Source organism: Nocardia sp. NPDC051929, assembly GCF_044548645.1.
Lineage (GTDB): Bacteria > Actinomycetota > Actinomycetes > Mycobacteriales > Mycobacteriaceae > Nocardia > Nocardia sichangensis.
The window spans coordinates 56909-285531 of record NZ_JBIUCG010000003.1 but is presented as its reverse complement, the minus strand read 5'-3'; the positions used below and the strand labels follow the sequence as shown (position 1 = coordinate 285531).

At 69.3% G+C, this 228623-nt stretch carries 209 protein-coding genes, 4 tRNA genes and 3 pseudogenes (2 of these 216 running past the window's edge); 145 read left to right on the top strand and 71 right to left on the bottom strand.

The genetic code is table 11. The features are described 5' to 3' along the window. A protein-coding gene (locus ACIHAX_RS05625) for a cation:proton antiporter (protein WP_397275972.1) crosses the window boundary here: on the top strand, window positions 1-811 show its 3' portion. The gene continues 374 nt to the left of window position 1, outside the view; only the last 811 of its 1185 coding nucleotides appear in the window; its start codon lies off the left edge, out of view; the stop codon is at window positions 809-811. Here the strand turns inward: ACIHAX_RS05625 and ACIHAX_RS05620 are convergent, their stop codons facing one another. The 3 genes and pseudogenes from ACIHAX_RS05620 to ppgK form a co-directional block, all read right to left on the bottom strand. Continuing rightward, window positions 812-1576, bottom strand: coding sequence for a rhomboid-like protein (locus ACIHAX_RS05620; RefSeq protein WP_397275970.1), 765 nt, complete (start codon window positions 1574-1576; stop codon window positions 812-814). A 165-nt stretch (window positions 1577-1741) separates the two neighbouring features. After that, window positions 1742-3142, bottom strand: a pseudogene (locus ACIHAX_RS05615) (RNA polymerase sigma factor); the annotation flags it as partial. A 160-nt stretch (window positions 3143-3302) separates the two neighbouring features. Then, complete coding sequence (gene ppgK / locus ACIHAX_RS05610; protein ID WP_355070367.1) at window positions 3303-4061, bottom strand: polyphosphate--glucose phosphotransferase; 759 nt, start codon at window positions 4059-4061, stop codon at window positions 3303-3305. Window positions 4062-4217: 156 nt separating this feature from the next. Here ppgK and ACIHAX_RS05605 point away from each other — a divergent pair, with 156 nt between their 5' ends. Further along, the gene (locus ACIHAX_RS05605; protein ID WP_397275967.1) at window positions 4218-5162 is read left to right on the top strand and encodes an inositol monophosphatase family protein; all 945 of its coding nucleotides are present in this window, start codon (window positions 4218-4220) and stop codon (window positions 5160-5162) included. Here ACIHAX_RS05605 and cei read toward each other — a convergent pair whose 3' ends face one another. Further along, window positions 5163-5840 carry an envelope integrity protein Cei gene (gene cei, locus ACIHAX_RS05600; RefSeq protein ID WP_355070370.1) on the bottom strand — a complete coding sequence of 226 codons (678 nt, stop codon included), beginning with the start codon at window positions 5838-5840 and terminating at the stop codon, window positions 5163-5165. Between the two features lie 376 nt (window positions 5841-6216). Between cei and ACIHAX_RS05595 the strand changes: the two genes are divergently transcribed. Beyond that, window positions 6217-6519 carry a DUF4193 domain-containing protein gene (locus ACIHAX_RS05595; protein WP_014351871.1) on the top strand — a complete coding sequence of 101 codons (303 nt, stop codon included), beginning with the start codon at window positions 6217-6219 and terminating at the stop codon, window positions 6517-6519. A 24-nt stretch (window positions 6520-6543) separates the two neighbouring features. Here ACIHAX_RS05595 and ACIHAX_RS05590 read toward each other — a convergent pair whose 3' ends face one another. Beyond that, the gene (locus ACIHAX_RS05590; RefSeq protein WP_355071029.1) at window positions 6544-7035 is read right to left on the bottom strand and encodes a DUF3093 domain-containing protein; all 492 of its coding nucleotides are present in this window, start codon (window positions 7033-7035) and stop codon (window positions 6544-6546) included. A 73-nt stretch (window positions 7036-7108) separates the two neighbouring features. Between ACIHAX_RS05590 and dut the strand changes: the two genes are divergently transcribed. Together dut and ACIHAX_RS05580 are read left to right on the top strand one after the other, a co-directional pair. Next, window positions 7109-7609, top strand: a complete 501-nt coding sequence (dut, locus tag ACIHAX_RS05585; RefSeq protein ID WP_397275965.1) for a dUTP diphosphatase — start codon at window positions 7109-7111, stop codon at window positions 7607-7609. A 5-nt stretch (window positions 7610-7614) separates the two neighbouring features. After that, entirely contained in the window at window positions 7615-8484 is an 870-nt protein-coding gene (locus ACIHAX_RS05580) for a DUF3710 domain-containing protein (protein ID WP_364425988.1), read from the top strand. Between the two features lie 10 nt (window positions 8485-8494). Here ACIHAX_RS05580 and ACIHAX_RS05575 read toward each other — a convergent pair whose 3' ends face one another. Then, the gene (locus tag ACIHAX_RS05575) at window positions 8495-9190 is read right to left on the bottom strand and encodes an alpha/beta hydrolase (RefSeq protein WP_355070376.1); all 696 of its coding nucleotides are present in this window, start codon (window positions 9188-9190) and stop codon (window positions 8495-8497) included. Between the two features lie 132 nt (window positions 9191-9322). Here ACIHAX_RS05575 and ACIHAX_RS05570 point away from each other — a divergent pair, with 132 nt between their 5' ends. The 3 genes from ACIHAX_RS05570 to ACIHAX_RS05560 all read left to right on the top strand — a co-directional run bounded on the left by ACIHAX_RS05570 (window position 9323) and on the right by ACIHAX_RS05560 (window position 11187). After that, window positions 9323-9700 carry an OB-fold nucleic acid binding domain-containing protein gene (locus ACIHAX_RS05570; protein ID WP_067808861.1) on the top strand — a complete coding sequence of 126 codons (378 nt, stop codon included), beginning with the start codon at window positions 9323-9325 and terminating at the stop codon, window positions 9698-9700. 3 nt (window positions 9701-9703) lie between these two features. Further along, window positions 9704-10402, top strand: coding sequence for a DUF3159 domain-containing protein (locus ACIHAX_RS05565; RefSeq protein WP_397275962.1), 699 nt, complete (start codon window positions 9704-9706; stop codon window positions 10400-10402). Between the two features lie 158 nt (window positions 10403-10560). Then, complete coding sequence (locus tag ACIHAX_RS05560; RefSeq protein WP_355070380.1) at window positions 10561-11187, top strand: sigma-70 family RNA polymerase sigma factor; 627 nt, start codon at window positions 10561-10563, stop codon at window positions 11185-11187. Window positions 11188-11239: 52 nt separating this feature from the next. Here the strand turns inward: ACIHAX_RS05560 and ACIHAX_RS05555 are convergent, their stop codons facing one another. Both ACIHAX_RS05555 and ACIHAX_RS05550 read right to left on the bottom strand, forming a co-directional pair. Then, on the bottom strand, window positions 11240-11911 hold the full coding sequence (locus tag ACIHAX_RS05555; protein WP_355070382.1) for a TrkA family potassium uptake protein: 672 nt from the start codon (window positions 11909-11911) through the stop codon (window positions 11240-11242). A gap of 2 nt (window positions 11912-11913) precedes the next feature. Then, complete coding sequence (locus ACIHAX_RS05550) at window positions 11914-12579, bottom strand: TrkA family potassium uptake protein (protein WP_355070384.1); 666 nt, start codon at window positions 12577-12579, stop codon at window positions 11914-11916. A gap of 161 nt (window positions 12580-12740) precedes the next feature. Here ACIHAX_RS05550 and ACIHAX_RS05545 point away from each other — a divergent pair, with 161 nt between their 5' ends. Together ACIHAX_RS05545 and ACIHAX_RS05540 are read left to right on the top strand one after the other, a co-directional pair. Further along, window positions 12741-14729: an APC family permease gene (locus ACIHAX_RS05545; RefSeq protein WP_355070385.1), complete on the top strand. Its 1989-nt coding sequence runs from the start codon at window positions 12741-12743 to the stop codon at window positions 14727-14729. A gap of 19 nt (window positions 14730-14748) precedes the next feature. After that, on the top strand, window positions 14749-16170 hold the full coding sequence (locus ACIHAX_RS05540) for a class I SAM-dependent RNA methyltransferase (protein WP_397275959.1): 1422 nt from the start codon (window positions 14749-14751) through the stop codon (window positions 16168-16170). Between the two features lie 4 nt (window positions 16171-16174). On the opposite strand, the gene ACIHAX_RS05535 is transcribed toward ACIHAX_RS05540, so the two are convergent. Then, window positions 16175-16978 (bottom strand): enoyl-CoA hydratase, encoded by an 804-nt coding sequence (locus ACIHAX_RS05535; protein WP_364425977.1) that lies wholly within the window; start codon window positions 16976-16978, stop codon window positions 16175-16177. A 122-nt stretch (window positions 16979-17100) separates the two neighbouring features. On the opposite strand from ACIHAX_RS05535, the gene ACIHAX_RS05530 reads away from it, so the two are divergent. Beyond that, entirely contained in the window at window positions 17101-17400 is a 300-nt protein-coding gene (locus ACIHAX_RS05530) for a DUF1330 domain-containing protein (RefSeq protein WP_397275957.1), read from the top strand. A 15-nt stretch (window positions 17401-17415) separates the two neighbouring features. Here the strand turns inward: ACIHAX_RS05530 and ACIHAX_RS05525 are convergent, their stop codons facing one another. Together ACIHAX_RS05525 and glsA are read right to left on the bottom strand one after the other, a co-directional pair. After that, window positions 17416-18090, bottom strand: coding sequence for an SIMPL domain-containing protein (locus tag ACIHAX_RS05525; protein WP_364425975.1), 675 nt, complete (start codon window positions 18088-18090; stop codon window positions 17416-17418). 51 nt (window positions 18091-18141) lie between these two features. After that, on the bottom strand, window positions 18142-19959 hold the full coding sequence (gene glsA / locus ACIHAX_RS05520) for a glutaminase A (RefSeq protein ID WP_397276052.1): 1818 nt from the start codon (window positions 19957-19959) through the stop codon (window positions 18142-18144). Window positions 19960-20152: 193 nt separating this feature from the next. Here glsA and dxs point away from each other — a divergent pair, with 193 nt between their 5' ends. After that, the gene (gene dxs, locus ACIHAX_RS05515) at window positions 20153-22048 is read left to right on the top strand and encodes a 1-deoxy-D-xylulose-5-phosphate synthase (protein ID WP_355070394.1); all 1896 of its coding nucleotides are present in this window, start codon (window positions 20153-20155) and stop codon (window positions 22046-22048) included. Window positions 22049-22082: 34 nt separating this feature from the next. Here dxs and ACIHAX_RS05510 read toward each other — a convergent pair whose 3' ends face one another. After that, a complete protein-coding gene (locus tag ACIHAX_RS05510) occupies window positions 22083-23321 on the bottom strand; it encodes an HRDC domain-containing protein (protein ID WP_355070395.1) in 1239 nt (412 codons plus the stop codon). A gap of 137 nt (window positions 23322-23458) precedes the next feature. Beyond that, window positions 23459-24097, bottom strand: coding sequence for a DUF3000 domain-containing protein (locus ACIHAX_RS05505; protein ID WP_084823786.1), 639 nt, complete (start codon window positions 24095-24097; stop codon window positions 23459-23461). 132 nt (window positions 24098-24229) lie between these two features. On the opposite strand from ACIHAX_RS05505, the gene hemE reads away from it, so the two are divergent. From hemE to hemQ, 5 genes are all read left to right on the top strand, one after another. After that, a complete protein-coding gene (gene hemE, locus ACIHAX_RS05500; RefSeq protein ID WP_397275954.1) occupies window positions 24230-25285 on the top strand; it encodes a uroporphyrinogen decarboxylase in 1056 nt (351 codons plus the stop codon). 392 nt (window positions 25286-25677) lie between these two features. Further along, on the top strand, window positions 25678-27039 hold the full coding sequence (locus ACIHAX_RS05495) for a protoporphyrinogen oxidase (RefSeq protein ID WP_355070397.1): 1362 nt from the start codon (window positions 25678-25680) through the stop codon (window positions 27037-27039). A 196-nt stretch (window positions 27040-27235) separates the two neighbouring features. Further along, complete coding sequence (locus ACIHAX_RS05490) at window positions 27236-27709, top strand: RrF2 family transcriptional regulator (RefSeq protein WP_397275951.1); 474 nt, start codon at window positions 27236-27238, stop codon at window positions 27707-27709. After that, window positions 27706-28950, top strand: coding sequence for a globin domain-containing protein (locus ACIHAX_RS05485; RefSeq protein WP_364425969.1), 1245 nt, complete (start codon window positions 27706-27708; stop codon window positions 28948-28950). Before ACIHAX_RS05490 ends, ACIHAX_RS05485 begins: the two co-directional genes overlap by 4 nt. A 4-nt stretch (window positions 28951-28954) precedes the next feature. Then, on the top strand, window positions 28955-29650 hold the full coding sequence (gene hemQ, locus ACIHAX_RS05480) for a hydrogen peroxide-dependent heme synthase (RefSeq protein WP_355070401.1): 696 nt from the start codon (window positions 28955-28957) through the stop codon (window positions 29648-29650). A 97-nt stretch (window positions 29651-29747) separates the two neighbouring features. Here the strand turns inward: hemQ and msrB are convergent, their stop codons facing one another. From msrB to ACIHAX_RS05460, 4 genes are all read right to left on the bottom strand, one after another. Then, window positions 29748-30191, bottom strand: coding sequence for a peptide-methionine (R)-S-oxide reductase MsrB (gene msrB, locus ACIHAX_RS05475; RefSeq protein ID WP_355070403.1), 444 nt, complete (start codon window positions 30189-30191; stop codon window positions 29748-29750). After that, window positions 30188-31537 (bottom strand): glycosyltransferase family 87 protein, encoded by a 1350-nt coding sequence (locus ACIHAX_RS05470; RefSeq protein ID WP_397275948.1) that lies wholly within the window; start codon window positions 31535-31537, stop codon window positions 30188-30190. Before ACIHAX_RS05470 ends, msrB begins: the two co-directional genes overlap by 4 nt. A 67-nt stretch (window positions 31538-31604) precedes the next feature. Then, window positions 31605-33161: an alpha/beta hydrolase gene (locus ACIHAX_RS05465; RefSeq protein ID WP_397275946.1), complete on the bottom strand. Its 1557-nt coding sequence runs from the start codon at window positions 33159-33161 to the stop codon at window positions 31605-31607. A gap of 31 nt (window positions 33162-33192) precedes the next feature. Then, entirely contained in the window at window positions 33193-33972 is a 780-nt protein-coding gene (locus ACIHAX_RS05460; protein WP_355070408.1) for a pyrimidine reductase family protein, read from the bottom strand. Window positions 33973-33989: 17 nt separating this feature from the next. On the opposite strand from ACIHAX_RS05460, the gene zapE reads away from it, so the two are divergent. The 3 genes from zapE (at window position 33990) to ACIHAX_RS05445 (ending at window position 36685) form a co-directional block, all read left to right on the top strand. Then, window positions 33990-35006: a cell division protein ZapE gene (gene zapE, locus ACIHAX_RS05455; protein ID WP_355070410.1), complete on the top strand. Its 1017-nt coding sequence runs from the start codon at window positions 33990-33992 to the stop codon at window positions 35004-35006. A 75-nt stretch (window positions 35007-35081) separates the two neighbouring features. Next, a complete protein-coding gene (locus ACIHAX_RS05450) occupies window positions 35082-35864 on the top strand; it encodes a tyrosine-protein phosphatase (RefSeq protein WP_397275943.1) in 783 nt (260 codons plus the stop codon). Window positions 35865-35932: 68 nt separating this feature from the next. Continuing rightward, entirely contained in the window at window positions 35933-36685 is a 753-nt protein-coding gene (locus tag ACIHAX_RS05445; RefSeq protein WP_397275941.1) for an alpha/beta fold hydrolase, read from the top strand. Between the two features lie 7 nt (window positions 36686-36692). Here ACIHAX_RS05445 and ACIHAX_RS05440 read toward each other — a convergent pair whose 3' ends face one another. Continuing rightward, complete coding sequence (locus tag ACIHAX_RS05440) at window positions 36693-37232, bottom strand: GNAT family N-acetyltransferase (RefSeq protein WP_355070416.1); 540 nt, start codon at window positions 37230-37232, stop codon at window positions 36693-36695. On the opposite strand from ACIHAX_RS05440, the gene ACIHAX_RS05435 reads away from it, so the two are divergent. Then, window positions 37231-37686 carry a hypothetical protein gene (locus ACIHAX_RS05435; protein WP_397275939.1) on the top strand — a complete coding sequence of 152 codons (456 nt, stop codon included), beginning with the start codon at window positions 37231-37233 and terminating at the stop codon, window positions 37684-37686. The two genes, ACIHAX_RS05440 and ACIHAX_RS05435, sit on opposite strands and share 2 nt — an antisense overlap. On the opposite strand, the gene ACIHAX_RS05430 is transcribed toward ACIHAX_RS05435, so the two are convergent. Continuing rightward, window positions 37637-38863, bottom strand: coding sequence for an MFS transporter (locus tag ACIHAX_RS05430; protein ID WP_355070420.1), 1227 nt, complete (start codon window positions 38861-38863; stop codon window positions 37637-37639). The two genes, ACIHAX_RS05435 and ACIHAX_RS05430, sit on opposite strands and share 50 nt — an antisense overlap. A gap of 167 nt (window positions 38864-39030) precedes the next feature. On the opposite strand from ACIHAX_RS05430, the gene ACIHAX_RS05425 reads away from it, so the two are divergent. From ACIHAX_RS05425 to ACIHAX_RS05415, 3 genes are all read left to right on the top strand, one after another. Next, window positions 39031-40263: a cytochrome P450 gene (locus ACIHAX_RS05425; protein ID WP_397275936.1), complete on the top strand. Its 1233-nt coding sequence runs from the start codon at window positions 39031-39033 to the stop codon at window positions 40261-40263. A 58-nt stretch (window positions 40264-40321) separates the two neighbouring features. Continuing rightward, window positions 40322-41881: a flavin-containing monooxygenase gene (locus ACIHAX_RS05420; protein WP_397275934.1), complete on the top strand. Its 1560-nt coding sequence runs from the start codon at window positions 40322-40324 to the stop codon at window positions 41879-41881. Between the two features lie 426 nt (window positions 41882-42307). After that, window positions 42308-43270, top strand: a complete 963-nt coding sequence (locus ACIHAX_RS05415) for a LysR family transcriptional regulator (RefSeq protein WP_397276050.1) — start codon at window positions 42308-42310, stop codon at window positions 43268-43270. Here ACIHAX_RS05415 and ACIHAX_RS05410 read toward each other — a convergent pair. Next, window positions 43237-44277, bottom strand: coding sequence for a hypothetical protein (locus tag ACIHAX_RS05410; protein ID WP_397275932.1), 1041 nt, complete (start codon window positions 44275-44277; stop codon window positions 43237-43239). The genes ACIHAX_RS05415 and ACIHAX_RS05410 overlap by 34 nt on opposite strands. Before the next feature lie 547 nt (window positions 44278-44824). Here ACIHAX_RS05410 and ACIHAX_RS05405 point away from each other — a divergent pair. Further along, window positions 44825-45769 carry a hypothetical protein gene (locus ACIHAX_RS05405; protein WP_397275930.1) on the top strand — a complete coding sequence of 315 codons (945 nt, stop codon included), beginning with the start codon at window positions 44825-44827 and terminating at the stop codon, window positions 45767-45769. On the opposite strand, the gene ACIHAX_RS05400 is transcribed toward ACIHAX_RS05405, so the two are convergent. From ACIHAX_RS05400 to ACIHAX_RS05385, 4 genes are all read right to left on the bottom strand, one after another. Next, window positions 45735-46964, bottom strand: a complete 1230-nt coding sequence (locus ACIHAX_RS05400; RefSeq protein ID WP_364425948.1) for a sigma factor-like helix-turn-helix DNA-binding protein — start codon at window positions 46962-46964, stop codon at window positions 45735-45737. The two genes, ACIHAX_RS05405 and ACIHAX_RS05400, sit on opposite strands and share 35 nt — an antisense overlap. A 378-nt stretch (window positions 46965-47342) precedes the next feature. Beyond that, a tRNA-Val gene (locus ACIHAX_RS05395) sits at window positions 47343-47417 on the bottom strand. A 1-nt stretch (window position 47418) separates the two neighbouring features. After that, window positions 47419-47489: transfer RNA gene (locus ACIHAX_RS05390), tRNA-Cys, on the bottom strand. 43 nt (window positions 47490-47532) lie between these two features. Next, window positions 47533-47605: transfer RNA gene (locus tag ACIHAX_RS05385), tRNA-Gly, on the bottom strand. A 392-nt stretch (window positions 47606-47997) separates the two neighbouring features. On the opposite strand from ACIHAX_RS05385, the gene ACIHAX_RS05380 reads away from it, so the two are divergent. From ACIHAX_RS05380 to ACIHAX_RS05310, 15 genes are all read left to right on the top strand, one after another. Further along, window positions 47998-48069: transfer RNA gene (locus ACIHAX_RS05380), tRNA-Val, on the top strand. Window positions 48070-48608: 539 nt separating this feature from the next. After that, on the top strand, window positions 48609-50837 hold the full coding sequence (locus tag ACIHAX_RS05375) for a bifunctional SulP family inorganic anion transporter/carbonic anhydrase (RefSeq protein WP_364425946.1): 2229 nt from the start codon (window positions 48609-48611) through the stop codon (window positions 50835-50837). A gap of 244 nt (window positions 50838-51081) precedes the next feature. Continuing rightward, a complete protein-coding gene (locus ACIHAX_RS05370; RefSeq protein ID WP_364425944.1) occupies window positions 51082-53331 on the top strand; it encodes a bifunctional SulP family inorganic anion transporter/carbonic anhydrase in 2250 nt (749 codons plus the stop codon). A gap of 110 nt (window positions 53332-53441) precedes the next feature. Beyond that, window positions 53442-53867, top strand: coding sequence for a TIGR02611 family protein (locus ACIHAX_RS05365; RefSeq protein WP_355070436.1), 426 nt, complete (start codon window positions 53442-53444; stop codon window positions 53865-53867). Between the two features lie 2 nt (window positions 53868-53869). Further along, window positions 53870-54484, top strand: coding sequence for a (2Fe-2S)-binding protein (locus tag ACIHAX_RS05360; protein WP_397275924.1), 615 nt, complete (start codon window positions 53870-53872; stop codon window positions 54482-54484). Window positions 54485-54707: 223 nt separating this feature from the next. Continuing rightward, the gene (thrS, locus tag ACIHAX_RS05355; RefSeq protein WP_355070439.1) at window positions 54708-56771 is read left to right on the top strand and encodes a threonine--tRNA ligase; all 2064 of its coding nucleotides are present in this window, start codon (window positions 54708-54710) and stop codon (window positions 56769-56771) included. Continuing rightward, the gene (locus ACIHAX_RS05350; protein WP_355070441.1) at window positions 56768-57367 is read left to right on the top strand and encodes an HIT domain-containing protein; all 600 of its coding nucleotides are present in this window, start codon (window positions 56768-56770) and stop codon (window positions 57365-57367) included. The genes thrS and ACIHAX_RS05350 overlap by 4 nt, the downstream gene beginning before the upstream one ends. 23 nt (window positions 57368-57390) lie before the next feature. Next, complete coding sequence (pgsA, locus tag ACIHAX_RS05345; RefSeq protein WP_356961617.1) at window positions 57391-58086, top strand: phosphatidylinositol phosphate synthase; 696 nt, start codon at window positions 57391-57393, stop codon at window positions 58084-58086. A gap of 88 nt (window positions 58087-58174) precedes the next feature. Continuing rightward, entirely contained in the window at window positions 58175-59143 is a 969-nt protein-coding gene (locus ACIHAX_RS05340; RefSeq protein ID WP_364425938.1) for a phosphatidylinositol mannoside acyltransferase, read from the top strand. Beyond that, window positions 59140-60264 (top strand): glycosyltransferase family 4 protein, encoded by a 1125-nt coding sequence (locus ACIHAX_RS05335; RefSeq protein WP_364425936.1) that lies wholly within the window; start codon window positions 59140-59142, stop codon window positions 60262-60264. The genes ACIHAX_RS05340 and ACIHAX_RS05335 overlap by 4 nt, the downstream gene beginning before the upstream one ends. Next, window positions 60264-61307 carry an NUDIX domain-containing protein gene (locus ACIHAX_RS05330; protein WP_355071036.1) on the top strand — a complete coding sequence of 348 codons (1044 nt, stop codon included), beginning with the start codon at window positions 60264-60266 and terminating at the stop codon, window positions 61305-61307. Before ACIHAX_RS05335 ends, ACIHAX_RS05330 begins: the two co-directional genes overlap by 1 nt. Before the next feature lie 456 nt (window positions 61308-61763). Then, window positions 61764-62666 carry a pyridoxal 5'-phosphate synthase lyase subunit PdxS gene (gene pdxS, locus ACIHAX_RS05325; RefSeq protein WP_195042546.1) on the top strand — a complete coding sequence of 301 codons (903 nt, stop codon included), beginning with the start codon at window positions 61764-61766 and terminating at the stop codon, window positions 62664-62666. A gap of 24 nt (window positions 62667-62690) precedes the next feature. Further along, window positions 62691-63578 carry a LysR substrate-binding domain-containing protein gene (locus tag ACIHAX_RS05320; RefSeq protein ID WP_364425934.1) on the top strand — a complete coding sequence of 296 codons (888 nt, stop codon included), beginning with the start codon at window positions 62691-62693 and terminating at the stop codon, window positions 63576-63578. A 163-nt stretch (window positions 63579-63741) separates the two neighbouring features. Beyond that, window positions 63742-64239, top strand: a complete 498-nt coding sequence (locus ACIHAX_RS05315) for a hypothetical protein (protein WP_355070451.1) — start codon at window positions 63742-63744, stop codon at window positions 64237-64239. 178 nt (window positions 64240-64417) lie between these two features. After that, the gene (locus ACIHAX_RS05310) at window positions 64418-65152 is read left to right on the top strand and encodes an SDR family oxidoreductase (protein ID WP_355070453.1); all 735 of its coding nucleotides are present in this window, start codon (window positions 64418-64420) and stop codon (window positions 65150-65152) included. Between the two features lie 112 nt (window positions 65153-65264). Here the strand turns inward: ACIHAX_RS05310 and ACIHAX_RS05305 are convergent, their stop codons facing one another. Beyond that, complete coding sequence (locus tag ACIHAX_RS05305; protein ID WP_364425929.1) at window positions 65265-65891, bottom strand: hypothetical protein; 627 nt, start codon at window positions 65889-65891, stop codon at window positions 65265-65267. A gap of 105 nt (window positions 65892-65996) precedes the next feature. On the opposite strand from ACIHAX_RS05305, the gene ACIHAX_RS05300 reads away from it, so the two are divergent. From ACIHAX_RS05300 to ACIHAX_RS05290, 3 genes are all read left to right on the top strand, one after another. Continuing rightward, on the top strand, window positions 65997-66818 hold the full coding sequence (locus ACIHAX_RS05300) for an acyl-CoA thioesterase (protein ID WP_397275918.1): 822 nt from the start codon (window positions 65997-65999) through the stop codon (window positions 66816-66818). 136 nt (window positions 66819-66954) lie between these two features. Then, a complete protein-coding gene (pdxT, locus tag ACIHAX_RS05295) occupies window positions 66955-67551 on the top strand; it encodes a pyridoxal 5'-phosphate synthase glutaminase subunit PdxT (RefSeq protein WP_397276047.1) in 597 nt (198 codons plus the stop codon). Between the two features lie 118 nt (window positions 67552-67669). Next, window positions 67670-68422: a YebC/PmpR family DNA-binding transcriptional regulator gene (locus ACIHAX_RS05290; RefSeq protein ID WP_355070459.1), complete on the top strand. Its 753-nt coding sequence runs from the start codon at window positions 67670-67672 to the stop codon at window positions 68420-68422. A 176-nt stretch (window positions 68423-68598) separates the two neighbouring features. On the opposite strand, the gene ACIHAX_RS05285 is transcribed toward ACIHAX_RS05290, so the two are convergent. Then, window positions 68599-68805, bottom strand: a complete 207-nt coding sequence (locus tag ACIHAX_RS05285; RefSeq protein WP_355070461.1) for a DUF5988 family protein — start codon at window positions 68803-68805, stop codon at window positions 68599-68601. Window positions 68806-68847: 42 nt separating this feature from the next. Then, entirely contained in the window at window positions 68848-69783 is a 936-nt protein-coding gene (locus ACIHAX_RS05280) for an NADP-dependent oxidoreductase (RefSeq protein ID WP_364426085.1), read from the bottom strand. A 97-nt stretch (window positions 69784-69880) separates the two neighbouring features. Between ACIHAX_RS05280 and ACIHAX_RS05275 the strand changes: the two genes are divergently transcribed. Next, complete coding sequence (locus ACIHAX_RS05275; RefSeq protein WP_355070462.1) at window positions 69881-70852, top strand: helix-turn-helix domain-containing protein; 972 nt, start codon at window positions 69881-69883, stop codon at window positions 70850-70852. Window positions 70853-70872: 20 nt separating this feature from the next. Here the strand turns inward: ACIHAX_RS05275 and ACIHAX_RS05270 are convergent, their stop codons facing one another. Continuing rightward, window positions 70873-72309: an alpha/beta hydrolase gene (locus tag ACIHAX_RS05270; protein WP_397275915.1), complete on the bottom strand. Its 1437-nt coding sequence runs from the start codon at window positions 72307-72309 to the stop codon at window positions 70873-70875. A 115-nt stretch (window positions 72310-72424) separates the two neighbouring features. Between ACIHAX_RS05270 and ACIHAX_RS05265 the strand changes: the two genes are divergently transcribed. From ACIHAX_RS05265 to ruvB, 5 genes are all read left to right on the top strand, one after another. Continuing rightward, window positions 72425-72940 carry an O-acetyl-ADP-ribose deacetylase gene (locus tag ACIHAX_RS05265; protein WP_355070464.1) on the top strand — a complete coding sequence of 172 codons (516 nt, stop codon included), beginning with the start codon at window positions 72425-72427 and terminating at the stop codon, window positions 72938-72940. Between the two features lie 97 nt (window positions 72941-73037). Beyond that, window positions 73038-73490 carry an acyl-CoA thioesterase gene (locus tag ACIHAX_RS05260; protein WP_364425924.1) on the top strand — a complete coding sequence of 151 codons (453 nt, stop codon included), beginning with the start codon at window positions 73038-73040 and terminating at the stop codon, window positions 73488-73490. 84 nt (window positions 73491-73574) lie between these two features. Continuing rightward, on the top strand, window positions 73575-74144 hold the full coding sequence (ruvC, locus tag ACIHAX_RS05255) for a crossover junction endodeoxyribonuclease RuvC (RefSeq protein WP_355071042.1): 570 nt from the start codon (window positions 73575-73577) through the stop codon (window positions 74142-74144). Continuing rightward, a complete protein-coding gene (gene ruvA, locus ACIHAX_RS05250; RefSeq protein WP_364425921.1) occupies window positions 74141-74746 on the top strand; it encodes a Holliday junction branch migration protein RuvA in 606 nt (201 codons plus the stop codon). Before ruvC ends, ruvA begins: the two co-directional genes overlap by 4 nt. A 6-nt stretch (window positions 74747-74752) precedes the next feature. Continuing rightward, window positions 74753-75835: a Holliday junction branch migration DNA helicase RuvB gene (gene ruvB, locus ACIHAX_RS05245; protein WP_364425919.1), complete on the top strand. Its 1083-nt coding sequence runs from the start codon at window positions 74753-74755 to the stop codon at window positions 75833-75835. A gap of 36 nt (window positions 75836-75871) precedes the next feature. On the opposite strand, the gene ACIHAX_RS05240 is transcribed toward ruvB, so the two are convergent. Together ACIHAX_RS05240 and ACIHAX_RS05235 are read right to left on the bottom strand one after the other, a co-directional pair. Then, window positions 75872-76435, bottom strand: a complete 564-nt coding sequence (locus ACIHAX_RS05240) for a DivIVA domain-containing protein (RefSeq protein WP_355070472.1) — start codon at window positions 76433-76435, stop codon at window positions 75872-75874. Between the two features lie 151 nt (window positions 76436-76586). Continuing rightward, the gene (locus ACIHAX_RS05235; protein WP_355070474.1) at window positions 76587-77252 is read right to left on the bottom strand and encodes a TetR/AcrR family transcriptional regulator; all 666 of its coding nucleotides are present in this window, start codon (window positions 77250-77252) and stop codon (window positions 76587-76589) included. Between the two features lie 36 nt (window positions 77253-77288). On the opposite strand from ACIHAX_RS05235, the gene ACIHAX_RS05230 reads away from it, so the two are divergent. The 8 genes from ACIHAX_RS05230 (at window position 77289) to ACIHAX_RS05195 (ending at window position 87142) form a co-directional block, all read left to right on the top strand. Beyond that, window positions 77289-78779, top strand: coding sequence for an NAD(P)/FAD-dependent oxidoreductase (locus ACIHAX_RS05230; protein ID WP_364425916.1), 1491 nt, complete (start codon window positions 77289-77291; stop codon window positions 78777-78779). Window positions 78780-78951: 172 nt separating this feature from the next. Then, window positions 78952-79311: a preprotein translocase subunit YajC gene (gene yajC / locus ACIHAX_RS05225; RefSeq protein WP_397275911.1), complete on the top strand. Its 360-nt coding sequence runs from the start codon at window positions 78952-78954 to the stop codon at window positions 79309-79311. Window positions 79312-79431: 120 nt separating this feature from the next. After that, complete coding sequence (secD, locus tag ACIHAX_RS05220) at window positions 79432-81102, top strand: protein translocase subunit SecD (protein ID WP_364425914.1); 1671 nt, start codon at window positions 79432-79434, stop codon at window positions 81100-81102. Window positions 81103-81107: 5 nt separating this feature from the next. Next, window positions 81108-82343 (top strand): protein translocase subunit SecF, encoded by a 1236-nt coding sequence (gene secF / locus ACIHAX_RS05215; protein WP_355070482.1) that lies wholly within the window; start codon window positions 81108-81110, stop codon window positions 82341-82343. Window positions 82344-82361: 18 nt separating this feature from the next. Then, window positions 82362-84083, top strand: a complete 1722-nt coding sequence (locus tag ACIHAX_RS05210) for an ABC transporter substrate-binding protein (protein WP_364425911.1) — start codon at window positions 82362-82364, stop codon at window positions 84081-84083. A gap of 37 nt (window positions 84084-84120) precedes the next feature. Beyond that, the gene (locus tag ACIHAX_RS05205; RefSeq protein WP_355070486.1) at window positions 84121-84693 is read left to right on the top strand and encodes an adenine phosphoribosyltransferase; all 573 of its coding nucleotides are present in this window, start codon (window positions 84121-84123) and stop codon (window positions 84691-84693) included. A 92-nt stretch (window positions 84694-84785) separates the two neighbouring features. Then, window positions 84786-85391 carry a DUF4291 domain-containing protein gene (locus ACIHAX_RS05200; protein WP_364425908.1) on the top strand — a complete coding sequence of 202 codons (606 nt, stop codon included), beginning with the start codon at window positions 84786-84788 and terminating at the stop codon, window positions 85389-85391. A gap of 161 nt (window positions 85392-85552) precedes the next feature. Then, on the top strand, window positions 85553-87142 hold the full coding sequence (locus tag ACIHAX_RS05195) for an ABC-F family ATP-binding cassette domain-containing protein (protein ID WP_397275908.1): 1590 nt from the start codon (window positions 85553-85555) through the stop codon (window positions 87140-87142). A 7-nt stretch (window positions 87143-87149) separates the two neighbouring features. Here the strand turns inward: ACIHAX_RS05195 and ACIHAX_RS05190 are convergent, their stop codons facing one another. Then, a complete protein-coding gene (locus tag ACIHAX_RS05190) occupies window positions 87150-87503 on the bottom strand; it encodes an MmcQ/YjbR family DNA-binding protein (RefSeq protein WP_397275906.1) in 354 nt (117 codons plus the stop codon). A gap of 10 nt (window positions 87504-87513) precedes the next feature. Then, window positions 87514-87927, bottom strand: a complete 414-nt coding sequence (locus ACIHAX_RS05185; protein ID WP_356961648.1) for a nuclear transport factor 2 family protein — start codon at window positions 87925-87927, stop codon at window positions 87514-87516. Window positions 87928-88007: 80 nt separating this feature from the next. Here ACIHAX_RS05185 and ACIHAX_RS05180 point away from each other — a divergent pair, with 80 nt between their 5' ends. Further along, entirely contained in the window at window positions 88008-88517 is a 510-nt protein-coding gene (locus tag ACIHAX_RS05180; protein ID WP_397275904.1) for a winged helix-turn-helix transcriptional regulator, read from the top strand. Window positions 88518-88786: 269 nt separating this feature from the next. Here the strand turns inward: ACIHAX_RS05180 and ACIHAX_RS05175 are convergent, their stop codons facing one another. Together ACIHAX_RS05175 and ACIHAX_RS05170 are read right to left on the bottom strand one after the other, a co-directional pair. Then, complete coding sequence (locus tag ACIHAX_RS05175) at window positions 88787-89119, bottom strand: YnfA family protein (RefSeq protein ID WP_355070497.1); 333 nt, start codon at window positions 89117-89119, stop codon at window positions 88787-88789. Further along, window positions 89116-89901 carry a metallophosphoesterase gene (locus tag ACIHAX_RS05170; protein ID WP_397275901.1) on the bottom strand — a complete coding sequence of 262 codons (786 nt, stop codon included), beginning with the start codon at window positions 89899-89901 and terminating at the stop codon, window positions 89116-89118. Before ACIHAX_RS05170 ends, ACIHAX_RS05175 begins: the two co-directional genes overlap by 4 nt. Window positions 89902-90160: 259 nt before the next feature. On the opposite strand from ACIHAX_RS05170, the gene ACIHAX_RS05165 reads away from it, so the two are divergent. From ACIHAX_RS05165 to ACIHAX_RS05075, 19 genes are all read left to right on the top strand, one after another. Continuing rightward, window positions 90161-91138 (top strand): alkaline phosphatase family protein, encoded by a 978-nt coding sequence (locus tag ACIHAX_RS05165; RefSeq protein ID WP_397275899.1) that lies wholly within the window; start codon window positions 90161-90163, stop codon window positions 91136-91138. A 342-nt stretch (window positions 91139-91480) separates the two neighbouring features. Next, window positions 91481-93889: a RelA/SpoT family protein gene (locus tag ACIHAX_RS05160; RefSeq protein ID WP_364425894.1), complete on the top strand. Its 2409-nt coding sequence runs from the start codon at window positions 91481-91483 to the stop codon at window positions 93887-93889. 299 nt (window positions 93890-94188) lie between these two features. Beyond that, window positions 94189-95787: a cutinase family protein gene (locus ACIHAX_RS05155; RefSeq protein WP_397275897.1), complete on the top strand. Its 1599-nt coding sequence runs from the start codon at window positions 94189-94191 to the stop codon at window positions 95785-95787. Between the two features lie 57 nt (window positions 95788-95844). Beyond that, window positions 95845-96813: a hypothetical protein gene (locus ACIHAX_RS05150; protein ID WP_364425890.1), complete on the top strand. Its 969-nt coding sequence runs from the start codon at window positions 95845-95847 to the stop codon at window positions 96811-96813. A gap of 15 nt (window positions 96814-96828) precedes the next feature. Next, window positions 96829-97707, top strand: a complete 879-nt coding sequence (locus ACIHAX_RS05145; RefSeq protein WP_355070507.1) for a hypothetical protein — start codon at window positions 96829-96831, stop codon at window positions 97705-97707. Next, window positions 97704-98366 carry a DUF6668 family protein gene (locus tag ACIHAX_RS05140; protein WP_364425887.1) on the top strand — a complete coding sequence of 221 codons (663 nt, stop codon included), beginning with the start codon at window positions 97704-97706 and terminating at the stop codon, window positions 98364-98366. The genes ACIHAX_RS05145 and ACIHAX_RS05140 overlap by 4 nt, the downstream gene beginning before the upstream one ends. A 51-nt stretch (window positions 98367-98417) precedes the next feature. Beyond that, window positions 98418-98714, top strand: coding sequence for a hypothetical protein (locus ACIHAX_RS05135; RefSeq protein WP_039799032.1), 297 nt, complete (start codon window positions 98418-98420; stop codon window positions 98712-98714). An 8-nt stretch (window positions 98715-98722) separates the two neighbouring features. Continuing rightward, on the top strand, window positions 98723-98998 hold the full coding sequence (locus ACIHAX_RS05130) for a hypothetical protein (RefSeq protein ID WP_379251041.1): 276 nt from the start codon (window positions 98723-98725) through the stop codon (window positions 98996-98998). Window positions 98999-99029: 31 nt separating this feature from the next. After that, complete coding sequence (locus ACIHAX_RS05125) at window positions 99030-99686, top strand: hypothetical protein (protein WP_397275894.1); 657 nt, start codon at window positions 99030-99032, stop codon at window positions 99684-99686. Further along, on the top strand, window positions 99683-100495 hold the full coding sequence (locus ACIHAX_RS05120) for a hypothetical protein (RefSeq protein WP_355070515.1): 813 nt from the start codon (window positions 99683-99685) through the stop codon (window positions 100493-100495). Before ACIHAX_RS05125 ends, ACIHAX_RS05120 begins: the two co-directional genes overlap by 4 nt. Before the next feature lie 23 nt (window positions 100496-100518). After that, window positions 100519-101325, top strand: a complete 807-nt coding sequence (locus ACIHAX_RS05115; protein ID WP_355070517.1) for a hypothetical protein — start codon at window positions 100519-100521, stop codon at window positions 101323-101325. Between the two features lie 38 nt (window positions 101326-101363). Beyond that, window positions 101364-102794: a hypothetical protein gene (locus tag ACIHAX_RS05110; protein ID WP_355070519.1), complete on the top strand. Its 1431-nt coding sequence runs from the start codon at window positions 101364-101366 to the stop codon at window positions 102792-102794. Beyond that, a complete protein-coding gene (locus ACIHAX_RS05105) occupies window positions 102791-104281 on the top strand; it encodes an SCO6880 family protein (protein ID WP_355070521.1) in 1491 nt (496 codons plus the stop codon). Before ACIHAX_RS05110 ends, ACIHAX_RS05105 begins: the two co-directional genes overlap by 4 nt. A 7-nt stretch (window positions 104282-104288) precedes the next feature. Then, window positions 104289-106433 (top strand): hypothetical protein, encoded by a 2145-nt coding sequence (locus tag ACIHAX_RS05100; RefSeq protein ID WP_356961665.1) that lies wholly within the window; start codon window positions 104289-104291, stop codon window positions 106431-106433. Continuing rightward, window positions 106430-106738, top strand: a complete 309-nt coding sequence (locus ACIHAX_RS05095; protein ID WP_067802237.1) for a transposase — start codon at window positions 106430-106432, stop codon at window positions 106736-106738. Before ACIHAX_RS05100 ends, ACIHAX_RS05095 begins: the two co-directional genes overlap by 4 nt. Before the next feature lie 37 nt (window positions 106739-106775). Then, entirely contained in the window at window positions 106776-108440 is a 1665-nt protein-coding gene (locus tag ACIHAX_RS05090) for a peptidoglycan DD-metalloendopeptidase family protein (protein WP_397275891.1), read from the top strand. Window positions 108441-108505: 65 nt separating this feature from the next. Then, window positions 108506-109069 (top strand): hypothetical protein, encoded by a 564-nt coding sequence (locus tag ACIHAX_RS05085; RefSeq protein WP_364425874.1) that lies wholly within the window; start codon window positions 108506-108508, stop codon window positions 109067-109069. Between the two features lie 42 nt (window positions 109070-109111). After that, the gene (locus ACIHAX_RS05080) at window positions 109112-110947 is read left to right on the top strand and encodes a TraM recognition domain-containing protein (RefSeq protein WP_355070529.1); all 1836 of its coding nucleotides are present in this window, start codon (window positions 109112-109114) and stop codon (window positions 110945-110947) included. Continuing rightward, window positions 110944-111327 (top strand): DUF4913 domain-containing protein, encoded by a 384-nt coding sequence (locus ACIHAX_RS05075; protein WP_355070531.1) that lies wholly within the window; start codon window positions 110944-110946, stop codon window positions 111325-111327. The genes ACIHAX_RS05080 and ACIHAX_RS05075 overlap by 4 nt, the downstream gene beginning before the upstream one ends. Before the next feature lie 89 nt (window positions 111328-111416). On the opposite strand, the gene ACIHAX_RS05070 is transcribed toward ACIHAX_RS05075, so the two are convergent. Further along, complete coding sequence (locus ACIHAX_RS05070) at window positions 111417-111965, bottom strand: hypothetical protein (protein WP_355070533.1); 549 nt, start codon at window positions 111963-111965, stop codon at window positions 111417-111419. Between the two features lie 405 nt (window positions 111966-112370). Further along, a complete protein-coding gene (locus tag ACIHAX_RS05065) occupies window positions 112371-113249 on the bottom strand; it encodes a peptidylprolyl isomerase (protein ID WP_356961670.1) in 879 nt (292 codons plus the stop codon). Between the two features lie 139 nt (window positions 113250-113388). Here ACIHAX_RS05065 and hisS point away from each other — a divergent pair, with 139 nt between their 5' ends. From hisS to ACIHAX_RS05050, 3 genes are all read left to right on the top strand, one after another. Next, window positions 113389-114660, top strand: a complete 1272-nt coding sequence (hisS, locus tag ACIHAX_RS05060) for a histidine--tRNA ligase (protein ID WP_039798966.1) — start codon at window positions 113389-113391, stop codon at window positions 114658-114660. Window positions 114661-114812: 152 nt separating this feature from the next. Then, window positions 114813-115460: a hypothetical protein gene (locus tag ACIHAX_RS05055; protein ID WP_356961671.1), complete on the top strand. Its 648-nt coding sequence runs from the start codon at window positions 114813-114815 to the stop codon at window positions 115458-115460. Window positions 115461-115593: 133 nt separating this feature from the next. Next, the gene (locus tag ACIHAX_RS05050) at window positions 115594-116598 is read left to right on the top strand and encodes a malate dehydrogenase (protein WP_364425869.1); all 1005 of its coding nucleotides are present in this window, start codon (window positions 115594-115596) and stop codon (window positions 116596-116598) included. Between the two features lie 47 nt (window positions 116599-116645). Here the strand turns inward: ACIHAX_RS05050 and ACIHAX_RS05045 are convergent, their stop codons facing one another. From ACIHAX_RS05045 to ACIHAX_RS05030, 4 genes are all read right to left on the bottom strand, one after another. Beyond that, entirely contained in the window at window positions 116646-117725 is a 1080-nt protein-coding gene (locus ACIHAX_RS05045; RefSeq protein WP_397275888.1) for a 2-oxoacid:ferredoxin oxidoreductase subunit beta, read from the bottom strand. After that, the gene (locus ACIHAX_RS05040) at window positions 117722-119710 is read right to left on the bottom strand and encodes a 2-oxoacid:acceptor oxidoreductase subunit alpha (protein WP_397275886.1); all 1989 of its coding nucleotides are present in this window, start codon (window positions 119708-119710) and stop codon (window positions 117722-117724) included. Before ACIHAX_RS05040 ends, ACIHAX_RS05045 begins: the two co-directional genes overlap by 4 nt. Window positions 119711-119820: 110 nt before the next feature. Beyond that, a complete protein-coding gene (locus ACIHAX_RS05035) occupies window positions 119821-120837 on the bottom strand; it encodes an Rv2578c family radical SAM protein (protein ID WP_364425863.1) in 1017 nt (338 codons plus the stop codon). A gap of 31 nt (window positions 120838-120868) precedes the next feature. Continuing rightward, complete coding sequence (locus ACIHAX_RS05030; protein ID WP_397275883.1) at window positions 120869-121873, bottom strand: NAD-dependent epimerase/dehydratase family protein; 1005 nt, start codon at window positions 121871-121873, stop codon at window positions 120869-120871. A gap of 213 nt (window positions 121874-122086) precedes the next feature. Between ACIHAX_RS05030 and ACIHAX_RS05025 the strand changes: the two genes are divergently transcribed. Next, the gene (locus ACIHAX_RS05025) at window positions 122087-122416 is read left to right on the top strand and encodes a type VII secretion target (protein ID WP_040867626.1); all 330 of its coding nucleotides are present in this window, start codon (window positions 122087-122089) and stop codon (window positions 122414-122416) included. Continuing rightward, window positions 122413-124032, top strand: coding sequence for a hypothetical protein (locus ACIHAX_RS05020; protein WP_397275881.1), 1620 nt, complete (start codon window positions 122413-122415; stop codon window positions 124030-124032). Before ACIHAX_RS05025 ends, ACIHAX_RS05020 begins: the two co-directional genes overlap by 4 nt. A gap of 72 nt (window positions 124033-124104) precedes the next feature. Here ACIHAX_RS05020 and ACIHAX_RS05015 read toward each other — a convergent pair whose 3' ends face one another. Together ACIHAX_RS05015 and ACIHAX_RS05010 are read right to left on the bottom strand one after the other, a co-directional pair. Continuing rightward, on the bottom strand, window positions 124105-124641 hold the full coding sequence (locus ACIHAX_RS05015; protein WP_397275879.1) for a hypothetical protein: 537 nt from the start codon (window positions 124639-124641) through the stop codon (window positions 124105-124107). Between the two features lie 117 nt (window positions 124642-124758). After that, entirely contained in the window at window positions 124759-125682 is a 924-nt protein-coding gene (locus ACIHAX_RS05010) for a neutral zinc metallopeptidase (protein WP_355070556.1), read from the bottom strand. A 190-nt stretch (window positions 125683-125872) separates the two neighbouring features. Between ACIHAX_RS05010 and aspS the strand changes: the two genes are divergently transcribed. Then, a complete protein-coding gene (gene aspS / locus ACIHAX_RS05005) occupies window positions 125873-127666 on the top strand; it encodes an aspartate--tRNA ligase (RefSeq protein WP_364425857.1) in 1794 nt (597 codons plus the stop codon). 62 nt (window positions 127667-127728) lie between these two features. Continuing rightward, complete coding sequence (locus tag ACIHAX_RS05000; RefSeq protein ID WP_397275877.1) at window positions 127729-128697, top strand: DUF389 domain-containing protein; 969 nt, start codon at window positions 127729-127731, stop codon at window positions 128695-128697. A 7-nt stretch (window positions 128698-128704) separates the two neighbouring features. Here the strand turns inward: ACIHAX_RS05000 and ACIHAX_RS04995 are convergent, their stop codons facing one another. Then, window positions 128705-129676 carry a hypothetical protein gene (locus ACIHAX_RS04995; RefSeq protein WP_397275875.1) on the bottom strand — a complete coding sequence of 324 codons (972 nt, stop codon included), beginning with the start codon at window positions 129674-129676 and terminating at the stop codon, window positions 128705-128707. A 190-nt stretch (window positions 129677-129866) separates the two neighbouring features. Here ACIHAX_RS04995 and ACIHAX_RS04990 point away from each other — a divergent pair, with 190 nt between their 5' ends. Further along, a complete protein-coding gene (locus ACIHAX_RS04990; protein WP_355070564.1) occupies window positions 129867-131036 on the top strand; it encodes a kinase in 1170 nt (389 codons plus the stop codon). Window positions 131037-131088: 52 nt separating this feature from the next. On the opposite strand, the gene ACIHAX_RS04985 is transcribed toward ACIHAX_RS04990, so the two are convergent. Next, the gene (locus ACIHAX_RS04985; RefSeq protein WP_355070566.1) at window positions 131089-132759 is read right to left on the bottom strand and encodes an alkaline phosphatase D family protein; all 1671 of its coding nucleotides are present in this window, start codon (window positions 132757-132759) and stop codon (window positions 131089-131091) included. 123 nt (window positions 132760-132882) lie between these two features. On the opposite strand from ACIHAX_RS04985, the gene ACIHAX_RS04980 reads away from it, so the two are divergent. From ACIHAX_RS04980 to ACIHAX_RS04950, 7 genes are all read left to right on the top strand, one after another. Further along, window positions 132883-134226 carry a replication-associated recombination protein A gene (locus tag ACIHAX_RS04980; RefSeq protein ID WP_355070568.1) on the top strand — a complete coding sequence of 448 codons (1344 nt, stop codon included), beginning with the start codon at window positions 132883-132885 and terminating at the stop codon, window positions 134224-134226. Between the two features lie 72 nt (window positions 134227-134298). After that, window positions 134299-136968, top strand: coding sequence for an alanine--tRNA ligase (gene alaS, locus ACIHAX_RS04975; protein WP_364425850.1), 2670 nt, complete (start codon window positions 134299-134301; stop codon window positions 136966-136968). Next, the gene (gene ruvX, locus ACIHAX_RS04970; RefSeq protein ID WP_397275872.1) at window positions 136968-137531 is read left to right on the top strand and encodes a Holliday junction resolvase RuvX; all 564 of its coding nucleotides are present in this window, start codon (window positions 136968-136970) and stop codon (window positions 137529-137531) included. The genes alaS and ruvX overlap by 1 nt, the downstream gene beginning before the upstream one ends. Then, window positions 137528-139030, top strand: coding sequence for an endolytic transglycosylase MltG (mltG, locus tag ACIHAX_RS04965; RefSeq protein ID WP_356961687.1), 1503 nt, complete (start codon window positions 137528-137530; stop codon window positions 139028-139030). The genes ruvX and mltG overlap by 4 nt, the downstream gene beginning before the upstream one ends. Continuing rightward, window positions 139020-139838, top strand: coding sequence for a shikimate dehydrogenase (locus tag ACIHAX_RS04960; protein ID WP_379250993.1), 819 nt, complete (start codon window positions 139020-139022; stop codon window positions 139836-139838). Before mltG ends, ACIHAX_RS04960 begins: the two co-directional genes overlap by 11 nt. A gap of 122 nt (window positions 139839-139960) precedes the next feature. Continuing rightward, window positions 139961-140185 carry a hypothetical protein gene (locus ACIHAX_RS04955; protein ID WP_355070580.1) on the top strand — a complete coding sequence of 75 codons (225 nt, stop codon included), beginning with the start codon at window positions 139961-139963 and terminating at the stop codon, window positions 140183-140185. Between the two features lie 50 nt (window positions 140186-140235). Then, window positions 140236-140715: a B-4DMT family transporter gene (locus ACIHAX_RS04950; protein ID WP_355070582.1), complete on the top strand. Its 480-nt coding sequence runs from the start codon at window positions 140236-140238 to the stop codon at window positions 140713-140715. Window positions 140716-140779: 64 nt separating this feature from the next. Here the strand turns inward: ACIHAX_RS04950 and aroB are convergent, their stop codons facing one another. From aroB to ACIHAX_RS04925, 5 genes and pseudogenes are all read right to left on the bottom strand, one after another. After that, on the bottom strand, window positions 140780-141901 hold the full coding sequence (aroB, locus tag ACIHAX_RS04945) for a 3-dehydroquinate synthase (protein WP_355070584.1): 1122 nt from the start codon (window positions 141899-141901) through the stop codon (window positions 140780-140782). A 365-nt stretch (window positions 141902-142266) separates the two neighbouring features. Continuing rightward, window positions 142267-142785, bottom strand: a pseudogene (locus tag ACIHAX_RS04940) (shikimate kinase); the annotation flags it as partial. Beyond that, the gene (gene aroC / locus ACIHAX_RS04935; RefSeq protein WP_355071043.1) at window positions 142782-143990 is read right to left on the bottom strand and encodes a chorismate synthase; all 1209 of its coding nucleotides are present in this window, start codon (window positions 143988-143990) and stop codon (window positions 142782-142784) included. The gene aroC and the pseudogene ACIHAX_RS04940, both read right to left, overlap by 4 nt. Before the next feature lie 96 nt (window positions 143991-144086). Continuing rightward, entirely contained in the window at window positions 144087-144968 is an 882-nt protein-coding gene (locus tag ACIHAX_RS04930; RefSeq protein ID WP_397275869.1) for a universal stress protein, read from the bottom strand. A gap of 211 nt (window positions 144969-145179) precedes the next feature. After that, window positions 145180-145653: a prepilin peptidase gene (locus ACIHAX_RS04925; RefSeq protein ID WP_364425840.1), complete on the bottom strand. Its 474-nt coding sequence runs from the start codon at window positions 145651-145653 to the stop codon at window positions 145180-145182. 223 nt (window positions 145654-145876) lie between these two features. On the opposite strand from ACIHAX_RS04925, the gene ACIHAX_RS04920 reads away from it, so the two are divergent. From ACIHAX_RS04920 to ACIHAX_RS04905, 4 genes are read left to right on the top strand one after another with little or no spacing between them, the layout of a single operon-like run. Further along, complete coding sequence (locus tag ACIHAX_RS04920) at window positions 145877-147004, top strand: Xaa-Pro peptidase family protein (RefSeq protein ID WP_364425838.1); 1128 nt, start codon at window positions 145877-145879, stop codon at window positions 147002-147004. Between the two features lie 48 nt (window positions 147005-147052). Continuing rightward, window positions 147053-147616, top strand: a complete 564-nt coding sequence (efp, locus tag ACIHAX_RS04915) for an elongation factor P (protein WP_355070592.1) — start codon at window positions 147053-147055, stop codon at window positions 147614-147616. Window positions 147617-147650: 34 nt separating this feature from the next. Next, window positions 147651-148160, top strand: coding sequence for a transcription antitermination factor NusB (gene nusB / locus ACIHAX_RS04910; RefSeq protein ID WP_397275866.1), 510 nt, complete (start codon window positions 147651-147653; stop codon window positions 148158-148160). After that, window positions 148157-148420 carry a YciI family protein gene (locus tag ACIHAX_RS04905; protein ID WP_364425833.1) on the top strand — a complete coding sequence of 88 codons (264 nt, stop codon included), beginning with the start codon at window positions 148157-148159 and terminating at the stop codon, window positions 148418-148420. Before nusB ends, ACIHAX_RS04905 begins: the two co-directional genes overlap by 4 nt. 280 nt (window positions 148421-148700) lie before the next feature. Here ACIHAX_RS04905 and ACIHAX_RS04900 read toward each other — a convergent pair whose 3' ends face one another. Then, a complete protein-coding gene (locus ACIHAX_RS04900; RefSeq protein WP_397276044.1) occupies window positions 148701-149951 on the bottom strand; it encodes an SLC13 family permease in 1251 nt (416 codons plus the stop codon). Between the two features lie 215 nt (window positions 149952-150166). On the opposite strand from ACIHAX_RS04900, the gene ACIHAX_RS04895 reads away from it, so the two are divergent. The 4 genes from ACIHAX_RS04895 to ACIHAX_RS04880 all read left to right on the top strand — a co-directional run bounded on the left by ACIHAX_RS04895 (window position 150167) and on the right by ACIHAX_RS04880 (window position 153185). Continuing rightward, on the top strand, window positions 150167-150655 hold the full coding sequence (locus ACIHAX_RS04895; protein WP_355070600.1) for a DMT family transporter: 489 nt from the start codon (window positions 150167-150169) through the stop codon (window positions 150653-150655). Window positions 150656-150720: 65 nt separating this feature from the next. Next, window positions 150721-151227: a DMT family transporter gene (locus tag ACIHAX_RS04890; protein ID WP_356961700.1), complete on the top strand. Its 507-nt coding sequence runs from the start codon at window positions 150721-150723 to the stop codon at window positions 151225-151227. Window positions 151228-151316: 89 nt separating this feature from the next. Beyond that, a complete protein-coding gene (locus ACIHAX_RS04885) occupies window positions 151317-151850 on the top strand; it encodes a DUF4334 domain-containing protein (RefSeq protein WP_355070604.1) in 534 nt (177 codons plus the stop codon). Between the two features lie 108 nt (window positions 151851-151958). Then, window positions 151959-153185: an FAD-dependent oxidoreductase gene (locus ACIHAX_RS04880; RefSeq protein ID WP_355070606.1), complete on the top strand. Its 1227-nt coding sequence runs from the start codon at window positions 151959-151961 to the stop codon at window positions 153183-153185. A 3-nt stretch (window positions 153186-153188) separates the two neighbouring features. Here the strand turns inward: ACIHAX_RS04880 and ACIHAX_RS04875 are convergent, their stop codons facing one another. Beyond that, entirely contained in the window at window positions 153189-154355 is a 1167-nt protein-coding gene (locus ACIHAX_RS04875; RefSeq protein ID WP_397275862.1) for a serpin family protein, read from the bottom strand. A 35-nt stretch (window positions 154356-154390) separates the two neighbouring features. After that, window positions 154391-155377 carry a zinc-binding dehydrogenase gene (locus ACIHAX_RS04870; RefSeq protein WP_364425825.1) on the bottom strand — a complete coding sequence of 329 codons (987 nt, stop codon included), beginning with the start codon at window positions 155375-155377 and terminating at the stop codon, window positions 154391-154393. 83 nt (window positions 155378-155460) lie between these two features. Between ACIHAX_RS04870 and ACIHAX_RS04865 the strand changes: the two genes are divergently transcribed. Next, window positions 155461-156036 (top strand): helix-turn-helix domain-containing protein, encoded by a 576-nt coding sequence (locus tag ACIHAX_RS04865; protein WP_356961709.1) that lies wholly within the window; start codon window positions 155461-155463, stop codon window positions 156034-156036. 95 nt (window positions 156037-156131) lie between these two features. Here the strand turns inward: ACIHAX_RS04865 and ACIHAX_RS04860 are convergent, their stop codons facing one another. Both ACIHAX_RS04860 and ACIHAX_RS04855 read right to left on the bottom strand, forming a co-directional pair. After that, window positions 156132-156845 (bottom strand): HD domain-containing protein, encoded by a 714-nt coding sequence (locus ACIHAX_RS04860; protein ID WP_355070613.1) that lies wholly within the window; start codon window positions 156843-156845, stop codon window positions 156132-156134. 95 nt (window positions 156846-156940) lie between these two features. Continuing rightward, the gene (locus ACIHAX_RS04855; RefSeq protein ID WP_356961710.1) at window positions 156941-157567 is read right to left on the bottom strand and encodes an alpha-ketoglutarate-dependent dioxygenase AlkB; all 627 of its coding nucleotides are present in this window, start codon (window positions 157565-157567) and stop codon (window positions 156941-156943) included. 30 nt (window positions 157568-157597) lie between these two features. Between ACIHAX_RS04855 and ACIHAX_RS04850 the strand changes: the two are divergent. The 14 genes and pseudogenes from ACIHAX_RS04850 to ACIHAX_RS04785 all read left to right on the top strand — a co-directional run. After that, a pseudogene (locus ACIHAX_RS04850) lies at window positions 157598-157798 on the top strand (class I SAM-dependent methyltransferase); the annotation flags it as partial. A gap of 422 nt (window positions 157799-158220) precedes the next feature. After that, a complete protein-coding gene (pyrR, locus tag ACIHAX_RS04845) occupies window positions 158221-158853 on the top strand; it encodes a bifunctional pyr operon transcriptional regulator/uracil phosphoribosyltransferase PyrR (RefSeq protein WP_379250969.1) in 633 nt (210 codons plus the stop codon). 40 nt (window positions 158854-158893) lie between these two features. Beyond that, the gene (locus tag ACIHAX_RS04840) at window positions 158894-159853 is read left to right on the top strand and encodes an aspartate carbamoyltransferase catalytic subunit (protein WP_355070621.1); all 960 of its coding nucleotides are present in this window, start codon (window positions 158894-158896) and stop codon (window positions 159851-159853) included. Next, on the top strand, window positions 159850-161172 hold the full coding sequence (locus ACIHAX_RS04835) for a dihydroorotase (RefSeq protein WP_397275856.1): 1323 nt from the start codon (window positions 159850-159852) through the stop codon (window positions 161170-161172). The genes ACIHAX_RS04840 and ACIHAX_RS04835 overlap by 4 nt, the downstream gene beginning before the upstream one ends. Before the next feature lie 38 nt (window positions 161173-161210). Beyond that, window positions 161211-161732: a transporter gene (locus tag ACIHAX_RS04830; RefSeq protein WP_356961716.1), complete on the top strand. Its 522-nt coding sequence runs from the start codon at window positions 161211-161213 to the stop codon at window positions 161730-161732. After that, complete coding sequence (carA, locus tag ACIHAX_RS04825) at window positions 161729-162841, top strand: glutamine-hydrolyzing carbamoyl-phosphate synthase small subunit (protein WP_355070627.1); 1113 nt, start codon at window positions 161729-161731, stop codon at window positions 162839-162841. Before ACIHAX_RS04830 ends, carA begins: the two co-directional genes overlap by 4 nt. Continuing rightward, complete coding sequence (gene carB / locus ACIHAX_RS04820) at window positions 162841-166149, top strand: carbamoyl-phosphate synthase large subunit (protein ID WP_355070629.1); 3309 nt, start codon at window positions 162841-162843, stop codon at window positions 166147-166149. Before carA ends, carB begins: the two co-directional genes overlap by 1 nt. 25 nt (window positions 166150-166174) lie before the next feature. Then, on the top strand, window positions 166175-166999 hold the full coding sequence (gene pyrF / locus ACIHAX_RS04815) for an orotidine-5'-phosphate decarboxylase (protein ID WP_364425815.1): 825 nt from the start codon (window positions 166175-166177) through the stop codon (window positions 166997-166999). A gap of 570 nt (window positions 167000-167569) precedes the next feature. Continuing rightward, on the top strand, window positions 167570-167890 hold the full coding sequence (gene mihF, locus ACIHAX_RS04810; protein WP_028476708.1) for an integration host factor, actinobacterial type: 321 nt from the start codon (window positions 167570-167572) through the stop codon (window positions 167888-167890). An 8-nt stretch (window positions 167891-167898) separates the two neighbouring features. Beyond that, on the top strand, window positions 167899-168483 hold the full coding sequence (gmk, locus tag ACIHAX_RS04805; protein WP_355070634.1) for a guanylate kinase: 585 nt from the start codon (window positions 167899-167901) through the stop codon (window positions 168481-168483). Window positions 168484-168655: 172 nt separating this feature from the next. Next, entirely contained in the window at window positions 168656-168931 is a 276-nt protein-coding gene (rpoZ, locus tag ACIHAX_RS04800) for a DNA-directed RNA polymerase subunit omega (RefSeq protein WP_355070636.1), read from the top strand. A 44-nt stretch (window positions 168932-168975) separates the two neighbouring features. After that, a complete protein-coding gene (coaBC, locus tag ACIHAX_RS04795; RefSeq protein ID WP_364425812.1) occupies window positions 168976-170199 on the top strand; it encodes a bifunctional phosphopantothenoylcysteine decarboxylase/phosphopantothenate--cysteine ligase CoaBC in 1224 nt (407 codons plus the stop codon). Window positions 170200-170428: 229 nt separating this feature from the next. Continuing rightward, window positions 170429-171640: a methionine adenosyltransferase gene (metK, locus tag ACIHAX_RS04790; protein ID WP_355070640.1), complete on the top strand. Its 1212-nt coding sequence runs from the start codon at window positions 170429-170431 to the stop codon at window positions 171638-171640. 154 nt (window positions 171641-171794) lie between these two features. Beyond that, window positions 171795-174086 (top strand): primosomal protein N', encoded by a 2292-nt coding sequence (locus tag ACIHAX_RS04785; protein WP_397276042.1) that lies wholly within the window; start codon window positions 171795-171797, stop codon window positions 174084-174086. A gap of 396 nt (window positions 174087-174482) precedes the next feature. Here ACIHAX_RS04785 and ACIHAX_RS04780 read toward each other — a convergent pair whose 3' ends face one another. Beyond that, window positions 174483-175325: an NAD(P)H-binding protein gene (locus tag ACIHAX_RS04780; protein WP_364425809.1), complete on the bottom strand. Its 843-nt coding sequence runs from the start codon at window positions 175323-175325 to the stop codon at window positions 174483-174485. Between the two features lie 73 nt (window positions 175326-175398). On the opposite strand from ACIHAX_RS04780, the gene ACIHAX_RS04775 reads away from it, so the two are divergent. The 5 genes from ACIHAX_RS04775 to ACIHAX_RS04755 all read left to right on the top strand — a co-directional run bounded on the left by ACIHAX_RS04775 (window position 175399) and on the right by ACIHAX_RS04755 (window position 180276). Beyond that, the gene (locus ACIHAX_RS04775) at window positions 175399-175977 is read left to right on the top strand and encodes a TetR/AcrR family transcriptional regulator (protein WP_355070644.1); all 579 of its coding nucleotides are present in this window, start codon (window positions 175399-175401) and stop codon (window positions 175975-175977) included. A gap of 102 nt (window positions 175978-176079) precedes the next feature. Then, complete coding sequence (locus ACIHAX_RS04770) at window positions 176080-176733, top strand: PadR family transcriptional regulator (RefSeq protein ID WP_355070646.1); 654 nt, start codon at window positions 176080-176082, stop codon at window positions 176731-176733. 114 nt (window positions 176734-176847) lie between these two features. Next, window positions 176848-177801, top strand: coding sequence for an esterase/lipase family protein (locus ACIHAX_RS04765; protein WP_397275849.1), 954 nt, complete (start codon window positions 176848-176850; stop codon window positions 177799-177801). A 676-nt stretch (window positions 177802-178477) separates the two neighbouring features. After that, window positions 178478-179056: a TetR/AcrR family transcriptional regulator gene (locus ACIHAX_RS04760; protein ID WP_355070650.1), complete on the top strand. Its 579-nt coding sequence runs from the start codon at window positions 178478-178480 to the stop codon at window positions 179054-179056. Beyond that, on the top strand, window positions 179053-180276 hold the full coding sequence (locus ACIHAX_RS04755) for an NADH:flavin oxidoreductase (protein ID WP_397275847.1): 1224 nt from the start codon (window positions 179053-179055) through the stop codon (window positions 180274-180276). Before ACIHAX_RS04760 ends, ACIHAX_RS04755 begins: the two co-directional genes overlap by 4 nt. 162 nt (window positions 180277-180438) lie before the next feature. Here ACIHAX_RS04755 and ACIHAX_RS04750 read toward each other — a convergent pair whose 3' ends face one another. Both ACIHAX_RS04750 and ACIHAX_RS04745 read right to left on the bottom strand, forming a co-directional pair. After that, complete coding sequence (locus ACIHAX_RS04750; protein ID WP_397275845.1) at window positions 180439-180723, bottom strand: hypothetical protein; 285 nt, start codon at window positions 180721-180723, stop codon at window positions 180439-180441. Between the two features lie 173 nt (window positions 180724-180896). Then, on the bottom strand, window positions 180897-181040 hold the full coding sequence (locus ACIHAX_RS04745) for a hypothetical protein (RefSeq protein ID WP_397275843.1): 144 nt from the start codon (window positions 181038-181040) through the stop codon (window positions 180897-180899). 262 nt (window positions 181041-181302) lie between these two features. Between ACIHAX_RS04745 and ACIHAX_RS04740 the strand changes: the two genes are divergently transcribed. Both ACIHAX_RS04740 and ACIHAX_RS04735 read left to right on the top strand, forming a co-directional pair. Next, window positions 181303-181425 carry a hypothetical protein gene (locus ACIHAX_RS04740; protein ID WP_364425799.1) on the top strand — a complete coding sequence of 41 codons (123 nt, stop codon included), beginning with the start codon at window positions 181303-181305 and terminating at the stop codon, window positions 181423-181425. 362 nt (window positions 181426-181787) lie between these two features. Then, a complete protein-coding gene (locus ACIHAX_RS04735) occupies window positions 181788-182033 on the top strand; it encodes a CsbD family protein (RefSeq protein WP_355070654.1) in 246 nt (81 codons plus the stop codon). Window positions 182034-182117: 84 nt separating this feature from the next. On the opposite strand, the gene ACIHAX_RS04730 is transcribed toward ACIHAX_RS04735, so the two are convergent. The 3 genes from ACIHAX_RS04730 to ACIHAX_RS04720 all read right to left on the bottom strand — a co-directional run bounded on the left by ACIHAX_RS04730 (window position 182118) and on the right by ACIHAX_RS04720 (window position 186226). Next, window positions 182118-184349 (bottom strand): hypothetical protein, encoded by a 2232-nt coding sequence (locus ACIHAX_RS04730; protein ID WP_397275841.1) that lies wholly within the window; start codon window positions 184347-184349, stop codon window positions 182118-182120. 188 nt (window positions 184350-184537) lie between these two features. Next, window positions 184538-184765: a hypothetical protein gene (locus tag ACIHAX_RS04725; RefSeq protein ID WP_355070658.1), complete on the bottom strand. Its 228-nt coding sequence runs from the start codon at window positions 184763-184765 to the stop codon at window positions 184538-184540. 246 nt (window positions 184766-185011) lie between these two features. Then, complete coding sequence (locus tag ACIHAX_RS04720; RefSeq protein WP_355070660.1) at window positions 185012-186226, bottom strand: acyl-CoA dehydrogenase family protein; 1215 nt, start codon at window positions 186224-186226, stop codon at window positions 185012-185014. 158 nt (window positions 186227-186384) lie between these two features. On the opposite strand from ACIHAX_RS04720, the gene ACIHAX_RS04715 reads away from it, so the two are divergent. Together ACIHAX_RS04715 and ACIHAX_RS04710 are read left to right on the top strand one after the other, a co-directional pair. Then, entirely contained in the window at window positions 186385-187245 is an 861-nt protein-coding gene (locus ACIHAX_RS04715) for a TetR family transcriptional regulator (protein ID WP_397275839.1), read from the top strand. A 182-nt stretch (window positions 187246-187427) separates the two neighbouring features. Further along, window positions 187428-188414, top strand: coding sequence for an alpha/beta fold hydrolase (locus tag ACIHAX_RS04710; protein WP_397275837.1), 987 nt, complete (start codon window positions 187428-187430; stop codon window positions 188412-188414). Here ACIHAX_RS04710 and ACIHAX_RS04705 read toward each other — a convergent pair. Then, the gene (locus tag ACIHAX_RS04705; protein ID WP_397275835.1) at window positions 188383-189915 is read right to left on the bottom strand and encodes an acyl-CoA synthetase; all 1533 of its coding nucleotides are present in this window, start codon (window positions 189913-189915) and stop codon (window positions 188383-188385) included. The genes ACIHAX_RS04710 and ACIHAX_RS04705 overlap by 32 nt on opposite strands. Before the next feature lie 524 nt (window positions 189916-190439). Here ACIHAX_RS04705 and ACIHAX_RS04700 point away from each other — a divergent pair. Genes ACIHAX_RS04700 through ACIHAX_RS04685 form a run of 4 tightly spaced genes read left to right on the top strand, consistent with a single transcriptional unit; the run spans window position 190440 to window position 194784 of the window. Beyond that, window positions 190440-192062, top strand: a complete 1623-nt coding sequence (locus ACIHAX_RS04700) for a VWA domain-containing protein (protein ID WP_397275833.1) — start codon at window positions 190440-190442, stop codon at window positions 192060-192062. A 9-nt stretch (window positions 192063-192071) separates the two neighbouring features. Next, a complete protein-coding gene (locus tag ACIHAX_RS04695) occupies window positions 192072-192659 on the top strand; it encodes a hypothetical protein (protein ID WP_397275831.1) in 588 nt (195 codons plus the stop codon). Continuing rightward, the gene (locus ACIHAX_RS04690) at window positions 192656-193789 is read left to right on the top strand and encodes a hypothetical protein (RefSeq protein ID WP_397275829.1); all 1134 of its coding nucleotides are present in this window, start codon (window positions 192656-192658) and stop codon (window positions 193787-193789) included. Before ACIHAX_RS04695 ends, ACIHAX_RS04690 begins: the two co-directional genes overlap by 4 nt. A gap of 53 nt (window positions 193790-193842) precedes the next feature. Next, window positions 193843-194784 carry a DUF1206 domain-containing protein gene (locus ACIHAX_RS04685; protein WP_397275827.1) on the top strand — a complete coding sequence of 314 codons (942 nt, stop codon included), beginning with the start codon at window positions 193843-193845 and terminating at the stop codon, window positions 194782-194784. Window positions 194785-194886: 102 nt separating this feature from the next. Here the strand turns inward: ACIHAX_RS04685 and ACIHAX_RS04680 are convergent, their stop codons facing one another. The 3 genes from ACIHAX_RS04680 to ACIHAX_RS04670 form a co-directional block, all read right to left on the bottom strand. Then, a complete protein-coding gene (locus tag ACIHAX_RS04680; protein WP_397275825.1) occupies window positions 194887-196629 on the bottom strand; it encodes an FAD-dependent oxidoreductase in 1743 nt (580 codons plus the stop codon). Between the two features lie 46 nt (window positions 196630-196675). Then, window positions 196676-198133, bottom strand: a complete 1458-nt coding sequence (locus ACIHAX_RS04675; protein WP_397275823.1) for a flavin-containing monooxygenase — start codon at window positions 198131-198133, stop codon at window positions 196676-196678. A 112-nt stretch (window positions 198134-198245) separates the two neighbouring features. Next, on the bottom strand, window positions 198246-198602 hold the full coding sequence (locus ACIHAX_RS04670; RefSeq protein ID WP_355070678.1) for a hypothetical protein: 357 nt from the start codon (window positions 198600-198602) through the stop codon (window positions 198246-198248). A 299-nt stretch (window positions 198603-198901) separates the two neighbouring features. Between ACIHAX_RS04670 and ACIHAX_RS04665 the strand changes: the two genes are divergently transcribed. Next, window positions 198902-199291, top strand: a complete 390-nt coding sequence (locus ACIHAX_RS04665; protein WP_364425776.1) for an RICIN domain-containing protein — start codon at window positions 198902-198904, stop codon at window positions 199289-199291. Between the two features lie 25 nt (window positions 199292-199316). On the opposite strand, the gene ACIHAX_RS04660 is transcribed toward ACIHAX_RS04665, so the two are convergent. Together ACIHAX_RS04660 and ACIHAX_RS04655 are read right to left on the bottom strand one after the other, a co-directional pair. Then, complete coding sequence (locus ACIHAX_RS04660) at window positions 199317-200177, bottom strand: TIGR03619 family F420-dependent LLM class oxidoreductase (RefSeq protein ID WP_397275820.1); 861 nt, start codon at window positions 200175-200177, stop codon at window positions 199317-199319. A gap of 167 nt (window positions 200178-200344) precedes the next feature. Then, complete coding sequence (locus ACIHAX_RS04655; RefSeq protein WP_364425772.1) at window positions 200345-201166, bottom strand: TIGR03619 family F420-dependent LLM class oxidoreductase; 822 nt, start codon at window positions 201164-201166, stop codon at window positions 200345-200347. Window positions 201167-201233: 67 nt separating this feature from the next. Between ACIHAX_RS04655 and ACIHAX_RS04650 the strand changes: the two genes are divergently transcribed. Then, the gene (locus ACIHAX_RS04650) at window positions 201234-201638 is read left to right on the top strand and encodes a MerR family transcriptional regulator (protein ID WP_364425770.1); all 405 of its coding nucleotides are present in this window, start codon (window positions 201234-201236) and stop codon (window positions 201636-201638) included. A 264-nt stretch (window positions 201639-201902) separates the two neighbouring features. On the opposite strand, the gene ACIHAX_RS04645 is transcribed toward ACIHAX_RS04650, so the two are convergent. The 4 genes from ACIHAX_RS04645 to ACIHAX_RS04630 all read right to left on the bottom strand — a co-directional run bounded on the left by ACIHAX_RS04645 (window position 201903) and on the right by ACIHAX_RS04630 (window position 205391). Beyond that, on the bottom strand, window positions 201903-202880 hold the full coding sequence (locus tag ACIHAX_RS04645) for an NAD-dependent epimerase/dehydratase family protein (RefSeq protein ID WP_397275817.1): 978 nt from the start codon (window positions 202878-202880) through the stop codon (window positions 201903-201905). Window positions 202881-202919: 39 nt separating this feature from the next. Next, window positions 202920-203066 carry a hypothetical protein gene (locus ACIHAX_RS04640; protein ID WP_355070689.1) on the bottom strand — a complete coding sequence of 49 codons (147 nt, stop codon included), beginning with the start codon at window positions 203064-203066 and terminating at the stop codon, window positions 202920-202922. Between the two features lie 166 nt (window positions 203067-203232). Beyond that, complete coding sequence (locus ACIHAX_RS04635; protein WP_364425767.1) at window positions 203233-204255, bottom strand: zinc-dependent alcohol dehydrogenase family protein; 1023 nt, start codon at window positions 204253-204255, stop codon at window positions 203233-203235. A gap of 452 nt (window positions 204256-204707) precedes the next feature. Continuing rightward, window positions 204708-205391, bottom strand: coding sequence for a hypothetical protein (locus ACIHAX_RS04630; protein ID WP_397275815.1), 684 nt, complete (start codon window positions 205389-205391; stop codon window positions 204708-204710). Window positions 205392-206185: 794 nt separating this feature from the next. Between ACIHAX_RS04630 and ACIHAX_RS04625 the strand changes: the two genes are divergently transcribed. The 15 genes from ACIHAX_RS04625 (at window position 206186) to ACIHAX_RS04555 (ending at window position 227868) form a co-directional block, all read left to right on the top strand. After that, complete coding sequence (locus ACIHAX_RS04625) at window positions 206186-206455, top strand: acyl carrier protein (RefSeq protein WP_355070694.1); 270 nt, start codon at window positions 206186-206188, stop codon at window positions 206453-206455. Continuing rightward, the gene (locus ACIHAX_RS04620; protein WP_397275812.1) at window positions 206452-212367 is read left to right on the top strand and encodes an aminotransferase class III-fold pyridoxal phosphate-dependent enzyme; all 5916 of its coding nucleotides are present in this window, start codon (window positions 206452-206454) and stop codon (window positions 212365-212367) included. The genes ACIHAX_RS04625 and ACIHAX_RS04620 overlap by 4 nt, the downstream gene beginning before the upstream one ends. After that, the gene (locus ACIHAX_RS04615) at window positions 212364-213221 is read left to right on the top strand and encodes a hypothetical protein (RefSeq protein WP_355070698.1); all 858 of its coding nucleotides are present in this window, start codon (window positions 212364-212366) and stop codon (window positions 213219-213221) included. The genes ACIHAX_RS04620 and ACIHAX_RS04615 overlap by 4 nt, the downstream gene beginning before the upstream one ends. Next, on the top strand, window positions 213218-213472 hold the full coding sequence (locus tag ACIHAX_RS04610) for an acyl carrier protein (protein WP_355070700.1): 255 nt from the start codon (window positions 213218-213220) through the stop codon (window positions 213470-213472). Before ACIHAX_RS04615 ends, ACIHAX_RS04610 begins: the two co-directional genes overlap by 4 nt. Next, a complete protein-coding gene (locus ACIHAX_RS04605) occupies window positions 213469-215217 on the top strand; it encodes an AMP-binding protein (RefSeq protein WP_397275810.1) in 1749 nt (582 codons plus the stop codon). Before ACIHAX_RS04610 ends, ACIHAX_RS04605 begins: the two co-directional genes overlap by 4 nt. Then, window positions 215214-216623 carry a cytochrome P450 gene (locus ACIHAX_RS04600; protein WP_397275808.1) on the top strand — a complete coding sequence of 470 codons (1410 nt, stop codon included), beginning with the start codon at window positions 215214-215216 and terminating at the stop codon, window positions 216621-216623. Before ACIHAX_RS04605 ends, ACIHAX_RS04600 begins: the two co-directional genes overlap by 4 nt. Further along, complete coding sequence (locus ACIHAX_RS04595) at window positions 216620-219364, top strand: PEP/pyruvate-binding domain-containing protein (protein WP_397275806.1); 2745 nt, start codon at window positions 216620-216622, stop codon at window positions 219362-219364. The genes ACIHAX_RS04600 and ACIHAX_RS04595 overlap by 4 nt, the downstream gene beginning before the upstream one ends. Next, complete coding sequence (locus tag ACIHAX_RS04590) at window positions 219361-220653, top strand: pyridoxal phosphate-dependent aminotransferase family protein (protein WP_356961765.1); 1293 nt, start codon at window positions 219361-219363, stop codon at window positions 220651-220653. The genes ACIHAX_RS04595 and ACIHAX_RS04590 overlap by 4 nt, the downstream gene beginning before the upstream one ends. A 1-nt stretch (window position 220654) precedes the next feature. Then, a complete protein-coding gene (locus tag ACIHAX_RS04585; protein WP_397275803.1) occupies window positions 220655-222055 on the top strand; it encodes a nucleotidyltransferase family protein in 1401 nt (466 codons plus the stop codon). Further along, complete coding sequence (locus ACIHAX_RS04580; RefSeq protein WP_397275801.1) at window positions 222052-222786, top strand: HAD family hydrolase; 735 nt, start codon at window positions 222052-222054, stop codon at window positions 222784-222786. Before ACIHAX_RS04585 ends, ACIHAX_RS04580 begins: the two co-directional genes overlap by 4 nt. Continuing rightward, window positions 222771-223712: a diacylglycerol kinase family protein gene (locus ACIHAX_RS04575; RefSeq protein ID WP_364425748.1), complete on the top strand. Its 942-nt coding sequence runs from the start codon at window positions 222771-222773 to the stop codon at window positions 223710-223712. Before ACIHAX_RS04580 ends, ACIHAX_RS04575 begins: the two co-directional genes overlap by 16 nt. Continuing rightward, a complete protein-coding gene (locus ACIHAX_RS04570; RefSeq protein ID WP_356961771.1) occupies window positions 223709-224569 on the top strand; it encodes an SDR family NAD(P)-dependent oxidoreductase in 861 nt (286 codons plus the stop codon). Before ACIHAX_RS04575 ends, ACIHAX_RS04570 begins: the two co-directional genes overlap by 4 nt. 148 nt (window positions 224570-224717) lie before the next feature. Further along, on the top strand, window positions 224718-225284 hold the full coding sequence (def, locus tag ACIHAX_RS04565; RefSeq protein WP_355070717.1) for a peptide deformylase: 567 nt from the start codon (window positions 224718-224720) through the stop codon (window positions 225282-225284). Further along, window positions 225284-226207: a methionyl-tRNA formyltransferase gene (gene fmt / locus ACIHAX_RS04560; protein ID WP_355070719.1), complete on the top strand. Its 924-nt coding sequence runs from the start codon at window positions 225284-225286 to the stop codon at window positions 226205-226207. Before def ends, fmt begins: the two co-directional genes overlap by 1 nt. Continuing rightward, window positions 226204-227868 (top strand): transcription antitermination factor NusB, encoded by a 1665-nt coding sequence (locus ACIHAX_RS04555; RefSeq protein ID WP_397275798.1) that lies wholly within the window; start codon window positions 226204-226206, stop codon window positions 227866-227868. The genes fmt and ACIHAX_RS04555 overlap by 4 nt, the downstream gene beginning before the upstream one ends. 6 nt (window positions 227869-227874) lie before the next feature. Here the strand turns inward: ACIHAX_RS04555 and ACIHAX_RS04550 are convergent, their stop codons facing one another. After that, window positions 227875-228623 carry the 3' portion of an RNA polymerase sigma factor SigF gene (locus ACIHAX_RS04550; RefSeq protein WP_355070723.1) on the bottom strand. 115 nt of this gene lie beyond the right edge of the window, so only the last 749 of its 864 coding nucleotides appear in the window; its start codon lies off the right edge, out of view; its stop codon occupies window positions 227875-227877.

Here is a 228623-nt window from a genome sequence, read left to right as displayed (position 1 = left end):
CTACATCTCCTCCTCGGGCATCGTGGCGAAGGTCCTCGACGACCTCGGACGCCTGGGCAACCGGGAGACGCCGGTGATCCTGTCCATCCTGGTATTCGAGGACCTGGCGATGGCGGTCTACCTGCCGATTCTCACCACGGTGCTGGCGGGGCTCAGCTGGCTCAGCGGGCTGCGCGCCCTGGCGGTAGCGCTGATCACCATCACGCTGGTGCTCGTGGTGGCGCTGCGTTACGGGCGGTATGTCTCGGCGGTCGTGGACAGCGCTGACCGTGAGGTCTTCCTGCTCACGCTGCTCGGCGCGGCGTTGCTGGTCGCGGGCGTCTCCTCGGCGCTGAGCGTGTCGGCGGCGGTCGGAGCGTTCCTGCTCGGCATCGCGATCTCCGGCTCGACCGCGCACGCGGCGGCGAAGATGCTCGAACCGCTGCGCGACCTGTTCGCGGCCATCTTCTTCGTGGCCTTCGGGTTGAACACCGACCTGCGAGCGATCCCGCCGGTGCTGGGCTGGGCGATCGCGCTGGCGGTGGTCACGGTCGTTACGAAGGTGGCGACCGGGTGGTGGGCCGCCGCACGCGAGGGCATCCGGCGGATGGGCCGGGCCAGAGCGGGCGCGGCGCTCGTCGCGCGGGGCGAGTTCTCCATCGTCATCGCGGGATTGGCCGTGAGCGCGGGCGCGATGGACGGTCAGCTCACGGCGCTCGCCTCGACCTACGTCCTGCTGATGGCGGTGCTGGGCCCGATCGCGGCGCGAGTGGTGGAGCCGATGGTCGGTTTGCTGCCCGACCGCGGCCGCCGCGAGCCCCAGGTCTACTGATCAGTCCTGGGTCGTGCGGGCTCTGCGGCCCGCGGTCCGTTCCAGCCGATGCCAGAACAGGCTCGCGATCGCCCCGACCGCCAGCCCGATCACGGCGGCGCAGAGATGGCCGTAGTCGGTGAATGTCGGCTCGATCCACAGCGCCACGCCGAGCGTCAGGAGCAGCGCACCGGCCCACACCAGCCGCACCCTGCCGCGGAACCGGAATGCCAGCGCCGCCAGCACGGCCGAAAAGCCGTAGCTGGTACCGACATCCGCGGCGACGGCCACCCGCAGCGGGATGAGGCCACGGTCGATGGCGTGTGAGATGCCGGTGACGGTCAGCAGCGTCGCCCCGATGTGCCCGGTCGCGAACAGCAGGATCCAGCGCGCGGTGCCAAGCCAGCGCTCGGCATATGCCATGACGATCAGGAAACCGGCGATGGTCGTCCAGGGAAAGCCGCCGTCGGTCCAGAACGCCGAGGCGACCAGCACCTGAACCGGGTTGTGCCGCATGTTGTAGAGGTTGGTCGACGCCGAGAAGATCAATCTGCGCTCCACCGAGTCACCGACCCCGCGCAGCGTCCACCAGGTGACGAACAGCGTGAACGCGTAGGCGGTGCTGGCGGGGGCGGCTCCCAGGTGCGCGCGGATCGCGGGCAGGAGCCGCCGCGGCAGCCCGGGACGGCGCAGCCAGGCTTGCAGGTCGCGCCACTCGGCGCGCAGGTCGACGGTCTGCGTCCACGGTGACCGCAGCCAGCTCGAAGTCGAGGTCGAGGCAACCACCCCGCAAGTCTGCCGGGCGCGAGCTGCGCGCGGCGAAGTGCCCCCGTCGTGGCGCTGTTTCCTCCGCCGCGTCTGCGGCCTGGCGCGGAAAAGCGCGACACCCGCATTCACCGGCCGCTGGAGGAATCGAGCGGACGACGAATGCGGGCGTCGAGGCGATGCGACCTAGTCGAGGTAGTCGCGCAGGACCTGCGAGCGGCTGGGATGGCGCAGCTTGCTCATGGTCTTGGACTCGATCTGGCGGATGCGTTCGCGGGTGACCCCGTAGACCTGGCCGATCTCGTCGAGGGTGCGCGGCTGGCCGTCGGTGAGGCCGAAGCGCAGCCGGACCACGCCCGCTTCCCGCTCCGACAGCGTCTCCAGCACCGACTGCAGCTGATCCTGCAGCAGCGTGAAGCTCACCGCGTCCACCGCGACCACGGCCTCGGAGTCCTCGATGAAATCGCCGAGCTGGCTGTCGCCCTCGTCGCCGATGGTCTGGTCCAGCGAGATGGGCTCACGCGCGTACTGCTGGATCTCCAGCACCTTCTCCGGCGTGATGTCCATTTCCTTGGCCAGCTCCTCCGGCGTCGGCTCGCGGCCGAGATCCTGGAGCAGCTCGCGCTGGATGCGGCCGAGCTTGTTGATGACCTCCACCATGTGCACCGGGATGCGGATGGTGCGGGCCTGGTCGGCCATGGCGCGGGTGATGGCCTGCCGGATCCACCAGGTGGCGTACGTGGAGAACTTGTAGCCCTTGGTGTAGTCGAACTTCTCCACCGCGCGGATCAGACCGAGGTTGCCCTCCTGGATCAGGTCCAGGAACGCCATGCCGCGGCCGGTGTAGCGCTTGGCCAGCGAGACGACCAGGCGCAGGTTGGCCTCGAGCAGGTGGTTCTTGGCCCGGTTGCCGTCGCGGACGATCCAGTTGAAGTCGCGGCGCATGGCGACCGGCAGCTTCTCGCCCTGCTCGGCGAATTCGCGCACCTTCTCCGCGGCGTAGAGGCCCGCCTCGATCCGCTTGGCGAGTTCGACCTCCTCCTCGGCGTTGAGCAGCGCGACCTTACCGATCTGCTTGAGGTAGGCGCGGACCGAGTCGGCCGAGGCGGTGAGCTCGGCGTCCTTGCGGGCCTGGCGCAGCGCCTCGGACTCCTCTTCGTCCCAGACGAAATCGCCGGAGGCCTTGTCGGCCGCCGTCGGCTCGTCGGCCTCGCTCTCGGCTTCCTCGGTTTCGGTGTCCTCGGCGACGTCGACCAGTTCGTCGCCGTCGGCGAGGTCCTCCTCGGAGACTTCCAGATCGCCGAGATCGTCGAGATCGAGCGACTCGTCCTCGATCGCCTCGTCGGCGCCGGGCTCGCCGTCGGGGCCCGCCTTCTTGGTGGTGGCCTTCTTCGCGGGAGCCTTGGCCGCCTTCTTGGCAGGCGCCTTCTTGGCGGCGGCCTTCTTCGCCGGAGCCTTCTTCGCGGCAGCCTTACGGACCGGCCGTGCTGCGGTTACATCTGCGGAGTCGGCATCGGCCGATTCGGCGGTCTGACGGGTATTCGTGGCTACCACGTACGCCCTTTCGTGACGGTCTCGTGCGGCGTCACGCCAGAGTGGGTTTCCGGCGGAGCGATCTGTCGGGTTGCACCGGCGGAGGGCCGGTCGGGGTTTCTCCGGCTCAGCCGGGCACGTTCCATTGTAACGATCTAACCAGGGTACCTACGGCACGATGCCGGGAACGGCATCCTCGCGGTTCCCGCGCGCCTCACGGTGCGACGCCCCCCGCGATCGCCATGGCGGCGCCGACGATGCCCGCGGTGTTGCGCAGGCGGGCCGGGATGACCGGAGTCCGGTTGGTGAGCAGGGGAATCCACTGCTCGGCCTCCCTGCTGATGCCCCCGCCCGCGACGAAGACGACCGGGAAGAACAGGTTCTCCAGCCCCGTCAGCACCAGGCTGACCTGCGCTGCCCACTGCTCGTAGCTCAGGCCGTCGCGTTCCTTGATCGAGGCCGCCGCGCGGTGCTCGCTCTCCATCCCCTGGATCTCCAGGTGACCCAGTTCGGTGTTGGGCACCAGTGTGCCGTGGTAGAGCAACGCCGAGCCGATGCCGGTGCCGAAGGTCAGCAGCATGACCAAGCCCGCGAAATTGCGCGCCGCGCCGAAGTGGTCCTCGGCCATGCCCGCGGCGTCCGCGTCGTTGAGCACGGTGACCGGACGGCCGCCGAGCGCGGCGGAGAACAGCGCCCGCGCGTCGGTGCCGATCCAGGACTTGTCGATGTTCGCCGCGGTGCGCGCCACGCCGCCGATCACCACCGAGGGCAGGGTGAGGCCGACCGGCCCGGTCCACTTGGCCTTGTCGACCAGTTCGGCGACCGCCTCCGCCACGGCGAACGGTGTCGCCGGGTGTGGCGTCGCGATCTTGATCCGCTCGTGGACCAACTCGCCGGTGGCCAGATCGACCGTGGCGCCTTTGACGCCGCTGCCGCCGATGTCGATGCCGAATGCGTGCCCCCGAGCGGACATGACTAACCCCTCGTCTCCCTGTGCTGGCCGGTGTGATGACAGCGCTGCACGGGGCCCGGGACGCCCATGGCGGGCGTGCGAATGGGATGCCCGACGACGGCGCTGTGTCGTGCACGACAAGAGTAATGGGACCACGAGGCTGGGCGTTCGGCGAGGATGTGTGATGCGATGGTGGGCGTGCCGGAAACCTCATCGTCAGTGTCCGACTACACCCCCGACTCGTTCGTCTCGATCGTCGCGCGTGGCGACGAAGCCGACCTGCGCCGTGTCGCGGTCGACCTCGCCGAGACGGCCGCCGCCCATGTCCGTGCCCGTCGTCCCGAGGTGTTCGGGCCCGCGGGCGTGCACGCCGAAGGCGCCGTGCGGTCCAAGAGCCACGAGACCGACCCGGTCACCATCGTGGACACCGAGACCGAAGAGCTGATCCGAAGACTGCTCGCCGAACAACGCCCCGGCGACCCGATCCTCGGCGAGGAGGGCGGCGGCAGCATCGATGACGCGAGCGCGGACACCGTCCACTGGGTGGTTGATCCGATCGACGGCACCGTCAACTTCCTCTACGGCATTCCCGGCTACGCCGTATCGGTGGCCGCGCTGCGCGGCGGCCGTCCGGTCGCGGGCGCCGTGGTGGACGTCGCGCGGGCAGCCACCTACAGCGCCGCGCTCGGACTCGGCGCGCTGCGTGTCGACGCCGACGGCGCGGTGGAGCACTTGAGTTGCACGCCCGTCGAGTCGGTGGCGATGTCGCTGGTCTCCACCGGATTCGCCTACGGAAGGCACCGCAGGAGCAGGCAGGCGGAATTGATCGCGCAGGTGCTGCCGCACGTGCGCGACATCCGCCGTTTCGGTGCGGCGGCACTGGATCTGTGTCATGTCGCAGCAGGCCGTGTGGACGCCTACTTCGAGCACGGCTTGAACGCCTGGGACTGGGGCGCGGGCGCGCTGATCGCCGCCGAGGCGGGTGCGCGCCTTACGCTGCCGCCCGCGACGGCGCCGGGCACCGACGGCGACCTGGTGGTGGCCGCCGCGCCCGGCATCGCCGACGAGCTGGGGGAGCTGCTGGCCCGGGTCGGCGCTACCGAGCCGATTCCGGACCGCTGATCAGCAGCGGGCCTGCCGTGCGGCGTCGAGCAGCTTGATGTCGATGGAGGTGGAGTTGCCCGGCGCCGGGTTCTTGAGCGAACGCAGCACTTCCTCGGCGTCGTTGCTGGGGTGGATGTCCCGGAACAGCGAGCCGAGCACGAGATCGACGGTGTCGTCGCCGCGTTGATCCTCGATCAGCTCGGCGCACGGCGCGACCAGCTGTACGGCGGCCGCGGCCGGACGGCCGTTGACGCCGAAGCGGACCTGCCCGGTGCATTCCAGGTCGCCGTTGACGTATACCGAATCGTTGCCGTATTGCGTTCCGGGAGCGCTCGCGAATCCGAGGTCGCCGAGCTGGGCGGCGACGTGCGCGGCCTGGCCGCGCTGGTTGTTCGCGTTCAGCACGCGCACCTTGCTCGCCGCCAGCGGTGCGGGTTCCACGTCCTGCAGCCGGCCTGCGCCGACCCGCTGGCCGAGCGGAGTCGGTTGCGGCGCACCGGGATCCGAGGCCGGACTCGGTGAGTTGCACGCCATCGCGGTGTGGTCGGTGTCGTGCGTCGTGAGGGCTTTGACCCAGACGATCCCGCAGATCAGGGCGAGAACGCCGAGCATGATGAGCCAGGGCTGGGGGCGGCGGCGCACGTACGGTTGCCCTTGCGAATCCGTCGCGGTGCCTTCGGTGATCAGTGAAACCACCAGCACACTCTACGAAAATGTGGGGCGGTCGCGTCGCAAGGTCTCGGTGCGTTCCACGGACGGTGTCGATTGCCCCTCATTTTCGACTCGGCTGTGTTTTGATTGCGACTTTTGCTCCGGGGTCCGCTATTGTCTGGCGGCCCAGATCGAATCACCGGTGCGGAAATCAGTGGTCGGTCGCGGGAACAAGAAGGGCATGTCCTGCGTTTACCCAGCGCTATCAGGAGTGGATCGGCATGATCCGCCCTGATAGGCGACCGGTGTACGTGTGACGTGCACCACCGGCGGGGCGGTACCGGTCGCGGCGATTCCGGCAGGAATCGGGTGTGAGCGGACCGGTCCGGGATATACGGAGTTAGGACGAGGGGAAGACGACATGGCAACCGACTATGACGCACCGAGGCGCACCGAATCCGACGATGTGTCGGAGGATTCGCTGGAGGAGCTGAAGGCTCGTCGTAACGAGGCACAGTCCGCCGTCGTGGATATCGACGAATCCGATACCGCGGAGTCGTTCGAGCTTCCCGGCGCCGACCTGTCCGAGGAAGTGCTGACGGTTCGGGTGATCCCGAAGCAGGCCGACGAGTTCACCTGTTCCAGCTGTTTCCTGGTCCATCACCGGAGCAGGCTGGCCAGTGACAAGGGCGGTCAGATGATCTGCATGGATTGCGCCGCCTGATCTCGACGAGATCGAACAACAGTGTCAGCCCGCGCTCGGTAGACCGAGCGCGGCGAGGACCCGTTCGGGCCGCCGCGTACTGACCAGCCAGTACGGCGTCGGATCGTCCGGGTCGTCGAGCACGAGCAAGACCATCGGCCCGATCCAGGGGCGATGCTGGACATAGGCGGCGGGGTCGAGCTGGCGACCCAGCGCCGCGCTTTTCGCGGTGGGGGCGACGGCGGCCGCGCGAGCAACGAAATTCACCGGCAGATGCGCGCGATCGGCGCGCAACTCCGGTGTGCCGTTCGCGTCCGGCGCCACTTCGACGCGGTGGCGGCTCAGCCACAGCAGCACCCAGACCGGCACGGGGAACAGCAGCACATAGGGCAGCCAGGCACGCAGTCCCGGCGCGCCCATATGGATCTCCGCCGCGAGCAGTCCGGTGACGGCGAACGCCACCGGCCACCACCACAGCGGCACCCACAGGCGCTCCCGGTATCGGTGCGCAGGCTGCGCTTTCTCGTCCGCGGTCATGGGGTTGGGCTGGTCCGACACGAGTCAACACTAAGTCACGAGGGCAAACAGCCTACGCGTAGGCTCGTCCAACGTGAGCGCACTTTCACCCATACCCTTGCTGCGGCTCGACCCCGGCATCCCTCTGCCCACGCGCGCCCATGCGGGTGACGCGGGCGTGGATCTGTGCACCACGCAAGACGTCATCCTGGAGCCGGGGGAGCGGGTGCTGGTCGGCACCGGCGTCGCCGTCGCGCTACCGGTCGGCACCGTCGGCCTGATCCATCCGCGCTCGGGTCTGGCGGCCAAGGCCGGGCTGTCGGTGGTGAACACCCCCGGCACGGTCGACGCGGGGTACCGGGGCGAGATCAAGGTGTGCCTGATCAACCACGATCCGCGCACGCCGATCGAGTTGCGGCGCGGTGATCGGATCGCGCAACTGCTGGTACAGCGGGTGGAGCTGGTGGATTTCGTGCAGGTCGACTCGCTCGACGAGACCACCAGGGGAGCGGGTGGCTATGGCTCCAGCGGCGGTCACGCGAGTTTGACCGCACAGACGAACGGGGTGGGCCGGGCTACCGGCGAGGAGGCATGACGGGAATGTTCGGAAAGAGAAAGAACTCGAGCCGGGCCGCGGACGACCGGTACGACGAGGCGGGCGACTACGCCGACTACGAGTCCGCCTACGAGGGCGAGTACGACGACGATTTCTACGACGACGCCCCCACCGACGAGCGCTCGTACGAGGGCGTGGATCTGGACGTCGACCGGCCCAACGGACGGCCCGGCCCCTACGACTACGACGAGGTCGCCGAGCTGCTGGATTCGGTGTCCGAGCAGCGGCTGGATCTCGGGTCGGTGTTGTTGCCGGTCCCGCCGGGCGGTCAGCTGCAGGTCGAGATGACCCCGGAAGGCCAGCCGCAGGCGGTGCACCTGGCCACGGAGCACGGCCGGATCACCGTCGCGGCCTACGCCGCGCCCAAGACCTCCGGCCAGTGGCGGCTGGTCGCCGCGGATCTCGCCGACTCGCTGCGCAAGGACGGCGCCCGGGTGTCGGTCGAGAACGGGCCGTGGGGCCGAGAACTGCTGGCCCTGACCGAAGGCGCGGACCTGCGTTTCATCGGCGTGGACGGCTATCGCTGGATGGTGCGGCTGGTCGCGGCGGGCCCCTCGGGCGCGGCGAACGACGGCAGCCCCCTGGTCAAGGCGGCGCGGGCGATCCTGAGCGAGACCGTGGTGCGGCGCGGCGAGGACCCGCTGCCGGTGCGGGACCCGCTTCCGGTGGTGCTGCCGCAGGAGCTGGCCGAGCAACTCGCCGCGGCCCATCAGCAGCAGGTGGAGGCTCAGCAGCAGGCGATGGCCGCGCAGGTGGCGGCGCAGACCGGTGCGCAACCGGTGGTGCCGCGCATGCCGCAGGGCCCGCGCCGGGGCGCGGACGGGTCGGCCATGCAGCAACTCGGCCTGAACTGAGCGGAAGATCTCACGCGAAGGCGCCGATACCCGTGTGTCCCAGGATCGCGGGGTCGGCGCCGAGTTCGTCCAGCGTGATCCGGTACAGGTGCGCGCGCGGGGCCAGCGCCGCCCATTCCTCGGCGACCGCGCGCGGGTGCACCGGGTCGTCGACCGCGGTGACCACCGCGAGCGGCAGCTCGAATGCCGACAGCAGCTCGGCATCGGGCCACTTGTAGTCCGCGGCCTCCTCGAGCGCCCGCGGCAGTTCCGGCCACTGTGCCCGCCAGGACTGGGTCAGCGCGTCAGCCAGCCACCGCGGGCTGCTCGCCCGCATCCGGTCGATCACCGTGTCCAGACCGTCCACGCGCAGCTGCGCCGCGGTGGCCGCCGCGCTCAGCGTGGCGGGGCAGGCCGCGGTGTCGGGCCCGGTCCAGGCGGGCAGTGCCGCCACGACCCCCACGACGCGTCGGGGATGCTCGGCGGCCCACTCCAGTGCGATCGCCGCGCCCAGGGAAATGCCCGCCACCAGCACCGGGCCCGAATCCGCCGCCGCATCCAGCGCTGCGCGGCAGCTCGCAACCACCCGGCGCGGGTCGGGTTCCACCGCGACGAAATCCAGGCCGCGTGCGGCGCTCGCGGGACCGAAGGCGCGCCTGGCGAAATCGGCGTCGGACCCGGTGCCGGGCAGTGCCACGACACGAGCGGGGTGTGGGGAGTCGAACATCGGTCCGAGCGTAGCGGGGGTGGCCCGGCCCATCTACAGTGGCGTTGTACGGCCGCCGCAGGCCGTGCGGATCGGATCCCTCACGATGGTGTGCGACCCATGCCATCTGCTCTATGCAGGAGAGCGTGCACAATGTCATCCGCAGCCTCAGGGTATTTTCGACGTCTGGGCCGCAGGCTGACCGAAGACATCGATCAGCTGGATGCCGAAGAGCTGGCCGAGACGTCCGAAGCATCGGGCGCGTGCCGCGCGTCGGAGTGTCGGCGCGGTGACGAGGCGACCATGCTCGGTAGGCTCCGTAGCGTCGAAGCGTGTCCCAAGTCGGCGGGCGCCAGCGTCCAGGCCGAGTTCTTCGACGGCACCGACGCGATCACGCTGGTCTGGATCGGGCGCAGGCGCATTCCCGGCATCGAGCCGGGCAGGCGCATCCTCGTCCGTGGCCGGGTCGGCGACCGCGACGGCCGCAAAGTGATCTTCAACCCCTACTACGAATTGCGCGGGAACAGCTGACGTATGCCTTTGAGCAACGACAACGCAGGATCGGACGACCGCACCGGGCTCCCCTCGCCCGACCGTGACGAGGAACGTGCCGAGCAGACCCTCCTCGAACAACTGGGCGGCTTCAGCGGCCTGATCTACTCGACGCTTCCTGTTGTCGTGTTCGTTCCCGTGAACAGTGTCGCCGGGCTGGCCGCCGCGATCTGGTCGGCCCTGGGGGTGGCGGCCGCCATCCTCCTGTGGCGCCTTGTGCGGCGCGATCCCATCCAGCCCGCCATCTCGGGCTTCTTCGGCGTCGGCATCTGCGCCTTCATCGCCTACCGGATGGGCGAGGCCAAAGGGTTCTTCCTCTTCGGCATCTACACCAGCCTCGTCTACGCCGCGGTGTTCCTCGCGTCCATCCTGATCCGCAGGCCGCTGGTCGGCGTGATCTGGGGCGTGCTGAACGGCCACGGCTCCGACTGGCGGTCCGACCCGCGCTCGGTGCGCCTCTACGACCTCGCCACCACCACCTGGATCCTCGTGTTCGGGGCGCGCTACCTGGTGCAGTCGCAGCTCTACGACACCGACCGCACCGGCTGGCTCGCCTTCGCCCGCATCGCGATGGGCTGGCCGCTGACCGCGGTGGCGCTGGCCGTCACGATCTGGGCTGTGCGCCGGGCCGGTCACCTGCCCGCCAAGTCGGTGCGCGCCCGAACCGGCCTGAGCCGTTAACCTTCCGCCGCTATCGGGCGAAAACCACAGGGGTGGGGAGATCGCCACCGCCGAGGTGGGTGCTTCCCCACCCTGGGGTGCCTGGTTGGTCCTCCGAGTTCATCAGACGATCTATGCGTACCGAAAACACGCATTGATCGGCAAGAAAGGACTCGGACGTGGCTACCGAGCACAACACCGCGGCGCTGCCCGTCAACCACAACCCCGCGCTCTCGGAGAGCCGGCGGATCTCGGCCGAGCTGGACAAGCTGATCGGTCCGGCGGCCGGAGGCGATCGCCGGGCGGTCTCGGAGATCATCCGGATCGTTCATCCGCTGGTGCGGCGTTACTGCGGCGCGCGCCTGGGCAACACGGCCCATCTGCAGGTCACCGCCGACGACGTGGTCCAGGAGATCCTGCTGGCCACCGTCAACGCCATCCCGCGCTACCGCGACCAGGGCAAGTCGTTCCTGGCCTTCGTCTACGGCATCGCGGCCAACAAGGTCGCCGACGCGTTCCGCCGCTCGCAGCAGCACCCCGCCTACCCGGTGGCCGACGTCCCGGACTCCGCGTCCTCGGCCGCCGGTCCCGAGGAGTGGGCGCTGGCCTCCGAACGCCGCGCCGCCACAAGGGAACTCATGAAAGTGCTGGCCCCGGCGCACCGTGAGGTGCTGGTGATGCGCATCGTGCTCGGCTGGTCGGCCGCTGAGACCGCCGAGGCCATCGGCACCAGCCCGGGTGTGGTGCGGGTGATGCAGCACCGCGCGCTGAACAAGCTGCGCGCGGAGCTGAAGCTGGCCGCATAGGGTTTCCGGCAGCGCTTCGCCGAGAACGCGCGTCCGGCCGTGTCACGGGGAGTTACGGTCTGATGCCGTGGTTGGCGAGTTCCAGCCGGAGGTCCTCCTCGGCCTCCACCGAAGTCACGAACAGTAGCTCGTCGTCGCCTTCCAGCGCGTCGTCCGGCTGCGGCACGATCACGCGCCCGCCGCGCAGGATGGTCACCAGTGCGGCGTCGCGCGGCAGGGTGAGCGTGCGCACCGGTTTACCGGCCAGCACGGTGTCCGCGGGCAGCGTCATCTCCACCAGATTCGCCTGGCCCTGGCGCAGCGTCATCAGTCGCACCAGATCTCCGACGGAGACCGCCTCCTCGACCAGGGAGGCCAGCAGCCGGGGTGTGGACACCGCGACGTCGACACCCCAGGAACCGTCGAAGAGCCATTCGTTGCGCGGATCGTTGACCCGGGCCACCACCCGGCGCACCCCGAACTCGGTCTTGGCCAGCAGGCTGTGCACCAGGTTCGCCTTGTCGTCGCCGGTGGCCGCGATCACCACCTCGTAGGTCTCCAGACCGGCCTGCTCCAGCAGGGCCAGTTCGCACGCGTCGGCGTGCACCCAGACCGCGTCGGGGATCGCGGCCGCATCGATGTGCTCGAGCTCACGCTCGAGCAGCATGACCCGATGCCCGCCGCGCAGGAGTTCCCTGGCGATCGATCGGCCCACGGCGCCTGCTCCGGCGATGGCCACTTTCATGTTCAGTCCTCGCTCGCGGGGGGCTTCCCGGCCAGGGCGACGGTTTCGCCCACGGCGCCGGATGCTGCGGCCACATAGACGATGTCGTCGGCCTGGATGATGGTCTTGCTGTCGGGGAGCACTGCCTGGCCGAACCGGATGATGAACGCGACCCGTGCCGCGACGGTCTGCTCCAGATCGCGCACGGTGCGGCCGTACCACTCTTCGTGCAGCGTCAGCTGGGTCACAGCGACAGTTCCGGTGGGGTCGCGCCAGGTGGTGGTGCCGGTGTCGCCGACGAGCGCGCGCAGGAAGCGGTCGGTGGTCCACGGGACCGTGGCGATGGTCGGGATGCCGAGCCGCTCGTAGACCGCGGCGCGCTTGGCGTCGTAGATGCGGGCGACGACCCGCTCCACCCCGAACATCTCCCGCGCCACCCGGGCGGAGATGATGTTGGAGTTGTCGCCGGAGGAGACCGCCGCGAACGCGTCCGCCCGTTCGATCCCCGCCTTTATCAGCACATCTCGATCGAAACCGACACCGGTCACCTGCTCGCCGGGAAAGTCGGATCCCAGGCGTAGAAAGGCACTGGAGTCCCGGTCGATCACGGTGACTTCGTGACCTACGCGGACCAGGGCATGGGCCAGCGACGAGCCCACGCGCCCGCACCCCATGATCACTACGTACACCGTGCAACCTCGTTCCTGGAACCGTGGTGTTCGGTCTGCTTCGCTGTTCGGTCGAACGCTACCCGCCGAATGATTCCACCGGCCACGTTCCCCCTCCAGCCGGCGAGCAAACCTGCGAGCCACGCGCGCGATCCACTGTGCGGGGGCCTATGCTCGCTCCAGTGTCCAAGTTGACGACGGCAGCGAAGCGAGTGCTGCTGGGCAGGCCTTTCCGTAGTGACTCGCTCGGCCACACGCTGCTGCCGAAGCGAATCGCGCTCCCGGTGTTCGCTTCCGATGCCATGTCATCGGTCGCCTACGCCCCCGAGGAGATCTTCCTCGTTCTTTCGGCCGCCGGGGTCACGGCCTACCTGTACGCCCCATGGGTCGGATTGGCCGTCGCCTTCGTCATGGCTGTCGTGGTGGCCAGCTACCGGCAGAACGTGCACGCCTACCCGTCCGGCGGCGGCGACTACGAGGTGGCCACCACCAATCTGGGGCCGAACGCGGGCCTGACCGTCGGCAGCGCGCTGCTGGTCGACTACGTGCTCACCGTCGCGGTGTCGATCTCCTCGGCCGCGTCCAACATCGGCTCGGCCATCCCGTTCGTCGCGACACACAAAGTGCTGTTCGCCGTCGTCGCCATCGCTCTGTTGACCGCGATGAATCTGCGCGGTGTGCGGGAGTCCGGCACGGCGTTCGCGATTCCGACCTACGCGTTCATCATCGGCATGTTCCTCATGCTGAGCTGGGGCCTGTTCCGGATCTTCGTGCTCGGCGAGGAGTTGCGGGCCGAATCGGCCGGTTTCGGATTGATCGCCGAGCACGAGCACCTCTACGGGCTGGCGTTCGCCTTCCTCATCGCGCGCTCGTTCTCTTCCGGGTGTGCCGCGCTGACCGGTGTGGAGGCGATCAGCAACGGTGTGCCCGCGTTCCGCAAACCCAAGTCGCGCAATGCCGCCACCACTTTGCTGATGCTGGGCACGATCGCGATCGTGTTGCTGATGGGCATCATCATCCTCGCCCAGAAGATCGGGGTGGTGTACGCGCACAACGTCGAGGACCTGACCGGCGCACCGTCGGACTACCACCAGAAGACGCTGATCGCGCAGCTCGCCGAGACCGTGTTCGAGGGTTTCCCGCTCGGCTTCTTCTTCATCACGACGGTGACCGCGCTGATCCTGGTGCTGGCCGCCAACACCGCGTTCAACGGGTTCCCCGTGCTCGGCTCGATCCTGGCGCAGGACCGCTACCTGCCGCGCCAGCTGCACACCAGGGGCGATCGGCTGGCGTTCAGCAACGGCATCCTGTTCCTCTCCGGCGCGGCCATCGCGTTCGTGGTGCTGTTCGGCGCCGAGGTGACCAAGCTGATCCAGCTGTACATCGTCGGCGTGTTCGTCTCGTTCGTGCTCAGCCAGACCGGCATGCTGCGGCACTGGACCCGCTTGCTGCGCACCGAGACCGACCCGGCGCAGCGCGCGCGGATGAAGCGCTCGCGGGTGATCAACGCGGTCGGTCTCAGCGCGACCGGAGCGGTGCTGGTCATCGTGCTGATCACCAAGTTCTTCGCGGGCGCCTACATCGCCATCTTCACCATGGTCGCGATCTTCGTCGTGATGAAGATGATTCGCAGGCATTACGATTCGGTCGCGCGCGAGCTGGACGAGCACGAGTGGGACGGCGTGCTGCCCAGCCGCTCGCACTCCATCGTGCTGGTTTCCCGGCTGCATCTGCCGACCCGCCGCGCCCTCGCCTACGCCCGCGCCAGCCGCCCGGACACGCTGGAGGCGGTGACGGTGAACGTCGACGAGGCCGACACCAGGGCGCTGGTGCGGGAGTGGGAGAACAGCGACATCACGGTGCCGCTCAAGGTGATCGAATCGCCCTATCGCGAGATCACCAAGCCGGTGCTGGACTATGTGAAGCGCGTGCGCAAGGACGCTCCGCGTGACGTGGTGACCGTGTTCATCCCGGAGTACGTGGTAGGCCATTGGTGGGAACAGGTGCTGCACAACCAGAGCGCGCTGCGGTTGAAGGGCAGGCTGCTGTTCGTGCCGGGCGTGATGGTGACCAGCGTGCCGTGGCAGTTGAGTTCGTCCGCGCGGGCGCGGACCCCCGGGGTGGTGAACGCGCCGGGCGCGGTGCGGCGCGGGTACGAGGATCGGATGTGACGTCCATGGAGCGTTCGGGATGAGCGATCGGCCGACCGCCACGTTCGAAGTGCGGCTCGGGCCGCCGGGTCACGGCGGCTTCTGTGTCGCACGGCACGAGGGACGTGTGGTGTTCGTCCGGCACGGCCTGCCCAGCGAGCTGGTGCGGGTCCGGGTCACCGAGGATCGCGGCGGCTCGTTCTGCCGTGCCGACGCGGTCGAGGTGCTCGAGGCGTCCCCGGATCGGGTGCGGGCCACCTGTCCGGTGTCCGGCCCCGGTGGCGCGGGCTGCTGCGATTTCTCCTTCGCCACGCCGGTGGCCCAGCGCGCGCTGAAGGCCACGGTGGTCGCCGAACAATTGCGGCGGCTGGCCGGGATCGAGCGGGAAGTGGTGGTGGAGCCGATCGGGCCCGGCGACGCGATCGGCGGATGGCGCACCCGCGTGCGCCTCGCGGTCGACGCCCACGGACGTGCGGGCGTGCACCGCTATCGCAGCACCGACGTGATCACGGATCTGCGGTGCCCGCAACCGGTCGCGGGGGCTTTGGACGGGATCGCGGACCGGCGGTGGACGCCCGGCGCCGATCTGGTGATCGCGGTGGACGGCGATGGGATACGGCACGTCGTCGAGCTGGCGCCCGCTGCCGAGTCCGAACCGGTCGGCCACGAGCCCGGTCGGCGCGGTCCCGGCGGGAGTGGGCGGCGATCGGAGCCGGGGAGCCGGGATCGGCGTGCGGGCGGCGGAGGTGGTCGCCGCGATCGGCCGCACGGCCGGGATCGGCGCGGCGCACAGTGGCCCGCCGCGGAGTCCGCTCGCAGCGACGACCGGCGCGCGGCATCCGCACGACGCGCAGCGGCGCACGCGGCACGCGACGAGTGGGTGTTCGAGGGCAGCGGGCGCGCGGTCGAGTACGTGGCCGGGCGCCGGTGGGAGGTCGCGGCGACGGGCTTCTGGCAAGCGCATCACGGTGCGGCGCAACGGTATTCGGACCTGATCGCGGAATGGTCGGAACTCGGCCCCGGCGGCCGGGCGTGGGATCTCTACAGCGGCGCCGGGGTGTTCGCCGCGCGGCTCGCCGAGCGGGCCGGGCGGACCGGCGTGGTGCTCGCGGTGGAATCCGCGCGGCCCGCCGTCGCGGACGGCGCCGCCGCGTTGCGCGACCTGCCCTGGGTGGAACTGCGGGCACAGCGGGTGGAGCGCTGGGTGCTCGAGCACGTCGGTGCGGCCGCCCCGGACGTCGTCGTGCTCGATCCGCCGCGCGCGGGGGCGGGCAAAGAGGTGGTCGGCGCGGTCACCGCCAGCGGGCCGACGCGGATCATCCACGTAGGCTGCGATCCCGCCGCGTTCGCCCGCGATCTGGGCCTGTATCAGGCGGCGGGCTACCGGCTCGCCGATCTGCGCGCCTTCGACGCCTTCCCCGCGACGCACCACGTGGAAAGCCTCGCGTTGCTGGAGCGTTGAGCGGTCAGTCCTCGTAGACCGGGGGCCTGCGGTCCTTACGGGCGCGGATCGCTTCGTCGAAATTGCCGGTGGTGAGGCGGACGTACAACTGGGCCGTGCCCTCGTGCTGCATGTGCGATTCGAATCCGCCCGCCTCCATGCCGCTCCACAACATGCGCTTGGTGAGCTCGGTGCCCACCCGGCTGAAGCCGATGATGCGCTCGGCGAGGTCATAGCAGGTGTCCAGCAGTTTCGCCGCCGGAACCGTGCGGGATACCAGGCCGATTCGCTCGGCTTCGGTCGCGTCGACGTCGCGGCCGGACAACATGATCTCGAACGCCCTCGACGCGCCGACCGCGCGGGGCAGCAGATAGCTGAGGCCCAGTTCGGCGGAGGTGAGGCCGTTGTTGATGCCCGCGGCGCGGAAGTACGCGTCCTCGGCGGCGATCCGGATGTCGGCGCCGACGGCCAGGCACAGCCCGCCGCCGATGGCCGCGCCGTTGACCGCCGCGATCACCGGCTGGTGCATCCGCCGCAGCGTGATCAGCACGTCGTTGAGCAGGTCCATCGACCGGCGCGCGACACTGGTGACGGTCAGGCCGTCGACGTTCGGCACCTTTCCCGCGCCGGTCAGGTCGGCTCCCGAGCAGAAACCGTGTCCCGCCCCGGTAAGCACGACGACCCGCACGTCGTTGTCGGCGCGCACACCCTCCAGCGCCTCGCGCAGCGGGATCATCACGTCGAACGCCATCGCGTTCATCCGTTCGGGCCGATTGAGCGTCACCAGGGCGATATGGGGCCGTGGTTTGTCGATGAGCACGAACGACATGCGACCTCCTGAGCGGTGACAACCTCAATATAGGCACGCCGGGCGCGGCGCAGCGGTGAATCGCGCTCGGCACCCGCCGGATCCGGGGCGGGTCGCCGGACCGCCCAATTAGAGTCACCGCCATGACCGTGTACGCAATCGCGCAACTGAAGTTCACCGACCGCGCCGCCTACGATAGCTACCAGGCGCGCTTCCTCGACGTCTTCGTCCGCTACTCCGGGACGCTGCTGGCCGCGGACGAGTCCCCGCAGACCATCGAGGGCGTCACCGATCGCGAGAAGGTGGTGCTGATCTCCTTCCCGGACGAGCCGTCCTTCCGCGCCTGGGCCGAATCGCCGGAGTACCAGGAGATCTCGAAGGATCGGCACGCCGGAGCGGACACGGTCACCCTGCTGGTGCGGGGTCTCGGTCACGGGTCGTGAACCGGCAAGCCGCCGTCAGTCCAGCTGCCAAGTGACGCGGACGTCCGCGGAGATCTCGCTCTCGCCCAGCTCGACCGGGATGGCGACGGCACGGTAGGCCTCCATCGGAGCGGACATCGCCTGTGCCCGCGGAACCGGAGGCGCGGCGGCGGTGTCCTCGGTGATCTGCACGACGTCGCCGAGCGAGCGCCGTGCCCGCCGGGCGTACTGCTCGCCCTTGGCGAGGGCGTTGTCCCACGCGGCGTCGCGGGCACGGGTGAGCAGGGATTCCAGGTCGGCGAAGGTGAGGGCCAGACCGCCGAGGCGCACGTCGTCACCGCCCGCCTCGACGCAGTTGGCGATGATCGTGCCCGGGCCGGGATCGGCCTGCTCGCCGATATCGCGCAACGCGACCGTCAGCGATGTGCTCGCGAGGTATCCCGTGATGCGGTTGCCCTGTCCCTCGGTCCACACCGTCTCGGTCTGTACCGACAGTCCGCTGGTGGCGATGTCCGCGCCGTCGACCCCGTCGGAGCGCAGCGATCGCGCGACCGCGGCCACGCGCTCACCGGCCCGGCTGTAGGCGAGCGCGACCTTGCTCGCGCGCGATTCGACGGAGATCGTCACCCGCATCAGATCGGGGACGGCGCGGGCGGTGCCGTGTCCGTAGGTGGTGACGGTGCCTGCCCGTGAATCGGTGTTCGTGCCCACTGAGCCTCCTCGTCGATCGCTGTCGATCCGCACCGCACCATCGTGCCCGCTTCAGTAGTCGCCGCCGCGGGCCGCGATCGCCCGCACGGCCGCGTCGATCTGCGCGAAGGCTTCGGCGGCCAGCTGTTCGAGCAGCGCGAGCTTCAGCACGGGCGCTTGCGGGGTGAGCCGATCGAACCGTTCGGGGGTCAGCACCGCGACGCACGTCTCGGTCTCCGCCAGTACCTCGTTCCCGAACGGCGTTCCGACCAGCATCGGAATCTCCCCGAACGACATCCCGGCCGACAGGCTGAGCAGCCGGTGCGTGCGTCCGTCGGTGCCTTCGACCGTCAGGCGCACGCGGCCGTCGAGGATCAGGTAGAGACCCGAGCGCGCGCTGCCGCGTTCGGCGATCACCGCCCCGCGCGCGAACGTGCGCACCCGGAACTGCTCCGCCAGGCGGGATCGCTCGTCCGCGGCGAGGCCGGCCAACGCCGGGTGACTCTCGATGCCGAACGACGCGCGGGCGGCCTCGCCGGCGGGGCGATGGTTCGCGAGCACGATGTTCTCGCACCACTCGGTCGCGGTGTCGCGATCGATGAACACCGGCCCCCTCGGATCGTCGGGATCGATGCCGGAATCCGGGGACCGCAGTCGCGCGTCGGGATCGACCAGCGCCACTCGGACACCCGCCGACAACTGCTCGAGTCGCAGGTCGTCGATCATCCGCACCGCGATCGCGCTCACCTCGCCGACCCTGCGCACGTCGATGGCCAGCGCTTCCAGCTCGCCCGCCTGCTCCTCGATGGTGCGCACCGTGCGCTCCGCGCCCGCGAACAGCAGGTCGCCGTGCAGCTCGTAGACACACGCGCGATGCCCGTGCGCGGCGAGCACCGCGATCTCCTCGGTCGGGCGGCGTAGCCGCGAGGGCACCTCGGCCACCGAGTACGCCGCCCGGATCGCGGCTCGCGCCGCTCGGGTCACGTGCAGGAAGTGCAGCTCGAGTCGCCGCGACAGTTCACGGCAGGCGGCCACGCCGCGCACGCTGTTGCCGTGCCCGTCCAGCCGCGGCGAGTACACCGCGATCCCGACCTGTCCGGGCAGCACCGCCACGATCCCGCCCCCGACGCCACTCTTGGCGGGCAGGCCGACAGTAGTCACCCAGTCGCCCGCCGCGTTGTACATGCCGCAGGTGGTCATGACACTGAGCACCTGCTCCGTCAGCGCCGCCGAGGCCGCCTGCTCTCCGGTGACCGGATTGCGCCCGTTGTTCGCCAGCGATGCGGCCATCAGGGCCATATCCTCGCAGGTCACGGTAACCGCGCACTGGCGGAAATAGCGATCGACCGCCTCGTCCGGGTCGGCGTCGAGGATGCCGAACGAGCGCAGCATGTAGCCGATGGCGCGATTGCGGTACCCGGTGCGCGCCTCGGAGGCGTAGACCGCCTCGTTCACGGTGAGCTCGCGCCCGGCGAAGCTCGAGTAGCAGCGCCGGATCCGCTCGAAGCGGTCGGCGGGGTCGCGGCCGTCGATCAGCGAGGCGGCGGTGATCGCGCCCGCGTTGATCATCGGGTTGCGCGGCCGCGCGGTCACCGGATCCAGGCTGATCTCGTTGAACGGCTCACCGGAGGGCTCGACGTCGATGCGCCGGGCGACCGCGGCCTGCCCCCGGTCGGCCAGCGCGAGGGCGTAGGTGAACGGCTTGGAGATGGACTGGATGGTGAATTCGGTCCGGACATCGCCCGCGCCGTAGATCCGGCCGTCGGCGGTGGCCAGGCAGATGGCGAACGAATCCGGTTGCGCCGCGGCGAGTTCCGGGATGTAGTCCGCCAACGTTCCGGAGCGGTCGTCCCGGCAACGCCGGTGGACGTCGTCGACGATCCGTGCCACCACGCCGGGTTCGATTGTCCGGGAGACCACTTGCTCGGGCCGGGCCACCCTGTCACTCTAGGCCGGGTACCGTATGTCGAGGCTCACATTTCGACGCCATGTCGGTTGGTGTGACCGTTCTCGTGCGGGAGCACCGGCCGCCGCTCCGTAGACTGATCGGATCAGATGCGCTATCCGGAGGGAGCTAGTTCAGGTGGGAGTGCTTTCCCGGGTCGACACGCCCGATGATCTGCGCCGGCTGACCGTGCCGCAGGTGCGCGAGCTGGCGGAGGAGGTCCGCGAGTTCCTGGTGCGCAAAGTCGCCGCGACCGGCGGGCACCTCGGCCCGAACCTCGGTGTGGTCGAACTCACCATCGCCCTGCACCGGATCTTCGACTCGCCGGCCGACCCGTTGATCTTCGACACCGGCCACCAGGCCTATGTGCACAAGATCCTGACCGGGCGCAAAGACCAGTTCGACTCGCTGCGCAAACAGGGCGGCCTGTCCGGCTACCCGAGCCGGGCCGAGAGCGCGCACGACTGGGTGGAGTCCTCACACGCCTCGGCGGCGCTGTCCTACGCGGACGGCCTGGCGAAGGCGTTCGCGCTGAGCGGGCAGGACCGGCACGTGGTCGCGATCGTCGGCGACGGCGCGCTCACCGGCGGCATGTGCTGGGAGGCGCTGAACAACATCGCCGCATCCGACCGTCCGGTGGTCGTCGTGGTGAACGACAACGGCCGCTCCTACGCGCCCACCATCGGCGGTCTGGCCGAGCGGCTGACCGCGCTGCGCACCCAGCCCGCCTACGAGCACGCCCTGGACGCGGGCAAGCGGATCCTCAAGAGCATCCCCAGGGTGGGCGAATCGGCGTACTCGATGGTGCACGCGGTGAAGGCGGGCATCAAGGACGCGGTCAGCCCCCAGGAACTGTTCAGCGACCTCGGCTTGAAGTACGTCGGGCCGGTGGACGGCCACGACGTCGTCGCGCTCGAGGCCGCGCTGCGCCGGGCCAAGGACTTCGGCGGCCCCGTCGTGGTGCACGCGGTGACGCAGAAGGGCCGCGGCTACGCGCCCGCCGAGAACCATGTCGCCGACCAGATGCATGCCTGCGATCCCATCGACCCGCTCACCGGCGTCCCGGTCGGTGGTCCGAAGGCGCGCGGATGGACCTCGGTGTTCTCCGAGGAGTTGATCGCGCACGCCGAGCGCCGCGCCGACATCGTCGCCATCACCGCGGCGATGCCGGGCCCGACCGGATTGGCGGCGTTCGGGGAGCGCTTCCCGGACCGGATGTTCGACGTCGGCATCGCCGAGCAGCACGCCATGGCCTCCGCCGCGGGCCTCGCGCTCGGCGGCATGCACCCGGTGGTGGCGATCTACTCGACCTTCCTCAATCGCGCCTTCGACCAGCTGCTGATGGACGTGGCGCTGCTGAAGCAGCCGGTCACCGTGGTACTGGACCGCGCGGGCATCACCGGCTCCGACGGCGCCAGCCACAACGGCATGTGGGATCTGTCGGTCCTCGGGATCATCCCCGGCATCCGGGTCGCCGCGCCGCGCGACGCCGCGACGCTGCGGGAGGAACTGGCCGAGGCGCTGGCCGTCAACGACGGACCGACCGCGCTGCGTTTCCCGAAAGGCAGTGTCGCCGAGGATATCTCCGCGGTCGAACGGCTGGACGGCATCGACGTGCTGCGGATGGCCGAGCCGGACGGCGGATCGGTGCAGGCGGTGCACGGCGACGTACTGCTCGTCGCGGTGGGCTCGTTCGCGGGCACGGCGCTGGAGGCGGCGAATCTGCTGGATTCCGAAGGTGTCTCGGTCACCGTCATCGACCCGCGCTGGGTGCTGCCGGTCTCCGACGCGCTGCTGAAACTCGCGGAGAACTACCGGCTCGTGGTCACGCTGGAAGACGGTGGCCTGCACGGCGGCATCGGTTCCACGGTGTCGGCCCGGCTGCGCAACTCCGGGCTGGACATCCCGACCCGCGATCTCGGTGTGCCGCAACAGTTCCTGGACCATGCCTCGCGCGGTGAGGTCCACGCCGAACTCGGCCTCACCGGCCCGGACATCGCTCGCCGGATCAGCGGGTGGCTGGCCGCTCGCTGACGCCGCAGCCACGGGCGAGCCGACGGAGCGGGCGCTAGTCCGACGGCGGCAACGCCGCGGCCAGTCGCGGGACGTCGAGTTCCCGCTGCCACGGCCGGGCGCCGCCGGACTTCAGGAATCCGTCGACGGCGGAGGGGTCCACCGCCTCGTAGTCGGGCAGTCCGTCCCAGCACAGGCGGCGAACCAGATCCGGCGCGAGCAGGTTCTCCACCGGGATCGCGTGCTGCGCCGACAGGTCGGCCATGGCGGCTCGTGCCCGGGTCAGGCGCGCCGCCGCGGCCGGGTCGCGGCGCTCCCAGCGGTTGACCGGCGGCGGGCCGTCGAACGGCTGGGTGAGCGGCGGGAGGTCGCTGTCGGGCAACGTACGGCCGCGCTCGATCGCGGCGAGCCATTCGCGGGAGTACCGGCGCTGGCGCGGACCGCCGAACACCGGCAAGGTGCGCAACTGCGCGATGGACCTGGGTTCCGCGGCCGCCGCGGCGATGATCGCGGCGTCCGGGAGGATGCGGGCGGGCGCCACGTCGCGGGCACGGGCCAGCGCGTCCCGCGCGGTCCACAGCTCGCGCACCACCGCCAGTTGCCTGGTGCGCCGCAGGGTGTGGATGCCCGAGGTACGCCGCCACCGCTCGGCCTTCGGCGCGGGCGGGTCCAAGGTGCGAATGTGTTCGAATTCCTGTATCGCCCAATCCGTTTTGCCCTGCGCATCGAGTGCGTCGGCCACGGCGTCGCGCAGTTCGAGCAGCAGTTCCACGTCCAGGGCGGCGTAGTTCAGCCAGTCGGCGGGCAGCGGCCGGGTGGACCAGTCGGCCGCCCCGTGCCCCTTGCGCAGTGCGTGGCCCAACAGCCGCTCCACCATCGCGGCGAGCCCGACGCGCTCGAAACCAGCCAGACGTCCGCCGAGTTCGGTGTCGAACAGCCTGGCCGGGCGCAAACCCAGTTCGGCCAGGCCGGGAAGATCCTGGTCCGCGGAGTGCAGGACCCACTCCAGCCCGTTGATCGCGTCGGCCAGCGGGCCGAGGGCTTCGGTGACCGGGATCGGGTCGATGAGGAACGTGCCCGCGCCCGCACGGCGCAGCTGGATCAGATACGCGCGCGCCGAATAGCGGAACCCGGAGGCGCGTTCGGCGTCCACGGCCAGCGGGCCGGTGCCCGCGACCAGCCGGGCGGCGGCTGCGCTGATCTCGGCGGCGGTGTCCAGTACCGGTGGCACGCCCTCCACCGGCGCGAGCAGCGGCGTCGCGGCCGAGGGTTCGGATTCGTCTGGTACGGACATGGTGTTGAACTTTACGTGCCGACGCCACGGCGCCGCCGTCCTATCGGCGCATAAGTGTGTCGGCGAATCGGGCGCGATGTGCCCCGCACACAGAACGAGGGGCTCCGGCGCAGGTCACGGCACGCCGACGGGCGTGCTCAGGGGTGATCGCCGGACAGGCCGGGCCGGATCTGCAGCTGGGTCACCCCGGCCGGCGGCAACCCCGCCGCGTAGGCCAGTACCTCGCAGAACGCCTCCAGATGCGGGCGCATGTCGGTGGTGACCGGCGTCCACGACGCGCGTATCTCCAGCTGATGGGCGCGCGGCGGACCGGCGATGTCTCCGTAGCGCACCGAGCTGGTCGAGGTCACCGTGCCGCCGAGCGCGGTGAACGGCTCGGTGCGCGACTCCAGCGCGTCCACCAGCCAGCTCCACGCCACCTCGGGCAGCAGAGGATCGGTGGCGAGCGCGGCGTCGATGTCGGCCTGGATGTAGGCGACCAGGCGCAAGGTGCCGTGCCAGGTGTCGTCGCCGTCCGGATCGTGCAGCAGGATCAGCCTGCCGAACGCGTCGCCTTCGGAATCGGCCGGTACGACAGGGGTTTCCGGATGAGCGACCTCTGCGCCGATGGCGTAGGAGAACGGTGCGAGTCGTTGCGGGGGCCGGATGGGCGCGAGCTCGATCCGAGGGTGCACGGTAGCGGTGCCCATCGCCTCGACCGCGGCGCGAAACTGAGCTGGCTCGCCATGAGGTCCTTCGGTCGGTGCGGCGCCGTCGCGGAAGTCGAGCGGTGTCACGAATGCTGACGGTAGACCTTGTGCACCCGGCGCAGTCGGAGGCGCGCCGCTACGGGCCATGCGGCGTCCGTGCGGTCATCGCTGCCGCCTCCGCGTCCGCCCCTCCCACCGGGCCCGCATACGATAGCCGTGATGAGCACTCATACCCGCCGCCGGTTGACCGATGCCCCGTTCCTGGCCGCCGCTACCGGCGCGACGCCCAGCAGGCGTCCGGTGTGGTTCATGCGCCAGGCCGGACGCTCGCTGCCCGAGTACCGCGAAGTGCGGGCGGGCATCGGGATGCTCGAATCCTGCTTCGATCCCGAGCTGGTGTGCGAGATCACCTTGCAGCCGATTCGCAGGCACGGCGTCGACGCCGCGATCCTGTTCTCCGACATCGTCGTTCCGCTGAAAGCGGCGGGGATCGACCTGGACATCGTGCCGGGCGTGGGGCCGGTGGTCGCCGCGCCGGTGCGGACGGTCGGCGACGTGCGCGGTCTGCCCCGGCTGCGCCCCGAGGAGGTCGGAGCGGTGACCGACGGCGTACGCCTGCTGGTCGACGCGCTGGGGGAGACGCCGCTGATCGGGTTCGCGGGCGCGCCGTTCACCCTCGCCTCCTACCTGGTCGAGGGCGGTCCGAGCAAGAACCACGAGCGCACCAAGGCGATGATGTACGCCGATCCGCAGACCTGGCACGAGCTGCTGGGCGTGCTCACCGACATCACCATCGCGTTCCTGCAGGCGCAGTTGGCGGCGGGCGTCGACGCGGTGCAATTGTTCGACTCCTGGGCGGGCGCCCTCTCGCTGGCCGACTACCGCAATTTCGTGCTCCCGCATTCGGAGCGGGTGTTCGCCGAGATCGCCGAGGCGGGCGTGCCGCGCATCCACTTCGGTGTGGGGACCGGAGAGCTGCTCGGCGCCATGAGCGAGGCGGGCGCCGACGTGGTCGGCGTCGATTGGCGGGTGCCGCTCACCGCGGCCGTCCGCCGCGTCGGGCCCGGAAAAGCGTTGCAGGGCAACCTCGATCCCGCCGTACTGTTCGCCGGACCGGAAGTGATCGAGGAGCAGGCCCGGCGGATCGCGCGCGAAGCGGACGAGGCGATCACGCTCGGCGCCGCCGGGCACATCTTCAACTTGGGCCACGGGGTGCTTCCGGACACCGATCCGGGCGTGCTGACCGCCTTGGTGGAACTCGTCCACGAGTTGTAGCGCGGGCGAACGCGGGTAGGCCGCCACGGCCGCGAGGCAGCAGTGCGGCGGCTGTGTCGAGCGCTGAGGCCGGGAACCCCTGCTGTCGTCGCGGCCCACCCGTGTCGGTGCTCTTGGAGTCTCTGCGAACGTGATGGCGACTGCCACGGTCGCTCGCTGGGATCCGGCGAAGGTACCGCCGCATACCCGGCCGCCAGGTCGACCCGCGTACCACGCGCCGACGCCCGGCAGCCATCCGCGAGCGGCCGAGGCGGTTCAGGCTGCCATCGGCCGAGTCGAGTCCGGCCGACGTATCCGTCATCGCCGCGGACATCGTGGACACAGTGTGTTCCGAGTCATCCGGGCGCCTACCGTCGGACGGCCGCCGTCGCGGTACGCGATACGGTCGAGGCATGCGTATCGCGGTGGTCGGCGGTGGGATCAGCGGGCTGGTGGCCGCGTATCGGTTGCGGATGTCGCTCGGGCCGGATGCCGACGTACTCGTGCTCGATCGCGCCGAACGGATCGGCGGCATCCTCTACACGGGCGAACTGGGCGGGGAGCCACTGGATCTCGGCGCGGAGGCGTTCGTCGGGCGACGGCCGGAGGTACCCGCGCTGCTGCGGGAACTCGGGCTCGAGTCGCAGTTGGTGACCCCGGCGGGTCTGCGGCCGTTGGTGTGGTCCGCCGGCACCGCGCACCCGCTGCCGGAGGGCACCTTGATGGGTGTCCCGGCGAACGCGGAGTCGATGCGCGGGCTGGTCGACGCCGAGACACTGGCACGCATCGCCGCCGAACCCGACCGGCCGCTGGCCTGGGAGCCCGGCTCCGACACCGACGTCTACCGACTGGTCGCCGACCGCTTCGGCGCGCAGGTCGCCGAGCGCAGCGTGGATCCGCTGCTCGGCGGCGTGTACGCGGGCAGCTCCCGCTCCATCGGTGTCCGCGCCGCGCTGCCCACGCTCGCCGCCGCGCTGGACGACGGCGCGCCCAGTCTCACCGCCGCCGTCGGCGCCGCGCTGCCGCCGCCCTCGAACGCGCCGGTCTTCGGTGGCATCCGGGACGGCTACCGGGTGCTGCTCGAGGCGCTCGCCGAACGTTCCGGGGCGCGGTTCGTCACCACGACGCCGGGCACGCGTCTGGCCAGAGGTCTGCGCGGTTGGGTGGTCGACCCGATCGGCGCCGTCGACGCGGTGGTGCTCGCCACTCCGGCGCCGGTGACCGCGCGACTGCTGGCAGCCGTCGCCCCGGTCGCCGCCGCGGAACTGGCCGGTGTCGAACTCTCCTCGTCGGCGGTGGTCGCGCTGGCGCTGCCCCGCGAGACCGCCCTGCCACAGAACTCCGGCATCCTGGTGGCCACCGGAGAGCCGCTGCGGGCCAAAGCCTTCACCCTGTCCAGCCGCAAATGGACACATCTCGCACAACGTGAAACGGCGCTCGTCCGCGTCTCTTTCGGCAAGTTCGGCGACGACTCCCCGCTGTCCTGGCCCGACGCCGAACTCGTCGCCGCCGCCACCGCGGACCTGGCTACCGTCACCGGGGTCGCGATCGAGCCGGTCGAGGCTGTCGTACAGCGCTGGCCGGGTGGCCTCGCCCAGTACGCGCCCGGCCATCCGGCCCGCATCGCGGCCGTCGAAGCCGAGGTCGCGGCGCTGGACGGGCTGGCGGTGGCGGGCGCGTACCTGCACGGCGTCGGTGTGCCCGCGTGCGTCGCCTCCGGCGCGGCCGCCGCACAGCGCATCGCGGCGGAGGTCGGTGCGGGCACCGTACGCTGACCGTTCGCCGGGCGTGTCCGCACCGACGAGATTCGTCGCGGCACCGCGCACGCGCTTTCCTGTGACCACAATTATGCGGCACTGTTCCGGCCTGTCGGACAATGTGCGGCGCACTTAAAATGCGCACCGATCGGCGTAATTAAGGACACCCCGCCGGAATGCGGAATCGGTGGAATTCGCCGGTACCGTGAGCACCATGCAGCTCTCGCATTTCACCGATATCGGTTTGCGCACCATCATGCGGCTCGCGGTGGAGGACGAGAAGAATTCCCGGGTCACCACCAAACTCATCGCGCGACAGGTCGGCGCGTCCGAAAAGCATGTGGCCAAGGCGGTTTCGCGGCTGGCCGAACTGGGCCTCGTCGAGGCGCACCGCGGACGATCCGGCGGATTGTTCATCACCGCGGCAGGTCGCGCCGCGTCGGTGGGTGAGCTCGTCCGGGAATTGGAAGACAACCGCGACGTGGTGGAGTGCGGGGAACCGAATCCGTGTCCGTTACTCGGCGGGTGCCGATTACGTCGAATTCTCGCCGACGCGAAGAAGGCTTTCTATACCGAACTCGACCGTTATTCGATAGAGGATTTGGTCACCTCGTCGACAACCGGGTTGCTGCATTTACTCGTCCGCTCCACGGCGAGTGTCACCCCTGAGATGAAGGAAGTTTCATGAACCTCGACAGCGTCGTCCGTGCCGAACCGGAACTCGAACCGCGGCACGCCGAGGTCGTCCGCGCGACCCTACCGCTGGTGGCGGCGAACATCGACCGCATCACGGCCGTGTTCTACCGCACGATGTTCGACGCCCACCCGCGGCTGCTGCGCGACACGTTCAACCGGGGCAATCAGGCACAGGGCAGTCAGCAGCGGGCGCTGGCCGCCTCCATCGCCACCTTCGCCACGTACCTGGTCGACCCCGCGCTGCCGCACCCGGCCACTATGTTGTCGCGGATCGCGCACAAGCACGCCTCACTCGGGGTTACTCCGGAGCAGTACCGGATCGTGCACGAAAATCTGTTCGCGGCCATCGTGGAAGTGCTCGGCGCCGACGTGGTCGGCGACGCGGTCGCGGCGGCCTGGGATCGGGTCTACTGGATGATGGCCGACACGTTGATGGATCAAGAGAAGGGGCTCTACGCCGAGGCGGGCGTGGATTCCGGCGACGTGTTCCGGGACGTCCGTGTCGTGGCTCGCGACGACGACCCCTCGGGCGTCGCGGTCTTCACCGTCGAGTCCGCCGACCCGGCTGCGCGGCTACCGGGATTCATTCCGGGACAGTATGTTTCGGTCGGCGTCCGGCTTCCCGACGGTGCGCGCCAGTTGCGTCAGTACAGCCTGGTGGGCAAGCCGCGCGACGGCGCGCTGTCGTTCGCCGTCAAGCGGGTCGAGGCGGCCGCCGGCTGCCCGGCGGGCGAGGTGTCCTCCTGGCTGCACGAGCAGTTGCGCCCGGGTGACCCGCTGCAGATCACCCTTCCGTTCGGTGACGTCGTCCTCGATACCGCGGCGGAGACACCGCTGGTGCTGATTTCCGCCGGCATCGGTGTGACCCCGACGATCGGCGTTCTCGACTATCTCGCCGCCCACGACCCGGGCCGTCGCACGCTGGTCGTGCACGCCGACCGTGCGCCGCGCACCCATCCGCTGCGCGATCGGCTGCTGGGACTCACTGCTCGGCTCGAACGGGCCGAGGTCGAAATCTGGTACGAGGAACCGACTCCCGGCGTCCGGCACGGCCGGGCCGATCTCTCGGTGCTGAACGTGCCCGAGGACGCCGACGTATACGTCTGCGGTCCATCCGGGTTCCTGGGCGAGATGCAACGCCAGTTGCGCGCCCTCGGTATCCCCGACGCCCGCGTGCACATCGAGCAGTTCACGCCCGGCGACGCGGGCGCTCCCGAGCGAGTGGCACGATAGTGCTATGGCGCGACTCGACTATCAGGCTCTCAACTCCACCATCCGCTACCTGATGTTCTCGGTCTTCCAGGTGCAGCCCGGAGTGCTGGGCGAGGACCGGGACGCGGCGACCAAGGAGGCCAAGGCGTTCTTCGACGGTCTGGCCGACCGCGACGTCGTGGTCCGCGGCATCTACGACGTGGCCGGGATGCGCGCCGACGCCGATTTCATGATCTGGACCCACGCCGAACGCGTCGAGGACCTGCAAGCCGCGTACGCCGATTTCCGCCGCACCACCGAGCTGGGACGGGCCAGCGCGCCGGTCTGGAGCAACGCGGCGCTGCACCGCCCCGCCGAGTTCAACAAGAGCCACATCCCGGCCTTCCTGGCCGGCGAGGAGGCGGGCGCCTACATCTGCGTGTACCCGTTCGTCCGGTCCTACGAGTGGTACCTGCTGCCCGACGAGGAGCGCCGCCGGATGCTGGCCGAACACGGCAAGGCCGCGCGTGGCTACCCGGACGTGCGAGCGAACACCGTCAGTTCGTTCGCGCTCGGTGACTACGAGTGGATCCTGGCCTTCGAGGCGCCCGAATTGCACCGGATCGTCGATCTGATGCGTGACCTGCGGGCCACCGACGCCCGTCGGCACGTGCGCGAAGAGATCCCGTTCTTCACCGGCCCCCGCGTGGAGATCGAGCAGCTGATCGCCGCTCTGCCCTGATGCGCCCTGCCCCGGTGCAGGCAAACGCTTGCCCGAAGTTTTCGGGGCATGCGCCGAGCGCCGGGGCTTCGTACGCTGCCCGTGAGCGTCGGGCTGGTTACTCCGCTGCGCTGTCCGAGGGGTGCAGTCGCAGGGCGATGGAGTTGATGCAGTAGCGCTTGTCGGTGGGCGTGTTGTACCCCTCGCCCTCGAACACGTGGCCGAGGTGGCTGTGGCAGTTCGCGCACAGCACTTCGACCCGATGCATGCCGAGCGAGTCGTCCGACCGGAGAATCACCGCGTCGGACGCGGCCGGATCGAAGAAGGACGGCCAGCCGCAGTGCGAGTCGAACTTCTCGGTGCTGCGGAACAGTTCGGCGCCGCAGGCCCGGCACACGTAGACGCCTTCGGTTTTGGTGTCGGTGTACTCGCCGGTGAACGGCCGCTCGGTAGCCGCCTCGCGCAGCACCGAGTACTCCTCGGGGTTCAGCTTCGACCGCCATTCCTGCGGCGAGAGCTGGATGCGCGGCGCGGGCAGGGACGTGTCGGCTTCGGAACTCATGGCTCCACGCTAATACGATTCTGCTCCGCGGGCGTCGAACCGTTTTGTGGTCTGTGGGTTTCCGCCGGGAGAGCCGCGGCGACCGGCGGCTGCGGCTGTTCGCCGCGCGGGTCCGGGGCGGAACTCATCCACGCGGGATCGATGCCGAACGGCAGCCTGCCTTCCCGCCGCGCGGCCAGATAGCGGTCTCCGAGCACGCAGAACACGACGATGAGCAGCAGGCCCCAGCCGAAGGTGATGCGCAGGTACTCCAGGTTGCGGCCGATGTGCTGCCAGCGGTCCGATAGCCACTTGTCGTAGCTCATGAACCCGAAGATCGCCAGCCAGGCCGGCCAGTTGCGCAGCACCGAGTTGCGCAGCACGACGGTCATCAGGAAGGGGAACAGCATCATCGAGTAGTACATCTGCCCCAGCGAGCTGAGCAGGAACGAGGCCGTCAGCAGCACGCCGGAGGAGGTGCAGACGAAGAACAGTTCGTCCTCGCGGTAGTAGCGGTACAGCAGCCACAGCGAGATCAGCACGAGCACGCCGAGCGCCACGCGCATGCCCCAGGTCAGCCACGGCGGCAGTCCGTAGTACTCGCCGTTGCCGACGATGGCGCTGTTGAAGTAGTCGCGGGATTCGAAAAGGTAGGGCGCGGTGCGGGTGATGAACTTCTCTGGGTCCTTCACCAGCGGCCAGGCGATCGCGGTGAGCGCGAGCGGTACGCCGAGGGCCGTCACGAAGACTTTCCACTGCCCGCGCACGAGCGCGATCAAAAGCAACGGAGCCAGTGTCGGTTTGACCGCGATACTCAATCCGAGCGCGGCGCCCGCCCAGAGGTCTCGCCGCTTCAGCAGCAGATGGATGAAGATCAGCTCCGCCAGCAGCACGCAGCCGTTGACGTTGGTGAACACCAGCGTGTTGATCACGGTCTCGGAGGAGAACATCGCCAGCAGCAGCGCGGGCGCGGCGACCGAATGCAGGGTGTACCGGAACAGCCGCAGCAACAGGTACCAGGCGATGAGAATCGCGATCGCGTTGAGGGCGATGAACAGCCAGCGCGACTTCTCGTAGTCGATGGCGGCGATCGGCGCGATCAGCAGGGTGCCGCTGGGCGGGTACAGGTAGTGCGGGTCCACCGAGTCGAAATTCGCGGTGTAGACCGGCCGCCCGTTCAGGAAGTCGAACGACGCCTGGTAGACAGGCCGGTAGTCGTCGGTGATGAAGCCGTTGACAGCCTTGATGAAAACCCGGTTCAGCACGGTCATGACCGCCAGGGGCCAGAGTGCGAACTTGATCACCTCGGCGGTGGTGCGAGCGGTCCTGGGCTCGAGCTGTCGAAGGAACACTGGGGCACGGTACACCGGATGGGTTACCGGCGGTTGGCCGGACCTGTCGGACGCGCCGCTCGAACGGCTCCGCACGCCCGGGCTACGCCGGGCATGCGGTGCCATCTGCGGGAAGTTTGCCGTCCTTCAGATAGTCGAGCACGGCCCGCTGCGCGCAGCCGGAATGCGTGGACACCGGATGCCCGAAGCCCTGCCAGGACAGCGCCGCGTGCCGGGCGCCCGCCGAACCTATCGCGCCGGTCACCGAGGACTGACCGCCGTTACCGACCACCGGATCGGCTACCCCGCCCAGCACGAACACCGGAATACCCAGCTTTTCGGGCAGCGGCGGCGCGGTCGACACCGGCCAGGCAGCGCACTCCATCAGGCCGATGGCCGCCGCCTTGCCGAAAACCGGATACTTGCCCGCCCATGTGCCCGCGAGTTCGTTCGCTTTGGCCGGTGTCGGCGGCAGCTGTGTGTCGGTGCAGCGGTTGACGAACTGGCCGTCGCTCGCGGTGGCCGCGGCCTCCTGCCTGATCAGGTTGCCCAGTGGCCCGCGGTCGCCGCGTCCGGCCGCGGCCAGCGTGTCGGACAGCTCGGTGACCCGAGCGGCCTGGTCGGCGCGCGGGCTGCCGAGGAAGCCCGACACCGCGGTCAGCAACGCGTTCGCCGAGATGTCGCCGAGTTCGCCGCCCGCGGCACGGTTCACCAGATCGGTGACCGCGGCGCGCGGATCGGCCCCGAGTGAGCAGCCGACGCCGACGCAGCGCTGCGCGAAGGCCGTCAGCGCCGCCTCGGCGCCCTGCACGGCCTGTTCGGCGCGGGTCACGGCGTCGGTGCCGACCGGTTCCGGGGAGTCGAGCACCAGCCGGGCGACGTGATCGCCGTACTTGCGGGCGTAGCTGAGCGCGACCTTCGCGCCGTTGCCCGTGCCCAGCAGCGCGATGTGGTCCACCTGCCATTGCCTGCGCAACTGCTCGATGTCGTCGGCGGCGTGCGGTGCGTCGAAGGTGCCTTCGTACGGCTGCAGGAAGTCGCGGCAGGCGATGGTGCCGTCCTGGCTCAACTTCGTCATGCGGGCCACCGGGTCGCCCGCGCCGGGACCGGACTGGGCGTTGTCGGCCAGGCCACGGCGGATCTCCGTGGGCAGGCAATCGATCGGCTGCGAGCCGCCGATGCCGCGCCGGTCCACCGCGACGATCGGGCGGGCGGCCAGCAGCACGGAGGCGGGGCCAGCGGCCAACCCGGCCAGGGTGGCGGAGGAGGAGCGATCCGAGCCCGAGGTGAGCACCAGCGGCGGCGCGTCGGCCGGGGTCTGCGCCAGCCTGGCCCGCAACGCGGCCGCGCGGAAACTGCCCAGCACCGTGCCCGTCGAGTCGATCGGGGTGGCGTACTCGGCGCAGTCGAGCACCAACCCGGCGGGCGCGGGGCCGAGTCCGAACTGATCCAAGGTCGGCTGGGTGCACTCGCGCCAACTGAGGTCGGTTCTGGGCAGCTCGGCCTTGGGCAGAGGAGCGGGCGCGGCGGAGGTGGTCGCGGTGCCAGCGACCGGCGGGCGCTGCACCGCGACACCGGGACGATCCGACGGTCCCGCGCCGCAACCGGCGGTCACGATCGAGAGGGTGGCGGCAAGCACGGCGGCCCGAGTCCAGCGCATTGCTACAGCCTGCCAGGTTCGGACGGTTCTTTCATCGACGGGCCCACCGGGTGAGCATGGTGCCGTCGTCGTCCAGCAACACGTGCGCGCGCGTCATGCGGACGCGGAATTCGTGCGCCGACAGCGAGATTCGCCGCGCCGCGCCGCCGACCAGCAGCGGCGCGGTGGTCAGGCACAGCTCGTCGACCACATCCGCCTCCAGCAGTTCGCCGAACAGATGCGGGCCGCCTTCGGTGAGTACCCGCAGCAGGCCGCGCTCGGCGAGAACCCGCAGCAAGCCGCTGGGCGTCACCGCGATGCCACCCGCTTCGATCACCTCGGCGCCCGCGTCCGCCAGCCGCTGCTTGCGGTCGGCGGGCGCGGTGGTCGTCGTGATGATCAGCGGCGGCACCTGGGTATCGGTGAGCAGGCGCGCGCCGGGGTCGATCGCCGCGCTCGCCGTGACGACCGCGATCGGCGGCGGCGCGCCGTCGGGATGCCCGCCGATGCCGCGCTCGTGGAACGCGCGGCGGCGCGCCGGGTCGGTGCGCGCCCCGCCGTAGTTCTCCGCGCGCGCCGTGCCCGCGCCGACGACGATCACCTCCGCCAGTTCGCGCAGCAACATGAACACCGTTCGGTCGGCCGGGGTGCCCAGCCCTTCGGTCAGGTTGCCGCTGGTGGCGGCGCCGTCGATGCTGGAGACGAAATTGGCGCGGACCCAAGGCGCGTCGAGCGCGGCGGGGAAGGCGTACATCTGCGCGAGGTCGTCCGGGCCGAGTGCTGTGAGCTGGATCGCATTCTGGCTACGCTGCATGAAATCAGATCTCACCACGTCTTTAGGCTTCGTCCATGCAAGAACGCCTCGTCGATCGTCACCCGGAGGTCCCGGCCGATCAGCTCGTCGCCCAAATGGTGCCGCCGCCCATGTTCGACGAGGTGAGCTTCGCCTCCTACATTCCCGATCCGAAGGAACCGAGCCAGGCGGCCGCGGTCGGCAAGGCCGAGGAGTTCGCCGGGCAGGTCGCCAAGATCAGCAAGGCCGCAGGCAAGAAGAGCTTCTTCGGTAAGAAGAAGCAGGTCAGCGGCGCGGGCCTGTATCTGGACGGCGGATTCGGCGTCGGCAAGACCCACCTGCTGGCCTCGATCTTCCACAGCTCGCCCGCGCCCAAGTCGTTCGGTACGTTCGGCGAGCTGACCAACCTGGTCGGCGCGCTCGGCTTCGCCAATGCCCTCGAGCGGCTCTCGGGCAACAGCGTGCTGTGCATCGACGAATTCGAGCTCGACGATCCCGGCGACACGATGCTGGTCTCGCGCCTGCTGACCGAACTGTCCGCGGCCGGTGTCTCGATCGCGGCCACGTCGAACACCTTGCCGGGGCAGCTCGGCGAAGGCCGTTTCGCCGCACAGGATTTCATGCGCGAGATCAAGAAGCTGGGCGCCATCTTCGAGGCGGTGCGCGTGGACGGGCCGGACTACCGCCACCGCGATCTGCCCCCCGCGCCGGAGCCCACCGCCGCCGCGGTCCTGGCCGAACGGGCGGCGAGCACACCGAATTCCACGCTCGACGAGTTCGACGCGCTGCTGAAGCACCTCAGCACCCTGCATCCGTCGAAGTACGGCGCGCTGATCTCCGGGGTGTCGTCGGTGTTCGTCTCCGGCGTGCATCCGGTCACCGATCAGGCCGTGGCGCTGCGCATCGTGGTGCTGGCCGACCGGCTCTACGACGCGAGCGTGCCGGTGACGGTGTCCGGCGCGAAACTGGACGAGATCTTCTCCGCCGAGATGCTGGAGGGCGGCTACCGCAAGAAGTACCTGCGCGCCATCTCCCGCTTGCTCGCGCTGTCGCGGTTCGAGGTCGCGGCCTAGCGCTGCCTGCCCGGCCTCGGCGGCCGGCGAGAGAACGTGGGCAGACCCCACAGACCCGATGATTGGAGCAGCCGAATGGCCACTCGTTTCCGCGCCCCGGTCGCGATGGCGGCCGGCCTGGCGGTCGCCTTCGGGCCGGTAGCCGTCATCGCGCAGGCCGACCCGCCTGCGGTCGTCGTCGCCGATCCCTCCCTGCACCTGCAAGGGGTGCAGAACGCGCGGGACATCGGCGGGTATCGCACCACCGACGGCCGGATCGTGCGCACCGGTCTGGTGTATCGGACCGGGCAGCTGAACAACGCGACGCCGGAGGATCTGGCCGCGCTGACCGGCCGCCGCGTGCGTTCCGTGCACGACCTGCGCACGGTCTACGAGCGCGCGCTCGGTCCGGACCGGCTGCCCACGGGCGCGACGGCGCACTGGGCCGACGTGATCGGCCAGGCTCCGCCGGAGGTCATCGTCACCACGCTCACCGGAGGCGACGGCCTGTATCGCGCGTTCATCACCGCACCCGGCGCGAACGAGGCGTTCGCTTCGGTGCTGCGCGACCTCATCGGCGCCGACGGCGCGGTGTTGTTCCACTGCACCGCGGGCAAGGACCGCACCGGCTGGACGGCGGCCGTGCTGCTCACGCTGCTCGGCGTCGATCGTGCCACGGTCACCGAGGACTATCTGCTGTCCAACCGATTCCGCAACGCGAGCGAGAACGACCCGCTCAACGGCGTTCAGGGATCCTGGCTCGACGCCGCCTTCGACCAGGTGGATCGGACCTACGGAAGTTTCGACGCCTATGTCCGGGACGGCCTGGGACTCACCGGCGCCGATATCGCGGCCTTGCGGGACCGACTGCTGGGCTGAGCGCGGCACCCGGCCCGATACGTCCGCTTCGGCAGTTTCGGTGGCGTGCCGTGCACTACGATCCCGGCATGGCGAAGTTTGAGACATGGGACGGCCTGGAACTCAATTACCGGGTGTGGGAGGGCGAGGGCATCCCGGTCGTGCTGCAGCACGGAGTGGTCGCGGATACCAACGCGAACTGGATGAGCACCGGTGTGGTCGCCGCACTGCAGTCCGCCGGGCACACCGTGGTGTCCCTGGACGCGCGCGGTCACGGCCGTTCCGGCAAGCCGCACGACGCGGCGCGGTACTCGTGGCAGGCGATGGCGCGTGACGTACGCGCCCTCTACGACGAGCTCGAATTCGAGGAGGTCGCGCAGGTCGGGTACTCGATGGGCGGGGTGATCTCGCTGATGGTGGCCGCGACCGACCGGCGGGTGCGGCGGCTGGCCGTCGGCGGCATCGGGTCGGGTGTGCTGGACTGCGGTGGCGTCGATCGCCGCGTGATCGACCTGCCGGATCTGCAGGCCGCGATGACCGGAGACGGCGCGGACGCGTCGCCGACCGCGAAGATGTTCCGGGTGCTGGCCGACGCGGTACAGGCCGACGTACAAGCCATCCACGCCGTGGCGACGGGTCTGGACGATCGTCCCATCGAGACGCTGGCGGACATCACCGTGCCCGCGCTGGTGCTGGCGGGCGAGGACGACCCCTTCGCCGCCGAACCGGAGCGACTCGCCGCCGCGCTGCCGAACGGTGAACTGGCCGTGGTGCCCGGCGATCACCTGATGGCGGTGCTGAACCGCGCGTTCCACACCGCACTCGTCGATTTCCTGCGCTGAGGCGGGATCAGAAGACCAGCCGCAGCACGTAGTCGTGATGCACCTGGGCGCCGACGGTGAACGTCCTGGTGCCGGCCTCGGTGAAACCGTGTTTGGCGTAGAAGCGCCGAGCGCGGACGTTCTCCTGGTTGACGCCCAGCCATACGCCCGGATATCCCTCGGCGCGCGCCCAGTCCAGCGCGGCGTTCATCAGCGCGGTGGACACCCCGGTGCCGTGCCGGCCGGGCAGCACGTACAACTTGCTGAGCTCCACCATCGGGTGCGGCCCGACCGGCTCGGCCACCGCAGGGTCCGCTGGGCCGCCCGTGACCAGCATCGCGTAACCGACGATGTCGTCGTCCGCGACAGCCTTGAGCACGATCCGGGCCGGATCGCTCAGATATTCGCCGAACCGTTCGCCCGACAGGACCTCGCCGACGAACACCGCGATGTCGTCGGGCGTCGCCTCGGGCGGGCACGCCAGTGGAAAAGTCGCGGCGGCAACATCACTGAGCGCTTCCGCGTCCCACAGCCCGGCGCGGTCGACGACGACGGAGAGGTTGCTCATGGCTACATCAGAGCATATCGACAACGCGTCAGCGGCGCGGCTCAGGGCGCTCACCTCGTCGCGCGCCTGGCAGCAGGCGAGCGCCATGGAGGAGGCCGTCATCCGCCCCGCGAAGTCGGGCCCCGCGCCCGCGCCGCCGGTGAGCATCGCGGACTGGCGATCGGTCGCGGATCAGGTGAACAGCGAAGTGGTGGCGCTCTGGGGCGACCAGAACCAGCAGGCCGCAGACACCGCGGCGGGGCGGTCACGCGACTCGCTGCTGACCGGCGCCGCGGTGTCGGGCGCCACCGCGCCGGCCTTCCTGTTGTCGCCGTGGCTGGCGAATCGGCTGATCGGCCGATTGCGGCGATTGCGCTCGGAGACCTTGGCGCCGGCCGAGGTCCGGTTGTGCACCGCTGGTCGCACTAGCCGGTGGCAGGCCCGAGTTCGGTGGGCTGGTCCAGTTTCCGCGTAGGAGGCGCGCTCGCGACCCGATGGGAGCGGAAGACGCGGGAGAGCCCGATCAGGGCCACGGCGAACAGCAGCGGGATCACGAATCCCACGCGGTGACCGACGCTCGCCGCGATCGCGCCGACCACACCGCCGCCGAGCAGTGTCCCCGCGTAGTTGAACAGGTTGAGACGCGCGATCAGTGCGTCGAGCTCCCGTCCGGTCGCGAGTTGCCCGGCCGCGCTGAAGCACAGCGGCGCGATCACGGGCAGGCCCGCGCCCGCGACGAGGAACCCGGCGATCGCGACCGCCGGACTCGGCGCGGCCACCACGAGAGCCAGACCGAGGACTCCGGTGCCCGCGGCGGCCCGCACCACAGGGCGCGGACCGAAACGGCGCACCAGCGAATCCCCGGCGATCCGGGAGACCAACGACGTGCCTTGATACGCGGCGAAGGCGAGCGCCGCCGTCGCCGAACCGGCGAGCAGGTCGTCGGTCAGGTATAAAGCCGACCAGTTGCCCACCGCGAGGTCGACCGCGAAGACGAACGCCATCGCGACCCCGAACCCGACATACGCGCGCAGCGCGACGGTGGGACCGGACGCGGCGGTCTCGACGGGACTCGTCTCCGCGTCCCGCACGCCGAGCAGCCCTCGTCCGAGCGCCCAGCCGAGCAGCAGCACGATCGCGGCGGCCGCGAGCAGCGATTCGCGCAGCGTCACCTCCAGCGCCTCGCACCCGGATACGAACAATGCCCCGGCTATCGTTCCGGCGCTCCACGCGGCGTAGAACGACGACAGGATGAACGTCCCATAGCCGTGCTGGATGAACACGGCCTGCATGTTGGTGCTCGCGTCGACGATGCCGACCGCGATCCCGTAGCAGCCGAGTGCGGCCACCAGCAGCGGCGTGTTCGGCGCGAACGCCGCCGCCGATCCGGTGACGGCCACGAGCAGCAGCCCGATCCGCACCGCCGCGCGGCTGGACCAGCGCAGCGCCAGCCGCTCCGCGAGGACGCTGCCGCCGCCCGCCAGCAACGAGATCAGCACCACCGAGACCGCGATCACGCCGTCCGATAGCCCGAAACGCTCCTTCTGCTGCGGCAACTCGGTCAGCACGACGGCGAGGAAGAAGCCCTGTGCGCCGAACGCGAACGAGTTCGCGATCCGGGCACGCCGCAGGACGGGCGCGATCGAACTCACTGGCGCAGGGTAGCCGGACCCTGACGACGACGCGCGCCGGGCCGGGCCGCGACGAGGGGCAACGCTGATCACAGGATGGTCCGGTCGCGCGGCCTGGCCGAGATCCGTGATCGGTGTCACCATCGAAGGGCCGCAACGATACTCACGAATCAGGGGGAACCGATCGGATGAGAGAGCTGCCCGCGGATTTCTTTCGCACGCCGCATGCCTTCTACCAGCAGTTGCGCGCCGAGGGGCCGGTGCATCAGGTCCGGTTGCGCACCGGTGTGCGCGCCTGGCTTGTGGTCGACTACGACGCCGCCAAGGAGGTGCTGCGCCATCCCGACGTCCACAAGGACCCGCACGCTCCGAGGGGCGCCGAGGCGCGGCGATCAGCCGCAGGTGGCAGCGGCGTCACGGCGGTCAACCCGCGCCTGAGCCTGCATCTGCTCAATTCCGACCCGCCGCGGCACTCGCGGCTGCGCAAACTCGTCACACCGGCGTTCGCGCCCGCGCGGATGGAGGCCCTCACACCGCGGATCGTGGCGATCGCGGACGATCTGCTCGACGCGATCGATCGTGCGACGGGCGCCGGTCCGGTCGACCTGCTCGCGGAGTACGCGTTCCCGCTGCCGATCACGGTGATCTGCGAACTGCTCGGCGTGCCGGTCGAGGACCGCGCGCGCTTCCGGGAGTGGTCGGCGGCGGTGGTCGACACGCCCATGTCCACGCCGGAGGGCATCCGTGCCGCGACCGACGCCATCGTCGACTACTTCGACGACCTGGTCGCCCGGCGGCGCGCGGAGGGCTTGGGTGAGGATCTGATCTCCCAGTTGCTGCTCGCCACCGAGGAAGGGGACCGGCTCAGTCACGACGAGCTGATCTCCATGGCCTTCCTGATCCTGGTCGCGGGTCACGAGACCACGGTGAACCTGATCGGTAACTCCGTGCTGGAACTGCTCGCCGATCCCGCCCGCTACCTGGCCCTGCGCGACGACCCGGCGGGCGTCACACCGCTGGTGGAGGAAACGCTGCGCCACAACGGCCCGGTCAACGTGGCGACCCTGCGTTACACCACCGCGCCGGTCCACCTGGCGAGCGGCGTCATCCCGGAAGGGGAACTGGTGCTGGTCTCGGTGGCGTCGGCCAACCGTGACGAACGACACTTCGCCTCGCCCGCGGCGTTCGACCCGGACCGCGGCACGAACGGGCACCTGGCCTTCGGCCACGGCATCCACTACTGCCTCGGAGCGGCGCTGGCCAGGCTGGAGGCCCGCATCGCGCTGACCCGGCTGGTGCGGCGCTATCCGCAGCTGCGGCCCGCCGTCGACGACGCGGACCTGCGGTGGCGGGAGAGCATTCTGATCCGTGGGCTGCTCGAGCTTCCGGTGGTCCCGGTGGGTACGCCCGTAGTGCGCTGAAGAGCGGATTCGGTCGACCGACTTTGCTGTGCGCCGCTGGCGACGTAATCTCTCGCGCATGACAAGCGGAAGCCGCATCGGGATCGTCGGTGCGGGTATCGCAGGTCTCGCCTGCGCGAAAGTGCTGAAACAGGCGGGTTTTCCGGTCGAGGTTTTCGACCGTGCACCCGATGTCGGTGGTGTGTGGAGCGCGACCCGGCGATACCCGGGACTGCAGACGCAGAACTCCAAGGACACATATCACTTCTCCGACTTCCCCATGCCTGCCGACTACCCGCGCGTCCTCGACGGGCAGCACATGCAGGCCTATCTGGCCGCCTACGCCGAGCACTTCGGGCTGACCGAGCACCTGCGGTTGGGCACCGAGGTGGTCGCCGCCGATCCGGTGGACAGCGGCTGGTTGCTGGAGATTCGCGATTCGAGCGGAGTCCATCGCGCCTCGTGCGATCACCTGGTCATCGCCAACGGTGTTTTCAGCGAACCCGCGATGCCGGAGTACCGCGGCGCCGACTGGTTCCGCGCGGCGGGCGGGCGCTTGTGCCACTCCTCGGAGTTCACCGATCTGGAGTCGGTGCGCGGCAAGTCGGTCGTCGTGGTCGGCTACGGCAAGTCCGCCTGTGACATCGCCACCGCGGTGAGCGAGGTGGCGGCGTCCACCTCGGTGGTGGCCCGGCGGCTGTTCTGGAAGATGCCGCGCAAGCTGGCGCGGGTGATCGACTACGAGCGGTTGATGCTGACCCGCTTCGGCGAGGCGCACTTCCACTACCTGCGGCCCCGCTGGATGGACCGGTTCCTCGACGGCCCCGGCGAATCGGTACGGATCAGCAATTTCGATCTGATCCAGGAACTGGTCACCAAGCACTCGCAGCTGCGTGAACTCGGTCTGGTGCCCGAGGGGCGGTTCGAGCAGATCGCCGAGAGCACCGTCAGCCTGGTGAGCGAAGGCTTCTACGAGCAGGTCGCCAACGGACGTATCACGGTGCACCGGGACACCACGATCACCGAGATGGGCGGTGGCCCGAAGGCGGCGCCCGGGATCCGGCTGTCCACCGGGCAGGTGCTGCAGGCGGACGTCGTGATCTGCGCGACCGGCTTCCAGCAGCGCGTGCCGTTCCTCACGCCGTACATCCAGCGCAGGCTGACCGATGAGCACGGCAATTTCCGCCTGCACCGTCAGATCCTGCCGTTGGAGGTCCCGAATCTGACCTTCGCCGGCTACAACTCCTCGGTGATCAGCACGCTGAACGCCGAGGTCGCCGCGCACTGGACCGCCGCGCTGCTCAACGGCGGGCTCGTCCTGCCGCCCGCCGAGAAACTCGACGAGGAGATGGACGCCCGGCTGCGCTGGATGGAGGAACGCACGCACGGCCACCACGCGCACGGCACCGCGGTCGTCCCGTTCTCCATCCAGAACATCGACGAGATGCTCGCCGACCTGAAGTTCCGCCTGCCGCTGCACACGCGCGTGGCGCAGGTGTTCCGCCGGATCAGGCCGGAGTCCTACCGCGGACTGGCCAACCGTCGCAAGCCGGGGCCAGGGCCGGTGGCACGCCCGGCGGTGCCGATCGAGGCTGAGCTGCTTCCGTACGAGGGCGACAGCGGCCGGGTCAGCCACTAGAACATCGGGGCGGACCCGGGTAGCGCCGGTCCACTCGGTCAGCGAGTTCTCCGATCGGTCCGGGCCGCGGGGTGGGCGACCGCGTGCGCACACTTGCATCGACTGCCGAACCGGCGGCTGTCATGCGGCAAATCGTGCCGGGCCGTCCGATGGCCGATCGGTCTGCGGTGCTGCTTTCTGGGTCCGGCGCGTCGATGAGGACTGTCGCGCCGCCGCCCAGCTGGCCTGTGCGGGGCGTATCCCCAGCTCACCGGCCAGCCGGATGCTCGCAACGGTGCCGTGCCCGTGGCGGCGGCCCGCTCGAGCACGGACGGTTCCGCCTCCGACTGTCCGGTGGAACCGCTCGGTTCGGACTCGCCGCGAGTTATCGCGCGCGCAATACCGGGGGCCGCTGTTTGCGTTGGCGATAATCCAAGGGTGGAAGCGCTGGACATGAATCTCCTCGTGGCCCTCGACGCACTGCTGGACACCAACAGCGTCACCTTGGCCGCGGAGCGCCTACACACCTCGCCGCCCGCGATGAGCCGGACGCTGGCCAGATTGCGCGACGTACTGGGCGACCCGCTGCTCGTGCGTGCCGGTCGCAACCTGGTGCCGACGCCGCGCGCACTGGAATTGCGATACGAGGTCAGCACGCTGGTCGAGCAGGGACGCGCACTGCTGACGCCGCGCGACGACCTCGACCCGGCCGCGCTGCGCCGGACGTTCGCGATACAGGCGGGCGACATGGTGCTCACCGAACTGGCCGGGCCCCTGCTGTCCGCGGTGCGCGCCCAAGCGCCGGGCGTGACGCTGCGCTTCCTGCCCGACATCGCCGAGGGCACCGGGGCGTTGCGGGATGGACGCGTCGACCTGGAGGTCGGCGTGATCGACCACACCGACCCGGAGACCACTGTGCGCAGAGTGCTCACCGACCGGGTGATCGGAGTCGCCGCCACCGACCATCCGCTGGTCACCGATCGCGTCACCGTCGCCGCGTACGCCGCCGCGCCGCACCTGAGCATTTCGCGCACCGGCCGTTCGCACGGCCCGATCGACGACCGCCTCGCCCTGCACGGCCGCACCCGGCGGGTGGTGGCCACCGTGCCCACGCTGACCAGCGCGCTGTTCGCGGTGCGCGGCAGCGACCTGGTCTGCCCCGCACCCGCCTTGCTGAGCGCCGCTACCCTACCCGCGATCGGATTGAGCACGTTCGAGATACCCCTGCCGTTGCCCGAAGTCGCCATCGGGATGGCCTGGCATCCGCGCAACACCGCCGACGGGGGGCATCGCTGGCTGCGCGATCTCGTCCAGCAGATCCTGTTGCGTTCGTTCGCGGCGGCGCCTCCGCCGAAGCGGCGGCGCGTCAAGGCCCTTCAGGACATCGGGGGCGGGCTGGATAGCCGGTAGTCGGCCGGTCGGCGCTGCGCGTCGGTGCGGTCGGACTGATAGCCATTCGTCGTCGACTCGCCCGGCGCCGGCCCGAAGAGGTCGGAGCGGCCCAGCGGAGCCGCCGCCGTGCGCTTGAGTTCGTCCAGCATGGCTTGCAGCTTGTCCACGTGCGTGTTCTCGACCGGGGTGCGGTCGTCGTCGCCGGCGCGGTGCGCTCCGGTGAGTCCCGGGGTGCCGGGGGCTGTGCCGTTCTCCGCGCCGTTGTGCGTCGTGCTCGGGGCGGACGCGACGATGCTTTCGTACGCGGCGTTCTCACCGGGGGAGTACGAGGTGGCGGGTTCGCGCGAGGCGATGAACGCCTCCTGCTGTCCCGTGCTCGGGTCGCGCGGTGTCGGCGCGGTGAAAGGCGATACGGGCTCCCGTTGGACCGGAGTGGTGAAAGCCGGCTCACGGGACGGCGGGGCGGTGAAGCTCGCCGCCGGGTCGCGGGGCGTGGTGAAGTTCTGCCCGGACGTGGCGTTCGTATCGAGCACGGTCGGCGTGGGCTCGCGCGGCGGTGTGAAACTCGTCTGCGCAGTAGAACTCGGTTCGACCGCCGCGTGCACCGGCTCTCGCTGCGTGCGCTGCGGGCGCACACCGTTCGTGGCACCGGCCGGCTCGCGGGAATCGCTCTTCTGCGCAGTGGCTTCGGCGCCGCCGTGCTGCGGTCCGCGCGCGTTCGATCGTCCCGCGGCTGCCCGGGGTAGCGGGCGTTGCGCAGTTCGCTGGTCCTCCTGCGCTGGGTCGTCACCGGATTCCAGGCGCTCCACCCTGGCATCGAGACTCGAGATGTCCTGTCCGGCACGGAAAGCCCACGCCTCGAGCTCGGCCAACCGCCCCTCGACGGTCGGTTCGCTCACCACGGTCTGCGCACCGTCGATCCGGGCCGCCACCGCGTCGAGCTTCTCGCTGACCTCTCGGAGAGCCGACGCGATACTCGCCAACATCGCGCCGACCGACTCGCCGGTCTGCTGACCGTGCTCCATCCAGTACCCACTTCCCCGTATCGGCCCAGCTCGCACTCGGCCGGACGATTCTATCCGCCCAGTTGGACATCCGCGGCTCGCGAAAGATCGGCGGTGCACCGCCGAATCAAGACCTGATCGAAGCAGCCTAGGCCCCCGGAATCAGCCCCCTGCAGGCGGATTACGCGGCGACCCGGTTTGTCCGGAAACGGGCCGACGCATCTGATCGGTCATTATCCGCCCGAAGCGCGTCCTGCGCGAGTTCACGCCCAGGGGTGGATGCGCGAAGGCCGTGCCGGTTGCCGCGGGGCCAGGTTGCGAGCGGCCGGGCGCGTCGTGGGATGGCGGCAACTGTCAATTCAGCGTTCCCGCAGTGGCCGATGCCGTCCCGTGGCATGATGAAAGCCCTTGTGCCGCAGAGTACAACGCAGATCTCGTCGGCAGGCCACGTGTGTGGCACACCCGAGCGCGGGGTGAGCGGGGCTGGCGAGGTAGCCGAGTCTGACGCACTCTTGATCTATGGCGTAGGTCGCCGGGCCTGCGGTGGTTTGTGCAGGGGAGTGGTCGCGTGAGAACGAAGCAGCGGGCGGAGATCGCCTGCGGGCGCCGAGCGATGCTCGCCGAGTTGGGTATCGGAGAGGCCTCCGGCCGTATCCGTGGATCGAAGACCGGTTACGCCTGCGGGTGCCCGGAATGTGCCGCCGCCCAGTGGGATATGCGGCGGCTCAAATACTGGTTGTGCGGCAGGCTGCTCGCCTACGGAGCCGACGAGGCCGAAGTGGATCAGCGCGTCGGGACCTTGCCGGTGGACGTGTACTGGCGCAAGGGCGACCGGATATACGCGATCGAGGTGCGTAGCGGTCCGCTGGAGCGTGGACTGGCTCAGGAGCACACCGAACGGCTGCGCGCCGAGGGTTGTACGGACGTGTTGTGGCTGTGCCCACCCGGCTACTGGGTGCCGTACCTGCACGCCCTGGGCATCGCGGACTTCGCGCCCGCCGCCTGTGATTATCGCGCGGTCACCGGCGTGCTCGACACCGAGCACGCGATGGCGGCGCCGCGGCGTGAGCCGGTCGAGCTGCGCGAGTTCATCGCGGGCTGGGTGAGCGGCGAGTATGTCTGGGGCCATCGGGACGAGAGGACAGGAGGCTGGGCGACCGTGACCGACTGGGAGTACCACACGAAGACGCAGGCCACGGTCATCGCCCGGCAGCGCCAGGAGCTGGTCAACCAGCGCACGTCGCTGGCGGTGGCCCGGAAAGCCTTGCGCGACAAGCAGAAACATCTGCTGAAGATGACCACGCGACTGGAGCGCGCGGAGCAGGCCGCGCAGGAACGGGCCGACGCGCTCGCCGCCGCGCAGCGCACGATCGCCGATCACGACCGGCTCGACAAGGCCCTGCGCAACACGATCGCCAAGCTCGAGGTGACCATCGGCCGCTGGCAGCTGATCACCATCTGCGCGATGCTGCTGATCGTCACTTTCCTGGCGGGGGCGATGGTGGTGCGCTGAGCCGGAACGGCGCCCGGTCCCACCGCCATTCGTGGCGCAGCACCAGCGCGAGGAAGTCCAGCAGTTCCAGGCCGGTCTTCGCGCGCACCTCGCGGAGCGCGGCCCAGTGCACGGGGCCGCGCTCGACGAGGTCGCGCAGCATCCGTTCACCCGCGGCGTCGACAGGGCGGGCGCGCAGATCCGGGACGCCGACGCGGCTGCCGGTCCAGACCAGCCAGCCCCAGCCGTTGGCGTGCGCGTATGCCCGAGCGGCGGCGGATTTCGCGACGTTCACGTGGAAGCCGACATGGCCCAGCGGCGTGACGTCGATCAGTACGGTGCGGCCGTCGGTGAGCCGCGCGACGATGCTCGGATAGTGCACCCGCTCCGCGCCGTCGAGTTCGTAGACGACCGCCGCGGGCTGCTCCAGGAAGGTCTCGACGAGATCGCCGGCGTTGAGGATCCGCAGCAGCCTGGCCTCGAGACCGGAGTCGAACGGCACGTCGCGACCGACCTTGTCCAGATAGAAGCGCCCCCGGCCGTCGTCGTCGCTGTCCACAGTGCGCGCGGACGAGGTCGGGATCGCGGCCGCGGCGCCTGCGTGGGGCCAGTCGACCTGCCCCAACCAGGTATTCAGCTGACTCGTGGCGCGCGGCTCGGCGTCGTGTAGTTTGGCCAGGCGCCGGTTGGTCTTCTTCTGCCACGCCGCGATGCGCTGGGTGACGAATCCGGCGATTCGCTTGGCGTCCTCGGCGGCGTGCCCGGCCAGCCGGAGTTTGAGATACGACAGCTCGGTCGCGGCGATATCGGTGTCGGTCGCGTACGTCTCCACCAGCAGCGCGCGTGTGAGCTGCCGGTCCATGGCGTCGAGGGGGTAGCGCGCGGACAGGACCGCGGCGGCCCGATGTCCGGAAAGCTGTGCCATCCGGATCATCTGCCCGACCGCTTTGGTGTGCAGTTGCCGCACCCGGTCGCGGGAAAGGTCGTAACGAGCGCCGATCCGGGCGAGTGTCTCGGGCTTCTCGCCACCGACTCCCAGCCGAGCCGTCAGCAGGTCGCCGTCCTTGGCCTTCTGGTCGGCGCGCAGCGCGATCAGCTCCCCGAGCACCTCGTTGACCTCTTCGAGTTCGAACGAGATGTCGTCGCGCAGGTCGAGTGACTCGGGATCGTCGTCATCCGGCGCCGCGCCTTGCGCGACCTCCGCGCTGATCGTCACGCGACAACCCCCTGACTCGGCTCCGGCACTGTGCGCCACAGCGTATCCCTACCCACCGACACGCGGCCCCATCCTGGTCGCCGGCGACAGCAGTCGTTCCCTGGCAGTCGGCGCGCTCGGTCAGGTGCGGCGCACACGCGGCGAACCGAGCGGCTCTCGTAGCTCCTGGACCGGGGCTGATCGGAGATCGCATCAGAACTCCCAACTCGACTACTCGTGATCAGGGAGAACGCTGCCAGTAGGTACCGGACTGCTACGGGTAGCCGACTACGTGTTCTCGAGCCGGACCGCGACGAATGGCCAGTGGAAACTCGATCCGCGTGCGGGGCACAAACAAAATCAGACCCGGTGAAAACCGGGTCTGACCTCGTGAGACGGTGGTGCGCGATACTGGGATTGAACCAGTGACCTCTTCCGTGTCAGGGAAGCGCTCTCCCGCTGAGCTAATCGCGCGAGGTGGAGACGGGAATCGAACCCGTGTGCACGGCTTTGCAGGCCGTTGCCTCACCACTCGGCCACTCCACCGCGCAAAGGGGGACGGCGTAATGTTGCCTGGCCCTACCTCTCGAGCGGATGACGGGATTCGAACCCGCGACCCTCACCTTGGCAAGGTGATGCGCTACCAGCTGCGCTACATCCGCATTCTGCCTCCCCGGGGCTCGTTTCCGGCCTCCGTGGTGCGAGACAGAACATTAGCGGACGCTCGGTGAAAGGTACAAATCCGCTGGTAGAACGGCGGAAATCTGGAAAGTGGGCGCTGTGACGCCGGTGGCTCATGTGGTGGATGGGGGAGTCGAGGCGCTCGGTGGTCCTCTCGATGGTCGAGCCGCACCGAATCTGCGACCGCAGCCGGCGTGGTCGCGACCCCGCTTGTCCGCCACCTAGAGTTCGCGCAAGATCGAGAGGAACTGCTCGCGAGTGGTGGCTCCGCGCCGAACCATCCCTGTCCGGACGGCGATTTGGTGAACCACCGGTGGCGCGTGCTAATGTTTCGTCTCGTCCGGAGGGCGCCACGCGCCGCCGGAACCCGTCAGGTCTCATAGCTCAGCGGGAGAGCGTCCGCCTCACACGCGGAAGGTCGCTGGTTCGATCCCAGCTGGGACCACTCGATTCCCCTCGACAGATTGCCAGGTCGGGGGGATTTTGCGTATCCGATCGTTAGAACCTCGTCGACTGCCTCGGCCCGCGTACCGCGGCAAGTGGGAGACGCTCTTCGTGAGCCTCAGGCGGAACGTCCGGGTGGGCGAAGTATCGCGCGCTCCACTGGGCTGGTGGCGTGGGCGTTCTCGTTCGCACCGGAGTCACGATCGAGGGATTCGTCTTCGACGTCGTTCGCCGGTGAGCGGGCTGTCTCTTGGCCATCCGTCCAGTTGAGCGTCCTGTCGCTGCGAAGCTCCCCGAATCGGCAGCCGTCGACGTTCTTTGTTGCGCTGTGACCTGAGTCACATTATGGTAGCGGTTGCCTTTCTGGGAACCGGGAACCTTTCCACACCCTTTGCGAACTCTTTACTATCGTTTCGATCACTGTGTCACGGGGTCGCCTCCACCGACGGAGGAACGGCCCGAGCTTCGCCCGCCGCTCGCTTTCGATGCCAAGAACATGTTTGACCGATGAACCGGGGCCATCCCGGCGAAGGAGAAAATATGTCCACCGACACCGATTCCGCACCACGGACGTCGCCGCGCGCACACCTCGCCGGTCGCCTGACCAGCGTCGGCCGTGCCGATCTACCTGCCTCGATCGTGGTTTTCCTGGTCGCGCTTCCCCTTTCGCTCGGTGTGGCGGTGGCCTCCGGCGCTCCGGTGGCGGCAGGACTCATCGCAGCCGTTGTCGGCGGTGTGGTGGCCGGATTGCTGGGTGGTTCCGCGATCCAGGTGAGCGGGCCCACCGCGAGCCTCACCGTTGTCGTCGCCGAGAGTGTGCACCAATTCGGCTGGGCGGCAACGTGCTTCATCACCGTCGGAGCGGGTGTGCTGCAGATCCTGTTCGGGCTGAGCCGGGTCGCGCGCGCCGCGCTGGCCATCGCCCCGGTGGTCGTGCACGGCATGCTGGCGGGCATCGGCGTGGTGATCGCGCTGCAACAGGTGCACGTGCTGCTCGGGGGCAGCTCGCTGAGTTCGTCGTTCGCCGCGCTGGTGGGGTTACCGCGGCAGCTTTTGTCGGTGCGCACCGGCGACCTGTGCGTGGGCCTGGTCGTCATCGGCATCCTGGTCGCTTGGCGCTTCGCGCCACGGCGGGTGCGCGTGCTCCCCGCACCGCTCGTCGCCGTGGTCACCGCCACGCTGCTGGCGCTCGTCCTGCCCACGCGGGTCGAGCACCTCGTGCTGAACGAGTCGTTGCTGGAGTCCCTGGGCCTGCCCGCCATCCCCTCCGGAGGCCCGGCGGCCGTCGCCTCGACCGTGATCACGATCGCGCTCATCGCCAGCGTCGAAAGCCTGCTGTCGGCGGTCGCGGTGGACAAGATGCGGCCTGGTCACCGCACCGATTTCGACCGGGAGCTGATCGGGCAGGGATCGGCCAACGTCGTCTCCGGCCTGCTCGGCGGCCTGCCGATCGCGGCCGTCATCGTGCGCAGCATCACCAACGCGAACGCAGGCGCTCGCAGCAGGGCGGCGACCGTGCTGCACGGAGTCTGGATCCTGCTGTTCGCGGTGGTCCTGGCCGGCCTCGTGCGGCAGATCCCGACCGCCGCGCTGGCCGGACTGCTCATCTTCGTCGGCACGCAGCTGATCAAGCTGGCGCACATCCGGCTGGCCAGGCGGGCCGGTGAAATGTACGTCTACCTGGCGACGGTGCTGGGTGTGGTGTTCCTGAATCTCTTGCAGGGCATGCTGATCGGTCTCGTGCTCGCGTTCGCGCTGCTGCTGTGGCGGGTGGTGCGCGTGCTGATCGTCGCGGCTCCCGTACCCGGCTCGCGCCGGTGGGTGGTCGCTATCGACGGCACGTGCACCTTCCTGGCCTTGCCGAAGCTCACCGCGGAACTGGCGAAGGTCCCGGCCGACGCCGAGGTGACCGTCGAGATGGCCGTCGACTTCCTGGACCACGCTACGCACGAGTTCCTCACCGAATGGGCTCGCGAGCGCGAAACGCACGGTAGTGCAGTGGAATTCGTCGAACTCGGCGGCGAAAGGATGGCAACCGCCTTGGCCGGACCGCCCGAGCGCGGGCACTTCAGGCAGGTTGTCGACCAGGTCATCGGACCGTGGCGGCGCACGGGCGACCGGGAGGACCGCATCGCGGCGGGCATCGCCGCCTACCACCGCGGCCACGCCCACCTGCTGCGCCCGCACCTGGACAAGTTGCGTCATCGGCACGACGCCGACTCGTTCTTCCTCACCTGTGCGGACGCCAGAATCGTGCCGAACGTCATCACCAACAGCGGCCCTGGCGACCTGTTCACCGTGCGCAACGTAGGCAATCTGGTGCCTACGCGCGGTGGGGACGTCTCGGTGGAGGCGGCGCTGATCTACGCGTTGGAGCGGCTGGACGTGCGCGCGGTCGTGGTCTGCGGCCACTCCGGCTGCGGTGCCATGGAGGCGCTGCATCGCGAGGTGCGGGCCGGGGCGGGGCTCGGCGACTGGCTGGCGCACGCCCGGCCGAGCCTGGAGCGCTACCGGCTGGGGCATCCGGTCGCCGCCGCGGCGGCCGTCGCGGGATTCGGCCCGGTGGATCAGCTGGGCATGGTGAACGTCGCCGTGCAGCTGGAGACGCTGCACGCGCACCCGGTCGTGCGCCGGGGGATCGAGGAGCGGGGCGTGGCGGTGTCGGGATTGTTCTTCGACCTCGCCACGGCCCGGGTGATCGAGGTCATGGCCGACGGCATCGCGGAGTTCGGCGACGAGCGGCGCGGTATCGCGGCGGAACCCGTCTGACCAGGCATTGTGCGGTGGATCATGCTGATGGACGACGACCGGATAGTGGGGAATCGCACACAATCGGCGAACTTCTCAGGCTTTGCTAAGTCTTTACCAATAGACTTGCACTCGTTTACATCTCGACTCATCGCTGTGTCGGGACTGCTTCACCGCGAGATGCCGGTTCGCGGTCTTGTGCCCTGCTGGACATGTTGATCGTCAACCGACCTCGGCGAAACAGCCGAGTCGGCGAAGGAGAGTCATGGCTATCGATCACGATTTGGCCCCGCCACCGTCGAAGCCCGCACCGGCGGGTTCGAGCCGCAGTTCCGGACCGCTGTCCGATCGCTTCACCGAAATCCTGCGCCACGATGTGCCCGCATCGATCGTTGTTTTCCTTGTCGCGCTGCCGCTTTCGCTCGGCATCGCGATCGCCTCCGGAGCCCCCGTCGCCGCCGGGCTCATCGCCGCCGTGATCGGCGGTGTCGTCGCCGCAAGCCTCGGTGGTTCGGTCCTGCAGGTGAGCGGCCCCGCCGCGGGCCTCACCGTCGTGGTCGCCGAGACGATCAATCAATTCGGTTGGCGCACAACGTGTTTCATCGTCTTCGCCGCCGGTGTGCTGCAAATTCTGCTCGGCCTGAGCCGCGTGGCCAGGGCGGCGCTCGCCGTGGCGCCCGTGGTGGTGCACGCGATGCTCGCCGGTATCGGCATCACCATCGCGCTGCAGCAGATCCATGTGCTGCTCGGCGGTTCCTCGCACAGCTCGGCCTGGCGGAACATCGTCGAGCTGCCCGGGCAGTTGCTGTCCGCGCACGGGGGTGGCGCGCTGATCGGCGTGGTCGTGATCGCGATCATGCTCGGCTGGAAGTACCTGCCCGCCAGGGTCCGCGTCGTGCCGGGTCCGCTGGTCGCGGTGCTCGTGGGTACGGCGCTGTCGCTGGCGCTTCCGCTCGACGCGGTGCGCATCGTGCTGAACGGCTCGCTGTTCGACGCCATCGGCCTGCCCGCGCTGCCTCGCGGCGACTGGTCGGGTCTGGCGCTGGCAGTCGTCACCATCGCGTTGATCGCCAGCGTGGAGAGCCTGCTGTCCGCAGTGGCCGTGGACAAGATGCACTCGCGCAAGCGCACCGACTTCGACCGGGAACTGATCGGCCAGGGCTCGGCGAACGTGCTGTCCGGTCTGCTCGGCGGCCTGCCGGTCACCGGCGTGATCGTGCGTAGCGCCACCAACGTGCAGGCGGGCGCGCACAGCCGCGCCTCCGCGATCCTGCACGGGGTCTGGGTGCTGGTGTTCTCGGTGGCCCTGGTCTCCGTGGTGGAGCAGATCCCGAAGGCCGCGCTGGCCGGTCTGCTCATCGTGATCGGCATCCAACTGGTGAAGCTGGCCCACATCAAACTGGCGCGGCGCACCGGCGACCTGCTGGTCTACGCCGTGACGGTGCTCGGCGTGGTGTTCGCGAACCTGCTCGAGGGCGTGCTGATCGGTCTGGGCCTGGCCTTCGGCCTGCTGCTGTGGCGGGTGGTGCGCGTGGCGATCGAGGCCCGACAGGTACCCGGCACGCAGCGCTGGCTGGTCACCATCGACGGATCGGCCACCTTCCTCGCGCTGCCGAAGCTGTCGGCGCAATTCGCGAAGATTCCTCCGGGAGCCGACGTCACGGTGGAGATGACCGTCGACTTCCTCGATCACGCGGCGTTCGAGGCCATCGAGGAATTCGCCCGCCAGCAGGTGAACAACGGCGGCAACGTCGATTTCGTGGAGATCGGCGGCGCCAGGATGGCCCACGCCGCGGCGCAGCCGCCCGCGCGCAGCTTCGCCCGCTCGGTCTGGGACGACATCCTCGGCCCTTGGCGGCGCGACGAGCGGCACGAGAATCCGGTCGCGGCGGGTGTGGCGGCCTTCCACCGCAGCCACGCGCACGTCGTCCGGCCGCATCTGGACGAGTTGCGCGACACGCAGGACCCGGATTCGTTCTTCCTGACCTGCTCGGACTCGCGGATCGTGCCGAACATCATCACCAACAGCGGGCCGGGCGATCTGTTCACGGTGCGCAACGTGGGCAACCTGGCGCCCGCCGAGGGTGACGCGTCGGTGGAGGCCGCGCTGGTGTTCGCGCTCGAGCAGCTGAACGTCCGCTCGATCGTGGTCTGCGGGCATTCCTCGTGCGGTGCGATGAAGGCGTTGCACGCCGGGGCCCAGGTCCCCGGCGTGGACGCCTGGCTCGCCCATGCGCGCCCGAGCCTGGAGCGGTTCCACGCGGGCCACCCGGTGGCGAGTGCCGCGCGGGAGGCCGGTTTCGGCGAGGTCGATCAGCTGGCCATGGTGAACGTCGCGGTGCAGCTCGAGTTGCTGCACCGGCACCCAGCGGTGCGCAAGGCGGTCGCCGAGCGCGGCGTCAAGGTGTCGGGCCTGTTCTTCGACATCGCCAGTGCCCGGGTGGTCGAGGTGACCGAGAACGGGATCGCGCACATCGATGACGCGGGCCATCAGCCCGCTCCCCAACTCGTCTGATCGGACGGGGATGGGTGATCCCGCCCGGGCGGCCTGCTCGGGCGGGGTCACCGTTGTCCGGGCGAGTGGGATCGCGATTCGCTGTGCCGGACCCTCGTACCCTGGGAAACGTGACGGCAGACCTCGAAACGAGCTCGGACGATCGGCCGACCCGCTGGCGCGCCTTCCGCGCCGGCCTCGAACGACGACCTACGCTGTACCTCGGCTACCGGATCGTGGTCGCGGTGGTCGGTGTAGCCGTGCTCGCGGCCGGTGTGCTCGCGATTCCCTATCCCGGTCCCGGCTGGGCGATCGTGTTCGCCGGGCTGGGCATCCTCGCCACCGAATTCGCTTGGGCGCACCGGGTCTTGACCTGGCTGCGGGACCGGTATCGGCAGTTGATGGACTGGTACTCCCGGCAAGGTCTGGCCGTGCAGGTGGCCGGTGCGGTCGGCACCGCCGCGCTGGTCGTGGCGACGCTGTGGGTGTTGGGAACCTTCGGGCTTGTGGGTAGTTGGATCGGAGTCGAATGGGAATGGCTGCGCAGCCCCCTGTAACGGTGACCACCGTTCCGGGGCGCATGCTCACCCAACCGGAATGGCTGGCCGCGCGTATCGCGGAGATGGGCCATTCCTGGGGGACCACGTCGCTGCGTATCGCGGGCACGCTGTGGTGGTGCATGGCCGCGTCCGCGCTGGTGGAGCAGGTCGCGCGGGCGTACGCGCACGACGCGGACGCCCCCGAGGCCGCGCTGGACCGGCTGGAATGCGAAGTGCGCCCCGACGGCGGCATCGAACGGGTGCGCATCCCGGTGGACGGCGCCCGGGCTTCCGGTAGCGCATCGGCGCTGCGCGAGACGCTGGCGACCGTCATCCCGCCGGTCGCCCGGGTGTCGAGCGCAGGCGTCCCCGCGTTGTGGGCGATCGTGGCCGACGCGATCGGCAATCGGGCACTGGATGCCGGGTCGCCGGACGCGGGCGCGCGGCTGGCCGCGGAGGTCGGCGGCAAACTTCCGGTTCCGCGTTTCGTCGAGATCGGCGGACGCACCTTCGTGCGGCGCATCTCCTGCTGCCTGGTGTTCGAGGTCCCCGGCTGCGAGATGTGCACCAGCTGCCCGAAACGTTCTGCCGCCGAACGCATCGCACTGCTCGCGGACCTGGCCGCCGAGGGCTGACCATCCGGCGCGCGACAACTCGACGGGAACGCCAGGAACTCCGGCGTCACCCGGAGAGAGACCCGAACGCAAATCTCGCGCCACCCGACCGCTACGGCCCAAAACCCGGAGGGGCGGGCCGAAGCGGCGGGACAGTAGCATGGTCGCGCCGGACGAACTTGCGATCGGCCACCATCCAGCGGGACCCCGCCCGCGCACGAGAAACGCCAAGGAGAGCGCAGCCGTGACCACCTCAGCCGCCATCAGCCCAGTCGCCCTCGTCCGGGTGCCGGCCGGGACGACGGCGGGCGCCGCGGTGCGCGAGGCCGGACTGTCCACCAAGGGGCCGGAGACCGTCGTCGTCGTCCGGCTGGACGGCGAACTCAAGGATCTGTCCTGGACCCCGGACGAGGACGTCGACGTGGAGCCGGTCGCGGCGAACACCCCCGACGGCCGCAACGTCATCCGGCACTCCGCCGCGCATGTGCTCGCCCAAGCGGTGCAGCAGGAATTCCCCGAGGCCAAGCTGGGCATCGGTCCCTACATCAAGGACGGGTTCTACTACGACTTCCGGGTCGAGCGGCCGTTCACCCCGGAGGATCTGGCCAAGCTGGAATCCCGGATGAAGAAGATCGTCAAGGGCGCGCAGCGTTTCTCCCGCCGGGTGGTCGAGGTCGACGAGGCCAGGGTCGAGCTGGCCGGTGAGCCGTTCAAACTGGAGCTGATCAGCGACAAGTCCGGGATCGATGATCCAGAGGTCATGGAGGTCGGCGGCAAAGAGCTGACCATCTACGACAATCTGGATCCGCGCACCGGCGAGAAGATCTGGGGCGATCTGTGCCGCGGCCCGCACATCCCGACCACCAAGTTCATCCCGGCCTTCAAACTGACCCGCAGCTCGGCCGCCTACTGGCGCGGTGACCAGAGCCGGGAGGACCTGCAGCGCGTCTACGGCACCGCGTGGGAGTCCCAGGAGGCGCTCGACGAGCACCTGCACCTGCTCGCCGAGGCGGAGCGCCGCGATCACCGCAAGCTCGGCCTGGAACTGGACCTGTTCAGCTTCCCCGACGAGCTCGGTTCCGGTCTCCCGGTGTTCCACCCCAAGGGCGGCATCATCCGCAAGGAACTGGAGGAGTACTCGCGCCGCAGGCACGTCGCGGCGGGCTACGAGTTCGTCAACACCCCGCACATCACCAAGGGCCACCTGTTCGAGGTCTCCGGCCACCTGGACTGGTACCGCGACGGCATGTTCCCCGCGATGCACCTGGACGCCGAACTCAACGAGGACGGCACGGTCCGCAAGCCCGGCCAGGACTACTACGTCAAGCCGATGAACTGCCCGATGCACAATCTAATCTTCCGTGCCCGCGGCCGGTCGTATCGGGAGCTGCCGCTGCGGCTGTTCGAGTTCGGCTCGGTCTACCGCTACGAGAAGTCCGGCGTGGTGCACGGCCTGACCCGGGTGCGCGGCATGACTCAGGACGACGCGCACATCTACTGCACCAAAGAGCAGATGCACAGCGAACTGACCGACACGCTGCGGTTCGTGCTGGATCTGCTGAAGGACTACGGCCTCGACGACTTCTACCTCGAGCTGTCCACCAAGGACCCGAAGAAGTTCGTCGGTTCCGACGAGATCTGGGAGGAGGCCACCGAGACCTTGTCCAAGGTCGCCTCGGCCTCCGGTCTCGAGCTGGTACCCGATCCCGGCGGCGCCGCCTTCTACGGTCCGAAGATCTCCGTGCAGGCCAAGGACGCGCTGGGGCGCACCTGGCAGATGTCGACCATCCAACTCGACTTCAACCTGCCCGAGCGCTTCGACCTGGAGTACACCGCGTCGGACGGCACCAAGCAGCGGCCGGTCATGATCCACCGCGCGCTGTTCGGGTCGATCGAGCGCTTCTTCGGTGTGCTCACCGAGCACTACGCGGGCGCGTTCCCGGCCTGGTTGTCTCCGGTGCAGGTCGTCGGCATCCCGGTCGCGGATACCTTTGCCCCGCACCTGGATCGGGTGATCGAACGGTTGCAGGACGAGGGCATCCGGGCACAGGTGGACCGCAGCGACGACCGGATGCAGAAGAAGATCTTCAACAACACCGCCCAGAAGGTGCCGTTCATGCTGCTCGCCGGTGAGCGCGACGTGAACGCGAACGCCGTTAGCTTCCGCTTCCGCGACGGTACCCAGGTCAACGGCGTGCCGGTCGACGACGCGGTGGCCACCATCGTCGCGTGGATCGCTCACCGCGAGAACGCGTCGCCGACGGCCGAGGGTTTCGAAATCCGATCAGCGAACAAGGGTGGGGCATGACCGAGCGGACGGTGCCGGAGGGGCTCGCGGATCTGGACGGGACCGCGACCTCGGCCGAGCCGGGCAGCATCGTGGACACCGGCGCCGGCGAACCGGATCGGCTGCAGCGCCTGTGGACGCCGTATCGCATGTCCTACATCGCGGAGGCGGCCACCGGTCCCAAGGATTCGACCGGCCACCCCTTCACCGACATCCCGAAGATGTCCGACGAGGACGGATTGGTCGTCGCCAGGGGCGAGTTGGTGTACGCCGTGCTCAACCTGTACCCGTACAACCCGGGACACATGATGGTGGTGCCGTACCGCAAGGTGGCGAACCTGGAGGATCTCACCGAGGCGGAGAGCGCCGAGTTGATGGCCTTCACCCAGCAGGCGATCCGGGTGATGAAGAAGGTGTCCCGGCCGCACGGCTTCAACGTGGGGCTGAATCTCGGCGGGGTGGCCGGTGGGTCGCTGGCCGACCACCTGCACCAGCACATCGTCCCGCGCTGGGGTGGCGACGCGAACTTCATCACGGTCATCGGCGGGGCGAAGGTGATGCCGCAACTGCTGCGGGAGACCAGGGCGCTGCTGTCGGCGGCCTGGAAGGAGGCGTAGATGAGCGACCGGGCGGGTCGGCCGTGCTGAGTTTCTTCGGCCGCGAGACGTTCGCCAAGGCGACTGCTCCACTGGGCCGCGCGCTGGTCGGCACCGGACTGACGCCGGACGCGATGACGCTGATCGGCACCACCGCCTCCATCGTCGCCGCGGTCACGCTCTTCCCGACCGGACACCTGTTCTGGGGAACCATGGTGATCTGGTTGTTCGTCATGTTCGACATGCTCGACGGGGCGATGGCGCGGGCACGCGGTGGCGGCACGAAGTACGGCGCGGTGCTGGACGCCACCTGTGACCGGCTGGCCGACGGGGCGATCTTCGGCGGGCTGGCCTGGTGGGCGGTCTTCCACGAGCAGCACAAGCCCTTGTTCGCCGCGACGCTGGTCGTCTTGGTGACCTCGCAGGTGATCTCCTATGCGAAGGCGCGCGCCGAGGCCAGTGGGCTGTCCGCGGACGGCGGCCTCATCGAGCGGCCGGACCGGCTGATCATCGTGCTGGTCGGCGCCGGATTCACCGGCATCGGTGGCTACTGGGGGATCGAATGGCTGACGTACGCCGTGCACGTGGCCATGTGGATCCTCGCCGTGCTCAGCATCGTCACCGTCGTTCAGCGGGTGCTGGCCGTACGCAACTCGCCGGGAGCGCGCACCGTGATCCCGACCGGGCAGTCGCAGCGCCCTGGCGCGGGCACCGCCGACACCTCGGGGCTTCCGACGTGACCTCACCCGATGCCGGGCGCGAACCGATCGACGGTGGCGTCCGGGTATCCGTCACGATGAATTGCGGACCTGCGGCTCGGGGGCTCGGATGACGATCGGGGAACAGCTCGGCGCCGCCGGATACGCGGCGGGCTGGCGACTGGTGCGTGCGCTGCCGGAGACGACGGCACGACGACTGTTCGAGTGGGGCGCCGACCGGGTCGCCCGTCGCGCCAATCGGGAATTCCACGCGGGCGGCGCGCCGAACCAGTTGCGGCGCAATCTGGCGCGCGTGCTCGGCGTGCTTCCCGCCGACGTGCCGGACGAACTGATCGTCGCCAGCATGCGGTCCTACGCGCGGTACTGGCGGGAGGCGTTCCGCCTGCCCACGATGGACCATGCCGCGATCGACTATGACGTCGGCGGGCTGGAGCATCTGGATGCCGCGATTGCGAAGGGCCGAGGCGTGCTCTTGGTGCTGCCGCATTCCGGCAACTGGGACATTGCGGGCGTCTGGCTGGTTCAACACTACGGCGGCCCCACCACCGTGGCCGAGCGGCTGAAGCCGGAGTCGCTGTTCGAGCGGTTCGTCGCTTATCGGGAGAGCCTCGGCTTCGAGGTGATCCCGCTGACCGGCGGTGAGCAGCCGCCGTTCGGTCTGCTGGCGGCCCGACTGCGACAGAACAAGATCGTGTGCCTGCTGGGCGAACGCGACCTCACGGGCAAGGGCGTGCCCGTGCAGTTCTTCGGCGAGCGCACCTGGATGCCGGCGGGTGCGGCGAAACTGGCGATCGAGACCGGCGCGGCATTGCTGCCGGTGCACGCCTGGTTCGAGGTCGACGCCGATGGCCGAGAGGACTGGGGCCTGAAAGTCGAAGCGCCGCTGAATGTTTCCGATGGCGTGGCGGCGGCCACCCAGGCGTTGGCGGAAACTTTCGCGGCGAATATCGCCGAGCACCCCGCGGATTGGCACATGCTGCAACCATTGTGGGAGAGCGATCTCTCGCCGCAGCGGCGTGCCAGGATCGCCACCGCGCAGGCGAGCATCAAAGCCGAACAGGGGGACGTATCGCCATGAAGATCGGCATGGTCTGCCCCTATTCGTTCGACGTCCCCGGCGGGGTGCAGGCGCATGTGGTCGAACTGGCGCGAGTGTTCATCGAACGCGGGCACAAGGTGAGCGTCCTGGCGCCCGCGTCCGAGGGCACCCCGCTGCCGGAGTTCGTGGTGTCGGCGGGGCGCGCCGTGGCCATCCCGTACAACGGGTCGGTGGCGCGGCTGTCGTTCGGGCCCATGGCCTACACCAGGATCCGCCGGTGGATCGAGGGCAACGACTTCGACGTGCTGCACATCCACGAGCCGAACGCGCCGAGCCTGTCCATGCTCGCGCTGAAGATCGCCGAGGGCCCGATCGTGGCGACCTTCCACACCTCTACGACGAAATCGTTGGTGCTGAGCACTTTTCAGGGTGTGCTGCGGCCGTATCACGAGAAGATCTCCGGTCGTATCGCGGTGTCCGAGCTCGCGCGCCGCTGGCAGGTCGAGGCGCTCGGCTCGGACGCGGTGGAGATCCCCAACGGCGTCGACGTCCCTGCGTTCGCGCGCGCGCCGATGTTGCCTGGTTATCCGCGCCCCGGCGGGACGGTGCTGTTCCTGGGGCGCTACGACGAGCCGCGCAAGGGCATGGAGGTCCTGCTCGGCGCGCTGCCCGAGCTGGTGCGCGAACATCCCGACGTCGAGATCCTGATCGTCGGCCGCGGCGACGAGGACCGGTTGCGCCGGGAAGCGGGCGACCTGGCCGGCCACTTGCGTTTCCTCGGCCAGGTGTCCGACGAGGAAAAGGCTTCCGCGATGCGGAGCGCGGACGTGTACGTGGCGCCCAACCTGGGCGGCGAGAGCTTCGGCATCATCCTGATCGAGGCGATGGCGGCGGGCACCGCGGTCGTGGCCAGTGAATTGGACGCCTTCCGCCGGGTACTGCGGGACGGTTCGGCGGGCATGCTGGTCCCGGTCGGCGACTCGGCGGCGCTGGCCACCGCGCTGCATGCCGTACTCACCGATGAGGTGCGCAGGGAGGGGCTCGTGCACACCGCGACCCAGGTCGTCGGCGAGTACGACTGGCCGGTGGTGGCCGAACAGATCCTGCGCGTCTACGAGACGGTGACCGTGGGCGACACGAGAGTGCGGGCCGCCGGATGATCACCTTCTCCGCGACGACCGTTCTCGTCCTCGCGCTGATCGCGGCGGTCGTCGTCGCGATCGGTCTGTGGGCGTACTCCACCGCCAACCGGCTCGACCGGCTGCACGTCCGCTCGGATCAGTCCTGGCAGGCGCTCGACGCGGCGCTGGCCCGCCGGGCGGTGGTGGCCAGGTCGGTCGCCATGGCGATCGCGGGTCCGGTGTCCGATCCGGCTCTGTCGGAGCAGGCCGGACAACTGGCAGCGTTGGCGGACCGGGCCGAGCGCGCCGGTCGCGCCGAGCGCGAGACCGTGGAGAACCGCTTGTCCACCGCGCTGTCGGCGGTCGACATCGGCACGCTGCGCCCGCAACTCGTCGCCGAACTGGCCGACGCCGAGGCCAGGGTGCTGATCGCACGCCGCTTCCACAACGACGCCGTACGCGACACGCTGGCGCTGCGCACGCGCCGCCCGGTCCGCGTCCTGCACCTGGGGGGTACCGCGCCGCTGCCGTCCTACTTCGAGATCACCGAGCGCGCTACCCCGGCCGCGTCCACCGGCCTCGCGGTGGACACCATCCGCACCACCGCGCGGGTGGTGCTGTTCGACGAGAACGACCGGACTCTGCTGATGCGCGGCAACGATCCGAAGACGCCGCAGGTGTCGTTCTGGTTCACCGTCGGCGGCGGCGTGGAGCCGGGGGAGAGCCTGCGCGCGGCGGCGGTACGGGAACTGTACGAGGAGACCGGATATCGCGGGGATCCGGCCGCCCTGCGCGGTCCGATCTGGCGGCGGGTCGCGGTATTCCCCTTCAACGGGGAGCTGATCCGGAGCGAGGAGTTGTTCTTCGCCCTGCGGGTGCGTGGTTTCGACCCGCAACCGGCGAACCTGACCGCGATCGAACGCCGCTCCATCACCGGGCACCGATGGTGCACCGCCGCCGACATCGTCACGCTGGACCGCTCCGGCGAAACCGTCTACCCGTATCACCTGGACGAACTGCTGGCCGAAGCAGCTCAGGCCGCGTCGGGCACCGGCGATCCGGAGGTCCGCTCCATCCGCTGACCGGCCACGGAACACGTGTGATGTGTTTCACGATCGTGATAGCGTCGCGATGATCCAGGGCGCCGGAGGGTACTGCTGTCGGGGACGCATGTGCTTTCGGTGTCGTGGTCCCGCTGACGGCGGGGCTGTTCCTGTTCGGTTGTGGAGGTAGTTGGTTCATGTCGTACCTGCTGTTCGATTTCCTGTTGCCGCTGATCGGTCCCGCAGCCGCGGAGTACTGGGCGCAGTTGCTGGTGGTCGGCCCGCTGTGATCGGGCGCCCGGCGCGAACCGGGCAGGCCAGTGCGGCGCCGGGACGGCACTGCGGCCGAGCCTTCCCGGCGTAAGGCGCCATTACCGAGATCACACCAGGCCAGTGCACTCCAACTGGCTATCAAGTGGCCTTTTGCGCCCACCTAGAATCGTGGCGTTCGTATGCGAGTGATCGATTTGGCGCACATGCCTGGAGGAGTTTGCCGTGACCACCCCCGAGACCACCCAGACCGTCGGTACCGCCCGCGTGAAGCGCGGCATGGCCGAGATGCTCAAGGGTGGGGTGATCATGGATGTCGTCACGCCGGAGCAGGCCAAGATCGCCGAGGACGCCGGTGCGGTCGCGGTGATGGCGCTGGAACGCGTCCCCGCCGACATCCGTGCCCAGGGCGGGGTCTCCCGGATGAGCGACCCGGACATGATCGACGGCATCATCAACGCGGTCTCCATCCCGGTCATGGCGAAGGCACGCATCGGCCACTTCGTCGAGGCGCAGATCCTGCAGAGCCTCGGTGTCGACTACATCGATGAGTCCGAGGTGCTCACCCCCGCGGATTACGCCAACCACATCGACAAGTGGAACTTCACCGTGCCGTTCGTCTGCGGCGCCACCAACCTCGGCGAGGCGTTGCGCCGAATCACCGAGGGCGCGGCGATGATTCGCTCCAAGGGCGAGGCCGGTACCGGTGACGTGTCCAACGCGACCACGCACATGCGCAAGATCCGCCAGGAGATCCGTCGCCTGTCGTCGCTGCCCGAGGACGAGTTGTTCGTCGCGGCCAAGGAGTTGCAGGCGCCCTACGAGCTGGTCCGTGAGATCGCCGAGACGGGCAAGCTGCCTGTCGTGCTGTTCACCGCGGGCGGCATCGCCACTCCCGCCGACGCCGCGATGATGATGCAGCTCGGGGCCGAGGGCGTGTTCGTGGGGTCGGGCATCTTCAAGTCCGGCAACCCGGCGCAGCGTGCCGCCGCCATCGTCAAGGCCACCACGTTCTACGACGACCCGGACGTGCTGGCGAAGGTGTCGCGCGGGCTCGGCGAGGCCATGGTCGGCATCAACGTCGAAGAGATCGCCCAGCCGCACCGCCTGGCCGAGCGCGGCTGGTGAGCTCGGGCCGGTAGCGTCGGCCGCGTGGAGTTGCGGCAGCTGCGGTACTTCGTGGTTCTGGCGGAGGAATTGCACTTCCGCCGGGCCGCGGAGCGATTGTTCATCTCGACGCCGACGCTCAGCCAGCAGATCAAGGTGCTGGAGCGGGAGCTGGGCGGCCCCTTGCTGGTCCGGGAGCCGCGGGTGGAGCTGACGGCCGCGGGCGCGGTGCTGCTGCGCTCCGGTAGGAACGTGCTGCGCGCGATGGACGAGGCGATGCGCGAGACCAGGCGCGCTGCCGCCGCTGGTGCCCCGGTGCTGCGTCTCGGGCTGTTGAACGGCGTCCCGCCCTGGCTGCCCGCCCACATCGGCGGCCTGCTCACCGCCGTGCTGCCCGATGCCCGGATGGTGCTCACCGGTGGGACCACCGCCGATCAGGTGCGTTTTCTCGATGACGACGAAGTCGATCTCGCGTTGGTCCGCGCCCCGGTGGAGCTGCCCGAACGCTTCGCGCAACGTCCGGTTGCCCGCGAGGAGCTGGGCGTCGTGATGTCCGAGCGGCATCCGCTCGCCGGGGCGGCGGCGCCGCTGGACCCGGCCGAGCTGGATGGGCACGAGTTGATCTTGTTCTCCCGCGAATCCGCCGCGGGCCTGCATGATTCGCTGTTGCGTATGCTCGCCGACCACGGCGCGGCGGTACGGCTGAGCGACAGCGCGATGGGCCATGCGCAGATGCTGGCCGTGCTGCCGTCACGTCCCGACGCGATCGGGCTCAGCTCGTCGCGCGTAAACGGACTGTCCGGTCTGGTTTGGCGGCCGTTACGTGGCGCGCCCCTGCGGGTGACCTATGCGATCGCCTGGCGCGCGGCGGTGCGCGATCCGGCCGTCGCGGCGCTGCTCGCGGCACTGGCGTCCGAACTGTCGCCGGAATGAGCCCGCCGGTACCGCTTCCGATGCTAGGTTCACTTCTTACGGCGGCCAGAAGGTCGTCTCATGGTTCTCACAATCACGCTCAGTAGCTTCGCCATTCGATGGCCGTCCCGGCCATATCGCGCCCTATCACCGTCGGATCGATCCGAGCGCAAAGGACGAACAGTTGAAGCTTCTCAAGACCGGACGCATCGCAGCAGCGGGCCTGGCCCTTGTGGCCGCCCTCGGCCTGGCCGCCTGCGGCAGCGACGACAAGAGCGATTCGCACAACTCCACCCACACCACCACCGCCGCCGCTTCGGCGACCGCGAAGGTACCTGCCCCGCCCACCAAAGAAGAACTCAACGCCAACCTGCAGCGTGCGCTCGACCCCGCGGTGCCGAACGAGGAGAAGCTCGACCTCGTGCAGGGCATCGAGGCCGATCCGAGCCTGCCCAACCGCTTGGCCCAGGCGTTTCAGCAGGCCAACGCCACGGCAGTGGTCACGGGCGTCACCGCCTTCGGTGACACGGTCACCGCCCAGGCCACGTTCACCGTCAACGGGCAGGCGAACCAGGTCGACGTTCCGTTCGTCCTCGAAGACGGCAAGTGGAAGGTCCAGAAGGCCTGGGCCTGCCAGGCGCTGGCCAACCTGAACCAGCAGTCCCCGGCCTGCACCGCGTGATGACGGGAGCCGGCCCGGCGCGCGGGCGGTGACGTTCGTTTCGTCGTGACCGGCGTCGGCTCCACCCACCGCGGTCCGTGCACCGAATCGGTCCACGGCCTGCGGTGTTAGCCCGTGCCTAAGGCGTATTCGACAGTGCGACATGGACACTCGACCGCGGCGATGGTCGGGTGGAGTCATGACAGCAAGCAGCACAACACCCGAACGCGTCGTCATCGTGGGCGGCAGCTCCGGCATGGGACTCGCGCTGGCGGCATCGCTGATCGATACGGGCGCGCAGGTCACCATCGCGGGCCGTTCCGCCGAACGGCTCGCCGCGGCGGAGCGCATCTTGTCCGTGGGGCCGGGCACGGTGCGCTCGGTCGTCGCGGATATCACCCGCGAAGCCGACCTCGAGCGTTTGTTCGCCGAATCGGAGCCGGTCGATCATGTCGTCACCACCGCCGCCGATGTCACCGGCGCCTATCAGCAGCTGGATCGGTTCGACGCCGACCTGGCTCGGAACCTCGTCTCCGCCAAATTGATCGGCCCCATGCTGCTCGCCAAGCACGCCCGGGTCGTACCGGGCGGCTCGGTGACGTTCACTTCCGGCGTCGCGGCGTATCGGCCCGCGCCGGGCGGCGCCATGGTGGCGGCGGTCAACGGCGCGCTCGCCTCGCTGGCCTACGCGCTGGCCCTGGAGCTCGGCCCGGTCCGCGTCAACGTGGTCTCGCCGGGGTGGGTCGACACACCGATCTGGGACACCATCGCCGGGCCCGCGAAAACCGAACGTCACCAGCAGCTCGCCGCACGCCTGCCCGTCGGGCGCATCGGCCGCCCTTCCGATATCGCGCAGGCGATGCTGGGCGTGATGCGCAATCCCTTCATCACCGGCACGGTCCTGCACGTGGACGGCGGGCATCGGCTGGTCTGACCGCTGGGCGACGGGAAACCCATATGGCTACGCGGTTATGCGCATCTGATCATGGGATTGTGCCTCACCACAGAAGCCGAGCTCGAGCGGTAATCGACAAGGACCCGGGAACCTAGTCGGCCCGGTCCTGGTCGACTCGAAGCGCCGGACGATCAGGGTGGTCCCAGCGCACGAAGAAGGTCGGCGTGTAGGGGTTATCGGCATCGTGCCGCAGCAAGGCCGGGATGGTCCATTGCGCGTCGGGCGGGGTGCGGCGGCGGAGCGCGGCCTCGGACAGCTCCAGTCGGAGGATCAGGTCGGCGTCGAGGTGGCGGCCCGCGAGCATCGGGCCCGCGACGACAACGGTGGTCGCGGGCGGCGCCGTGCGGATCGCGGCGCGCGCGGAGCGGTCGGCGGCTTCATCCCACAACGCGGGCAGCCACCGGCCGTGCTCGCGCAGCGCCTCCACGACTTCGCGGCGCAGCGCGGCGTAGTCGAACCACGCGGTGCGATAGGACATCTCGTCGGTGCGGCCGAACTCCATGCGCAGCGAGGCGGGACGCACGTAGTCATGCAAGGAGACCACGTGGGCCGACCGGCCCGCGTCGCGCAGCGCCTCCACGATCCGGTCGGCGAGCGCCACCGGCTGTGCGGCGTCCGCGCCGTCGACGGCGATCACCGTGTGTGCGGTCGCGGTCAGCAGGGGCTGGATCACCTGCGTGACGAGGGCGTCGGGCGTGATGGGCAGGAAGCGCGGCACCCATCCATCTCAGCAAAGTGCGACGGCCGGTGCGGCGTGGGCGTAGCCAGGCGTTCACCGGCGGCCGAACGGCGACGCCGTGAGCGGCCGGGATAATCTCTGCGCATGGCGACAATCGAAGAGGCGCTGGAAATAGAGCGGCTGGAGCGGGACATCTTCCGTGGCGCGTCCACCAAGACCCAGCTCGCGCGCACGTTCGGCGGCCAGGTTGCCGGCCAGGCGCTCGTGTCCGCGGTCCGGACGGTGGAACCGCGATTTCAGGTGCACTCCCTGCACGGCTATTTCCTCCGTCCGGGTAATCCGCAGGAGCCGACGGTCTACCAGGTCGAGCGCATCCGGGACGGGCGGTCGTTCTGCACCCGCCGGGTGACCGGCATCCAGGACGGCGCCGCGATATTCACCATGTCGGCCTCGTTCCACGTCGGCGACGAGGGGCCCGAGCATCAAGATGTCATGCCCGATGTCCCGATGCCGGAGGATCTGCCCGACGCCAGCACCACGATGACGCCAGAACGGCTATGGGCGATGCGGGAGTGGGAACACTGGGACATACGCATGGTCCCGCACGAGAACGTGTCCCGCCGCGATGGTGTGGTCTCCCAGCAGCAGGTGTGGTTCCGCTACCGGCACCTGCTGCCCGACGATCCGCTGGTGCACGTGTGCACCCTCGCCTACATGAGCGATATGACGCTGCTGGGTTCCTCGAAGGTCATCCATCCCGACGAGCCGACCCAGAATGCCTCGCTCGACCACGCGATGTGGTTCCTGCGCCCGTTCCGCGCCGACGAATGGCTGCTCTACGACCAGGCCTCGCCGTCAGCGGCTTTCGGCCGGGGGCTGACCGGCGGCAAGATCTTCACCCGAGAAGGCACGCTGGTCGCGGCCGTGGTGCAGGAAGGCCTCATCCGCAGGCTGCGGGAGGACTGACCCGGCGGGCCATCGCGACGCGGATGCGGCCGACCGTGAGCGGGCCCACATCGGTACGGCTCGTAAGCTTTCCGGCGTGAACGCTTCCTCGGTCACCGCACCCGCCGCCGACACCGGACAGGCGCGGTCCCGTCCCATGATCGGCGTGCTCGCGCTGCAAGGCGACGTCCGGGAGCACGTCGCCGCGCTCGCGCACTGCGGCGCCGAGCCGGTGCTGGTCCGGCGCGAGGCGGAGCTCGCGGCCGTGGACGCGCTCGTGCTGCCCGGTGGCGAGTCGACCGCGATCAGCAAGCTGCTGCAGGCCTTCGACCTGCTGGAGCCGCTGCGCGCGCGGCTGCGCGACGGTATGCCCGCGTTCGGTTCCTGTGCGGGCATGATCCTGCTCGCCTCGGAGGTGCTCGACACCCGCCCGGACGCCCAGCATCTGTCCGGCATCGATATGACGGTGCGGCGCAACGCGTTCGGCCGTCAGGTCGACTCGTTCGAGACCGACCTGCAGTTCTCCGGCCTGACCGACGGTCCGGTGCGAGCGGTGTTCATCCGCGCACCGTGGGTCGAGCGGGCGGGTGCGGGCGTCGAGGTGCTGGCCACGGTGCCGGATGGCCCCGCCGCGGGCCGGATCGTCGCGGTGCGGCAGGGCAACGTCCTGGCGACGTCGTTCCATCCCGAGGTCACCGGCGATCTGCGGGTGCACCGCATGTTCGTGGAGATCGTCCGTTCGGCCGCCGCGTAGTCGGGGCCGCTCTGTACGGCCGTGGTGGAGGCCCGAGTAGGCTGGAGAAGTTGTCCGCCCGGCGGTGCCGGTACCGTACACACCACCAGACGTGCCACCGACCTGAAGGAAGTAGGGAATGAGCGGCCACTCCAAATGGGCCACCACCAAGCACAAGAAGGCTGCGATCGACGCGAAGCGCGGCAAGCTGTTCGCGAAGTTGATCAAGAACATCGAGGTGGCGGCCCGGACCGGTGGCGGTGACCCGGAAGGCAACCCGACGCTGTACGACGCCATCCAGAAGGCGAAGAAGTCGTCGGTCCCCAACGACAACATCGAGCGCGCCCGCAAGCGCGGCGGCGGCGAGGAAGCCGGCGGCGCCGACTGGCAGACGATCATGTACGAGGGCTACGGTCCCAACGGCGTCGCCGTGCTGATCGAGTGCCTCACCGACAATCGCAACCGGGCCGCGGGCGAGGTGCGGGTCGCGATGACGCGCAACGGCGGCAACATGGCCGACCCTGGCTCGGTGGCCTACCTGTTCCATCGCAAGGGCATCGTCACCCTGGAGAAGAACGGGCTGTCCGAGGACGACGTGTTGCTGGCCGTGCTCGACGCGGGCGCCGAGGAGGTCAACGATCTCGGCGAGTCGTTCGAGATCGTCAGCGAGCCGGGCGATCTGATCGCGGTCCGCTCCGCGCTGCAGGGCGCCGGTATCGACTACGACTCCGCCGAATCCGGCTTCCAGCCGTCGGTGTCGGTCGCGGTGGACGTCGACGGCGCCCGCAAGGTGATCAAACTCGTGGATGCCCTCGAGGACAGCGACGACGTGCAGAACGTCTACACCAACGTCGACATCCCGGACGACGTGCTCGCCGAGCTCGAGGACTAGTCGATCGACCGCGCGCCGTACTCCCGCACGGCGGGATGCTGAGCGCGAAATCGGGGCGGCCGGTCTGTGTACGGGCCGCCCCGAGTGGGTTCATTCCTGGTTCCCAGCGCACCGCTCGGCGGCCGCGCCCCCACCTTCCGGTCGGCGCTGCGGCCGCCGGGGAGGTGGGGCCGGACTCACTCCGCGATCTCGGTGCGGTCGCACCACTCGTACACGCGCAGCCGCCCTTCAGGCGTGTCCTGCTCCCGCTGACTGACCTTGAAGTGCTCGTATCCGCCGCGGAACGGCACCTTCAATTCCACGCCGGGTGGGGTAATCGGGACGATGCGCGAGGGCAGATCGTGCGGCCCGCCTTCGAGGACTGCTTTTGCGCCTTTGCTCATCCTGGGATGGTAGAAGCGCGAAGGTCCTGATCGTGGCATATTTCATGGCACGGTGAGTACCAATTTGCCGACGGTTCGCCCGGTCTCGCCGAGCGCGTGCGCCTCGGCTGCCGCGGACAGCGGGAACGACCGGGCGACCGCCGGGCGCAACGCGCCGGATTCGACGAGTCCGGCGAGAGCGAGCATGCCCGCGTGATCGTGCTCCACCAGCATCCGGATCGCGCGCACGCCCAGCGCCTCCGCCTCGACTGCCAAGTCGACCGCGCCGAAGGCCCGCAACGTCACCAGCAGTCCGCCTGGACGCAGGGTGCGCAGGGACCGGATGCTGTTGTCGTCGTCGATCGAGTCCAGCACCACGTCGACGTCGCGGACCGCCTCGGCGACGTCGGTGTCGCGATAGTCGATCACCTCGTCGGCGCCGATATCGCGCAGGAACGCGTGGTTCGGCGCGCTGGCGGTGCCGATGACGTACGCCCCGCGCGCTTTGGCGATCTGAACCGCGAAGTGGCCGACGCCGCCCGCTGCCGCATGGATCAGTACGCGTTGCCCGGGGCTGAGCCCGGCGGTGTCGACCAGCGCCTGCCAGGCGGTGAGCGCGGCGAGCGGGATCGCCGCCGCCTGTGTGTGGTCGAGCGCGGCCGGTTTGGGGGCGAAGGCGCGGGCGGGGCCGACGACGTATTCGGCGCAGGAACCGTGGCCGTACGGGTAAGGGAGCATGCCGAACACCTCGTCGCCGGGGCGGAACAGGGTGACGCCGATGCCGGTGGCCGCGACCTGGCCGGAGACGTCCCAGCCGAGGACGAACGGCGGCTCGGGAAGGAACAGTCCCGCGGTGGCGCGGTGGCGCCAGTCGGTCGGGTTGAGCCCGGCCGCGCGGACCCGGACCAGGATCTGGCCGGGGCCGGCCACCGGCTGCGGCAGTTTCACTTCGGTGAGCACCTCGGGTCCGCCGAGGGTCTGCTGGCTGATCGCGCGCATGGTCGCGGTGCTGTCGATTTCGGTCACGGCTGTCAGCCTGCCGGTATCCGACGGCAAAGAAAATGGCACGATTGCCATTCTTCGATATGATCATGCCATGGATTCGACGGCGCCTCATCGAGTGGTGGTGTTGGCGCTGGCGGGGGTCTACCCCTTCGAACTCGGTATCCCGAATCGGGTGTTCGGCAGTGCGGCAGGTAGATACGAGGTGATCACCTGCTCTGTCGACGGTCGTCCGGTGCGCAGCGCCGCCGATTTCGACATCGCGGTGGCCCACGACAGCCGCGCCTTGCGGAACGCAGACACCGTGGTGCTGCCCGCCTGCGATATCACGACGGCTCTCACCGGCACGCTGCCGCAGCCGGTGCTCGACGCGTTCGCGCTGATTCCGGCGGGGGCCAGGATCGTCGCGATCTGCACCGGTGCCTTCATCGCCGCGGCCGCAGGGCTGCTCGATGATCGACCGGCCACGACGCACTGGAATCAGGCCGGTCTGTTCCGGCGCACCTTCCCGCGGGTCCGCCTCGACCCGGACGTGCTCTATGTCGATGACGGGGACGTCCTCACGTCGGCGGGCGCCGCGGCAGGACTGGACGTCTGCCTGCATCTGGTGCGGCGCGATCACGGCAGCGCCGTCGCGAACGCGGTCGCGCGCCGTTGCGTCGTTCCCCCGTGGCGCGACGGCGGCCAAGCGCAATACATCGAGCAACCCGTGCCGCCCGAGACGTCGGCTGGGACCGCCGCGGTCCGGCAATGGGCCCTGGAGAACCTGCGCCATCCGCTGACCGTCGATGAACTGGCAGCCCGCGCCCGGATGAGTAAACGAACCTTCGCCCGGCGCTTCCGTGACGAGGTCGGCATGAGCCCGGGACGGTGGCTGATCCAGCAGCGGGTCTTCCGCGCCAGGCATCTGCTGGAAACCACCGACCTGACCGTCGATCGCATCGCGGGCGAGGTCGGCTTCGCCACCGGGACTTCGTTGCGTCAACATCTGGCCGACGCGATCGGCGTGTCACCGCAGGCTTATCGTCGTACGTTCCGTGCACGAGCAGGCGCCGCGGCGAGCTGAACGCCGGTTCGCCGACCGGTTCAGTCGGCGGCCGTGACGGGCAGACCCACGCGGCCTGCGATCCACGGCAGCGACGAGGTGAAGGCTGCCGAAGCGAACTGCCAGGTGTGGCCGCCCTGGGTGGTGTAGACGGTGCAATCGATGCCGACCGCGCGTCCCGCGGCGCAGAGTTTGTCGGCGGCTCCGACCTCACCGGAATCGGGTATCCCGTCGCGGCCGCCGAGGCCCGCGCGGTCGTCGTCTGGAACGGGCGCGCGCCTCGTCCCCCCGCCGGAGCGTTGTGCGGGGACGAGGTCGTCGAACAGGCCGGCGACGCCGCTGTAGCGACCGTGCGCGGCCATGACGGTCAGCGGGTCGAACGCGGCCCATGCGGCGGAGTCACCGCCGAAGAGCCGGGCGATGGTCTGCTCCTTGGTGCCGGACGACGGCCCGAGGTCACCGGCGATGTCGACGAAGGTGTGGACCAGATCGGGGTGCATGACCGCGAGGTCCACCGCGCAGGTGCCGCCCATGGACCAGCCGACCACCGCCCAATTCGCGGGATCGGCCGAGGCGCCGAACCGCGATTCGACATAGGCGGGCACGTCCTCGGTCAGATGGTCGGCGGCGTCGCCGCGAGGGCCGTCGACGCATTCGGTGTCGTTGTTGAACCTGCCGCTGGAGTCGACGAAGACGAGGATCGGCGCGCGGCCGCCGTTGGCCTTGGTGAAGCTGTCCAGGGCCGGCATGATCTGGCCACTGCGGATCCAGTCCGCCGGCGTGTTGAACTCGCCGCCGATCATCATCACCACCGGCAGAGCGGGCGGGGTCGGCCCGGCGAACCACGCGGGTGGCAGGTAGACGTATTCGGTGCGGTGCGGGAATCCGCTGCCCGCGTCGGGAATGCGCACCGGCACCAGTTTGCCGTCGGTAACGGCGGTGTTCCGCAGGCCGGGCAACGCCGAGAGGTCGGTTTCGTGCGGGAGCGGACCCGCGGTGACCGCGCCCCAGGCGGCCTGCACGGTGGGGTAGTAGCCGACCCACTGGTTCAGCACGATTCCGGTGCTCACCAGGGTCAGCGGGATGGCGAGGACCGCGATCCCGCGCCGCCACCAGCGTGCGCCCGGCCAGCCGACGACCGCGACGGCGATGGCGACGGCGGTCGCGCCGACCCACGCCCACAATCGGATGGGTGCCGGATCGGAGGCCAATCCCTCGTCGGCCACGTACCACGCGGCGCCCAGCGCTCCCGCGACGCCGAGCGCCACGCAAACCGGCAGCTGGATCAGCCACCACCGTCTGCCGCGCCGAGCGACGGCGAGCAGCACGACCACCGCGGCGAGGAGCGCGACGGTCACCGGCAGCCAGCCGTGCAGCAGTGAGATCCCGTGGTGGAAGGTGTGCTGCTGGTTCGAGGCCGGACTCGCCGGGGGAACCTGCGGTGGCGCCGGAGACGTGGGCGCGGCGAGTATCGGCACGTCCAGCATTGTGCAGGCGGTTGCTCGAGAGACGCTGTGAATCGGCTCAGGTGCTCCTGTGCGACCGGCCCGAAATGTTGTCGTGCCGTCCGGGGTGCGCGAGGAGAATGCGAGCATGGTCGAACTGGTGCTGGTGCGCGGCGACATCACCGAACAGGAGGTCGACGCGGTGGTCAACGCGGCGAATTCGTCGCTGCTCGGCGGCGGGGGAGTGGACGGAGCGATCCACCGGCGCGGCGGCCCGGAAATCCTGGCGGAATGCCGCCGATTGCGGGCGTCCCACTACGGCGCGGGACTTGCCACCGGAGCGGCGGTGGCCACCACGGCGGGTCGGCTTCCCGCGCGGTGGGTCATCCACACCGTCGGGCCGGTGTGGTCGGACGTCGAGGACCGCTCCGCTCTGCTGGCCTCCTGTTATCGCGAATCCCTGCGTGTGGCGGACGAATTGGGGGCGCGCACGGTCGCCTTCCCGGCGATCTCGACCGGGATCTTCGGCTGGCCGATGGACGACGGGGCGCGAATCGCTGTCGACACGGTTCGTACGACCGAGACGGCGGTATCGGAGGCGCGATTCGTTCTCTTCGACGAACGGGCTCACGGTGCGTTCGCGCGGCAGGTCTGCGGGACTTGAGACCTCCTGCGCCGGCATCCGCCGTGTCGTCACGGGTACGGCAGGTCCGCAGCACCGGTGGGCCGAACTTGTCGGTCACCGCTGACATAGTCGGCGCGTGTCGTTCAGTACTCGCATCGAAATCCGGGTCTCCGACCTGGATCCCCAGTTGCACGTCACCGGCGCGGCCTACCACCAATTCGCCGATCACGCCCGTTTCGCCTGTGTTCAGGCGGCGGGCGTGTCGGTGGACGAGCTGATCGCCTCCGGGCTCGGGCCGGTCAACTTGGAGACCGTGCTCCGCTTCCAGCGCGAACTCCGCGGTGGCGACACCGTGGACGTCTCGTGCGCCTGGCAGTGGGGAGACGGCAAGACCTATCGTGTCGAGCACGTCCTGACCCGCGCCGACGGCGTGGTGGCCGCGACGGTGACCAATGTCAGTGGCTTGCTCGATCTGGCGGCGCGGCGCCTCGTGGCCGATCCCGCGCGGCAGTGGGCGGCACGCGCGAGCCGTCCGGAGTTGCTGGGGTTGCCGGGCGCCGCGCGGGAAGCGGCGGTTGTCGGCGAATAGCCCGGGGCTGTGTCGCTGGACGGCGAAAGGCGACGCCTCCGCTAGACTCTCGAACAGTTGTTCGTGTCTGCGAGAGGGGTTGTCGTGCGGGTGATGGGCGTCGACCCCGGACTCACTCGCTGCGGCCTCAGCATCGTGGAGGGCGGATCGGGGCGGAAGGTCACCGCCGTGGACGTCGACGTGGTCCGCACTCCCGGCGATATGGATCTGGCGCAGCGCCTGCTCGCGGTCGCGGACGCAGCCGAACGCTGGATGGACATCCACGAGCCGGGGGCCGTCGCCATCGAACGCGTCTTCGCTCAGCACAATGTCCGTACCGCCATGGGCACCGCACAGGCGGGCGGCGTGATCGCGCTGGCCGCCGCGCGCCGGGGAATCCCGGTCGCGTTCCACACACCCAGCGAGGTGAAGGCCGCGGTGACCGGCAACGGCACCGCGGACAAGAGGCAGGTGACCGCCATGGTCACCCGTATCCTCGGGCTGCCGTCCGCGCCGAAACCGGCGGACGCGGCGGATGCGCTGGCGCTGGCGATCTGCCATTGTTGGCGAGCGCCGCTGCTGGAGCGGATGGCGGCGGCGGAGGCCAAGGCGGCCGCGGCGCAGCGCCGATACCGGGAGCGGCTGGCCGAACAACGGAAGGCGGTGCACGGGTGATCGCGTCGGTACGCGGTGAAGTGCTGGAAATCGCCCTCGACCACGCGGTGATCGAGGCGGCAGGCGTCGGCTACCGGCTCAATGCCACTCCGTCCACCCTGGCCGGGCTCACCCGAGGCGAGGAAACCCGGCTCTACACCGCGATGATCGTTCGCGAGGACTCGATGACCCTCTACGGTTTCGCCGACACCGAGGCCCGCGACCTGTTCGGCCTGTTGCAGACAGTTTCGGGCGTCGGGCCTCGCCTGGCCATGGCGGTGCTGGCCGTACTCGAACCCGAAGCGCTGCGCAAAGCGCTGGCCGAGAGCAACGTGGCGGCACTGACCCGGGTCCCCGGCATCGGCAAGCGCGGCGCCGAGCGCATGGTGGTGGAACTGCGCGACAAGGTGAATCTCGTTCCCGTGCCTGCCGGCCCGCCCGGATCCGCGCCCGCCGCGGTGGTCACCCCCGTGCGTGACCAGGTCACCGAAGCGCTCGTCGGCCTCGGTTTCGCCGTCAGACAGGCCGAACAGGCGATCGACGCGGTGCTGGCGGAACAGCCCGCCGCCGACACCTCCGCCGCCCTCCGGGCGGCGCTCGGCCTGCTCGGCAAGAACCGGTAAGGCGTCATGGATCATCCTGAGGAACCCACCGAATCGCAGGTCAGCGCAAACTATCTGAAGTCCGACGGCGAGATCGAGGCGAGTCTGCGCCCGAAGTCGCTGGACGACTTCATCGGGCAACCCCGTGTCCGCGAACAGCTCGCGCTGGTGTTGCGCGGCGCGAAACAGCGCGGCGGCACACCGGATCACGTCCTGCTGTCCGGGCCGCCGGGTCTGGGCAAGACCAGCATGGCGATGATCATCGCGGCCGAGCTCGGCACCGCGCTGCGGATCACGTCGGGTCCCGCGCTGGAGCGGGCCGGAGACCTCGCCGCCATGCTCAGCAACCTGGTCGAGGGCGACGTACTGTTCATCGACGAGATCCACCGGATGGCGCGCCCCGCCGAGGAGATGCTCTACCTGGCGATGGAGGACTTCCGGGTGGACGTCGTCGTCGGCAAGGGGCCGGGGGCGACCTCCATTCCCCTGGATATCGCACCGTTCACCCTGGTCGGGGCCACCACCAGATCCGGAGCGCTGACCGGTCCGCTGCGCGACCGTTTCGGTTTCACCGGGCACATGGACTTCTACGAACCCGGCGAATTGCTGCGCATCTTGCAACGGTCGGCACACATCCTCGGTGTCGTCATCGAGGAGGAGGCGGCGGCTGAGATCGCGGGCCGCTCACGCGGCACGCCCCGTATCGCCAATCGCTTGCTGCGCCGTGTGCGCGACTACGCGGAGGTGCGTGCCGACGGCCGGATCACCCGCCCCATCGCCCAGGCCGCGCTGGAGGTCTACGACGTGGACGTGCTCGGTCTCGACCGGCTCGACCGCGCGGTGCTCGGCGCGCTCGTGCGCAGTTTCGGCGGTGGCCCGGTGGGGGTGTCCACCTTGGCTGTGGCGGTCGGGGAGGAGGCCGCGACCGTGGAAGAGGTCTGCGAACCGTTCCTGGTTCGCGCGGGCATGGTCGCGCGCACACCCCGCGGCCGGGTCGCCACCGCCGCCGCGTGGGAGCACCTCGGTCTCGTTCCGCCGCCCGACCTGGTGTTCGGTTCCATCGAAGTGCGCGGTCGCGAGCCGCACCCCACGCTCGACCTGTTCGAATGAGCCGCGCGCTCGGGTGATCGCCGCCGCGGTGGCGGGTCAGCGGCGATGGCGCAGGGCGGCGGCGACCAAGTCGCGGAAAGCGTCGACCTCGTCGCGCTGGTAGCCGCGAGTGCCGAGGCGGGCCTCGGTGAAGCGGACGGCCTCGACGTCGGTGAGGGTGAGGCTGCCCGGTCCGCCGTGCGCGAGGGTCGCGGCGACCAGATCGAGGAACGCGCCGACCTCTTCCTCGTTGTATCCGCGCCTGCCCACCGGGGCCTGGCTGAATCGCATGCGCTGCACATCGTCGAAGGTGAGCATGGCGTGGCCGTTCCCGTTCGCGGCGGGCACCGGACGGACGCCGCGCTGCCGGAACTCCAGTTCCGCGCGCAGTTGGTCGAGGTACTCGTCGACCTGGTCGGCGCGGTAGCCGCGCTGGCCGAGCCGGGGCGCGCCGAAACCGACATGCCGCAGATCGTCGGCGGCGAGAACGCCGTGCCCGGCCAGCGTCGCGGCGACGAGTTCGAGGAATGCATCCACCTCGTCCGCGTGATAGCCGCGATGCCCGAGCGTCGGGGTCGCGAAACGGGTGCGGCGCACGTCCTCCGGAGTCACGGGCGACATTCTGTCAGGCTCGGCGCGTCCGGCCGATCGGAAGGGAAACTTCGCGATTCCCTGGCCTTTTGCGAACAAGGGCCGTCCCCCTGGCGAAAGCGTCGGATCAGTGCGCCTCACCCTAGCGCCGGTGGCGGTGTCAGGGGGATTGCCGAGGTGCTCAGTCCTTGCGCACGCCGTCCACAAGCAGGCGGCGGATCGCCTGGTTCAGCCCCGCGATCGCGGCCTCGTCGGGTTCGCGCAGTGAGTAGACGATGCCCCCGATCAGCATGCCGGTCACCGCGCGCGCGGTGTTCGACGTGTCCAGGTCGGCGCGCAGGTAGCCCTGCTCGACACCGTGGTCGAGATAGCCCGCGGTCAGCGCGTCGGCGGTGTCGAGCAATCCGTACAGCCGCTGGGTGAGTTCGTCATCGATGCCGGTGGCGTGGAACAGCAACAGCTGGGCGACCCGGCGATCGGTCAGCAGGATTTCGGTGAGGGCCACCCCGATCCGGTCGATCTGGGCGCGGTATTCGTCGAGGGTGGCGGCGGCGTCCGGGGCGTTCTCGGTGCCGAGGGCGGCGATGATGCGCGCGGCGAGGTCATCGATGACGTGGTCGATGATCTCGCGCTTGTTACTGAAGTAGCGGTAGAAGGTGCCGTGACCGATGCCGAGCTGTCCCGCGATGTCGGCGATGCCGGTGGCGTGATAGCCCTTCTCCGCGAAACAGACGAAGGCGGTGTCGATGATCTCTTGGCGCAGTTCGGCTTTCCGTCGCTCGGCACGCGTGGATGGCTTCGTCACCTTCCCGATGATACAGTCATCACAAACGGAATGATGTGTCATTCCGTGATATGTGGTTCAGCTAGCAGGAGGTTCGGTGTGGCGCCTCAATACGACGCGGTCGTGGTCGGTGCGGGGTTCGGCGGTATGGGGGCCGGTATTCAGCTCGATCGGCTCGGCCTGAGCAATTACGTCATCCTCGAACGCGAGGACGACCTGGGCGGCACCTGGCACGTCAACCACTATCCGGGTCTCGCGGTCGACATCGCCTCGGTCACCTACTCCTACTCGTTCGAACCGAATCCGCACTGGTCGCGGCTGTTCGCGCCGGGCGAGGAGCTGAAGAAGTATGCCGCGCACGTCGCCGACAAGTACGGCCTGCGCCGCCGCATGCGCTTCGGCACCGTCGTCGACGGCGCGCGCTGGGACGAAGAGCGGCAACACTGGGTGGTCTCGATCGCGGGCGGGGAAACCGTCACCGGCCGATACCTGCTGACGGCGACGGGATTCCTGTCCCAGCCCTATACCCCGCCGTTCCCCGGCATCGACTCGTTCGCGGGCAAGATCATCCACACCACCGCGTGGGAGGACGACTTCGACCTCACCGGCCGCACGGCCGCGATCATCGGCACCGGCGCCACCGCCGTGCAGCTGGTGCCCGAGGTGGCCAAGAAGGCGCGGGCGCTCACGGTGTTCCAGCGCACCCCGATCTGGGTGGTGCCGAAGGTCGACACCGCGATTCCCGCGCCGGTGCGCAAGCTGTTCGAACGGGTTCCCGCCACGCAGAAGGCCGCGCGCCTGGTCAACACGAGCCTGCTGGAGGCGCTGATGGTGGTCGGGGTGCTGCACTTCAAGCAGGCCAAGCTGCTGAACAAGGGGGCGGGAGCGCTGGCCAGGGCGCACCTGCGGGCGTCCGTGCGCGACAAAGCGACGCGCAGGCAGCTGACACCGCACTACGATTTCGGGTGCAAGCGGCCGACCTTCTCCAACCACTACTTCACCACGTTCAACCAGCCGCACGTGCGCCTGGAGACGAATTCGATCGACCACATCGAGCCGGACGGCATCGTGACCGCCGACGGGCACAAGACCGAGATCGACACCCTGATCCTGGCCACCGGCTTCAATCTGTGGGACGTGAACTTCCCGGCCATCGAGATCATCGGCCGGGACGGGGTGAACCTCGGAAAGTTCTGGCGGGACAACCGTTTCCAAGCCTACGAGGGCATCACGGTGCCGAAGTTCCCCAACTTCCTCAGCCTCAACAGCCCGTACTCCTACAGCGGCCTGTCCTACTTCACCACCATCGAAGCCCAGATGAAGCACATGGGCAGATTGTTCGGCGAGTTGCGCCGCCGGGGCGAGACCACCTTCGAGGTCAGCGAGCAGGCCAACGCCGCGTTCCTGGACCGGGTGACCGACAAGCTGGGCTCCTCGGTCTTCTACGGCGGCGACTGCGCCACCGCGCGCAGCTACTACTTCAACCAGCACGGTGAGGCCGCCCTGCTGCGGCCCACCAGCACACTGAACGCCCATCGCGAAGCGGTCGCCTTCCCGCTGGAGGACTACGTCTACGGCAAGACCGCCTGACACCGTTACCTCGGCTCGCCCGCCGGAGCGTGTCCCGGCGGGCGAGCCGGTGTGCGATCTGGGCCGTTGTAGCTGCCCAGCGGGCGTGCGGGTGTGGCACCCGCGCAGCGAACTGGCAGACTGTGTGGGTACTTGCCCATCCCACCCACGACACTAGGGACTGACTTCGACGATGGAACTGCTGTTTCCGCTGCTACTGGTAGCCCTGCTCGTGCCGATGTTCCTCGGTGTCCGCCGTCAGAAGCGGGAAGCCGAGAAGGTCACCCAGATGCAGGACAGCCTGAAGATCGGCGATCAGGTCGTCACCACGTCGGGTCTGTACGGCACCGTGGTCGAACTCGACGACACCACGGTCGACCTCGAGATCGCCGAGGACGTGGTCACCACGTGGCTGCGCCAGGCCATCCGTGAGGTGCGCACCGAGGACCAGGTGAGCACCGAGGAGACCGGCTCGGAGACCACCGGCTCGGACACCACCGAGGCCGTCGAGGAATCCGCCGAGCAGACCGAGACCCGCCTGACCAAGGACTGATCGTTCCGGTTGTGCCCCGGCTCGCCGGATGTCGCCGCGGCCGTCCGTCCGCGCACCCGGCGGCGCTGGTGCACGTCCGCATGTTCCATCCTCGACTTCCCGCCTAGGAGATGACGTACTGTGCCACCTTCCCAGGGATCGGCGCACCCGCTGCGGCTGCTCGGTGTCTACGCCGCGCTGCTGGCCGTGATCTATGCGCTGGTGTTCTTCACCGGTGACAAGTCCCCGACACCCAAGCTCGGTATCGACCTGCAGGGCGGCACCCGCGTGACCCTGTCCGCGCGCACGCCGGACGGCAGCAAGCCGAGCCAGGACAGCCTGAAGAAGGCGCAGGACATCATCGAGAACCGGGTCAACGGCCTCGGTGTCGGCGGATCCGAGGTCGTCATCGACGGCGACAACATCGTGATCACCGTGCCCGGCGACGACGGGCAGCAGGCGCGCGCGCTGGCGACCACGGCCAAGCTCTACATCCGTCCCGTGCTGCAGGCCGTGCCCGCGGCGGGACGCGGCGCGACCCCGCAGACCGCGCCGGGCACCCAGCCCGCGCCCGCCGCGCAGCCGGAGACCACGCAGCCCGCCGCGCCGGAGACCACCGAGCCCGCGCCCGCCCCGCAGCAGCGCGTGTTCCCCGCTCAGCAGCCGACGCAGCCACCCACGAATCCCGGTCTGGAGCCCACCGAAGAGTCGACCAAGGAGATCCAGGCGGCCAAGGCCCTGCGCCAGAGCACCGACCAGTCGGTGCAGCAGGCCGCGCTGGCCACCATGGACTGTGGAAAGGCCGATCCGCTCGCGGGCAACGACGACCCGGCCCTTCCGCTGGTGACCTGCTCGACCGACGGCACCGAGGTCTTCCTGCTGGACAAGAGCCGCATCGACGGCCAGGAGATCAAGGACGCCACCTCGGGCCTGAACCAGCAGCAGGCCAGGCACGAGGTCTACCTGGACTTCAAGTCCGGCGGCAGTGACGCGTGGGCGTCGCTCACCGGTGAGTACGTCTACAAGCGGGTCGCGTTCGTGCTCGACTCGAAGGTGGTCAGCGCACCAGTCGTGCAGCAGGGCCCGCAGCAGGGTGGCCGCACCCAGATCTCCGGCAACTTCACCGCGACGTCGGCGAAGGAACTGGCGAACACGCTGAAGTACGGCTCGCTGCCGCTGTCGTTCCAGACCTCGGAAGCCGAGACGGTGTCCGCCACGCTCGGCCTGTCCTCGCTGAAAGCGGGCCTGCTCGCCGGCGCGGTCGGCCTGCTGGTCGTGCTGCTGTACTGCCTCCTGTACTACCGGATGCTCGGATTCGTCACCGGTCTGTCGCTGGTGGCATCGGGATTCGCGGTGTACGGCATCATGGTGCTGCTCGGGCGCTGGATCGGGTTCACGCTCGACCTCGCGGGCATCGCCGGTCTGATCATCGGTATCGGTATGACCGCCGACTCGTTCGTGGTGTTCTTCGAGCGCATCAAGGACGAGATGCGCGAGGGCCGCAGCTTCCGTTCCGCCGCTCCGCGCGGCTGGCAGCGTGCCCGCCGGACCATCCTGTCCGGCAACGCGGTCAGCTTCATCGCCGCGGCGGTGCTCTACATCCTGGCCGTCGGACAGGTCAAGGGCTTCGCGTTCACCCTCGGTCTCACCACGATCCTCGACGTGGTCGTGGTGTTCCTGGTCACCTCGCCGCTGGTGCTGCTCGCTTCCCGGACGGCGTTCTGGTCCAAGCCGTCGGTGAACGGCCTCGGCGCGATCCAGCAGGTCGCCCGCGAGCGGAAGGCGGCCGAGGCCGCACTCGGGAAGGCGTGAGGACGATGACCAACAGCCACACCACCCCGTCGCTCGACAAGACGAGCGCCACCGAGATCACCGACGTGTTCGCGGCGGTCGGCGACGCGCAGACCCCCAAGCACGGCTTCTTCAACCGCCTCTACACCGGCACCGGCGCGATCGACGTGATCGGCAAACGCCGGATGTGGTACATCATCACCGCCGCGATCGTGCTCGTCTCGCTGGGCAGCATCATCTTCCGCGGCTTCAACTTCGGCATCGACTTCGAGGGCGGTTCGCGCATCCAGTTCCCGGCGGGGAACGCGACCACCAGCGCGGTGGAGGATGTCTACCGCGGCGCGATCGGCACTGACCCGGTCTCGGTGCAGACCGTCGGCGCGGGCGGATCGGCCACCATGCTGATCCGGTCCGAGGCGCTGAACCAGAAGCAGGTCGAGGCGCTCAACAGCGCGCTGTTCGCCGAGTTCCAGCCGAAGGACAAGTCCGGCAACCCGAGCCGGGCCGCGATCAGCACCTCCGACGTCAGCGAGACCTGGGGCAGCCAGATCACACGCAAGGCGATCATCGCGCTCGCGGTGTTCCTCGTGCTCGTCGCGGGCTATATCGCGATCCGCTACGAGGCGCACATGGCCATCGCGGCGCTGGCGGCGCTGGCCTTCGACGTCACGGTCACCGCGGGCGTGTACTCACTGGTCGGGTTCGAGGTCACCCCGGCGACCGTGATCGGCATCCTGACCATTCTCGGCTTCTCGCTCTACGACTCCGTCGTCGTGTTCGACAAGGTGGAGGAGAACACCCACGGTATCCTGCACCTGACTCGGCGCACCTACGGCGAACAGGCCAACCTCGCGGTGAACCAGACGCTCATGCGCTCGATCAACACCGCCTTGATCGGCATTCTGCCGATCGTCGGGCTGATGGTGATCGCGGTGTGGATGCTGGGCGTCGGCACCCTGAAGGATTTGGCGCTGGTACAGCTGGTGGGTCTGCTGGTCGGCACGTACTCCTCGATCTTCTTCGCTACTCCGCTGCTGGTCTCGATCAAGGAACGCTGGGGGCCCGTGGCGGCGCACACGAAGAAGGTTCTGGCCAAGCGGGCCGGCGCGGCGAGCGCCCGTGCGGGCGTCGCGGCGGAGCGCCGGGCGAGCGTGGCAGCCGGGCGGGACTACGAAGAGGCGCCGCGCAAGCAGCGCGCGGCCGGGCAGGCGCCGCGACCCGGCGCGCGCCCGAGCGGCAAACGGCACAAGAGGCGGAACTGACACCAGGCAAGGGGTTTCATGCGACAGCCACGCAGTGCGGTACGACTGATCGGAGCGCTCGCTGCGGGGACGCTGGCCGCCGGGCTGATGGTCGGCTGCTCCAGCAAGAATCAGGTGCCCTCCATCGGCTACGCGACCGATGCCACCATCGCCACCTATAACGGCGCCAGCTCGCTCGGGGCGAGTTCCGGGTCCTCCGCGGTGTTCTCCCGGGTACTGACCGGCTTCTTCTACACCGGTCCGGACGGCCAGCAGGTCGCCGACACCGACTTCGGGACCGCCAAGGAGGTGCCGGGCGAGTCGCAGACCATCCAGTACCGCCTCAATCCCGACGGCGTGTACTCCGACGGTGTGCCGACCTCCTGCGACGACTTGGTCCTTGCTTGGGCCGCCCGCAGCGGGCGGTACACCAAACCCGGTGATCGGGGCCCCGTTCCGCTGTTCGACGCCGCGAGCACCAGCGGCTACGACGCCATCGAGCGGGTCGACTGCCAGCCCGGCTCGCGGGATGCCACGGTGGTGTTCCGGCCCGGCAGGCGGTACCTGCCGTGGCGAAACCTGTTCGCGGCCGGTGAGCTGATGCCCGCGCACGTCGCGGCCCGAGTGGCGAACGTGCCCAACGTGGTGTCGGCGTTGCAGACCGGCGATCCGAACGCCCTCGGCAGGATCGCGGAGTTCTGGAACACCGGATGGACCATTCCGGCCGACGGACGGCTCGACCTGTCGCGGTTCCCCTCGTCGGGGCCCTACCGCATCGAATCCTTCGGCAGCGAAGACGGTTTGGTGCTGGTGGCCAACGAGCGCTGGTGGGGAAACAAACCGGCGACCGGTCGGATCGTGGTGTGGCCGAAGACCTTCGACTTGAAGAAGAAGGTCGGCGACAACGCCGTCGGCGTGCTCGACGTCGGTGCGCACTCGGTGAAGGACCTGAATCTGAACGGATTCTCGGTGCAGACCCTGCCCGGCCGCGGCGCCGAGCAGTTGACGCTGTCCACCGGCGGGGTGTTCGCCTCGGTCGAGGCGCGCCGGGCGTTCGCGCTGTGCCTGCCGCGCCAGACGCTGTTCGACAAGCTCGGGAAGGTGCCGGACGCACCCAAGACCGGGCTCGGCTCCGGACCGCTGAACGCGCACGTGGTGCAACAGGATTCCCTGCTCTACCCGGCGGTCATCGGCGCGTCGAACAACTATTCCGGCGGTGATGTGGCGAACGCGACCAGGGCCGTCGCCGCCTCCGGCGCCCCGAATCCCACCGTCCGGATCGGCTACGCGGGTCCGGACGATCGGCGCGCGCAGACGGTCACCATGATCGCCGAGGCCTGCAAACCGGCGGGCATCACCGTGGTGGACGCCGGAGCCCCCGATTTCACTCCCGCCCGGCTCACCGAGGGCAAGGTCGACGCCGTCCTCGGCAGCACCGCGTCGGCCCCCGGTCCGGCGGGCTCGATCGGGGGAGTAGCCGCGACCAGCGCGTTGCGCACCGGTAACGGTCTCAATTTCGGACGGTACGGCAACGGCCGTTACGATGCGATCACCGATCAGCTCGGGGCCGACGACAGTTCGGCCGCACAGCTGAATCTGCTCACCGAGGCCGAGAACCTGCTGTGGGCGGAGCTGCCGAGCATTCCGTTGTTCGCCACCCCGCGCACGATCGCCTTCGGTAAGGGGTTGCGCAACGGGATCGCCGCCCCCAACCAGGCCGGAACCGGCTGGAACATGGACCGGTGGGTGCTCGAGCGGTGATAGACGGTGTGGGTGATGTGATCATGGAGAGGTGTCGATGAGCAAGCACGCGGCGATCGAGTCCGAGAATGTAGCCGCCGAACGGACCACCAGAGCCGCTGAGGTGGTCGACCGTTTGACCCGTTGGCACGACGACTTCCCCACGCCCGGTGTACGTTTCGCGGATCTCACCCCGGTGTTCGCCGATGCCGAGGGCTTCCGCGCCGTGGTCGATTGCCTGGCCGCGTGCGCACCCGACGCCGATCTGGTTGCCGGCGTCGACGCCCGTGGCTTCCTGCTCGGTGCGGGTGTCGCCGCGTCCCTCGGCACCGGCGTGCTCGCCGTCCGCAAAGCGGGCAAACTGCCGCCGCCGGTGATCAGCCGGGAGTACAGCCTCGAATACGGCACCGCCGCGCTGGAGATTCCCGCGGACGGCCTCGACCTGACCGGCCGTCGCGTTCTGTTGCTGGACGACGTCCTCGCCACCGGCGGCACGCTCGCCGCCGCGGCCGAGCTCTTCAAGCAGGCGGGCGCCGAAGTGGCCGCCGCCGCGGTGGTGCTGGAACTCGGCTTCCTTGGCGGGCGCGCCCGGCAGGGCGACTACCCGCTGACCTCGATCGTTCAGCTCTGAGCCGACACCGGCCGTGCGCGGGGCCGCCCGCGGGGAGCCGCTCGCAGCCTAATTCTGTTGCTCGCCACCGCGGCGACTGTCAGGATCGCGGCATGCGACCTGAGGAGCCGCCGCGCCGGATCCGGGCGGTCTACGACGAGCGGACGATCGTCGTCTATCAGGCCTACTCCCCGGAGATCGCCGAACCCGCCGTTGCCGCTGGGACTTTCGTCGAGCCGTTTCGCCGGGAGCGGATGACCTGGATCAAGCCCTCGTTCCTGTGGATGATGTATCGCTGCGGGTGGGCGAGCAAGCCCGGCCAGGAGCGGGTCTTGGCGGTGACGATCACCCGTGCCGGGTTCGAATGGGCGCTGGCGCATGCCTGCCTCAGCCATTACGACCGGAAGCTCCACCCGGATCGTGAGGTGTGGGCCGAGCGGTTGCGGGCGAGTCCGGTACGCGTCCAGTGGGATCCGGAACGTGACCTCGCGCATCGTCCGCTGGCGTACCGCTCCCTGCAAGTGGGCTTGGGCGGTATCGCCGTGGTGCATTTCCTCGACCGCTGGATCACCGGGATCCGCGATGTCACCGGGGAAGCGCGGCAGCTGCGGCAGTTGCTAGCGGACGGGAAGCTGGAGGCGGCGACTCGGGCCCTTCCCGAGGAGCGCCCCTATCCGTTGCCCGCGGCCGTCGCCGCCGCCATCGGCGCGTCGTCCTGACGAAGCGTGATCCGAATCGCACTGGCGCATCTGCCGAAGTTGTGATTAACCTGTAGAGGTCTTATTTCCGTTGATCGGAGTTCTGCCGTTGCTCATTTGAGGTAGCCACCGTGCGGCCCGCATTCGCGCGCCGTGTCTCGTCGCAACCTCTGGGAGCTGGCATGACCAATCTGTCTTTTTCCGATCTCACTTTCGGCTGGCCGGACGGCACCCCCGTTTTCGAGGGCCTCGACGCCGTGCTCGGCCCCGGTCACATCGGCCTGGTCGGCGGGAACGGTGCGGGTAAATCCACTTTGCTGCGGTTGATCGCGGGGGAGTTGAAGCCCGTTCGCGGGTCCGTCACGGTCGCCGGGCATCTCGGGTATCTGCGCCAGGACCTCGGTCTGGGCTTGGGGCAGCGCGTCGACGCGGTGCTGGGCATCGCGGAGGTGCGAAAAGCCTTGCACCGCATCGAATCTGGAGTCGGCAGCGAGGCCGACTTCGACTCGGTCGGCAACCAGTGGGATGTCGAGGAACGGGCGTTGGCGCTGCTGGCACGGCTCGGCCTGCACTATGTCGCCGACTCGGTGGAGCATCTCGATCGCACGCTCGACACCCTGTCCGGCGGCGAGACGGTGCTGCTCGGACTGGTCGCCGAGCTGCTCGCCGAGCCCGACGTGCTGTTGCTGGACGAACCGACGAACAACCTGGATCGGGTGGCTCGCGCGCGGCTCTACGAGGTGATCGGCCAATTCTCCGGCACGGTGCTCACGGTCAGCCACGACCGTGCGCTCCTGGATCGGATGGCGACCATCGCGGAGCTGCGCCACGGCGAACTCCGGTTGTTCGGCGGCAATTTCAGCGAATACGAGCGGATCGTCGCCGCCGAGCAGGAGGCCGCCCGCGCCGCGATCCGGGACGCGCGCAGCGATGTCCGCAAGCAGGCACGCGAACTCGTCGAGGCGCGCATCAAACTGGACCGCAGGCAGCGGTACGGGCAGAAGATGTGGGACCAGAAGCGGGAGCCGAAAATCGTGATGGGCGAACGCAAACGGCAGGCACAGGTGTCCGCGGGCAAGTTGCGCAACAACCACATCGAAAAGTTGGACTCCGCCAAGGAACAGCTCGAGCAGGCCAAGGAGTTGTTGCGCGACGATCGGGAGATCCGGGTGGAGTTGCCCGACACGCGGCTGTATCCCGGTCAGGACGTCATCGAGCTGGACGGAGTCGAGCTGGCGTGCGGGCCGACGGTGGCGTTGCGGGTGTCCGGTCCGGAGCGGATCGCGTTGACCGGCCGCAACGGCGTCGGCAAGACGACGCTGCTGCGGCGCATCGTCGAGGAGGGCCCGAAGGTGCCGTGGCGGATGCTGCCGCAGCGCTTGGACGTCTTCGACGAGCGGAAGACGGTATTCGAGAATGTCGCCTCCACCGCGCCGCACGCCTCCGCGGAGCGGATCCGGGCGCAGCTGGCCCGCTTCCTGTTCCGCGGCGCGGACGCCGACGTCGCGGCGGCGGCGCTGTCCGGCGGTGAACGGTTGCGCGCGGCGCTGGCGATGCTGCTGCTGGCCGACCCCGCGCCGCGCCTGCTGCTACTGGACGAGCCGACCAACAACCTCGACCTGCCCAGCCTGGAGCACCTCACCCAGGCGCTGGCCGGCTTCGAGGGCGCGCTGATCGTGGTCAGCCACGATCCGCGCTTCCTCGACGAGATCGGGGTGACCCGGCGTCTGGAACTCACCGCGGCGGGATTGACGGAGACGCTGGTGACCTGACCCGCCGTCAGGTCAGCAGCGCCGAGAGCCGCTTCGGGGCGACGAGTCGGTAACCGTCCCGGACGATCTCGGCGACTTCGTCCCAGTCGGGTTCCACGTCCAGCCGGACGCCGATCCAGCCGCGGTGCCCGACGTAGGGCGGCACGAAGAACCGGGTGGGCTCGGCGGCGACCAGTTCGGCCTGCACGCCTAGGGGAGCCGGGCACCAGATCGTCGTACCCGGCTCCCGGTGCCGGTCCTCGAGGTAGTACACGAACGCCTTCTTCGCCGCCACGAAGAAGGTGGGGGAGCCGTGGCTGGGCCGTTCGGTGCTTTCCGGCAGATCCAGGCAGATCGCGCGGATTCGGGCGAGCGGGTCCACGAGTGGGAGTCTATGTGGCCTTGGCCGCACGCCGCATGAGGCCGGGATGCTTGGACAGGCCGAGCGCCAGGCGCACCGCGAGGTAGGTGAGCGTCAGCCACGGACGTAGGTGTGGCTGCAACGTGCGGATGCGGCCTTGGTCGTCGAGCCGCAGCACCAGCGCTTCGGTCAGCCGGAACGGTCCGATCCCGGCTTCGGCCAGCAGGACGCGCCGCGCGCCGTCGCCGATCTCCTCGGTCCACCGCAAGCCGGTGAGACTGCCGTACGCGGCGGAGAGCAGCACGCGCAGGTCGTCCCGGCCGCGGAAGACCAGTCGGCCGGACAGCGGTGAGATCAATTCGGCATCGGGCGCGAGTACCCGTGCCAGCGCATCCATGTCGCCGCTTTCGGTCGCGGATCGGAACTCGGTGATGGCGTCGGACATGCTGGTCAACCCCTTCGCTCGTCGCTGATTCCGAACCTAGGGCAAGTCACTTGCAAAAAGCAATGGACTAGACTGGGCAAATGCCCAAGGCCGCTTTCTCCGACATCGTTTGCTCGATCGCGCGCACGGTCGACGCGATCGGCGAGCGCTGGACGCCGTTGATCCTGCGCGATCTGTTCGTCGGCCTGACCCGCTTCGAGGATCTGCGTCGCGACCTCGGCATCGCTTCCAATGTGCTCGCCGCTCGTCTGGAGGTGCTGCGTGAGCACGGCATCGTGGAAAAGCGGGCGTACCAATCGAATCCGGCCCGCTACGAGTATCTGCTCACCGAACGTGGCCGTGACCTGTATCCGGTCCTCGCGATGCTGCTCACCTGGGGTGACAAATGGCTCGCGGGCACGGAAGGCCCGCCCGCCGTAGTGGTCCATCGCGAGTGCGGGCGGTCAACCTCGGGCGTGGTGGTGTGCCGGGAGTGCGGTGGGTCGCTCACCGCGGACAATGTCCGGTGGCTTTCCGGACCCGGTGGCAGGCAAGCGCCGGGAACGATGCTGATCGGGGGAGTGCTCGAAGCCGCAGACGCCGCGGACTGACCGAAGTCCGGCGGTGGAGGCCGCCACGGCGCTGTCCGGAGCCCGTCCCGGTGCGGCGAACCTGAACCGGACGCCGGCGGCCATCCCGGGACTGGCGCGCACCGCCGAACGGCGTCGGGTCAAAGCGACCGGCCGGCCTGCGGCGGTGTGGGGCGTTCGGCGCACCCGAGTGAATCGGAGCACCCGCCCGCGGGACGCTCGCGCGGTCGTTCCTCGAGGGCGTGCACCGGATTCGCGAGACAACGATCGAGGGCGTCGCGACACTCCGGTCAGCGGCGCGGCGCGTACATGATGACCGTGACGCCGACCAGGCAGATCGCCGCACCGAGGTAGTCCCAGCGATCGGGGCGGAACTTGTCCACCAGCATGCCCCAGGCCAGCGAGCCCGCGACGAAGACACCGCCGTAGGCGGCCAGGATGCGGCCGAAGTTCGGGTCCGGCTGGAAGGTGGCGACAAATCCGTAGACGCCGAGCGCGAGCACGCCCGCGGCGATCCAGACGACGCCGCGCTGTTCTCGCCAGCCCTGCCACACCAGCCAGGCACCGCCGATTTCGGCGAGCGCGGCGAGGGCGAACAGCAGCAGTGAACGGGCGACGATCATGGCGGGGACGGTACTTGCTCGCGGTCCGCCGGACGTCGCGAGCCCGGCCCGACCTCGTAGACGGCGTAGGTGCGCCGCAGTACCGGGTAGGAGACGTTGCGTACCGGCACGCCGCCCTGGGTGCGGCCGAATTCGCTACCGCCATGGGCATGCCCGTGGACGGCGAGCACCGCCCCGCCCGCGTCGACCGCCTCGGCCAGATCATGGCAACCCAGGCCGGGGTAGATCTTCGGCGGTTCCCCGGCCAGGGTGTCGACGACGGGCGCGAAATGCGTGAGCGCGATGCGAGTTTCGCAGTCGATCCGGCCGAGTGCCCGGCGTAGGCGAAGGGCGTCGACCGGTCCGCGCCGCATGCGAGCGCGGTGTTCGGCGGACCCCTCGTCCGGTGTGCCGGGATGGCCGGGGAAGCCACCGCTGCCGCCCATGACTCCGGCGACGCCGAGCCGAATGCCGTTGATCTCGAGACAGATCGAAGTGCCGTCGAGTACGTGGACGCCCACCGTGGTGAGCCGTGCCGCGATCAGGTCGCCCGATTCGTCGTCATGGTCGTGATTGCCGAGTACGGCGACCACCGGCACGGGAAGACTTTCGAGTTCCGCGCACAGCAGATCGGCTTGCGAGCGGGTGCCGCCATCGGTGAGATCGCCTGCGAGCAAAAGGACATCGGCGGCTTCGGACAGGCGCAGGAAGTCCGGACGAAAACGCCCGGCCACGGCCGCGTGCATATGCAGGTCGCCGACGGCCGCGACGCGAATGCGCTCGGCGGTGCGCGCTGGGGTCACAACGGCCAGCCAGCCATACCGGCGAAGGGCGTGTCAAGCGACGGCGCGAAGCACGTCCGCGACGGCCGACCGGGGCGAAGCAGGAAACTCCGCGTTCACCCGACAGCGACCCACCGTGAGATCGGTATATAGCTGTTGGCTATTCCTTGTTCAAGGGCTGTTCAGTGAGACTACGGGCAGTGTGGCGTCCGATGAAACGTCCATGAACACTGCCGCGTCGGACTATCGCGCGCGCCGGTCGCTCCCGCATGGTCGCGATATGAGCGGGGCGCAACTGCTGTCGAAAGTCGTTGCCACCGCGGCGGCTGGGTTCCTCTCACTGCCCGCCGCGGCCGGAGTCGCGCAGGGCGAGGCGCCCGCGGCCAAAGTGGTCGTGATCGGGTTGGACGGCTTGATGTACGGCAAGGTCGAGCAGGCGCAGGCGCCTAATCTGCTGCGGCTGAGCGGCGAGGGCTTGCTCAGCCGTTCGTCCATCGCCCCGCACATCACCATCTCCGGTCCGTCCTGGGCCACCGTGCTGACCGGCGTGTGGGATCGCAAGCACGGCATCACGGACAACCAGTTCACCGCCGCGCCGTTCGCGCGGTACCCCACGGTGTTCACCCAACTCGAACGCGCTCGGCCCGCGTCGAAGACCCAGTCCATCGCCACCTGGGACCAGATCGCCACGATGACCGGCAGCGGCAGCCCGCGCGCCGACGTCGTGGTCTCCACCGCGCCCGTGCCGGACGATCCGGACGAGTCGCGCACCGACGCCGCAACCGCCGACGCCGTGGCGTCCGCGATCGGCAGGTTCGCGCCCGACCTGCTGTTCACCCACCTGGACCAGGTGGACCACGCCGGTCACGGCGCGGGTGGCGCCTCGCGCGCCTACCTCGACGCGGTGCGGCGCATCGATGTCCTGGTCGGACGCATCGTCGCCGCGGTGGACGCCCGCGCCGCCGCCCACCCCGCCGAGCGGTGGACCGTCCTGGTCACCGCCGACCACGGCCACACCCCCGAAGGCGGGCACGGCGGCCAGTCGCCGGACGAGACGACCAACTTCGTCATCGCTCGCGGCCCGGACTTCCGGCCCGGCGCCACCAGTACCCGAGCCACCCTGGTCGACATCACCCCGACCGTGCTCGACCTGCTCGACGTCGCTCCCGCCGCCGATCTCGACGGTCGCTCGCTTCGTTCCGAGCCCGGCTCCGACCGGACGCCGTTCGCCGGATCCCAGCCCGCCGCCATTCGCTGACCGCGCCTGTCTCGCCTCGGCTCGTAGTTCTCGCCCCACCGGTTCGGGTATCACGCCTCATCGGGTAAAAGCGCTGGTCAAGTGAATGAATCTCGCTGCGGAGAGCGTCGCGTGCGCAGGGAGGCTACCGAGCGCCGCGCTCCGTATGTGTCCGAAATACGACGGTGGAAGAGGGTGGCCGGGACCCCTGCGCGACCGCGCCGGTTCGTCGTCCCGGCACTCCGGCGCGCATCCTTCCTCAGCAGAGCGGACGTGGGTGCTCCGCCCGGACTAAAGTTGGTGGTCCGGGAGGTTGCACCGGTCGGATAGGGTGGTCCGATCGAGGCGCGGAGAGGTGGTGGCATGACTCAGCATCTGGGCGAGGCGAAGGTCGAGCAATCGACGTCGGGCCCGCGGTCGAACGGTGCGGGCGCCACCGACGCCGCGCAGACCCCGAAATCGCCGGAGTCGGCGAACGCGACCCCGCCGCGTCAGCCCGGCACCTCTTCCGCCGTTCCGACCTCGGCTTCGCGCCGGGTGCGAGCCCGTCTGGCCCGCCGCATGACCGGGCAGCGCGGTATCGCGGCGGTCAAGCCGGTGCTGGAGCCGCTGGCCACCGTGCACCGCGAGCTGTACCCGAAGGCGAACCTGACGCTGCTGCAACGCGCGTTCGATGTGGCCGACGAGCGGCACAAGCATCAGTTCCGCAAATCGGGTGACCCCTACATCACCCATCCGCTCGCCGTGGCGAACATTCTCGCCGAACTCGGCATGGACACCACCACGCTGGTGGCCGCGCTGCTGCACGACACGGTCGAAGACACCGGCTACAGCCTCGAACAGCTCACCCAGGACTTCGGCTCCGAGGTCGCGCACCTCGTCGACGGCGTCACCAAGCTGGACAAGGTCAACCTGGGCGCGGCCGCCGAGGCCGAGACGATCCGCAAGATGATCATCGCGATGGCCCGCGACCCGCGTGTGCTGGTGATCAAGGTGGCCGACCGGCTGCACAACATGCGCACCATGCGTTTCCTGCCGCCGGAGAAGCAGGCCAAGAAGGCCAAGGAAACGCTGGAAGTCATCGCACCGCTCGCCCATCGCCTCGGCATGGCCACGGTGAAGTGGGAGCTGGAGGACCTCGCCTTCGCGATCCTGCACCCGAAGAAATACGACGAGATCGTCCGGCTGGTCGCCGACCGCGCGCCCTCGCGCGACACCTACCTGGCGAAGGTGCGAGCCGAGATCGTCAACACGCTGGCCGCGTCCCGGATCAACGCGATCGTCGAGGGCCGCCCGAAGCACTACTGGTCGATCTACCAGAAGATGATCGTCAAGGGTAAGGACTTCGACGACATCCACGACCTGGTCGGCATCCGCATCCTGTGCGACGAGGTGCGCGACTGCTACGCGGCCGTCGGCGTGGTGCACTCGCTGTGGCAACCCATGGCGGGACGGTTCAAGGACTACATCGCCCAGCCGCGCTACGGCGTCTACCAGTCGCTGCACACCACCGTGGTCGGGCCGGACGGCAAGCCGCTGGAGGTGCAGATCCGCACCCAGGACATGCACCGCACCGCGGAGTTCGGCATCGCCGCGCACTGGCGCTACAAGGAGACCAGGGGTAAACACTCCAACGACACCGCCGAGGTCGACGACATGGCGTGGATGCGCCAGCTGTTGGACTGGCAGCGCGAGGCCGCCGACCCCGCCGAGTTCCTGGAGTCGCTGCGCTTCGACCTGAAATCGCCGGAGATCTTCGTGTTCACGCCGAAGGGTGACGTGATCACGCTGCCGCAGAAGTCGACTCCGGTGGACTTCGCCTACGCCGTGCACACCGAGGTGGGGCACCGTTGCATCGGCGCCAGGGTGAACGGGCGCCTGGTCGCGCTGGAGCGTCAGCTGGAGAACGGCGAGGTCGTCGAGGTGTTCACCTCGAAGGCGCAGAACGCGGGACCCAGCCGCGACTGGCAGAACTTCGTGGTGTCGCCGCGCGCCAAGGCCAAGATTCGCCAATGGTTCGCCAAGGAGCGTCGCGAGGAGGCGCTGGAGAGCGGCAAGGAGCAGATCTCCAAGGAAGTCCGTCGCGTCGGGCTGCCGCTGCAGCGGTTGATGAGCGTCGACGCGATGACCGCCGTCGCCCACGAACTGCACTACACCGACATCTCCACGCTCTATACCGCCGTCGGCGAGCACCAGGTCTCCGCGCACCACGTGGTGCAGCGGCTGATGGCGCAGCTCGGCGGCATCGGCGACGTGGAGAACGAGCTGGCCGAACGCTCCACCCCGTCGACGACACCGAGCAGGCAGCGGGTCACCGGCGACGCGGGCGTGCTGATCCCCGGCGCTCCCGGCACGGTCGCCAAGCTGGCGAAGTGCTGCACTCCGGTGCCCGGCGACGAGATCATGGGCTTCGTGACCCGCGGTGGCGCGGTGAGCGTGCACCGTACCGACTGCACCAATGCCGGCTCCCTGCGTGAGCAGGCCGAACGGATCATCGAGGTGTCCTGGGCCCCGTCGCCGTCCTCGGTGTTCCTGGTCGCCATCCAGATCGAGGCGCTCGACCGCACGCGGCTGCTGTCCGACGTGACCAAGGTGCTGGCCGATGAGAAGGTCAACATCCTGTCCGCCTCGGTGGCCACGCACGGCGACCGGGTGGCGATCAGCAAGTTCACCTTCGAGATGGGCGATCCGAAACACTTGGGGCACTTGCTGAACGTGGTGCGCAACGTGGAGGGCGTCTACGACGTCTACCGCGTCACCTCCGCGGCCTGACGCGCGCGAACCCTTCAAGTAACTGTCAATTAGCTCCTATCGCAAGGGCTTCCGCTTGCCGCCAACTCGGCTCCAGGGGTTGCCATTCGGGGCGCGATGCCGGAAACTTGTCGGACCCTTCCCCGGAACGCGCCACTGCGTGTCGCGTTCAACTCGGTGTGTCGTGGAAGTTTTCCGTCGATGCGGCAGTAATAGCCGTAATCTGTTACGGTCTATTGCGTTTCATGGCGTTGAGGTAGCTGCGGCTGACGACTTGATTGCGGATCGCTATGACTGGATACTCGGCAAGACTCTCGGGGATGCTGGTAGCACTCGCCGTGGCTGTGGCGACCGCCGGTGTCGCCGCGGCTGAGCCGTCGAATCCTGTTGGCCCGTCGACGAAGATCCGTCTCACGACCTGTCCCGCGTTGTACGCCTTGGGCATTCAAGGAACGGGTGAATCGTCGCCGGATGCCGCGCCCACCACCGACACCGGAATGCTTTCCACCGTGTTCCGCCCGATGATGGCGAAAGCTCCGGACACCGGACTCGTCGATCGGGCTTACGTGCCATACGAATCCGGCTTCGGCGGTGCGACAGCCGGTGGCGCGGCGCCGTATTCGGAATCCGTGGCCGGCGGCCTGGCCCGTCTGCGGAGCATGGCCGGGACCGTTGCCGAGGCTTGCCCGAACAGCCGGTTCGCGGTCGTCGGTTATTCGCAGGGCGCGCACGTCGCCTCGATGTTCGCCCAGGAGGTCGGCCAAGGGCACGGTGCGCTGCCCGCCGAAAAGGTCGCCGCGGTCGCGTTGTTCGGCGACCCGACCCGCAATCCCGGTGCGCCGCTTTTTCCCGGCGCGACCGGCAAGGCGACGCCGGACCCCGCGCCGGGAACCTCGGGGGACCGGCTGGTGTCCATCGCCGCACTGCCGCAGGCGCCCGCCACCGGCGGCGGCATCGGCCCGGAACGAGACAAGGCCGCGAATTTCGGGGCGCTCACCGGCCGGGTGGCGAGTTTCTGCGCGGCGGGGGATCTCGCCTGCGACGCCCCGGACGGCGCGCCCATCCTGAAGGCGGTCGCCAACGTGGCGGGCCAGTCCAAGCTCAGCGGCGGCGACCCGATCGCCTCACTGGTATCGATCGCGCAGGCGCTGGCGTTCACCTCCATCAAGACCGCGACCGAAGTGGTCAACGGCGACATCCAGGGCAATTCGCTGGCCACCCTGTCGATCTCGCCGCAGAAGTCGATCTCGCAGCGCCTCGCCGACGCCTCGGATCCACGAACTCCGCTGAATCTGCCCGCCGCGCTGCAGGCGCTGCTGAAAGTCGGCATGATCGGTTTGAACTCGGTGATCGCGGTGGTCCGGACGGTGATCGCCCCGGCGAACATCGCCGAGCTCGCCACCGCGGGCCTGGCGAATCCGCCCGCCGCCCTGCTGTCGCTCGGCGTCAAGCTGCTCGGCGCTATTCCGCAGCTGATCCCGCCGACCACCGGCGTCCGTCTGGTCACCCAGGCGTTCGACGCGGTGGTGCAGAACATCACCGACAACAGCGAGCTGCTGAACACGACCACGTGGGTGCGCTACTGGGACACCGTGCAGCGTCACACCGCTTACACCAGCGCGACCGTCTCGGCGAACGGTGACGCTCCCACCCAGTTCGTGGCCGACTGGTTCGCGGCGATCGCTCGCGACATCGCCGACGCCTTCGGCAGCAAGGCCGAGCCGAGGGCCGTGCTGGAGAAGCAGCCGACCGGATTCTTCGGGGACGGCTCCGGCGCGTCTCCCACGCCGAGTTCGTCCGGTACGGGACAATTTCCGTTCGGGACAGGAGCCGACGGCGCCTCATCCAGCGGCGTGACGTCGATTCCGCCCACCGACCGAACCGGCACACCCAACACCTACCCGTTCTCCACGAACTGATCGCCGAGAGGGTCCGACGATGCGATACTGCGTGCCCTGCTCTGCGGGAATGGGGGAATGTTGAAGTCGTACAAACAGCTTTCCCGCTGGTACGGCGCTCTCGAGCCGGCGGTCGGAACGCCAGAGGCGGGCAAGCCGGATGAGGCGGACACCATTGCCCCGGCAGACGACGACGCGCCTTCGCGCTATCCGGACTACATCCGCGACGACACCGAGCCGTGGCAGCGCAAGCCCGAGGAGGTCCCGTCGGATCTGCCCGCGCAGCGCAGCGAATTCACCGGCGGGTGGTCGGATTGGGTGGTGACCGGCCGGGCGCCCGGCCCCGATGACGACTACGTCGCGCCGCGGCAAACCGATCCGGTCAAGTTGCCGTGGGCCGACGACGACACACCCGAGCCGGTCGAGCGGCCGCGCCCTGCGGCGTCGCGTGCGCTGCGCCAAGCCGCCCGCGACCATCCGGCGGTGCGCCGAGCCCGGCTGCTGCTCATCGGGATAGCGGCGGTGCTGATCATCGCCGTCGCCGCGGTGTGCGTGCTGCTGCTGCTGCGCTCCGCCGCCGGTCGCGCCGCGCTGCCCAAGGACTCACATGGGTCCGCGTCGGTGCAGCTCACCGTCGGCGGTGTGCACGCGGGCGGCGACCCGCGCGCGGTGAGCGCGGGCGCCTGCCCGACCGAGCGCAGTGACGCGATCGTGCGCAGCGCGGAGCCGGGCGGCACGGGCTCCGGGCCCGACGCGGTGCTGTCGTTCCAGTACGCGTACTACGTCGAACGTTCGGGGGACCGCGCCCGCGCGGCCGTCGCTCCGGACGCCGACGTCCAGCCCGCCTGGGTCATCCAGCGGGGCATCGACTCCGTCCCGATCGGCACGACGCACTGCGTGCGGATCGTGACGGTCGCGGACAACCGGTATTCGGTGGAAGTCACCGAGTACCGGCCCGGCGGCGCGCCCGCCACGTACAACAGGCAGACGGTCACCACCGCGGTGATCGACGGCCGCACCCTGATCACGGGTATCACGGCCGGATAAAGGAGAGCAGAGGCGATGGGAGAGGACTGGAGCCGCTGGCTCGACGATGCGCCCGGGGAGGGCGCGGCGTCGAGCCGGCCGGTGCGTTCGAAGGCTCCGGTAGTGCGGTTGCGGCGCGGCAAGGGTGACGGTTCCGATGCGGATCGTCCGGCGCAGCGGCCGATCCTGGTGGTCGGTGGATGCGGTGGTGCGGGTACCACGACGACGGCATTGGGTTTGGCGGGTGAGATGGGCACGGGTGGAACGCCGACAGTCGCGGTGGACGCCACTTCGGCGGGCAGTGATCTCGCGCTGCGTGGCGCGGACGAGCATCTGCACCCGATCAGTTTGCAGTCCTGGTTGTACGGACGCGGTGACGACGAGCCCGCGCCGTTGAAGGAGTGCCTGTCGCGGGCGACCTCGGGCGTCGGCCTGCTGTGGCGCGATGCCGCGCCGCTGCGCAGGCGTGCGACCTATCTCACGGTCGCCCGCGCGGTGCGCGACGCCGGATACACCGGCGTCTACGACGGGGGGCATCCGATTGCCGCCCGGCAACTGCTTCCCTTGCTCGACGACGCGGAAGTCGCTCTGGTACTTGCCATTCCGGCGCGCAACGATGCGGCCAACCGGCTGCGGGTCGCCCTGGAATGGCTCGACGACCAGTTCGGTGACGCCGAGGAAGGACACGGCGGCGGCATCGTCGGCGACACCACCATCGTCATCTCGCACCAGTATCCCGGCGACGACTCCCGGGTAGCGGATCATTTGCGCCAGCACCTGTCCGGCTGGGTTCGCGATATCAGGGAGATTCCCTACGATCCGCATCTGGCCCGTGGTGAACTCGTGCGGCACTCCTCGTTGGCGGACGAGACGCGCCGGGCGTATGGGCGCCTGCTCGCCGGGGTGGCATCATGACCGCCGCCATGATTTTTCCGCGTCAGCCCGATCCCGCGCCCGCCGGTGTGATCGCCCCGCCGGAGTCCCGCCGTGCCGCCGTCTGGGACCGTCCCGTACCGGGTGTCGGCCGTGCGCCGCTGGTCTGGCTGCTGGGTGTGCACGGCGGAGCGGGAGCCAGTACCCTCGCGCATGTGCTTGCGCCCGCGGCGGATTCGGGCCGCCGCTGGCCCGGCGTCTTCGACCGCGAAAGCCCGTTCGTCGTCCTGGTCGCCAGGGAGACCATCGCCGGTCTGTCTCGCGCGCACGATCTTCTGCGCCAACATCTTTCGGGTTTCGCCGGTCCTTCCGACGTGCTCGGCCTGATCACCGTCGCCGCCAGGCCAGGACGGATGGCTCCCGAGATCCGGCGCTACCGAGACGTGGTCGGCTCCCTGGCCGGACAGGTGTGGCAGGTGCCGTGGTACGAGGAGTGGACACTGGTCGAACCGGAGCAGCTGCCGGTGTGGTCGCCCGGTGACCTGGTGCCATCGAGGAAACGCAAGCTAGATCTGCTGGAGGAAGTCCCGCTCGATGTCCGGGAGCTCGGCGCCGACATCGTGGCGGCAGCTCGGACGGCACTGGAGGAGGCCGGCTACGACCGCGGGTCTCCGGATCTTCGCAAGCCGTCCGATGAGTGAACGTCCGCATCGCATCGGCGACCACCACCCACTATTCGAGAAAGGCACCCGATGAGCACGCTCCTCCTCGCCGTGCAGGACACGTACGGCACCGTACTCGCGCAAGTCGGTAATCCGACGCCCGAGGCGCCGCCCGGTTCGGAGAAGATCCTGCAGCTGGTGCGGTATCTCACGTGGTTCGTCCTGTTGTCCGGGATCTGTGGCATCGTCTACGCGGGCGGCAAGTTCGCCTGGGAGAAGTGGACCGGTGGTGGTCTGGAGTCGCCGAAGATGGTGGCGGGCGCGATGATCGGCGGCGTGGTCGCCACCAGCGCGGGCACCATCATGAACGCGGTCATCGGGACCTGATGTCGGCGATGGGTACCGTACAGATGCTCGCGGCCGGGTCGCTGGCCTACAAGCAGATGCCCGCCGACGTTCTCGCACCGCTGATGCAGCTGCTGAACTGGCTGCTGTGGTTCGTCCTTCTGGTGTGCCTGGCCTGGATGATCGTCTCCGCGGGGAAGCTGTGGCTGGTCTTTCGCAGTGACCTGGCCATGAACGATGCCTCGCACGGCGTTCTGATGAGCCTGCTGGGTGCTGTGGTGGCGAGCACGGCGTCGGGGATCGCCCTGGCGTTCCTGCCCGCGTGAGCCGCCGGAGCGGGACGGGGACGACGCGGGAATGAATTCGACAGTACTGCGGCCGGCGGACACCGCGGCGTGGCGGCGTGACATCCGTCGCCCCGCGGCCGGAGTCGTCGGCGCCGCGCTGCTGTTCGCGGCGGTCGGCTGCGGCGGTGGCACGGACTCGGTGGGGCCGGACCTCTCGGCCGCTCCCACCGATGTGCGGTGGCAGCCGTTCCAAGGGGTGCCGCTGCCGCACACCGGCCAGGGACCGCGGTCGACGGCCGACGGCGCGGCGACCGGTTTCGAGCACTCGCCGCGCGGCGCGGCCATCGCCGCGCTGACCCACTCCGTGCGGCTGGCCGTGGCGGCCGATACTCAATGGGCGAAAGTCGCTGCCGCGGAGCTGGTTCCGGGCCCGGCCAAGGACGAATGGGCGATCAACCGGGTGCAGCTGTCGATCACCGGCCCGGCGGGCCCGGAGTTCGCGCCCCGTTTGCTCGGCTACAAGATCACCGGCTACTCGGAGTCGCGGTCCACCGTGGACGTCTACACGGAGTACTCCGACAGATCGAAGGCGGTGCACCACACGGCCGTGGAGTGGTTCGGCGACGACTGGAGATTACGGCTGCCGGATCCGGATTCGACCGTGCGACCGATCGATTCGATCGACGCATTACCTACCGACATCGTGAAAGTGGAGGCACCGACGTGAGCGACAGGGAGTCGTACGCGCGCGACCGTGTCTCCTTCGGGATCGTCGCCTCCGCCGCCGTGCTGGCGCTCATCGTGGTGGTCGGCATCTTCGTTTTCGTCAGCCGTGACGACGAGCCGGTCGCAGGCGCGCCCGCCGTCGCCGAAGGCTCCGGCGGCACCGGCTTCGCGAGCCCCGAGCTGGACATCCTCGGCAGACGGGTCGACATCCCGAACAACGCTGCCGGGCAACCGCTCGCGCAGGACCCCTCCCGGCAGCGCAAGCCCAGCGACGCGGACTGGCTGACCGCCGCGCCGGAGGGTACCGCCGAACCACACGGCTGGCAGCGGGTGTACGGCGCGTCCGTCCCGTTCTCCACCTCCGACGGGCCGACCCGGATCGAGGACGACTTGGCCGTCGGGTACTCGCACACCCCGCAGGGCGCGGTGCTGGCCGCGGCGCAGATCACCTACCGGCTCAACGCCCGGCCCGCCGACCGTGACCTGTACGTGCGCCAGGTCCGGGTCTCCGCCCAGCAGATCGCCGCCTACGACAAGGCGCTGGCCGACTCCCGGCTGCCGAAACAGCAGCCGGAAAAGGTGACCCGCTACTTCGTCGCCTCGGACGCGTTCAAAGTGGATGACTACGCCGACGATCTCGCCATCGTCCGGTTGGCCACCAGGGGCCCGGTGATCGACGGCAAACAACTGTGGGCGGCGACGCGTCTGGCCATGGTGTGGGACGCGGGCGATTGGCGCCTGAAGCCCACGACCACCAACAACGCCCAGACCGAGTACGTCGAGTCGCTGCAGGGGTGGACGCGATGGTGAGTCGTAGGAGGTCTTCCGATCGCATGCCGCCTGCCGTGCTGGGCGCGGGAGCGGTACTGGCCGTGGCGGTGGCCGCGGTCGTCACCGTGTTCGCGGTCCGGGACGACGACGCGGCAGCCGGCCAGGTGTCGCAGACGACGGCATCGGCCGACCTTTCCGGCGCACCCGGTCCGGGGTCGTCCTTCGCTGGAACGGGTGCGGACTCGTTCGGCCATCGTTTCGATATCCCGAAAGACCCCGCCGGGCAGGCGCTCTCGCAGTCGGGCGCGCCACGGACGCCGACCGATCCGGAGTGGCAGACCGGCGCGCCGGGCGGGACGAACCAGCCGGGCGGTTGGCAACAGGTGTACGGCGGCCCCGTGGTTCCGTTCTCGACGACCGATGGACCCGCGCGCGTCGACAACGGTGTGCCGACGGGGTTCGCCAAGACCCCGCAGGGCGCCGCCCTGGCCGCCGAGCAGATCTACTGGCGGACCGTGGCGCGGCCCACCGACCACACGCTGTGGCAGCGGTTGGTGATCCTCACGCCCGAGGAACTCGCCGACCGGGAGCGCAAGATCGCCGAGGGCAAAGTGCCCGACGTCTTGCCGGAGAGCGTCAAACCGCTGCTGTACGCGTCCGACGCATTTCGAATCGAAAGCTATGGTGACGATTTCGCTGTTGTTCGTGTCGCCCGCAAGACCCGTGAGTTCCTGCACGGCGGGCGAAGTTGGGTGGCCATGAGACTCAACGTGGTATGGCGTGACGGTGGCTGGAGATTGAAGTCGTCCGCGGGCGACGCGCAGCCGCTCGAAACGATCGGTTCGATCGATGGGTGGACACAATGGTGAGGCGGCTAGTCACAATCCTCGCGGTCATCTTCACTGTGATGATCGCGACTCCGACCGTGGCCTACGGCCAGACGTACGGCTTCGACGATACGTGCAACGAGATCCACGACAGCCTCGACGGCCTCGGGCTGCCCGGCTTCACCCTCGGTGACGCCGCGTCCGCCGCGTGCAAGGCGGGCAATGCCGCCTCGCATCCCAACCAGGCTGCGACGGCGGTGAAGGACAAGGCCTGGGACTCCACCTTCGGCAAGGTGGTCGATTCGCTGATGAACGGTCTCGGCGAGGCCATCATCCTGGCGTTGACCTTCTGGATGAAGGTGCCCAACGAGGCGGTCAGCGATTCCGGTTCGTTGTTCACGAAGATCAACGACTACACCTATCAAGCGCAGATCCTGCTGCTGATAGCGTCGGTGATCCTGTCCGGGGCGCGATTGGCCGAAGCCAGACGCGGGGCCGCGATGAACGAGGCGGCCGAATCGTTCCGGATGTTCACCCGTGTCGTGTTCAGCTCCTGGATGCTGGGCGCGGTCATCGTCGCGGGCACGCAGGCGTCGGACCGCTTCGCGGAGTGGATCATCGACGACTCGACCAACGGCAATGCCAAGGACCTCGCCGAGCTGATGGTGAAAACCAGCAAGCTGCAGGCTTTTTCGCCCGGCTTGGTGCTGATCATCGCGATCGTGGGCCTGCTCGGCGCGCTCGCGCAGATCGTGCTCGCCATCGTCCGGCAGGGACTGCTGGTGATCGCGGCCGGTGTGCTCCCGCTGGCCGCGGCGGCCTCCGGCATGAACATCGGCAAGCAGTCCTATCAGAAGCTCATCGGCTGGATCATCGCCTTCATGCTGTGGAAACCGGTGGCGGCGATCGTCTACATGATCGCGTTCACCACGGCGGGCCACGTCGACTCGCTCACTCCGACCAGCGGCTTGCCCGACGGTGAGCAGGCCCAGCGCATGCTGGTGGCGATCGTGCTGTTGTGCAGCGTGGCATTCGTGTTGCCCGCGCTGATGCGACTGGTCACTCCGGCCGTGGCGATCGTCGGCAGCGGCGGTTCGGGTTTCACCGCGGCGGGCGGCACCTTGGTCGGTGTGGCTGCTCTCGGCGCCATGGGCACCAAGGCGGTCGGCGTGAAGGGCACTGCGGCGCCGGGCCGGGCAGGCTATGTGAGCGGCAGCGGCACCGGACCGCGCCCGGGCGGCGCGGGCGGACCGCGTGGTGGCGGCGGCGCACCTCGGCCGACGCCGCCGCGCGGTGGCGGCGGCCCCCAGGGCGGCGCGGCTCCGCGCGCCTCCGGACCTGCGGGCGCGGCCGGGGTAGCGTCCGGAGCGGCCAGGACGGCAGGCCGGATCGGCGCGGCGCGCGCCGCGAGCGGTGGGCTGAGCCGGGCCGACCAAGCCATGGGTGACGTCGCGGGCGATCGCTGGACGAACCGTTCACCCGACCTCGGGAGGAGCACCATTCCGCGATGACAATCACCGACACCTACGAGCGCCGCTCGTACGGGCTTTGGCAGAAGCCGCGCAGCGCAGGCCTTTTCGGCTTGCGCTGGGAGGAAACCGTGCTCGGCTTCGCGGTCGTGATCACGGCGCTGATCACCGCGATGGTCGGCGGCTTCCAGTGGGGTGTGATCGTCGGCGGCGTCGGTGTCGTCGTGATGGTCCCACTGGTGTGGCGGACCGGAGGTCGTTCGGGCTACGAGACGGGATTGATGATGTTCAACTGGATGCGCTCGCGCAGTCGTGGCGAGCACGTGTACCGCGGTGGCCGCTTCTCCCGGATCCCCGGCGGCGTCACCCGTTTGCCGGGCCTGCTCGCGCCCTCCAAGTTGTATGAGGGCATCGACGCGGGTGGCTACAGCTTCGGCATGATCCACTTGCCGCAGTTCGCCCAGTACACCGTGGTGCTGCGCGCGTGGCCGCAAGGTCATGAGGCCGTGGACCAGCCCGTGATCGACCGGTGGGTGTCGGCGTGGGGAACCTTCCTGGCCTCGGTCGGACAGACCAGCGACATCGTCGCCGTGGTGCCGGTGATCGACACCGTGCCGGAGACCGGAAACCGTTTGCTCACCGAGGTTTCCACGATCACCAGGCCCGAGGCGCCCGAACTGGCCCAGCAGGTGATGTACGAGTTGGCCACCGAACTGCCGCAGGAGCGCGTGCAGTTGCTGCCGCGGGTGGCGATCACGTTCAAGGCCACCACCGCCGAGCGCCGCAAGAACCCGGCCGAAGAAGCCGTGGAGATCGGCCGGCGCCTGCCCGGCATCTGCGCCGCCCTGGCGGAAGCCGGTGTGCGCGCTCAGCCGATGTCGGCGGACGAGGTGATCTCGTTCATCCGCCGCAGTTACGATCCCGCCTCGCAGGCCGACCTGGAGGTGGCCGCGGGCGAACCCGAAGGGCACGGCCTGGACTGGGCGGACGCGGGCCCGGTGTCCCACGACGAGAAGTGGGATTACTTGGTGCACGACGGTGGCCGGTCGGTCACCTGGGAAATGGATGCCGCCCCCGAGGGCGCGGTCGACGAGCGGGTGCTGCAGCGGCTGCTCGCGCCGAATCCCGAAGTGCCGCGCAAACGTATCGCGATCGTGTACCGTCCGCACTCGGCCGCCGACGCCGCCGAGATCGTCGACGACGATTTCAAGAACGCGTTGGTGGCCCAACAGAGCGAACGCGGAGTCGTGTCCGCGGCGGCGACGCTGCGGGTGGGCGCGACTCAGCAGGCCCGCGAGGAGCAGGCCAGGGGTCACGGTGTGACCCGCTTCGGGGCGCTGGTGACCATCACCGAGCCCTTGCGCGGTGACCTGCCGCGCATCGAAGCCATCACGCGCGACCTGTCGACCCAGGCGCGCTTGAAGATTCGGCGGTGCTACCGCTACCAGGCGGCGGCCTTCGCGGCCTCGCTCGGTTGCGGGGTGATCCTGCCGGAACACGCGACAATTCCGAAGGCACTGGCGGGGTGAGCGATTCATGGCACGCGACTACGAGCCACCCGTGCGAGAACGGGACGAGGACGCACGCCGCAGGCGGCTCGAACAATCCGGCCGGGACGAGTGGGGACAGCGGCCGGAACGGCGGCGCCCCACACGGGACTCGGCGCGGGTGAACGGCGAGGACCGGCTGGGCGTGGACACGACCGACCGGCGAGCGGGCGAGCGTCGCGCTCGACCGGGCGCGGGCCGGTCCGACGGCGTGCGCGCCGACCGGGGGCACAACGAACGCTCCCGGGCCGAACGGAACCCCCGCATGTCCCGCGACGCGGTCACCGAGCGCATCGCCGCGCGGCCGGAGCGCAGCGGCGCCAGGAACGGTCGCGTGGCACGGCCCGCGAAGGTCGACTACACCGCCGACCGCGCGATGGGCAGCCCGTACACGGACAAGGCGGCCCGTCGCGCGAAGGCGAAAGCCGATCGGCGCAAGCAATCCGGGCCACCGCTGCTCGACGACGCCACCCGTGCCAAGCTGGAGATGCTCGCCCGGGAGGGCAATGGCTTGCGGGCGGCATGGGCGCAGTTCCGGGTCCGCACCGACGACATCCGCCGCCGCAACTACGCGGCCCGCGCGGAGCAGACGATCGAGGACGGATTCGACCGCAGCACAGCGCAACTCACCGACCGCGGCTACGCGGGCGCGGGCGGCGGCCGGATGAACGTGGTCGGCCGCCCGGTCGAGTACCGTGCCACCACGGCCCAGGTCGCCGGTCTGTGGCCCTGGTCGGTCGGCGCGGGCGCGCCGCTGATCGGCACGCCCCTCGGTTCGCATCTGCACACCGGCGCGCCGGTCTGCTTCGACCCGATGAACTGGTTCATGCGCGGCAGCTTCATCACCGCGCCCAGCCTGTTCGTGCTCGGCCTCAACGGTTTCGGCAAGTCCTCGCTGGTCCGCCGCATCGTGCTCGGCGGCATCGCGCAAGGGATCACGCCGTTGATCCTCGCCGACGTCAAACCGGACTACCGGAAGATGGTCGAGCTCGTCGGCGGCCAGGTGATCGATCTGGGCTACGGGCACGGCAAGCTCAACCCGCTCGCGGCGGGCGTGCTCGGCGCGGTCGTCCCGCGACTGGAAGAGTTCCCGGCGTTGCAGCTGCAGGTGTTGCAGGACCTGCGGGCCAGGCAGGTGACGTTGATCGCGGGCCTGGTGGAACTGGTACGCGGCGATCGTGTCCGCGATTACGAGGAGACCCTGATCGCCACCGCGCTGCGCATACTCTACCGGCCGGGCAGCGGGTACACGCCGGACCAGCCGCCGATCATGGAGAACCTGCTCGAGGTGATCGTCGGCGGCGGCGAGGAATTGATGCTGGACGCGGGCGCCGACGACACCGCGGAGTACCAGGAGGCGATCAAGGGGCTGCGCCGCTCCCTACGCGCGCTCACCCAGGGACCGTTCGGCGCGGTCTTCAACGGCCAGACCACCGTGCCGATCGATACCAGCGCGGTCGCGGTGTGCATGGACGTCTCACACATCCCGACCGGCGACAAGAAGCTCAAAGCCGCGGTCATGCTGGCCTGCTGGGCCGACGGGTTCGCCTCGGTCGAGGCCGCGCACGTGCTCGCCGACGCGAAACTCGGTCCGCAGCGCTATTTCCAAGTGGTGATGGACGAGCTGTGGCAGGTGCTCGGCCTCGGTGACTTCATGGTCGACCGCGTCGACGAGCTCACCCGCTTGCAGCGCGGCATCGCCACCGCGCTGATCATGATCAGCCACACCATCAAGGACCTGCAGGCGCTCGGATCGGAAGCCGCCATCGCGAAGGCGCTCGGTTTCCTCGAGCGGGCGCGCGCCAAGATCTTCGGCGCGCTTCCGGCCGAGGAGATCAAACGGCTCGACAGCACGGTTCCGTTCACCTCGGCCGAGGAGGAGATGGTGACCGGATGGTCCGCGCCGCAAGCGCTGACCGGCGAGGCGCTCAAACCGGGACAGCAGCGGCCCTCCCCGCCCGGCACCGGTAAGTTCCTGCTGAAAATCGGTGAGGATCGCCGCCCCGGTATCCCCTTCCACATGGAATTCACGCTGTCGGAGAAGGAAAGCGGGATCCACGACACCAACCAGCGGTTCAGCGAGTTCACCGAATCGATCTCGCGAGGAACGGATTCACCGGGGAGCGCCGCATGATGCCGCACCGGTCCTACCGACGCGTCTCGCCGGAGGTGCGTCAAGCGGCGGTCGAACAGGTCATCGCGCTGACCGGCAAGCTGCGCAGTGAATCGGAGGCATGCCGCGTGGTCGCCGAGCAGATCGGTGTGCACACGAACTCGGTGCGCAATTGGGTGCGCGCGGCCGAAGGCCCCAGTCTGGAGCGGATGGACGCCACCGCGCTGCGGCGCAAGGTCGCACTGCTGCAACAGCAGTTGGCTGCCGCCGCCGAGATGAACCGCACGCTGGCCGACACCCTCAACGAGACTCGGCGCCGCACGTGAACCCGGGCTGCGCGCGGCACGATGCCGGAGTGCGGCGGTGAGCGGCAAATCCGTCTTGTGGACGGCGCTGGGCGCGGTGCTCGGCCTGATGACCATCGTGCTGGTCATCGTCATGCCCGCCGTCGACGACGCCTGTGAGGGCGGCTCCGTGCTCGGCTCGCAGTCGGCGCTTCCGCCGCTGGGCGGTTACCCGCCGGGCGATCGGCGCGCCGCCGCGACAACAGGTACCGGCGCGAGCCGACCCAATCCGGCCGCGACCGCCACACCCTCACTCGCGGCGGGAGTCGGCCCGCTGCGCCGCACGTTGCCGATGGCCACCGGAACCTTCACGGTGTCGGACACGTTCGGCGCGCGGGGTGGCGCGCACAAGGGCGTCGACCTGGCCGCGCCGGACGGCACGCCCATCTTCTCGGTCTCCGACGGCCGCGTCGTCGCCGCCGGTCCGGCATCCGGATTCGGCAACTGGATCGTCGTCGACTCGGTGGACATCAACGGCCGTTCGTACTCGGCGGTCTACGGCCACATGTGGGACTCCGGCGTCCTGGTCCGGCCGGGCGATACGGTGACCGCGGGGCAGCACATCGGCGCGGTGGGGTCGGCGGGTGAATCCAGCGGGCCCCACTTGCATTTCGAGATCGTCCCGGGCGGCCGTTTCACCGGCGGACGGCAGATCGATCCGCTGCCCTGGCTCGACGGTGCGCCGACCCCGGATGTCGGCGGTGCGCGAGCGTATTCCAGCGATCCACGCTGCAGCCTCGGTTTCGGCACCGCCGGTGGCGCGCTGGCCGCGGGCAAGGTGCCACAAGAACTGGAGATCTGGTACCGCCGTGCGGGGTCGATCTGCCCGCAGATCACGCCGTCGCTACTGGCCGCGCAGGGCAGGCAGGAATCCGGTTTCCGGCGCGGCGCGACCTCGCCCGCCGGTGCGCAGGGCCTGGCCCAGTTCCTGCCGACCACCGCGGTGAGCATCGATCCCGACGACGGTCAGCCGTACGTGATCGATGCCGACGGCAACGGCGTGGCCAGCGTGTGGGACGACGGGGACGCGATCGTCGGCCAGGGGCGTTACATGTGCGCGATCGCGCACCAGATCCAGCGGTGGCAGGCCGAGGGCAGGGTGCAGGGCGACATCGTCGCTTTGACGCTGGCGGCGTACAACGCCGGCGAAGGCGCGGTGCTGGCCTCGGGCGGCATGCCGAACCAGCTCGCTGCGCACTACGCCGAGACCCAGCCATACGTGCGCAACATTCTCACCATGGAAGCGCAATACCGAGCGCCGGGTTCGCTCGGCCGGTTCACCCCTGGGCAGGGTTCGGCCGGCGACCAGATCGTCCAAGCCGCGCACGAGTGGCTCGGCACGCCCTACGTGTGGGGCGGCGGGGGACCCCAAGGACCGAGCGGCGGGGGGTTGGACGGACCGGGTCTGACCGCGGCGGCGGTGTTCGCGGCGTCCTCCGGCGCGGTGACGTTGCCGCGCACGGCCGAACAGCAGTGGGAGGCGGGCGCGGAGGTGCCGATGAGCAAGGCGCAGCCCGGGGATCTCGTGTTCAGCTCGTTCGGCGCGCGTGGACCCGCGCAGGTCGGCGTCTATGCGGGCAACGGCCGGATGATCCAGTCGGTGCCCGGCGCGGACGTCCGATCCGGCGGCGGCGTTTCGGAAGTCGCGGTGCCAGGAGACGGACGGGCGAGGAGGGTGCTGTGAGCGTTCACGGGCGCGAACACACGGCGGCGGGACTGCCGCGACGCCCCGGTGTGCGGTTAGCCTGGATGGACAGAGCAAATGCACGCGCGAAACTGGTGGTGATGCTGGTGGTGAGCGTCGCGGTGCTGGGTTCGGCCTGTGGCCGGACGGACCGCGCGGACTCGGGATCCGATGCGGCGCATTCCGCTACGTCCACACCCCGGTTGCTGGAGGGCGTGCCCGCCCCCGACCCGGTGACGCCGGACGGTGTCGCGGTCGCGGCGTTGCGGGAAATCTACAGTTGGCAGCCCGCCACCGAGACCCAGGGCGAGTCTCTGGGCCGAGCGCGGAAGTTTCTCGGCCCCAGCCTGATTCGTATGCTGGATGCGACGCCGACCGCGGTGCAGACGCCGAAGTCGACACTGCAGTGGGCGGATTGGGCGAGGGAAGGGGCGCATGTGGAGGCGTTCACCTTCGCGTCCGGCGAGAAGGCTCCTGCCCTCAGCGATCCGAACGTCCAGCAGTTCAAGATCGGGATCGAGCAGACCGTCGTCCATCCGAACGGACGCAAGGAGCCGCTGCCGCCCGCGACGGTGATCGCCACCGTCGTGCGCACACCCGACGGCTGGCGGCTCGACGCATTCCGCTGACCACTCGCTTTCCGTACCGGACGGCCGACCCAGGAGGGACACATGGCGAAGAAGAAAAAGGTGACGGATCCGGCCATCCCCGGACCCGATGTCAGCCTGCTACTGACCTACGCCGGCTTCGCGATCTTCGGAACCCTCTGGCTCGCGCTGCATCTGGGCAACATGCTCGAGGGCAGCCCGCAGAAGGTTCCGTTCAACCCGATCGCCATCGCGGCCGATCTGGCGCGAGGAAGGCTGCGCTGGCCGGGCGCGGCGACGGCGATCGTGCTGCTGGTGATCCTCAGCGTCGTAGCGTATCTGGTGATCCGCAAGGAGTTGCAGAAGCGCCGGTCCAAAGGCAGGTTGCCGGTCGACGACAAGGCCGACGTGATGGGCAACGGCGGCGCGATCTCGATGCTCACCGAAGCGGGCGTCCGGGAGAAGGCCGAGCAGCTGGGGGTGAGACTCGGCTACGACGACGCTCCGGGCGTGCCGATCGGCGTTGGTGTGGCCGACGGGGTGATGCTCTACGGTTCGTACGAGGATCTGCACCTGGACATCTGGGGTCCGCGTCAGGGCAAGTCGACCTCCCGAGTCATCCCGGCGATCCTCAGCGCGATCGGCCCGGTGCTGGCCACCTCGAACAAGCGCGACGTGGTGGACGCCACCCGAGACGTGCGGGAGTCCAAGGGAAGTCCCACCTTCGTCTTCGACCCGCAGGGTGTCGCGGGTGAAGAGCCGACCTGGTTCTGGGATCCGCTGTCCTGGGTGGACGCCAAGCGCGAAGGTTGTGAGATGCGCGCGGCGCGGCTTGCGGGGCACTTCGCCGACGGTGACGACGGCCGGGACACGAAGACCGACGCGTTCTTCGATCCCGAGGCCGAGGACCTGCTGGCCGGGTTGTTCCTCGCCGCCGCCGTCGGCGACCGCAACGGCAGCAGGCCGATCGTGCAGGTCTGGGAGTGGGTGACCAATCCGCAGGACACCGAGCCCATCGAGCTGCTGCGCGCCGCCCGTCATCACTACACGGCCTCGGGCCTGTCCTCGCAGTACAACACCGATCCGCGCACGCGCAGCGGCATCTTCGGCACGGCCAAGAAGATGATCCGCTGCCTGAAACTGTCGAACGTGCATCCGTGGATCTCCCGGGGCGGCGACCGCAGGGAATTCGACGAGCTGGAGTTCCTGGAGAACAACGGAACGCTCTACAGCTTGTCGCTGGAGGGCCGCGGTTCGGCCGCGCCGCTGGTGAGCGCGCTCACCGAGGCGGTGGTGGACGTGGCGATGCGCAAGGCGTCGCAGTCGGCCGGTGGGCGCCTGGCGATCCCGCTGCTCGCGGTGCTGGACGAGGCGGCAAACGTGGTGCGCTGGAAGGATCTGCCCAAGCAGTACAGCCACTTCGGCTCCCGGGGCATCGTCGTGATGACCGTGCTGCAGTCCTGGGCGCAGGGCGCCCGCTGCTGGGGCGAGAGCGGCATGAACGCGTTGTGGTCGGCGGCGAACATCAAAGTGCTCGGCAGCGGCGTGGACGACACGAAGTTCCTGCAGGAGCGTTCGGATGTGCTCGGTGAGTACGACGCGATCTCGCAGTCGGTGTCCGAATCCAAGGGCGGCAAGAGTTACTCACGTTCGCTGGGCTCGTCCAAGACGTTCTCGGTCAACGGTCTGGCGACGCTGCCGCGTGGGCGGGCCATCCTGTTCCCGTCCGGTGCGCCACCGGTGCTCATCCGTACCGTGCCGTGGTGGGAGGGTGAGTACGCTTCCGACGTGAAACAGTCCATCTCGCACCATGATCCGCAGCGCAAGACGCAGATCGCGGACGTCATCGGTTCGCCGTCGCTGAGCAAGTCGACGCCACCGCCGGAGTATGGCCAAGTCGAGGAGGTCCGGCCGCTGTGAACGAACCGCAGCAGAACATGCACTACGCGAACGTGGTCGAGTTCGTCGAGAACTATCTCAGCGTGATCTACCGTCGGCAGGTCACCGATCTCAGTGACACCGTGTGGTGCCCGGAGTGGTGGCAGCACGCGGAGGCAATTGCCCGGCTGGACGCGTTATGGCGCGCTTGGGAGCACTACCGCCAGGACGGGGCGACCGGACTGAGCGTCTGGTTCCTGGATCATGCCGATCCGCATATGGCGAAACTGTTCGATCCCAAGGGACCGTTCAAGTATTGCAGTGTGCGCAACGGTCATAAGGACATGCTCAACCCGCTACCGACGAAAGCGCCGCAGAACGGCATGTTCAGTGACCCTACGATCGGTAACTTCCCGCCGTAGTGGCGATGCGTCACGGCGATTCTCGCCGAAAGGGTTCGGAACGGACGAGTGCCCGCTGGATGATCCAGCGGGCACTCGTCCGTCTCGTGCTATCGCGTGCGCTCCAAGCCGCGGGGATCCTGTTCCCGTCCTGCCCTGGTAACCGCGGGCGCCTCGCCGGGGCGGGTGCGTACGGCCTCACCCGGAGGCTGTGCCTGCCCTACTTCGATCAGCATCCGCACCGCGGCGAGTTCCGGCGCCACACCCATTTTCGCGAGATGTGCCGCGATCGCCATCCGGCGTTCCTGGGAGTCGTACTGCAAGGCCGGCTTGGCGGCGGCGGCATTGGCCGCCATCCGTGATGCCTCGGCCTGCGCGGAGAAGCGGTCCTTCTCCAGGGACACACCCTTTTCCGGGATCGGCTTCTCGATCAGCCGGGCCAGCTCGGTGTTGCGCGGGTCCTTGGCCTTCGCGTCCCTGGCCTCCCGCAACTGCAGTTCCTTGGCCTCTTTGATCCGGGCCTCGGTGAGCTTGACGCGCGCTTCGGCTTCCTTCTGACCACGCTCGCGGGTACGCAAGGCGACGAGCGTCGCAAGCTGCAACATTGTCCTCATCATGGCCGCGGTTTCCCGGCCGATGTCGTCCAGTTCCTCGGACATGGCTGCTCCCCGATGCTGCGGTGATCACTATGGATGATGGTGGTGCTTCGTTACGGACGCCGCCACGCGAACTGTAGTCCCGTGCAGCGGGTCCCGCCTGCAAACGTGGACACCCGAAGAACTTGCGGCGTGGCACTTCCTGCCCGGGGATAGCCCGGCCGAGGCCGCACTACGCTGCAAGAACTCCTTGTTTCGAGGTTACCTGACAAAGGTCGGCACAATCGCACGAGCGTGCTGCTTTATCAGCATATATCGCACATTTCCGGCGTGTCTTCGGGCGCGCCGGATGATCTTCGGGCTGAGGGCACCCTAACCGAAGAAAGGTTCCACTATCCGCACTTCGGCTGCAGGGACGTGGATACGGCTCGGGCCCGCGGCCGAGACGCCGCGGGCCCGGATCCGCACTCAGCGGTCGATGCGCACCGACTGGATTGTGACCGGCTGCTTGGGCTTCCCGTCCCCGGGGCCGTTGGAGTCGTCCTGGCCCAGCGCGGCGATCTTGTCCAACGTGCCGAGGCTGTTGTCGTCCACGGTGCCGAAGATCGTGTACTGCGGCGGGAGCAGGGAATCGGAGTACACGATGAAGAACTGGCTGCCGTTGGTTCCCGGCCCCGCGTTGGCCATGGCCAGCACGCCACGCTTGTACGAGATCGGCTCCGAAGTCGCCGCCGGATCGTTCGCAGCGTACTGGTCGGTCGGGTATTCGTTGTCGAACTCGTAACCGGGCCCACCCATTCCGGTACCCGTGGGGTCGCCGCACTGCAGGACCTTCAGGCCCTCGCCCGCGGTCATGCGGTGACAGCTGGTGCCGTCGAAGTAGTTCTGCGCCGCCAGACTGACGAAGCTGTTCACCGTGCACGGCGAATCGGCGTTGTTCAGGGTCAGCCCGATCGGCCCCTGGCTGGTGTCCATGCTGACGCTGACCTTGGCGTCGACGCCGGTGGTTGGGACGGGGCCGGCCTTCGGCTTGTTCACCGGCTTGTCCGCGGGCTTGGCGCTGTCGCGGTAGGTGCAGTCGACCGTCGCGGGCTTGGCCTTCGCGGAGGGCGGGGCGGCCGCGGCGGGAGTGCTGGACAGCGAGGCGTCGGCGGCATCGGAGCTGTTGCTGTCGTCGCCGCGGGTCAAGAAGTACACCCCGGTCACGGCGGCGACCACGACGACGACACCGAGTACCGATCCGGCGATGGTGAGTTGCTTGCGCTTACGCGCCCGCTCGGCCCGGTTGGCGAGCTGACGTTCCAGCTTGCGTTTCGCCGCTGCTCGTCGCTGTTCGTTGCTCGGCACTACCACGTTCCTCCCGTATCCGGTTACATCGGGATAAGAGTGTGCCATTTCTACCTGAGACTGTTCCGCAACCTTCCTGAGAGTCGGTTCGGGGAACCGGTTGGACTTGCGGTGCCGTAGTGGTGGAAACTGGAGCATCGTGACCAAGACCAGCAGCTTCTCCGCCCCGAAGGGGGTACCGGACTACGTGCCGCCCGGCTCGGCAGAGTTCGTCGCGGTGCGCGACGGCCTGCTCCGCGCCGCCCGACTGGCCGGGTACGGGCATATCGAGCTGCCGGTCTTCGAGGACACGGGCCTGTTCGCCCGCGGCGTCGGCGAGTCCACCGACGTGGTCACCAAGGAGATGTACACCTTCCCCGACCGCGGCGACCGCAGCGTCACGCTGCGTCCCGAGGGCACGGCGGGCGTGATGCGCGCGGTCATCGAACACGGCCTCGATCGCGGTCAGCTCCCGGTGAAGCTGTGCTACGCGGGCCCCTTCTTCCGCTACGAGCGGCCGCAAGCGGGCCGGTACCGCCAGTTGCAGCAGGTGGGCATCGAGGCGATCGGCGTCGACGATCCGGCGCTCGACGCGGAGGTCATCGCGATCGCCGATGCCGGATTCCGCGGCCTGGGCCTGGACGGATTCCGCCTCGAGGTCACCTCGCTGGGTGACGAGACTTGCCGCCCGCAGTACCGCGAACTGCTGCAGGATTTCCTGTTCGGACTGCCGCTGGACGAGGAGACGAAGCGGCGCGCCCAGCTCAACCCGCTGCGCGTGCTGGACGACAAGCGGCCCGAGGTACGGGAGATGACCGCGAACGCGCCGCTGATGATCGATCACCTGTCGGAGTCGGCCAAGGCGCACTTCGAGCAGGTACTCGGCCACCTCGAAGCGCTGGGCGTGCCGTACGTGGTGAACCCGCGCATGGTGCGCGGCCTCGACTACTACACCAAGACCACGTTCGAGTTCGTGCACGACGGTCTCGGCGCGCAGTCCGGCATCGGCGGCGGTGGCCGTTACGACGGTCTCATGGCCGAGCTCGGCGGGCAGCCGCTGTCGGGTATCGGATTCGGCCTCGGCGTCGACCGGACCATGCTGGCGCTGGCGGCCGAGGGCAAGTCGGCGGGCAACCCGGCGCGCTGCGAGGTGTTCGGCGTGCCGCTGGGCGACGCCGCCAAGCAGCGGCTCGTGGTTGTCGCCGCGCAGTTGCGCGCGGCGGGCGTCCGGGTCGATCTGGCCTACGGCGGACGCGGTGTGAAGGGCGCGATGAAGGCGGCCGACCGTTCCGGGGCGAAGTTCACCCTCGTGCTCGGCGATCGTGACCTCGCGGAGAACACCATCGGGCTCAAGGACATGGCGACCGGTGATCAACGGCAGATTCCGCTGCCCGAGGCAGTCGGCGTGATCCGGGAGTCGCTGGCCGGGTAGCGAGGCGGCGGGTGCGCGCTGCCCGTCGAGTTTCGCGGCGCGCCCGCCGCGCGCACGGTACTGTGCGTCGAACCCGTCGTCGGCCGGGTGACGGGAGCAGCAGCGTGACCGGCGCGCACACACCGCCGCCGGAGTCGCGAGAGGGCGGAGTAGTGTCCACGAATTCTGATGACCAGCGGGCGCTCGCGCCGGTGGGCCTCGATCTGGTCGCGCCCGAGTTGTACGCGCCGATGTTGCGCCGCCTCGCGCTGGCCGCGTCGGGTATCGGGGTCGGCGCGGCGTTGCTGGCCGCGACCGTGGTGAGCTGGCCGATCGCCGCGGCGGTCGGCGTCGTCGTCGGCGCGCCGACCGTCCTGTACGCCGTCGCGCTGCGTCGGCGGCGAATGTGGTTGACCGGCACGATGATCCACGCCCGCAGACTGTTCGGTGAACGGCGGGTGGAGATGTCGGCGGCCACCGGGGTCGAGGTCCTGGTGTTCCCGGCCCGGTTGAGCCGGATCGCTCTGCGGGTCACCGCGGGTGAGGTCTCCCAGGTCGTTCCGCTGGCCATGTACACCGACGTGGGCAGCGGCCGCGAATTGCACCTGGTCGGTTTGCGCAGGCTCGCGGACGCGCTCGCCGCCAGTCGATTGGCCGCGGCCGTAGCGGTTTCCGAGATGCTGGTGCGGCAGTTGCGGGCCGAGGCGCGCGACGCCGGGCTGGAGGAACGGCCGCTGTATCGCGCCGTGCGGCTGGCGCGCGCCAAGGACGCGGTTTCGCCGATCGTGCTGACCGACAGCGAGGTCGCCACACTCAGCTGACCCCGCGGTTCTCCTCCGGGGCCGGTGCCGGGCGGCGCACGAGTCACTGTCGCGTAGCTCACCGTCGGCCTTCGGCGGCGGTGAGAGTGGTTAGGGTGGGCAACAGAAGTCCGCCTACCGCAAGGAGTTCGTCGTGAGCACCGCCGCTGGGACCGTCACCGTCACCGTGACCGGAGCCGCGGGCCAGATCGCCTACGGCATGCTGTTCCGGATCGCTTCCGGCGCGATGCTCGGCCCGGACACGCGCGTGCGGCTACGGCTGCTGGAAGTCCCCGCCGCGGTGGCGTCGCTGGAGGGCGTCGCGATGGAACTGGAAGACGGCGCGTTCGGGTTGCTGGAGTCCATCGACATCAGCGACGACCCGTGGATCGGCTTCGCTGGCGCCGATATCGCCCTGCTGGTCGGCGCGCGGCCGCGCACCGCCGGGATGGAACGTTCGGATCTGCTCGCCGCCAACGGCGCGATCTTCACCGAGCAGGGCGCCGCGATCAACGCCAGCGCCGCGGACGACGTGAAGGTGCTCGTGATCGGCAACCCGGCCAACACCAACGCCTTCATCGCCATGAGCAACGCACCGGACGTGCCCGCCGAGCGTTTCACCGCCATGACGCGGCTGGACCACAATCGCGCCATCGCGCAACTGGCCAAGCAGACCGGTGCGCCCGCCGCCGACATCGCCCGGGTCGCGATCTGGGGCAATCACTCGGCGACGCAGTACCCCGACGTCGCGCACGCCACCATCGCGGGACGTCCCGCCCTCGACCTGATCGGCGATCCGGCGTGGCTGACCGAGCAGTTCGTGCCCACCGTGCAGCAGCGCGGCACCGCCATCATCCAGGCCCGCGGCGCGTCCTCGGCGGCGAGTGCGGCCAGCGCCGCGATCGACCACATCCGCGACTGGGTGCGTGGCACGCGGCACGGTGACTGGGTTTCCATGGCCGTTGCCTCGGACGGCTCCTACGGCGTGCCGGACGGGCTGATCAGCTCGTTCCCGGTCACCTGCGCGAACGGCGAGTACACCATCGTGCCCGACCTGGCGATCGATGCTCTGGCCCGTCCCCGGATCGATGCGTCGGTCGCGGAGTTGGTGCAAGAACGCGACGCCGTGGTCGACCTCGGTTTCGCCAAGCGCGCCTGACCGGCGCCGCGAGCGTCCGCCCCGCAGAGCCGGTCAGGCGCGGCCAGCTATCCGACCGTCCAGGTTTCGGATCCGGTGAGCAGGGACTGCAGCGATTCGGGACCGACGGGCTTCCGTTCCCGCGCCGTCTCGATCTGGTAGCGCACCGCGTCGTCGTAGGTCGGTCGAGAGACGCTGCGGAAGATACCTGTGACCACGTGTTCGAGCCCTTGATCGGACAGCCGCGACAACGCGTAGGCGTACTCCGGGTCGTCGGCGTAGGCGTCGTGCACCACGATATCGGACTCCGCGACGCTGTCGGCCCGGGCCACCGCGAGCCCGAAACCCCGTCGTATCACCGCGAATTCGCCCTCGGTGCCGAATCGGATCGGCTCGCCGTGCCGCAGCGGGACGAGATGGTCGGCGGCGTTGTCCCGGCGCAGCGCGTCGAACGAGCCGTCGTTGAAGATCGGGCAGTCCTGCAGGATCTCCACGAACGACGTGCCCCGGTGGTCGGCGGCGGCGCGCAGCACCTCGGTGAGTCCCGCACGATCGGAGTCGAGCGCGCGGGCGGCGAAGGTCGCTTCCGCGCCCAGCGCCACCGACAGGGTGTTGAACGGGTGGTCCACCGAGCCCATCGGGGTCGACTTGGTGATCTTGCCCTGTTCCGAGGTCGGCGAGTACTGGCCCTTCGTCAAGCCGTAGATCCGGTTGTTGAACAGCAGGATCGTCATGTTCACGTTGCGGCGCAGCGCGTGGATGAGGTGGTTGCCTCCGATGGACAGCGCGTCGCCGTCACCGGTCACCACCCAGACCGACAGATCGGGCCTGCTGACCGCCAATCCGGTCGCGATCGCGGGCGCGCGACCGTGGATGGAATGGATGCCGTAGGCCTCCAAGTAATACGGGAAGCGGCTGGAGCAGCCGATCCCGGACACGAACATCAGGTTCTCCCGGCGCAATCCGAGTTCCGCCAGGAAGCCGCGCACCGTCGCCAGGATCACGTAGTCGCCGCAGCCGGGGCACCAGCGCACTTCCTGATCGGAGGTGAAGTCCTTCACCTTCTGCGGTCCGTCCGCGGACGGCACTCCGGATACACCGGTGAGTCCCAGATCGGTGCCGACCAGTGAGGTTTCCACGATGGTCATGCGATACCCCCAGACATCCGATATGTGGCTGCCTCGCCTGCGCTGGGCTGTGGACGGCCTTCGTCCGGCAGTGTTCTATAGGTGGCCCGCGCCCGTGCGGCGAAGACCTTGTTCTGTTCCAGCTCCTCGATCGACCCGTCCAGCGCCGCGTCGATGACCCCGACCAGCTCCTGGGCGGAGAACGCGGTGCCCGCGATCTTCGTCCACGGTCGCACGTCGACCAGGTACTTCGCCCGCAGCAGCGTGGCGAGCTGGCCGCCGTTCATCTCGGGCGCGACCACGACGCGATAACGGCGCAGTACGTCACCGAGGTTGGCGGGCAACGGATTCAGATGCCGTAGATGCGCCTGAGCGACCGGCACACCGCGCCGCCGCGCGCGACGGCACGCCTCGCCGATCGGGCCGTAGGAACTGCCCCAGCCGATCAGCAACAGCTCGGCGGTGCCGTCCGGATCGTCCACCACGAGATCGGGCACCTCGATGCCGTCGATCTTGGCTTGACGCAGGCGAACCATGAGTTCGTGATTGGCCGGGTCGTAGGAGATGTTGCCGCTGCCGTCCGCCTTCTCGAGGCCGCCGATGCGGTGGGCGCGGCCCTTCGTGCCAGGGACGGCGAGCGGCCGGGCGAGCGTGTCGGGATCGCGTGCGTACGGCTGGAACGGGTCGGTGTCGTCGCCTTCCGGTTCGAACGCCGGGTCGATCGGCTCCAGCTCCGTCACCTGCGGGATGGACCACGGTTCGGAGCCGTTCGCGATCGCACCATCGGACAGCAGCAGCACCGGAGTGCGGTAGGTGAGGGCGATTCGCGCGGCTTCCACCGCGGCGGCGAAGCAGTCGGCGGGGGAGCGCGGCGCGAGCACCGCCACCGGTGATTCGCCGTTGCGGCCGTAGAGCGCCTGCAACAGATCGGCCTGTTCGGTCTTGGTCGGCAGTCCGGTCGACGGTCCGCCGCGCTGCACATCGATCACCACCAGCGGCAGCTCCGTCATCACCGCCAGGCCGATGGTCTCGCTCTTGAGCGCCAGCCCGGGGCCGGATGTGCTGGTGACGCCGAGCGCACCGCCGATCCCGGCGCCGAGCGCCGCGCCGATCCCGGCGATCTCGTCCTCGGCCTGGAAGGTGGTGACGCCGAAATTCTTGTGCTTGCTCAGCTCGTGCAGGATGTCCGAGGCCGGAGTGATGGGATAGGTGCCGAGGAAGACGGGCAGCCCGGCGAGCTGACCGGCGGTGATCAGGCCATAGGCGAGCGCGGTGTTGCCGGTGATCTGGCGGTAGGTGCCCGGCGGGAGTTCGGCGGGCGCGATCTCGTAGGTGGTGGCGAAGCTCTCGGTGGTCTCGCCGTAGTTCCAGCCCGCCCGGAACGCCAGGATGTTGGCCTCGGCGATATCGGGCTTGGTCGCGAACTTCTCCCGCATGAACTGCTCGGTGCCGCCGATCGGGCGCCCGTACATCCAGGACAGCAGGCCGAGGGCGAACATGTTCTTCGCGCGCTGGGCGTCCTTCTTGCCGACTCCGGTCGATTCGGTGGCGCCGAGGGTGAGCGAGGTCATCGGGACGCGGTGGACCACGAAGTCCGACAGTGTCTCGTCGGCCAGCGGATCGGCGGCATAACCCACCTTGGCGAGGGTCCGCTTGGTGAACTCGTCGGTGTTGACGATGACGGTGGCGCCGCGCGGGAGATCCTCCAGATTCGCCTTGAGCGCGGCCGGGTTCATCGCGACCAGCACGTCGGGCTGGTCACCCGCGGTGAGGATGTCGTAGTCGGCGATCTGGATCTGGAAGGACGAGACGCCGGGCAGCGTGCCTTGGGGCGCGCGGATCTCGGCGGGGAAGTTGGGCTGGGTGGCCAGGTCGTTGCCGAAGGCGGCGGCCTCGTGGGTGAAGCGATCGCCGGTCAGCTGCATTCCGTCGCCGGAGTCCCCGGCGAACCGAATGACGACCTTTTCCAATTTAGCTGTGCCGACATCGTTTTGGTGTGAAACCATATGCCTGCTTCACTTCCTCGTCGCTGAGAGGTGCCATCGCCAAACTACTCCGTCGAACACGGTGCGCGCCCGTGAAGCGCGCGGACCGGCGAGATTCGGCGGTGCGGGCGTCAGGCGAACAATGCCAGCTGCGCGTCGCTCGCGTGCGCGGTTTCGGCTCGTGTCTCCGGTTCGGGCCGTCCGCGCGCCGTCAAACCGTGCTCCGCCAGCAGCGGAGCGACCCGCGCGCGCAGCCACGCGGAATACTCCGGCGTGACGTAGGCGCCGCGCCGGTACAGCTGGCGGTACCGGCGCAGCAGCGCCGGATGGTGCTCGGCCAGCCAGGACAGGAACCAGCCCCTGGTACTGCCGCGCAGGTGCATGGGGAACGCGACCGCCGATTGAGCACCGGCCTCGGCGATCGCGCCGAAGACCGCGTCGAGGTGGGCGCGTCCGTCGGTGAGGCAGGGGATGACCGGTGCGACCAGCACATTGACGGCGAAGCCCGCGTCGGCGAGCGCGCGAACCAGGTCCAGGCGGGCTCGTGGTGACGGTGTGCCCGGCTCCAGGCTGTGGTGCAGATCCTCGTCCAGTATCGCGATGGACATCGCGATACTCACGGGCACCTCGCGGGCGGCCGAGGTGAGCAACGGCAGGTCCCGTCGCAGCAGGGTGCCTTTGGTGAGGATGGAGAACGGGGTGCCGGATTCGGTCAGCGCGCGAATGATGCCGGGCATCAGGCGATAGCGTCCCTCGGCGCGCTGATAGGGATCGGTGTTGGTGCCCAGCGCGACCGGCTCGCGGCGCCAGGACCGCCTGCCGAGTTCCTTGCGCAGCACCGCGGCGACATTCGTCTTCACCACGATCTGCGAATCGAAGTCCCGGCCCGCGTCCAGATCCAGATATTCGTGCGTGCCGCGCGCGAAACAGTAGCGGCAGGCGTGCGAACAACCCCGCATGGGATTGACGGTCCATCGGAACGGCACGTTCGCGCCCTCGGGCACCCGGTTCAGGGCGCTCTTGCACAGCACCTCGTGGAATGTGATGCCCTCGAACTCCGGCGTCCGTACGGTGCGCACCAGACCGGCCCGGGACAGCCCGGGCAAGGCGCCGTCCTCGGCGTCCAGGGTCTGGCTTTGCCACCGCACCCTCTCAGTCGAACATGTGTTCTAGCAGCTGTCAAGCGATCTGCTTGGTGCCGGGCGATGTCAGCGCGGCCGGGTCGGCGAAGAAGGTGACCAGGTCTCGCACCGTGTCGTCGAGCGGGCGCGGCCGGTAGCCGAGCTCGCGCTCGGCCTTACCGTGGTCGACCACCGGCGCGGAGATCAGCGCGCCCAGCGCCGCCTTGGAGACGATGTCGGAGTTGAACAGCTTGCCGATCGGCGCGAGCACCGGGATGACGCCGGACACGAGCTTGGGGGAGATGGCGAACCTCGGGCCGCGCTTGCCGCCATGGGTCGCGGCGACGCGGCACACTTCGAGCATCGAGATCATCGATCCGCCGAGCAGGTAGTTCTCGCCCGTGCGGCCTTTCTCGCCCGCCAGTACCAGGCCCGCGGCGACGTCGCGCACGTCCACCAGGTCGAATCCGCCGCCGATCATGGCGGGCACGCGCCCGAGGGCCGCGTCCTTGAGCGTCCGGTTGATGCGCGAGAGCGGCTTGCTGTGGTCCAGTGGGCCGAAGACGCCGGTGGGATTGCACAGCACCGCGTCGAGTCCCTGGTCGATCACCTTGCGCAGCGCCACCTCGCCCGCCCATTTCGAGCGGTCGTAGACCGGCAGCGCCGGGTCGGTCGACCGCGGCGCGTTCTCATCGATCCGGCCGCCGCAGCTGTACTGGTCGAACGCGTGGATCGAGCTGGCGTGCACCATCCGGCGCGCGCCGACCGCCAGCGCCGCCTCGGCGACCACGCGCACGCCCTCGGTGTTCACCCGCCAGGCGAGATCGTTCTTCTCGGCCAGGGTGATCACCGCGACCAGGTGGTAGACCACCTCGGCGCCGTCCAGCGCGGCGCGCATCGACGCCGGGTCGAGCACGTCGCCACGCAGCCAGGTGACGCCGGGTGCCGCCGGCTCGGCGGGAACGGCCCGATCGATGGCCGTGACCTGGTGACCGCGCTCGGTGAGGAGGCGGAGCAGATTCGTGCCAAGGTAGCCGGCTGCGCCGGTCACTGCGACCTTCATGGGACAGAGAATATAGAACTTGTTCTAATTTGCAACACGTTCCAGTTCTGCCGGGTTTGCCCGGTGTGCGGCGCGTTCGGGCTCGAAACATGCCGGTCCGGTCCGCTATATTGAGCGCAACCGTAGCGGCCCTTGCCGATTCGGCAGGGAGCAGGCGGATCACCACAACTGCATGACGCTGATCTGTACGACGATTTGGGGGGGGGCATCTCGATGAGTGATCTCTCGGTAGAGACCGAAGCGGTCCGGGCGTTCGCCGCCACGAACGCCGGTATCGCCGGTGATCTCGCGGGGGCGGGCAATTTCGACGCGGTGAAGAACGTTTCGGCGCTCGTCCCGGTGTTCGGCTTGATCGGGGCCGATTACCTGGCGATGTTCGCCGCGGCGCAAGTGTTGCAGGCCAAGGACATCAACGATCTGTCCGCCAAGTACGCCAAGCTCTCGGACTCGGCGTTCAGCGCGGCCGCGGCCTACGACGCGGTCGATTGGTCCAACGCGGGCGCGCTCGGGTCGATCGCGGGCCAGATCGGGGGCGCGGTATGAGACCGCTGGACAGCGGCGTCATCGCGCCGGAAGATCACGCCGTCGCGCACGCGGCCGAACAGAACGTCGCCATCGGCCAGCAGACCGTGCTGGACGCATTGCAGCAGACACCGGCACAGGCGGTGCTCGACCTGCCGCTGCCGCAGTTGCCCGAAGATCTGCCGCCCATCGAGCCGCCCGCATTCGTGCTGTCCCGCAAGATCTCCGAGGATCAGCAGTCGGCCGCCACCGTGCCCGCCGGTCTGCCCGGACTGGGTGGTACACCGAGCGCCGAGGACGGGCACGGGATCGCGCACGATACGTCCGCGCTGCTCGGGGACACGAACGCCGCGGTCGGCCAGATCGGTGCGCCCGCGGTCGAAGCCGCGCTCGATCAGGCGAACGGCGTGCTGAACGGTGCGCTCGCCGCCGCGCCGAGCGCGATCAGCGGCGCGGTGAACCAGGCGGCGGCCGCGGCCGGATCGCTACCTGCCTTGCCCGCCGATCCGGTGGCCGCCCTGCTCCAGGGTGTCGCGGTGCCCGCGCTGCCCGGCGTCGACGTCTTGATGAAGCCGATCCTGGACCTGCTGAGCAGCTTCGGCACCGGCGTCATCGGCGCGTTCGATCCGACCGCGATCCTCAGCCAGTCCTCCAAGGTCATCGAGATGGCCATGCAGGTCGGCAAGGGCAGCATGAGCACGGTCGAGCAGCTGTGGCAGAGCCAGGCCGCGCGCAACGCACAGGCCACGAGCCAGCAGGCGAACGTGCAGGGACAGGAGACCAGCCAGCGGGGCATCGACATCTCCGAGCTCACGCAGCGTGCTGCCACGGTGGTGCAGCAGGGCAACGCGCAACTGCTCGGCATCGCGTCGTCGTTCGCCACCCAGGCGACCGCGCTCGCGCCGGTGATCCTCACTCCGCCCGCCCAGGCGACGCTGATGGCCTCGGCCACCGAACACCTCGGTCAAGCCGTCGGCGTGGTCAACGCCACCCGCGGCGACCTGGCCGGTAAGACCGCCGAGCTCAGCGGCATGGTGCAGCAGCTGGTCGCGCCGGGCGGCGGGCCCGCGCCGCAGGAGGTCGCGCAGGCGCTGGCGGAGAACGTCGGTCAGCCGATCCTGGAGCAGGCGCAGTCGACCGCGTCGGACACCGCGACCAAGGCGGCAGGCCTTGATTCCGCCACGCCGTCGACATCGACGCCCTCGACCACGCCGTCGTCGGTGCACAGCACCTCGCACAGCCCGACCACCAGCCACGGCACGCCGAGCAGCCTGCTCGGCAGCAGCCCCGGCCGTCCCGGGAGCCCGAGCGTGTCGTCGGTGCCCAAAGTCACCGGCCTGCCCGGCGCCACGGTCGCACCGATCCGGCCGGTCGCCGGCGTCCCGGGCACTTCGCTCGGTACCGGCACGCCCGCGAGCACCACACCGGCCGGATCGAGCAGCTTCATGGGCGGCCCCGGCGCCGCGGCGGGGCAGCGCGGCAACGACGAGGAACACTCGCGGACGGTGCAGCCCTACCTGAGCCCCATCGGCAACGACGACCTCACCGGCCCGCTGGGCGAGTCGACGCCGGACGTCATCGGTGCGACGCATTCGGACGAGATCGTCAGCTCGGACTACGAGCAGGACCAGTTCTGACGGACACCGGGTAGGCGACGCGCCGCACCCGGCCCGAGCGGATCAGCGCCGGGCCGGGTGACGTGCAGAGTCTCAGTTGTCCTGTGTGAACGAGTCGATCAGATTCCGGTAGAGGTCGGCGAAGCGTTTACGCGCGGCCTGCTGCTCGGCGCCGAGCCCCTCGGTGGTGTCCGGCGAGTACACCACCAGATGCACGTCGTCCGACGGCGACTGCGGCATGAAGTCGATGATCCGGCTGCTCTGGTCGGTGGCTTTCGGCACGCCGAGGTCCACCGTGGCGAGCGCTTTGGTCTCCGCCAGCGCCGCGTTCAACACATCGGGCGGGATATGGCCGTCGATCCGCTTCGGCGGGGTCTCGGGACGGCGCTCGGCGGCCACCGCATCGGGGCTGCTCACCGCACGGCCGTCGGCGAAGATCTCCAGCTGCGGGCGCAGATCCGTCCGGGCCTGCCAACCGTCCGGAATGGTGGTCAGCGTGAACAGCGCCAGCGGCGCGGCGATCGGCGGTAGCGCACTGGGTCGATCCAGTGCCGGGTCGGCCGTGGCGGCGCCCGAGCCCACCGCGACGATCAGCGTCACAACCAGCAGAACGGCTTTCGTTACTCGCATCGATCCCATCTTCCGGTGCTGTCCGTGTCCGTCTGCGGCACAGACGAACTGCGGTAGATCATGACAGCGCGCCGACCCCTGGCGGGAGTCGGCGCGCTGTATCGATCGGATCCGGCGCTACCGCAGGCCGGACGGGTTGTTCAGGTCCGGAGCCGAGTACGTGTCGCAAGCCCTCACCTGACCGGTCTTGTAGCCGGTGAGGAACCACTTCTGCCGCTGCTCGGACGAACCGTGCGTCCACGCTTCGGGATTCACCCGGCCCTGGGCGGCACGCTGGATGCGGTCGTCGCCTACCGCGGCGGCCGCCGACAGCGCGTCGTTGACATCCTTGTCCGACAACGGTTTCAGGAACGGCTGGTTGCTGCCGGGCGCGGGCTGCTTGTCCGCGAAATGCGCCCAGATGCCCGCGTAGCAGTCGGCCTGCAATTCGGTGCGCACCGCGTCGGAGTCCGCGCCGCGTGGATCGCGCTGGGCGCGGCCGATGTCACCGAGCAGGTTCTGGATGTGATGGCCGATCTCGTGCGCCACGACGTATTCCTGCGCCAGCGGGCCGCCGCTGGAACCGAATCGATCCACCAGTTCCTGGAAGAAACTGGTGTCGAAGTACGCGGTCCGGTCGGCCGGGCAATAGAACGGTCCCACCGCGCTGGTGGCGTTGCCGCATCCGGTCGAGGTGGCTCCGGAGAAGAGCACGACCTTCGGCTGCTGGTAGCGCTTTCCGGCCTGCTTCGGCAGTTCGGCCGACCACACCGCGTCCAGGCTCTGCGCGGTGAGCGCCACCCGGCAGTCGACGTATTTGTTGGCATCCGCCCCGGTCTTGCAATGGCTCGGCGTGCCGGCCGTGCCCGGCTGCGTCTGGCTCTGGTCCTGCGAGCCGGTGAAGTTGCCGAGGATGGATCCGGGGTCGCCGCCCAGTAGCAGCGCCAGCACCAGCACTATGAGCCCGCCCGCGCCGCCGCCGAGCGCGAGCTTGCCGCCCATGCCGGGACCGCCGGACGAAACCCGGTCGGGGTCGATCTGCATGCCCTCGTTGAAGGTCATCGTCGTCGCTTTCTCGCTCGTCCCCGGGGTCACCCAACCCTCGGTCGTCGGCGACCCCGGTTCACACTCCCTCGAATACAGCTTGGCACGGGCGCGTCGATATCGGTTTCCACTCACCGAATGTGTCTCACTACGATGGACTCGCACTTGGTCACACCGCGCCGGTGCCAGAGTCGTCGAAAGGAACCCCGTGCTGCGCACCCACTTGGCTGGTTCGCTGCGAAGCGAGCATGCCGGTCAGACCGTCACTCTCACCGGCTGGGTGGCGCGGCGGCGTGACCACGGTGGGGTGATCTTCATCGATCTGCGCGACGCGTCCGGTGTGGCCCAAGCCGTTTTCCGCGAGGGCGAACCCGCCGAGCAGGCACATCGGCTGCGTGCGGAGTACTGCGTGCGCGTCACCGGCACCGTGGAACCGCGGCCGAGCGGCAACGAGAACCCGGAACTGCCGACCGGCGCCATCGAGGTGAACGTCACCGAGCTCGAGGTGCTGAACGAGAGCGCCCCGCTGCCCTTCCAGCTGGACGAGCAGCCGGGTGAGGAAGCGCGCCTGAAGCACCGCTACCTCGATCTGCGCCGCGAGGGCCCGGCACACGCCATCCGGCTGCGGTCCAAAGTCAACGCGGCGGCCCGCGAGGTGCTCGGCCGCCACGAGTTCGTCGAGGTGGAGACCCCGACGCTGACCCGGTCGACGCCAGAGGGCGCGCGCGACTTCGTGGTGCCAGCCCGCCTGCAGCCGGGCAACTTCTACGCCCTTCCGCAGAGCCCGCAGCTGTTCAAGCAGCTGCTCATGGTCGGCGGCATCGAACGCTACTTCCAGATCGCGCGGTGCTACCGCGACGAGGACTTCCGCGCCGATCGTCAGCCGGAGTTCACCCAGCTCGACATCGAGATGAGCTTCGTGCGCCAGGAGGACGTGATCCTGCTGGCCGAGGAGATCCTGGTCGCGCTGTGGAAGCTGGTCGGCTACGAGATCCAGACCCCGATCCCGCACATGACCTACGCCGAGGCCATGCGCCGGTTCGGTAGCGACAAGCCCGACCTGCGTTTCGGCGTGGAGATCACCGAGTGCACCGACTACTTCAAGGACACCCCGTTCCGGGTGTTCCAGGCGCCTTATGTCGGCGCGGTGGTCATGCCGGGCGGTGCGAGCCAGCCGCGACGCCAGCTCGACGCCTGGCAGGAATGGGCCAAGCAGCGCGGCGCCAAGGGTCTGGCGTACGTGCTGGTGAACGAGGACGGCACACTGGGCGGCCCGGTCGCGAAGAACCTCACCGAGGCCGAGCGCGACGGTTTGGCCAAGCACGTCGGCGCGGTTCCGGGTGACTGCGTGTTCTTCGCCGCGGGCGCAGCGAAGGCGCAGCGCGCGCTGCTCGGCGCGGCGCGGGTGGAGATCGCCCGCAAGGTCGGTCTCATCGATGCGGACGCCTGGTCGTTCGTGTGGATCGTGGACGCGCCGCTGTTCGAGCCGACCGTCGAGGCGACCGCTAGCGGTGACGTGGCGGTGGGCCACTCCGCCTGGACCGCGGTGCACCACGCCTTCACCTCGCCGAAGCCGGAGTCGCTGGACACCTTCGACACCGACCCGGGCTCGGCGCTGGCCTACGCCTACGACATTGTCTGCAACGGCAACGAGATCGGCGGCGGCTCGATTCGTATCCACCGTCGTGACGTGCAGGAACGGGTCTTCGACGTGATGGGCATCAGCCCGGAGGAGGCGCAGGAGCAGTTCGGCTTCCTGCTGGACGCCTTCGCCTTCGGCGCGCCGCCGCACGGCGGCATCGCCTTCGGCTGGGACCGGGTCACCGCACTGCTGGCGGGGGAGGACTCGATCCGCGAGGTCATCGCGTTCCCGAAGACCGGCGGCGGTGTCGACCCGCTGACCGACGCGCCCGCGCCGATCAGCGAGCTGCAGCGCAAAGAGGCGGGTCTGGACGTCAAGCCGGAGCAGAAGAAGGGCGAGCGCGCCGAGACCGCCTCGTAGCGGGCGCTCGCGCGAACGGTACCTTCTGGGCAGTTACGCCTGCCCGACCGCGAGGAAACCCGTTGCTGCACTTGCGCCTGATCAGCCCGCCGGATCTCACCGACGAGGTGCTCGCGGTACTCGCCGCCGATCCCGGGGTCACGCACGTGACCCTGGCCCGCGGTGCCGCGCTGGAGCCGAAGGGCGATCTCGTCCAGGCGGACGTGGCTCGTGAGGCCGCCAACGACGTGCTCGACGACTTGACCGCGCTGGGCGTCTGCCGGTCCGGCGGGATGACGCTCACGCCGGTCGAGACGGTCCTGTCGGAGGCGGGCGAGCGCGCGGTACACGAGGCGCCCGGTGATCCGAGCGACGCGGTGGTGTGGGAGGAACTGCTCGCGCAGACGCATGAGGAGTCGAGCCTCAACGCGACTTTTCTCGCGTTCCTGACGATCGCCTGCCTGCTCGCGGCCGTGGGCGTCGCGACCGATTCGCCGGTGACGATCGTCGGCGCGATGGTCGTCGGCCCGGAGTTCGGTCCGCTCGCCGCGTTCGCGGTCGCGTTGGTGCGCAGGGACTTCGGCCTCGCCCGCCGCTCGGCCCTCGCGCTCGCGGTGGGGTTTCCGGTGGCGATGGTGGTCACGTTGGTGGCCACGGTGGTGTGGGAACAGGTCGGCTGGATCACCATGGACGGGGTGAGCGGCGTCGAGCAGGTCGACTTCATCTATCAGGTGGGCCCGTTCTCCCTGGTCGTCGCGCTATTGGCGGGCGCGGCCGGCATGCTCTCGCTCGTGACGGCGAAGTCGGCCGCGCTGGTCGGCGTGTTCATCTCGGTGACCACCGTGCCCGCGGCCGGATTCGCCGTGGTCGCGGCGACCTTGGGGGAGTGGCGGGTGGCGTTCCTGTCCGCTGGCCAGCTGGCGGTGAACATGGCGGGCATCATCGTGGCCGGGATCATCGTGCTCCAGCTCCGGCCGCGCGCGGGCAGCGAGGCCGGTCCGGTGGAGCGGTTGAAGCGCTGGATCGGCATGCGCGCACCGGCCGAGAAGTGAGCGGGCCTCACCCCGCGGCGACGGTGCCTCCGGTGAGCACTCGGTAGGCATAGGTCACCGCGATCACGGAGACCGGGCCCGCGATCAGCAGGCCGAGACCGCACAGCAGCGTGCCCAGGAACGTGATCACCAGCACGGCCAGCGCGAGCAGCAGCACCTGCACTGCGTTGGCGACCACCAGCGTGAAACTGGACTTCAGCGCCTCGAATGGACCCTGGTCCTGATCGACGACGAAGTGCAACGAGAACATGCACAGCCATCCGGCGATCAGTCCGGGAAGCAAGCAGAGCGCCGCGCCGAGGAAGGTCAGCGTGAATGCCAGCAACGCGGTGAGCAACACGTTGCCCGCGTTCACGAATCGAAAGTATGCGCCGAAAGGCGGTGGGGTGCCGTCGGTTTCGTACAGTGCGCCGCGCACCATCGCCGCCTGCAGCAGCCACACGCCTGCCATGACCGCCAAGAAGATCAGCAGCAGCGGCAGCATCGACGTCGGGTCGGTGAGCTGAACGACCACCACGAACGCCAAGTAGATGACGAGGCCCACCGCGGTCACCCCGAACCACGGCCCCGGATTGGCCCAGAGTCGCGCCCAGCCGTAACTGAGCGCCCGGCCCACGTCCAGTCTGCCGGGACCGGTGGAGACCTGCTGGTAGCCGTAGATCGGCTCCTGCGCGGGCGCGGGGCCGGACGGCGCCCAGCCCGGCCCGGTGCCTTGCGGTCCGTAGCTGGGGTGCCCAGCGCCCACAGGCGGCGGCGGCTCCAGCGGTTCGTTGCCGTAGTGCGCCGCGCCGGGGCCTTCGAACTGCGGATATCCGGCCGGACCCGCCATCTCGTGGCGGGCGTGGCCGGTCCCGGGGCCGGGAGCCTGCGGATTCGGGCTCTCGTGCTGCCCGGGCCTGGCCGCGAAGCGTTCGTCATCGTTCGGCAAGGGAGCGCCGCCACCTGATTGTTTGGGTGCGGAGGGCGGGATCTCGGTCATGCGTAGACCTTTCCACTCAACTGGTTTGCGGTGTGGCGCAGGGCAGTTGACGATGAGAAAACCCGACGGGTGCGGAGGTGTCAAGCGACCTGCGGCCGCCGTCCGGCCATGCCGGAGACACGCCGAGCGACGCGGAAAGGTTGTGTAACCGCTCGCTAGAAGTGACCCCATGCGAGTACTTTGAGAGGCGATGACCGCACTATTGGCCGAACGCGCCGCCGAAGTCGTGTCCGCAGCGCAACAGTTGCTCACAAAGCGAATGGGTGCTCCGGTAAAGCTGAGCGATCCGATCGAACTCAGCGGTAGTGGTAGGACGACGGTCCTACGCGTGCGTGTAGCGGAGAACGCCTTTTCATTGCCGCGAACCCTGATCATCAAGCAGGTCCGCGGCGCGGCGCAGGATCGCCGGACCGGCGGCTTGGCGCCCGGGGTGGCCAGCGTCGATTCCGCGTTCCTCCGCGAGACGGTGTCCTATCAGTTCACCACCGCGTTGAGCCGGGAGCACCGGCCGGGCGCGTACCTGGTCGCGCACAGCCTTCCCGACCGTCTGCTGATCCTCAGTGACCTGGGTGAGAACTCCCTGCTCACCGCCGTGCTCCGCTCCGGGGCCGAGCCCGCGGGCCGCAACGCCCTGATGGCGTTCGCTCAGGCGCTGGGCCGGATGCATGCCGCCACCGTCGGGCGCGAGGCGGACTTCGTCGCGCTGCTGCGCCGAGTGGACGTGGTGCACCGGGTGGACGGCATCGCCCAGCAGGCCGAGTCGGCGATCGCCGAGGTGCCCGGTCTGCTCCAGCGCGAACTGGGTATCGAGGTGCCGGGCGAGATCGCCGAGCGCATCGTGCGCGGCAACCGGCTGTACTCCGCGGGCCGTTTCCGCGCGTTCAGCCCGTCGGACCTCTGCCCGGACAATGTGATCTTGAACGAGGAGGGTGCTCGCTTCCTCGACTACGAGTGGGGCGGGTTCCGCGACGCCACCTTGGACATCGCCTACGCGCTGGTGTCCTTCCCCGGCTGCCTGTGCGATGTCGAGCTCTCGCGTGAGCGCGCGCGGCAGATGGTCGAGGCCTGGCGCGCGGAGGTCGTGGGCGTGTGGCCCGCGCTGGCCGATGACGACCAGCTGGCCGAACGCATCCTGGAAGCTCGGCTGATCTGGGTCTGGCTGTCCACTTACTGGTTCCTGCCCGCCGATCACACCCGTATCGCGGCTGCCAGGGAGCACGGGCTGTCGGTGCCGCGCTCGGCGGCGCTGATCAACCGCTGGGCCGCGCTCGCCGAAGACGCGCGGTGCACGGGTGACGACATCGTGGGAGATTTCGCCGAGGACGTATCGGCGATGCTGGAAGAACGCTGGGGCGAGTAGGCCGCGCACCCGGGGGCTGCTGCCTCCGGAGACGGCGCGCGGCCGCCCCGCGCTAGCCGAGCGGGACCTGCCGCGGCTCGATCCGTCCCCCGCTGCGCACCGCGAACGAAGCGCCGTAGCGTACATCGGAATTCGGGTCCGCCACATCCAGCAGGTAGTACCAGTCCATCTGCGCGTGGTCGGGGGTGATCTCCAGCACGCCGTAGCCGTGCGAGTCCAACTCCACATAACGCAGATGGCGGTTGACCGTCTTGATCGCTTCGGCGATCGGAGCGGAATTCGTGTGGACCATGTCGCCGATGCTGGTCGAGGTCACCGACGGCACCACGAACTCGGCGCCCGCCGTCACGCCGCCCGGGTAGCTCGCCACGTCCACGGGGAGATCGGCGGCCCACGAGGAGTGGATGTCCCCGGTCAGGAACAGCACGTCGGAAATTTGCTGATCGATGATGGCGCGGAACAGCCTGGTGCGGTCGGCGGTGTAGCCGTCCCACTGGTCGCCGTTCAGCGACGGACCGGACTGCGGGACGCCCATGGTGCTGGTGATCGCCGCCGTGGTGGCGGGCTCGAGCGGCGGGAAGACCAGCGGGGCGATCATGACCGAGTTGCCGACCAGCTTCCACCGCACCGGCGCGGAGGCCAACCCTGCGGTCAGCCATTCCATCTGCGCCTTGCCGGTGATGGTGCGCGCCGGGTCGTCGGCCTCGCGCCAGTTCGCGCCCGGCTTCGCCTCCTGGTCGCGGTAGCTGCGCAGATCGAGCATGGTGAGCTCGGCCAGGGTGCCGAAGCGCAGCCTGCGGTAGATCCGCACGTCGGCGCCGGAGCCGGACGCCCGGACCGGCATCCACTCCAGATAGGCCTGCGCGGAGGCGGCGCGCCGGTCGGCCCAGCTGCCCTCGGTGGCGGGATCGTGATTGTTCGCGCCGCCGGACCAGGAGTTGTCCGCGGATTCGTGGTCGTCCCAGGTGCAGATGAACGGCAAGGTGGCGTGCAGGCCGAGCAGATCCGGGTCGGTCTTGTACTGGGCGTGGCGGATGCGGTAGTCCGTCAAGCTGACGGTCTCGTTGGCCGGATCGTGCGGGCGTACGGCGCCGTTGCGGCCTCCGTACTTGCCGCGGCCGTACTCGTAGATGTAGTCGCCCAAGTGCACGATCGCGTCCAGGTCGGTGCGGGCGGTCAGGTGACGGTAGGCGCCGAAGTAGCCCGCCTCCCAGTTCGAGCACGACACCACGCCGAACCGAAGGCGATCCGGTGTGTCCGCCGTGGCGGGCGCGGTCTTGGTGCGGCCCACCGGAGAGGTCTGGCCCAGGGCGGTGAATCGATAGAAGTACTCGACACCGGGAGCCAGGCCGGAAACGTCGACCTTGACCGTATGGTCGGAGTCAGCCGAGGTCGTCACGGCGCCGGACGCGGCGACCGAGGCGAACCGCTCGTCCGCCGCGATCTCCCACCGCACGGTCGCCGGGTCGCCCAGGCCCGAGCCGGGCGTCGCGTCGTCGGAGACGGTCACGCGGGTCCAGACGATCACGCCGTCGGCAAGCGGGTCCCCCGAGGCCACGCCGTGCCGGAACACCGGTGTCGCGGCTTCCGCGTCACCGCCGCCCAGCACCGCGGTGGCGGTGGCGGCGGCCGCGCTGCCCTTGAAAAGAGTGCGCCGAGCGAAGCGCGCGGTGGACGAGGGATCTGAAACGGATACGTTTTCAGGCACGGGTACCGATCCCATCCGAAGTACCGGCGACACGCAACTCCGTCTGTCGCCGCGCCGGTCGAGACCGCGCGGCCGCACCGGAGACGCATCCGGGAACGGCATGTCGTGCTGTCGGTGCGCCTCGGTAACGTTCTTGTCGTGAGCGATGGTTTGTTCGACGTGCCCGGAGCCGCGGTGCCTCCGGAGCATTCGATCGACACCGTGGTGCGCCGGGACGCGGGTGCGCCGCTGGCCGTGCGCATGCGCCCGGCCACGCTGGAGGAAGTGGTCGGACAGCAACATCTGCTCGGTCCCGGTTCGCCGCTGCGCAGGCTGATCGAGGGTTCGGGCGCCGCGTCGGTATTGCTGTACGGCCCGCCCGGCACCGGCAAGACCACGCTCGCCTCGCTCCTGTCCCAGGCCACCGGCCGCCGGTTCGAAGCGTTGTCGGCGCTCTCGGCCGGGGTCAAAGAGGTGCGCGCGGTCATCGATGTGGCGCGGCGCAGGTTGGCTACGGGCGAGCAGACCGTGCTGTTCATCGACGAGGTCCACCGCTTCTCCAAGACCCAGCAGGACGCCCTGCTCGCCGCGGTGGAGAACCGCATCGTCCTGCTCGTCGGCGCGACGACCGAGAACCCGTCGTTCTCGGTGGTGTCGCCGCTGCTGTCGCGCTCACTGGTGCTGCAACTGCGGTCGCTCACGGAAACCGACATCCGCGAGGTGCTCGCCCGCGCGATCACCGATCCACGCGGGCTCGACGGCGCGTATACGGTGACCGAGGCCGCGCTCGACCACATCGTCCGGATCGCGGGCGGTGACGCCCGCCGCGCGTTGACCGCTCTGGAAGCGTCGGCGGAGTCCTCGCTCGACGGCACCGTCGACGTGGACCTGGTCGAAGCCAGCGTGGACAAGGCCGCCGTCCGGTACGACCGCGCCGGCGACCAGCACTACGACGTGATCAGCGCGTTCATCAAGTCCATCCGCGGTTCGGACGTCGACGCCGCGCTGCACTACCTGGCGCGCATGCTGAGCGCGGGGGAGGACCCGCGCTTCATCGCCCGGCGGCTGATGATCCACGCGAGCGAGGACATCGGCATGGCCGACCCGATGGCGTTGCAGACGGCGACCGCCGCCGCGCAGGTCGTGCAGCTGGTCGGTCTGCCAGAAGGACGCCTCGCGCTCGCCCAAGCCACCATCCACCTGGCCACGGCCCCGAAGTCCGGCGCCGTCGTGGCCGCGATCGGCGCCGCCATGGCCGACGTCGCGGCGGGCAAGGCGGGCCCGGTTCCGCCCCACCTGCGCGACGGTCACTACCCCGGCGCGGCGGCGCTCGGCAACGCGCAGGGCTACAAGTACCCGCACGACGACAAGGACGGCGTGCTCGGCCAGCAGTACCCGCCCGACGAGCTGGTCGGCGTCGACTACTACCACCCCACCGACCACGGCCACGAACGCGAGATCGGCCCCAGGGTCGACAAGCTGCGCCGCATCGTCCGAGGCTGACCGCCGCCGGGACGCACCAGGCTCCCGAGTCGATGAATATTCGCGTGCGCGGCACCGGTAGGCTGGGTATTCGTGCAGACCCACGAGATTCGACGGCGTTTCCTGGACCATTTCCTCCGTGCCGGCCATACCGAGGTGCCGAGTGCCTCGCTGATCCTGGCCGACCCGAACCTGCTGTTCGTCAACGCGGGCATGGTCCAGTTCAAGCCGTACTTCCTGGGTCAGGAGGCGCCGCCCTATCCGCGGGCGACCAGCGTGCAGAAATGCGTGCGAACCGGCGATATCGAAGAGGTCGGCGTCACCACGCGGCACAACACCTTCTTCCAGATGGCGGGCAACTTCTCCTTCGGTGATTACTTCAAGGAGGGGGCGATCACCCTCGCCTGGGAGCTGATCTCCAAGCCGCAGGACGACGGCGGTTACGGGTTCGATCCCGAGCGGATCTGGGTGACCGTGTACCAGGACGACCCGGAGGCCGCCGAGATCTGGAAGCGGGTCGCGGGGATCCCCGAGGAGCGCATCCAGTTCCGCGACGGCAAGGACAACTACTGGGACATGGGCGTGCCCGGCCCCGGCGGACCCTGCTCGGAGATCTACTACGACCGCGGCCCCGAGTACGGCCGCGACGGCGGGCCGGTCGCCGACGAGGACCGCTACCTCGAGATCTGGAACCTCGTGTTCATGCAGGACATCCGCGGTGAGTTGAGCCCCAAACTCGGGCACTCGCCGGTCGGGTCGCTGCCGAAGAAGAACATCGACACCGGCATGGGGGTCGAGCGCATCGCGCTGCTGCTGCAGGGCGTGGACAACGTCTACGAGACCGACCTGCTGCGCCCGATCATCGACAAGGCCGAGGAACTGACCGGACGCTCCTACGGCGTCCAGCACGAGGACGACGTCCGCTTCCGCGTGATCGCCGACCATGCTCGCACCGCCGCCATGCTGATCGCCGACGGCGTGAACCCGGGCAACGACGGCCGCGGGTACGTGCTGCGCCGCCTGCTGCGCCGCATCGTGCGCTCGGCCCGCCTGCTCGGCGCCGAGAAGCCGGTGATGAGCGAGTTCATGAAGGTCGTCAGCGACCTGATGGCCCCGTCCTACCCGGAGCTGGCCACCGACTTCCGCCGCATCGAGACCGTCGCGGTCGGCGAGGAGACGGCGTTCCTGAAGACGCTGAACACGGGCTCCACCCTGTTCGACAACACCGCCGCCGCGGTGAAGGCCCACGGCGGCAGCACGATCGCCGGGTCCGACGCGTTCACCCTGCACGACACCTACGGCTTCCCGATCGATCTGACGCTGGAGATGGCCGCGGAGGCCGGGCTGTCGGTCGACGAAGAGGGCTTCCGCTCGCTCATGTCCGAGCAGCGTCAGCGGGCCAAGGAGGACGCGCAGGCGCGCAAGCACGCCCACGCCGACCTCACGATCTACAAGGAACTGGTCGACCGCGGCGCCACCGAGTTCACCGGCTTCGACGAGCTCACCTCCGAGGCCACCGTGCTCGCCCTGATCGCCGACGGCGTGCGGGTGCCGACGGCGACCGTGGGGCAGGACGTCGAGGTCATCCTGGACCGCAGCCCGCTCTACGCCGAGGCGGGCGGCCAGATCGCCGACCGCGGCTCCATCACCGCCTCGTCGGGATTGAAGCTGCGCGTGAACGACGTGCAGAAGATCGCCAAGAAGCTGTGGGTGCACAAGACCACGGTGGAGCACGGCCAGATCACCGAGGGCGACGTCGTGCTGGCGCAGGCCGACCCGTCCTGGCGGCGGGGTGCCACGCAGGGCCATTCCGGTACGCACATGGTGCATGCCGCCCTCCGGCAGGTGCTCGGCCCGAACGCCGTGCAGGCCGGTTCGCTGAACAAGCCGGGCTACCTGCGTTTCGACTTCAACTGGCAGGGCCAGCTGTCCGAGCAGCAGAAAGCCGACATCGAGGCCGTCTCCAACGACGCGGTCGGCGCCGACTTCCCGGTGAACACCTTCGTCACCGATCTGCCGAAGGCCAAGCAGATGGGCGCGCTGGCCTTGTTCGGCGAGAACTACGGCAACGAAGTGCGCGTGGTGGAGATCGGCGGCCCGTTCTCGATGGAGCTGTGCGGTGGCACGCACGTACAGCATTCCTCGCAGATCGGCCCGATCACGGTGCTCGGCGAGTCGTCGGTCGGCTCCGGCGTGCGTCGCGTGGAGGCGTTCGTCGGCTTGGATTCCTACGCGTACCTGGCCAAGGAGCGCGCGCTGCTGGCCGGTGTCGCCTCCGCGCTCAAGGTGCCCTCCGACGAGGTGCCCGCTCGCGTCGAGCAGCTGGTGGAGCGGCTCAAGGTGGCCGAGAAGGAGCTCGAGCGCACGAAGATGGCCGCCGTGCTGTCCTCGGCGGGCGAGTTCGTCGAGAAGGCCGAGCGGATCGGCCGGCTGCTGCTGGTCGCCGTGGCCGCGCCGGAGGGCGTGTCCGCGGGCGATCTGCGCACGCTGGCCACCGACATCCGCGGCCGGTTCGGCAGCGAGCCCGCCGTGGTGGTACTGCTCGGCAACGCCGACGGCAAGGTGCCGTTCGTGGTCGCGGTGAACAAGCCCGCTCAGGAGCTCGGCATCAAGGCGGGCGATCTGGTCGGTAGCTTCGGCCCGAGTATCGCGGGACGAGGCGGCGGCAAGCCGGAGATGGCGCAGGGCGCGGGCTCGGACCCGTCCGGCATTCCGGCCGGCCTGACCGCGGTCCGCGCGCGGGTGGCCGAACTCGCCGGGTGATGGGCGGCCCAGCGGAACCGGAGCGGTCGGCGCCCCGCGGCGCCGACCGGCCGCATCCGGCCACCGACCCCGGTCGGGGCAGGCGGATCGGGGTCGACGTCGGCAGTGTCCGGATCGGGGTCGCCGCGAGCGATCCCGACGGCATCCTCGCCACCCCGGTGGAGACCGTGCCGCGCGCGAAACCGTCCCGGCGATCGGCTGCCGCACCCGATATCGAAAGAATTGCCGAAATTGTGCGGGAGTACGAGGCAGTCGAGGTAATCGTCGGATTGCCGCGAACATTACGCGGGGAGAAAGGCACTGCGGCTACGCTGGCCAGCGCATTCGCTGAGCGATTGCGGGCTGCTGTCGGGCCGGTGCCGGTCCGGCTTTCCGACGAACGTTTGACTACGGTGTCAGCTGCACGTGCATTGCGGGACAGTGGAGTTCGCGCGCGTGGCCAGCGGCAGGTGATCGATCAGGCGGCGGCCGTGTCGATCCTGCAAGGATGGTTGGACGAACGGAGTGCGGTGTTGAGGTCGGTGGAAGCGGGACGTCCTGCGTCGTCCGGGGACGATGCATGACGGATCGGTGGGCGCGGGCCGAGGAACTGTTCCGACAGCGCGAAGCTGATCGGCGTTACCGGAGAGACGACCGGGCCTGGGGCGAGTACGACGGCGACCGGTACGACGACTACGACGACGACACGACCGTCATCCCCCGCTACGTCGACGACGAGGAAGAGCCGGAGCCCGCGCCGCCGCCACCGGCCCCACGGCGTGGCGGACAGCGCCCCAGGACGACGCGTGTCGAGGAGCCGCGCCGCTCGAAGCGCGCGGAGTCGAAACGTGCCCGGCCCGAGCGCTCCGGCCGCTCGCAGCGCGGCAAGCGATCCAGGGTCGCCTCTCGCAAAGCCGCCGAGCGCAAGAAGCGCCGCCGCAACCTATGGTTCGTCGCGGGTGTCTTCATCCTTCTCTTCGCCGGCGCCGTGATCTTCGCCGGGATGAAGCTGGTCGCCAGTATGGCTCCGCCGAAAGACTTCGCGGGACCAGGGGGACCGCTGGTGGTGGTGCAGGTGCATCCGGGCGACACCTCCCAGCAGATCGCGTCGACGATGGTCGAGCGCGGCGTCGTGGCGAGCTCGGGCGCGTTCTTCCAAGCGGCCGTGCGCAATTCGAACATGAACACGGTGCAGCCCGGCTTCTACGCGATCCCCAGCCAGAGCCCCGCCGCCGAGGCGGTGTCGGCGCTGGTGAGCAAGTCCTCGCGGGTCGGCAATCTGGTCGTCTCCGAGGGACGGCTGCTGCACGACCAACACGACATGAGCACCGGCGGGCGGTACGACGGCATCTACCGCAAGATCGCGGAGGCCAGCTGCATCGGCACGGGCACCAATCAGAAGTGCGTGAGCTACGAACAGCTCGATGCCGCGGGCGCGAGCCTGGACCTGGCCGCGCTCGGAGTGCCGGCATGGGCGATCCAGGGTGTCAAGGACTGCCCGGACCGGACACGGCAGCTGGAGGGCCTGATCGCCGCGGGCACATGGGATTTCGATCCGAGCGGGACGCCTGCGGAGATCCTGCGGCAATTGGTGACCGCGAGTGCCAAGAGCTATGAGTCCACCGGACTGCTGCAGTCCGGCGCCGACACGAAACTGACGCCGTACCAGACGCTGGTCGCCGCCTCGCTGGTGGAACGCGAGGCGAAGCCCCAGGACATGGGCAAGGTGGCACGGGTGATCGTGAACCGGCTGCGGGTCGATCAGATGCTGCAGTTCGACTCGACGGTGAACTACACCCTGGATCGCACCGAGGTGGCGACCACCGACGCCGACCGCGCCCAGGAAACCGCCTGGAACACCTATGCGATGCGTGGCCTGCCCAAGACTCCGATCGCCGCGCCGTCGTTGAACGCTCTGCGTGCCATGGAGAATCCGGAGCAGGGGCCGTGGCTGTACTTCGTCACCGTCGACAAGCAGGGCACCACCCTGTTCACCGACGACTATCAGGAGCATCTGCGCCTGATCGCACGGGCGCAGCGCAGCGGCATCCTCGACAGTTCCAAGGACAGCGGTGGCCGGTAATCGCAAGGCGGCGGTGCTCGGGAAGCCGATCGCGCACTCGCGATCGCCACAGCTGCACTTGGCCGCGTACCGCGCGCTCGGATTGGATTGGAGCTACGAGCGCATCGAATGCTCGGCGGAGCAGCTGCCCGGGCTGGTCGACGGGCTCGGGCCGGAATGGGTCGGGCTTTCGGTGACCATGCCCGGCAAGGAAGCGGCACTGGCCTACGCCGATGAGCGCACCGACCGGGCCGTGTTGGTCGGATCGGCCAACACCTTGGTCCGCCGCGACGCGGGCTGGCTGGCCGACTGCACCGACGTGGACGGTGTGCTCGGAGCGCTCCGCGGCGGTGGTGTCACCGACCTGACCGAGGGCGTGGTGCTGGGGGCGGGCGGCACCGCGCGGCCCGCCCTGCTGGCGTTGTCGGAGCTGGGCGCGAAGTCGGTGACCGTGGTCGCCCGGGACGCCGGGCGGGCGCGCGGCGCGCTGGAACTCGCCGAGCGGCTGGGGATGATCGCGTCGCTGGCCGGTTTCGATGCCGGGGCGCTGCGTACGATCTGCGCGGCCGCGGGAGCCGTGGTGAGCACCATTCCCGCCACGGCGGCGGCGGTGGTCGCCCCCGCGGTAGCCGAGGCGCCGGTGGTGCTCGACGCGATCTACAACCCCTGGCCCACCCCGCTCGCCGAGGCGGTGGCCCGGTCCGGGCACACGGTGGTCAGTGGTCTGCAGATGCTGCTGAACCAGGCGTATGGGCAGGTCGAGCTGTTCACCGGGCAGGCAGCGCCGCGCGCGGAGATGGCGGCGGCGCTGGACGAGGGGCGTCGATAGCCTTCTCACCAGCGGTGCGTCTCTGCTCTTTCCGCTGTCGTGATCGCCGGTTATGCTGTCCTCCAACGCGTTTCAACGGGAGGGGTAGCGTTGTGTTGATTCGACTCGGAGTCACCGTCGCGATGGGGATCGCGGCATCCGCGTTCGTCTTCGCCGGACAGTCGGCGGCGAAAGCCGATGGCTGCGCATCGGCGCAGCCGACTTGGGGGTTCCAGTGCGTGGCCGCGGCGTCGAACGTCGCGCTGGCGAACTGCATGAAAGAGGCGCCGCTGTGGCACAAAGACGGGAAGTGCATTCAGCGGAACGACGGTAGCGGTAGGTACGACCTCTGGATTCCATCCAACTGAGACACGCAGGGCCGTAGTCGCTGCCGAGAAACACGGCTATGGTGTTTCGCATGAATGCTTGGTTGTTGCGGGCCGTCGTGCTCGGCGCGCTGGTGGTGGCGTTGCGTGCCGGGCTCGGGTTCGCGATGGTGTACTGGCCGACACACGGGGCACTGATGCGCATCCTGTGCCTGGTCGTGCTGGTCGCGGCCATCGCGGCCTGGGGTGTGCTGGACGGTCGCAGGGACCGCGTCGAGAGCGGGGACGCCGAACGCGGCGCCGATCTGACCATGATGTGGCTGAAGGCCGCCGTTGTGGGTGGTGTCGGCAGCGGCCTGGCGTCCTGGATCCTGGACTGGGCTCCCCGGTTCGATCTCGGTGACAACGGCCTGCTGTTCGAACTCACGGCGGGCGCGGCGTTCATCATCCTGCTGATCTTCGTGCCCGCGCTGATCGGTGTCGGCGTCGGCCGGATGCTGGCCGAGCGGCAGAACGGCAAGGGGCGCTCCACCCCGCCGTCGCTGTACTCCGCCGCGGGCAGCGCGATCTGATTCCACGAGAAAACGGCGCGCCCGCAGCGGGCGCGCCGTTTTCGTCTCTCGCGGCCGCCGCGGGCTAGAGCAGCACCGCGCCGCCGCTCGGACTGTCCTCCCGCGCGATCGCCGAGTAAGCGGCGGCCAGCAGGGCGGGATCGGGTCCTTCCAAGCGTCCGGGTTTGGCCAGGCCGTCGAGCACGACGAAGCGCAGCACGCCGGAGCGGGTCTTCTTGTCCGTCTGCATGGCGTCCAGCAGCTGAGGCAGCGCGTCGGCGTCGTAGCTGGTCGGCAGGCCGACGGCGGACAGGATCGCGCGATGACGGTCGGCGGTGGCGTCATCGAGACGACCCGCGAGACGACCGAGCTCGGCGGCGAACACCAGTCCGACGGAGACCGCGGCGCCGTGCCGCCACCGGTAACGCTCCCGCCGTTCGATCGCGTGCCCCAGGGTGTGACCGTAGTTCAGGATCTCGCGGAGGCTGGATTCCTTCAGATCGGCGGCGACGACGTCGGCTTTCACCTGGATCGCGCGACGGATCAGCTCTGGCAGCACCTCGCCGGACGGGTCGAGGGCGGCCTCCGGGTCGCGCTCCACCAGCTCCAGGATTACCGGGTCGGCGATGAAACCGGCTTTGATGATCTCCGCCATGCCCGCGACGATCTCGTTGCGCGGCACCGTCTCCAGGGTGGCCAGGTCGACCAGCACGGCGGCCGGCTCGTGGAAGCAGCCGACGAGATTCTTGCCCGCCTCGGTGTTGATGCCGGTCTTGCCGCCGACCGCCGCATCGACCATCGCCAGCAGCGTGGTCGGCACGTGCACGATCCGCACCCCGCGCATCCAGGTGGCGGCGACGAAACCGGCCAGATCGGTCGCCGCGCCGCCGCCGAGGCTGACCACGACGTCGTTGCGGGTCAGGCCGATACGCCCCAGCACCTCCCAGCAGAAGCCGGCGACCGCGAGTTCCTTGCCCGCCTCGGCGTCCGGGATCTCGATCCGGTGCGCGTCGATACCGGTGTCGGCCAGCGCCTTTCGCACCACTTCGGCGGTCTCGGTGAGCGGCGGCTGATGGAAGACGGCCACGGTGCGCACACCTTTGGTCGCGCTGTGGACGGACTCGACGAGTTCGCCGAGCAACCCGCGGCCGATGATCACCTGGTACGGGTCGGCGGTCCGGACTTCGAGACGACTCGGCTCTGTCACGTGGCTTGCTCCGATTCTGTTGTTGCTGTTGTCGACTGCTGCCGCGCCCGGGAGCGGGCGCGGCGTGCGCGGGCGCGCCGGGATCGGCTGCCCGCCGCCGTCTCCCCGTTGCCCGCCCCGCCCTCGGCGTCGGGTTCGCTCGTGACGCTCCTGCGGCTGCGCCGGGAGCGCACCGTGGCGGTAACCGCCGCTTCCGCCGCGGCGCCGGTCGCGGTGTCGGTGGTCTCGGACTGATCGGCGGTCTTGCGCCGCGCCGCCGCTCTTGCTCTCGCACGTCGGCGGGCCCGGGATCGGCTGCTGCCCTGCGGGATTCCGCTCGGCGGTGGCCGGAGATCCGTTTCGGCCGGTTCGACCGGCTCCATACCGAGCTTGGTCATGATCATCCGCACCACGCGGCCGGGACTGCGGCCGTCGGTACGAACCCGGACGGTCGCCACTTCCCGGTACAGCGGCCGACGGGTACGCATCAGTTCCCGGTACTTCGCGCCGGGGTCGGCGCCGTTGAGCAGCGGCCGCTGCGTGCTCGCGCCGGTGCGCCGAAGACCCTCCGCGATACTGATCTCCAGGTAGACGACGGTGCGGCCGCGCAGGAGTGCCCTGGTGTGCTCGGACAGCACGGCACCGCCGCCGAGCGAGACCACACCGCGTTCGGCGAGGACGGCGCGGCGCACCACCCGCTCCTCGATCCTGCGGAATTCGGGCTCACCGTCTTCGGCGAATATCTCCGGGATCGTGCGACCGGTCTCCCGCTCGATGCCGGCATCGGTGTCGTACAGCTCGACGCCGAGTTCCCTGGCGAGCTTGCGGCCGATCGTGGATTTCCCCGCCCCCGGCGGTCCGACCAGCACCACGCGCGGGGCGCGCGGATCGGTCTGCACGATCATTGCGACCGACTGTCCGCGGGCACGTGCGGGCGAGTGCTGATGCGCTTGACGTAGCTGGTGATGTTCTCGACGGTCTCGGTGAGCGAGTCGCCGCCGAACTTCTCCAGCGCGGCCTGCGCGACGACCAGCGCCACCATGGATTCGGCGACCACGCCCGCGGCGGGCACGGCGCAGACGTCCGAGCGCTGATGGATGGCGACGGCCTCGTCGCCGGTGGTCATGTCGACGGTGGACAGCGCGCGCGGCACCGTGGAGATCGGCTTCATGGCCGCGCGCACGCGCAGCGCCTCGCCGTTGGTCATGCCGCCTTCCAGTCCGCCGGCGCGGTTGGTGGAACGCAGCACGCCGTCGGGGCCGGGGCGCATCTCGTCGTGCGCCTGGCTGCCGCGGCGGCGCGCGGTCTCGAAACCGTCGCCGACCTCGACGCCCTTGATGGCCTGGATGCCCATCAGCGCGGCGGCGAGCCGCGCGTCCAGCCGGTTCTCGCCGCTGGTGAACGAGCCGAGGCCGACCGGAAGTCCCGCCACGACCACCTCGACAACGCCACCGAGGGTGTCGCCGTCCTTCTTGGCGGCCTCGATCTCCGCGATCATCGCGGCTTCGGCGTCCTTGTCGAAGGCACGCACCGGGCTCTCGTCCACCGCGGCGAGATCGGCGGCGCTCGGCACGAGGCCGGAAGTGTTCTGCGCCGCGCCGATCGACACGACGTGCGAGACGACCTCCGCGCCGAACGCCTGGCGCAGGAAATTGCGCGCGACGGTGCCCGCCGCGACGCGCGCGGCGGTCTCCCTGGCGCTGGCGCGCTCGAGCACGTTACGGGCGTCGTCGAAGTTGTACTTGAGCATGCCGGAGTAGTCGGCGTGCCCGGGCCTGGGCCTGGTCAAGGGTGCGTTGCGGGCCAGGTCGGCGAGTTCGGCCGGATCGACCGGATCGGCGGACATCACCGTGGTCCACTTCGGCCACTCGGAGTTGGCCACCTCGATGGCCACCGGGCCGCCCATGGTGCGCCCGTGCCGCACGCCGCCGATGACGGTGACCTTGTCGGCCTCGAACTTCATCCGGGCGCCGCGACCGTAGCCGAGCCTGCGACGGGCCAGCTGCGCGGAGATCTCGTCGGACGTGACCTCGACGCCTGCCACCATCCCCTCCAGGAGGGCGACGAGAGCGGGACCATGGGATTCTCCGGCAGTTATCCAACGCAGCACATTGTTCATCTTCCCATGTCGACGCCCGTGCTCCGGAACGTGGCCCGCCGTGACGAACCGCACGCCGGGGAGCCCGGGTACCGCGGGCCGAGGCGCTCAGCGGGCTATGACAATGGGGCGGTCCACCGAGCGGAGCAGCGCGTCACCGACCGAGCCGAACAGCAGTCGCCGCAAAGTTCCTCGGCCGCGGTTGCCCACCACCAGCAGCTGTCCGTCGCGGGAGCGTTCGAGCAACCCTCGCTCCGGACGGTCGCGGACGACCTCGCGTCGGATAGTCAGCTCCGGGTACCGCTCCTGCCAGCCGGCCAAGCTGGTCGCGAGCAACGCCTCTTCGGTCCGGCGCAGGGCGGCCCAGTCGGTGCCGATCGCGGCCAGCGGCTCGACCTCACCCCAGGTGTGCACGGCCACCAGTTCGACCCCGCGGAGCGACGCCTCGGTCGCGGCGACCCCGATGGCGGCCTGCTCGGCGGTGGAGCCGTCCACACCGACGATCACCGGGTTGGTGGTCGCCCGGTCCCACAGCGGCGTCTCGGCGGGCACCACCGCCACGGGGCATTCGGCGTCCCTGGAGACGGCGGTGCTGACCGAGCCGAGGAGGACACGCTGGACGCGGCCGATCCCGCGGGTGCCGACCACGAGCATCGCCGCGCTCCGGGAGCGTTCGATGAGGGCGGTGGCGATGTGCGCCGTGCGGATCTCGGTGCCGATGGTGATGTCGCGCACGGTGTGCGCGGCCGCCACGGCGGCGTCCGCCGCGCGCTCGATCGCCTCGTCCGCCTCGCGCACCCGCAGCAGCGCCGCCGGACGCGGGGGATCGTCGTCGTCGGAGCCGAGCGAGGACTCCACGACGAGCGAGATGTGCAGCGGAGCGTCGTGCAGCGCGGCGGTCTGCGCCGCCCAGCGGACCGCGACGATCGATTGCTCCGAACCGTCGGTTCCCACGACGATCGGTCCCCGCGACGGATGCCTCGGATTCACTGGGCGGCTCCTTCTCGACGCTGCTTCCGCGGTACTGGCGCACTCGAGGGGCGACTTCTCCAAGGCGCCGCATCTCGAGCGCTGACGTGGCGGCGGGTCGGAAAGTCGTTGCCCGCGATTGATGCTACCGATGAATTGCTATTGATTTGCTGGCTTTGTGTGGCGTCCAGCGCGGTCCGGCGGCATTCTGGTGGCGTCGGGCGGAGCGGACTCAGGTCGAGTCGAAGACCGGCGACAGTAGGGCCAGCAATGTCGCCAGGCACATCGCAGGGCCGTGCGGCACGGTGAGCGCGCTGTCGCCCGGGTCGGCGGGGCGGGAGCCGAATGCGCGTCGGCAGACCAGTGCTCCGAGCGCGACGCATGCGGTGAGCGCCGGTGCTCCGAGTGCCGCCCAAACCCACGGACGGGCGCCGCCAAGGGCGGTCGCCCCGCCCAGCATCACCGCGAGCTTGACGTCGCCCGCGCCCAGCGCGGCGGGCGCGGCGAGGTGCACCAGCAGGTACGGCGCCGAAAGCAACAGCGCGCCCAGCAGAGCGGCGGTGAAATGCTTTGTGTGCAGGGCATATCCGAGCACGACCAGCGCTCCGGAGCCGGTCAGCCGGTTCGGGAGGCGTCCTTCACGCAGGTCGAACGTCGTCAGTGCCGCGCACCAGACGGTGAGCGCGGCGCACGCGAGTGGAGTCATGGCTCCACCTTCGCCCGGTTCCGGCGCGGGTCATCCGCTCCGGCCCGGAATGTGCACAACCGGTTCGGGTGTGAACAGGCTATGGGTCAGTAGTCCTCCGACTGTCGAGAAATGCTGGGCCGCAATGTTTTCGGGCGAAAATCGATGATTCGACAGCCGCGGACGGCCATGCCGATCACGCGTTGGCTGTCGGTGTGCGGTGTGTCGGCGGTAGTTTTGAGACATGTGTGCTGATCACCAGGGTCATGTGCCGGATTACGCGGCGCGGCGTGGCGCGCTGCGCAGCCTGCTGGTGGAGAACGGGGTGGACGCCCTGCTGGTCACCGATCTGGTAAATATCAGATATCTGACCGGGTTCACCGGCTCCAACGCGGCGTTGCTGGTGCATTCCTGGGACACGCGCACCGCCGAGGACCGGACCGTGATCGGCACCGACGGCCGGTATCGGACCCAGGTCGCCGAGCAGGTTCCCGATCTGCGGGCCGAGATCGCGCGCGCCGCCGCCCGGCGGATCGTGCAGCTGGCCGGTGAGTGGCAGGTCGGCCGGGTGGGTTTCGAAAGCCATGTGGTCACCGTCGACCAGCATCGCGGTTTCCTCGAACAGCGCACCGGCCTGGAGTTCGTCGCCTCGCCCGGGCTGGTGGAGCAGTTGCGCATGGTCAAGGACGCCTACGAAGTGGATCAGTTGCGGGCGGCCTGCGCGGCGGGCGATGCCGGTCTGGCCGCGCTGCTGGAGCGGGGCGGACTGCGTCCGGGCCGCACCGAGCGTCAGGTGGCCAGGGAACTGGAATGGGCCATGTTCGAACACGGCGCCGAAGCGGTTTCGTTCGAGACCATCGTGGCGACCGGCGTGAACTCGGCTGTCCCGCATCACCGCCCGACCGACGCCGTGCTGGCCGCGGGTGATTTCGTCAAACTGGACTTCGGCGCGGTGGTGGGCGGTTACCACTCCGACATGACCCGCACGTTCGTGCTCGGCGCGCCGACCGACTGGCAGCGCGAGGTGTACGCGCTGGTCGCCGAGGCGCAGCGGGCCGGGCGGGAGGCACTGCGCCCGGGGGTCCCGGTATCCGACGTGGACGCCGCGTCGCGGGCGGTGATCGAGGCGGCAGGGCACGGCAAGTTGTTCGTGCACGGCCTCGGCCACGGGGTCGGTCTGCAGATCCACGAAGCGCCCGGAATCGCGAAAACCGGAACCGGTACACTTCTGACTGGCGTGGCGGTGACCGTCGAACCAGGTGTGTACTTTCCCGGCCGCGGCGGGGTCCGGATCGAGGACACGCTCGTGGTGCGCGAAGGGGGCCCGGAGCTGCTCACCCACACCAGCAAAGACCTGACCGTCGTCGACTGACGCCGGTCTGCCCGAGACCAAGCGGTAGAACGAGGAGATCCGAAGACAGTGGCGGACACCAGCGACTTCAAGAACGGCCTTGTGCTGAAGATCGACGGTCAGCTCCAGCAGATCACCGAATTCCAGCACGTCAAGCCGGGCAAGGGCCCCGCGTTCGTGCGGACCAAGCTGAAGAACGTCGTGTCCGGCAAGGTGGTCGACAAGACCTTCAACGCCGGTGTGAAGGTGGAGACCGCGAACGTCGACCGCCGCGACATGACGTACCTGTACCACGACGGCACCGACTACGTCTTCATGGACGGCGAGACCTTCGACCAGATCTCGATCGCCGAGGAGACCATCGGCGACGGCGCCCGCTTCCTGCTGGAGAACATGACCGTGCAGGTCGCCACGCACGAGGGCGCGCCGCTGTACGTCGAGCTCCCGGTCTCGATCGAACTCGTGGTCCAGCACACCGACATCGGCCTGCAGGGTGACCGCTCCACCGGCGGCACGAAGCCCGCCACCCTGGAGACCGGCGCCGAGGTGCAGGTCCCGCTGTTCATCAACACCGGCGACAAGCTGCGCATCGACTCGCGCGACGGCAGCTACCTCGGCCGGGTCAACGCCTGAGCCGCGGGCCGGCCGATCCCGGAATGATGTGACCGTGGCTGACCAGCCCGTGGACAAGAAGTCCACGTACAAGAAGCTCGGCGCGCGGCACAAGGCCCGCCGCCGTGCGGTCGACCTGCTGTTCGAGGCGGAGGCCAGGGACGTCGACGCCGCCGACCTGCTCGACGAGCGCGCCGAGCTCGCCGCCCGCGACCAGTCGGTCGCGCCGGTGCACGCCTACACCCGGACATTGGTCGAGGGTGTGGCCGACGATCTCGACCGGGTGGACGGAACGATCGAGTCGTACTTGCAGGACTGGACCTTGTCGCGGCTCCCGGCCGTGGATCGCGCGATCCTGCGCATCGCGGTCTGGGAGCTGTTCCACGCGAGCGACGTGCCTCCGGTCGTCGCCGTGGACGAGGCGGTGGAGCTGGCCAAGGAGCTGTCCACCGACGACTCCCCGTCCTTCCTGAACGGCGTGCTGGGGCAGGTCGTCCTGGTGGCGCCGCAGGTGCGCGCCGCCGCTGCCGCGACGAGGCCCCCCCGCCCGGAGTCCGAGGCGTGAACAAGTACCTCGTCCTGGCGATGCGCACACCGCGCTTCGATAACGCCGTGATCGAGCCGCACCGGCAGTTCCTGCAGTCGCTGCAGGAACTGGGGCAATTGCAGGAGAGCGGCCGCTTCACCGACGGCACCGGGGGCGCGTACATCATCTACGCCGAAAGCCTCGACGCCGCAAGGGAAATCGTGTTCACCGATCCGGTGCACACCACCGGGTCCTCGGAACTCACGATCTACGAGTGGGAAGTCACGGCGCCGAGCTGACTTCGACTGCGCGTCGGAGCCTGCGCGGGCTTCCCGGCTCGGTTCGCGTTCCTGCGCGGCGGCGTGAGGCGGGGCAACGCGACGTCCGTGCAACTCCTACCGGAGACCGCGCATGGCTCCCGCTGGTGGGTGTACGGATGCCCAGCGGGAGCACCGGAACTCGGGTTCCGCGCGCGGAGACCGAACCCGGACGTGCGCCTCGATCCGGCCTCGACAGTATCCTCGTACCTCGACCGCACTCGAGGTCAAGCGAGGCGCTGACTGGCGGGTGTCTCGGCGGCTAACTCGTCATCAGCAGCGCTGTGACCGCGCCTGCGGTGGCGACCGTCGCGAGCGCGGCACCGGTCAGGACGAAACGTCGCATGGGTACCCGTACGCCGTGCATGCGGCAGAACTCCAGGCACAGCAGTGTGGCGAGCGAGCCCCACGGCGTGACGATCGGGCCGACATTGGTGCCGATCAGCAACGCGAGGAGTTGATCGCTGTTCTGCGCGGGGATCACCGCCTCGCCCGCGGTGTAGGCGGGCAAATTGTTCGCGACATTGGACAGACCCGCACCCGCCGCGGCGGCTCGGAAAGCGCCGGACGCACCCGAGTCGGTGCCGATCAGAGCATGCATCGAGTCGCCGAGGCCGAATCGGCTCAGGGTGGGCACCACCAGGAACAATCCGACCACGAACACGAGCAGCTGCCACGGGATGAGCGAAAGCCGCAACGCGCCGCGATCGAACACGGCGAACGCCGCCAACGCGATGAGCGCCGCGACCGTCGCCGCGACGCCGATCCGGTCGCCGACGACGGGGATCGCGACGATGAACAACAGACAGGCCCCGGCTGTCGTGTAGAACAACGAGCGCTCCCGGAAGTTCACGGGCCGGATCGGCTCGGGCGGCACGTAGCGGTCGGTTTCCCGGCGTCCGCGCCGCCAATACCACACCCACAGGCACACCGTCGTCGCGGTGATCGAGACCATCTGCGGCGCCAGCATTCTGCTCGCGAATCCGGTCGCGGTCAGTGCCACCCGGTCGGCGGCGAGCAAATTCGTGAGATTGGAGACCGGTAGCAGCAGGCTCGCGGTGTTCGCCAGCCACAGGGTGGTCATGGCCAGCGGCAGTGGCGGGATCCGAGCGGGCGCGGCGAGTGCCAGCATGACCGGGGCGATGAGCACGGCTGTGGTGTCGAGGTTCAGCAGCACCGTGGTCGCGGAGGCGAACAGCACGCAGAGGCCGAACAGCGCCGGGTAATGGCCGCGACCGAGGATCGCGAGGCGATGGGCGATGGCGTCGAAGACCTTCGCCTGCCGGGTGAGCTCGGCCAGCACGATCACGCTTGCGAGAAACAGCAGTAACGGGCCGATGCGGCGCATGTTCGCGGCGGCCTCGTCGCGGGGCAGGAGCCCGGTGAGCACGCACAGCAGGCCGGCCGCGAGCAGGGCGAGCCGGACCCGGTCCAGGACGCTGAGCCGCCGCTCGGAGGTGGTCGCGGGCGGGTTCCGTGTGGAGGAATCGACCAGTTCGGGCACGAGTGCCATCATGGCAGCCCTTCGTTCGCGTTCCTTCCCGGCCGAGACGGGCCACGGCAGTCCTCGCTTACCCATTGAACGTACCGTTATTCGATGGTACGTTATGCGGGTCACACAGGTCGGACGTCGGTTCCGGCACAACCGGTCCCATTTTTCGGGTGGAAAACGTTGTGTCCGACGCAATCTCGGTGTTCGTCCGCCGTCGAGCCAAGGATGTATTGCCCATGAGCCTCGTCATCGGACTGGTATTTCTGTTCATCCTGGTCGGAGGCAGCCTACGGTCGGCCGAAGCCGGCTGTCAGAACACGTTGATGAACCACATGAAGAACATGTGGCTCTGCGCGGTGATTTCGTATGCCGTTGCGCTGACCGGCTTTTCGATCTTCCTGGCGCTCTCGTCGAAGACGCCGTGGCCGACGCTCGACGACGTTCGGAACATGCCGTGGTGGGCGCCGTTCGGCGGCCTGCTGGGCGGCGCGGCGGTGATGGGGATGATCGCGGTCGCCCGGCATGTCGGCGTGGCGACCTTCAGCGCGCTGGTGATCGTCGGCGAGATGGTGGTCGCCGTGATCATGGATCACTTCGGACTCATGGGATTCGAAGAACGATCCGCCAGCGTTCCGCGTCTGGTGGCCTGCGGGCTGATCACGCTCGCGATCTACCTGATGGCCGATGAGCCCGCGGGCGACGAGCCCAGGGTCAGCGTCACCTGACAGCAGTACGCCCACCGCTGCCGGTTTCAGCCATCCCACTTTTCGCACCCTCCCGAGGATTCTCGATGACGGTTCAGACCGCCGAAAAACCCCGTGCCGCGCTGCCCCGCGTCACGATGGCACTCATCTTCGCGTTCATCCTGGTCGGCGGCGCGCTGCGCTCCGTGGAAGCGGGTTGCCAGAACTCGCTGAAGCTCGCATTGAAGAACGTCTGGCTGTGTGGCGTGATCTCCTACGCCGTCGCATTCACCGGCTTCGCGATCTTCCTCACAGTGGCGCTGCTGGTTTCCAGGAACCGGCCGTGGCCGACGAAGGCCGACATCCGGAGTATGCCCCGCTGGGCGCCCTTCGGTGGCCTGCTCGGCGGGGCCGCGATCCTGGCGATGATCTCCGTGGCCTCCGATGTGGGCGCGGGTACGTTCAACGCCCTCATCATCGCGGGACAGATGTTCGGTGCGCTCACGATCGACCACTTCGGGCTGATGGGATTCCCGCGGCGCACGGTGAGCTCGAAACGCGTCGTCGCCTGCGTCATGATCATCGCCGGGATCTATCTCATGGCGACCTACTGAACATCCGTGCGGACCTGGTCGACAGCGGCGTTCTGAGAGACAGATAGGGTAGCTATCGCAACGTTGCCTCGCTGAGGGAAGTGGGAGACATGGCCGCGAACGAGCTGACCGTGACGGACATCCGTACCGCACAGGAGGCGTGGGCGCTGTTCGACCGACTCCCCGCGGCGCGGGTCGAGGACGTCACGACCGGGCGCTGGCGAGGCGAAGAACTGGACACCGGTCATCCGATGGACGGTGTGCTGGTGGCTTCGGGCTGGTACGGCAAGCAGTTCGACGGCCCCGACAGCGTGCATCCGCTGTTGTTCACCTCGGGCGGCGCGGTGTTCGCCGTCGATCCGCGCCGCGTCCCGGTCGCGTTGGCCGGGCGGGTACCGCTGCCCGGTGTGCGGGCCCTGCGCAAGTTGCTGCCGGTCCTGCGTCCCGCGCTGCGCACGCGCAAGCACACCGCGCGTCTGCGTGAGGTCGAATACCGCGGTGTGACAAGTGCCGCGATGGTCTACGACCACCTGCCGATCATCGATCATTTCCGGCGCGCCGACGAGCACACCCTGCTCGGCGTGATGGATTTGCGTGGTATGGCCGAACCGTATTTCTTCGTGCTGCATCGGGATATCGGCTGAGCCGGTCGGCCGTCGCCGATCCGGGTCCGGCGCCGCGCCCGCCACACTAGGATTTGCGCGAACAGGCGACACCTTGCGGCGATGTGGTGACCGAGGGAGACACAGTCGATGGAGCGCACGACCTGCCTGGTGGTTGGTGGGGGACCGGCCGGAATGATCCTCGGGCTGCTGCTCGCCAGGGCCGGGGTCGAGGTCACGGTGCTGGAGAAGCACAAGGACTTCCTCCGTGACTTCCGCGGCGACACCGTGCATCCCACCACCCTCGATCTGCTCGACGAACTGGGTCTCGGCGCGGAGTTCGCGAAACTGCCCGCGCGCAAGGTGGATCGAGTGCAACTGCCGATCTCGGGCGGCCTGCAGACGCTCGCCACGCTGACGCATCTGCCGGGCAGGCACAAGTACATCGCCATGGTGCCGCAGTGGGATCTGCTGGATCTGCTCGCGCGTGCCGCGGCCGACGAACCCACCTTCCGGCTGCGGCTGAACACCGAGGCCACCGACCTGGTTTGGATCGACGGCCGGGTAGGTGGCGTCGCCTACCGGACCGTCGACGGCGCCACCGGCGCGATCGAAGCCGATCTCACGGTGGCCTGCGACGGCCGCGGCTCACTGCTGCGGTCGGCCGCGGGACTGCCGATCCGCACGTGGTCGACACCCATGGACGTCTGGTGGTTCCGCCTGCCGCGCACCGAGATCGATCCCGCGGGCGCGCTGCCGATCGTCAGCGCCCGGCGGGTGGCGGTGCTGCTCGATCGCGGCGACTACTGGCAGTGCGCGACGTTGATCGCCAAGGGCGCCGATGAATCCGCCCGCCGCGGGCCGGTGCGGGACGTCATGCGGAGTCTGGCCGAGGCCGCTCCCTGGCTCTACGACCGGATCGACGCCTTGACCAGCTGGGACGAGGTGAAGTTGCTGGAGGTGAAACTCGATCGGCTGACCAAGTGGTACACCAACGGCCTGTTGTGTCTGGGCGACGCCGCCCATGCCATGTCCCCGGCCGGCGGCGTCGGCATCAACCTGGCCGTGCAGGACGCCGTAGCCGCGGCCAGGATCCTTGCTCCGCCGCTGCTCTCGGGGACGCTCGGCACCAGGGAGTTGGCGAAGGTGCAGCGACGGCGCCGATTCCCGACCGTGGTGACACAGGGAATGCAGCGACTCCTGCACACCGTCGCGGTCGCGCCCGCCCTCGACGGACGAGTCGACATCGCGAGTTCCCCGCGCGCACCGCTGCCGGTCCGCATTCTGCGGCGCATCCCCGTGATTCGCAGCGTGCCGACCTTCTTGATCGCTCGCGGTGTCTTGCCCGAGCACGCCCCGCACTTCGCGCGGCGGTAGCGCTCAGGCCGGCACGTCGGGGGAGGACGTAGGCGCGGTGGCGATCCAACCCGCGACGACCGCCAGACCCGTCGGGCGGTGCACGGCGAGGAAACCGAAGGGCCGGTCGAAGACCACCGAGACGACAGGCGCGTAGTCGTGCCGCAGGACGGCCGCTGCCGCGCGCAACGCGAAGGCCGTCACGGCGGCCGCCTCGAAACCTTCGTGGCCGAACCGGGCGAGCACTTCCTGCGCTCCCTGGCCGACGCACAGTGGGTCCGGGGAGATCGCCGGGAAGTGGCCGTGGGTGCAGTCGGTCGCGGCGGTCAGGCCGAACAAGCCCGGCGCGGTGAGCAGATCGTGGGTGGAGCGGACCTCGAAAGGCGGTAGCTGGACGCGCAGTCGGCCAGTGTTGGGTACCACCGGCTCGGTACGCACGTTCAGGCCCGGTCCCTTCGTGCCGACCGGCAGGTCGGAGCGGATCGGCGCACTGCCGGACAGCGCGGCCAGGCCCGTTTCGAGCACGGCGCCGGGTGCCCCGGTGCCGAGCAGAAGGTGGACGTCGAGGTCTGCGACGCCTTCGACGACCACGCGGGTGACCGGTTCCGATGCGTCCAGGATCGCGGCGTTCGTCAGGTCGCGGCTCGTGCGGGACAACCCGGGTCCGCGATGTCCCCGCCACGGGCCGTCCTCGGGTGCCAGCGTCCCGACATCGAAGGGCGCCTGCCACTTCGTCTTCGCGACCAGCGCGGTGGCGAGTACCAGCAGCGTCTCGGGATCGACCGTGAGGGGAAAGCGTTCGATGAGCCCATCGGTGTGCCGGGCCGCCCAGCTGTCGAGCTCGGACTGCCCGGCCAGCCGCGCGAGCACGCTCTCGGGAAGCGACTGCGACCACGGCTCGTGCAACGGAAGGTCGCGGCGCACCCACACTCCGAGTGCGGCCGACACCGCCTCCGCGCGCTCGAGGTCGTCCAGCAGCCGGAGCGCCGCGGCTTGCCCGTCCGCCGCGGGCAAGCCGGTCGCGGTCGTCAGTTCGTCCCGAGCCGGACCGTCCGCCGCGGAAGCGAGCAGGGCGAGCAGCGGCCATACCCCGGCGCCGGACACCACGAAGTCTCGTTCGCCCGCCGCCGCGCACCACCGTGCGGTGAGCGCGTTGGCGGCGCCGACATGGGATTCCACAGAAGTCCGCACCAGCCCACCCTAGCTACGCCGGGGGCCGCGCGGCGTTATCCGGACACGGCGGAGCCCGGGCGCAGCACGATCTTGCCCAGTACCGTCCTTTCCTCCAACAGGCGATGCGCGCGGCTCGCCTGGTCCAGCGGCAGCACGGCCTCGACCAGCGGGTCGAGGCCGCCCGCCGCCGCGCGGGCCAGAACGGCGGTGCGCGCTTGAGCTACTCGGTTCAGCCAGTCCGGTCCTGCGCAACCGACGAAGGTGAGCCCGCGCATGAGCAGGTCGCTCGCCGACACCTGCGCGGGTGCTCCGGACAACCATCCGTAGCCCAGCATCCGGCCGCGCAGGGGTGTCAGGAGATCGAGCAGGCCGACGGCACTCGCGCCGCCGATCGAATCGAACACCACGTCCACCGTCGCGCCGTCGAGTGTTTCGCGCAGCCGGGTGGTCCAGTCCGGATCGTTGTGGTCGATCACCTCGTCGGCTCCCAGTTTGCGCGCGTGGGCGACCTTGTCGGGACCACCTGCGGTCCCGATGACGCGAGCCGCCCCGAATTCTCTCGCCAATTGGGTCAGCGCGCTGCCGATGCCCGTGGCGGCGGCTTCGATCAGGACGGTTTCGATGCCGGTGAGCGCGGCGGTCTCCAGCAGTGGAATCGCCACCGATCCGTTCATCAGCACCGCCGCGGCGTCCACGAAGGACAGGCCGTCCGGAATGGAAACCACGGAATCCGCGTTGGCGGCGACGAATTCGGCGTAAGCGCCGGAACCCTGGGTCGACACGACGACCCGGCGTCCGATCAGCGCCGGATCGACCTGCGCGCCGACCTCGGTGACGACCCCTGCGGCTTGGAAACCGAAAACCAGCGGCAGTGGCGCGCCGAGCGGGAACTCGCCGGAGCGCAGCTTGGTCTCGGGGAACAGCACCGGGATCGCCTCGGCGCGGATCACCACCTCGTCCGCGTCTGCCCGTGGCGCCGGGACGTCCGCGGTGACCAGCACGTCCGGGCTGCCCGGCGCCGTCATTACGATTGCCTGCATATGAACTCCATAAGTTGACTGACGGTCCAATTGACTCACCGATGATATGGACCGTCGGTCAACTTGTCTAGAAAGTGGGTGCGATGGGCGACGGACGGCCGAAGGAACGGGCCGACGCGGCGCGCAACCGGCGGGCGATAGTGGACGCCACCTTCGCCCTGTTGGCCGAGCACGGCGCCGAAGCGATCACCATGGACCGCGTCGCGGCCGCCGCCGGAGTGGGCAAGGGCACGATCTTCCATCGCTTCGGCAGCCGGGCGGGACTGTTGCACGAGATGGTCGCGCAAAGCGCGGTCGCGCTCATGGACGCGGTCACCAGCGGCCCGCCACCCCTCGGCCCCGGTGCGCCCGCCGATGCCCGGCTGGTCGCCTACTTCGACGCCATGGCACGGTTGGTGATCAACAATTCCGAGCTGATGGTCGCCTATCGCACCGAGCCGCCACATCCGCGAACCGCCGAATTCCACGCGTTCTGGGACCACCACATCACCACGTTGCTGCGCGAGGCGCGTCCGGACCTGGACGCCGAAGTTGTCGGGCGGCTACTGCTCGGCGCGCTGAGCGCCGAACTGGTGCCTGCCATGGTCCGCGCGGGCGAGACGGAACGGTTGCTGGCCGCAGTCCGCGAGCTGGTCGAATCGGTGCTACGCGCGCCCTGACGCTCGTGCGGCATCGCGACCGGCGCGTCGGTCCGTCTACGGCTCGACCGTTCGTGTGCGGCACGCGGTTTCGATCCGCTCACACCGCGCGGCGATCAGTCCCGCGACAGAATGGCCTCGAACCGTTCGTCGGCTCGGTCGAGCTGATCGAGGATGTGCTGCCGGACGTGCTCGGCCAGCGGCGTGTCCGGCCGGGTGACCAGATCGCGGTACACGTCGGTGAGCGGGCGGTACTTGGCGGCGAGTCTCGCCATCGCGGGGCCGGTGGCGTAGAGGATGCCCACACCGTTGTCGGTGAAGTCGGAGAGCTTGATGACGCGGGCCCACGGGTCCCGGTCCAGATTCGTCGCGACATGCTCGCGGTACTGCGCCTGCCGGTCCCGGGCCGGATCCGGCTCGGGATTGGTCACCGCGGCCACGAGATCGGCCACTCGCGCACCGAACCGATCGGTGAGCGCGCCCAGTGCGGCGTCGACGGTGGGTCCGGGACGATCGGCGGCCAGCTCGGCGGCGTGGTCCTCGACCGCGTCGTGCAACAGCCCCGCCGCGACCACGTCCGGATCACGAACCTCGTAATGGCTGATGATCCGAATCGACACGCGCAGAAGATGACTGAGATAGGGCTCGCGGCCGTACCGATCGTCGCGATGCAGATCGGCCGCGAGATCGAGCGCCGCGGCCAGGCGTTGCGTGTCCGGCAACTCGGCGATTTCCAGCAGTAATCGTTCGCGCAGCCCGGCCTCGCCGTAGACCTCGCTGATCGTGTGCAGCGGCATCACGGCCAAGACCCCCGCCCCTGGATTGCTCATAATGCCAGGCTAACCGGAGCGAGGGACACGTGGCGGACGACGATCACTTCCGACCTCGACGATGGTTCAGCTCGAAACGGTGCGTGGGAGCAGGGTCAGCGGACGCCGCGTGGACGGTACTGGATGCTGATCCGCGGACCGGTGGGCCTGCGCGTCTTGGGCACGGCGTGCTCCCAGGTGCGCTGGCAAGAGCCGCCCATGACCAGCAGGTCGCCATGTCCGACAACGTATTTGATGCTCGGGCCACCGCCGCGCGGCCGGAGTAGCAGCGCCCTTGGCGCCCCGATCGACACGATCGCGACCATGGTGTCGTGGGTGGCGCCGCGGCCGATGGTGTCGCCGTGCCAGGCGACGCTGTCGTGCCCGTCCCGGTAGTAGCACAGGCCCGCGGTGCGGAACGGTTCGCCGAGTTCGCGCCGATAGTGCTCGCTCAGTGCTGTGCGCGCGTCGGCGAGTGCCGGATCCGGCAGCGGTTCGTGCTCCGCGTAGAACCGCAGCAGCCGGGGCACGTCTACCACGCGGTCGTACATCGGCCTGCGTTCGGCTTTCCATGGCACGCCGTCGACCAGTCGGTCGAACAGTGCGTCCGCGCCCGAAAGCCAACCGGGCAGCAGATCCACCCAGGCGCCGTGGTCGAGCACCGTACGGCGCGCGTCGCGCAGCGGCCCGAGTTCGGTCTCACCGAACCCGTCGAGCAGCGATCCCTGTAGCGGTGTGGACATGCGGCCGAGCGTACCGCTGATCGAACATATGTGCTAGCGGTTTTCGGTCATGGGCCGGTATTGGAGGCGGCCGACGCCCGTCCCCTCTGCGCGAGACATGTCGTGGCGGCCGATCTGCGCGGCGACTGGGTGGCCGCGCTGCGCGTCGAGGGGTTTCGCGCCGACGTCCCGACCCACTGGGTCGACGAAGGGGTGCTCGGATATCTACGGCGTGCCGACGCCCTCCGGGTGGTGACCACGCTGACGGAGCTGTCCGCGCCGGAAAGTCGCTTCGGCGTCGGCAAGTTCGACACCGATCAGCACAGCGACCGGTACACCGAGCTGCGGTGGTTGGTCCGGGCCGGGGGAGACGGGCCGAGGGAGCCCAGTGGGCTGGGACCCGGCGCCGAACAATGGCTCGCCGAGCACGGATGGCGGACCGAGTTCCGGGCCTGGGACGACTTGGTGGCGCCGCTGGAGCGTCACGTGCTCCTGGGCAGCCGCGATCTCGGTGTATTTCTCGCCGTGCGCCGACAGCGGTCGCTGCCCCGCGCTCAGTGGCCCCGCTCACAGCGCGATATGCCTGGTGAAACCGGGGGTCGGGGCGCTGCTACGCTGCTTGCCGTAAGACATCCTTTAACGGACCGTCCGGTGAGGCGGGGAAGGAGGTCGGCATGGCCGTGCCCGAAGAACGGGCCGCCAAGTCCGGCGCTGCCGAGACATCGCAGCGACATACCCCGGAATGGGTGGCGGCGGGACGAGAGCTGTTGTCGGCTTCGGATGTCGGGCGGACCGTCGCGCGCATCGCGCACCAGATCATCGAGAAGACCGCGCTGGACGCGGGTGAGCCGGGCGCGCCACGCGTGGTGCTGATCGGCATCCCCACCCGGGGCACCACCCTGGCCGCGCGGCTCACCGGCAAGATCGAGGAATTCTCCGGCGTCCGCCCGGCTCTGGGCTCGCTCGACATCACCCTCTACCGGGACGATCTGCGCAGCCGCCCGCACCGGCCGCTGGAGCGCACCTCCGTTCCGGAAGGCGGTATCGAGGACGCGCTCGTGGTGCTGGTCGACGACGTCCTGTTCTCCGGCCGCACCGTCCGCTCCGCGCTCGACGGTCTGCGCGACCTCGGCCGCCCGCGCGCGGTGCAGCTGGCGGTGCTCATCGACCGCGGTCACCGGGAACTGCCGATCCGTGCCGATTACGTCGGCAAGAACGTGCCGACCAACCGCTCCGAGGACATCTCGGTGCTGCTGACCGAACACGACGGCCGGGACGGCGTCTACCTGCACCAGGAGGAGGCGTGATGAAGCTGCCACACGCCGGCTCGCGGCAGGAGGCAGGCGCGTGAGGCATCTGCTTTCGGTCGCCGCGCTCGATCGCGCCGCCGCGAACGAGCTGCTCGACGAGGCCGAGCGGTTCGAACAGGCGCTGCTCGGCCGCGAGGTGCACAAACTGCCCACGCTGCGCGGGCGCACCGTGATGACGGTCTTCTACGAGAACTCGACCCGGACCCGGGTCTCGTTCGAGGTCGCGGGCAAGTGGATGAGCGCGGACGTGATCAACGTGAGCGCGAGCAGCTCCTCGGTCGCCAAGGGCGAGTCGCTGCGCGACACCGCGCTCACCCTGCACGCCGCGGGAGCCGACGCGCTGATCGTCCGGCATCCGGCCTCCGGCGCCGCGCACCAGATCGCGCGCTGGATGGACGAGTGGGCGGTCTCCACGGGGCGCGGCTCCGGCCCGGCGGTCGTCAACGCGGGCGACGGAACGCACGAGCACCCGACCCAGGCGTTGCTGGACGCGCTGACCCTCCGGCAGCGGCTCGGCGACATCGAGGGCAAGCGGGTGGTCATCGTCGGTGACATCCTGCACAGCCGGGTCGCGCGATCGAACGTCTTCCTGCTGGCCACACTCGGCGCGGAGGTCGTGCTGGTCGCTCCGCGCACGCTGCTTCCGGTCGGCGTGGAGAGCTGGCCCGCCCGCGTCTCACACCACTTGGACGCCGAGCTGATCGGCGCCGACGCCGTGCTGATGTTGCGGGTGCAGGCCGAGCGGATGAACGGCGGGTTCTTCCCGTCGGCCCGCGAGTACTCGATCACCTACGGACTCTCCGAACGCAGGCTGGCCCTGCTGGAAGACCACGCGGTCGTGCTGCACCCCGGCCCGATGCTGCGCGGCATGGAAATCGCGTCCTCCGTCGCGGACTCGCCGAAAGCCGCTGTGCTGCAACAGGTCACCAACGGGGTGCACGTGCGGATGGCGGTGCTGTTCCGCCTGCTCGTCGGAACCCAGGAGGCAGTGGCATGAGTGGAAGGAACGACGCCATCGTTCTGATCAAGGGCGCGCTGCTGTACGGCGAAGGCGAACCGGTCGACGTGCTCGTCGCCGACGGGGAGATCCGTCAGATCGGCACCGATCTGGGCGTGGTCGACGCCGAAATCATCGACGCGCAGGGCCAGATCCTGCTGCCCGGCTTCGTCGACCTGCACACCCACCTGCGTGAGCCGGGCCGCGAGGACACCGAGACCATCGAGACGGGTTCCGCCGCCGCCGCGCTCGGCGGCTACACCGCGGTGTTCGCGATGGCCAACACCAACCCGGTCGCCGACTCGGTGGTCGTCACCGACCATGTGTGGCGGCGGGGACGGGAGGTCGGCCTGGTAGACGTGTATCCGGTCGGCGCGGTCACCGTGGGCCTGGAGGGCAAGCAGCTCGCCGAGATGGGGACCATGGCCGCGGGCGTCGGGGCGGTGCGCATGTTCTCCGACGACGGTCACTGCGTCTACGACCCGCTGATCATGCGCAGGGCCCTGGAGTACGCGAACTCGCTCGGGGTGCTGATCGCGCAGCACGCGGAGGAGCCCAGGCTGACCAAGGGCGCCGTCGCGCACGAGGGGCCGACCGCGGCCCGGCTGGGGCTGGCCGGCTGGCCGCGCGCGGCCGAGGAGTCGATCGTGGCCCGCGACGCCTTGCTGGCGCGCGACGCGGGCGCCCGCGTGCACATCTGCCACGCCTCCACCGAGGGCACCGTGGAACTGGTGAGATGGGCCAAGTCCCAGGGGATTTCGATCACCGCCGAAGTGACCCCGCACCACCTGCTGCTGGACGACTCCCGGTTGGAGACCTACGACGCCGTCAACAAGGTCAACCCGCCGCTGCGCGAGGCGTCCGACGCCGCCGCGCTGCGGCAGGCGCTGGCCGAGGGCATCATCGATTGCGTCGCCACCGACCACGCGCCGCACGCCGAGCAGGACAAGTGCTGCGAGTTCGCCGCGGCGCGGCCCGGCATGCTCGGCTTGGAGACGGCGCTGTCGATCATCGTGCGGACCATGGTCGAGCCGGGGCTGCTGGACTGGCGCGGCGTCGCCCGCGTGATGAGCGAGCGACCGGCCGCGATCGTCGGCTTGGACGAGCACGGCAGACCGCTCGAGGTCGGCGAGCCGGCCAACTTGACGCTGGTCGACCCGGAGGCGAGCTGGACGGTGCGTGGAAAGGACCTGGCCAGCATCTCGAACAACACGCCGTTCGAGGCGATGACCTTCCCGGCCCGGGTGACGGCGACGTTGCTGCGCGGCCGGGTCACCGCCAGGGACGGCAAGGCGCTGGTCGACCGGGCGGAGGCGTAGATGAGCAACCGAGGCGCAGCCGTTCGAGGAGGTTCGTAGTGGAGAGAACACTCTGGGTGGTCGGGCTGCTGATCCTGTTCGCGGCCTGCCTGTGGCTGATGTACCGGGGCTGGCGCAACCGCGCGGCGCGCCAAGCCGAGCGCGTCGGCACGCTGCCCACCGTGCCTGCGGAACTGGGTGCGCAGGTATTGGAGCCGACCACCGGCCTGTACTTGGGCAGCACCATCGCGCCGAGCTGGCAGGACCGGATCACCGTCGGCGATCTGGGTTTCCGGGCCACCGCGGAACTCACGCGGTTCGAAAAGGGGATTCTGCTCGAACGCGACGGCGCGACGGTGATCTGGATTCCGGACGAATCCATCACCGCGGTGCGCACCGAACGCGGGCACGCGGGCAAAGTGATGACGGAAGATGGTGTGCTGGTCATTCGCTGGAAGCTGCCGACGGGAACCGAGATCGATACGGGTTTCCGCGGCGACGACAAGTCGGTCTACCCGGCTTGGCGCAGGCTTCCCGCGGCGGATCAGAGCGGGACGATGACGGGAGATGACGAGGGATGACAGGAGAAGCAGCACTCGTGCTGGAGGACGGCCGGGTGTTCCGCGGCCAGGCCTACGGCGCCGTGGGCCAGACGCTCGGTGAGGCGGTGTTCTGCACCGCGATGACCGGGTACCAGGAGACCCTCACCGACCCGTCCTACCACCGCCAGATCGTGGTGGCCGCCGCGCCGCAGATCGGCAACACCGGCTGGAACGACGAGGACGACGAGTCCACGAAGATCTGGGTCGCCGGGTACGCGGTGCGCGACCCGGCGCGGCGCGCCTCCAACTGGCGCGCCACCAGGACGCTGCCGGACGAGCTGGAACGTCAGCGGATCGTCGGCATCGCGGGCATCGACACCCGCGCGCTGGTACGTCATCTGCGTACCCGCGGTTCGATGAAGGCGGGCATCTTCTCCGGCGACGCGCTCGCCGCCGCGGACGAGCTGGTGGACCGAGTGAACGGTCAGCCGTCCATGCTGGGCGCCGACCTCGCCGGCGAGGTGACCACCGACGCGCTCTACACGATCGAGCCGGAGGGCGACCATCGCCGCACGGTCGTCGCGGTCGATCTCGGGATCAAGACCAATACCCCGCGCATGTTCGCGCAGCGCGGCATGCGGGTGCACGTGGTGTCCTCGAACACCACGCTGGACCAGATCCTCGAACTGAAGCCCGACGGGGTCTTCCTGTCCAACGGTCCAGGCGACCCGGCCACCGCCGACGCGGCGGTCGAGTTGACCCGCGGCGTGCTGGGCGAGGGCCTGCCGCTGTTCGGTATCTGCTTCGGCAACCAGATCCTCGGCCGCGCGCTCGGCCGGGGCACCTACAAGATGAAGTTCGGCCACCGCGGCATCAACATCCCGGTGGTGGAGCACGAGACCGGCCGGATCTCGATCACCGCGCAGAACCACGGTTTCGCGCTGGAAGGCGAGCGGGGCGAGCGGTTCGACACCCCCTTCGGCACGGCCGAGGTGAGTCACGTCTGCGCCAACGACGGCACGGTCGAGGGCGTCCGGCTGGTCGACGGTCGCGCCTTCTCCGTGCAGTACCACCCGGAAGCCGCCGCCGGACCCCACGACGCCGCGTACCTGTTCGACCGTTTCGCCGGTCTCATGGAAGGAGCCTGATGCCTCGCCGCGAGGATCTCGAGCACATCCTGGTGATCGGTTCTGGCCCGATCGTCATCGGCCAGGCGTGCGAATTCGACTACTCCGGCACGCAGGCGTGCCGGGTGCTGCGGGCCGAGGGCCTGCGGGTGTCGCTGGTCAACTCGAACCCGGCGACGATCATGACCGATCCGGAGTTCGCCGACTCCACCTACGTGGAGCCGATCACGCCGGAGTTCGTGGAGAAGGTGATCGAGAAGGAGCGTCCGGACGCCATCCTGGCCACCCTCGGTGGCCAGACCGCGCTGAACACCGCGGTCGCGCTGCACGAGCGCGGAGTGCTGGCGAAGTACGGCGTGGAACTCATCGGCGCCGACTTCGACGCCATCCAGCGCGGTGAGGACCGGCAGAAGTTCAAGGACATCGTGGCCAAGGTGGGCGGCGAGAGCGCCCGCTCCCGGGTCTGCTTCACCATGGACGAGGTCCGCGATACGGTCGCCGAACTCGGCTACCCCGTGGTGGTGCGCCCGTCGTTCACCATGGGCGGCCTCGGTTCCGGCATGGCCTACAACGAGGAAGACCTCGATCGCATCGCCGGCGGCGGCCTGGCCGCCTCGCCCACCGCGAACGTCCTGATCGAGGAGTCCATCCTCGGCTGGAAGGAATACGAACTCGAGCTGATGCGGGACGGCCGCGACAACGTCGTGGTGGTCTGCTCGATCGAGAACGTCGACCCGATGGGCGTGCACACCGGCGACTCGATGACCGTCGCCCCGGCGATGACGCTCACCGACCGCGAGTACCAGAAGTTGCGTGATCTCGGCATCGCCATCCTGCGCGAGGTCGGCGTCGACACCGGCGGCTGCAACATCCAGTTCGCGGTGGACCCGCGCGACGGCCGCCTGATCGTCATCGAGATGAATCCGCGCGTGTCGCGTTCGTCCGCGCTGGCGTCGAAGGCGACCGGCTTCCCGATCGCGAAGATCGCCGCCAAGCTGGCCATCGGCTACACGCTCGACGAGATCGTCAACGACATCACCAAGGAAACCCCGGCCTGCTTCGAGCCGACCCTCGACTACGTGGTCGTCAAGGCCCCGCGGTTCGCGTTCGAGAAGTTCCCCGGCGCCGACGGCACGCTGACCACCACCATGAAGTCCGTCGGCGAGGCCATGTCCCTCGGCCGCAACTTCTCCGAGGCGCTCGGCAAGGTGCTGCGTTCGCTGGAGACCAAGGCCGCGGGCTTCTGGACCCAGGACGACGGCGCGTGGACCGACGTCGAAGCGATCCTCGAAGACCTGCGCACGCCCACCGAAGGGCGCATCTACCAGGTGGAGCGGGCGCTGCGGCTGGGCGCGAGCATCGAGGACGTCGCCGCCGCCTCCGGCATCGATCCGTGGTTCGTCGCGGAGGTGGCCGGTCTGGTCGAGTTGCGCCAGGAGATCCTCGACGCGCCCGTGCTGGACGAACCGCTGTTGCGGCGGGCCAAGCACTACGGCCTGTCCGATCGTCAGCTGGCCGCGCTGCGACCCGAACTGGCAGGGGAGAGCGGTGTGCGCGCCCTGCGCCACCGGCTCGGGGTCCGCCCGGTCTTCAAGACGGTCGACACCTGCGCCGCCGAGTTCGAGGCCAAGACCCCGTACCACTACTCGGCCTACGAACTCGATCCCGCGGCCGAGTCCGAGGTGGCGCCGCAGCCCGACCGCGAGAAGGTGATCATTCTCGGGTCCGGGCCCAACCGCATCGGCCAGGGCATCGAGTTCGACTACTCGTGTGTGCACGCGGCGCAGACGCTGTCGAAGGCCGGATACGAGACGGTGATGGTCAACTGCAACCCGGAGACCGTCTCCACCGACTACGACACCGCCGATCGCCTCTACTTCGAGCCGCTGACTTTCGAAGACGTGCTCGAGGTCTACCACTCCGAGTGCGAGTCCGGCACCGTCGCCGGTGTCATCGTGCAGCTGGGCGGGCAGACCCCGCTCGGCCTCGCGCAGCGGCTCACAGCGGCGGGCGTGCCGGTGGTCGGTACCAGCGCGGCCGCCATCGACCTGGCCGAGGACCGAGGCGAATTCGGTGACGTGCTGGTCGCGGCCGGTCTGCCCGCGCCGAAGTACGGCACCGCGACCACCTTCGCGCAGGCGCGCAAGATCGCCACCGACATCGGCTACCCGGTGCTGGTGCGCCCCTCCTACGTGCTCGGCGGCCGGGGTATGGAGATCGTCTACGACGAGAACTCCTTGGAGGGCTACATCTCCCGGGCGACCGAGCTGAGCCCGGAGCACCCGGTGCTGGTCGACCGGTTCCTGGAAGACGCGATCGAGATCGACGTCGACGCGCTGTGCGACGGCGAGGAGGTCTACCTCGGCGGCGTGATGGAGCACATCGAGGAGGCGGGCATCCACTCCGGTGACTCCGCCTGCGCGCTGCCCCCGATCACCTTGGGCCGCAGCGATATCGAGTCGGTGCGCCGCTCGACCGTCGCGCTCGCCAAGGGTATCGGCGTCCGCGGCCTGCTCAACGTGCAGTACGCGCTCAAGGACGACGTGCTCTACGTTCTGGAGGCCAATCCGCGCGCGAGCCGGACGGTTCCGTTCGTGTCGAAGGCCACCGCGGTGCCGCTGGCCAAGGCCGCCGCGCGGATCATGCTGGGCGCCACCATCGCCGAACTCCGCAAGGAGGGCATGCTGCCGAGCGAGGGCGACGGCGGGCACGTCGCGCTGGACGCTCCGGTCGCGGTCAAGGAGGCCGTGCTGCCGTTCCACCGCTTCCGGCGCGCCGACGGCAGCGGCGTGGATTCGCTGCTCTCGCCGGAGATGAAGTCGACCGGCGAGGTGATGGGCATCGACGCCGATTTCGGCACCGCCTTCGCCAAGAGTCAGACCGCCGCCTACGGCTCGCTGCCCACCGAGGGCACCGTTTTCGTCTCGATCGCCAACCGGGACAAGCGCGCGATGGTCTTCCCGGTGAAGCGCCTGCACGACCTCGGCTTCCGCATCCTCGCCACCGAGGGCACGGCGGAAATGCTGCGCCGCAACGGGATTCCGTGCGAGCAGGTGCGCAAGCACTCCGAGGTGGGGCCGGACGACGAGCCGACGATCGTGGAGCAGATCCGCGACGGCGAGGTCGACATGGTGTTCAACACGCCTTACGGCAACTCCGGCCCTCGCGTGGACGGCTATGAGATCCGCAGCGCGGCGGTCGGGGTGAACATCCCGTGCATCACCACCGTGCAGGGTGCGGCGGCCGCGGTGCAGGGCATCGAGGCCAGCATCAACGGTGGCATCGGCGTGCGGTCGCTGCAGGAACTGCACTCGGTGCTGCGTGGGTGAGCCGCGACCGGACGGAACGGGTGCGATGAAGACCTTCGGCGACCGCCTGCGGCACGCGATGCGGCAACTGGGGCCGGTGTGCGTCGGCATCGACCCGCACCCGGAACTGCTGCGGTCCTGGGGACTGACCGAAGACGTCGAGGGACTCGAGCGGTTCGCCGAGATCTGCGTGGAGGCGTTCGACGGCCTCGTCGCACTGGTCAAGCCGCAGGTCGCGTTCTTCGAAGCCCACGGCTCCGGGGGCATCGCGGTCCTGGAGCGCACCATCGAGGTGCTGCGGGCCTCGGGAACCTTGGTGCTCGCCGACGCCAAACGCGGCGATATCGGGTCCACCATGGACGCCTACGCGCGGACCTGGCTGGCCGACGGCCCGCTCGGGTCCGACGCGGTCACGGTCTCGCCGTATCTGGGCTTCGGTTCGCTGGCACCGGCGCTGACGCTCGCCGAGGCAGGCCACCGCGGCGTCTTCGTGCTCGCGGCGACCTCGAACCCCGAGGGAGCGCAGGTGCAGCGGGCGGTCGCGGCGGACGGCCGCACGGTCGCGCAGACCATGGTCGACGAGGCGGCGGCGCGCAACGCGGGCGGGGAGTTCGGTTCGGTCGGCGTTGTGGTCGGCGCCACGCTCAGCGAGGCGCCCGATCTCTCCGCGCTCAACGGCCCGATCCTCATGCCCGGGGTGGGCGCCCAGGGCGGCGGCCCGGAAACCATCAGGGAGCTGGTCCCGAAGGCGATGCTCCCGGCCGTCGTGCCGAACGTCTCGCGGGAGGTGCTGAGGGACGGGCCCACCGTTCCGGCACTGCGTGCCAGAGTGCACGGCTTCCAGGACGCGTTCGCGTTCCTCCAGAAATGACCGCGAAAGGCCGGCGCATCCGCGCCGGCCTTCGTCGTTTCCGTCCCGCGAGCGTGCAGGTGTTCGCACACACGTGCCCCTTAGCGGGGCCTGTGCGCGCTGCTGCGCTGATTTCGGGGCCGATCGGTGCACGGATGGGCGCAACGCTCCTGGACCGACGTACAGGGGCCGGTATCCGGCACCGGATGCCGATCATGGCGGCTGAAACGGCTCGGATGTGACGCCCGACACGCGCAAAAAACTCGCGACACGCGGAGAATTTCCAGAAAGTTCCTGGTAGGGCGCGTGAGGGGTTGCTGGAGAGATGCGCTGCCGTCTCGCAACCCTTCCGCAAACCATTCGGTTTGTCGAAAAAGCCCTGCTGGCGGCACATTTCGCTGATTCGGCATCGCGATGCGCTCGATGGCGCGGGCGGCACCGGCGCCGGGCCGCCGTGGTGCGGTCCATATCCGGAATCATGCGCTGACCTGGGGGGTGGGTTCGCAATCGGCGGACGTCGTGGGTACGGTCGCTGAGACTGCCGGGTTACCGGCAGGAGTTGAATGCAATGAACGATGAGACGGAGGAACCGTGGCCCTTCCCCAGCTGACTGACGAGCAGCGCGCCGCTGCTTTGGAGAAGGCGGCTGCCGCTCGCCGCGCTCGGGCGGAGCTCAAGGAGCGCTTGAAGCGTGGCGGCACCAACCTGAAGCAGGTGCTCACCGACGCCGAGACCGACGAGATCCTCGGCAAGATGAAGGTGTCGGCGCTGCTGGAGGCCCTGCCGAAGGTGGGCAAGGTCAAGGCGGCGGAGATCATGAGCGAGCTGGAGATCGCCCCCACCCGGCGGCTGCGCGGACTCGGCGACCGGCAGCGTAAGGCGCTGCTGGCCCGGTTCGACTTCGACGCCTGACAACGAGGGTGATCGAACACACGCGGAAGGGTCGACTGGTCGTACTGGTCGGCCCCTCGGCCGTGGGCAAGTCCACCGTGGTCCGCTGTGTCCGCGAACGACTGCCCTACCTGGTCTTCAGCGTGTCGGCAACGACCCGGGCCCCGCGGCCCGGGGAGGTCGACGGCCTCGACTACCACTTCGTCTCCCGTGCGGAGTTCGACGCGATGATCGAGGCGGATGAACTGCTCGAGTGGGCGGACATCCACGGCGGGTTGCAGCGTTCGGGCACCCCCGCCGGGCCGGTGCGCGCCGCACTGGCGGAGGGCCTTCCGGTACTGGTCGAAGTGGATCTCGAGGGCGCGCGATCGGTGCGCCGGGCGATCCCCGAGGCGATTCTGGTTTTCCTTGCCCCGCCGAGCTGGGACGAGTTGGTGGCGCGACTGACCTCGCGCGGCACCGAGTCGCCCGAGGTGATCGAGCGCCGCTTGGAGACGGCCAGGATCGAGCTGGCGGCCTGTGACGAGTTCGACATTGTTATCGTCAACGACGAGGTGACCAGCGCCTGTGAGCAGTTGGTATCGTTGTTCGTTAGCACAAATTCGAGTTCGTGACCCCCACCTGCGCATGAGCGATCAGGCCCGGAGGAGGTAGCCTGCGTATTCACGTAGGGCCTTCGCGCATGCGCAATCCACTCCGGCATGAGTGACCAGGCCCGGAGGCGGCACGCCGCCGCACTCGCAGGGCCCCTCGTTCATCCGACCGACCACAGCAGGAGTCTTCCTAGTGACGGACACCAAGACCGCGCCCGCTTACGACACGCCGGTCGGCCTCACCAACCCGCCGATCGACGAGTTGCTGGAGCGCACGTCGTCCAAGTACGCCCTGGTCATCTACGCGGCCAAGCGGGCCAGGCAGATCAACGATTACTACAACCAGCTCGGCGACGGCATCCTCGAGTACGTCGGCCCGCTGGTCGAGCCGGGTCTGCAGGAGAAGCCGCTGTCGGTCGCCCTGCGCGAGATCCACTCCGACCTGCTCGAGCACTCCGAAGGCGAGTGAGGCGAACCCCGGTTCGCCGTGACCACTACTAGGCCGGAGGCGTAGTGACCACAAGGATCGTCGTCGGTGTAGCCGGAGGCATCGCCGCCTACAAGGCGTGCTCTCTGGTCCGGCGATTCACCGAGACCGGACATGACGTCCGGGTGATCCCCACCACCTCGGCGCTGGAGTTCGTCGGCAAGGCGACCTTCGAGGCACTGTCCGGGAACCCGGTGCACACCGGCGTGTTCTCCGACGTGCCCGAGGTGCCGCATGTTCGGCTGGGCCAGGAGGCGGACCTCGTGGTCATCGCCCCGGCGACCGCCGACCTCATGGCCCGCGCCGCGTCCGGCCGCGCCGACGACCTGCTCACCGCCACGCTGCTGACGGCCCGATGTCCGATCTTGTTCGCGCCCGCGATGCACACCGAGATGTGGGAGCATCCGGCGACCGTCGCCAACGTCGCGACCTTGCGCGCCCGCGGTGCGACCGTCATGGAGCCCGCGGCGGGCCGGCTCACCGGCGCCGACACCGGCCCTGGACGGCTGCCCGAGCCCGAGGAGATCTTCGGCCTCGCGTCGCTGCTCATGGAGCGTGCCGACGCGATCCCGCGGGATCTGGCGGGCCGCCGGGTCGTCATCACGGCGGGCGGCACCAGGGAGCCGCTGGATCCGGTGCGTTTCCTGGGCAACCGTAGCTCCGGCAAGCAGGGCTACGCGCTCGCGCGGGTCGCGGCCCAGCGCGGCGCCCACGTGACGTTGATCGCGGGCAACACGATCGAGATGGCGGCGCCCGCCGCCGTCGACCTGGTGCACATCACCACCGCCGAACAGCTGAAGACCGCCGTCGACAAGCACGCCGTCGGCGCCGACGCGGTGATCATGGCCGCGGCGGTCGCCGATTTCCGGCCGACCAACGTCGCCGCCGCCAAGATCAAGAAGGGCGCAGGCGAGCCCGACGTCATTCCGCTGACCAAGACCGACGACATCCTCGCCGGCCTGGTGCAGGCGCGCCGCGACGGGCAGTTGCCCGGCACCGCGATCGTCGGTTTCGCCGCCGAGACCGGTGACGAGCACGGCGACGTCCTCACCCACGCGCGGGCCAAGCTCGCGCGCAAGGGGTGCGACCTGCTCGTGGTCAACGCGGTCGGCGAGGGCAAGGCGTTCGAGGTGGACACCAACGACGGCTGGCTGCTGGGCGCGGACGGCACCGAACAGGCGCTCGATCACGGCTCCAAGGCGTTGCTGGCCAGCCGTGTGCTCGACGCGCTGAGCGTGTTGCTGCGCTGAGCCGGGCCGCGTCCCTGCCAGGATTGCGATCCGGTCCGTCGTTCGCGACGCCGTCATCAATTCGGCACCGGCACGACACCGGGAGTTCAGCTGTCCGGGATGGCCGCGGCGTTGAGGTCCGCCCTGTCGGTGATTTGGAATAGGCTGAGATATAAGGGTTGCGCAGTCGCGACATCGCGTTACTGTCGCAAGCCGATACGAGTAACCCGTTGAGGGAGAGGGAAGAACTGTGCGCACGTCCGGGAGCCGGCTTTTCACCAGTGAGTCCGTGACCGAAGGTCATCCGGACAAAATCTGTGATGCCATCAGCGATTCCATTCTCGACGCGTTGCTCGCGGAGGATCCGCGCAGCCGGGTCGCGGTGGAAACCCTCGTGACGACCGGCCAGGTCCACGTCGCGGGTGAGGTCACCACGTCGGCGTACGCCGATATTCCCCGAATTGTCCGGGAAAAGGTCCTGGAAATCGGATATGACTCGTCGGCAAAGGGATTCGACGGAAATTCCTGCGGTGTGAATATCGCGATCGGCGCGCAGTCGCCGGATATCGCGCAGGGTGTGGACACCTCGCACGAGGCGCGCATCGGCGGCTCCGACGACGAGATCGAGCGGCAGGGTGCGGGCGATCAGGGCCTGATGTTCGGTTACGCCACCAAGGACACCCCCGAGCTGATGCCGCTGCCGATCGCGCTCGCGCACCGGTTGTCGCGCCGCTTGACCGAGGTGCGCAAGACCGGCGTGTTGCCCTACCTGCGTCCGGACGGGAAGACCCAGGTCACCATCGAGTACGACGGTGATCGCCCGGTCCGCTTGGACACGGTGGTCGTCTCCACCCAGCACGCCGCCGATATCGACCTGGACAACCTGCTCGCGCCCGACATCCGCGAGAAGGTCCTCGACGCGGTGCTCGCCGACCTCGAGCTGCCCAGCCTGGACATCTCGGATATTCGCCTGCTGGTCAACCCCACCGGCAAGTTCGTGCTGGGCGGCCCGATGGGCGACGCGGGCCTGACCGGCCGCAAGATCATCGTCGACACCTACGGCGGCATGGCCCGCCACGGCGGCGGCGCTTTCTCGGGCAAGGACCCGTCGAAGGTGGACCGCTCCGCCGCCTACGCCATGCGCTGGGTCGCGAAGAACGTCGTCGCGGCCGATCTGGCCGACCGCGTCGAGGTCCAGGTGGCCTACGCGATCGGCAAGGCGGCTCCGGTCGGTTTGTTCGTCGAGACCTTCGGCACCGAGAAGATCGACCCGGCACGCATCAGCACCGCGATCACCGAGGTCTTCGACCTGCGTCCCGGCGCCATCATCCGCGACCTGGACCTGCTGCGTCCGATCTACGGGCCGACCGCCGCGTACGGCCACTTCGGCCGCACCGACGTGGACCTGCCGTGGGAGCACACCGACCGCGCCGACAAGTTGCGCGCCGCCGTCGGACTCTGACCTCGATCAGGTCCGAGTGAACGAACCCGCGGCGGACACCCCCGCCACCGAGGCGGACCGTCCGGCCGCGGGTCCCGCGGGCGTGGAGTTGCCGATCGCCCGGGTGCTTCCGCTGCTCTCGCCCGCGCATCTCGACCGCGACTTCGACTACTTGGTGCCTCCCGAGCTGGACGAACTCGCCCAGCCGGGGGTCCGGGTGCGGGTCCGTTTCGCCGGTCGGCTGGTCGACGGCTATCTCCTGGCTCGATCGCGGCACAGTGACCACGGCGGAAAGCTGGTCAAGCTGGAACGCGTCGTCTCCGGCGAACGCGTGTTGACTCCCGAAATCCTGGAGCTGGCCGGCAAGGTCGCGGCCCGATATGCGGGGACGCGTGCCGATGTCCTGCGTCTGGCGATACCACCGCGTCACGCCCGCACCGAGACCGGTGGCGGGAAGAAGTCCGCTGCGGCCCGAGCCGATTCCGCGAACGAGAACCCCGCCACCGCAATTGGTCCCGTGCGGTCGGACGTGGCGAGTTCCGTGTCTGCCGGAGAGTTGCCCGTTGCATCGCCGGAATCCTCTGACCTGCAAGCCGATTCGGCCGGTGTGAGCAGCGCGGCTCCGAAAAGTGGTGCTGCGGCGGAACCGGATTCGAAGCGCGATAGCCCTGGCGCCGGCCGATATGTGCCCGCGCCGGAGAGCGACGAGAAGCTCGATGCCGAGCCGTCCGCACGTGCGCATCCGAAGCTCGGGCCAACCGGCGCGGGGGACTCGGGCGGTGCGGGGGAGACGAGCGGCGACGCCGAAGACCGAACCGCCTTCGTCGATTCGGAGTTTCCGGCCATAGATCTCGCGCCTTGGGAACGGTACGTCCACGGGGCGGCGTTCGTCGCCGCCCTCGGCCAGCGGAAAGGGGCACGCGCGGCCTGGCAGGCACTGCCCGGTGAGGACTGGCCACGACGGCTGGCGGAGCTCGCCGCCGTGGTGGCGCGGCAGGGGCGCAGCGCGATCCTCATGGTCCCCGACCAACGCGACCTCGACCGTGTCCTGGCGGAATGCGTTGGGCTGGTGGGGGACTCGGCAGTCGGGTTGTCCGCCGGTCTCGGTCCAGCGGCTCGGTACCGGCGGTGGCTCGCGGTGCTGCGCGGTTCGGCGCGAGTGGTGGTGGGCACGCGCAGCGCCGTGTTCGCACCGGCGTTGGACCTCGGGCTGATCGCGATGTGGGACGACGGTGACGACACCTACGCCGAACCGCGTGCGCCGTATCCGCACGCGCGTGAGGTGGCGATGTTGCGGGCGCACGAAACCGGTGCGGCCTTCGTCGCGGCGGGTTTCGCGCGCACCGCGGAGATCCAAGCGGTGGTCGATTCGGGTTGGGCGCACGATCTGGTCGCCGATCGTGCCGTGCTGCGCAAGGCCGCGCCGCGCATCAGCGCCCCCGGCGACAGCGATATCGCGCTGGAACGCGATCCGGTCGCCCGTGCTGTCCGAATTCCCGGCGTCGCCTTCGCGGCTGCCCGCGCCGCGCTGAAGGAAGGCGCGCCGGTGCTGGTACAGGTGCCGCGTCGTGGGTACATTCCCGCCCTGGCCTGCGGGAAATGCCGTACTCCTGCTCGATGCCGACACTGCAGCGGACCGCTCGCGCTGCCGGAAGCTCGGGGACCGCGCGGATCGGCCGCCGACCCCGGCGCGGCCGCGCAGAGTCCCGCTTGCCGTTGGTGCGGGATCACCGAGACCGCGTTTCGTTGCACCACCTGCGGGTCGCGCGCACTGCGCGCCGTGGTGATCGGGGCGGCGCGCACGGCGGAGGAGCTCGGCCGTGCGTTTCCCGGCGTACCGATCCGTGCTTCCGGCGGCGGCACCGTGCTCGACACTGTGGAGCCGGGCCCGCAAGTGGTCGTCGCTACGGTCGGCGCCGAGTCGGTGGTTCCCGGCGGCTACGGCGTCGCGTTGTTGCTCGACGGCTGGGCGCTGCTCGGCCGAGCCGACCTGCGTGCCGCCGAGGACGCGCTGCGCCGCTGGATGGCCGCCGCGGCGCTGGTCCGCGCGCACGGCCAGGTCATCGTCGTGGCCGAGCCGTCCATCCCCACCGTGCAGGCGTTGGTCCGATGGGATCCGGTGGGCGCCGCGCGCGCGGAGGTCGCGGCGCGGGCCGAGGTCGGCTTCCCGCCTGCCGTCCGTCTCGCCGCGATCGACGGCACCGCCGACACGATCGCCGAACTGCTCTCGGCGGCGGACCTGCCGGATACGGTCGACCGCCTTGGACCAGTGCCGCTGCCGGACGGCGCCCGCAAACCGTTCTCCTCCGGCGATGCGCCCGCCGAAGTCGAACGCCTGCTGCTGCGGGTCGAGCGGCGCTCCGGAGCGGCGCTCGCGCGTGCCCTGCGCGCGGCTCAGGCGGTTCGCAGCACGCACCGCTCGGACGCCCCCCTGCGCGTGCAAATCGACCCGGTCGACATCGGCTGACGGCTACCGGAGTGCGTCCACCGCTGCCTCGTCGGCATGGGGCCGCGATAGTGCCGCCGGGCACCCGGGCTGTGTCGCGAGGAGGTCGGCGTACTCGGACCGAGGGAAGGAGGGGGGACCGCTCGGTGCACCTGATGTCGTCCGCTCGTCACTCGGCATATCGCGGCGAACCGGCCGCAACGGACCCGCGATCGGATCGCGTCGCTTCATGGCCGACTGGGCAAGCCCGTCGCGCGCCGGGGCTGTCTATGCCGCCCGTTGCCGGAGGCTTCGCTACCCGGGTGGACTGCCCTCGTTCTTGCCCAACCCGGGTGAGCGTGATCGCCTCGGCGTTTCCGGCCAGTGAAACGCCGAAGCCTGCGATCATCTCGCGACAGCGCAGCGCTCGGCCGAGCTTCAGGCGAAGGCCGCTCGATTGCGAGCCGCCCAGTCGGCGTATTTCGTGGCCGGGCGCCCGAGCACACGCGGCACGTCGGGGCTGATCCGCTGCTCGGCGGGTGTCGGCTCGCCGAGGATGGTCAGCGTGTGGTCGGCCACCGGCTCGGGCATGAAGTCGAGCATCGCCGAACGGGCCTGTGCCCGAGTCAATTCCACGAATCGTAGCGGCTCGCCGACTGCCGCGCCGAGTGCTTCGGCCTGGGCGCGCGGGGTAGCGAGCTCGGGCCCGGTCAGGGTGTAGACCTGTCCGTCGTGCCGGTCGTCGCGCAATGCCGTCGCTGCGACCGCGGCGATGTCGGCCGGATCGATCGAGGGAAGACCGACGTCGCCGAACGGCGCTGCGACCAGGCGCTGCGTGCGCACCGCGTCCGCCCACGCGTAGGTGTTGGAGAAGAATCCGGTGGGTCGAAGGAAGGTCCAGGCCAACCCGGAGTCCCTGATCGCCTGTTCGTAGGCGATGAGCCGGGCGTATCCCGCCGCGTCCGGTCGAGTGGCAACGCCCTGCGAGGACACGAAGACCACGCGCCGCACGCCTCCCGAGGCGGCGATTTTCAGCACCTGCTCTGGTTCCGGACCCGCCACCAACTGCTCGCCGGTGATCAGAAGAAACAGGGTGTCGGCTCCCGCGAAGGCGGGGGAGAGGCTTTCCGGCTCGCCCAGATCGGCCCGAACCGAGCGGACTCCGTCGGGCAGCGAAAGATCCGCATGCCGCGCGACGGCTGTCACCTCCTCGCCAGCGTCCGCCAGCGCCCGCACGAGGGGCGCGCCGATATTCCCGGTTGCTCCGGTGACCACGATCATTGTGACTCCTTAGTTAGTTGGCTGACTAAAAAAACGTTAGCCGGTCATCGCCGCGCTGTCTACAGTTAGTTGTGTGACTGACTCACAGGCGAAGGCCGGATCGGGCAAGCGGGAGCGGCTGGTCGAAGCCGCGGTGCGGGTGTTCTATCAGCAGGGCGTGGAGAAGACGACGATCGCCGACATCGCGCGTGCCGCGGACGTTCCGGTCGGCAACGTCTACTACTACTTCAAGACGAAAGACCAGCTCATCGAGGCGGCGATCGGCTCGCACGCGCGCATTCTCGATGCCGTGATCGCCGCGAGCGACCGGCACGAGACGCCTTCGGGGCGGCTGAAGGCCCTGATCGCGGGATGGGTCGCCGATCGTGAGCAGACCGTGCGTTACGGCTGCCCGTTCGGCACTTTGTCCTCGGAATTGGACAAGCGCGGCGACGGGCTCGATACCGCGGCCGCCGAGGTGATGCGCGTGCTGGTGGATTGGGCTGAACGGCAGTTCGCCGCGATGGGACGCGCGGACGCGAAGGAGCTCGCGATCGCCTATGTCGCGGCGTATCAAGGAATTTCCCTGCTCACCAACACTTTTCGGGATCCCGGACTGATGGTCGCCGAAGGGGCGCGGCTGTCGCGCTGGATCGATTCGCTGGTGAGCTGACCTCCAGCTGGGCGCGGATGCCGAAACCGATCCTTGCATTCGATGCATTGACGATATATCGTCGATAGCATGATTCGAACACGAGAGCCTTGGGAGGCTGACATGGAACACCGAGAACATCGAGAATTCGGCCGGCGTGGCCGCGGGCCGGTGCCCGGTCACGAGGGCTTCGAGCACGGGCGGCGCTTTCGCCGCGGCGGACGTCACGGCTTCGGCCCGGAGTTCGGGCCTGGCTTCGGTCCCGGCTTCGGGCCAGGCTTCGGCCCGCATTTCGGACGCGGACGCGGACGCGGCGGCCGGGGTAGGCGTGGTGACGTACGCGCCGCCGTGTTGTTGCTGCTCGCCGAGCAGCCCATGCACGGTTACGAACTGATCCAGCAGATCCGTGGGCGCAGCAACGACATCTGGCGGCCGAGCCCCGGATCGATCTACCCCGCGCTGGCGCAACTGGAGGACGAGGGCCTGGTCCTCATCGAGAAGGTCGCCGGGCGCAAGACCGCGAAGCTCACCGAGTCCGGCACCGAGTACGTCGCCGCGCACCGGGACGAGCTGGGCGATCCGTGGGCGGACGTGCAACAGGACGTCGGCGCACAGGCGATGGACCTGCGCGCACTCGTCGGACAGCTGATGGGGGCGGTGGCCCAGGTCGCGGCGGCAGGCACCCCGCAACAGGCGGCGCGGGCGGCGGAGCTGCTCACCGAGACCCGCAAGTCCCTTTACCGCATCCTCGCCGAGGACGAGACCCCCGAGAAGTAGGGGAGGCGAAACACCCCTATACCGCGCGCATTTCGAGCCGATCAGAGGGATCATTGTGAGATGCGACAGTCGAGCCGAGCGGGAACTTGGGGCGTTTCACACTTGCGTGGTGCCGTGCTGGCCTTCGTGTTGGCCGGTGTGGCCGCGCTCGGCCCGGGCGTGGCGTCGGCCGAGCCGCTCGGCTTCCGCCCGCCCGACGTGCCGACGTACGCCGCTCCACCGCAATCGGACCACCTGGCCGCCGCGTGGTATCAGAAGAGTCATCCGAACGCGGTCCCCAGCGGTACCAACGATTTCGGCTGCGTGCCCAGCGCCCGGCATCCCCGTCCGGTGGTGCTCGCGCACGGGACCGACTCCACAGCCTATTCCGACTGGTCGGGGATCGCGCCGCAGCTGACCGCGGCCGGATTCTGCGTGTTCGCGCTGAACTACGGCGGCAAGCCCGGCGCGCACAGCTACGGCACCGAGGATCTGGTGCTCAGTGCCTACCAGGTCGGTGCGTTCGTCGATCGAGTGCTCGCGGCGACCCACGCGGACAAGATCGATCTGGTCGGGTTCTCGCAGGGCGCGAACGTGACTCGTTACTACGTCAACAAACTGGGCGGTGCGCCGAAGGTCGAGCAATGGGTCGGCCTCGCATCGCCCAGCTACGGCGGTGTGATGTACGGGCTGGTGCCGGTCGCCGAGGCGATCCCGGGCGCTCTGCAGGCGTTCGCTCAGGTGACTTCGCTCGCCGCCGTCCAGCAGGTCGAGGGGTCGCCGCTCATGCTCGATCTCAACGCGGGTGGCGACACGGTGCCCGGGGTGCGGTACGTGACCGTCGGCAGCCACGTCGACGAGATGATCCAGCCGTTCGAGAACATCGCGCTGCGCGGGCCCGGCGCGCGGAACATCGCCCTGCAAGACCTGTGTCCCGCCGACCTCACGGGGCACTTCCACATGGTGTACGACCCGTTCGTGCAGGAGTTGCTGCTCACCCTGCTGGATCCGGGCAGCCCGGCGCCGGTGTGCAGGCCGGTCCCACTCGGCACCGGTATCCCGGAGGTCATCATCGCGGGTCATTCCTGACCGCAACCGCCCGCGGCGCCTGGTTCGCGGCTGTGGGGCGCCAGAGCCCGGTGATCGGACTCGGATCCGGTACCTCGATACAGGCACGCCGAGGCAGCGGACCGCCTACCGGAGGCGTACGCCGTGCCCACCGCCGAGTGGCCGGGCCGTGTCGCCGAGTCCGCCCTGTGTTCGCCCGTGTGCATTCGGCACGCGTACCAGCTGACGCCGAAGCGGCTGAATCCGGTCCGCTGACCGCGACGCGGCCGGTGTGAATACCAGACGCTGCGCTACACGGGCGGCGGTGCTGCTCGCACTGCTCCCGGGTATCGGCGTATTCGGAGGCGATCATGTGCCACGGCTGATCCGAGGGCCGCCCAGCGGCTTGAATTAAGTGCGGACAAAAGCGCCGGACCGCTTGCCGCGACCTGGCTCGACCGACGCCGTGCCGACGCACGTCTGCCGCGTGCGAGGTCGACGCGAAGCTCATCGACTCGGCCCGCCGTGCGTAACACCTTCGCGCTGTGCTCGCGGCCGGGTGTGACGACCTGGTGACGTGCAGTGAAACCCTGCGTTCTATCGGCTTTCGTCCACCACTTCTGGCATCCAGGGCGCAGCTCGGCGCGGTATCGGAGCTTGCGTGAACAAGTTTCAATCAATGATTGAATCAACGATGGAAACGTGCTTGACTTGGCGCATGCCGAAACCGGTCTCCGAAGCCGCGACCACCCGCGATCGTCTGCTGACGGCCGCCGAGCGACTGCTGCTGGAAGGCCGATACGACGAGGTGTCCGTGCGGGGTATCTGCGCGCAGGCAGGAGCGAACCCGGCGGCGGTGCACTACCACTTCGGGTCGAAGGACGCCCTTGTCGCCGCGTTGCTCGAGGAGCGTTTGGGTCCGGTGTGGGCGGACCGGTTGGCCGCTGTCACCGGTGGGCACGGGTCGATCGCCGAGGTGGTCGATGCGGTGATCGAGCCGTTCGTCGAGTTGGCCGCCGATCCGGTGGGCCGGTTGCACCTGAGGCTGCTGGCGCAATTCGTCCTCGGCAGGCAGGTGACCGAGTGGCGGCAGCCGTGGTTCCGGATCGATGCGTGGGTGAGCCTGTTGCCGGGCCTGAGCGAGCGCGAGAGCAGGCGCCGGTGGATGTTGGCGTTCGACCTCCTCATCATGCGATTCGGCAGTGCGGAGCACCGAGAGATGTCGCAGGAGGCGGTGGCCACCCTCCGGGAATTCGTGGTGGCCGGATTGACCGCTCCGACAGGAGAGAAACAATGAACGACGTATTCGCACCCGCCCAGCTCGGGCCGATCACCCTGCGCAATCGGGTGATCAAGGCCGCGACCTTCGAGGGCCGCACGCCGGACGCGCTGGTGACCGACGACTTGATCGAGTTCCATCGCGAGGTCGCCGCCGGTGGCGTCGGGATGACGACCGTGGCCTATTGCGCGGTCGCTCCCGGCGGTCGGACCGACCGGCATCAGATTTGGCTACGCCCGGAAGCGGTGCCGGGGCTGCGGAGGCTCACCGAAGCCGTGCACGGTGCGGGTGCCGCGGTGAGCGCGCAGATCGGCCATGCCGGACCGGTGGCGAACGCGGCCTCCAACCGAGTTCCGGCGCTGGCGCCGAGCCGGATGTTCAGCCCGCTGTCGATGCGGATGATGCGAAGCCCGGACGAGAACGGGATCCGCGAGCTCGTGGCCGCTCATGCCGGCGCGGCGAAGCTGGCCGAGGAGGCGGGTTTCGATGCGGTGGAGATCCATTTCGGGCACAACTATCTGGTCAGCTCGTTCCTGAGCCCCAAACTGAACCGCCGCGCGGACCGGTACGGCGGCAGCTTGGCGAACCGGGCGCGGCTGGCGCGTGAGATCGCCGCCGCGGTAAGGGAAGCCGTGGGCGGCAGGCTCGCGGTGACCGCGAAGCTGAACATGGAAGACGGAGTGCGGGGCGGGCTCACCGTGCCCGAGTCGATCCAGGTCGCCGCGTGGCTGGAAGCCGACGGCAGCCTGGACGCGCTGGAACTGACGGCGGGCAGTTCGCTGCTCAACCCGATGCTGCTGTTCCACGGTGACGCCCCGCGGAAATCTTTCGGCGACGTTCTCCCGGTGCCCGCGCGATGGGGATTCCGTATGGTCGGCAAGGCATTCCTGAAGGAGTATCCGTACCGGGAGGCGTATCTGCTCGAGCGCGCACGGCACTTCCGCAGGGAATTGTCGATGCCGCTGATCCTGCTGGGTGGCATCACGAATCTCGACACCATGCGGCTCGCGCGGGCAGAAGGCTTCGAGTTCGTCGCCATGGGCCGTGCGCTGCTGCGGGAACCGAATCTGTTGCGACGCATCCAATCGGATGCGTCGACGCGGTCGGCGTGCGTGCACTGCAACGAGTGCATGCCCACGATCTACACCTGTACTCGCTGCGTATTCCGTCCCGGTCAGCCGCGCGAACCCGTCGAACTGACGCTGTCGGGCATCGGCGGCGTCGGCACGCAGCAATAGGCGGTCGCTGATCGACCGGCACCGTCTCGGCGAGGGGCAGTCGAACGCGGGCCGTTTGACCGGATGGCATCGCCGTGCCAGAAGGGGCCGAAGAAGCGTGTACGTGAGCGAAACGCGAATTGCACGTGGGCAGTGGGGAGGAACCCCACTTCCTTGCGGCGATCAGTCGTGGAACGCGTAGAGGATCGCGCCGTCGCGGGAGAGGACGGCGCGGATCGCCGCGTAATCGGCGGGCGTCAAGGAGGCACGGCGCTGTTTCCAGAAGGACAAACTCGCCGCCAATCCGGGATCGGCTGTGCCGTGACGGCGGCAGTACTCGGCGAGCGCCACCCGCAAGCGCGGCGATGTCGCGGGGTGCGCGGCGAGGTCGATCAGGCTGGTCAGCGTCGCGCAGGCGGACACGTAGTCGCGGGCCGCGGCGGTCGGGCTCTTCGTATGCTGGTTCATCGTCCTCTGGTGTCGTGACCGTCGGGGCTCGGTACAGTGCGGTTGTTGCCGAAAGCGCTTGCGGCGGAGGAGATTCGCGTGGGCATCAGGTCGGGCCGCGCGCCTACGTTGGCACGCGCGGGGTCGCCCGTGCCAGCCGGGAACCGCTGGATCGAGCGTGCGATCGGATCTTTCTATCGGCGATCCGCGTTGAGCGCGATCTCGAGGTCGACTTCGATGATGCCCTCGCCGGACTCGTCCGCGACCACGGTCGGCGCGATCGCGCCGGTGGCGCGGTAGGTGCGGCGGGGGATCAGCCGTCGCAGCCCCAGCCGCACCCGTCTGGACCCGTGGCCGGGCCATAGCACCAGTTCGAGGGCACTGCCGTCGGGTCACCGCCTTGGCGACCAGGACATCCGTATGAGGCGCGATGCCGAGAATCGGTCCGGTCCGCCACTCGGGCGGCACCGTTCCGCGAATGAGATCGCGCAGGCCTCGGGCCGGTTGAATCGGGTGAGCGTGTGGTGGGCGTTGGTCACTGTCGAGACTCCCGCGAGCGCCGGGCGCCGTTGCGCTCGTCGACTCGGTACCGGGTCGGGCATGGACCAGGGCGTCGGCGAGGTCGGATTCGCGCATCTCGGCGGCGGCGGTGGCGACAAAGATTTTCGTCATCCCGTCACCGTTGATCACGTTGTAGTTGCCGAGGTCGACGCGGGCGCGTGAGCTGCCGCGCAGGCGCGCATCCCGCCCGTCGAAGTCGATGAAACGATCGCGCAGCGTGGTCCAGGTGTCGCGCGCGAGGTTGGGCATCATCGCGTTGAGCCAGGCCACCACGCCCGCGTCGTAGCCGAGCACGGGCCTGCTGATGGCGATCCCGTTGCCGATTCCGGAGTACAACGACCGGGAGCAGCGGCTCACGATGACGCGGTATCGGCAAGGACCGGGCGCGAGCACCCCGCTGCGCTGACCCGTCCTGCCTGCGGGAGAGCGTGACGCGCGAACCGAACTTCGTCGCTCCGGATTCGAGGCCCGTCTCCCGGGTATGCGCCAGATGTCAGCTTGTTCCGATATTCCAGGAGGTTGTTGTGGCTGAACATGGAAGCGGTGCTCGCGAGGGCGTCGAGGGCGTCGTCGAAGACGCCAAGGGCAAGGTGAAGGAAGCGGCCGGTACCGTCACCGGTCATCAGGACCTGAAGGACGAAGGTCGCGCGCAGCAGGACAAGGCGGAATCGCAGCGCGAGGCGGCCGGGAAGGAAGCCGCGGCCGAGAAGGCGCGAGCCGAAGCCGACGTCGACGAGGCCCGTCAGTCCGCCCATCAGCACGGGCGGTAATCACGCGCGGTTCGTCCCATCGGAGGTATCCGCCGCCGTCAGCAGAGCTGGCGGCGGCGGACCGGCGTCATGGGCCCGCTTCGCTCAGTCGCGGTGAACGATGACCGTCACGGACCGATCGGGATGCGGGGTGCCCGGGCCGCCCCGCACGGCGAACACGTCAGCGGGCTTCCTGGACCTCGGTAGCTTGGCCAAGGGAGTGAACTGGTCATCGAGTGCGGTGCGCATCGCGTCGACCAGAGCGCGGTCCAAACGAAGCGTGCGCAGCGAGGCGTAGACGTCCACCCAGGTCGGCAGCGCGAACGAAGCATCGATCCAACTGTGCTGGTCGGGCAGGTAGACGGTGAGAATCGGCGGATCGTTGTACCCGAGCCCGGGCCAGGAGTCCACCGACTGACCGGCCACTTGCATGACGAAAGTCAATGCCTCGGAACGTAATTGCAGCATGCCCCGTTTGACGGCATGGCGGGGGTCATCGCTCCATCCGCTGACATCGAACCGCCTGCAATCGATCACGGTGCGGCGGGAACCCCAGTGCTCGGAGAACCACCGGCGGATCTCGCGATTCCATTCGAGAGCGGCCAGTATGTCGACGCCTCCCGCCTGTGCCTGCGTCAGATCGGGAACCTGTTCGGCGATTTCCGTCATATCCAACGCGGCCTCGGGCTTCGGGTAGCGCCGCGCCAGCCGTACCGGCGATTTGTGTCGTCGGCTGTGTCGGCCGAGCCCTGCGAAGGCGGCGTAGTGGATATCCCAGCCCTGCGGATGGTTGGTCGGCGGCGGTAGGTCGACGGGGAGGCCCGCGACCAGTTCGTCGGCGATCCGATTGGCCACTCCGGCGTCGCCGTAGTGGGTGCGCAGCAGCCGCAATGTGCACACCGCGGCGAGTACATCGATGATCAACGGCGGGTAGCTCGGTACGTCCAAGACGAGAGTGGACGGGGGAAACAACGGCTGGTTCGGTTCGGGACGATCCGGTAGCAGATTGCGCGACGACATCGCTCGGTCGACCGAGATTGTCTGCTGCACAGAGATGTCCGCCACGACACGTCCGCGAAGGAAATCGGAGCGGTCCAGCAGATATTGGGTCAACTCGACCTCGCGTCGACACCACAGGCTGGCGGTGTAGGTCTCGGACCGCACCCTGGCGATCGCCGGTGTGGCGGCGAACAGACGCCACACCATGCCCGTGTTGGACTCGCCGGTGGGGACTGTCATCGCGTCGATGGCGACGTCGGGGGCGCGCCACAGACCGAGTTTCATCAGTTCCGGCTTCGTGTCGCCGGACCGATGGCTGAGCGCCAGGGAAGGCCGTGGCCACCACGGGGCGATGGCGGCGAACGCGAAGGTCGCCACGTCGGCGAGCCGGACATCCCGCCACGGATGAGTGGCGGCGGCTTCTAGCCAGGCCAGAGTCCGCAGTCCCAGGGCATAGCGGCGCAGGACGCACAATCCCAGCGCGCTGACCGGGCGATCCCTGCTGATCAGATAGCCAATGGCGTCCATGATCGGCGGACAGACCAGCAACCTCGCGACGATGCCGACGGCTTCCCGCAGCCGCTCCGGCTCCAGCCCGCGCGACAACCAGAACCAGTGGTCTCGCCACTCGAGTGATTGTCCTTGTTGCGTGGGTACCTTGATCGGCAGCCCGTCGGGCCACGTCGCGCAGTAGAAGGTCTCGATCGCTTCGGCGAGATCCATTCGCAAGTGGTGTGTCTGCTCGAAAGCACCCATCGCTTGGTCGACCCGGCGGATCGTCACGTGATACAGCAGATCCGCATCCGTGGAGGGCGCGCGGAACATGCTCGAAAAGGTGTTTCCGACGATAGAGCTGAGCCACGCGCGGATGAACTGCGATTGCAGGCGGGCTTGTGACGCTTCCTCCGTACTCGTTCGCTGTAGCTCATCCGACAACGAAATCAGCTGGGCAAGACTGTATTCGCGATCGTATTCGAGTGGGCCCGCCTGCGCGAGGACGTCATCGAGCGCGGCCGAGCTGGTCGAACGGCTCACACTGGGTGGAAACAGGTCCCATTCCGTCGCCCCGAAAAGCGGCCAGTCGTCGAGCGCGCCGCGGTGGGACCAGGTCTGGTAGGCGAGCGGGAGCGGTACCCCCTCGATGGCGTGCCGCACCCCGTGGGCGACCCAGTAGTCGTGAGGCCACGGCTCGGTCCACAGAATCGTCGTGTCGTCGCCGAATTTCCGATCCAGCCACTGCCACCACGACTCCCACAATTCGGGATCGATTGGCCGGACCGCCGTCCGGAACCACGCGTAAGCTCCGGCCGCCACCGCCGATGCCTCGGATCGCGACATGTCCGCCTCGAATACGGTTGTCGTGCAGATCGATTCATCCGAGAATACGGTGCCGCGCCCGAATGCGGCAGCCGATGAGACCGTCGGTAGCGCGGTCGCGGCCGGTGCGGGGTCGGCGGCAAACCTGTGGCATCGAGGGCGGGCTCGGATCGATAATCGGGGTGCGCGGCAGCCCGGCGAGCCGGCGCCTAGGCGTACGGCTCGACGGTGAGCACGTACTCGAGCCTCGTGAGTCGCTCGGCTGTCTCCAGCGACGATGTGATGACCAATCGGTTGGCGCCGCCGTCCTCGACGACTTCCGCGCCGGATCTCCGCAGCCAGTCGAAGAACTCCGAACGGATTGCCGTGAGAACGGTGTCGTCGCCGAGGTCACCCGGAGTCAGGAGGACGAGGTATCGGCGGTCTTGCGCTGGCATGCGGCTCTCCTTCGATCATCCCGGGGACTCGATCGGATCAGGGCGGCGGACCCTTTCACCGGCGAACTGCCGCCCTCGGATGCCTCGGCGGAGTCACGAAGTCCGCATGTTACGCGGATACTCGCTCGCTGGATCGCACGCGCGGCCGATCGACCCGGCAGCGCTCGGAACCGATTCCGTCCGGCGAGCCGGAAGTGCCGCACGTCGGGGACGAACGACCTGTCCGGCGTAGATCCGCGCAGTAGATCAGCGCGAAGACCCGTCGGCCACCGCCCGGCGGGCCGCGCTGACCGCACGCTTGGCAATGGCCCAGCGGTGCACTTCCGAAGGCCCGTCGTAGATGCGGAAGGGCCGTACTTCGCGGGAGAGGCGCGCCAGCGGGAGGTCGTCGGAAACACCGAGCCCGCCGCACAACTGAATGCTGCGGTCGACGATGCGGAAGATCGCCTCGGCGGCGAAGGTCTTCGCGATCGAGGTGGCGTTGCCCGCGTGCTCTCCGTTGTCGAGTTCCCAGCAGGCGCGTACCAGCAGTGCGCGGGTCGCGGCGATGTCGATCTCGTTGTCGGCGATCATCTTCTGCGCCATGCCCAGATCGCCGATCCGGGAACCGAAGCCTTCACGCTGGGCGACCCGCTCGACGGCGATGTCGTGGCCTCTGCGCGCCGCTCCCAGCCAGCGCATCACGTGCGTCATGCGAGCCGGACCCAATCGCACCTGGGCGTATTCGAAGCCGCGGTCGACAGCGCCGAGCACCGCCTCGTCGGGGACGAACATGTCCTCGAAGAAGACTTCGCAGTGTCCGCCGATCATGGCGCGGTCCAGCGTGGTGATATGCCTGCCCACGCGCAGGCCCGGGGTGTCGGCGGGCGCCAGGAACATCGTGGCCCCGCCCCGCTGTCCCGGTTCGCCGGACGTGCGGGCCATCACGATGAAGAAGCCGGCCCCGTCGGCGCCGGTGATGAAGTGCTTGTGGCCGTTGATCCGCCAGCCGCCGTCGACGGGGACGGCCCTGGTGGCCAGCGCCGCCGGGTCGGAACCGGCTCCGGGCGCAGGCTCGGTCATCGCGAAGGCCGAGCGCACCTCGCCGCGGGCGAGCGGTTCCAGGTAGCGCGACTTCTGCTCCGGGTCGGCGATGTGGGCGAGCATGTGGACGTTGCCCTCGTCCGGCGCCGCGATGTTGAGCGCCGTCGGGCCGAACAGCGAGTAGCCCGCCTCCTCGAACACCGGCGCGCGATCCGACATCGACAGGCCGTGGCCGCCGTACTCGACGGGCGCGTGCGGCGCGAAGACCCCGGCCTCGCGCGCGAGCTTGTTCAGCGTGACGCGCAGTCCGTCGCCGCCCGCGGCGGTGATGTCGCCGAGGTGCTCGTCTTCGATCGGCAGCACCGTCTCCCGCACGAACGCCCGGGTGCGGTCGATCAGCGCCCGAACTTCGTCGGAATAGGTCAGTTCGATCGGCATCGCGCATTCCTCCTCGACATCCAGCGCCTCGTCCGCGGACCGAACGATCGCTCTGTCTGAACACTGTTCCACTGGGCAGGTACGGTGTCAAAGAGCGCAATTCATGCAAGTTTCCGGCGCGGGTGGTTGATGTCTTTTGTTCAGCTATTCTGAACAACATGCGAAACGAGGCTGTGGCGCCGCACGAGGCGATCCGGCACGCGCGCCGCGCCGCGGGTCTGTCGCTGCGCGAAGTGGCCCGCCGTCTCGAGGTGAGTCCGGCGACGCTCAGCGCCGTGGAGACGGGCAAGACCGGAATCTCGATCGCCCGGCTCACTCGCTTGTCCGATGTGCTGGGCGTGCCGGTCGCTCATTTGCTCGGCGGCACCTCTCCCGCGGCGCGCCCGAGCTCCGACCGGGCCGATTCCGAGCGGGATGAGCAGGGTGACTGGCGCGAGTTCGCCCCGCTGGACGTCGACCCGGTGCTGGCCGCCGCCCTCGCGTCGTTCGTAGAGATCGGCTACCACGGCACGACCGTGCGCGCCATCGCCCGGCGGGCTGGTACCAGCGTTCCCGGCCTCTACCACCATTATCGCGACAAGCACGACCTGCTGGTCCGCATCCTCGATCTGACCATGGACGAACTGCACTGGCGAGTGCGCGCCGCCCGCGCCGAAGGCCGCGACAGCATCCACCGGGTGCGTCTGATCGTCGAAGCGCTGGCCTTGTTCCACACCCACCGCCGCGACCTCGGTTTCATCGGCGCCAGCGAGATGCGCAGCCTTTCTCCGGGGGAACGCGCGCGCATCGCCCGCTCCCGCCGCGATATCCAAGCCCTCCTGGACGACGCGATCGCCGAGGCTCATGCCGAGGGCCGCATCGCCAATTCCCAGGTTCGGGCGGCAGGTCGTGCCATAGCCACCATGTGTACGGCCATCCCCCAGTGGTTTCGCGAGTCGGGCCCGGCGACGCCGGAGGAAGTGGCCGCGCAATACGGGGATTTCGCCCTGGGTGTGCTCGGGGTCGATCCGGTGCGTTAGCCGCATATTCGCGGCTTCGCCCCGTCCTTCGCCGGTGGCCGAACAACACCCCGGCGAACAGCCCCACCTTGGTGGTGATCGGCATACCCCTTGGGGATCGGAGCCCAGCACTCGGGGGCCTGATGACGGCGGCGCATACGGCGGAAAGTAGGACGAGTACCGCCAGTGAACCGGAGCAGCCCATGTCGACTCTCAGCACGATCGCCGCCACGGAGGAACGGCGTGCCACGGTGTGGACCGAGGACGGCGCGGCGCTCGCGGTTCGCGAATACGGCCCGAGAGACGCGGACCTCACCGTCGTCCTGATGCACGGACATTGCCTGCGCAGCGAGTCCTGGACCTACGTCCGCGACGAGCTGCTGCGCCGCTACGCAGGCGCTCGGATCGTCTGCTATGACCACCGCGGCCACGGCGAGTCCGCCGCCGCGCCCCGGCGGACCTACAACATCGACCAGCTCGGCCGGGACCTGCGCGAAGTTCTCGATGTCGTCGCCCCGACCGGGCCGGTCGTCCTCGTCGGCCACTCGATGGGTGGTATGACCGCGCTGACCTACGCCGGTCAGAATCCGCACGAGATCGGCACCCGCGTCGTCGGAGTCGCCCTTCTCGCGACCGCCTCGGGCGGTCTCACCGACGCTGGGTTCGGCCGTCTGCTGCGCAGCCCGGTCGTCTCCGCGTTCCAGGCGGCCGTCCGACTCGCGCCGGGGGCGATGCACCACGCGAAGCTGCTGGCCTGTCAGCTGTTCGCCCCGCTCGTCCGTACCGCGGAATTCGGTGATCGCAAGGTGAGCCCGCGGGTGCTCGCCCTCGCCAACGCGATGCGCAACGAGACGCCGATCGTCACGATGGCGAGCTTCTTGAGCGACCTCATGGTCTACGACCGGACCGAGGCTCTCGGGCTTCTGTCCCGGATTCCGACGCTGGTGCTGTGCGGTGGCGCCGACTTGATGACGCCCCCGTCGCATTCCGTCGCGATGGCCGCCGCGGTCGAGTACTCGGACTTCGTGATCGTCGAGAGCGCCGGACACTCGGTGATCCTGGAGCAGCCCGGGCTGGTAGCGGAGGCCGTCGCGCGCCTGATGACGCGCGCGGGCGAGGCCGCCCGACCTCACCTACGTCGCGTAGCGGCCGGAAACCTCACAGGTATCGCTGGCGGAGTTTGCCCTTGACCAGCTTCCCGGTGGGGGTCCTGGGCAGATCGTCGGCGAAGTCGAAACTGCGCGGCACCTTGTAGTGGGCGATGCGGTCGCGCAGATAATCGCGCAGCTCCGTGGCCAAGGCGGGGCCGGGCTCGGCGCCGGGGGCCGGTTGGACTACGGCCTTGACCGATTCGCCCATCTCCTGGTCGGGCACGCCGATCACCGCCACGTCGAGCACCTTCGGGTGCAGGGCGAGGGCGTCCTCGACCTCCTGCGGGTAGATGTTCACGCCGCCGGAGATGATCATGAAAGCCTTGCGGTCGGTGAGGAACAGGTAGCCCTCCTCGTCGACGTAGCCGATGTCGCCGGTGGTGGTCCAGGTCGGGTGGTCCGGGTGGACCGCTTCGGCGGTCTTAGCTGGGTCGTTGTGATAGGCGAAGGGGGCCTCATCGCGTTCGAAGTAGACGGTGCCGATCGCGCCGGTGGGCAGCTCCGCGCCGTCGTCGCCGCACACCCGGATGGTGCCGAGACCGGCCGTGCCGACCGAGCCGGGCTTGCGCAACCACTGCTCGGTGTCGATGAAGGTAGCGCCGTTTGCCTCCGTCGAGGCGTAATACTCGTGCAGGATCGGGCCCCACCAGTCGATCATGGCCCGCTTCACGTCGACGGGACACGGAGCGGCCGCGTGCACGGCGACCCGCAGGCTGGACACGTCGTAGCGGGCGCGGACGGCCTCGTCGAGCTTCAGCATCCGGACGAACATGGTCGGCACCCATTGGCTGTGGGTCACGCGGTAGCGCTCGATGGCCGCCAATGCCTGCTCGGCGTCGAACTTCTCCATGATCACCAGCGTTCCGCCGAGCGCGTGGACCACGCCGCCGAAACGCAGCGGCGCCGCGTGATAGAGCGGGGCCGGGGAGAGGTAGACGGTCTCGGTGTCGAATCCGTAGAGGGGGCCGAAGATCGCGGTGTAGGTGTCACCGGGCGCGTCACCGACCTGCCGTTCGGGCAAGGGTTGTTTGATGCCCTTGGGTCGTCCGGTGGTGCCCGAGGAATACAGCATGTCCGCGCCGCGCGGCTGGTCCGGGAGTGGCTCGGGCGTCGCCGCGGCCTTCGCCTCCTCGTAGGACTTGTATCCCGGCACCGGGCCACCGAAGGCGAGGCGGAGCTCGACCGCGGGAGTCTCCGGGACGATCTGCTCGGCGGCGTCGGCGAGACCGGCCGATACGATCAGCGCCCTGGCTCCGCAGTCGTTGACGATGTAGCTGGTCTCGCTGGGCGACAGATGCCGGTTGACCGCGGTGATGTAAAGCCCGGTTCGCAATGCCGCCCAATACACCTCGTAGATCTTCGGGTCGTTGCCGGACAGCAGCGCGACGTGATCGCCCTTGCGCAGCCCCGCGTCGTACAGGTGCCGGGCCAGTCGAACCGAGTTCTCCTCGAGCTCCCGATAAGTCAGCGCTTCACCGGTCTCGGCGACGACAACAGCCGGTTTTTCTGGGAATCGGTCGACGTGTGCGCCGGGGTACATGCGGCTCCTCGGTGGAACGGAGCGGTCGGTGTCCGACCGCCCGGGCCTGCGCGGGACGTCCGGATTCACGGCCGTGCCGGCATCCCTGGCGTCCCGCAGAGCGGTTGCTCTGCCACCGACGATAGCTGAAAGTAAACGGTGGTTCTGGTCTATTCATCGGAATTCGCCCGGGCGCGCTCAGCGCCGGTCGCCGCGGGTGCGATGGGCTGCCCGCACGGCCGGACACGCTCGCTCGCGGGAGGGACACCGGGGCAGCCGCCTGCCCGTCGATCAGGACATGTGCCACGCTCACCCGCGTGCCTCGCTCGAGCCGCACGCCGGCGCGGCTGCGCGGGCGAACTCGGCTCCACCCGAGGAACCCGCGCCGGGATCGAGCAGACGACGTGCCGATGCACCCTGAAGGGTGCGGTTCTCGGGATCCGCGATCGCGGCATGGACGAGGATTCCCCTGGACGTTACTGGTAGTTCACCGTTTCCGCCGTCGGCTGCGTTTACGATCGCGTCATCGAGGGGAAGGTGGCGAATTGCCGTATCGCCGCACATCAGTGCTTGCCGTAATAATTTTCACGCTCTGTGGTCTGCTGTCGGGTTGCGGGGAGGATCGCAAGTCCGGACCTGTCCGTGCGTACAACGCCGATGCGAGGGTGCTGAACATCGTGGCGGGCTCCGAGCACGACGCGGTATTCGAGCAGGTCGTGCAGCCGTGGTGCCGGGACCAGAAGCTGATCTGCACCATGACCCGCCTGGGATCGGTGGATCAAGCTCGGCTGCTGGAGTCCGGCGACGCGCCATACGACGGATTCTGGTTCGCCAGCAGCGTTTTCCAGCAATTGGGTGATACCGCACACCGCCTGCGGCAAGTGCAACCCATGTTCAGCACGCCACTGGTATTCGCAGGTCCGCGTAGCGAGTTGGACGCGCTGGGATTCACCGGGCGGGAGGTGGGCGTCGAGGAGATCCTGGCGGCGGTCGAGGCAAAGAAAACCACGACGTGGATGACGAATCCGACCCAGTCCAATTCCGGCGCGACCGTGCTGCTGGGTTTCCTCAACTACTTCGCAGGCAACGATCCCGGTGTGCCGCTGACCCGGCCGCAACTCGATTCGGAGCAGGTTCGTGCCGGGATAACGCGTCTGACACGGGCTTTCGGGAAGACGCCGCCGTCCACCGGGCTGCTCATGGACGAATGCCTGGCCGCACCGCAACAGTGCAAAACGATGTTCACGTACGAGGATCTGGTGATCGAGCGCAACCAGCAATTGGTGCGGGCGGGTAAGGAACCCCTGTACGCCATCTACCCCAAGGGCGCACTCGCGATCTCGGACGCGCCGCTGGGATTCCTGCCGCACGGCGACAATCCGGAGAAGCTCGCGAATTTCCGCGAACTACAAGACTTCTTGCTTTCGGCGGATACCCAGCAGCGGCTGGTGCAGTTGGGGCGGCGGCCGATCACCAGCATCGGGCTGTCGCTGCCGGGCGCACCGCGTGTGGTCTTCGATCCAGCCTGGGGCATCCGCGCGACGATCACCGAACAGCCGATCACGTATCCGGCCGCTCCGGTCATCGACGCCGCGCTGGAGAACTACCAGACCGTCTACCGCACTCCCACCGACCTGGTCTACTGCATCGATGCCTCCGGCAGCATGGCCGACAACGGCGGCTGGGACGGGGTGCAGCGGGCCGTGGACCTGCTGTTCGATCCGGTGCAATCGAAGAAGTACCTGCTCCAGATCGGTCCGCACGACCGCACGGCGGTGCTGCTGTTCAACCAGACCACGGCCCCCGCGCGATGGACCAGCGGCAATGCGGCGCCGGACCTGCGGAGCCTGCGCGACGCCGTTCGCGCCCGCAAGCCGGGCGGCAACACCGGCATCTACCGCTGCCTCGACGCCGCCGCCGACCAGTTCACCGGTGCGGCCGATCCGGAACGAAAACGTCTCGTCATCCTCATGACCGACGGCGCCGACACCGAAGGCGGCCGAGGCCTCGACGACATCGCCCGCACCGGAGTCCCGGTGGTGGTCATCGGATTCGGCTCCGCGGTGCAACAGGACACGCTCCGGACGATCGCCGAGCGCACCGGCGGGTCGTATATCACCACCGATGACATGGTCGCGGCGTTGCGCCAGGCCACCGGTTACCGGTAGGAGGGGCCGGTGCCGAGTAATGCCGCCGTGATCGCGGCGCTGGTCGTGCTCGTTCCCACTTTCCTCGGTCTGTACGCCGTGCTCGGATCGCCGGTCGGCGCGGCGCTGGTCGCGGTCGGCGTGGCCGTGCTCACCGGCCTCGCCGGGCAATCGGTCGCTGTCGTCACTCGGCGCGGTCGGCTGACACGGCGCGTATCGGAGACCAACCGCCGGGTGGCGACACTGGCCGCGCGCGTCACGGATGCCGACACACGCGTTGCCCTGCTGCGAGCCTGTGGCACCATCCCACGCCTGCTCGATCGCACCGAGGCCGTCGATCCGGCAAGCCTTTCCATGACCTCGCGCAAGCTGCTGGACTACCTGGTCAGTGTGGAATCGGCGCTGCGGCGGTACGTCGAGATCCAGGACCACAGGTCGGCCTATCGTGATGCCGAGGCGCTGCTGATCCGCAGCCGACGCACACTCGCCGGTTTCGAGGCTTTCGCCGCGCACAGCGCCGAACAAATCGGCGAGGCCGATCTGGCGTCCTTCTTCCGGGACCTGGCCCACCTGGAACTCATGAATCCTTTGCAGCTTCCCCCGAGTGAGGAGCGATGAACAGATCCCGCCTCCCCGTCCTCATCGCGATCGTGGTCGCCGTGACCGCCATCGCCGTTGGCGTCGTGGTGATCCGCGACTCGAACGACACTCCGGCCGCAGTCCAGCAGCTCACCTGCTCGGGCGGATCGGAGAAATCGTCGCTCATGGCCGACGGCGAAGTCCGTGCCGTCCTGCGCGACCGGTACGGACTCGAGGTGCGCTTCGACAAACGCGGTTCCTATGACCTGGCGCAGATACCCACCGAGCAGCTGCGCAATCAGAAGATCGACTGCCTGTGGCCGTCTTCGGCGAGTGCGCGCAGCGTCTTCGAGACATCGCACGACACCGCCACCTTCCCGGACTACCGCGCCGAATCGGTGCTCGAGACGCCGGAAGTGATCTACGCGGGCGCAGCCGCGACCGACGCGCTGGTTCGCGCGGGCATCGTGGCGCGGCGCGACAACACCTACTACATCGTCGATTTCAAGCGCTTGCTGCTCGACTTCGTATTGCCCAAGCAGAAGTGGACCGCGCTCGGCGCGCCCGACCTCGCCGGTCCCATCCGGATCGCCAGCACGGATCCGAAGTCCTCGAATTCCGGATTCACGCTGCTGCAACTGGAACTGACGGTCATCGCCTCGGGCGATGTGTTCCAGCCGCCGACAGTCAGCGAGGCCAGGTCGGGACTGCCCGCCGTGCGCGGCCTCTACGACGCGCAGGGTCTGCAGTCCGACAGTTCCGACGGCGGTTTCCGGGAATGGCTCATCCAAGGAGCGGCCTCGTTGTACGCCGGATACGAGAACCAGATCCTGCAACAGCTGGTCGGCTACCGCGACAACGGCCCCGCCACCGAGGCGCTGCTGGCGAACGCCAGGCTGCTGTATCCGGACCCGACGATCTTCAACAGCAATCCGATCCTCGCCCTCACCGCTCCGGCGCATCGGTTGATCACGGCGCTCCAGGATCCGAAGATCCAGTCGATCGCCTGGCAGCGTTACGGTTTCCGCTCCGCCACCCAGCTCGGCGCCGCGCACGCCGCCGACTTCGCGCAGATCCCGTTGGCCACCCAGCCGCGCTCCACGACGCCCCCGCGGGCCGACATCACTCAGCTCCTGCTCGCCTGCGTCCGCGACAGCCAGTGCTCTTGAGCAAGGTTATTCCACCCGAAGTGGGCAATACGGTCCATGGAGAGGTGAGAACCATGAGTTTGTTCCGAAATGCTGACAGATACCGATGGCGCCGCACCGGCGGAGTGCGGCGCAGCCGGTGGCGGACCGGGTACGGAAGCGGATGGCGCAACCGGTATGGCGACCGGTGGCGGCGGCGCGAGCGTCGGGGGACGGGCAGGTATGCGAGATCCGGCGGATTGCGTGGGGCCGCGCGCTTCGGCTTCATCGCACGCGGGATCGCCTACATCGTCATCGGCATTCTCGCCTTCATGCTGGCCGTCGGCACCGCGCAGCACGAGCCGACCGCGGGCGGTGCGCTGGCGGCGCTCGCCGGTAAGCCGCTGGGCTATCTGCTGCTGTGGATTCTGGTTTTCGGATTCGCGGCTCTGGCCGCCTGGCGGCTGGCGCAGGCCGCCGCCGCGCCCGCGACGAGTTCGAACGGGCCCCGGCTGCGCGCCTTGGGCCTCGGAATCCTTTATGCCATAGCGTTCTTCGTCGTTCTCAGGTTCGTCGTGGACGGCCGGACACCGCAGCCGAGTGATGCATTCGCACGCGATGTGACCGCCCGGATACTCGGCTGGAGCGGCGGCCAAGTGGTCGTCTTGCTCCTCGGCTTGGCCATCCTGGCCGGGGGCGTCCTGATAACCCTGCGCGGGATTCGGCTGGGCTTCCTCGACGATCTGCGAATGGGCTGGATGACCCGCGCTTCGCGGGAGGCCGTGATATGGCTGGGCCGGATCGGCTATCTGGCGCGGGGCGTCATCGTCATCGGCATCGGACTCGCCGCGGTGGTGGCGGCCGCGAACTACGAACCGGCGAACGCCAAAGGGGTCGACGCCGTTCTGCATGATTTCGCCGACAGCGCCTTGGGCCCGTGGCTGCTCATCGCTGTGGCCCTCGGGCTGATGGCGTTCGGGATACTGTCGTTCCTCCAAGCGCGATACCGGCGCACCTATGGCGGCGTTCCGGTCTGAGTCCGATCACGGCCGGGCCGACCACCTGTTGTCGCGCTCGTCGGCGTCCGACGGCCCGAATGCGGGATGCGGTTCGCAGAGCCCGCCGGTACCGGCCGTCGGTCAGCCTCGTGTGTCCGCCGTCGGCTCGGACCGGTCGGACGGCCCCTTGATTTCGATGATCGGTAACCGGAGCGCGGCCGGAGCGTCGGCCGGGACCACGGGGTTGCGCGGCGGCACGGGGGCGATGCGCCGGTAGGGCGCGCCCGGCTCGGGACGCGGATCCGGCTCGCCCTTGTTCGGCCAGAGGGCGGTGGCGCGCTCGGCCTGCGCGGTGATCGTGAGCGAAGGGTTCACCCCGAGATTGGCCGAGATGGTCGAACCGTCGATGACATGCAGTCCCCGGTACCCGTGCATCCGGTGGTAGGGATCGACCACCCCGGCGTCCGAGGAGTCGCCGATGACGCAGCCGCCGATGAAATGCCCGGTCATCGGGATGTCGAACAGAGCGCTCCAACCGGCGCCCGGGATGCCGTCGATCTTGTCGGCGACCCGGTGGGCCACCTCGTGCCCCGCCGGAAGCCAGGTCGGATTCGGTTCGCCCACACCTTGTCTGGTGGTCATCTTGCGACCGAACAGACCGCGTTTGGTGTAGGTGGTGATGGAGTTGTCGACCGACTGCATCACCAGCAGCCCGATCATCTGTTCCGACCAGCCGCGCGGATTCTGGATGTGGAAGGCGTCGCGTCCGAGCTTGCGCATGGTTCGCGCCCACAGGCGTAGCTTCGATGTCCGCCCATCGGGGTCGATCATGGCGGTGCCGATGAGGCCGATGGCGTTACTGCCCTTGCCGTAGCGCACCGGCTCGATGTGGGTGTCTTCGTCCGGGTGGATCGAGGAGGTGATCGCCACCCCCTTGGTGAAGTCGGAGTCCTTGCGGCGGCTGCGTATCGAGAGCAGCTCCTCGGAGTTCGTGCGGGAGAGTTCGCCCAGACGCGGGGAGATGTCCGGCAGAGAACCGCGGTCGCGGAGCCGGTGCAGTAGTCTCTGGGTGCCCAGCGCGGCCGCGGCGAAGACGACCTGCTCGGCGGTGAACCTGCGGCGCGCCCTGCGGACCCAGCGTCCGGTGCGGACGGTGGAGATCTCGTAGCCGCCGCCGGGCAGCGGACGCACATCGGTCACCGTGGTGAGCGGATGGACCGTCGCACCGGCCAGCTCCGCGAGGTAGAGATAGTTCTTGACCAGGGTGTTCTTGGCGTTGTGGCGGCAGCCGGTCATGCACTCGCCGCAGTGCGTGCAGGTGTTGCGGGCGGGGCCCGCGCCGCCGAAGAACGGGTCGGGCACATCCTGACCGGGCCGCGCGCCGTTGCCGCCGAACAGGACGCCGACGGGGGTGCTGCGGTAGGTCGAGCCGACGCCCATCTCCTCGGCGATCTCGGCCAGCACGCGGTCCGACGGCGTGGTCGCGGGGTTGGTCGTCACGCCCAGCATCCGCTTGGCCTGGTCGTAGTGCGGAGCGAGTTCGTCCTTCCAGTCGGTGATGTGGGCCCACTGGCGGTCGCGGTAGAACTTGTCCGGCGGTTCGTAGAGGGTGTTCGCGTACACCAGCGAGCCGCCGCCGACGCCCGCGCCCGCCATGATGAAGGTGTCCTTCAGCAGCGTCAGCCGCTGGATGCCGAAGCAACCAAGGGCCGGGGCCCACAGGTACTTCTTCGCGTCCCAGGAGGTCGTGGCGAACTCGTCGTCGGCGAAACGCCGTCCCGCCTCGAGCACGCCGACCCGGTAGCCCTTCTCGGTGAGCCGCAGCGCGGTCACACTGCCGCCGAACCCGGAACCGACGACCACCACGTCGTAGTCGAACGTCATCTTATCTCCACCACTTGTCGAAAGTTGTTGCCGCAGAGAGGCCGCGTCAAGAGACGCGCCTCAGGTCGTAGTCGGCGAAGTCGACCTTGCGCGTATGCCACCGATAGCTGGTGACGGTGCCCGGCCAGTTGTTGGTGATTCGCCCGGCCGCGTTGCGATACCAGCTCGAGCAGAAGTTCCACGGTGTGCGGTCGAGCCGCTGCTGCAGCCTGCGATCGAACCGGGCCTCGACATCGGGGCGCACTTCGAGCACGTGGCCGGGCCGCTCGGCGAGACGCTGGACGGCCTGGCGGATATAGCGGGCCTGGGATTCGATCATGTAGACGATCGAACCGACGCCGAGGTTGGTGTTGGGGCCGTAGACGAGGAACAGGTTCGGGTAACCGGGAACCGTGATGCCTCGGTAGGCCCGGGCCCCCTGCGACCACTCGTCGGCCAGCTTGCGGCCGCCCCGGCCGGATATCCGCATCGGCCAAAGGAATTCGGTGCCCTTGAAGCCCGTGCCGTAGACCACCGCGTCCACCTCGTGCAGCGCGCCGTCGGCGGTGCGCACGCCCTCCGGGGTGATCTCGGCGATCGCGGTGGTCTCCACCGTCACGTTGGAGCGGGTGAGCGCGGGCAGGTAGTCGTTGGAGAACAGCGCTCGCTTGCAGCCGGCCGGATAGTCGGGGGTCAGCGCGGCCCGCAGGTCCGGGTCCGCCACCTGGCGCTTCAGCTGCCGCAGGCCGATCCGCGTCACCAGCTTGCGGATGACCGGCACGTCGACGATGCCCAGCGCGAGGAACTCGCAGAACAGCCAGAACGCGAACCGCTCGGTCAGGCGGGTGATCGGCAGCAGCCGGAAGGCGCGATGATGCCAGGCTTTGTACTCGACGTCCGGTTTCGGCATGATCCACGCGGCCGAACGCTGGAACAGCGTCAACTGCGCCACCGAGGGCGCGATCGCGGGCACGAACTGGACCGCGCTCGCGCCGGTGCCGATGACCGCCACCCGCTTGCCGGTCAGGTCGGCTTCGTGATCCCACTCGGCGGAGTGGAAGGCCGTGCCGCGGAAGGTCTCCACGCCGGGGATGTTCGGCAGCGCGGGCCGCGAGAGTTGCCCGACCGCGGAGATCAGCACATCGCAGGTCAGCTCGACCCCGTCGGCGGTGCGCACGGTCCACCGTCCGGTCGCGTCGTCGAACTCGGCCTCGGTGACCTCGGCGCGGAAGCGGATCTTGGGCAGCAGATCGTGCTCGCGAGCGATCCCGCGCAGGTAGGCGAGGATGTCCGGCTGCCGGGAGAACCGCTTCGGCCAGTCGGTGCGCGGCGCGTAGGAGTAGGAATACAGCGGCGAGGGGATGTCGCAGCCCGCGCCGGGGTAGGTGTTCTCCCGCCAGACGCCGCCGACGTCCTCGGCCCGCTCCAGGATCTGGAAATCGTGCAGGCCCGCACGCTGGAGTTCCATCGCCATGCCGAGCCCCCCGAAACCGGTGCCGATGATGACGATCGAAGGTGTGCTCATGACGACAACGCTATGACCTGGACAAAGACCGATGCCAAACACCTGAGGTCAGAAAATCCATACTTTCGGCCAAATATCGCAGCGCCTTCATCGCCCCGCCTGATCGCCCCGCCTATTGGAAGGAGCTCACGTTGTTCACCTGGTTCGCCTGCGTGTACCCGCTCAGCACGTACTCGCAGCTGAAACCGCCGGAACTGTCCCAGGTGATCGGGGTCGACTCGGTGCCGACATCGGTGATCCACAGGATGTAGATCTCGTGCCCCGCCTCGTACTCGGAGCTGGTCTGTCCGGGGGCGAGAATGAACAGCGATTTGGGCTGGTCCCATTCCTGCCGGTAGACCGAAACGTACACGTCCGTGTCGTTGTACAGCTTGTACCAGCCGGGCGAACTCTTCTGGGCGGGCGGCTGCTCGGTAGGTGCGGACAAAGACACGATCTTCCGCTTGGCTCCCATGCCGGTATCGGTCATCGGTCGTCTCCCTTCAGGTCGTGCGCTCGACAGCAATCGATGGCGCGAACCTCGTTCGCCCGGTGCAGCATATGAATTCGCGGCCGTGCGTTCCCTCACCTCTTTCGGATGAATTACTCCCGCATCGAGGAGCGGAGACGGCGATCTGGATACAGCTGCGGGAATCCGCTCCGATGTGGAGCCGTTTCTGCTGTACTTGCTGTCTGCGATTCGCCTTGGACGACGACTACGAGATCAGCGCAGCGTCACGGGCGGTGTCGAGCCCGGTAGCGGTGCGCTCACACAGTGAGGACGAGACCATGGCCGAAAAGACTGCCACGACTTACCAGATCATCAACTACGAGACGGGCCAAGCACTCGCGGTCGACGGCACCGCGGACAGCGTGACCATGCGCCAGCGTGCCGCCGACGACGACGCGCAGCTGTGGACCTGTCCGGCCAACCCCGAAGAGGGCGATTTCGACATCGTCAACAAGAAAACGGGCGGCCATCTCGCGGCGATCCGTGCGAATGGGCACCTGGTGTGCAGCGAGGAGCATTACGGCTGGGACCTGCCGGATTTCCCGGAGATTTCTCCGATCGCGACCAGCGACGACGAATTCGTCATCGGGGTGATCGTGAACAATCGACCGCAGCTGTTGATCAACCGGGAAAGCGACCGGGAGAAGTGGATTTTCCGGAAGGTGTGAGCGTTCGCGGATCGGCTGCCGCCTGCTACTTCGATGCGAGACCGAACCGTTCGGCGAATTCCGACATCTTGTCGTGCTGTTCTTCGGCGCTCGCCGTGGTCAGGTTGACCACGATCCGGGTCACGCCGTGTTCTTCGAGTTGCCCGACCTGCTCGGCCGACAGATCGGCCGAGCCCCAGCGCGTGTACTCCAAGGCGGCCGGGTCACGGCCCGCTTCCGCGGCCGCCTTGCGCGCCACCTCGATCTGCAGATCGCGCTCGGCCTCCTCCAGCATTCCGCCCGCGAAGTAGCCGTTGCCGCGCAGTCCGGCGCGGCGGGCGGCAGCCCGGCTCGATCCGCCCACGTGGATCGGAAGTCCGGCCACCTCGAGCGGCTTCGGGTAACTGCAGAGAGCGTCGAAGTCGAAGAACTCGCCGTGATAGCCGACGCCGTCGGGACCGCCCGACCACAGCAGGCGCAGCACGTCGATCGCCTCGTCGGCGCGGCGGCCGCGGGTGTGGAAGTCCACCCCCACCGCCTGCGCCTCGCCGGGCAGGGCCCCGATTCCGACGGTGAGCAGCCGCATGCGGCCCTTGGACAAGACATCGATGGTGGCCAGGCGCTTGGCGAGCACCACGGGGTGGCGATACGGCAGCAACAGGACACCGGTGCCCAGCAGCAGTCGTCGCGTGGCCGCGGCGACGAAACCCAGACAGTCGAGTGGATCGAAGTAGGGCAGTGTCGCGGGCAGTTCTCCAGCGCCGTAGGACGCGCCGGGGTACAACGCGATGTGATCCTGCACGTACAGGGCCTCGAAACCACATTCCTCGGCATGCTGGGCAAACCTGATGAGCCGATCGGGGTCGGTCCCGTTGAACGGCGTGCTGTAGCTGATCGCGAATTTCACAGACGTCCCTTCGTATGCGCGTCGGCGCGAATCCAGCGGCGGAGCATCTCGGATGGAGAGCGGAGCCGGTGTGAGCCCGCATCGCCGTACTCGCGATCTCCGCACCACACCGGCGTCGTCACGGTAAACCTTGCCGTCGATGTCAAGGCAAGTCGAGCATGGCGGGATCAAACCAGGTGCCGGTCGGCTACCTTCGCGATCTCGTCGAGGGCGTGCAGTGTTTCCGATTCCGGAAGGGTCGGCAGGCCGAAGAGCAACCGCTGCACTCCGGCCTCGGCATAGCCCTCGATCAGGGCAGGATCCGTCGCGACGAATGCGACCGTGACCGGCAGGTCGTGCCCGTGGAGCCGGGACAGCTGAGCGGGGATTTCGGCGGGATCGGTCACAGCGGCAGGGATCCAGCCGACACCGTGGCGGATCGCGCGTTCGGCCGCTGCCTCCGCGCCGCCGAGGAAGATCGGCGGATGCGGCTGCTGCACGGGTTTCGGCCAGGCGTACATCGGCTCGAAATCCAGGAACCGGCCGTGGAATTCGGCGAGTTCGTCGGTCCAGATCGCCCGGATGGCGGCGAGTTGCTCGTCCAGCAGTGCGCCGCGGGTGCGTGGATCGGTGCCGTGATCGGCCATCTCCTCGCGATTCCAGCCCGTGCCGACGCCGAAGACGAAGCGTCCGCCGGAGATCAGGTCGAGCGTCGCGACCTCCTTGGCGGTGTGGATGACGTCGCGCTGGATCAGCAGGGTCACGCCGGTTCCGAGGATCAGCCGCTCGGTGACGGCCGCGACGGCGGCGAGCGCGACGAACGGATCCACCGCGCGGTAGTACGGCCGCGGCAGCTCGCCGCCGCCCGGGGCGGGGGACCTGCGGCTCGCGGGGATATGGGAGTGCTCGGCCAAGAACATCGACTCGAACCCCCGCTCCTCCAGTGCCACACCGAGTTTCGGACCGCTGATGCCTTCGTCGGTGACGAAGGTGGTGATGCCTATCTTCATGAGCCCTATGCTCGAACCTTCACATCTATGTGATGGTCAACCCGGGTCGGTATGAGGTGGAACACATATGCGTATCGGAGAATTGTCCGAGCGAACCGGCACGTCTCGGCGATTGCTGCGCTACTACGAAGAGCAGGGCTTGATCGCGGCGCAGCGCTGTGGCAACGGTTATCGCACCTACGACGAGCGTTTGGTGGACCGCGTTCGCCAGATCCGGGGACTGCTCGACGCCGGCCTGCCCACCCGCATCATCAAACAGATCCTGCCCTGCCTCGACCAGCCTTGCTCCATCATGTTCGACGAGGCGACGCCGGAAATGCTCACCCTGCTCGAGGACGAACTGACCCGCATGTCCCGGCGCATCGACTGCCTCACCCGCAACCGGGAGGCCATCGCCGAATACCTCGACGCCGTGCGTACCCATACGAGTCGCCAACAGCGGCGGCGGGATCTGCATCTGACCGAATCCTGAGTCGCCGAGGCGTATTCGGACCACTTATGCGGGCCGGACGCATGGCGACGGAGGCGCCCGCCACGGCGCCGCATTGCTCCGCTCGACTCGTCCGCCGCAGCCCGTCCGCCGCAACCCGTCGTCCAGCAGCATCGGTCCTCGAAAGTCATGCAGCGTCAGGGGTCGCGCAACGTCGCCATCCGGGCCTGCCGTGCGGAACTGATCCACTGCGGTAGTCGGTCCTGCTACTGAGTGTCGATCCGCGGCAGGCGGATTGCATCCGGGTCAGCGGGCGGCCGCGAGCGCCGCGAGGGTTTCGGCCGATGTGTACGCCGGTTTCCAGCCGAGATGCTGCTTCGCGCGGTTGGTGTCCATGACGACGGGGGTGCGCACGATGTGCAGCCACTCGAGGGTGGCGGGCACGAAGGGGAGATAGGTGAGGGCCGTCGAGGTCGCCGTGGCGGCGAAGGCGGGGACGCGCACCGGTCTGCCGCCCAGCGCGGTCACCACGTCGGACAGGCTGAGGGTGCCGTCGCCCGCGATGTTGTACGCGCCGGGCGGAGCGTCCGCGGTGGCGGCCAGTGCGATGGCGGTGGCCACGTCGTCGTGGTGGACGAGTTGCAGGGGGTGTCCAGGGTCGGGAACGATCGGCTTGAACAGCGGATTCGCGCGGGCCAGAGCGCGCAGCGGGCCGGGAAGTTTCGCCCACGGCAGGTCGTGCAGGGCCGGTGCCTTCGGACCCGCCACGATGCACGGCCGCAGCACGAACACCTCGAGGTCGGAGCCCGCCGTGATCTCGGTGAGCGCGGCTTCGCAGGCGGCCTTCTGCTGGGAGTAGTAGTGCTCGGTCGAGCCCTCGGGCGGCACGTCCTCGGTGAGGGGCGAAGGATTGTCCAGGTGGTAGCCGTAGGCGGCGACCGAGGAGGTGTAGACGAGGCGGCGGGCTCGTTCGGCGGCCACCGTCGCCTCGAAGACGTTGCGGGTGCCCTCGAGATTGACGCGTGCGCTGTCCTGCCGCGAGCCCATGATCACGAATGCCAGGTGGATCACCACCTCTGCGTCGGCGACCAAGTCGTCCACGGCGGCCCGGTCGAGGATGTCGCCGCGCCGGTACTCGGTCTTCGTCCAGCCGTGCGCGGCGGGGTCGAAGGGGCGGCGGGCCATGCCGAGGATCCGGCCCACCGCCGGGTCGCGTTCGAGTGTGGTGACAGCGGAGATGCCGATCTCGCCGGTCGGTCCGGTGACGGCGACGGTAATACCCATGGAGCATGAATTCCCCTGCCACCATGGGCGAAACGGTGCTCAGTCGGGCGGCTCCACCGCGCCCGCCTCCTCGTTGCGGTCTTCGTCCCGCGGGGTTTCGTAGGTTTCGAGGTCCAGGTCGTCGGGGTGGGAGGTATCGGTCTGGTCGCCCAGTTCGGGTGCCTTCTTGTTTCCGGGTTCGGTCACGTCCGTGGCCTACCCACCGATGTCGTCTTCACGCGCGGTGCGGTATCGGAATCCGCCCGAAAGCTTCGGGTCGCCGTACGGCCGGCGCCGAGGAAGCGCATCCTCTCCGCACACCACCAGCGCGGTGCCGTCGATCCCGAGCAAGCATCGCGCGCGGCCCGAGGTGTCAGAGGGTGAGTAGGACCTTCGTGGCGCGGCGCTGGTCCATCGCGCGGTAGCCTTCGGCGGCTTCGTCGAGGGGCAGGGTGCGGTCGAAGACCTCGCCGGGATGGATGTCGCCGCGGAGGATGAGGTCGATCAATTCGGGCAGGAAGCGGCGCACAGGCGCGGGTCCGCCGTGCAGGTGCACACCGGAGAAGAACAGTTCCATGCCGTCGAGCGCGACATCGTGGCTCACCCCGACATAACCGACGTGTCCGCCGGGGCGCGTCGACCGGATGGCCTGTTCCATCGATTCCTGGGTCCCGACGGCTTCGACGACCGAGTGCGCGCCCAGGCCGCCGGTGAGTTCCTTGATCCGGGCCACACCGGCGTCACCGCGCTCGGCGACGATATCGGTGGCGCCGAACTTGCGGGCCAAAGCCTGGCGGTCGGCGTGGCGGCTCATGACGACGACGCGGTCCGCGCCCAGCTGCCCGGCGGCCAGCACGGCCAGCAACCCGACCGCGCCGTCCCCGACGACCGCGACGGTCTTGCCGGGACCCGCCTCGGCGGCCACGGCGGCGAACCACCCGGTGCCGAGCACGTCGGACGCCGCGAGCAGGTGCGGGATCTGCTCGGGCGTGGGGGTGGCGGGGACCACGACGAGGGTGCCGTCGGCCAGCGGGATCCGGGCTTGCTCGGCCTGGGTGCCGATCATGCCGATCGGTACGTTGTGCACGCAGCGGCTCTGATAGCCGGCGCGGCAGATCTCGCAGGTGTTGTCGGAGGCGAAGAAGGAACCGACGACGAAGTCGCCGACTTTCAGGGTGCTCACTTCCGGCCCGATCTCGGTGACCACGCCGATGTATTCGTGGCCCATCGGGGTGGGTCCCCTCAGCTTCTCGATGCCGCGGTAGGGCCACAGGTCCGACCCGCAGATACAGGTCGCGGCGATGCGGATGACCGCGTCGGTGGGCTCCACGATCCTCGGGTCCTCCCGCTGCTCGACGCGCACGTCACCGGGGGCGTGCATGACGACTCCGCGCATGATTCGGTCCTCCTTCACAAACGATGTCCGTTGTCGATCGGCTCGGCGCCGGGATACCGCTGACGGCTCGGCTCACACCTCGGCGACCAGATGCCGTTGTCGAAGTGGGAATGCCCGGTCGACCCCCGATCGGGCCGGTCTCCCGCCGGGCCGAACGTCGTGTCCCCGGACTGCGCCGCTCCGAAGTGGCCGCGCCGGCCGGGGCGACCTCGCCCGGCGCCGCCGATGCCGTCCCGACCTCCAGCCGGCCCGCGGGTCGAGCCCACTTGCCCCGGCGTGCTCGGTCCTCCTGACCGTTCGGGGCCCACTGCCGGTGTCACGATCTCGTCCGGCCGGTCCGTCGATGTCCGCCCATCGTCGCGGTCGTGCGCATGCGCCGCCGGGGCCGAAGATAGATAGGCCCCAGCCTGATCGGCGCGATTATCGCCGGATCACCGGCGCGATCCGCATATTCAGCGCTCGCAGGTGATTTCGCCGACCGCTGTTCGGGTGCGTGCGTAAGTGACGACTTCGTCCGCGTAGGCCGAGGCGTCCGGTCCCGTGGTGCACTGTTGGAAGCGGCGTATGGCCTCGTCGAGGCGCGGTCCTGGTCCGCGGTCGGCGAGGAGGACGACGATCGCTTCCCAGGTCCGGATGCCCGGATCGGGTTGGGACGACAACTCGTCGAGGTAGTGATCGGCTTCCAGCAGCCGTAGCGCTCTGCGGGCGTAGGCGTGCACGCGGCGGGGAAGTTGGCCGCGGATGGCGTCGATGTCGGATTGCAACGCCTGCTGGCCCGTCTGCGCTGGGTCGAGCCGCAGGATCCACGGCGTGGTCAGTTCATCGGACAGCGAGCGAGTGTCGATCAGGTTGGGGCCGCTGGCCGATTCCAGCGGTACATGGGGCAGGCCCAGTCGTGTGTTGCGCCAGTTGCAGTACTCCCACCACGGGGTGGGGGTGGCCTTCAAGGTCAGCCCGAAGCCGAGGACCTGTTGTCCGTCGGTCCATGTGCGGGTCACGCGGGTACGGCCGACGGACGCGACGCCGCGCGTCTCGACTCGTGTCCAGTTGGGCTCGACGCCATGGAACCCGTACGGCTGTAGCAGTTTTCCTGTTTCGCGCAGAAGGCGGCGCAGTGCCGTATCGGGGTTGACCATGCCCGGCAGATTAATCGCGACATCCGACACGACGGCAGCCCACCGGGACTGCCCTCGGTATGAACCGCCCTAGAGGGCGCGTGAGCCGATTGTGGTCGGTCACAGCATTTACGCATACTACCGGCTGGTAATGAGAGGCGTCACACGCCGGTGGCGGTCCAGGAGTTAGCTGGTCTCCAGATGGGTGAAACGCGTTGGCGGGCAGCGTAAAAACGTCGTTACGTGACTGCGTGTTCCGGCCGCGATGCGGTAAGGGGAGTTCGCGTGTTAAATACCGATAGGTTGGTATTTATTCCCGTTTGTCCAGTGGATGAATGCCACATGAACTGCACAGTTTCCAAAAGCGGGCACTTTATTGTGTCGAGCGGTGACAGGTGACGTAAATCCACCGCACTCGCCTGCTGTCAAATCGTCTGGGACAGTGCGTTTCCCGGCCTGGTTCCCGTGGTGCGTGGCTTTGTTTCCGGAAACATAGTCGGGGAAGTTGTCTGAAAAATTGCCTTCCGGCGAAACATGCTTTTCTGCAACGGGTTCCCAATTGCAGCCCGCATAGTGCGGGTGTACAGATTGTGAGAACGCGGGACGGTGTCGTGGCACGCCGCACGGGTAAGACGAGCGGCGAGAATCGGCAGTCCCGTTCGCGGATATCGGAGGGCAAGTGGGCGCGGAATCTGCGGGTGCGAAAACCCGCGATGAACTGTGTATATCCGGTTTCGAACGGCCCGAGGGCCGTCGATCGGCACAGATGTTCCGCGCCGGTGGAAAGGTCTGGCGCGCGATGAAGGAGGCGCTGAATGAATGAATTCGATGCCCTGACCGAACGAGTTCTCACGATGTTCTCGCGTGGTCTGCACGTGGTCGAAATAGCACCGGACACGCCGTTGCTGGATTATGGCTTGGACTCGGTTCGGTCGGTGGAGTTGGTGATCGAGCTGGAGCGGGAGTTCGGCATCGCGATCTCCGACGAGGAGGCGGCCATGCTGCATACCGCGCGCGATGTGATCGCGTGCGTTGCGGCGAAGACGACTCGTACGCGGCACACCCGGGCCGAGGCGCGCGCGTGACCACGGGCGCGGGGTGGCAGGAACAATTGCCGCGCACCGGATCCGACTCGTTCGGCGATTTCGCCGACTACAACCGACCCGGCCTGGCCGGATTGCTGCGAGCCTGCCACCTGGACGTGATGTACACCGCCGCGGAGGGCGACCATCTCGTCCGCGCGGACGGGACCCGGGTGCTGGATCTCGTCGGCGGTTTCGGCGCGGCACTGTTCGGTCACAACCATCCGGCGCTGGTACGTGCCGCGACCGCGACATTGAACCAGCAAGTGCCATTCGTGGCGCAGGGCAGTGTCCGGCCCGGCGCCGCGCGGTTGGCGCGGCGGCTGTCCGAGTCGGTCGGTGCGTCTACCGGCCGGGAGTACGTGGTGACATTGGGTTCCACCGGAGCCGACGCGGTCGAGGCGGCGATCCGGCACGCCGCGGTCGCGCACGCGCGCGCCCTGAGCGAACTGGACGCCGAGCTACGGCGGACGCTGCGCCGGCTGCGCCGCGACCGCCTGCACGATGTGCGCCCATCCGCGCCCGCCGGGGACGCCGAGCCGCGGACCGCCGCGGTCGTGCTCACCGAATCGCTGGGCCGGATCGCGCGGCTGCGTGAGCGCGGACCGGTGTTCGTCTCGCTCGCGGGCGCGTTCCACGGAAAGAGCGCCGGCGCCTTCGCGCTGACCGAACAGGCCGATACCCCGGCCGACCTGGTGGTGCCCGGCCCGCCGCGGTGGCGGCTCGACACCTGGGCGCCGGACGAGGTGGCGGACGCGTTCGCCGACGAGCTGTGCACCGTGGGTGTCATCGGCTTCGGCGCCGACGGCGCGCCCGTGCGGACGTGGCGGCGGTTGTCGCCCGTCGCGGCGGTGTTCGCCGAGCCCGTCCAAGGCGAAGGCGGTGTGCGGGAGGTTCCCGCCGAGACCCTGCGCGCCTTGCGGGAACTCGCGGATCGGCACGCCGCGGCGCTGGTCTTCGACGAGATCCAGTGCGGCATGGGCCGGACCGGCACGTTCCTGGCGTCGGCTCCCTCGGGTGTGCGCGCGGACTACTACCTGATGTCGAAATCGCTCGGCGGCGGACTGGTGAAGATCGCCGCGCTGCTGGTGGACCGCGCGCATGCCGTGTCCGACTTCGGTCGCTACCACACCTCCACCTTCGCCGACGACGAGCTGTCGGCGACGGTCGCCGACGCGGCACTGGACCTGTTGCGCGACAACCAACTCCGGATCAGCGATGCGGGAGCGCGATTGCGGTCGCAGTTGGACGAGGTGGCCCGCCGCTGGCCGCGAGAGATCGTGGCGGTGCGTGGGCGCGGGCTCCTGCAGGGCGTGCAGCTGCGGGCGCCGGAGCCGGAATCGGCGCTGCTGCGCGAGATCTGCGCGCCCGACATGTTCGGCTACGTGGTCGCCGGATACCTCCTGCACCGGCACGCGATCCGCATGCTGCCCACCCTCTCGGCACCGACCACCCTGCGCGTCCAGCCCTCGGCGTTCGTCACCCAAGGCGACATGGCGCGGCTGGCGGCGGCGCTGGACGACGTCGCGGCGCTGCTGCACCGTGGGCGATACGACGTGCTGCTGGCGCACCTGGCCGCTCCCGTCACCACGAAGCCCACGGTGACGGAGCGGGCTCCGTTGCCACGGCGCGCCGATATCCCGCCGGCGCGCGACCCGCACGCGCCGACCAAGGTGGCGTTCCTGGCGAACCTGCCCGAGACGGCCGACCTGCGCAGGCTCGCCCCCGAGCTGGAATGCTGGAGCGACTCGGAATTCGCCGCCTTGCTCGAACGTCTGCGCCCCGTCGCCGATCCCTTCGAACTGACCAGGCGGACGATCTCCTCGCCCACCGGCGCCGAGACCGAGATGATGGTGTTCGCGCTGCCGCTGACCGCCGAACAGATCGTGGCGCATCAGCGTGCCGGCGAGCGGACCCACGTGCGCGAACTGGTGTGGCACGCGGTAGAGCAGGCGATCGCGGCCGGAGCCACGGTGATCGGGCTCGGCGGCTACACCTCGATCGTCACCGATGCCGCACGCGAGGTGACGGAGGACACCGTTACGGTCACCTCCGGCAATTCGCTCACCGCGGCCTGCGCCTACGAGGTGCTCAGCGCCGAACTGGCCGCGCTGCCGTCGGGGCAGCGGCGGGTCGGCATCCTCGGCGCACTCGGCAACATCGGCTCGGTCATGGCCGAACTGCTCGCTCCGCTGGCCGATTCGCTGGTCCTGGTGGGCAGGCCGGGCGCGGGGACGCGCTTGCGCCGGGTGGCCGCCGGACTGCCCGGCGAGGTGGTCGTGAGCGAGGACCTGGCCGCACTGCGTGACTGCCGGGTAGTCGTGACCGCCACCAACTCGGCGCAGCCGCTGATCACCGCGCGACATCTCGCCGCGCACCACCCGGTGCTCGTCTGCGATCTGGCCGTACCTGGCGACGTGGACCCGGCGGTCGCCGAGCATCCGCATCTCACCCTGGTCGACGGCGGCCGCATGGCGCTGCCGCTCGGCCAGACCCCGTCCCTACCCGAAACCGGGTTGCCCGCCGGAATCGTCTACGCGTGCATGGCCGAGACGCTGCTGCTCGGCTTCGAGCCGCGCACCGCGAGCCCGTCCTACGGCGCGCTCACCGTGGCCGGTGTCCGCGCGGCACGAAGTCTGGCCGCGCGCCACGACCTGCGCCCGGTTCTGCTGCCGACAGGAGCCACCACCGTGATCACTCCGACTACCGCGTCCGCCCCGATGTTCCTGGGGGCGGCCGACTTCGCCCCCGCTCGGGCGGGCGGCAAGGCCGCCACTCTGCACGAGTTGCTGACCGACGGATTCGCCGTCCCAGCCGGTTTCGTCGTGCCCGCTGATCTGGACCTCGACGGCGTCGGCGACGACGATCTGTCCGGCTGGGTGCGGGCCATCGGCGGGTTCCCGGTGGCCGTGCGCTCCAGTGGCGTCCTCGAGGATCTCGACGACGCCAGCTTCGCGGGCCAGTACGAGTCCTATCTGGACGTCGCGGACGCGGACGCGCTGCGGACGCACATCGAACGGTGCCGCGCCTCGGTACGCAACGAGCGGGTGCGGGCGTATCTGTCCCGCCGCGGCATGGCCGACGCCGAGGCGACGGTGGCCGTCCTGGTGCAGCGCATGGTCGAGGCACGTTGCGCCGGAGTCGGTTTCAGCATCGATGTGCTCACCGGCATCGAGGAGCACGCGGTGCTGGAGGCCTGTCATGGCGTGGGCGAGCGATTGGTCTCCGGGCAGGTCACCCCCACTCGCTACACACTGCGGCTGTCCGACGGCGGCGTGGTCGCGCGCGAGGCTGGCGAGGAGGACGTCCGTCTCGACGGCGCCGACACCGAAGCACTGGCGGCGCTATTGCTGGCGGTGCAGGCCCGCAGGCATCGGCCGCAGGACATCGAATGGGCGATCGATGGCGACGGCGCACTGTGGCTGCTGCAGTCGCGAGCGGTCACCGCGATCAGCTGGCGCACCGACATCGACCAGTTCTCCGATGCGGACCTGCGCGACGGCGGCGTCTCGGCCCGGGTGTGCACACCCATGATGTTCTCGCTGTACGACAACGCCTTCCAGTACTCGATGCAGCGGTTCTTCGAGGGGCTGGGCCTGGCCGCGGCGGGCGAAGAGCCGGACTGGATGGCGATGTACTACGGCCGGGCCTACTGGAACGTGAGCGCGGTGAAGCAGTGCTTCCAGCGCATACCCGGCTTCGACGAACAGCACTTCGACGACGACCTGGGCGTCCTCAACGAGTACGGCCCCGAGGGGCCGATCCGCACGCCGAACACGCCGCTGACCATCGCCCGCGCGCTGCCCGTCGCGCTGGCGGTGCAGCGCAGCTATCGCGAACAGCTCGCCGCCGTCGACGCGTTCGCCGCGGGCTGGCCCGCCAAGTACGCGGCGTGGCGCGAGCGGGTGCGCGCGCTGCCCCGGACCGACCAGGCGACCTTCGCCGCCGACCTCGCCGACTGCCTGCTCACCCTGCACGCGACGACCGAGCGCACCTACTTCACGACGATCTATCACAACTCGAGCGTGCAGACCGACTTCAAACAACTGCTGGACAAGGTCGACGCGGCCACCGGCGCGACCAGCTCCGCCATCGACCTGATGGGTGGTCTCGCCGAGATCAGCCACATGGCGCTGCAACGCGGAATCGTCGAATTACACCGTGTCGCACAAGAATTCGGCATGGACAGCCCGGAGTGGGAGGTGGCGCTCGCGGCCTTCCTCGCCGAGCAGGGCTTCCACGCCGACGCCGAACTCGACCTCACCTGCCCGCGCTGGTCGGAGGACCCGCAGCGGGTGCGATCAATGATCGCGGTGATGCTCGAACACGGCACCGCGCCTGCCGACCCGGCGGCCACGCTGGTGGAGCAGCGCAAGCGCTACGAGTCCGAATCGGCGGCGGTCCGAGCCCGGGTTCGGGCTCGTCCGACGACACGGGTGCGCTACGCCAAGGCGCTGGACAAGCAGATCGAGCGGATGCGCCGCTACCTCGTGGCCAGGGAACGGATGCGGGAATTCTCGTCGCAGTGCTACGCCGTCGTGCGCGCCTACGTGGTGGAGGCCGGCACGCGCTTGACCGCCGCCGGCGCGCTCGAGCACGCCGACGACGCGTTCCAGCTGACCATCCACGAGCTCACCGACTTGGTCGCGGGCCGCGCGGACGCGGCGGACCTCGCGCCCGTGATCGCCTACCGCCGTGCGATGTACGCGGCCTATCGCGATCTCACACCGCCGCACGAACTCGGTGGCGGGGTGACCGTGGCCGCGGTGCGCGCCGTCGCCGACGGCGACCTCTCGGGCCTCGGATGCAGTCCCGGTGTCGCCGAGGGCACGGCGCGGGTGATCACCGCGCTCACCGACCTCGACCAATTGCGCGACGGCGACATCCTCGTCACGAGATTCACCGACCCGGGTTGGACTCCCGCGCTGGGCTTGGTGGCGGGTGTGGTGACCGAGGTGGGGGGCATGCTGTCGCACGCCGCCGTGATCGGACGCGAGTACGGCATCCCCGCCGTACTGAACGTGGCGGGCGCGACGAGTGTCGTGCGATCGGGTCAGCGGATCCGAATCGACGGCAGCGCGGGAGTGGTGCGGATCCTGGACGCGGACTCCGTCACGGCCCCCGTGGGCGGCGCACCGTCCGCGGATCACCGGCGAGCGGACGTCGCCGCTCGCGCGCGACCGGAGGAAGACTCGCCGCCGCCCCCCGCTCTCCCCGAAACCGCCACGCAGGTGGCAGATCCTGTCGCATCACCTCGCGTGACGCGCGGCTCCGGAAAGGACACGACACTGACCGCACGTAAACGCCTGATCTGTCTCGCGGGCGGTGACGGCTCGGGCAAGACCACCCAGGTGGCGAGGATCGCCGCGGAATTCGAGGCGCAGGGCCACAGTGTCGCGGCGGTGACGATCTGGGACGCCTTCCTCGACCCGAAGGTCTCCTCGAAACTCCCTTGGGGGAGTCCCGCGGAGATCTACGGCTACCTCCAGATGCTCACCCCGCTCAGCCGCGCGCACTTCCTGTTCCACGCCATGCAGCTGGCACTGGACCTGGCCGCCGAGCGTGGCGCGGACATCGTGCTCGCGAACGCGTATTGGTACAAGTACTACGCCACCGAAGTCGCCCACGGCGGTGACCCGGCCGTCCTGCGCAGCCTGGCGGCGGGGTTCCCGGAACCCGATCGCACCTTCTACCTCGCGGTGCGGCCGCAGGACGCGCTGAGCCGCAAACGGTTGCGCAGCGACTACGAGAGCGGCTACGGCGACGAGGAGTCGTTCCTGGCCTTCCAGCAGCGCAGCCACGAGGCGCTCGACGCGCTGTCGGACGAGTTGGGCTGGATCCGGCTCGACGGCACTGCGGCGCAGGCCGAGATCACCAGCGCGGTGCTGACCCAATTGCGCGAGGACGACCGATGAGCGGCTCGTACACCCGCCGGGTGGCCCTGGTCGGCATCGACGGCGCGGGCAAGTCCTCGGTGCTGGCCGCGCTCCGCGCGCTGGCGGTGCGGACCGACGCCGGTGGGTTCGCGTCGATGACCTGCCCCGATTTCCACGACACCCGCGACGTTCCGCTCGCCGATCTGTCCCGGCAGCTGCGGGCCTTCAGCGTCGGCTGTGACGAGATCGGCGACGTCGCGATGAAGGCCACCGCGATGTACCTGCAGATGACCCTGTTCGGGCCGGTGGAACAGCACTTCCTGCGCACCTGGGAACCGGATGTGCTGGTCTGCGAACGGCATCCGCTGATCGAACTGCTCGTCTACGGTCCGCTGTACGTGGCGCTGGCGGGCACGGACGGGCGCTGCCGCGCGCGACAGGACGAGATCGCGGCGGTGCTCGAACGGCATCGACCGGGCACGTTCGCCGACATCCTCGCATGGCAGCACGCCCAGGCCGAACGGCTGGGCAGCTCGCCGGACCCGTGGCTGCTGCTGTCGGAGATCGCGGAATTGGTCGGTCGCGACATCGCCGGCGCGGTATCCGGCTTCGGCGAACGGTTTCGCACCACGCTGCCGGACGCGGTGCTGTGGCTCGACGCACCGCCCGGGCAGGCCGCGGCCCGCTGTGCGCGGCGGTCGGCACACGGGCCCGTCGAGGCCCATGAGACCGCCGAGCGGCTGACCACCCTGCGCTCGGGATACGAGCGGGTGCGCGAGACCCTCGCGACCGCGTTCCCGGAAGTGGCGTTTCACCGCATCGACACCGCCGACGACGTCGACCTCGAGGAATCGGTGCGCGCCTGCGTGACGGAAGGGAAGTTGCTCGGATGAGTGCACGTGACGACATCGGCTCGGCGGACCTGGAGGCGCGGGTCCGCGCGATCGTCGGCGAGGTGCTGTGGGTGCCCGCGACCGATCTGGATCCGGCGGCGCCGCTGATCGACTACGGACTCGATTCGCCGACCGCCATCGAACTGACCATTCAGCTCGAACAGGAGTTCTCCGTGAGCATTCCGGAAGACGTCGCCGTCCGGCTGACCACGGTCGCGACGATCGTGCGCTATGTCGAGGACCAGCCATGACCGCGTCATCAGGGACACTGCGCCCGCAACACCCGAGCATCGTGCACGCGCTGCTGTCCGGCGGCGACCGAGGTACGGCGGCGGCGTCGACGGTGATCCTGGCCGAGCGCGCCGCTGCCCGGCGGGACGACGAAATCCGCTGGCGCCACGATGATCTGGTGAGCGCTGCGGGCCGCGCCGCGGCGGGCCTGGCCGCCGACGGCGTGCGCAGGGGCGACCGCGTGTTGCTGTGCCTGCCCACCTCGGCGGAGTTCGTCACGGCCTTCTTCGGCGCACTGTCGCTCGGCGCGGTGCCCACCGCCATCGCCACGCCGGGCGGCTTCGGGGCCGCCGAAATCTTCCTGGACCGGTTCACCCGGCTGCTGGCCTATCTGGAACCGGCGGCCGTGGTGAGCACTCCGGCGGTGCTCACCACGTTGCCAGTGCCCGCGTCGGTGGCGACAATCGACGCGTCGGCACTGCATGCGCTGGCAGGCACACCGGGCGCTCCCGCGCTCGCGCCCCACTTGCCCGCACCGGAGGATCTGGCGTTCATCCAAGCCACCTCCGGCTCGACCGGCACGCCCAAGGGGGTTCAGGTCACCCACGCGAATCTGGCCGCCAACTGCGAGCAGATCGCCCGCGCCGCCGCGATCGGACCCGGCGACACCTGGGTGGGCTGGCTGCCGCTGCACCACGACATGGGCCTGATCGGCGGGTTTCTCACACCGCTGTTCCGTGGCATCGACGCGGTGCTGATCCCGCCCAACCGGTTTCTGCGCCACCCGGCCGATTGGCTGCGTGCGGTGCACAGGCATCGCGGAACTGTCACCGCCGCACCGAATTTCGCCTACGGATACGCCGCCGCCCGCATCGCCGACGGTGAACTCGACGGAGTGGATCTGTCCGCATGGCGGTTCCTGTTCTGCGGCGCCGAACCGATCCATCCGCCCACGGTGCGGCGGTTCGTCGACCGGTTCGGCCGCTGGGGGCTGCCTCCCGACGCGCTCGTACCGTGCTACGGCTTGGCCGAGGCGTCGCTCGCGGTGACGGTGTCCGATCCGCGGGCGCCGATCGCGTTCGACTCGGTCTCCCGGCGCGGACTGGCCGAAGACGGCGTCGCGGTGGATGTCCCGGCCGGTGACGGCGACGCGCTCGACATCGTCGACTGCGGAGCGCCCGTGACGGGCACCGAAGTCCGCGTGGTGGACGAGAACGGAACGCCGTGCGGCGCGAATCTGGTCGGCCGGGTGCAATTCCGTGGGCCGTCCACCACGCCGGGCTATTTCCGGCTGCCCGAAGTCACCGCCGCCACCCGGACGCAGGGCTGGTGGGACACCGGGGACATCGGCTACCTGCGCGACGGGCGGTTGCGGATCACCGGGCGACGCAAAGACCTGATCATCATCCGCGGCGCGAACTACCTGCCCACCGACTTCGAGATCGCCGCCGAGCAGGTGCCGGGAGTGCGGCCGGGCGGCGCGGTCGCGCTGGGACGAACCGATGCCGACGCCGGATCGGAAGAGTTGCACCTGATCGTCGAATCCGCCGTGGCGCGGACGGAGCACGACGCGCTGGCCCGTGCGGTACGCGCCGCGGTGAGCAAACGCACCGGCGTGCTGGCGGCCGGTGTGCGGATCGTCGCGCCGCGCGGCATCCCGAAGACCACCAGCGGCAAAGTCCAGCGTGCCGCGGCGCGGCGCCTGCTGGACGGCGACGCGGACGAACTGGTCGGCGCCGTGCGCGGGGGAGACGTGGCGCGGTGACACCGACGACCGGGACCGGCGAGCGTCGCCTCGACGGCCCGTCCACCAGGCATCCCTTGGGCGTCTACGCCCGGTACCGGACCGACCCGCTCGGTCTGTTCTACGAGTCCGCGCTCCACTACGGCAGTGTCCGGCTGCGCCTGGCGCACCAGCACGTGCACCTGCTGGTCGAACCCGAGCACATCGAGCAGGTGTTGGTCACCCGTGCGGGGCGCTACGAGAAGGGGATCAGCTACCGAAGCCTGAACCATTTGCTCGGTCCCGGCTTGCTGACCAGCGGCGGCGAGCTGTGGAAACGTCAGCGCGCCCTGATCAAACCGGCTTTCACGCGCCGTCATGTGGAGTCCGAGATCCCGCTGATGGTCGAGTGCGGACAGCGGATGCGCACCCGCTTGGACGCCCGCGCCGCCGACGGCGCGGCCTTCGACCTGGTGCCCGAGCTGATGGGATTCGCCGCCGACGTGGTGTGCCGCGCGGTACTCGGCGCGGACCTCGACGGCGTGCTTCCGCAGATCGAAGACGATGTGCGCCAGGGCGTTTCGTGGGTCATGCGGCATATGGCCGCGCCGATCCAGCTGCCGCCGCGGCTCCCGACTCCGGGTAACCGGCGGCTGTGGGAAGTGCGACGCCGGTTGCACCACGTGGTCGACGAGGTGATCGGCAGGCACCGGCGAACCGACGACGACGCCGGGTCACTGCTCGCCCGGCTGCTCACCGCCCGCGACGACGCGGGACACGCGATGGACGACGCGCAGCTGCGGCACGAGGTGCTGACCTTCTTGCTCGCCGGTCACGAAACCACCGGAGCGGCGCTGGCCTGGACGATCTACGAACTGGGCCGCAACCCCGCCGTGCTCGACCGGGTGCGCGCCGAGATCGACGCGCTGCCGGACGCGCCGGACGACCCGGACGCCGTGCGGGCCGCGCTGCCCCGGCTGGAGTACACCGGCCGCGTGATCGATGAGGCGATGCGCCTGCATCCGCCGGCTTGGGCGTTCAGCCGTACCGCGCTCGAGCCGGACCATTTCGACCGGTTCGACCTGCGACCCGGTGCGATCGTCGTGATCAGCCCGTTCGTCAACCATCGCCTGCCCCGGTTCTGGGACGCGCCGCTGACCTTCGATCCCGACCGGTTCACCAAGGAGCGGAACCGGGCGCGTCCGCCGTTCCGGTACTTCCCCTTCGGCTGGGGCGCGCATCTGTGCGTCGGCCAGCAGATGGCGCTGATCGAGATCCGGGTGGGTCTGGCGATGGTGCTGTCGCGCTACGACATCGAATTGGTGAACGGGATGCGGGTGCGCGAGCACCCGGAGATCTCCAACACCCCCGACCCGGTCCTGGTGCGGTTGACCCGGCGCGAGCGCGCCGTCCCGGCGACCCGGACCAGACAGGAGGCCGCACGATGACCAGTGCCACCACCGGCGCGATACTGCGCGCCGAAACCCTCGCGGCGGACCCGGCGGCCGCGGCGCACGCCGGAGCCAAGGCCGCCAACCTCGCCAGACTGCAGGCCGCCGGATATCGCGTGCCCCCGTTCGCCGTCCTGGGCACCGATACGTGCGCGCGGCTGCTGGCTCCGTCCGCCGACGCCATCGCGGGACTGCTCGCCGAACTCGATCCGGACGACCCGGCCGCCTTGCGGTCGGTGTCGTCCCGGATCCGCGCTCTCGTCGAGGGATGCCCCCTGCCCGGCGATATCGCCGCCGAACTCGACACCGTGGTCGCCGAACTGGCCGCCGGTCCGGCCGCCGCGGGCGAGGTGCGCTTCGCCGTGCGATCGTCGGTGCGCGGGGAGGATTCGGCGACCGACTCCTTCGCCGGACAGCTCGACACCGTGCTGAACGTCGGGGCCGCTGATCTGCCCGCCGCGATCGGGACGGTACTCGCCTCCGCGTGGTCGGAGCGCACGCTGTTCTACCGGGCGCGCCGCGGTCTCGACAATGCGCCGGTCGCCTGCGCCGTGGTGGTGCAAGTACTGCTCGACAGCGCCGTCTCAGGGGTGGTGTTCAGCTGCAATCCGCGCAGCGGTGATCCCTCCGAAGCCGTGGTCGCGGCCGCGCTCGGGCTGGGCGAAGGCGTGGTGGCGGGCACGGTGGACTGCGATACCTACTTCGTCGACCGCGGCACCGGCGCCATCACCTCACGGGTGGTCGCCGACAAGCGCAGCCGGGTCGCACCCGCGCCGCACGGCGCGGGGACCACGGTCGAAGAACTCGCCGACCCGCTGACCGCGGCTGCGCTGTCGGACACGGAGATCCAGGAGTTGGCCGAGGTGGCGGGCGCACTCGCGGACCGCTTCGGGGCACCGCAGGATGTCGAGTTCGCCTACACGCCGGACGGGCGGTTGCACCTGCTGCAGGCGAGACCGGTCACGGCGACCGGCGCACGCGAGACGGTCTTCGACAACGTCAATGTCGCGGAGTCGTATCCGGGACTGTCGAGCCCGCTGACGTTCTCGGTGCTGCGTACCGCCTATGAGCGGGTCTTCCGCACGTGTCACCGCGATTTCGGCGCCACCGCGCGGATCGTCGAGCGCAACGCCGCCGATCTGTATCCGTACCTGGTCGGCACCGCGCGCGGCCGGATCTACTACAACATCAGCAACTGGTACCGCCTGTTCCTCGAGATCCCCGGCATGGAATTCGCCATCGAAGGCTGGGAGGCCGCGCTCAATATCGAGAACCGATACCAGCGACCGCCTGCGCCTGCCCGTGGTATCGCCCGGCTGCGCGCGATCGCGCTGCGCCTGCGTGTGTTCGCGATCATCCTGCTCGGCTGGCTGCGACTGCCGCGGCGACTGCGCGCGTTCTTCACGGCGCTGGCGGCGGCAACCACAGACCTCGAACGCAGGCTGGACGAGGATCGGCCGGAGCGCGACCGCGACGCACACGCGTTGCTGGCGTGGACCGAACGCTTCTTCGACGAACTCGTGCCCGCCTACTCGGTGCAGATCTTCAACGATTTCCTCGCCCAGCAGATGTTCCATGTGGTCGGACTGCAGTTGCGCCGAGCCGGCCTCGCCGAGGAAGCGGCGCTCACCCTGCGCAACGAACTGTTCTGCGGCGAGGACGGTGTCGACAGCGTCGATCCGGTGCGGTCGGCACTGGCACTGGCCGCGCGGGTGCGCGCCGACTCGGCGCTGCGTGCGCTGTTCGACGGTCCTTCCACCGCGCAGCAAGTGTGGGCGTCCCTGTCGGAAGACCGGTTCGCGACCTTCCGCGCGGCGTGCCTGCGCCACATCGCCGAGTTCGGCGACCGCACGGTGGACGAACTCAAGCTGGAGACCGATCCGCTCGGCGAGCACCCCGAACGACTGGTGCCCATGCTGCGGAATTACCTGCGTGGCGGGCAGAACGCCGATGACATGATCGCGCGTGAGCGGGCGATCCGGCGTGCGGCCGAGCGGACGGCGACCGAGCTGTTCGCAGGTGAAGGCGTGCGGCGGTGGGTTTTCCGGCTCGCGCTTCGGCTCGCCCGCGAACACGTGAAGCAGCGCGAGAACATGCGGCTGGGCCGCAGCCGCGCCTTCGGTCTGCTCAAGCGGGTGTTCCGGGAGTACGGCAGGCGACTGCACGCCGACGGCCTGGTGGGCGATCCGCGCGACGTCTTCTGGCTCACCTACGAGGAGATCGCGGCCCTCACCCGCGGAACGGCGGTGGACACCGACATCACGCGTACCGTCGCCCTCCGCAAGGCGGATTACGACCGCTGGCAGGCTCAGCGCCTGCCCTCCCGCATCGTCACGACCGGGATCGCCGCGTCGGGGATCAGCGATCCGGCACTGGAGCAACCGGGCCCGGACGCTGCCGAGGGAGCGCGCGTGCTGCACGGAATCGGTTGCGCCCCAGGTCGCGTCGAGGCTCCCGCGCTGGTCCTGGACACCCCGGATCCGGACGTCGCGATCGATGGGCAGATCCTCGTCGCCGCGACCACCGACCCGGGCTGGGTGTTCCTCATGGTCGCCGCGGGCGGCCTGGTCAGCGAACGAGGCAGCCTGCTCTCCCACACCGCCATCATCGGACGCGAACTCGGCATCCCCACGGTCGTCGGCGTGCCCGGAGTCACCCGCCTGATCGGAAACGGTGACGTCCTGGTGCTGGACGGCCGCGCGGGAACCGTGACCCTCGGGCAGGAGCGACGACCATGACCGCACCCGATCTGGCCCACGGCGAGAATTTCAGCCTGGAGCACTATCTCGACCCAGCCGCGCACACGTTCGACCAGCGCTTCGCGGAATTCCGGCCCTACGCGCAGCACGCTCGCGGCAGCGGGTTCGTGTTGCGAGAAGTGGCCGGGCCGTCCGGCGCGGTCGTCCCGGTGCGCGATCCGGCGACCGGCGCGACCGACGAGCTGATCATGCTCGGGTCCAACAACTACCTCGGCCTGGGCAACGAGCCGAGCATCGTCGAGGCCGCCATCGCCGCCATTCGCGAATATGGCGTGGGACACGGCGGCCCGCCCTTGCTCAACGGCACCACCACTTTGCATCGGCGACTCGAGGAACGGCTGGCCGAACTGAAGGGCTGCGAGTCGGCCATGGTCTTCTCCTCGGGCTACGCCGCCAATGTCGGCTGGGTGACCGGTCTGCTGCGCAGAGGCGATGTGCTGCTCTACGACGAACAGAACCATGCCAGCCTGTACGACGGCATCCAGCTCGGCCGGGTGCGCTCGATGGCCTTCGCGCACAACGATGTACGCCAGCTGCGCCACCGGCTGATGCAGATCCGCTGGCGCAATCCAGGGGCGAACGTGGTGGTGGCCGTCGAGGGCGTGTACTCGATGGACGGCGACATCGCACCGCTGCCGGAGATCCGAGCGCTGTGCGACGCCTTCGGCGCGTGGCTGGCGGTGGACGACGCGCACGGCACCGGAGTACTCGGCGCGCGCGGGCACGGCACCGCCGAGCATTTCGGGCTCGGTCCGGGATCGGTGGAGCTGACCATGGGCACGTTCTCGAAGGTCTTCGCGGGCACCGGCGGCTTCGTCACCGGGTCGCGAGACCTGGTGGACACGCTGCGCTTCTTCGCCCGCTCCTACATGTTCTCCGCCGCGCTCGCCCCCTCGGTGGTCGCGGCGGTGCTCGCCGGAATCGACTTCCTGGCCGCGCATCCCGAACGCGTGGCGCGACTGCACGACAACGTCGGCTACTTCGTGCGCGGGCTGCGCGCGATGGGTTTCGCCGTCGACCCGCAGACCGCGATCATCCCGCTGCTCGTACCACAGCGTCTCGCCGTCGCCGACGTGGTCACCGCTCTGCATCGGGAGGGTGTGTTCGTCAACGGCGTCGAATTCCCGGCCGTGCCCCGCGACCAGCAGCGCCTGCGGATCAGCATGATGGCCACCCTCACCCGCGACCACCTCGACCGCGCACTGGACCGCATCGACACCGTCGCCCGCCGCTTCGGCTTCCATCCCGAACAGGAAGGGATCGCTTGACATGACCGACACCGTGATCGCCGCGGCCGGGACCGACGCCGAACGGCTGCTGGTACACGCCGCGCTGGCCGCACCCAGCGGCGAAGAACGCGCGGAACTGGTCGAGCTGGCCCACCGGGTCACCGATTGGGCGGCCTTCTTCGAGTTGGCACAGCTCAACGCGACCGTCCCGCTGGCGCGGCGCTCGCTGATCGCCGCCGAGGTGTACGAGCTGGTGCCGCCCCTGGTCCGGGTGCGGTTCGACGCCGTCACCGAGCAAATCGCGACCGCCAACGACCGCCGCCTGGCCGGGGCGGTGGAGCTGGTGCGGCGGCTCGACGAACGCGGTGTGCGCTGCGTGGTGCTCAAGGGCATGCTCTTCGCCACCGAGATCTACCGCGACCCGCGCTACAAGCGCATGAACGACCTGGACATCCTGCTGGAACCGGACCAGGTCGACACGGCCGTCGAGGTCTACCGTGAACTCGGCCTGTTCGCGACCTCCGAGCTGCTCGGCAAGCCGCCCAAGGCGCGGGCCGAGCGATCCCACCACCTGCCGTCGTTCGTCTCGCGCGACGGCGCGCTCGTGGTGGGCACGCACTGGGGCCTGATCACGCCGCTGGCGCCCTACACGGTGGACTACACCGCGATATGGAAACGTGTGCGTCCCATCGACTTCCACGGCGTACCCGCGTGGGCGATGGCGCACGAGGACAACCTGCACCATCTGGGCATCCACCTGCCCTACTACAAAACCGGCGTACGCGAACTCGGCGACATCTGGAACCTGGCCCGATACGCGGGCACGGACCTCGACTACGACCTGCTTTCCGGTCAGATCGCGGCGGCGGGCAGCGAGGGCCTGATGTACCACGCCCTCGCCCTCGCGCACCGGCTGGTGCCGAACCCCGACTTCGCGGCGCTGCTGGACCGGATCGCGCCCCGCGTGGATCGATTCACCCGCGCCGACACCGCGCGCAAGGTCGCCGACGTGCACACGTTGCTGCGCAGCCGTTCCACCCACACCTCCCGGATCGAGAAGGCCTACACCGAATTCAATATGACCGCTGACGCGCGGGAGAAGCTGGACGGCTTCGCGCGGCTGTGGTCCGGGCTGCTCCTGGTCCCCGGCGCCGAGGCGGCCAGGATGAGTTCGCTGCGCGATCCGGGCGCGGTGGCCGCCGTCGGGGCCCGCTTGGTCGCGCCCTACCGTCTGACCAGGGTGTTCCAGCGTGACCTCGGCCGGTGGCTGTTCCCCGCCGCGCTGGCCAAGACGGTCTACGACCTCGGCGCGGCATACGCTGGGGAACTTCGGTCCCGCACCGGGCTCGGCGGTGCGCGGCCGCCCGGCATCGACGACTACGCCGCCCGCCTCGGGCTGACCAGAGCGGACCTGCGAGCAGTACTGGACAGCCAGGAATGAGCCCACGGCCGACCGTGCTGTGGGATCTGGACGGCACGTTGATCGGGCAGCGGCGGCGCACCTTCGCGACGCTGATGCCCGCGGGCGCGGCTTGGGTGTTCCGCGATCTCGTCCCACCGCACCGCTTCCTGCCCCTGCTGCGCCGCACGCTGGGTGACGTGCGCGCCAACGACAGCGACCACACCAACACGGAGCTGATGGTGCTGCTGCTCGCCCAGCGTCTCGGCACCGGCCGTGACGTGGTCGCGGACCGCCTCACCCGGTTGGCCGAGGTCGAATTCGCGAGGCTGCGAGCGTGTTTCCCGCCGCGCCCGGCGGCGGTGGCGACGGTGCGCGGGCTGGCGGAGGCGGGTGCGCGGCAAGTGGTCGCGACCAACCCGTTGTGGCCGCGCAGCACCGTCGAGGCCAGGATCCGTTGGGGCGGAATTGATCTCGCTTCGTTCGCCTTCGTCACCAGCGGTGACACCATGCACCGCGCCAAGCCGCGGCTCGAGTTCTATCGCGAACTGCTCGACCAGTTGGGCGCGGCCGCGGGTGACTGCGTCATGGTCGGCAACGACCCGGCTCACGACGGTCCCGCCGCGCAACTGGGCATCCCGGTCTTCCTGGTCGGCCCGCGCACCACCGGCATACCGCCGGCCGTGGCCCGGACCGGACTGGTCACGGTGGGGGATCACCACGCACTACGCCGATGGCTCGGCATCGAGGAGGATTCGTGCTCGTCGTCCTGAACCCGCGAGCGAACGCGGGTACCGCACTGCGGCGCTGGGAGCCGGTGGAATCCGCCCTGCGCGACCGTCACCCGCACCTGTCGGTCGAACTGCCCGCCGACGCCGGGCACGCCACCGACCTCGTGCGCGCGGCCGTCACCCGGCCCGATCCGCCTCCGGTGCTGGTCGCCGCGGGCGGCGACGGCATGGTCAACCTGGTGCTGAACGCGCTCATGGACCCGGCAACCGACCACCCGCGCGCTCCCGGCTGCGCACTGGGCGCGGTGGGGCTGGGCAGTTCGAACGACTTCCACAAACCGGTGCCCGGCACCGGACGTATCGGCACCGTTCCGGTGCGGGTCGACGCCGCGCGCGCCGAATTCGTCGACGTGGGCAAGGCGTGCGTGCTGCTGGCCGACGGCACGCGTGCGGTGCGCTACTTCCTGCTCAACGCCAGCATGGGGCTGGTCGCCGCGGGCAATCATTCCTTCAACCACGCCACCGGGGTGGTCGGCTGGCTCAAGTCGCGCAGCGTGGAGGCCGCCATCATCGCCACCGCACTCGCCACCCTTGCCACCCATCGGCCGCTGACCGTCGCCGTTCGTGGCGGCGACTGGAGCCACGCGGCCCCGATCACCAACATCGGCGTGCTCAAGAGCGTGCACTTCGCCGGCGGCATGCGCTACGACACGGCGGTCACCCGCGCCGACGGCCGGTTCGATGTGAACATCTGGGCCGAGGCGGGGAAGCTCAGGACGCTCGGCTTGGTCGCGGGACTGTACGCGGGCCGATTCCGGCGGTCGCCGCTGGCGGTATGCCATCGCGATTCGGTCGTGGAGCTGCGGCCGGATCGTCCGGCGCCGCTGGAGTTGGACGGCGAGGTCACGATGGTGGAGTCGGCGCGGCTGGAGGTTCTGCCGCGGGTACTGAAGGTGTGTGCCGCGTGACGGTGGTGCTCGTCACCGGAGCGGCCAACGGCATGGGCGCGGCCACCATGGAACGCCTTGCGGCGCTGGGGTACACGGTCGAGGGATGCGACCGGGTCGCCGCGTCCGGAATCGCCCGGGTCGACGTGCGCGACGAAGAAGCGGTGAACCGCTGGGTTCGCGACGTGCACGCCAGGCACGGCAGCATCCATGCGGTCGTCACCTTCGCGGCGTACGGCGTCGTCGGCGCGGTCGAGGAGACCACGCCCGCAGAGGCCGCGGCGCTCTATGACACCAACGTCCTCGGCACGCACCGCGTACTGCGCGCGGTGCTGCCGTTGCTGCGCGCCCGAGGCGCAGGGCGCGTGATCGTCGTCAGTTCGGGAGCGGGCGCCGTCGCCGAGCCATACGGCGGTTGGTACTCGGCTACGAAGGCCGCCGTCGAGCGGATCGGCGAAGCCGCGCGCATCGAGGCCGCCGGGTCGGGCATCCAGGTGTCGGTACTCATCCCGGGATGGACCGTCACCCCGATCATCGACACGGCGCGACACGTGTCGAGCCCGATCTCCGCCTACGACCACGACCGTGCCGCCGTGCTGGACCTCGTACGCGGCTACTTGGCCGCGGGACAGCCCGCCGCCGCGGTGGCCGACAAGGTCGCGATGATCCTGGCCTCGGACCGGCCACGGCAGACCTACCTGTGCGGCCGTGACGTCCGCTTGTCCTTCTGGACCCGCAGGCTGCTCCCGAGCCGGGTATACGAGCGAATGGTGCGCCGATACTACGGTTTCCGGCCGGAGCCTGCCCGCCCGCTGCCGAACGCCTTGCTCGGCGAGCTGCGGGCCACCACTGGTCCGCGGTCACCGGCGGACGGCTGACCAGGGTTTTTCCGGGCGGCCGGGCGGAGGGATCGACACCCCGCCCGGACCGCATAGGAGTTGTACCAGCTTCCGGCTGGCGAATCGGGGATTTCCGGTCGTCTCACTAGAATGGGGCGACCGTATTCGTCGCTTCCGGGAGCCAGCCGTGACCATCCAGCCCGTTCGCCTGTTCGGCGATCCCATCTTGCGTGCCCGCGCCGCGGAGGTCACCGCGTTCGATCGTGATCTGCGTCAGCTGGTGACCGACCTGACCGAGACGATGCACGACGACGGCGGTGTCGGGATGGCCGCGCCGCAGATCGGGGTCGGGCTGCGCGTGTTCGTCTACGACACGGGCGACGCCGCGGGGCATCTGGTCAACCCGCGGTGGGAGGTCGTCGGCGACGAGGAGCAGGTGGGGCCGGAAGGCTGCCTGTCGATTCCCGGCGTGCGCTACGACACGCGCAGGGCCCTGCGGGTGCGGGCAACCGGTGTGGACGTCGACGGCGCACCGGTCACGTTCGAAGCCGAAGGGTTGCTGGCGCGGTGCGTGCAGCACGAGACCGATCATCTCGACGGCGTGCTGTTCATCGACCGTCTCGACCCGGCCCAGCGCAAGGAGGCGATGCGGGTGATCCGCGAATCCGATTGGTTCGCGGCGGGCTCGACGGTGCGCCCGGCCCGTTCGATGAGCGGTGCGGGTCGGCCCAACCCGTTCGGAGCGGGCCGCTGATGCGCGTCGTCTTCGCGGGCACCCCGGAACCGGCGGTTCCGTCGCTGCGGCGTCTGCTGGAATCGGCGCGCCACGAGGTCGTCGCCGTGGTGACGCGGCCGGACGCGGTCGCGGGGCGCGGCCGGAAGGTGACCAGGTCGCCGGTCGGCCTGCTGGCCGACGAACACGGCATCCCGGTGTTCACCCCGCGGCGGCCGTCGGAGCCGGAATTCGTCGCGCGGCTCACCGAATTGGCGCCGGACTGCTGTCCCGTCGTCGCCTACGGCGCGCTGCTACCCCAGCAGGTGCTCGACATCCCGCGCTTCGGCTGGATCAACCTGCATTTCTCGCTGCTGCCCGCGTGGCGCGGCGCGGCGCCGGTGCAGGCCGCGATCGATGCGGGCGACGAGATCACCGGCGCCTCCACCTTCCAGATCGAGGCCGGACTGGACACCGGCCCGGTCTTCGGCATGGTGACCGAGAAGATCACCGTCACCGACACCGCGGGCACTCTCCTGGAGCGGCTGGCCGACAGCGGCTCGCGCCTGCTGGAAGCGACGCTCGACGGAGTGGAGGACGGGAGCTTGCAAGCGGTCCCGCAGTCCACCGACGGTGTCTCGTACGCGCCGAAGGTCGGCGTCGAGGTCGGGCACGTGCGCTGGGATCTGCCCGCGCTGGCCATCAGCAGGCGGATCCGCGCGGTCACTCCCGCGCCGGGGGCGTGGACCGAGGTCGGCGGCACCCGGTTGAAGCTGGGGCCGGTCGAGTTGGTCGAGGAGGAATTGCCGGAGCGGGTGATCGAGGTCCGCAAGTCCGGTGTGTTCGTCGGCACCGCGACCACCGCGGTGCGGCTCGACCAGGTGCAGCCGCAGGGCAAGCGCATGATGGCCGCGCTCGACTGGGCGCGCGGCGCCCGCCTGCAGCCGGGCGCGGTGGTCGAATGACGCGCGGCAATCGGCCCGGCGACGGCAACGCACGCGACCGGCGGCGCGACGAACGAGAGTCCGCGCCGAATCGTTCCGGCGAGGCAGGCCGGGCACGCGCGCAGGGCGGCGGGAAGCAGCAGGATCGCGACGCGGCGGACAGGTCGCGGGCGACCGGTCGGCGTTCCGGCGGTGGGCGCGCCGAGGCGGGCGGCCGTGATCGCGACGAACGGCGCGGCTCCACCGGACGACGCTCGGCGGCGGGCCGATCGGACCGTTCCACCGGCGGGCGCCCGGCTTCGCAAACCGCGCCGCGCCAAGGGGCCAAAGCCGCCGGACGACCAAGGGAATCCGCCGACCCGCCGCGGTCGGTCGCCAGGGATGTGCTGCGGGCGGTCCGTGAGCGCGATGCCTACGCAAATCTCGTTCTGCCCGCGCTGCTGCGCGAACGGGGATTGTCGGGTCGGGATGCCGCACTGGCCACCGAACTCGCCTACGGCGCGTGCCGGTCGCTGGGACTACTGGACGCGGTGATCGCCGAAGGCGCGGGCAGGCCGATCGAGGAGATCGACGGACCCTTGCTGGACGTGCTCCGGCTCGGCGTCTACCAGTTGCTGCGCACCCGGATCGGCGCGCACGCCGCCGTGGACACCTCCGTCGCGTTGACGCGCGCCGAATTCGGTGCGGGCAAAGCCGGTTTCGTCAATGCGGTGCTCCGGCGCGCGGGGGAGAAGACCCCCGAGCAATGGGTCGACGCGCTCGCGCCCGCCGACCCCCTCGGCCGGTTGGCGTTCGAGTACGCCCATCCGGTCTGGATCGCGCAGGCGTTCGCCGACGCGCTGGGCGCGCGAGCGGCGGAACTGCGCGACGTGCTCGCCGCCGACGACGCCCGCCCGCTGGTGCACCTGGTGGCCCGCCCCGGCGACATCACCGCGGAGGAACTCGCGCTGGTCACCGGCGGCGAGGAGGGCCGCTGGTCGCCGTACGCGGTCTATCTGGACGGCGGCGATCCCGGCAAGCTGGAGCCGGTCCGCGAGGGCATGGCGGCGGTGCAGGACGAAGGCAGCCAGCTGGTGGCGCTGGCGTTGACCAGGGCCGCGCTCGACGGCCCGGACACCGGTCGCTGGCTCGACCTGTGCGCAGGACCGGGCGGCAAGGCCGCGCTGCTGGGGGCGATCGCCGCGATCGACGGTTTCCGGGTGGACGCGGTCGAGCCCGCCGCGCACCGCGCCGAGCTGGTCCGCAAAGCCGTGCACGACCTGCCGGTGGACGTGCACGTCGCCGACGGCCGCGCCAGCGGACTGACCCCGGGCTACGACCGCATCCTGGTCGACGCCCCCTGCACCGGCCTCGGAGCGCTGCGCCGTAGACCTGAGGCGCGCTGGCGGCGCACCCCGGCGGACGTCCGGGAACTGGTGGTGTTGCAGCGCGAATTGCTCACCGCCGCATGGGATCTGCTGCGCCCTGGCGGGGTCGTGGTGTACTCGACATGCTCGCCGCATCTGCCGGAGACGGTGTCCATCGTCGCCGATGCCGTGCGCCGCCTCGGCGCCGAGCAGCTCGACACCCGCGAACTGCTGCCCGGCGTCACCGATGTTGGCGACGGGCCGGGGGCACAGTTGTGGCCGCACCGGCACGGTACCGACGCCATGTTCGTGGCGGCGCTGCGCAAGCCGCGCTGAGCGGGGTCATTCCCGGCTGGATTGCTCCCGCAAGCGGGCGAGGGTCTTGGCGAGGATGCGCGAGACGTGCATCTGGGAGATGCCCATCTGCTGCGCGATCTGCGTCTGGGTCATCGATTCGAAGAACCGCATGGTGAGGATGCGTCGTTCCCGCTCCGGCAACCCGGCCAGCAGCGGACGGATCGCGACGTACTCCTCGACCCGATCGAACTGGGACTCCTCCTCGCCGAGGGTGTCCAGGAGCGAGGCGTCGGTGTCGCGGCCGAGCGTGGCCGCGTCGATCGAACTCGGCTGGTAGGCGTTGCCCGCGATGACCGCCTGGGTCACCTCGTCCGGGTCGACGTCCAGCTCGGCGGCGATCTCCTTCGCCGTCGGCGAGCGGCCGAGAGTCTGCGAGAGACTGTCGATCGCCGCGCCGATGCGTAGGTGAGTCTCCTTGACACGCCGCGGCACTCGCATCGCCCAGGTGTTGTCGCGGAAATACCGGCGGACCTCACCCATGATGGTCGGCACCGCGAAAGAAAGGAAGTTGGAGCCGCGCTCGACGTCGAAACGGTCCACCGCGTGCACCAACCCCACCCGCGCGACCTGGGTCAGGTCGTCGAACGGCTCACCACGCCCGCTGAACTTCCTGGCGATGTGGTCGGCGAGCGGAATGCAGCGGCTGATCAGTTCCGCGCGCAGCGCGCTGTGCCGCGCGGTCCCCGCCTCACTGGAGGCGAGCTGCTCGAAGAGCAATCCGACATCGTCGTAAC

Excerpts from the sequence above, each read along its gene's own strand:
- ppgK (WP_355070367.1), bottom strand. The coding sequence starts at position 4,061 with ATGTCCGCTCGGGGGCACGCATTCGGCATCGACATCGGCGGCAGCGGC.
- ACIHAX_RS05605 (WP_397275967.1), top strand. The coding sequence starts at position 4,218 with ATGTGTGATGCGATGGTGGGCGTGCCGGAAACCTCATCGTCAGTGTCC.
- ACIHAX_RS05595 (WP_014351871.1), top strand. The coding sequence starts at position 6,217 with ATGGCAACCGACTATGACGCACCGAGGCGCACCGAATCCGACGATGTG.
- ACIHAX_RS05590 (WP_355071029.1), bottom strand. The coding sequence starts at position 7,035 with ATGACCGCGGACGAGAAAGCGCAGCCTGCGCACCGATACCGGGAGCGC.
- ACIHAX_RS05580 (WP_364425988.1), top strand. The coding sequence starts at position 7,615 with ATGTTCGGAAAGAGAAAGAACTCGAGCCGGGCCGCGGACGACCGGTAC.
- ACIHAX_RS05575 (WP_355070376.1), bottom strand. The coding sequence starts at position 9,190 with ATGTTCGACTCCCCACACCCCGCTCGTGTCGTGGCACTGCCCGGCACC.
- ACIHAX_RS05570 (WP_067808861.1), top strand. The coding sequence starts at position 9,323 with ATGTCATCCGCAGCCTCAGGGTATTTTCGACGTCTGGGCCGCAGGCTG.
- ACIHAX_RS05565 (WP_397275962.1), top strand. The coding sequence starts at position 9,704 with ATGCCTTTGAGCAACGACAACGCAGGATCGGACGACCGCACCGGGCTC.
- ACIHAX_RS05555 (WP_355070382.1), bottom strand. The coding sequence starts at position 11,911 with ATGAAAGTGGCCATCGCCGGAGCAGGCGCCGTGGGCCGATCGATCGCC.
- ACIHAX_RS05540 (WP_397275959.1), top strand. The coding sequence starts at position 14,749 with ATGAGCGATCGGCCGACCGCCACGTTCGAAGTGCGGCTCGGGCCGCCG.
- ACIHAX_RS05535 (WP_364425977.1), bottom strand. The coding sequence starts at position 16,978 with ATGTCGTTCGTGCTCATCGACAAACCACGGCCCCATATCGCCCTGGTG.
- ACIHAX_RS05530 (WP_397275957.1), top strand. The coding sequence starts at position 17,101 with ATGACCGTGTACGCAATCGCGCAACTGAAGTTCACCGACCGCGCCGCC.
- ACIHAX_RS05510 (WP_355070395.1), bottom strand. The coding sequence starts at position 23,321 with ATGTCCGTACCAGACGAATCCGAACCCTCGGCCGCGACGCCGCTGCTC.
- hemE (WP_397275954.1), top strand. The coding sequence starts at position 24,230 with ATGAGCACTCATACCCGCCGCCGGTTGACCGATGCCCCGTTCCTGGCC.
- ACIHAX_RS05495 (WP_355070397.1), top strand. The coding sequence starts at position 25,678 with ATGCGTATCGCGGTGGTCGGCGGTGGGATCAGCGGGCTGGTGGCCGCG.
- ACIHAX_RS05490 (WP_397275951.1), top strand. The coding sequence starts at position 27,236 with ATGCAGCTCTCGCATTTCACCGATATCGGTTTGCGCACCATCATGCGG.
- ACIHAX_RS05485 (WP_364425969.1), top strand. The coding sequence starts at position 27,706 with ATGAACCTCGACAGCGTCGTCCGTGCCGAACCGGAACTCGAACCGCGG.
- hemQ (WP_355070401.1), top strand. The coding sequence starts at position 28,955 with ATGGCGCGACTCGACTATCAGGCTCTCAACTCCACCATCCGCTACCTG.
- msrB (WP_355070403.1), bottom strand. The coding sequence starts at position 30,191 with ATGAGTTCCGAAGCCGACACGTCCCTGCCCGCGCCGCGCATCCAGCTC.
- ACIHAX_RS05465 (WP_397275946.1), bottom strand. The coding sequence starts at position 33,161 with ATGCGCTGGACTCGGGCCGCCGTGCTTGCCGCCACCCTCTCGATCGTG.
- zapE (WP_355070410.1), top strand. The coding sequence starts at position 33,990 with ATGCAAGAACGCCTCGTCGATCGTCACCCGGAGGTCCCGGCCGATCAG.
- ACIHAX_RS05450 (WP_397275943.1), top strand. The coding sequence starts at position 35,082 with ATGGCCACTCGTTTCCGCGCCCCGGTCGCGATGGCGGCCGGCCTGGCG.
- ACIHAX_RS05445 (WP_397275941.1), top strand. The coding sequence starts at position 35,933 with ATGGCGAAGTTTGAGACATGGGACGGCCTGGAACTCAATTACCGGGTG.
- ACIHAX_RS05435 (WP_397275939.1), top strand. The coding sequence starts at position 37,231 with ATGGCTACATCAGAGCATATCGACAACGCGTCAGCGGCGCGGCTCAGG.
- ACIHAX_RS05440 (WP_355070416.1), bottom strand. The coding sequence starts at position 37,232 with ATGAGCAACCTCTCCGTCGTCGTCGACCGCGCCGGGCTGTGGGACGCG.
- ACIHAX_RS05425 (WP_397275936.1), top strand. The coding sequence starts at position 39,031 with ATGAGAGAGCTGCCCGCGGATTTCTTTCGCACGCCGCATGCCTTCTAC.
- ACIHAX_RS05420 (WP_397275934.1), top strand. The coding sequence starts at position 40,322 with ATGACAAGCGGAAGCCGCATCGGGATCGTCGGTGCGGGTATCGCAGGT.
- ACIHAX_RS05410 (WP_397275932.1), bottom strand. The coding sequence starts at position 44,277 with ATGGAGCACGGTCAGCAGACCGGCGAGTCGGTCGGCGCGATGTTGGCG.
- ACIHAX_RS05375 (WP_364425946.1), top strand. The coding sequence starts at position 48,609 with ATGTCCACCGACACCGATTCCGCACCACGGACGTCGCCGCGCGCACAC.
- ACIHAX_RS05370 (WP_364425944.1), top strand. The coding sequence starts at position 51,082 with ATGGCTATCGATCACGATTTGGCCCCGCCACCGTCGAAGCCCGCACCG.
- ACIHAX_RS05350 (WP_355070441.1), top strand. The coding sequence starts at position 56,768 with ATGACCGAGCGGACGGTGCCGGAGGGGCTCGCGGATCTGGACGGGACC.
- ACIHAX_RS05340 (WP_364425938.1), top strand. The coding sequence starts at position 58,175 with ATGACGATCGGGGAACAGCTCGGCGCCGCCGGATACGCGGCGGGCTGG.
- ACIHAX_RS05335 (WP_364425936.1), top strand. The coding sequence starts at position 59,140 with ATGAAGATCGGCATGGTCTGCCCCTATTCGTTCGACGTCCCCGGCGGG.
- ACIHAX_RS05310 (WP_355070453.1), top strand. The coding sequence starts at position 64,418 with ATGACAGCAAGCAGCACAACACCCGAACGCGTCGTCATCGTGGGCGGC.
- ACIHAX_RS05300 (WP_397275918.1), top strand. The coding sequence starts at position 65,997 with ATGGCGACAATCGAAGAGGCGCTGGAAATAGAGCGGCTGGAGCGGGAC.
- pdxT (WP_397276047.1), top strand. The coding sequence starts at position 66,955 with ATGATCGGCGTGCTCGCGCTGCAAGGCGACGTCCGGGAGCACGTCGCC.
- ACIHAX_RS05290 (WP_355070459.1), top strand. The coding sequence starts at position 67,670 with ATGAGCGGCCACTCCAAATGGGCCACCACCAAGCACAAGAAGGCTGCG.
- ACIHAX_RS05285 (WP_355070461.1), bottom strand. The coding sequence starts at position 68,805 with ATGAGCAAAGGCGCAAAAGCAGTCCTCGAAGGCGGGCCGCACGATCTG.
- ACIHAX_RS05280 (WP_364426085.1), bottom strand. The coding sequence starts at position 69,783 with ATGCGCGCGATCAGCCAGCAGACCCTCGGCGGACCCGAGGTGCTCACC.
- ACIHAX_RS05275 (WP_355070462.1), top strand. The coding sequence starts at position 69,881 with ATGGATTCGACGGCGCCTCATCGAGTGGTGGTGTTGGCGCTGGCGGGG.
- ACIHAX_RS05265 (WP_355070464.1), top strand. The coding sequence starts at position 72,425 with ATGGTCGAACTGGTGCTGGTGCGCGGCGACATCACCGAACAGGAGGTC.
- ruvB (WP_364425919.1), top strand. The coding sequence starts at position 74,753 with ATGGATCATCCTGAGGAACCCACCGAATCGCAGGTCAGCGCAAACTAT.
- ACIHAX_RS05240 (WP_355070472.1), bottom strand. The coding sequence starts at position 76,435 with ATGTCGCCCGTGACTCCGGAGGACGTGCGCCGCACCCGTTTCGCGACC.
- ACIHAX_RS05235 (WP_355070474.1), bottom strand. The coding sequence starts at position 77,252 with ATGACACATCATTCCGTTTGTGATGACTGTATCATCGGGAAGGTGACG.
- yajC (WP_397275911.1), top strand. The coding sequence starts at position 78,952 with ATGGAACTGCTGTTTCCGCTGCTACTGGTAGCCCTGCTCGTGCCGATG.
- secF (WP_355070482.1), top strand. The coding sequence starts at position 81,108 with ATGACCAACAGCCACACCACCCCGTCGCTCGACAAGACGAGCGCCACC.
- ACIHAX_RS05210 (WP_364425911.1), top strand. The coding sequence starts at position 82,362 with ATGCGACAGCCACGCAGTGCGGTACGACTGATCGGAGCGCTCGCTGCG.
- ACIHAX_RS05205 (WP_355070486.1), top strand. The coding sequence starts at position 84,121 with ATGAGCAAGCACGCGGCGATCGAGTCCGAGAATGTAGCCGCCGAACGG.
- ACIHAX_RS05200 (WP_364425908.1), top strand. The coding sequence starts at position 84,786 with ATGCGACCTGAGGAGCCGCCGCGCCGGATCCGGGCGGTCTACGACGAG.
- ACIHAX_RS05195 (WP_397275908.1), top strand. The coding sequence starts at position 85,553 with ATGACCAATCTGTCTTTTTCCGATCTCACTTTCGGCTGGCCGGACGGC.
- ACIHAX_RS05185 (WP_356961648.1), bottom strand. The coding sequence starts at position 87,927 with ATGTCCGACGCCATCACCGAGTTCCGATCCGCGACCGAAAGCGGCGAC.
- ACIHAX_RS05180 (WP_397275904.1), top strand. The coding sequence starts at position 88,008 with ATGCCCAAGGCCGCTTTCTCCGACATCGTTTGCTCGATCGCGCGCACG.
- ACIHAX_RS05175 (WP_355070497.1), bottom strand. The coding sequence starts at position 89,119 with ATGATCGTCGCCCGTTCACTGCTGCTGTTCGCCCTCGCCGCGCTCGCC.
- ACIHAX_RS05165 (WP_397275899.1), top strand. The coding sequence starts at position 90,161 with ATGAGCGGGGCGCAACTGCTGTCGAAAGTCGTTGCCACCGCGGCGGCT.
- ACIHAX_RS05160 (WP_364425894.1), top strand. The coding sequence starts at position 91,481 with ATGACTCAGCATCTGGGCGAGGCGAAGGTCGAGCAATCGACGTCGGGC.
- ACIHAX_RS05155 (WP_397275897.1), top strand. The coding sequence starts at position 94,189 with ATGCTGGTAGCACTCGCCGTGGCTGTGGCGACCGCCGGTGTCGCCGCG.
- ACIHAX_RS05150 (WP_364425890.1), top strand. The coding sequence starts at position 95,845 with ATGTTGAAGTCGTACAAACAGCTTTCCCGCTGGTACGGCGCTCTCGAG.
- ACIHAX_RS05145 (WP_355070507.1), top strand. The coding sequence starts at position 96,829 with ATGGGAGAGGACTGGAGCCGCTGGCTCGACGATGCGCCCGGGGAGGGC.
- ACIHAX_RS05140 (WP_364425887.1), top strand. The coding sequence starts at position 97,704 with ATGACCGCCGCCATGATTTTTCCGCGTCAGCCCGATCCCGCGCCCGCC.
- ACIHAX_RS05135 (WP_039799032.1), top strand. The coding sequence starts at position 98,418 with ATGAGCACGCTCCTCCTCGCCGTGCAGGACACGTACGGCACCGTACTC.
- ACIHAX_RS05130 (WP_379251041.1), top strand. The coding sequence starts at position 98,723 with ATGGGTACCGTACAGATGCTCGCGGCCGGGTCGCTGGCCTACAAGCAG.
- ACIHAX_RS05125 (WP_397275894.1), top strand. The coding sequence starts at position 99,030 with ATGAATTCGACAGTACTGCGGCCGGCGGACACCGCGGCGTGGCGGCGT.
- ACIHAX_RS05115 (WP_355070517.1), top strand. The coding sequence starts at position 100,519 with ATGCCGCCTGCCGTGCTGGGCGCGGGAGCGGTACTGGCCGTGGCGGTG.
- ACIHAX_RS05110 (WP_355070519.1), top strand. The coding sequence starts at position 101,364 with ATGATCGCGACTCCGACCGTGGCCTACGGCCAGACGTACGGCTTCGAC.
- ACIHAX_RS05105 (WP_355070521.1), top strand. The coding sequence starts at position 102,791 with ATGACAATCACCGACACCTACGAGCGCCGCTCGTACGGGCTTTGGCAG.
- ACIHAX_RS05100 (WP_356961665.1), top strand. The coding sequence starts at position 104,289 with ATGGCACGCGACTACGAGCCACCCGTGCGAGAACGGGACGAGGACGCA.
- ACIHAX_RS05095 (WP_067802237.1), top strand. The coding sequence starts at position 106,430 with ATGATGCCGCACCGGTCCTACCGACGCGTCTCGCCGGAGGTGCGTCAA.
- ACIHAX_RS05085 (WP_364425874.1), top strand. The coding sequence starts at position 108,506 with ATGGACAGAGCAAATGCACGCGCGAAACTGGTGGTGATGCTGGTGGTG.
- ACIHAX_RS05080 (WP_355070529.1), top strand. The coding sequence starts at position 109,112 with ATGGCGAAGAAGAAAAAGGTGACGGATCCGGCCATCCCCGGACCCGAT.
- ACIHAX_RS05070 (WP_355070533.1), bottom strand. The coding sequence starts at position 111,965 with ATGTCCGAGGAACTGGACGACATCGGCCGGGAAACCGCGGCCATGATG.
- ACIHAX_RS05045 (WP_397275888.1), bottom strand. The coding sequence starts at position 117,725 with ATGACCATCGTGGAAACCTCACTGGTCGGCACCGATCTGGGACTCACC.
- ACIHAX_RS05040 (WP_397275886.1), bottom strand. The coding sequence starts at position 119,710 with ATGGTTTCACACCAAAACGATGTCGGCACAGCTAAATTGGAAAAGGTC.
- ACIHAX_RS05030 (WP_397275883.1), bottom strand. The coding sequence starts at position 121,873 with ATGAAGGTCGCAGTGACCGGCGCAGCCGGCTACCTTGGCACGAATCTG.
- ACIHAX_RS05025 (WP_040867626.1), top strand. The coding sequence starts at position 122,087 with ATGAGTGATCTCTCGGTAGAGACCGAAGCGGTCCGGGCGTTCGCCGCC.
- ACIHAX_RS05020 (WP_397275881.1), top strand. The coding sequence starts at position 122,413 with ATGAGACCGCTGGACAGCGGCGTCATCGCGCCGGAAGATCACGCCGTC.
- ACIHAX_RS05015 (WP_397275879.1), bottom strand. The coding sequence starts at position 124,641 with ATGCGAGTAACGAAAGCCGTTCTGCTGGTTGTGACGCTGATCGTCGCG.
- ACIHAX_RS05010 (WP_355070556.1), bottom strand. The coding sequence starts at position 125,682 with ATGACCTTCAACGAGGGCATGCAGATCGACCCCGACCGGGTTTCGTCC.
- ACIHAX_RS04995 (WP_397275875.1), bottom strand. The coding sequence starts at position 129,676 with ATGACCGAGATCCCGCCCTCCGCACCCAAACAATCAGGTGGCGGCGCT.
- ACIHAX_RS04990 (WP_355070564.1), top strand. The coding sequence starts at position 129,867 with ATGACCGCACTATTGGCCGAACGCGCCGCCGAAGTCGTGTCCGCAGCG.
- ACIHAX_RS04985 (WP_355070566.1), bottom strand. The coding sequence starts at position 132,759 with ATGGGATCGGTACCCGTGCCTGAAAACGTATCCGTTTCAGATCCCTCG.
- ruvX (WP_397275872.1), top strand. The coding sequence starts at position 136,968 with ATGGGCGGCCCAGCGGAACCGGAGCGGTCGGCGCCCCGCGGCGCCGAC.
- mltG (WP_356961687.1), top strand. The coding sequence starts at position 137,528 with ATGACGGATCGGTGGGCGCGGGCCGAGGAACTGTTCCGACAGCGCGAA.
- ACIHAX_RS04955 (WP_355070580.1), top strand. The coding sequence starts at position 139,961 with ATGGGGATCGCGGCATCCGCGTTCGTCTTCGCCGGACAGTCGGCGGCG.
- ACIHAX_RS04950 (WP_355070582.1), top strand. The coding sequence starts at position 140,236 with ATGAATGCTTGGTTGTTGCGGGCCGTCGTGCTCGGCGCGCTGGTGGTG.
- ACIHAX_RS04925 (WP_364425840.1), bottom strand. The coding sequence starts at position 145,653 with ATGACTCCACTCGCGTGCGCCGCGCTCACCGTCTGGTGCGCGGCACTG.
- ACIHAX_RS04920 (WP_364425838.1), top strand. The coding sequence starts at position 145,877 with ATGTGTGCTGATCACCAGGGTCATGTGCCGGATTACGCGGCGCGGCGT.
- ACIHAX_RS04900 (WP_397276044.1), bottom strand. The coding sequence starts at position 149,951 with ATGGCACTCGTGCCCGAACTGGTCGATTCCTCCACACGGAACCCGCCC.
- ACIHAX_RS04895 (WP_355070600.1), top strand. The coding sequence starts at position 150,167 with ATGAGCCTCGTCATCGGACTGGTATTTCTGTTCATCCTGGTCGGAGGC.
- ACIHAX_RS04890 (WP_356961700.1), top strand. The coding sequence starts at position 150,721 with ATGACGGTTCAGACCGCCGAAAAACCCCGTGCCGCGCTGCCCCGCGTC.
- ACIHAX_RS04885 (WP_355070604.1), top strand. The coding sequence starts at position 151,317 with ATGGCCGCGAACGAGCTGACCGTGACGGACATCCGTACCGCACAGGAG.
- ACIHAX_RS04880 (WP_355070606.1), top strand. The coding sequence starts at position 151,959 with ATGGAGCGCACGACCTGCCTGGTGGTTGGTGGGGGACCGGCCGGAATG.
- ACIHAX_RS04870 (WP_364425825.1), bottom strand. The coding sequence starts at position 155,377 with ATGCAGGCAATCGTAATGACGGCGCCGGGCAGCCCGGACGTGCTGGTC.
- ACIHAX_RS04865 (WP_356961709.1), top strand. The coding sequence starts at position 155,461 with ATGGGCGACGGACGGCCGAAGGAACGGGCCGACGCGGCGCGCAACCGG.
- ACIHAX_RS04860 (WP_355070613.1), bottom strand. The coding sequence starts at position 156,845 with ATGAGCAATCCAGGGGCGGGGGTCTTGGCCGTGATGCCGCTGCACACG.
- ACIHAX_RS04855 (WP_356961710.1), bottom strand. The coding sequence starts at position 157,567 with ATGTCCACACCGCTACAGGGATCGCTGCTCGACGGGTTCGGTGAGACC.
- pyrR (WP_379250969.1), top strand. The coding sequence starts at position 158,221 with ATGGCCGTGCCCGAAGAACGGGCCGCCAAGTCCGGCGCTGCCGAGACA.
- ACIHAX_RS04835 (WP_397275856.1), top strand. The coding sequence starts at position 159,850 with ATGAGTGGAAGGAACGACGCCATCGTTCTGATCAAGGGCGCGCTGCTG.
- carA (WP_355070627.1), top strand. The coding sequence starts at position 161,729 with ATGACAGGAGAAGCAGCACTCGTGCTGGAGGACGGCCGGGTGTTCCGC.
- carB (WP_355070629.1), top strand. The coding sequence starts at position 162,841 with ATGCCTCGCCGCGAGGATCTCGAGCACATCCTGGTGATCGGTTCTGGC.
- pyrF (WP_364425815.1), top strand. The coding sequence starts at position 166,175 with ATGAAGACCTTCGGCGACCGCCTGCGGCACGCGATGCGGCAACTGGGG.
- ACIHAX_RS04780 (WP_364425809.1), bottom strand. The coding sequence starts at position 175,325 with ATGATCGTGGTCACCGGAGCAACCGGGAATATCGGCGCGCCCCTCGTG.
- ACIHAX_RS04770 (WP_355070646.1), top strand. The coding sequence starts at position 176,080 with ATGGAACACCGAGAACATCGAGAATTCGGCCGGCGTGGCCGCGGGCCG.
- ACIHAX_RS04760 (WP_355070650.1), top strand. The coding sequence starts at position 178,478 with ATGCCGAAACCGGTCTCCGAAGCCGCGACCACCCGCGATCGTCTGCTG.
- ACIHAX_RS04755 (WP_397275847.1), top strand. The coding sequence starts at position 179,053 with ATGAACGACGTATTCGCACCCGCCCAGCTCGGGCCGATCACCCTGCGC.
- ACIHAX_RS04750 (WP_397275845.1), bottom strand. The coding sequence starts at position 180,723 with ATGAACCAGCATACGAAGAGCCCGACCGCCGCGGCCCGCGACTACGTG.
- ACIHAX_RS04740 (WP_364425799.1), top strand. The coding sequence starts at position 181,303 with ATGGACCAGGGCGTCGGCGAGGTCGGATTCGCGCATCTCGGCGGCGGC.
- ACIHAX_RS04730 (WP_397275841.1), bottom strand. The coding sequence starts at position 184,349 with ATGTCGCGATCCGAGGCATCGGCGGTGGCGGCCGGAGCTTACGCGTGG.
- ACIHAX_RS04725 (WP_355070658.1), bottom strand. The coding sequence starts at position 184,765 with ATGCCAGCGCAAGACCGCCGATACCTCGTCCTCCTGACTCCGGGTGAC.
- ACIHAX_RS04720 (WP_355070660.1), bottom strand. The coding sequence starts at position 186,226 with ATGCCGATCGAACTGACCTATTCCGACGAAGTTCGGGCGCTGATCGAC.
- ACIHAX_RS04715 (WP_397275839.1), top strand. The coding sequence starts at position 186,385 with ATGCGAAACGAGGCTGTGGCGCCGCACGAGGCGATCCGGCACGCGCGC.
- ACIHAX_RS04710 (WP_397275837.1), top strand. The coding sequence starts at position 187,428 with ATGTCGACTCTCAGCACGATCGCCGCCACGGAGGAACGGCGTGCCACG.
- ACIHAX_RS04705 (WP_397275835.1), bottom strand. The coding sequence starts at position 189,915 with ATGTACCCCGGCGCACACGTCGACCGATTCCCAGAAAAACCGGCTGTT.
- ACIHAX_RS04690 (WP_397275829.1), top strand. The coding sequence starts at position 192,656 with ATGAACAGATCCCGCCTCCCCGTCCTCATCGCGATCGTGGTCGCCGTG.
- ACIHAX_RS04685 (WP_397275827.1), top strand. The coding sequence starts at position 193,843 with ATGAGTTTGTTCCGAAATGCTGACAGATACCGATGGCGCCGCACCGGC.
- ACIHAX_RS04680 (WP_397275825.1), bottom strand. The coding sequence starts at position 196,629 with ATGACGTTCGACTACGACGTGGTGGTCGTCGGTTCCGGGTTCGGCGGC.
- ACIHAX_RS04675 (WP_397275823.1), bottom strand. The coding sequence starts at position 198,133 with ATGAGCACACCTTCGATCGTCATCATCGGCACCGGTTTCGGGGGGCTC.
- ACIHAX_RS04670 (WP_355070678.1), bottom strand. The coding sequence starts at position 198,602 with ATGACCGATACCGGCATGGGAGCCAAGCGGAAGATCGTGTCTTTGTCC.
- ACIHAX_RS04665 (WP_364425776.1), top strand. The coding sequence starts at position 198,902 with ATGGCCGAAAAGACTGCCACGACTTACCAGATCATCAACTACGAGACG.
- ACIHAX_RS04655 (WP_364425772.1), bottom strand. The coding sequence starts at position 201,166 with ATGAAGATAGGCATCACCACCTTCGTCACCGACGAAGGCATCAGCGGT.
- ACIHAX_RS04650 (WP_364425770.1), top strand. The coding sequence starts at position 201,234 with ATGCGTATCGGAGAATTGTCCGAGCGAACCGGCACGTCTCGGCGATTG.
- ACIHAX_RS04645 (WP_397275817.1), bottom strand. The coding sequence starts at position 202,880 with ATGGGTATTACCGTCGCCGTCACCGGACCGACCGGCGAGATCGGCATC.
- ACIHAX_RS04635 (WP_364425767.1), bottom strand. The coding sequence starts at position 204,255 with ATGCGCGGAGTCGTCATGCACGCCCCCGGTGACGTGCGCGTCGAGCAG.
- ACIHAX_RS04630 (WP_397275815.1), bottom strand. The coding sequence starts at position 205,391 with ATGGTCAACCCCGATACGGCACTGCGCCGCCTTCTGCGCGAAACAGGA.
- ACIHAX_RS04625 (WP_355070694.1), top strand. The coding sequence starts at position 206,186 with ATGAATGAATTCGATGCCCTGACCGAACGAGTTCTCACGATGTTCTCG.
- ACIHAX_RS04615 (WP_355070698.1), top strand. The coding sequence starts at position 212,364 with ATGAGCGGCTCGTACACCCGCCGGGTGGCCCTGGTCGGCATCGACGGC.
- ACIHAX_RS04610 (WP_355070700.1), top strand. The coding sequence starts at position 213,218 with ATGAGTGCACGTGACGACATCGGCTCGGCGGACCTGGAGGCGCGGGTC.
- ACIHAX_RS04605 (WP_397275810.1), top strand. The coding sequence starts at position 213,469 with ATGACCGCGTCATCAGGGACACTGCGCCCGCAACACCCGAGCATCGTG.
- ACIHAX_RS04595 (WP_397275806.1), top strand. The coding sequence starts at position 216,620 with ATGACCAGTGCCACCACCGGCGCGATACTGCGCGCCGAAACCCTCGCG.
- ACIHAX_RS04590 (WP_356961765.1), top strand. The coding sequence starts at position 219,361 with ATGACCGCACCCGATCTGGCCCACGGCGAGAATTTCAGCCTGGAGCAC.
- ACIHAX_RS04585 (WP_397275803.1), top strand. The coding sequence starts at position 220,655 with ATGACCGACACCGTGATCGCCGCGGCCGGGACCGACGCCGAACGGCTG.
- ACIHAX_RS04580 (WP_397275801.1), top strand. The coding sequence starts at position 222,052 with ATGAGCCCACGGCCGACCGTGCTGTGGGATCTGGACGGCACGTTGATC.
- fmt (WP_355070719.1), top strand. The coding sequence starts at position 225,284 with ATGCGCGTCGTCTTCGCGGGCACCCCGGAACCGGCGGTTCCGTCGCTG.
- ACIHAX_RS04555 (WP_397275798.1), top strand. The coding sequence starts at position 226,204 with ATGACGCGCGGCAATCGGCCCGGCGACGGCAACGCACGCGACCGGCGG.